This window comes from Paeniglutamicibacter psychrophenolicus, assembly GCF_017876575.1.
GTDB lineage: Bacteria > Actinomycetota > Actinomycetes > Actinomycetales > Micrococcaceae > Paeniglutamicibacter > Paeniglutamicibacter psychrophenolicus.
Map to the genome: position 1 here is coordinate 3,652,235 of NZ_JAGIOE010000001.1, position 227,736 is coordinate 3,879,970.

208 protein-coding genes, 1 tRNA gene, 3 rRNA genes, 1 other RNA gene and 1 pseudogene (2 of these 214 only partly in view) are annotated in these 227,736 nt (G+C 66.5%); 59 read left to right on the forward strand and 155 right to left on the reverse strand.

Features of this window, described 5'->3' with window-relative positions; translation table 11 throughout:
* A protein-coding gene (locus tag JOF46_RS16560) for a cysteine desulfurase family protein (protein ID WP_209908984.1) crosses the window boundary here: on the reverse strand, nt 1–997 show its 5' portion. Its footprint begins 239 nt before the window's first position; the window shows 997 of its 1,236 coding nt (coding positions 1–997); the start codon lies at nt 995–997; the stop codon falls past the left edge of the window.
* Nucleotides 998–1,119: 122 nt separating this feature from the next.
* A complete protein-coding gene (locus JOF46_RS16565; protein WP_209908986.1) occupies nt 1,120–2,031 on the reverse strand; it encodes a hypothetical protein in 912 nt (303 codons plus the stop codon).
* A gap of 135 nt (nt 2,032–2,166) precedes the next feature.
* On the opposite strand from JOF46_RS16565, the gene folP reads away from it, so the two are divergent.
* The 5 genes from folP (at nt 2,167) to JOF46_RS16590 (ending at nt 6,193) form a co-directional block, all read left to right on the forward strand.
* Nucleotides 2,167–3,135 (forward strand): dihydropteroate synthase, encoded by a 969-nt coding sequence (folP, locus tag JOF46_RS16570; RefSeq protein ID WP_209908988.1) that lies wholly within the window; start codon nt 2,167–2,169, stop codon nt 3,133–3,135.
* On the forward strand, nt 3,135–3,878 hold the full coding sequence (locus JOF46_RS16575) for a dihydrofolate reductase family protein (protein ID WP_209908990.1): 744 nt from the start codon (nt 3,135–3,137) through the stop codon (nt 3,876–3,878). The genes folP and JOF46_RS16575 overlap by 1 nt, the downstream gene beginning before the upstream one ends.
* A 160-nt stretch (nt 3,879–4,038) precedes the next feature.
* Nucleotides 4,039–4,980 carry a J domain-containing protein gene (locus tag JOF46_RS16580; protein ID WP_209908992.1) on the forward strand — a complete coding sequence of 314 codons (942 nt, stop codon included), beginning with the start codon at nt 4,039–4,041 and terminating at the stop codon, nt 4,978–4,980.
* Between the two features lie 108 nt (nt 4,981–5,088).
* Nucleotides 5,089–5,559 carry a tRNA (cytidine(34)-2'-O)-methyltransferase gene (locus JOF46_RS16585; protein WP_209908994.1) on the forward strand — a complete coding sequence of 157 codons (471 nt, stop codon included), beginning with the start codon at nt 5,089–5,091 and terminating at the stop codon, nt 5,557–5,559.
* A gap of 76 nt (nt 5,560–5,635) precedes the next feature.
* The gene (locus tag JOF46_RS16590; protein WP_209908996.1) at nt 5,636–6,193 is read left to right on the forward strand and encodes an anti-sigma factor; all 558 of its coding nucleotides are present in this window, start codon (nt 5,636–5,638) and stop codon (nt 6,191–6,193) included.
* Nucleotides 6,194–6,328: 135 nt separating this feature from the next.
* Here the strand turns inward: JOF46_RS16590 and JOF46_RS16595 are convergent, their stop codons facing one another.
* The 4 genes from JOF46_RS16595 to JOF46_RS16610 all read right to left on the reverse strand — a co-directional run bounded on the left by JOF46_RS16595 (nt 6,329) and on the right by JOF46_RS16610 (nt 10,887).
* Nucleotides 6,329–7,084: a PIG-L deacetylase family protein gene (locus JOF46_RS16595; RefSeq protein ID WP_209908998.1), complete on the reverse strand. Its 756-nt coding sequence runs from the start codon at nt 7,082–7,084 to the stop codon at nt 6,329–6,331.
* A gap of 4 nt (nt 7,085–7,088) precedes the next feature.
* Entirely contained in the window at nt 7,089–8,042 is a 954-nt protein-coding gene (locus JOF46_RS16600; RefSeq protein ID WP_209909000.1) for an electron transfer flavoprotein subunit alpha/FixB family protein, read from the reverse strand.
* Between the two features lie 22 nt (nt 8,043–8,064).
* The gene (locus tag JOF46_RS16605) at nt 8,065–8,886 is read right to left on the reverse strand and encodes an electron transfer flavoprotein subunit beta/FixA family protein (protein ID WP_209909002.1); all 822 of its coding nucleotides are present in this window, start codon (nt 8,884–8,886) and stop codon (nt 8,065–8,067) included.
* A 342-nt stretch (nt 8,887–9,228) separates the two neighbouring features.
* Complete coding sequence (locus tag JOF46_RS16610; protein WP_209909005.1) at nt 9,229–10,887, reverse strand: S1C family serine protease; 1,659 nt, start codon at nt 10,885–10,887, stop codon at nt 9,229–9,231.
* Nucleotides 10,888–11,160: 273 nt separating this feature from the next.
* Here JOF46_RS16610 and JOF46_RS16615 point away from each other — a divergent pair, with 273 nt between their 5' ends.
* The 3 genes from JOF46_RS16615 (at nt 11,161) to JOF46_RS16625 (ending at nt 16,184) form a co-directional block, all read left to right on the forward strand.
* Nucleotides 11,161–13,221 (forward strand): TPM domain-containing protein, encoded by a 2,061-nt coding sequence (locus JOF46_RS16615; protein ID WP_209909007.1) that lies wholly within the window; start codon nt 11,161–11,163, stop codon nt 13,219–13,221.
* Nucleotides 13,222–13,374: 153 nt separating this feature from the next.
* Entirely contained in the window at nt 13,375–14,121 is a 747-nt protein-coding gene (locus tag JOF46_RS16620) for a PspA/IM30 family protein (RefSeq protein WP_209909009.1), read from the forward strand.
* 257 nt (nt 14,122–14,378) lie between these two features.
* On the forward strand, nt 14,379–16,184 hold the full coding sequence (locus JOF46_RS16625; protein WP_209909011.1) for an HNH endonuclease signature motif containing protein: 1,806 nt from the start codon (nt 14,379–14,381) through the stop codon (nt 16,182–16,184).
* A 99-nt stretch (nt 16,185–16,283) separates the two neighbouring features.
* Here JOF46_RS16625 and ssrA read toward each other — a convergent pair.
* From ssrA to JOF46_RS16700, 15 genes are all read right to left on the reverse strand, one after another.
* Nucleotides 16,284–16,653: a transfer-messenger RNA gene (gene ssrA / locus JOF46_RS16630) on the reverse strand.
* Between the two features lie 110 nt (nt 16,654–16,763).
* Complete coding sequence (smpB, locus tag JOF46_RS16635; RefSeq protein WP_083411005.1) at nt 16,764–17,246, reverse strand: SsrA-binding protein SmpB; 483 nt, start codon at nt 17,244–17,246, stop codon at nt 16,764–16,766.
* A gap of 56 nt (nt 17,247–17,302) precedes the next feature.
* Nucleotides 17,303–18,712: a peptidoglycan DD-metalloendopeptidase family protein gene (locus JOF46_RS16640; RefSeq protein ID WP_342592484.1), complete on the reverse strand. Its 1,410-nt coding sequence runs from the start codon at nt 18,710–18,712 to the stop codon at nt 17,303–17,305.
* A gap of 97 nt (nt 18,713–18,809) precedes the next feature.
* On the reverse strand, nt 18,810–19,724 hold the full coding sequence (gene ftsX, locus JOF46_RS16645) for a permease-like cell division protein FtsX (protein ID WP_071213555.1): 915 nt from the start codon (nt 19,722–19,724) through the stop codon (nt 18,810–18,812).
* Nucleotides 19,721–20,548: a cell division ATP-binding protein FtsE gene (ftsE, locus tag JOF46_RS16650; RefSeq protein WP_209909015.1), complete on the reverse strand. Its 828-nt coding sequence runs from the start codon at nt 20,546–20,548 to the stop codon at nt 19,721–19,723. Before ftsE ends, ftsX begins: the two co-directional genes overlap by 4 nt.
* A gap of 291 nt (nt 20,549–20,839) precedes the next feature.
* The gene (locus tag JOF46_RS16655) at nt 20,840–21,472 is read right to left on the reverse strand and encodes a CoA transferase subunit B (RefSeq protein ID WP_209909017.1); all 633 of its coding nucleotides are present in this window, start codon (nt 21,470–21,472) and stop codon (nt 20,840–20,842) included.
* A 3-nt stretch (nt 21,473–21,475) separates the two neighbouring features.
* Nucleotides 21,476–22,282, reverse strand: a complete 807-nt coding sequence (locus JOF46_RS16660; RefSeq protein WP_209909020.1) for a CoA transferase subunit A — start codon at nt 22,280–22,282, stop codon at nt 21,476–21,478.
* Between the two features lie 310 nt (nt 22,283–22,592).
* Nucleotides 22,593–23,708 carry a peptide chain release factor 2 gene (gene prfB, locus JOF46_RS16665; RefSeq protein ID WP_209909023.1) on the reverse strand — a complete coding sequence of 372 codons (1,116 nt, stop codon included), beginning with the start codon at nt 23,706–23,708 and terminating at the stop codon, nt 22,593–22,595.
* 190 nt (nt 23,709–23,898) lie between these two features.
* The gene (locus tag JOF46_RS16670; RefSeq protein ID WP_209909026.1) at nt 23,899–24,303 is read right to left on the reverse strand and encodes a hypothetical protein; all 405 of its coding nucleotides are present in this window, start codon (nt 24,301–24,303) and stop codon (nt 23,899–23,901) included.
* A gap of 121 nt (nt 24,304–24,424) precedes the next feature.
* Nucleotides 24,425–24,976, reverse strand: coding sequence for a hypothetical protein (locus JOF46_RS16675; protein WP_209909029.1), 552 nt, complete (start codon nt 24,974–24,976; stop codon nt 24,425–24,427).
* A complete protein-coding gene (locus tag JOF46_RS16680; RefSeq protein WP_209909031.1) occupies nt 24,969–25,376 on the reverse strand; it encodes a TadE family protein in 408 nt (135 codons plus the stop codon). The genes JOF46_RS16675 and JOF46_RS16680 overlap by 8 nt, the downstream gene beginning before the upstream one ends.
* Before the next feature lie 10 nt (nt 25,377–25,386).
* On the reverse strand, nt 25,387–25,581 hold the full coding sequence (locus JOF46_RS16685; protein WP_245348633.1) for a hypothetical protein: 195 nt from the start codon (nt 25,579–25,581) through the stop codon (nt 25,387–25,389).
* Between the two features lie 265 nt (nt 25,582–25,846).
* Nucleotides 25,847–26,788 (reverse strand): type II secretion system F family protein, encoded by a 942-nt coding sequence (locus tag JOF46_RS16690; protein ID WP_245348166.1) that lies wholly within the window; start codon nt 26,786–26,788, stop codon nt 25,847–25,849.
* Nucleotides 26,785–27,636 (reverse strand): type II secretion system F family protein, encoded by an 852-nt coding sequence (locus JOF46_RS16695; protein WP_209909034.1) that lies wholly within the window; start codon nt 27,634–27,636, stop codon nt 26,785–26,787. The genes JOF46_RS16690 and JOF46_RS16695 overlap by 4 nt, the downstream gene beginning before the upstream one ends.
* A complete protein-coding gene (locus JOF46_RS16700) occupies nt 27,633–28,859 on the reverse strand; it encodes a TadA family conjugal transfer-associated ATPase (RefSeq protein ID WP_209911985.1) in 1,227 nt (408 codons plus the stop codon). Before JOF46_RS16700 ends, JOF46_RS16695 begins: the two co-directional genes overlap by 4 nt.
* Nucleotides 28,860–29,208: 349 nt before the next feature.
* On the opposite strand from JOF46_RS16700, the gene JOF46_RS16705 reads away from it, so the two are divergent.
* Entirely contained in the window at nt 29,209–33,276 is a 4,068-nt protein-coding gene (locus JOF46_RS16705) for an FtsK/SpoIIIE domain-containing protein (protein ID WP_209909038.1), read from the forward strand.
* A gap of 32 nt (nt 33,277–33,308) precedes the next feature.
* Here JOF46_RS16705 and JOF46_RS16710 read toward each other — a convergent pair whose 3' ends face one another.
* Nucleotides 33,309–33,758: a hypothetical protein gene (locus tag JOF46_RS16710; protein WP_209909041.1), complete on the reverse strand. Its 450-nt coding sequence runs from the start codon at nt 33,756–33,758 to the stop codon at nt 33,309–33,311.
* Between the two features lie 327 nt (nt 33,759–34,085).
* Between JOF46_RS16710 and JOF46_RS16715 the strand changes: the two genes are divergently transcribed.
* Together JOF46_RS16715 and JOF46_RS16720 are read left to right on the forward strand one after the other, a co-directional pair.
* Complete coding sequence (locus JOF46_RS16715; protein ID WP_007271814.1) at nt 34,086–34,334, forward strand: WhiB family transcriptional regulator; 249 nt, start codon at nt 34,086–34,088, stop codon at nt 34,332–34,334.
* Nucleotides 34,335–34,500: 166 nt separating this feature from the next.
* Nucleotides 34,501–36,669: a protein kinase domain-containing protein gene (locus JOF46_RS16720; protein WP_209909044.1), complete on the forward strand. Its 2,169-nt coding sequence runs from the start codon at nt 34,501–34,503 to the stop codon at nt 36,667–36,669.
* 138 nt (nt 36,670–36,807) lie between these two features.
* Here JOF46_RS16720 and JOF46_RS16725 read toward each other — a convergent pair whose 3' ends face one another.
* Nucleotides 36,808–38,205 carry a class II 3-deoxy-7-phosphoheptulonate synthase gene (locus JOF46_RS16725; protein WP_209909047.1) on the reverse strand — a complete coding sequence of 466 codons (1,398 nt, stop codon included), beginning with the start codon at nt 38,203–38,205 and terminating at the stop codon, nt 36,808–36,810.
* Between the two features lie 94 nt (nt 38,206–38,299).
* Entirely contained in the window at nt 38,300–39,007 is a 708-nt protein-coding gene (locus JOF46_RS16730) for a lysophospholipid acyltransferase family protein (RefSeq protein WP_209909050.1), read from the reverse strand.
* A 226-nt stretch (nt 39,008–39,233) separates the two neighbouring features.
* On the opposite strand from JOF46_RS16730, the gene JOF46_RS16735 reads away from it, so the two are divergent.
* The 3 genes from JOF46_RS16735 (at nt 39,234) to JOF46_RS16745 (ending at nt 42,545) form a co-directional block, all read left to right on the forward strand.
* Complete coding sequence (locus tag JOF46_RS16735; RefSeq protein ID WP_209909053.1) at nt 39,234–40,001, forward strand: alpha/beta hydrolase; 768 nt, start codon at nt 39,234–39,236, stop codon at nt 39,999–40,001.
* The gene (locus tag JOF46_RS16740) at nt 39,998–40,498 is read left to right on the forward strand and encodes a hypothetical protein (protein WP_209909056.1); all 501 of its coding nucleotides are present in this window, start codon (nt 39,998–40,000) and stop codon (nt 40,496–40,498) included. Before JOF46_RS16735 ends, JOF46_RS16740 begins: the two co-directional genes overlap by 4 nt.
* 232 nt (nt 40,499–40,730) lie before the next feature.
* Nucleotides 40,731–42,545 (forward strand): AMP-dependent synthetase/ligase, encoded by a 1,815-nt coding sequence (locus tag JOF46_RS16745; RefSeq protein ID WP_209909058.1) that lies wholly within the window; start codon nt 40,731–40,733, stop codon nt 42,543–42,545.
* 136 nt (nt 42,546–42,681) lie between these two features.
* Here the strand turns inward: JOF46_RS16745 and JOF46_RS16750 are convergent, their stop codons facing one another.
* The 3 genes from JOF46_RS16750 to JOF46_RS16760 all read right to left on the reverse strand — a co-directional run bounded on the left by JOF46_RS16750 (nt 42,682) and on the right by JOF46_RS16760 (nt 48,832).
* A complete protein-coding gene (locus JOF46_RS16750; protein WP_209909061.1) occupies nt 42,682–44,097 on the reverse strand; it encodes a mycothione reductase in 1,416 nt (471 codons plus the stop codon).
* A complete protein-coding gene (locus JOF46_RS16755; RefSeq protein WP_209909066.1) occupies nt 44,046–45,176 on the reverse strand; it encodes a hypothetical protein in 1,131 nt (376 codons plus the stop codon). The genes JOF46_RS16750 and JOF46_RS16755 overlap by 52 nt, the downstream gene beginning before the upstream one ends.
* A gap of 206 nt (nt 45,177–45,382) precedes the next feature.
* On the reverse strand, nt 45,383–48,832 hold the full coding sequence (locus JOF46_RS16760; protein WP_209909068.1) for a pyruvate carboxylase: 3,450 nt from the start codon (nt 48,830–48,832) through the stop codon (nt 45,383–45,385).
* Nucleotides 48,833–49,112: 280 nt separating this feature from the next.
* On the opposite strand from JOF46_RS16760, the gene JOF46_RS16765 reads away from it, so the two are divergent.
* On the forward strand, nt 49,113–49,931 hold the full coding sequence (locus tag JOF46_RS16765; RefSeq protein WP_071213618.1) for a ParA family protein: 819 nt from the start codon (nt 49,113–49,115) through the stop codon (nt 49,929–49,931).
* A 229-nt stretch (nt 49,932–50,160) separates the two neighbouring features.
* Here the strand turns inward: JOF46_RS16765 and JOF46_RS16770 are convergent, their stop codons facing one another.
* The 4 genes from JOF46_RS16770 to JOF46_RS16785 all read right to left on the reverse strand — a co-directional run bounded on the left by JOF46_RS16770 (nt 50,161) and on the right by JOF46_RS16785 (nt 52,691).
* On the reverse strand, nt 50,161–50,742 hold the full coding sequence (locus JOF46_RS16770; protein ID WP_209909071.1) for a MerR family transcriptional regulator: 582 nt from the start codon (nt 50,740–50,742) through the stop codon (nt 50,161–50,163).
* Nucleotides 50,743–50,931: 189 nt separating this feature from the next.
* The gene (locus JOF46_RS16775; protein ID WP_113760853.1) at nt 50,932–51,414 is read right to left on the reverse strand and encodes a bifunctional nuclease family protein; all 483 of its coding nucleotides are present in this window, start codon (nt 51,412–51,414) and stop codon (nt 50,932–50,934) included.
* A gap of 49 nt (nt 51,415–51,463) precedes the next feature.
* Nucleotides 51,464–52,186: a transcriptional regulator FtsR gene (gene ftsR / locus JOF46_RS16780; protein ID WP_245348637.1), complete on the reverse strand. Its 723-nt coding sequence runs from the start codon at nt 52,184–52,186 to the stop codon at nt 51,464–51,466.
* Nucleotides 52,187–52,226: 40 nt separating this feature from the next.
* Nucleotides 52,227–52,691, reverse strand: coding sequence for an FHA domain-containing protein (locus JOF46_RS16785; RefSeq protein ID WP_209909073.1), 465 nt, complete (start codon nt 52,689–52,691; stop codon nt 52,227–52,229).
* A gap of 496 nt (nt 52,692–53,187) precedes the next feature.
* Between JOF46_RS16785 and JOF46_RS16790 the strand changes: the two genes are divergently transcribed.
* Nucleotides 53,188–53,559: a hypothetical protein gene (locus JOF46_RS16790; protein ID WP_209909075.1), complete on the forward strand. Its 372-nt coding sequence runs from the start codon at nt 53,188–53,190 to the stop codon at nt 53,557–53,559.
* A gap of 651 nt (nt 53,560–54,210) precedes the next feature.
* On the opposite strand, the gene JOF46_RS16795 is transcribed toward JOF46_RS16790, so the two are convergent.
* From JOF46_RS16795 to JOF46_RS16840, 10 genes are all read right to left on the reverse strand, one after another.
* A tRNA-Pro gene (locus JOF46_RS16795) sits at nt 54,211–54,284 on the reverse strand.
* 84 nt (nt 54,285–54,368) lie between these two features.
* The gene (gene der, locus JOF46_RS16800) at nt 54,369–55,904 is read right to left on the reverse strand and encodes a ribosome biogenesis GTPase Der (protein WP_209909077.1); all 1,536 of its coding nucleotides are present in this window, start codon (nt 55,902–55,904) and stop codon (nt 54,369–54,371) included.
* A 150-nt stretch (nt 55,905–56,054) separates the two neighbouring features.
* Nucleotides 56,055–56,717, reverse strand: coding sequence for a (d)CMP kinase (cmk, locus tag JOF46_RS16805; protein ID WP_209909079.1), 663 nt, complete (start codon nt 56,715–56,717; stop codon nt 56,055–56,057).
* Nucleotides 56,717–57,820, reverse strand: a complete 1,104-nt coding sequence (locus JOF46_RS16810) for a prephenate dehydrogenase (RefSeq protein ID WP_209909081.1) — start codon at nt 57,818–57,820, stop codon at nt 56,717–56,719. Before JOF46_RS16810 ends, cmk begins: the two co-directional genes overlap by 1 nt.
* A gap of 4 nt (nt 57,821–57,824) precedes the next feature.
* Nucleotides 57,825–58,898, reverse strand: a complete 1,074-nt coding sequence (locus JOF46_RS16815; protein ID WP_209909082.1) for a pseudouridine synthase — start codon at nt 58,896–58,898, stop codon at nt 57,825–57,827.
* A gap of 9 nt (nt 58,899–58,907) precedes the next feature.
* Nucleotides 58,908–59,591, reverse strand: a complete 684-nt coding sequence (scpB, locus tag JOF46_RS16820; RefSeq protein ID WP_245348168.1) for an SMC-Scp complex subunit ScpB — start codon at nt 59,589–59,591, stop codon at nt 58,908–58,910.
* The gene (locus tag JOF46_RS16825) at nt 59,588–60,502 is read right to left on the reverse strand and encodes a segregation and condensation protein A (RefSeq protein WP_209909085.1); all 915 of its coding nucleotides are present in this window, start codon (nt 60,500–60,502) and stop codon (nt 59,588–59,590) included. Before JOF46_RS16825 ends, scpB begins: the two co-directional genes overlap by 4 nt.
* Nucleotides 60,502–61,398: a ParA family protein gene (locus tag JOF46_RS16830; RefSeq protein WP_071216901.1), complete on the reverse strand. Its 897-nt coding sequence runs from the start codon at nt 61,396–61,398 to the stop codon at nt 60,502–60,504. Before JOF46_RS16830 ends, JOF46_RS16825 begins: the two co-directional genes overlap by 1 nt.
* Nucleotides 61,399–61,552: 154 nt before the next feature.
* Complete coding sequence (locus tag JOF46_RS16835) at nt 61,553–62,053, reverse strand: DUF4231 domain-containing protein (protein WP_209909088.1); 501 nt, start codon at nt 62,051–62,053, stop codon at nt 61,553–61,555.
* Nucleotides 62,054–62,231: 178 nt separating this feature from the next.
* Entirely contained in the window at nt 62,232–63,548 is a 1,317-nt protein-coding gene (locus JOF46_RS16840; protein ID WP_245348169.1) for a cation:dicarboxylate symporter family transporter, read from the reverse strand.
* A 220-nt stretch (nt 63,549–63,768) separates the two neighbouring features.
* Here JOF46_RS16840 and JOF46_RS16845 point away from each other — a divergent pair, with 220 nt between their 5' ends.
* A complete protein-coding gene (locus JOF46_RS16845) occupies nt 63,769–65,475 on the forward strand; it encodes a sensor histidine kinase (protein WP_209909090.1) in 1,707 nt (568 codons plus the stop codon).
* A gap of 65 nt (nt 65,476–65,540) precedes the next feature.
* On the forward strand, nt 65,541–66,251 hold the full coding sequence (locus JOF46_RS16850; RefSeq protein ID WP_209909093.1) for a response regulator: 711 nt from the start codon (nt 65,541–65,543) through the stop codon (nt 66,249–66,251).
* A 12-nt stretch (nt 66,252–66,263) separates the two neighbouring features.
* Here the strand turns inward: JOF46_RS16850 and JOF46_RS16855 are convergent, their stop codons facing one another.
* On the reverse strand, nt 66,264–68,165 hold the full coding sequence (locus tag JOF46_RS16855; protein ID WP_209909095.1) for an AMP-binding protein: 1,902 nt from the start codon (nt 68,163–68,165) through the stop codon (nt 66,264–66,266).
* Nucleotides 68,166–68,328: 163 nt separating this feature from the next.
* Here JOF46_RS16855 and JOF46_RS16860 point away from each other — a divergent pair, with 163 nt between their 5' ends.
* Genes JOF46_RS16860 through JOF46_RS16875 form a run of 4 tightly spaced genes read left to right on the forward strand, consistent with a single transcriptional unit; the run spans nt 68,329 to nt 72,577 of the window.
* Nucleotides 68,329–68,973: a GntR family transcriptional regulator gene (locus tag JOF46_RS16860; protein WP_209909098.1), complete on the forward strand. Its 645-nt coding sequence runs from the start codon at nt 68,329–68,331 to the stop codon at nt 68,971–68,973.
* Nucleotides 68,974–70,491, forward strand: coding sequence for an MmgE/PrpD family protein (locus tag JOF46_RS16865; RefSeq protein ID WP_209909101.1), 1,518 nt, complete (start codon nt 68,974–68,976; stop codon nt 70,489–70,491).
* A complete protein-coding gene (prpB, locus tag JOF46_RS16870; RefSeq protein ID WP_209909104.1) occupies nt 70,492–71,421 on the forward strand; it encodes a methylisocitrate lyase in 930 nt (309 codons plus the stop codon).
* A gap of 16 nt (nt 71,422–71,437) precedes the next feature.
* Nucleotides 71,438–72,577 carry a bifunctional 2-methylcitrate synthase/citrate synthase gene (locus JOF46_RS16875; protein WP_209909107.1) on the forward strand — a complete coding sequence of 380 codons (1,140 nt, stop codon included), beginning with the start codon at nt 71,438–71,440 and terminating at the stop codon, nt 72,575–72,577.
* Nucleotides 72,578–72,665: 88 nt separating this feature from the next.
* Here the strand turns inward: JOF46_RS16875 and JOF46_RS16880 are convergent, their stop codons facing one another.
* From JOF46_RS16880 to JOF46_RS16970, 19 genes are all read right to left on the reverse strand, one after another.
* Entirely contained in the window at nt 72,666–73,691 is a 1,026-nt protein-coding gene (locus JOF46_RS16880; RefSeq protein ID WP_209909110.1) for a M12 family metallopeptidase, read from the reverse strand.
* Between the two features lie 115 nt (nt 73,692–73,806).
* A complete protein-coding gene (locus JOF46_RS16885) occupies nt 73,807–74,691 on the reverse strand; it encodes a hypothetical protein (RefSeq protein ID WP_209909113.1) in 885 nt (294 codons plus the stop codon).
* Nucleotides 74,692–74,881: 190 nt separating this feature from the next.
* Nucleotides 74,882–75,691, reverse strand: a complete 810-nt coding sequence (locus JOF46_RS16890; protein ID WP_209909116.1) for an AfsR/SARP family transcriptional regulator — start codon at nt 75,689–75,691, stop codon at nt 74,882–74,884.
* Between the two features lie 80 nt (nt 75,692–75,771).
* Complete coding sequence (locus JOF46_RS16895) at nt 75,772–77,394, reverse strand: gluzincin family metallopeptidase (protein WP_209909118.1); 1,623 nt, start codon at nt 77,392–77,394, stop codon at nt 75,772–75,774.
* Nucleotides 77,395–77,396: 2 nt separating this feature from the next.
* Nucleotides 77,397–79,472, reverse strand: coding sequence for a caspase family protein (locus JOF46_RS22335; RefSeq protein WP_245348170.1), 2,076 nt, complete (start codon nt 79,470–79,472; stop codon nt 77,397–77,399).
* 138 nt (nt 79,473–79,610) lie between these two features.
* Complete coding sequence (locus JOF46_RS16905) at nt 79,611–80,975, reverse strand: hypothetical protein (protein WP_209909121.1); 1,365 nt, start codon at nt 80,973–80,975, stop codon at nt 79,611–79,613.
* A complete protein-coding gene (locus JOF46_RS16910) occupies nt 80,962–81,480 on the reverse strand; it encodes an RNA polymerase sigma factor (protein ID WP_209909124.1) in 519 nt (172 codons plus the stop codon). The genes JOF46_RS16905 and JOF46_RS16910 overlap by 14 nt, the downstream gene beginning before the upstream one ends.
* A gap of 245 nt (nt 81,481–81,725) precedes the next feature.
* Nucleotides 81,726–83,090: a hypothetical protein gene (locus tag JOF46_RS16915; RefSeq protein ID WP_209909128.1), complete on the reverse strand. Its 1,365-nt coding sequence runs from the start codon at nt 83,088–83,090 to the stop codon at nt 81,726–81,728.
* Nucleotides 83,077–83,595, reverse strand: a complete 519-nt coding sequence (locus JOF46_RS16920; protein WP_209909131.1) for an RNA polymerase sigma factor — start codon at nt 83,593–83,595, stop codon at nt 83,077–83,079. The genes JOF46_RS16915 and JOF46_RS16920 overlap by 14 nt, the downstream gene beginning before the upstream one ends.
* A 58-nt stretch (nt 83,596–83,653) precedes the next feature.
* A complete protein-coding gene (locus JOF46_RS16925) occupies nt 83,654–84,211 on the reverse strand; it encodes an 8-oxo-dGTP diphosphatase (RefSeq protein ID WP_209909134.1) in 558 nt (185 codons plus the stop codon).
* 16 nt (nt 84,212–84,227) lie between these two features.
* Complete coding sequence (gene xerD, locus JOF46_RS16930) at nt 84,228–85,349, reverse strand: site-specific tyrosine recombinase XerD (RefSeq protein ID WP_209909137.1); 1,122 nt, start codon at nt 85,347–85,349, stop codon at nt 84,228–84,230.
* 17 nt (nt 85,350–85,366) lie between these two features.
* Nucleotides 85,367–86,032, reverse strand: a complete 666-nt coding sequence (locus JOF46_RS16935) for an NUDIX domain-containing protein (protein ID WP_209909140.1) — start codon at nt 86,030–86,032, stop codon at nt 85,367–85,369.
* A 4-nt stretch (nt 86,033–86,036) separates the two neighbouring features.
* Nucleotides 86,037–87,725, reverse strand: coding sequence for a CTP synthase (locus JOF46_RS16940; protein ID WP_209909143.1), 1,689 nt, complete (start codon nt 87,723–87,725; stop codon nt 86,037–86,039).
* A gap of 85 nt (nt 87,726–87,810) precedes the next feature.
* On the reverse strand, nt 87,811–89,544 hold the full coding sequence (gene recN / locus JOF46_RS16945) for a DNA repair protein RecN (RefSeq protein ID WP_209909146.1): 1,734 nt from the start codon (nt 89,542–89,544) through the stop codon (nt 87,811–87,813).
* Nucleotides 89,541–90,575: an NAD kinase gene (locus JOF46_RS16950; protein ID WP_209909149.1), complete on the reverse strand. Its 1,035-nt coding sequence runs from the start codon at nt 90,573–90,575 to the stop codon at nt 89,541–89,543. The genes recN and JOF46_RS16950 overlap by 4 nt, the downstream gene beginning before the upstream one ends.
* 54 nt (nt 90,576–90,629) lie before the next feature.
* A complete protein-coding gene (locus JOF46_RS16955) occupies nt 90,630–91,436 on the reverse strand; it encodes a TlyA family RNA methyltransferase (protein WP_209909152.1) in 807 nt (268 codons plus the stop codon).
* Nucleotides 91,433–91,642: a hypothetical protein gene (locus JOF46_RS16960; protein ID WP_209909155.1), complete on the reverse strand. Its 210-nt coding sequence runs from the start codon at nt 91,640–91,642 to the stop codon at nt 91,433–91,435. The genes JOF46_RS16955 and JOF46_RS16960 overlap by 4 nt, the downstream gene beginning before the upstream one ends.
* Nucleotides 91,643–91,656: 14 nt before the next feature.
* Complete coding sequence (locus tag JOF46_RS16965; protein ID WP_209909158.1) at nt 91,657–92,649, reverse strand: HAD-IIA family hydrolase; 993 nt, start codon at nt 92,647–92,649, stop codon at nt 91,657–91,659.
* A gap of 15 nt (nt 92,650–92,664) precedes the next feature.
* Nucleotides 92,665–93,468, reverse strand: coding sequence for a tetratricopeptide repeat protein (locus JOF46_RS16970; RefSeq protein ID WP_209909161.1), 804 nt, complete (start codon nt 93,466–93,468; stop codon nt 92,665–92,667).
* A 168-nt stretch (nt 93,469–93,636) separates the two neighbouring features.
* Between JOF46_RS16970 and JOF46_RS16975 the strand changes: the two genes are divergently transcribed.
* A complete protein-coding gene (locus tag JOF46_RS16975; protein ID WP_209909164.1) occupies nt 93,637–95,214 on the forward strand; it encodes a hypothetical protein in 1,578 nt (525 codons plus the stop codon).
* 701 nt (nt 95,215–95,915) lie between these two features.
* Here JOF46_RS16975 and rrf read toward each other — a convergent pair.
* From rrf to argH, 9 genes are all read right to left on the reverse strand, one after another.
* Nucleotides 95,916–96,032: ribosomal RNA gene (rrf, locus tag JOF46_RS16980) — 5S ribosomal RNA — on the reverse strand.
* A 171-nt stretch (nt 96,033–96,203) separates the two neighbouring features.
* Nucleotides 96,204–99,336: ribosomal RNA gene (locus JOF46_RS16985) — 23S ribosomal RNA — on the reverse strand.
* Between the two features lie 577 nt (nt 99,337–99,913).
* Nucleotides 99,914–101,439, reverse strand: a 16S ribosomal RNA gene (locus tag JOF46_RS16990).
* Together the 16S, 23S and 5S rRNA genes form the textbook arrangement of a ribosomal RNA operon.
* Nucleotides 101,440–102,043: 604 nt before the next feature.
* On the reverse strand, nt 102,044–103,360 hold the full coding sequence (gene tyrS / locus JOF46_RS16995) for a tyrosine--tRNA ligase (protein WP_342592488.1): 1,317 nt from the start codon (nt 103,358–103,360) through the stop codon (nt 102,044–102,046).
* A gap of 29 nt (nt 103,361–103,389) precedes the next feature.
* Nucleotides 103,390–105,678 carry a HelD family protein gene (locus JOF46_RS17000; RefSeq protein WP_209909167.1) on the reverse strand — a complete coding sequence of 763 codons (2,289 nt, stop codon included), beginning with the start codon at nt 105,676–105,678 and terminating at the stop codon, nt 103,390–103,392.
* Nucleotides 105,679–105,767: 89 nt separating this feature from the next.
* The gene (locus JOF46_RS17005; RefSeq protein WP_209909170.1) at nt 105,768–106,304 is read right to left on the reverse strand and encodes an adenine phosphoribosyltransferase; all 537 of its coding nucleotides are present in this window, start codon (nt 106,302–106,304) and stop codon (nt 105,768–105,770) included.
* Nucleotides 106,305–106,313: 9 nt separating this feature from the next.
* Nucleotides 106,314–106,967 carry a DNA-3-methyladenine glycosylase gene (locus JOF46_RS17010; RefSeq protein WP_342592489.1) on the reverse strand — a complete coding sequence of 218 codons (654 nt, stop codon included), beginning with the start codon at nt 106,965–106,967 and terminating at the stop codon, nt 106,314–106,316.
* A 41-nt stretch (nt 106,968–107,008) separates the two neighbouring features.
* The gene (locus tag JOF46_RS17015) at nt 107,009–107,746 is read right to left on the reverse strand and encodes a maleylpyruvate isomerase family mycothiol-dependent enzyme (RefSeq protein WP_209909175.1); all 738 of its coding nucleotides are present in this window, start codon (nt 107,744–107,746) and stop codon (nt 107,009–107,011) included.
* 102 nt (nt 107,747–107,848) lie between these two features.
* Nucleotides 107,849–109,264, reverse strand: coding sequence for an argininosuccinate lyase (gene argH, locus JOF46_RS17020; RefSeq protein ID WP_209909178.1), 1,416 nt, complete (start codon nt 109,262–109,264; stop codon nt 107,849–107,851).
* 194 nt (nt 109,265–109,458) lie between these two features.
* Here argH and JOF46_RS17025 point away from each other — a divergent pair, with 194 nt between their 5' ends.
* Together JOF46_RS17025 and JOF46_RS17030 are read left to right on the forward strand one after the other, a co-directional pair.
* Entirely contained in the window at nt 109,459–109,869 is a 411-nt protein-coding gene (locus JOF46_RS17025; RefSeq protein ID WP_209909181.1) for an ankyrin repeat domain-containing protein, read from the forward strand.
* A gap of 280 nt (nt 109,870–110,149) precedes the next feature.
* The gene (locus JOF46_RS17030; protein WP_209909184.1) at nt 110,150–110,710 is read left to right on the forward strand and encodes an O-acetyl-ADP-ribose deacetylase; all 561 of its coding nucleotides are present in this window, start codon (nt 110,150–110,152) and stop codon (nt 110,708–110,710) included.
* A 139-nt stretch (nt 110,711–110,849) separates the two neighbouring features.
* Here JOF46_RS17030 and JOF46_RS17035 read toward each other — a convergent pair whose 3' ends face one another.
* From JOF46_RS17035 to argC, 9 genes are all read right to left on the reverse strand, one after another.
* On the reverse strand, nt 110,850–111,170 hold the full coding sequence (locus JOF46_RS17035; RefSeq protein WP_209909187.1) for an ArsR/SmtB family transcription factor: 321 nt from the start codon (nt 111,168–111,170) through the stop codon (nt 110,850–110,852).
* Nucleotides 111,167–111,607 (reverse strand): SRPBCC family protein, encoded by a 441-nt coding sequence (locus JOF46_RS17040; protein WP_209909190.1) that lies wholly within the window; start codon nt 111,605–111,607, stop codon nt 111,167–111,169. The genes JOF46_RS17035 and JOF46_RS17040 overlap by 4 nt, the downstream gene beginning before the upstream one ends.
* Nucleotides 111,608–111,679: 72 nt before the next feature.
* Entirely contained in the window at nt 111,680–111,856 is a 177-nt protein-coding gene (locus JOF46_RS17045) for a hypothetical protein (RefSeq protein ID WP_209909193.1), read from the reverse strand.
* A 35-nt stretch (nt 111,857–111,891) separates the two neighbouring features.
* Nucleotides 111,892–112,407: an arginine repressor gene (locus JOF46_RS17050; RefSeq protein ID WP_209909195.1), complete on the reverse strand. Its 516-nt coding sequence runs from the start codon at nt 112,405–112,407 to the stop codon at nt 111,892–111,894.
* A complete protein-coding gene (gene argF, locus JOF46_RS17055; RefSeq protein WP_209909198.1) occupies nt 112,404–113,372 on the reverse strand; it encodes an ornithine carbamoyltransferase in 969 nt (322 codons plus the stop codon). Before argF ends, JOF46_RS17050 begins: the two co-directional genes overlap by 4 nt.
* Before the next feature lie 11 nt (nt 113,373–113,383).
* Nucleotides 113,384–114,628 (reverse strand): acetylornithine transaminase, encoded by a 1,245-nt coding sequence (locus JOF46_RS17060; protein ID WP_209909201.1) that lies wholly within the window; start codon nt 114,626–114,628, stop codon nt 113,384–113,386.
* Entirely contained in the window at nt 114,625–115,545 is a 921-nt protein-coding gene (gene argB, locus JOF46_RS17065; protein WP_209909204.1) for an acetylglutamate kinase, read from the reverse strand. The genes JOF46_RS17060 and argB overlap by 4 nt, the downstream gene beginning before the upstream one ends.
* Nucleotides 115,546–115,650: 105 nt before the next feature.
* Nucleotides 115,651–116,814 carry a bifunctional glutamate N-acetyltransferase/amino-acid acetyltransferase ArgJ gene (gene argJ, locus JOF46_RS17070; RefSeq protein WP_209911995.1) on the reverse strand — a complete coding sequence of 388 codons (1,164 nt, stop codon included), beginning with the start codon at nt 116,812–116,814 and terminating at the stop codon, nt 115,651–115,653.
* Nucleotides 116,815–116,825: 11 nt separating this feature from the next.
* Nucleotides 116,826–117,857, reverse strand: coding sequence for an N-acetyl-gamma-glutamyl-phosphate reductase (gene argC, locus JOF46_RS17075; protein WP_209909207.1), 1,032 nt, complete (start codon nt 117,855–117,857; stop codon nt 116,826–116,828).
* Nucleotides 117,858–117,968: 111 nt separating this feature from the next.
* Between argC and JOF46_RS17080 the strand changes: the two genes are divergently transcribed.
* Complete coding sequence (locus tag JOF46_RS17080) at nt 117,969–118,979, forward strand: quinone oxidoreductase family protein (RefSeq protein ID WP_209909210.1); 1,011 nt, start codon at nt 117,969–117,971, stop codon at nt 118,977–118,979.
* A 162-nt stretch (nt 118,980–119,141) separates the two neighbouring features.
* Nucleotides 119,142–120,251, forward strand: coding sequence for an IS110 family RNA-guided transposase (locus JOF46_RS17085; RefSeq protein WP_209908689.1), 1,110 nt, complete (start codon nt 119,142–119,144; stop codon nt 120,249–120,251).
* Nucleotides 120,252–120,828: 577 nt separating this feature from the next.
* On the opposite strand, the gene JOF46_RS17090 is transcribed toward JOF46_RS17085, so the two are convergent.
* Entirely contained in the window at nt 120,829–122,418 is a 1,590-nt protein-coding gene (locus JOF46_RS17090) for a zinc ribbon domain-containing protein (RefSeq protein WP_209909238.1), read from the reverse strand.
* Between the two features lie 548 nt (nt 122,419–122,966).
* On the opposite strand from JOF46_RS17090, the pseudogene JOF46_RS17095 reads away from it, so the two are divergent.
* The 3 genes and pseudogenes from JOF46_RS17095 to JOF46_RS17105 all read left to right on the forward strand — a co-directional run bounded on the left by JOF46_RS17095 (nt 122,967) and on the right by JOF46_RS17105 (nt 126,224).
* A pseudogene (locus JOF46_RS17095) lies at nt 122,967–123,855 on the forward strand (carbohydrate ABC transporter permease).
* A 341-nt stretch (nt 123,856–124,196) separates the two neighbouring features.
* Nucleotides 124,197–125,378 (forward strand): hypothetical protein, encoded by a 1,182-nt coding sequence (locus JOF46_RS17100; protein WP_209909240.1) that lies wholly within the window; start codon nt 124,197–124,199, stop codon nt 125,376–125,378.
* Nucleotides 125,379–125,705: 327 nt separating this feature from the next.
* Nucleotides 125,706–126,224, forward strand: coding sequence for an OsmC family protein (locus JOF46_RS17105; protein ID WP_209909243.1), 519 nt, complete (start codon nt 125,706–125,708; stop codon nt 126,222–126,224).
* On the opposite strand, the gene JOF46_RS17110 is transcribed toward JOF46_RS17105, so the two are convergent.
* On the reverse strand, nt 126,221–126,850 hold the full coding sequence (locus JOF46_RS17110) for a MerR family transcriptional regulator (protein ID WP_209909245.1): 630 nt from the start codon (nt 126,848–126,850) through the stop codon (nt 126,221–126,223). The genes JOF46_RS17105 and JOF46_RS17110 overlap by 4 nt on opposite strands.
* 82 nt (nt 126,851–126,932) lie before the next feature.
* Here JOF46_RS17110 and JOF46_RS17115 point away from each other — a divergent pair, with 82 nt between their 5' ends.
* Together JOF46_RS17115 and JOF46_RS17120 are read left to right on the forward strand one after the other, a co-directional pair.
* Nucleotides 126,933–127,349, forward strand: a complete 417-nt coding sequence (locus JOF46_RS17115) for a hypothetical protein (protein ID WP_209909248.1) — start codon at nt 126,933–126,935, stop codon at nt 127,347–127,349.
* A 171-nt stretch (nt 127,350–127,520) separates the two neighbouring features.
* Complete coding sequence (locus JOF46_RS17120; RefSeq protein ID WP_209909251.1) at nt 127,521–128,669, forward strand: hypothetical protein; 1,149 nt, start codon at nt 127,521–127,523, stop codon at nt 128,667–128,669.
* 155 nt (nt 128,670–128,824) lie between these two features.
* Here the strand turns inward: JOF46_RS17120 and JOF46_RS17125 are convergent, their stop codons facing one another.
* The 4 genes from JOF46_RS17125 to pheS all read right to left on the reverse strand — a co-directional run bounded on the left by JOF46_RS17125 (nt 128,825) and on the right by pheS (nt 133,323).
* Nucleotides 128,825–129,124 (reverse strand): addiction module antidote protein, encoded by a 300-nt coding sequence (locus JOF46_RS17125; protein ID WP_209909254.1) that lies wholly within the window; start codon nt 129,122–129,124, stop codon nt 128,825–128,827.
* Nucleotides 129,108–129,239, reverse strand: a complete 132-nt coding sequence (locus JOF46_RS22340) for a hypothetical protein (protein ID WP_342592557.1) — start codon at nt 129,237–129,239, stop codon at nt 129,108–129,110. The genes JOF46_RS17125 and JOF46_RS22340 overlap by 17 nt, the downstream gene beginning before the upstream one ends.
* Nucleotides 129,240–129,690: 451 nt before the next feature.
* Entirely contained in the window at nt 129,691–132,231 is a 2,541-nt protein-coding gene (pheT, locus tag JOF46_RS17135) for a phenylalanine--tRNA ligase subunit beta (protein ID WP_209909257.1), read from the reverse strand.
* 3 nt (nt 132,232–132,234) lie between these two features.
* Complete coding sequence (gene pheS, locus JOF46_RS17140) at nt 132,235–133,323, reverse strand: phenylalanine--tRNA ligase subunit alpha (protein WP_209909260.1); 1,089 nt, start codon at nt 133,321–133,323, stop codon at nt 132,235–132,237.
* 153 nt (nt 133,324–133,476) lie between these two features.
* On the opposite strand from pheS, the gene JOF46_RS17145 reads away from it, so the two are divergent.
* Nucleotides 133,477–135,375, forward strand: coding sequence for a penicillin-binding transpeptidase domain-containing protein (locus tag JOF46_RS17145; RefSeq protein ID WP_209909263.1), 1,899 nt, complete (start codon nt 133,477–133,479; stop codon nt 135,373–135,375).
* A gap of 130 nt (nt 135,376–135,505) precedes the next feature.
* On the opposite strand, the gene JOF46_RS17150 is transcribed toward JOF46_RS17145, so the two are convergent.
* Complete coding sequence (locus tag JOF46_RS17150; RefSeq protein ID WP_209909266.1) at nt 135,506–136,162, reverse strand: LppM family (lipo)protein; 657 nt, start codon at nt 136,160–136,162, stop codon at nt 135,506–135,508.
* A gap of 143 nt (nt 136,163–136,305) precedes the next feature.
* Here JOF46_RS17150 and JOF46_RS17155 point away from each other — a divergent pair, with 143 nt between their 5' ends.
* A complete protein-coding gene (locus tag JOF46_RS17155) occupies nt 136,306–136,809 on the forward strand; it encodes an eCIS core domain-containing protein (protein ID WP_209909268.1) in 504 nt (167 codons plus the stop codon).
* Complete coding sequence (locus tag JOF46_RS17160) at nt 136,806–137,459, forward strand: SIMPL domain-containing protein (protein ID WP_209909271.1); 654 nt, start codon at nt 136,806–136,808, stop codon at nt 137,457–137,459. Before JOF46_RS17155 ends, JOF46_RS17160 begins: the two co-directional genes overlap by 4 nt.
* Here JOF46_RS17160 and JOF46_RS17165 read toward each other — a convergent pair.
* From JOF46_RS17165 to infC, 7 genes are all read right to left on the reverse strand, one after another.
* Complete coding sequence (locus JOF46_RS17165) at nt 137,456–138,088, reverse strand: pyroglutamyl-peptidase I (RefSeq protein ID WP_209909274.1); 633 nt, start codon at nt 138,086–138,088, stop codon at nt 137,456–137,458. The genes JOF46_RS17160 and JOF46_RS17165 overlap by 4 nt on opposite strands.
* Nucleotides 138,085–138,519 (reverse strand): (deoxy)nucleoside triphosphate pyrophosphohydrolase, encoded by a 435-nt coding sequence (locus tag JOF46_RS17170; protein ID WP_209909277.1) that lies wholly within the window; start codon nt 138,517–138,519, stop codon nt 138,085–138,087. Before JOF46_RS17170 ends, JOF46_RS17165 begins: the two co-directional genes overlap by 4 nt.
* A 5-nt stretch (nt 138,520–138,524) precedes the next feature.
* Nucleotides 138,525–139,472 (reverse strand): cation diffusion facilitator family transporter, encoded by a 948-nt coding sequence (locus JOF46_RS17175; RefSeq protein ID WP_209909280.1) that lies wholly within the window; start codon nt 139,470–139,472, stop codon nt 138,525–138,527.
* 152 nt (nt 139,473–139,624) lie between these two features.
* Nucleotides 139,625–140,533: a TrmH family RNA methyltransferase gene (locus JOF46_RS17180; protein ID WP_209909282.1), complete on the reverse strand. Its 909-nt coding sequence runs from the start codon at nt 140,531–140,533 to the stop codon at nt 139,625–139,627.
* Nucleotides 140,534–140,618: 85 nt separating this feature from the next.
* Nucleotides 140,619–141,254, reverse strand: a complete 636-nt coding sequence (rplT, locus tag JOF46_RS17185; protein ID WP_209909285.1) for a 50S ribosomal protein L20, sunset domain variant — start codon at nt 141,252–141,254, stop codon at nt 140,619–140,621.
* A gap of 106 nt (nt 141,255–141,360) precedes the next feature.
* Nucleotides 141,361–141,555 carry a 50S ribosomal protein L35 gene (gene rpmI / locus JOF46_RS17190; RefSeq protein WP_007272446.1) on the reverse strand — a complete coding sequence of 65 codons (195 nt, stop codon included), beginning with the start codon at nt 141,553–141,555 and terminating at the stop codon, nt 141,361–141,363.
* Nucleotides 141,556–141,678: 123 nt separating this feature from the next.
* Nucleotides 141,679–142,647, reverse strand: a complete 969-nt coding sequence (infC, locus tag JOF46_RS17195) for a translation initiation factor IF-3 (RefSeq protein ID WP_425355066.1) — start codon at nt 142,645–142,647, stop codon at nt 141,679–141,681.
* Nucleotides 142,648–142,975: 328 nt separating this feature from the next.
* Between infC and JOF46_RS17200 the strand changes: the two genes are divergently transcribed.
* A complete protein-coding gene (locus JOF46_RS17200) occupies nt 142,976–143,341 on the forward strand; it encodes a DUF1844 domain-containing protein (protein ID WP_113762958.1) in 366 nt (121 codons plus the stop codon).
* A gap of 170 nt (nt 143,342–143,511) precedes the next feature.
* Here JOF46_RS17200 and JOF46_RS17205 read toward each other — a convergent pair whose 3' ends face one another.
* From JOF46_RS17205 to JOF46_RS17245, 9 genes are all read right to left on the reverse strand, one after another.
* On the reverse strand, nt 143,512–144,855 hold the full coding sequence (locus JOF46_RS17205) for an MFS transporter (protein WP_209909291.1): 1,344 nt from the start codon (nt 144,853–144,855) through the stop codon (nt 143,512–143,514).
* Entirely contained in the window at nt 144,852–145,754 is a 903-nt protein-coding gene (locus JOF46_RS17210; RefSeq protein WP_209909294.1) for an SseB family protein, read from the reverse strand. Before JOF46_RS17210 ends, JOF46_RS17205 begins: the two co-directional genes overlap by 4 nt.
* Before the next feature lie 162 nt (nt 145,755–145,916).
* Nucleotides 145,917–146,732 (reverse strand): aminoglycoside 3'-phosphotransferase, encoded by an 816-nt coding sequence (locus JOF46_RS17215; RefSeq protein ID WP_209909297.1) that lies wholly within the window; start codon nt 146,730–146,732, stop codon nt 145,917–145,919.
* Nucleotides 146,733–146,877: 145 nt separating this feature from the next.
* Nucleotides 146,878–147,621 carry a bifunctional 1-(5-phosphoribosyl)-5-((5-phosphoribosylamino)methylideneamino)imidazole-4-carboxamide isomerase/phosphoribosylanthranilate isomerase PriA gene (priA, locus tag JOF46_RS17220; protein WP_209909300.1) on the reverse strand — a complete coding sequence of 248 codons (744 nt, stop codon included), beginning with the start codon at nt 147,619–147,621 and terminating at the stop codon, nt 146,878–146,880.
* A gap of 68 nt (nt 147,622–147,689) precedes the next feature.
* Complete coding sequence (locus JOF46_RS17225) at nt 147,690–147,848, reverse strand: hypothetical protein (RefSeq protein WP_209912134.1); 159 nt, start codon at nt 147,846–147,848, stop codon at nt 147,690–147,692.
* Between the two features lie 3 nt (nt 147,849–147,851).
* Nucleotides 147,852–148,487 (reverse strand): imidazole glycerol phosphate synthase subunit HisH, encoded by a 636-nt coding sequence (gene hisH, locus JOF46_RS17230; protein ID WP_113762962.1) that lies wholly within the window; start codon nt 148,485–148,487, stop codon nt 147,852–147,854.
* Entirely contained in the window at nt 148,488–149,108 is a 621-nt protein-coding gene (gene hisB, locus JOF46_RS17235; RefSeq protein WP_209909303.1) for an imidazoleglycerol-phosphate dehydratase HisB, read from the reverse strand. It abuts the gene before it with no gap.
* 115 nt (nt 149,109–149,223) lie between these two features.
* A complete protein-coding gene (locus JOF46_RS17240) occupies nt 149,224–150,345 on the reverse strand; it encodes a histidinol-phosphate transaminase (protein WP_209909306.1) in 1,122 nt (373 codons plus the stop codon).
* Nucleotides 150,346–150,461: 116 nt separating this feature from the next.
* A complete protein-coding gene (locus JOF46_RS17245) occupies nt 150,462–150,866 on the reverse strand; it encodes a LysM peptidoglycan-binding domain-containing protein (RefSeq protein WP_209909309.1) in 405 nt (134 codons plus the stop codon).
* Between the two features lie 284 nt (nt 150,867–151,150).
* Here JOF46_RS17245 and lexA point away from each other — a divergent pair, with 284 nt between their 5' ends.
* On the forward strand, nt 151,151–151,870 hold the full coding sequence (lexA, locus tag JOF46_RS17250) for a transcriptional repressor LexA (protein ID WP_209909312.1): 720 nt from the start codon (nt 151,151–151,153) through the stop codon (nt 151,868–151,870).
* A gap of 93 nt (nt 151,871–151,963) precedes the next feature.
* Here lexA and JOF46_RS17255 read toward each other — a convergent pair whose 3' ends face one another.
* Both JOF46_RS17255 and hflX read right to left on the reverse strand, forming a co-directional pair.
* Entirely contained in the window at nt 151,964–153,970 is a 2,007-nt protein-coding gene (locus tag JOF46_RS17255) for an ATP-dependent DNA helicase (RefSeq protein ID WP_209909315.1), read from the reverse strand.
* Nucleotides 153,963–155,534, reverse strand: a complete 1,572-nt coding sequence (gene hflX / locus JOF46_RS17260; protein ID WP_209909320.1) for a GTPase HflX — start codon at nt 155,532–155,534, stop codon at nt 153,963–153,965. The genes JOF46_RS17255 and hflX overlap by 8 nt, the downstream gene beginning before the upstream one ends.
* Before the next feature lie 558 nt (nt 155,535–156,092).
* On the opposite strand from hflX, the gene JOF46_RS17265 reads away from it, so the two are divergent.
* Entirely contained in the window at nt 156,093–156,710 is a 618-nt protein-coding gene (locus tag JOF46_RS17265; RefSeq protein ID WP_209909323.1) for a class I SAM-dependent methyltransferase, read from the forward strand.
* A 21-nt stretch (nt 156,711–156,731) separates the two neighbouring features.
* On the opposite strand, the gene dapF is transcribed toward JOF46_RS17265, so the two are convergent.
* The 19 genes from dapF to dapA all read right to left on the reverse strand — a co-directional run bounded on the left by dapF (nt 156,732) and on the right by dapA (nt 178,040).
* Nucleotides 156,732–157,688: a diaminopimelate epimerase gene (gene dapF, locus JOF46_RS17270; RefSeq protein WP_209909325.1), complete on the reverse strand. Its 957-nt coding sequence runs from the start codon at nt 157,686–157,688 to the stop codon at nt 156,732–156,734.
* A gap of 67 nt (nt 157,689–157,755) precedes the next feature.
* Entirely contained in the window at nt 157,756–158,655 is a 900-nt protein-coding gene (gene miaA / locus JOF46_RS17275; protein ID WP_209909328.1) for a tRNA (adenosine(37)-N6)-dimethylallyltransferase MiaA, read from the reverse strand.
* A gap of 10 nt (nt 158,656–158,665) precedes the next feature.
* The gene (miaB, locus tag JOF46_RS17280; RefSeq protein WP_209909331.1) at nt 158,666–160,183 is read right to left on the reverse strand and encodes a tRNA (N6-isopentenyl adenosine(37)-C2)-methylthiotransferase MiaB; all 1,518 of its coding nucleotides are present in this window, start codon (nt 160,181–160,183) and stop codon (nt 158,666–158,668) included.
* A 55-nt stretch (nt 160,184–160,238) separates the two neighbouring features.
* Nucleotides 160,239–161,099 (reverse strand): regulatory protein RecX, encoded by an 861-nt coding sequence (locus JOF46_RS22775; RefSeq protein ID WP_342592492.1) that lies wholly within the window; start codon nt 161,097–161,099, stop codon nt 160,239–160,241.
* A 4-nt stretch (nt 161,100–161,103) separates the two neighbouring features.
* Nucleotides 161,104–162,150, reverse strand: a complete 1,047-nt coding sequence (gene recA / locus JOF46_RS17290; RefSeq protein ID WP_209909333.1) for a recombinase RecA — start codon at nt 162,148–162,150, stop codon at nt 161,104–161,106.
* A 200-nt stretch (nt 162,151–162,350) separates the two neighbouring features.
* Nucleotides 162,351–162,575 carry a DUF3046 domain-containing protein gene (locus tag JOF46_RS17295; protein ID WP_209909336.1) on the reverse strand — a complete coding sequence of 75 codons (225 nt, stop codon included), beginning with the start codon at nt 162,573–162,575 and terminating at the stop codon, nt 162,351–162,353.
* 141 nt (nt 162,576–162,716) lie between these two features.
* Nucleotides 162,717–163,142, reverse strand: coding sequence for a helix-turn-helix domain-containing protein (locus JOF46_RS17300; RefSeq protein WP_071215828.1), 426 nt, complete (start codon nt 163,140–163,142; stop codon nt 162,717–162,719).
* A 207-nt stretch (nt 163,143–163,349) separates the two neighbouring features.
* Nucleotides 163,350–163,862 carry a CinA family protein gene (locus JOF46_RS17305; RefSeq protein WP_209909338.1) on the reverse strand — a complete coding sequence of 171 codons (513 nt, stop codon included), beginning with the start codon at nt 163,860–163,862 and terminating at the stop codon, nt 163,350–163,352.
* A 56-nt stretch (nt 163,863–163,918) separates the two neighbouring features.
* Entirely contained in the window at nt 163,919–164,527 is a 609-nt protein-coding gene (gene pgsA / locus JOF46_RS17310) for a CDP-diacylglycerol--glycerol-3-phosphate 3-phosphatidyltransferase (protein ID WP_209909341.1), read from the reverse strand.
* A gap of 9 nt (nt 164,528–164,536) precedes the next feature.
* On the reverse strand, nt 164,537–167,410 hold the full coding sequence (locus tag JOF46_RS17315) for an FtsK/SpoIIIE family DNA translocase (protein ID WP_209909344.1): 2,874 nt from the start codon (nt 167,408–167,410) through the stop codon (nt 164,537–164,539).
* A gap of 205 nt (nt 167,411–167,615) precedes the next feature.
* Nucleotides 167,616–168,407: an ABC transporter ATP-binding protein gene (locus tag JOF46_RS17320; protein WP_209909347.1), complete on the reverse strand. Its 792-nt coding sequence runs from the start codon at nt 168,405–168,407 to the stop codon at nt 167,616–167,618.
* Between the two features lie 28 nt (nt 168,408–168,435).
* A complete protein-coding gene (locus JOF46_RS17325; protein ID WP_209909350.1) occupies nt 168,436–169,578 on the reverse strand; it encodes a FecCD family ABC transporter permease in 1,143 nt (380 codons plus the stop codon).
* Nucleotides 169,578–170,813, reverse strand: coding sequence for an MFS transporter (locus tag JOF46_RS17330; protein ID WP_209909353.1), 1,236 nt, complete (start codon nt 170,811–170,813; stop codon nt 169,578–169,580). Before JOF46_RS17330 ends, JOF46_RS17325 begins: the two co-directional genes overlap by 1 nt.
* Nucleotides 170,810–172,105: an opine metallophore biosynthesis dehydrogenase gene (locus tag JOF46_RS17335; RefSeq protein ID WP_209909356.1), complete on the reverse strand. Its 1,296-nt coding sequence runs from the start codon at nt 172,103–172,105 to the stop codon at nt 170,810–170,812. Before JOF46_RS17335 ends, JOF46_RS17330 begins: the two co-directional genes overlap by 4 nt.
* A gap of 3 nt (nt 172,106–172,108) precedes the next feature.
* Nucleotides 172,109–172,954 carry an SAM-dependent methyltransferase gene (locus JOF46_RS17340; protein WP_209909359.1) on the reverse strand — a complete coding sequence of 282 codons (846 nt, stop codon included), beginning with the start codon at nt 172,952–172,954 and terminating at the stop codon, nt 172,109–172,111.
* Nucleotides 172,947–173,870 (reverse strand): histidine racemase CntK family protein, encoded by a 924-nt coding sequence (locus JOF46_RS17345; RefSeq protein WP_209909361.1) that lies wholly within the window; start codon nt 173,868–173,870, stop codon nt 172,947–172,949. The genes JOF46_RS17340 and JOF46_RS17345 overlap by 8 nt, the downstream gene beginning before the upstream one ends.
* A complete protein-coding gene (locus tag JOF46_RS17350; RefSeq protein WP_209909364.1) occupies nt 173,867–174,889 on the reverse strand; it encodes an ABC transporter substrate-binding protein in 1,023 nt (340 codons plus the stop codon). The genes JOF46_RS17345 and JOF46_RS17350 overlap by 4 nt, the downstream gene beginning before the upstream one ends.
* Before the next feature lie 511 nt (nt 174,890–175,400).
* Nucleotides 175,401–177,107, reverse strand: a complete 1,707-nt coding sequence (locus JOF46_RS17355; protein ID WP_209909367.1) for a ribonuclease J — start codon at nt 177,105–177,107, stop codon at nt 175,401–175,403.
* Between the two features lie 15 nt (nt 177,108–177,122).
* Entirely contained in the window at nt 177,123–178,040 is a 918-nt protein-coding gene (gene dapA / locus JOF46_RS17360; RefSeq protein ID WP_209909370.1) for a 4-hydroxy-tetrahydrodipicolinate synthase, read from the reverse strand.
* A 64-nt stretch (nt 178,041–178,104) separates the two neighbouring features.
* On the opposite strand from dapA, the gene JOF46_RS17365 reads away from it, so the two are divergent.
* Both JOF46_RS17365 and JOF46_RS17370 read left to right on the forward strand, forming a co-directional pair.
* Entirely contained in the window at nt 178,105–179,349 is a 1,245-nt protein-coding gene (locus JOF46_RS17365; protein WP_209909373.1) for a heparan-alpha-glucosaminide N-acetyltransferase domain-containing protein, read from the forward strand.
* Nucleotides 179,350–179,418: 69 nt separating this feature from the next.
* Complete coding sequence (locus JOF46_RS17370) at nt 179,419–179,835, forward strand: hypothetical protein (protein WP_209909377.1); 417 nt, start codon at nt 179,419–179,421, stop codon at nt 179,833–179,835.
* A 174-nt stretch (nt 179,836–180,009) separates the two neighbouring features.
* Here JOF46_RS17370 and JOF46_RS22590 read toward each other — a convergent pair whose 3' ends face one another.
* Together JOF46_RS22590 and JOF46_RS22595 are read right to left on the reverse strand one after the other, a co-directional pair.
* Nucleotides 180,010–180,324 (reverse strand): tyrosine-protein phosphatase, encoded by a 315-nt coding sequence (locus JOF46_RS22590; protein ID WP_342592493.1) that lies wholly within the window; start codon nt 180,322–180,324, stop codon nt 180,010–180,012.
* On the reverse strand, nt 180,282–180,734 hold the full coding sequence (locus JOF46_RS22595; RefSeq protein WP_281070108.1) for a tyrosine-protein phosphatase: 453 nt from the start codon (nt 180,732–180,734) through the stop codon (nt 180,282–180,284). The genes JOF46_RS22590 and JOF46_RS22595 overlap by 43 nt, the downstream gene beginning before the upstream one ends.
* Between JOF46_RS22595 and JOF46_RS17380 the strand changes: the two genes are divergently transcribed.
* Complete coding sequence (locus JOF46_RS17380; RefSeq protein ID WP_209909380.1) at nt 180,674–181,240, forward strand: GNAT family N-acetyltransferase; 567 nt, start codon at nt 180,674–180,676, stop codon at nt 181,238–181,240. The two genes, JOF46_RS22595 and JOF46_RS17380, sit on opposite strands and share 61 nt — an antisense overlap.
* Before the next feature lie 349 nt (nt 181,241–181,589).
* Here the strand turns inward: JOF46_RS17380 and JOF46_RS17385 are convergent, their stop codons facing one another.
* A complete protein-coding gene (locus JOF46_RS17385) occupies nt 181,590–182,075 on the reverse strand; it encodes a hypothetical protein (protein ID WP_209909382.1) in 486 nt (161 codons plus the stop codon).
* 212 nt (nt 182,076–182,287) lie between these two features.
* On the opposite strand from JOF46_RS17385, the gene JOF46_RS17390 reads away from it, so the two are divergent.
* Both JOF46_RS17390 and JOF46_RS17395 read left to right on the forward strand, forming a co-directional pair.
* Complete coding sequence (locus tag JOF46_RS17390; protein WP_245348176.1) at nt 182,288–182,794, forward strand: gluconokinase; 507 nt, start codon at nt 182,288–182,290, stop codon at nt 182,792–182,794.
* On the forward strand, nt 182,791–184,311 hold the full coding sequence (locus JOF46_RS17395) for a GntT/GntP/DsdX family permease (RefSeq protein ID WP_245348177.1): 1,521 nt from the start codon (nt 182,791–182,793) through the stop codon (nt 184,309–184,311). Before JOF46_RS17390 ends, JOF46_RS17395 begins: the two co-directional genes overlap by 4 nt.
* 66 nt (nt 184,312–184,377) lie before the next feature.
* On the opposite strand, the gene JOF46_RS17400 is transcribed toward JOF46_RS17395, so the two are convergent.
* The 4 genes from JOF46_RS17400 to JOF46_RS17415 all read right to left on the reverse strand — a co-directional run bounded on the left by JOF46_RS17400 (nt 184,378) and on the right by JOF46_RS17415 (nt 187,872).
* Entirely contained in the window at nt 184,378–184,671 is a 294-nt protein-coding gene (locus tag JOF46_RS17400) for a hypothetical protein (protein WP_209909388.1), read from the reverse strand.
* Nucleotides 184,668–185,048: a DUF952 domain-containing protein gene (locus JOF46_RS17405; protein WP_209909391.1), complete on the reverse strand. Its 381-nt coding sequence runs from the start codon at nt 185,046–185,048 to the stop codon at nt 184,668–184,670. The genes JOF46_RS17400 and JOF46_RS17405 overlap by 4 nt, the downstream gene beginning before the upstream one ends.
* A gap of 249 nt (nt 185,049–185,297) precedes the next feature.
* Nucleotides 185,298–185,594: a helix-turn-helix transcriptional regulator gene (locus JOF46_RS17410; protein ID WP_209909394.1), complete on the reverse strand. Its 297-nt coding sequence runs from the start codon at nt 185,592–185,594 to the stop codon at nt 185,298–185,300.
* Between the two features lie 355 nt (nt 185,595–185,949).
* Nucleotides 185,950–187,872 carry an ExeM/NucH family extracellular endonuclease gene (locus JOF46_RS17415; protein WP_209909397.1) on the reverse strand — a complete coding sequence of 641 codons (1,923 nt, stop codon included), beginning with the start codon at nt 187,870–187,872 and terminating at the stop codon, nt 185,950–185,952.
* A 374-nt stretch (nt 187,873–188,246) separates the two neighbouring features.
* Here JOF46_RS17415 and JOF46_RS17420 point away from each other — a divergent pair, with 374 nt between their 5' ends.
* Both JOF46_RS17420 and JOF46_RS17425 read left to right on the forward strand, forming a co-directional pair.
* Nucleotides 188,247–188,471 carry a helix-turn-helix domain-containing protein gene (locus JOF46_RS17420; RefSeq protein WP_209909400.1) on the forward strand — a complete coding sequence of 75 codons (225 nt, stop codon included), beginning with the start codon at nt 188,247–188,249 and terminating at the stop codon, nt 188,469–188,471.
* Nucleotides 188,464–189,729: a type II toxin-antitoxin system HipA family toxin gene (locus JOF46_RS17425; protein WP_209909403.1), complete on the forward strand. Its 1,266-nt coding sequence runs from the start codon at nt 188,464–188,466 to the stop codon at nt 189,727–189,729. The genes JOF46_RS17420 and JOF46_RS17425 overlap by 8 nt, the downstream gene beginning before the upstream one ends.
* Before the next feature lie 279 nt (nt 189,730–190,008).
* Here JOF46_RS17425 and JOF46_RS17430 read toward each other — a convergent pair whose 3' ends face one another.
* From JOF46_RS17430 to JOF46_RS17500, 15 genes are all read right to left on the reverse strand, one after another.
* The gene (locus JOF46_RS17430) at nt 190,009–190,458 is read right to left on the reverse strand and encodes a tetratricopeptide repeat protein (protein ID WP_209909406.1); all 450 of its coding nucleotides are present in this window, start codon (nt 190,456–190,458) and stop codon (nt 190,009–190,011) included.
* A gap of 6 nt (nt 190,459–190,464) precedes the next feature.
* Nucleotides 190,465–191,223 carry a 4-hydroxy-tetrahydrodipicolinate reductase gene (gene dapB / locus JOF46_RS17435; RefSeq protein WP_209909409.1) on the reverse strand — a complete coding sequence of 253 codons (759 nt, stop codon included), beginning with the start codon at nt 191,221–191,223 and terminating at the stop codon, nt 190,465–190,467.
* Between the two features lie 521 nt (nt 191,224–191,744).
* On the reverse strand, nt 191,745–192,128 hold the full coding sequence (locus JOF46_RS17440; protein WP_209909412.1) for a hypothetical protein: 384 nt from the start codon (nt 192,126–192,128) through the stop codon (nt 191,745–191,747).
* A gap of 174 nt (nt 192,129–192,302) precedes the next feature.
* A complete protein-coding gene (locus JOF46_RS17445; RefSeq protein ID WP_209909415.1) occupies nt 192,303–193,130 on the reverse strand; it encodes a hypothetical protein in 828 nt (275 codons plus the stop codon).
* A 56-nt stretch (nt 193,131–193,186) separates the two neighbouring features.
* Nucleotides 193,187–193,858 (reverse strand): helix-turn-helix domain-containing protein, encoded by a 672-nt coding sequence (locus JOF46_RS17450; RefSeq protein ID WP_209909418.1) that lies wholly within the window; start codon nt 193,856–193,858, stop codon nt 193,187–193,189.
* A gap of 252 nt (nt 193,859–194,110) precedes the next feature.
* Complete coding sequence (locus JOF46_RS22905) at nt 194,111–194,365, reverse strand: molybdenum cofactor biosynthesis protein MoaE (RefSeq protein WP_344033134.1); 255 nt, start codon at nt 194,363–194,365, stop codon at nt 194,111–194,113.
* Nucleotides 194,366–194,482: 117 nt separating this feature from the next.
* A complete protein-coding gene (locus JOF46_RS17460) occupies nt 194,483–194,725 on the reverse strand; it encodes a DUF6953 family protein (protein ID WP_071215851.1) in 243 nt (80 codons plus the stop codon).
* Between the two features lie 260 nt (nt 194,726–194,985).
* The gene (locus JOF46_RS17465) at nt 194,986–196,086 is read right to left on the reverse strand and encodes a hypothetical protein (protein WP_209909422.1); all 1,101 of its coding nucleotides are present in this window, start codon (nt 196,084–196,086) and stop codon (nt 194,986–194,988) included.
* A gap of 450 nt (nt 196,087–196,536) precedes the next feature.
* Nucleotides 196,537–196,743 (reverse strand): hypothetical protein, encoded by a 207-nt coding sequence (locus tag JOF46_RS17470; RefSeq protein WP_209909425.1) that lies wholly within the window; start codon nt 196,741–196,743, stop codon nt 196,537–196,539.
* Nucleotides 196,740–197,360: a hypothetical protein gene (locus tag JOF46_RS17475; RefSeq protein ID WP_209909427.1), complete on the reverse strand. Its 621-nt coding sequence runs from the start codon at nt 197,358–197,360 to the stop codon at nt 196,740–196,742. Before JOF46_RS17475 ends, JOF46_RS17470 begins: the two co-directional genes overlap by 4 nt.
* A 107-nt stretch (nt 197,361–197,467) precedes the next feature.
* Nucleotides 197,468–197,917: a molybdenum cofactor biosynthesis protein MoaE gene (locus JOF46_RS17480; protein WP_209909429.1), complete on the reverse strand. Its 450-nt coding sequence runs from the start codon at nt 197,915–197,917 to the stop codon at nt 197,468–197,470.
* Entirely contained in the window at nt 197,904–198,407 is a 504-nt protein-coding gene (locus JOF46_RS17485) for a MogA/MoaB family molybdenum cofactor biosynthesis protein (protein WP_209909432.1), read from the reverse strand. Before JOF46_RS17485 ends, JOF46_RS17480 begins: the two co-directional genes overlap by 14 nt.
* Nucleotides 198,404–198,952, reverse strand: a complete 549-nt coding sequence (moaC, locus tag JOF46_RS17490; RefSeq protein WP_209909434.1) for a cyclic pyranopterin monophosphate synthase MoaC — start codon at nt 198,950–198,952, stop codon at nt 198,404–198,406. Before moaC ends, JOF46_RS17485 begins: the two co-directional genes overlap by 4 nt.
* Entirely contained in the window at nt 198,949–200,205 is a 1,257-nt protein-coding gene (locus JOF46_RS17495) for a molybdopterin molybdotransferase MoeA (protein WP_209909437.1), read from the reverse strand. Before JOF46_RS17495 ends, moaC begins: the two co-directional genes overlap by 4 nt.
* Before the next feature lie 63 nt (nt 200,206–200,268).
* Nucleotides 200,269–200,862: a dihydrofolate reductase family protein gene (locus JOF46_RS17500; RefSeq protein WP_209909441.1), complete on the reverse strand. Its 594-nt coding sequence runs from the start codon at nt 200,860–200,862 to the stop codon at nt 200,269–200,271.
* A 393-nt stretch (nt 200,863–201,255) separates the two neighbouring features.
* On the opposite strand from JOF46_RS17500, the gene JOF46_RS17505 reads away from it, so the two are divergent.
* Nucleotides 201,256–201,468: a type II toxin-antitoxin system VapB family antitoxin gene (locus JOF46_RS17505; protein WP_209909444.1), complete on the forward strand. Its 213-nt coding sequence runs from the start codon at nt 201,256–201,258 to the stop codon at nt 201,466–201,468.
* Between the two features lie 180 nt (nt 201,469–201,648).
* Here JOF46_RS17505 and JOF46_RS17510 read toward each other — a convergent pair whose 3' ends face one another.
* The 6 genes from JOF46_RS17510 to JOF46_RS17535 all read right to left on the reverse strand — a co-directional run bounded on the left by JOF46_RS17510 (nt 201,649) and on the right by JOF46_RS17535 (nt 207,989).
* A complete protein-coding gene (locus JOF46_RS17510; protein ID WP_209909447.1) occupies nt 201,649–201,948 on the reverse strand; it encodes a HigA family addiction module antitoxin in 300 nt (99 codons plus the stop codon).
* 9 nt (nt 201,949–201,957) lie between these two features.
* The gene (locus JOF46_RS17515; protein WP_209909450.1) at nt 201,958–202,131 is read right to left on the reverse strand and encodes a type II toxin-antitoxin system RelE/ParE family toxin; all 174 of its coding nucleotides are present in this window, start codon (nt 202,129–202,131) and stop codon (nt 201,958–201,960) included.
* A 378-nt stretch (nt 202,132–202,509) separates the two neighbouring features.
* Nucleotides 202,510–203,667 carry a hypothetical protein gene (locus JOF46_RS17520; RefSeq protein WP_209909452.1) on the reverse strand — a complete coding sequence of 386 codons (1,158 nt, stop codon included), beginning with the start codon at nt 203,665–203,667 and terminating at the stop codon, nt 202,510–202,512.
* A gap of 28 nt (nt 203,668–203,695) precedes the next feature.
* Nucleotides 203,696–206,335 carry an NACHT domain-containing protein gene (locus JOF46_RS17525; protein ID WP_209909456.1) on the reverse strand — a complete coding sequence of 880 codons (2,640 nt, stop codon included), beginning with the start codon at nt 206,333–206,335 and terminating at the stop codon, nt 203,696–203,698.
* Nucleotides 206,336–207,300: 965 nt separating this feature from the next.
* The gene (locus tag JOF46_RS17530; protein WP_209909459.1) at nt 207,301–207,513 is read right to left on the reverse strand and encodes a helix-turn-helix transcriptional regulator; all 213 of its coding nucleotides are present in this window, start codon (nt 207,511–207,513) and stop codon (nt 207,301–207,303) included.
* 2 nt (nt 207,514–207,515) lie between these two features.
* Entirely contained in the window at nt 207,516–207,989 is a 474-nt protein-coding gene (locus tag JOF46_RS17535; RefSeq protein WP_209909462.1) for a hypothetical protein, read from the reverse strand.
* Between the two features lie 399 nt (nt 207,990–208,388).
* Here JOF46_RS17535 and JOF46_RS17540 point away from each other — a divergent pair, with 399 nt between their 5' ends.
* From JOF46_RS17540 to JOF46_RS17600, 13 genes are all read left to right on the forward strand, one after another.
* Entirely contained in the window at nt 208,389–209,396 is a 1,008-nt protein-coding gene (locus JOF46_RS17540) for a thiamine pyrophosphate-dependent dehydrogenase E1 component subunit alpha (RefSeq protein ID WP_209909466.1), read from the forward strand.
* On the forward strand, nt 209,393–210,448 hold the full coding sequence (locus JOF46_RS17545; protein ID WP_209909469.1) for an alpha-ketoacid dehydrogenase subunit beta: 1,056 nt from the start codon (nt 209,393–209,395) through the stop codon (nt 210,446–210,448). The genes JOF46_RS17540 and JOF46_RS17545 overlap by 4 nt, the downstream gene beginning before the upstream one ends.
* Nucleotides 210,445–210,675 (forward strand): biotin/lipoyl-containing protein, encoded by a 231-nt coding sequence (locus JOF46_RS17550; protein WP_071215866.1) that lies wholly within the window; start codon nt 210,445–210,447, stop codon nt 210,673–210,675. Before JOF46_RS17545 ends, JOF46_RS17550 begins: the two co-directional genes overlap by 4 nt.
* A gap of 512 nt (nt 210,676–211,187) precedes the next feature.
* The gene (locus JOF46_RS17555) at nt 211,188–213,728 is read left to right on the forward strand and encodes a hypothetical protein (RefSeq protein ID WP_209909472.1); all 2,541 of its coding nucleotides are present in this window, start codon (nt 211,188–211,190) and stop codon (nt 213,726–213,728) included.
* A 167-nt stretch (nt 213,729–213,895) separates the two neighbouring features.
* On the forward strand, nt 213,896–214,954 hold the full coding sequence (gene moaA / locus JOF46_RS17560; RefSeq protein WP_209912003.1) for a GTP 3',8-cyclase MoaA: 1,059 nt from the start codon (nt 213,896–213,898) through the stop codon (nt 214,952–214,954).
* Nucleotides 214,955–215,248 (forward strand): MoaD/ThiS family protein, encoded by a 294-nt coding sequence (locus tag JOF46_RS17565; RefSeq protein WP_209909474.1) that lies wholly within the window; start codon nt 214,955–214,957, stop codon nt 215,246–215,248.
* A gap of 93 nt (nt 215,249–215,341) precedes the next feature.
* Nucleotides 215,342–215,629: a hypothetical protein gene (locus tag JOF46_RS17570; protein ID WP_209909477.1), complete on the forward strand. Its 288-nt coding sequence runs from the start codon at nt 215,342–215,344 to the stop codon at nt 215,627–215,629.
* Nucleotides 215,626–216,750 carry a PucR family transcriptional regulator gene (locus JOF46_RS17575; RefSeq protein WP_483428552.1) on the forward strand — a complete coding sequence of 375 codons (1,125 nt, stop codon included), beginning with the start codon at nt 215,626–215,628 and terminating at the stop codon, nt 216,748–216,750. Before JOF46_RS17570 ends, JOF46_RS17575 begins: the two co-directional genes overlap by 4 nt.
* A gap of 139 nt (nt 216,751–216,889) precedes the next feature.
* On the forward strand, nt 216,890–218,188 hold the full coding sequence (locus tag JOF46_RS17580; protein ID WP_209909485.1) for an MFS transporter: 1,299 nt from the start codon (nt 216,890–216,892) through the stop codon (nt 218,186–218,188).
* 21 nt (nt 218,189–218,209) lie between these two features.
* Nucleotides 218,210–219,436, forward strand: a complete 1,227-nt coding sequence (locus JOF46_RS17585) for a thiolase family protein (RefSeq protein WP_209909488.1) — start codon at nt 218,210–218,212, stop codon at nt 219,434–219,436.
* Between the two features lie 2 nt (nt 219,437–219,438).
* A complete protein-coding gene (locus JOF46_RS17590) occupies nt 219,439–220,995 on the forward strand; it encodes a class I adenylate-forming enzyme family protein (RefSeq protein ID WP_209909491.1) in 1,557 nt (518 codons plus the stop codon).
* A 28-nt stretch (nt 220,996–221,023) separates the two neighbouring features.
* Nucleotides 221,024–221,833 (forward strand): SDR family NAD(P)-dependent oxidoreductase, encoded by an 810-nt coding sequence (locus JOF46_RS17595; RefSeq protein ID WP_209909495.1) that lies wholly within the window; start codon nt 221,024–221,026, stop codon nt 221,831–221,833.
* Between the two features lie 90 nt (nt 221,834–221,923).
* Entirely contained in the window at nt 221,924–222,976 is a 1,053-nt protein-coding gene (locus tag JOF46_RS17600) for an MBL fold metallo-hydrolase (RefSeq protein ID WP_245348179.1), read from the forward strand.
* Between the two features lie 40 nt (nt 222,977–223,016).
* On the opposite strand, the gene JOF46_RS17605 is transcribed toward JOF46_RS17600, so the two are convergent.
* From JOF46_RS17605 to JOF46_RS17620, 4 genes are all read right to left on the reverse strand, one after another.
* Nucleotides 223,017–224,729, reverse strand: coding sequence for an ABC1 kinase family protein (locus tag JOF46_RS17605; protein WP_209909497.1), 1,713 nt, complete (start codon nt 224,727–224,729; stop codon nt 223,017–223,019).
* A gap of 6 nt (nt 224,730–224,735) precedes the next feature.
* Nucleotides 224,736–225,278, reverse strand: a complete 543-nt coding sequence (locus tag JOF46_RS17610; protein WP_209909500.1) for a PadR family transcriptional regulator — start codon at nt 225,276–225,278, stop codon at nt 224,736–224,738.
* A gap of 158 nt (nt 225,279–225,436) precedes the next feature.
* A complete protein-coding gene (locus JOF46_RS17615; protein ID WP_209912007.1) occupies nt 225,437–226,960 on the reverse strand; it encodes an alanine/glycine:cation symporter family protein in 1,524 nt (507 codons plus the stop codon).
* 253 nt (nt 226,961–227,213) lie between these two features.
* Nucleotides 227,214–227,736, reverse strand: the end of a protein-coding gene (locus JOF46_RS17620) for a M16 family metallopeptidase (protein ID WP_342592495.1). Its footprint extends 881 nt past the window's final position; only the last 523 of its 1,404 coding nucleotides appear in the window; its start codon lies beyond the right edge, outside the window; its stop codon occupies nt 227,214–227,216.

A 227,736-nucleotide genomic window follows, 5' to 3' on the forward strand; every position in this document is an offset into this window, starting at 1 on the left:
AGGAGTGCACCCCGAGCATGTCCAGCACGAAAAGCAGCGAGTCGCCCTCGCAGCCCGGGAAGGTGAAGTGCGCGTTGCCCGGAAGCCGGGTGCCGGCGTGCGACGGATCCGCGGTGCCGTTGAAGACCGCCTCGGGGATGCGCTCGTGCACCCCGGCGACCAGTGCGTCGCGCAGGGAGGCCAGGCGTTCGGTTTCGGCGGCCAGGTTGGCCGTGGTCTCGGTGGCCGCCGCGGCGAAACCCGCAGCCGCGGCGGCGTTCAGGGTGCCCGAGCGCAGCGCGCGTTCGTGCCCGCCGCCGTGCTGGATGGGGGTCAGGACCGTGTCGCGGCGCACGAAGAGGGCACCGATGCCCACCGGTCCGCCGATCTTGTGCCCGGACACGGCCATGGTCGCCAGGCCGGAATCGGCGAAGGAGATGGGCAGCGCGGTGAAGGCCTGCACCGCATCGGAATGCACCGGGATGCCGGCCGGTCCGGCGAGCGCGACGACCTCGGCGATCGGCTGGACGCTGCCGACCTCGTTGTTGGCCCACATGCAGGTGAGAAGCGCGATGGATGCCGGATCGCGGGCGATTTCGGCGGCGAGCACCTCCAGGTCGATGACCCCGTCGGAGGTGACCGGCAGCCAGGTGATGGTTGCCCCTTCGTGGGCCTCGAGCCATTCGGCGGTGTCGAGCACCGCGTGGTGCTCGATGACCGGGACCAGGATGCGGGTGCGGCGTGCGTCGGCGCCGTTGCGGGCCCAGTACAGGCCCTTGAGCGCGAGGTTGTCCGATTCGGTGCCGCCGGAGGTGAAGATGACTTCCGAGGCGTGGGCCCCGGCCGCGGCGGCGAGGAGTTCGCGGGATTCCTCCATGACGCGGTGGGCGCGGCGGCCGGCGCCGTGCAACGAGGACGGGTTGCCGGTCTGGGCCAGTTCATGGGTCATGGCGGCCAGCGCCGCGTCCGACATGGGTGTCGTTGCTGCGTGGTCTAGGTAAATGGGGCTCGTGGACACCGAACAATTCTAGCCGTGTTGCGGGGTCCCGGGGCGGAGTGATTGCTCACAGCTTGCCCGGGGCCCCGGCCCGGGGCCTGCGCGCTCCCCGCATCGGCTGCCGCCGGGTCCTCGGGGACCTTCTAGTTCTGTTCCCCGCCGAAGTATTCCCCGGCCAGTTCCTCCGGGTCGAAGGGCACGGTGTCGGCCTCGGGCAGTTCGTTGCGGGTGTCCCCGGCCGCGTCGAGCCGCGAGTCGGCCTCGACCTCCCAGGCTTCCAGTGCCGCGCAGCCCAGCAGCGCGTCGATGAGCGCGCGGGGGCCCCCGACGATGGTGGAGTCCTCGTAGAGTTCGGTGCTCATCAGCCACTTGCGGTCCATCGGCCAGGCCAGGTTGGGCGACTGGCGTTGCTCCCCCAGCGAGGTCCGTGCCCACAGCGGGCTGGCCAGGTCCTGCCCGTCCCCGGTGAAGAGGTAGAAGGAGCGGTAGCCGGAGCCGATCTGCAGCGTCGGCGCGTTGCGCACCGCATCGGAGAATGCCGGGGCCTTGGCCTTGGCCGCGAGCTCGGCGGCGCGCTGGGCGTTTTGCTGCGCATCGAGGGCCGGGTCGTCCTCGATGACGACCTCGACCTGGTCCCCGCCGTGGATGAATGCCAGCCCGTTCCACAGGGCCAGGTGGATCTGCTCCGGTGTGGTGGTGTGCGCGGCAAGCAGCGGGGCCATGGCGCGCAGCTCGGCGGCACCCAGTCCGTCCCAGCCGGGGGCCTCTCCCTCCCAGGAATCCTCGGCCAGCGGCACCCCGTCCTCGCCGATGCCGGATAGTGCGGCGAATTGCGCCAGGGCGTGCATGGTGGTTCCGCGCCGTGCGGCGATCTGTTCCCAGCGCACCGGCTGCCCGTCGGGGCCCATCGCCGGGTGGAAGATCCTCGCGTAGGCCTGAAAGCCGCGCGGGACCTGCCCCGCGACGAGGTTTGCGGTGTCCGCATCCCGTCCTTGTTCCTGCAGTGCCGCAACGATCCACGCACCGGCATCCGGGGCCGTGAAGTTCAAAGTCATTCACTCAGGGTACCCATGCGCGGGGCCGCACGCTCGCCGAACATCCGGCCGGGCGGCATCCGGGGTCGGCCCAATCCACGCAAATCCTTCTAAAACTGGTAAGAATGGTATAACAGATCCCCGCAAGGAGCCCGCATGAGCATGTACCTTCCAGCCCTCCGCCACCCGGTCCACCGCTTTGCGCACCGGAGCATCGATTTCAGCTCGCAGATCGCGCTGATGGCCATCATCAACCGCACCCCCGACAGCTTCTACGATTCCGGGGCCACCTTTGCCCTGGCCTCCGCGGTGGACGCCGCCTTGGATGCGGTGCACGCCGGCGCCGACTGGATCGACATCGGCGGGGTGCCCTTCTCCCCCGGGCCCGCCCTGTCCTGGCAGGAGGAAGCCCAGCGGATCGTCCCGGTCATCGAGGCGGTTCGCGCCCACAGCGACGTGATCATCTCCGCCGACACGTTCCTGCCTGAGGTTGCCGCCGCGGCCCTGGCCGCCGGTGCCGATGTCATCAACGACACCACCGGGCTGAGCAACCCGGAACTCGGTGCCGTGGTCGCCGAGGCCGGGGCGCACCTGGTCATCACCCACTCGCTGGCCGCCCCGCGGACCGTCTACCCGCGCCCGCGCTACAAGGACGTGGTGGGAGAGGTCGCCGCATACCTGCGCGAAAAGGTCGGCTTCGCCCGGTCCCTGGGGATCGGCGAGGACAAGATCATCGTTGACCCCGGGCACGACCTGAACAAGAACACCCGCCACACCCTGGCCATCACCGCCGGGTTCGAGGCCATCGCCGCGCTGGGCTACCCGAGCCTTGCGGCGGTGTCCAACAAGGACTTCATCGGCGAGACCCTCGATGCACCCAAGGCCGAGCGCACCGCCGGGTCGATGGCCGCGGCCACGATGTGCATCATGAACGGGGCGCGGATCATCCGCATGCACAACGTCCCCGAATCGGTCTCCACCATCCGGATGTTGGAGGCGGCCATGGGATGGCGCGAACCGGCGTACCTGGCGCACAACATGGGGGATGTCAATGCGCCGGCCCACCCCGGGGCCCTGGGAGCCGCCGGCAACACCGTGCGCGTGGCGGCCCGGGAGAACGCCTGATGCGCAGGCTGCTTCCCGCCCCCGCCCCGGACCCCGACGATCGGCAGCTGCTTGACTGGTACGCGCCCGGCGGCGGCACCGAGCCCTTCGTCCGTTTCAACTTCGTCAGCTCGACCGACGGGGCCGCAAGCATCGAGGGGCTCTCCGGGGCGTTGGGCACCGCACCGGACCATCGCGTGTTCATGCTGCTGCGCCGGCTGGCCGATGCCATTGTCGTCGGCGCCGGGACCATCCGCGCCGAGGGCTACGAGGGCGAGCTGCTCGATGCCGCCTCGCGCGCCTGGCGCCTGGCGCACGGGATGCCCGAGCGCCCGCTGCTCGTGGTCGTCTCCGGCCGCCTGGACCTGGATGCGCACAGCGAACTGTTCACCAAGAACCCCGGGAAGATCCTGTTGCTGGGCTCCGGTTCGGCCGATCCGGGGCGCGCCGCGGCCCTGGGCGCGGTGGCCGAGGTCGTCTCGGCGCAGGCCCCCGGACCCGCGATCGACCCGCGCTGGATCATCGAGACCCTGCATGCCCGTGGCCTGCGCGTGATCCATTCCGAGGGCGGACCCACGCTGCTGGCCGATTTCCAGCGCGCGGACGCGCTCGACAGCCTGTGCGTGACCTACTCCCCCGTGCTGGCCGGCGGCGACGGGCCCCGGATCGCCCGGGGGCACCAGGGCGATGAACCCCGGCAGCTGGGGCTGAACCTGCTGCTGGAGGAGGACGGCACCCTGCTGGCCGAATACCGCCGGCGCTGAAAGCCGCGCTCCGGGCCCGGGGCCGGGGCACCCACACAGCAAACCAGCACCCGGAACCGGTAGGATCGCTGGAGCGATACCGGGCTTCGGACCCGGCGCGCCCCCGAGTCCAGGGACCTGCACCCCTGCCCTCCCGCACCCCGAACCGAAAGGCGGCCACGTGGCCCAGCGGCAAACCCATTATGAAGTCTTGGGCATTGCCCCCACCGCCAGCCCCCGGGAAATCAAGTCCGCCTACCGCAGGGCGGCCCGGCTCACGCACCCCGACCACGGCGGCGACGCCCAGGACTTTGCCCGCGCCACGCTCGCCTACGAAACCCTCATCGACCCGGACGCCCGCACCCGCTACGACCGCAGCTACGGCACCGAGTCCAGCTACCTGCGCGGGGGCGCCCCGGCACCCGGTGCCCACGCCACCGAACCGGCACACCCCCCAGGCGCAGGCGGCTCCATGCGCTTTGGCACCGGCGGCGCCCGCCCCTCGGCCACCGATGCGACGATCTACCTGCCGGGGCTCGAGGAGCCCGGGGCCATCGACCGGGCCACCTCCATCCGCCAGGTCCACGGTGAACCGCGCAAGCGCGGCATCTTCGGCGCCCAGGCACGACTGGCCCGCGAGAACCGCTCGGTGCAGCTGCTTTCACGCCAGGTGCTCACCGCCCTGCCCTCGACCCGGCTGGTCAACGGGCTGCATGCCCCCGGCGGCGGGTACATCGACCACGCCCTGCTCGGCGGCTACCGCCTGGCCCTGGTGCACTCGATGCTGCTGCCCAGGGGCGTCTACCGCTGGGATGGCTCGACCCTCTTGCGCGACGGCAAGCACATCGACCCGCCGCGCCTCGGGCCGGTGGTGCACCAGATGCAGCGTCTCTTCCCCGAGCTGAACGTGACCGGGTGGACGGTGATCCTGTCCCCCGACGGGAACCTGCATGAACCGGTCATCGACTACGCGCGCGGCGCCGAACCCGGGCCGATGAACGTGCTCAACGTGGTCAACGCCGTGAACCTGGTGCGGGAAATGAAGATGTTCCTGGGCACCGGGCCCACCCCGCATGTGGTGGATCGCACCATTTTGGCCCGGCTTATCGGCGGAATGTACTAGCCACCTGCGCTCCCGCCCCCGGCGCACCGGCCCCGCGGACCCGCCGGGGAACCGCCGCAGGGGCGCCCGGCACCATGGACGGGCCCGGCGCACCGTAAACTGGGGTGCGTGTTCCGAATCCTTTTTTACACTCCCGAAATTCCCGGCAATACCGGCAACGCCATCCGCCTTGCCGCGGTGACCGGCGCCGAACTGCACCTCGTCGAGCCGCTGGGCTTCGACTTCGAGGATTCCAAGCTGCGCCGCGCCGGCCTGGACTACCACGACCTGGCCGTGGTCACCGTGCACCCGGACATCGAATCGGCCTGGGCGGCCCTGGCCCCCGCCCGCGTCTTCGCCTTCACCTCCGAGGGCAGCACCCTCTACACGGAGGTGTCCTACCAGCCGGGCGACGTGCTGCTCTTCGGCCCCGAGTCCGTCGGGCTGCCGGCGGAACTGAAGACCGATGCGCACATCACCGCCACCGTCAGGTTGCCGATGCTTGAGGCCCGCCGCTCGCTGAACCTCGCAAATTCCGCCTCCATCGCGCTCTACGAGGCCTGGCGCCAGCACGGCTTCGCCACCGGCGGCACACACTAAATCCCTAGCCTTCTGGCCTATGCTTACACGTGGCAATTACCGGCCACCCCCGCTCTTTGAAAAGGATGGCAACATCATGACCGGCACCGATCCCGCATACCCTGCGCACCGCGGCGATGAGAACGACGACGACCTCGGCATGGATCTTGTCGATGCGGTGTCCACGGACGCCGAGTCCCCCGCCCGGCGCCCGCTGAAGAAGTGGATGTTCGTGGTCGCGGCCCTGGCGGTGATCGTCATCGGCCTGGTCGCCGGGCTGGTGAACCTGATTCCGACCAACTACGTTTCCAAGGTCGAGCGCGCCTCCGACCAGGTCGTCGCCCAGGCGGACCTCGAGGGCGGCGGGCATGCGGTGCTCAAGACCTCCGCGAAGGCCGACGCCGGGATGATCGAGCTGACCGGCCTGCCGGCCATCGACCCCACCGAGGACTACGTGGTGTGGCTCATCGAGGCCTCCACCGACCGGCCCACCCTGCTGGCCACCATCGCCCCGTCGGACAAGCCCGTCAAGGAAGGGTTCAACGGCGTGGACAAGCTCGCCTCCGTCATGGTCTCGGTGGAACCGGGCGACGGAAGCAGCACCGCCCCGAGCACCGAGCCATTGGCCGTGCTGGACCTGCCCGAAGCCAAGTAACGCACCTTTCCGGTCCCGCGCAACCCGCGCCGCAGACGACGGTGGGCCGCCTCCCCTGTGAAAGGGAGGCGGCCCACATCTGCTTAACCCGCCGCTGGCCCGCGGCTTGATGCACCGGGGTTTGATGCGCCGGGGCTAGAAACCGGCGATGGTGTCCGCGGCGTTGACCGCCACCACATGGAACGCCTCGGCCAGCGCGCCCGGCGCGAACCCCGCCGTGCTGCCCTGCGCCTCGGCTTGGGTGCGCACGTAGCGCTCCATGGCCGGCACGTCGGGGTGCTGGCTCAGGTGCTGGCGCAGCGCCGCGAGCTTGAGCTCGAATACCTCGGTGATCTCCACCCGGTGGTTTTCCCGCGCTTGCGGGGCCCCGTAGAGCCACAGCCACGGCAGCTTGTACGCCTCGAGTCCCGCCTCCAGGAGCTCCGGGTAGGAGAACGGGTTCTCCACCGCCGGGTAGATCGCCCGGGTCACCGCCTCGCCGCAGGCCAGGTGGTCCGGGTGCGAGCGCTGGATCCGCTCCCAGTTCCGTTCCGGGTGCATGGCCAGCACGACGTCGGGGCGCAGCGTGCGGATCAGCGCGACGACCTGCTTCATGACCCGGTGGTTGGGCTCCAGGAACCCGTCGGCCTCCCCCAAAAAGTGCACGGTGTCCACGCCCACCAGGGCCGCGGCGGCGCGCTGCTCGGCATGCCGGGTCGCGGTGATCGCCTCGGCGGTGCGCTCGTCGAACCCGCCGGCGTCGCCGTCGGTCATGATGCAGTACTCCACCTGCACGCCCGCGGCGGTCCAGGCCGCCACGGTGCCCGAGGCCCCGAAGTCCAGGTCGTCGGGGTGCGCGCCGAAGCACAGCACGCGCTGAACGCGTTGGACGGCCGGGTCGAAGATGCCCACGCGCCTAGCCCTTGCGCCGGCGGATCTCGGCGGCGGCCTGCGGCAGCACCACGGCCAAGTCGCCCACGATGCCCAAATCGGCGATCTCGAACACCGGTGCGTCGGGGTCCTTGTTGATCGCGATGATGGTCTTGGCGGTCTGCATGCCGGCCTTCTGCTGGATCGCCCCGGAGATGCCGGCTGAGATGTACAGCTGCGGGGAGACCGTCGTGCCGGTCTGCCCGACCTGCGCGGAGTGGTCGATCCAGCCCGCGTCGGTGGCCGCGCGCGAGGCACCCACCGCGGCGCCCAGGGCGTCGGCCAAATCCTCCACGGGGCCGAAGTCCCCGTCCACGCCGCGTCCGCCGGCAACCACGAAGCGGGCCTCGGAAAGCTCCGGGCGGCCGGTGGCGGTGTGCGGTGCGGTGGCGGTGATGCGGGCCGCCGGGCCGGTCTCCCCGAGCTCGAGCTCGTGCACCGGTGCGGGCGCTCCGGCGGCGGGGGCCGCCTCGGGCAGCTCGACGCTGTTGGCCTTCAGCGTGATCAGCGCCGGGCCGCGGGTGACCTGCGCCTTGACGGTGTAGCTGCCGGCGAGCACCGGCTTGGTCACGGTCAGGTCCGCGTCGACGTCGATGGCGTCGGTGATGACCCCGGCGTCCAGGCGCACGGCGGTGCGTGCGGCGATTTCGCGTCCCTCGACGGTGTTGGGCAGCAGCACCGCGGTGGCACCCGATTCGCGCACCGCGGCCTCCAGCAGCGAGACCGCCGGGGCGATGAGCCCGGTCGCGTCCAGGCCGCCGGCCGCGGCGTAGAAGCCGGTGGCGCCCGCTGCGCCCAGTGACGCCAGTGCGGCCGCGTCGGCCGGGCCGCCCAGCACCGCGCTGGCCTGGCCCAGGCGGGCGGCCAGGGCCAGCAGTTCGCGCTGCCCCTTGGTCGGCGCGCCGGCGGGGGCGTGGATGTATACCAAGATGTTCGACATGTTGTTCCCCTTGAAAGTGGTGCTAGATCAGCTTGGCGTCGGCCAGGAAGTCCACCAGCGCGATGCCGGCTTGGCCGGAGTCGGTGATGACTTGCCCTGCGGCGCGCGGTGGGCGCGGCGCGGCGGAGAGCACGCGGGTCGCTGACCCGGCGGCGCCCACTGCCTCTTCGGCCAGGCCCAGCTGGGCGAGGGTGAGCGTGGTGATCTTCTTCTTCTTGGCCGCCAGGATCCCGCGGAAGTTCGGGTAGCGCGGCTCGTTGGCCTGGTCGGTGACCGAGATCAGCACCGGAAGCGTGGCTTCCACGGACTGTGCCCCGTCCTCGCCGACGCGCAGCGCCGTGACGGTGTTGGTTCCCGGATCGATCTCCAGCTTCGACAGGTTGGTCAGCTGCGCCACGCCCAGGCGTTCGGCCAGCTGCGCGGGGACCAGGGAGGTCTCGGCGTCGGTGGAGGCCATGCCGGTGAGCACCACGTCGAAGCCGCCCAGCTGCTTGATGGCGGTGGCCAGCGCCAGGGAGGTGGCCCCGGCGTCGGAACCTGCAAGCGCCGGGTCGCAGATGTGCACGCCCGCGGCCGCCCCCATCTGCAGGGACTTCTTCACGGCGTTCGCTGCCGCTTCGGGTCCCATGGTCATGGCCGTGACGGTGTTCCCCGCCTTGTCCCCGCCGCGGGCCTCGGCCAGCGCGAGGGCCGCCTCGATGGCGTACTCGTCGAGTTCCGACAGGACCGAATCCTTGCGGTCCAGCCGCTGCCCGGGGCCGGACAGGTGGCGATCGAATTGGACATCTGGCACGTGTTTGACCAACACGAGAATGTTCAGGGGCGTGCCGGTGTTCTGGCTCATTGCTGCCTTTCTGGAAACTTGGACAGATCTGTGTGGGAGAGAGCGCCCGGTGCGTACCGGGCGCCGCCGATGGCGGGCGGGACCGGCCGATCTCCCCGCTCCATCGTATCGGTGCCCGGAGGTGCCCGCTGGCCCGCCCCCGGGCCCAAGGCGGGGCGGGGCGGGCGCACCGGCACGGCAAACGCTGCGCGCATGGCACAAACGCGGCGTACCGGGCGCCAGGAAGGGTCCTGGCAGCCGGCACGCCGCGTTTGTCAATATTTCACTTGATTGCTCCGCGTTGCGCGGTGTGACCCGGGGCGGCACCGTCCATGTTGCGCCATGTGTCGCCCGGGTGCGCCGCTACTGGGCCGGGGTTTCGCCCACCGTCACGGTGGCCGATTCCGCCGCGCCGCCGCGGGTGTAGTGGACCACCGTGGTGCCGCCGGCCGGGATCTCGCGGATCGCGGCGGTCAGCGAGGTGCTGTCGGAGATGCTGCGCGCATCCACGCCGGTGATCACGTCGCCCGCCTTCAGGCCCGCCTTGGCCGCGGGGCTGTCGGCGACGACCTCCTTGACCTCGGCGCCGACGCTGAACGAGGAGGAGTTCCCGCCGTTGGCGTTGGCGGGTTTGGCCTGCACCGTGACCCCGAGCAGCCCGTGGGTGGCCGAGCCGTTGTCGATGATGTCGTTGGCGATGCGCTTGGCGTAGTCGATCGGGATGGCGAACCCGACACCGATCGAGCCGCTGTCCGAGGAGGAGGTGGCGCCGGAACCGGAGGAGGCGATCGCGACGTTCACCCCGATGATGTTCCCGTTCACGTCCACCAGCGCGCCGCCGGAGTTGCCGTGGTTGATCGCCGCGTCGGTCTGGATCACGTTGATGAAGATCGAGCCCCCGGAACTGGACTGCTGCTGTTGCTGCTGGTCCGGGGCGCCGGGGAACTGGAAGTTGAACTGGTTGCCGTCGCCGTTGTCGTTCGAATCGCTGCCCTCGGATTGCTTGGGCACCGCGGAGGAGGCGACGGAGATGGTGCGGTTAAGCGTGGAGATGATGCCGTCGGTGACGGTGCCGCTCAGGCCCAGCGGGGCGCCGATCGCGATGGCCGTGTCGCCCACGTTCAGGTTGCCGGAGGCCCCCAGTTCGGCAGGCACCAGGTCTTGCGCCTCGATCTTGATCACGGCCAGGTCCGAGAGCGGGTCGGTGCCCACCACGGTGGCGTCGTGGACCTTCCCGTCGGAGGTGCGCACCGCGATCTTCGGGCTGCTGGTGGTCCCGCCCAGGGTCACCACGTGCGTGTTGGTCAGGATGTGCCCGGCCGTGTCCAGGATGATGCCGGAGCCCGAGCCGGCCTCGGAGGTGCCTGCGACATCGATGGTGACCACGCTGGGGCTGGCCTTGGCGGCCGCCGCGGTGACTGCGGTGACGTTCTTCGGGTTGTTGATGACCACGTCGCCCTGCGGGGTGGTGCTGGAGGATGCGGCTGCCGTGGGGTTGGAGTTCATCACGTAGTTGGCGCCCACCGCGCCGCCCGCGCCGATGATGGCGGCGGCGACCATGCCCACGATCAGGGCACCGGAGGTGAATTTCTTCGGCGCGTTGTTCCGCGCCGGGGGAAGCGGTGCGCCGAAGGCGGAGGCATGTTCTTCGGCGGTCGGGGTGCCGTAGGGCGAGCCGCCCTGCGGCGCCGAGTTCCAGGCGTGCGTCGGCTGTTGCGCGGGGGCCGGGGCCCCGTAGGCAGGCTGCGGCTGCGCGCCGGTTGCCGGCCCTTGCGCCGGGGTGCCCTGTGCCGGTGCGTCCTGGCCGGGGTTGCCCGTGTGGCGCGGCAGTGCCTGGGTCGGATCCGCGGCCCCTTCGATCCGAGAGACCGGTTGGGTGCCGCCGGTGCCCGCGGCGCCGTCGCCCGAACCGTCGGCTGGGGTGCTCGGCGGGGTCGCGGGGCGCGGCGGCACGGCGCCGGATTCCGGCTGCTGTTCCGGATCGCGGCCGGTGCCCGGCTGCTCAAACTGGTTCTCGCTCATGACTGTTCTTCCAATCCCTGACGGTGGATTCCTCTGCGTTTCCTGGTTACAACTATGCCCGTGCGGGCTGTGGTGGCGAAAAGGAGAACCTGAGTGTCGGCTGTGAGAAGGTGTGATTCGAAAACCACCTGCCCGATGCACCGGCGATTCTGTGGACTCGCGCGTTTCACCCACCTAGAATCAACATCGACAGCAGAAACCGGAAAGTTGCCTGGAATCATGCAGCGATCCGCGCACTTTCTGCGGCCGACCATGCAAGGGTGAAGGAAAACCATGAAATCGCTCCCCCGGCGGATGGCACTTGTTGCCTCCGCAGGAATCTTGTCCCTGTTCATGCTTGCACCACCGGCCCTGGCCGATTCCCCCGTGCAGATCCCCCCGGGGCAGTTCGTCGTGGACCAGGCCGACGTCCTGGGTTCGGACACCTCCGAGGTCGAGGCTGCGGTGAAGCAGCTGAAGCGGGACACCGGCCAGTCGCTCTACGTCATCTACGTGGATACCTTCAGCAACCCGGACGACCCCGACGAGTGGGTCACCGAGGTGGCCAAGTCCAAGAACATGGGCACCAGCGACGTGGTGCTGGCCGTCGGGGTCCAGGATCGCCAGGCCAGGTTCACCACCAACGACCGCAGCGAGCTGCACGCCTCCGGCCAGGACATCTTCAACCAGATGGTGTCCCCCGAGCTGTCCGACGAGCAGTGGACCGCCGCCGCCCTGGGCGCGGTCACCGGCATCGAGAACGTCTCCGACGGCATGACCCCCGACGGCGGGGAAGCCGCCACCGGCCCGAACGGTTCGGGCTCCACCGGCGGATCCGGCGGCGGCGGCACCGCCGGCTGGCTGCTGGTCGGCGGGGTCGTGGTGGTCGGCGGCGCCACGGCCTGGGCGCTGACGCGCCGCAAGAAGCTCCCCGCGCAGCTCCCGCAGGTGGCCACCGGTCCCGACGGCAAGCCCCTGGACCCGCTGGCATCGCTCAGCATCCCGGAATTGCGCACCAAGGCCGGCAGCCTGCTCATTGCCGCCGACGACGCCATCCGCTCCTCCGAGCAGGAGGTCGGCTTCGCCCAGGCACAATTCGGCGAGGCGGCCATCAAGCCCTTCGCCGAGGACATCGAGACGGCCAAGACGCACATGTCCGAGTCCTTCAAGCTGCAGCAGCAATTGGACGACGAGATCCCCGACACCGAGGAAGAACAGCGCTCCTGGCTCGGTGAGATCATCCGCCGCTGCGAGGCCGTCAATGAGACCCTCGAGCAGCACACCGAGGAATTCGCCTCGCTGCGCGAGCTGGAAAAGAACGCGCCCGAGGCTGCCGCCTCGCTCAAGGCGCGGATCGAGCCGCTGCGCCAGCGCGTCGGCACGGTCCAGGGACAGCTCACCGAGCTTGCGACCCGCTACACCGACGGCGCGCTGAACCAGGTCCACACCAACATCGCCGAGGCCGGCGAACGGCTGGACTTCGCCAACACCGCGGTGTCCACCGCCGAGGCGAAGATCGCATCGGCCGAAACCGCCGAGGCCGCCGTCGTGGTCCGCGCCGGGGAGGACGCCGTGCACCAGGCCACCGTGCTACTCGATGCCGTGGCCCACGCCGGGGACGACCTGGACAAGGCCCGCACCGACCTCGAGTCCATGGTCTCCACCGCCGCCCAGGACCTGGCCCAGGGCCGCGCCCTGGTCGCCAACGGTTCCAACCCCGAGCTGGCCGGATCGGTCGCCGCCCTGGAATCCGCGCTCTCCTCGGTCCAGGCGCAGGTCGGCACCGGGCGGGTGGACCCTGTCGCCTTGCTGGCCGAGGTCGATGCGGGGCTTCGCCCGCTGAACGGGCAGCTGAACCAGATCCGTGATGCGCAGGAACGAAACCGCCGAGCGGCCGACCAGCTGCAGGCGGCCATCCGCTCCGCGCAGATGAAGATCAGCGGCACCGACGACTTCATCCGCGCCCGGCGCGGCGGAGTCGGCGCCACGGCCCGCACCCGGCTGGCAGAGGCCCAGCGAAACCTCGAGGAAGCGCTGCGCCTGGCCTCCACCGACCCGGTCAATGCCCTGTCCTACGCCGAGCACGCCTCGGCGCTGGCCGACCAGGCCGCCCGCGAGGCGGAGAACGACGTCAACGGATTCGGCGGCGGATTCGGCGGCGGCCGGGGCGGAAGCAACGGCCTGGGTGGCGCCATCCTCGGCGGCATCCTCATCGATTCCATCCTGCGCGGCGGCTCGCATTCCGGTGATTCCGGCGGCGGCATCTTCGGCGGCGGCGGGTTTGGCGGATTCGGCGGCGGCGGCGGAGGTGGCTTCGGCGGCGGGTTCGGCGATGGCGCGGGAGGCAACTTCTAGCCGCAGCACCCCGGCACCGGCACCGACCGCCCCCGGTCGGTGCCACGGATCCCGGCTACCGACCGGGACCCCCACAGATTGCAGTACTGCGGTTCCGGCATCCGGAAGCGCGACAGAAGAAGATCAACCAGTCAGTCAACGAAAGGTCTCACCGTGGCAAAGCAGTCTATTTTTGGTCGTGTCGCCCAGCTGGCCAAGGCCAACATCAACGCCATGCTCGATTCGGCCGAAGATCCCCAGAAGATGCTCGACCAGATGGTCCGCGACTACACCGACAACATCGCCGAGGCTGAAACCGCCGTCGCCCAGACCATCGGCAACCTGCGCATGATCGAGGAAGACTACAACGAGGATGTCCAGGCATCCTCCGACTGGGGCAGCAAGGCCCTGGCCGCTTCGGGCAAGGCCGATGAGTTCCGTTCCGCCGGCGAAACCGCCAACGCCGACAAGTTCGACTCGCTGGCCAAGGTCGCCATCCAGCGCCAGATGCAGGCCGAGTCCGAGGCGAAGTCCTCGGAGCCGACCATCACCTCGCAGCGCGAGATCGTGGAGAAGCTCAAGTCCGGCCTGGACGCCATGAAGTCCAAGCGCCAGGAACTGGTTTCCAAGCGCGACGAGCTCGTGGCCCGCGCCAAGTCCGCCCAGGCCCAGAACCAGGTGCAGGAGGCCGTGAAGTCCATCGACATCATGGATCCCTCCAGCGAGGTCGGACGCTTCGAGGAAAAGATCCGCCGCGAAGAGGCCCGCGTGCGCGGCGCCGCCGAGCTGGCCTCCTCGTCGCTGGACGCCCAGTTCAACTCCCTGGAGGACATGGGCGAGCAGACCGAGATCGAGGCCCGCCTGGCCGCGCTGAAGGCTCCGAAGACCGCGCCCTCGATCACCACCGGCGCCGACGAGTAACCAACCACGCACACACGCGCCGCGGCGGCCCCTGAGGCCGCCTGCCAACAGGACGGACGGGCGCCTTGCACACCGGGATGATTCCGGTTCGCGGGGCCGCGTCCGTCCTTTTGCCGTCCCCGGGCAAACGCGTCCCGGGTCCAGGATCCCGCCGTCGGAGGCCCCGCGCGCCCGGGTCCCGGCGTTAATTTGCCGGTTATCCACAGATTTTCAAACCCTCTGGAAACGACCCGGGTGGATCAGGCATGCTCAATGGCATGAACACCGAGCAGTTCGCCCAGATCCTGGGCCAAGGCCGTGGACACACCGGCCGAGGCTCCCTGCCCGGCCACGCGGTGGCCCGGGCCGATCGCTTGCGCGTGCTGCTCGCCGCGGAGGAATTCTTCGTTGCCACCGCCACCGAACTGGCCACCGGCTCAACCTCACCCACCGAGGCAGCCATGGTCGCATTGATCGTCGAACGTGCCCACCGGCGCACCTCCTACGCGCAGATCCTCGCCGCACAATCCGCCCAACGCACCCTGGCCCACGAGTTGCCGATCGAGACCATGGAGCAGCTTTCCGCCACCGTGGCCGAACCCGGACCGTTCCTGGCCGGGAGGAGCTCGCTGCCTACCGACCCGCTGACTGCCCCTACGGGCAGGCTGCCCCACAAGGACACCGCGGACTTCCTGCAGCACCTGTTGGGGACCGCATACTTCGAGGTCCGCGACCGGATCAATGCAGCCACCGCACTGGCACCCCACGTGGACGTCAACGGGATCAGCCGACCGGCCCGCTACCCGAAGCTCTCCGAGGACGCCGCGTCCGGGACGGTCGACCCCAGGCACGCGATCCAGCTGGCGAAAAAGATGGACAAGGTCGCACCCGTCATCAAAAAGCAACCCCAGGCCGAGGAGCTCGCCACCACCTTGGAGGACAAGGTACTGGATTCGTTGCGCACCCAGGGTCCCCAGGCGACCGGCAAGCTCGTCAGCGCCTGGCAGCGTTCCCTGGAGGATTCTGCTCCCAGCGGGCCCAGCGACGAAGAGATCGACGGCAAGACCGGAATTTTCCTGACCCGCCGCACCGAGCACTTCTCGTACTTCAACCTATGCATGCTCAACGTGGACGCGGAGATCTTCCTGTCGCACTTCGCCAATGCGGACAACGCGCGCACCGCTGCGGGCAACAGGGACGGCCTTGCGCGCGATGCCGCGGCCCGGGCCCAAGGACGCGTAGGCCGGGACGGCAGCGCCATGGATTTGAACGACGCGCCTCCGATTCCCGCCTGGGCGGTTGCCCCGGATGCCCCGGCAGACGAGCTCCCCCGGGCCGCCGACACGGACCCTGGGTTCGCCGCCACCAAAGAGGACAAGGCCACCGAAGCCAAGAAGGCCAACATTGGCGAAGACCTGGCCACGCTTGCCTCCGGGATTCCCGAAGACGCCCCGACAAGCCACTGGCAGGAGGATGCTTCCCGGCTTGACGGATTGACACCAGCACGTCGCCACCTCCAATCAATCCTCAACGCGCTGCAAAACGTCGGTGGTGCCGCCACGGGCGGCAGGGGCCTTGCCAGGTCGACTTTGGTGGTCCACTGCCAACTGGAAACACTTCTTGGGCTGGCCGAACGAGCCGGCATCAGCGCCCACGGGCTGGACATCAGCCCCGGAGAACTCAGACGGATGTTGTGCGACGCAGGCGTATTGCCAGCCACGTTCAACAGCGAGAGCCAGATCCTGGATCTGGGCCGGGAACAGCGGTTTGTCCCGGACTACATGCGGGAGGGCATTCTCGCCAGGGACGGCGGATGCCTGGTTCCGGGTTGCACGGTGCCGCCGGAGCACTGCGAAATGTGCCATATCGACTCGTGGGAGGACGGCGGGGTGACGAGTGTGGGAAACATCGGCCCTGGTTGCAGCGCGCACCACCATGATTTCCACTCCGGGAAGATACAACTAGTCCGGGACGGCGATGGCTTGCCCGCGGTCTTGTTGCCCAAGTACCTCGACCCGGAACAGATCCCGCGGCGCAACGACTACTGGCAACACCGGCGGCAAACCAACCCCAAGCTCTTCTAACCGCTGTCCTGCTTGCCCCAGCTCGACTCCGGCCTCGGTTTGTAAAACCATGTAGACGCAAGAAAGGCCCTGCGGATCCGTGGATCTGCAGGGCCTTCGTTGTGGAGATGGGGAGAATTGAACTCCCGTCCGATGTGGTGTTGCCAGGTCTTCTCCGGGCGCAGTTTGCGTTGGATTTTCTCTGCCCCAGCCGTCTTGCAAACAAGCGGCTGGTCCGGGCACAGTTACCTAAATTATGCGGGTCGTTCCGGTAACACTAACTTCCCGCAGTGGCTATCTAAATGACGTAAGGAACAGGGGCGATAGCATCCCCTGGCTTACGGACTGTCTGGCTGCTTAGGCAGCGAGAGCGAAGTCAGTGCGCTTTGAGTCGGCACTTATTGTTTTGCAAAGATCGTTAACGAGATAACTTTGCATCCTCGGCCCGCTTCACATGTCGCGACTCACACCGTCGAAACCGATCATCCCCGTATTTTGTTGTCAATGAGCAGCTTGCGCCGCCCCAACCACACGGATCAACCGTGCATACATAGTCTAACGCACATTCGCGTCAGGTCCATTCCTTTGGCGCGACGGTGCTTAGTCGCGCACCCCGCGGTTTCTTTCCCGCATGGTGCGCAGCGCCTCGCGGTTGTCCTGCTTTTCGCGCAGGGATTGGCGCTTGTCGTATTCCTTCTTGCCGCGGGCCACGCCGATTTCGATCTTCGCGCGCCCGTTCTTGAAGTACAGGCTCAGCGGCACGATCGTCAGACCGGCCTCGTTGATCTTGCGCTCGATCTTCAGGAGTTCCATGCGGTGCAGCAGCAGCTTGCGTCGCCGCCTTGCTGCGTGATTAGTCCACGACCCGTTGAGGTATTCCGGAATGTAGACGTTCTCGATGTACAACTCGTTGCGGTAGAACTGCCCAAACCCGTCGACCAGCGATGCCTTGCCCTCACGCAGCGACTTGACTTCGGTCCCGCTGAGAACCATGCCGGCCTCGTAGGTATCGAGAATCTCGAAATCGTGTCGGGCTTTGCGGTTGCTTGCAATGATCCGCTCTTGCGGGTCTTTCTTAGACACGTTGGCTACTCCTCTCCGCGAGTGGTTTCTTCACTTGGCGAGCTTATAGCTTACCGCTAGAGAAGTCCCAATGGGTTTACGGCCGTACCGTTGACGATGGTCTCAAAGTGCATGTGGCAGCCGGTGGAGTTGCCCGTGGTGCCGACGTAGCCGATGACCTGGCCCTGCTTGACGTGTTGCCCCGCGCTGACCACCACACGCTGCATGTGGTGGTAGTTCGTGGCCAGGGCCCTGCCCTTGACCACGCCATGGCTGATGGTGACCTTGTTTCCGGAGGTACCGCCCCAGCCGGCCATCCATACTTCGCCGTCGGCAGCGGCATGGACCGGTGAACCACACTGCCCTCCAAAGCCCCAGTCGACACCGGCGTGCACGTAGCCGCCACGCCCCCCGTAGTCGATCGTTCCGGACGGGGTGGGTCGCCAGCCAAAGCCCGAGGTCTGTCGTCCGCCGGACACGGGCTTGATCAGGCCCCATGAACTACGTTCCTGGGGAACGGCTTGCGGCTTCGGAGCCACGTATTGGGGCTTGACGTAGGTATCCTTCTTTTTCTGCCGCGCGGCTTCTTCCTTGGCCTTCTTGGCTCGCGCTGTCTCCTCGCGCTCCCATTTGGCCTTTGCCTCGGCGATGCGCTTGCGTTCGGCCTCCGCGGCCTTGCGCTTGCGCTCGGCTTCCTCGCGTATCAGCCGTTCTTGTCGCTCCTTGATGTCCGCATTGACCTGGGCCTTTTCGACCTCTTCGGCGCGCAGTCTTTGCTGGATTCGCGGACGCTGGGCCAAAAGCTCGGCACTCAAGGCATCGGTCTGCGTGATGATGCCGTCGAGCGACTGCTTCTTGGATTCCGCATCGTCACGGGCCACCTGTTCACGCGCCAGCGCAGCATCGGCGGCCGACTTGAGGTCGGTGATTTCGGCTTCCACCGCGGCCAACCGCAACTTGGCGTTTGCGTCGGTGGCGGACTGCTCGGAAAGGGCATCCAGCGCCGCATTCTGCGAACGCATGGCTTGGTCGGCCAGGTCCATTCCTGCTGCCAGGTTGCCATCGGACGTCGCGTTCAACAGCAAGGACAGGTCGGACGAGACCCCTCCACGCTTGTAGGCCTCAGTGGCGATCTGGCCAATGATTTGCTTGGAGTCCTCCAGCTTCGCCTTGCCCTCGGCGATCTTCACGTTCAGCTGGTCCCGGGTTTCGCGGGCAGCCTGTACCCGACGGGCGAGGTCCGCCGCTTCATCGGCTGCTCGGCGCACCCTGCCCTGGGCATCGGCCAAGGCTTGCTCGGCAGCGGGAAGCTGGGCCTGCAATCCACGGAGCTTTGCGTCGGTGGCCTTGATATCACCGTCAAGGACCTCAAGATCCTCGGAGAGATTGTCGATGTTCTGCTCTACCTGGACCTTGCGGTCATCTAGCTCGTCGGCGTGGGCGCCTACGCCTCCGGAAACCAGGAGTGCGACTGAAAGCGCACCCACGGCCCCTGAACGCGCAATCCGGCACCATACTGCTTTGGCTAACATAAATGTCCTTTGAGTCCTATGGGAAGCGAATCTGACATGAGGAAGCGACGCACTAAACCTTCAAGTAGCGTCGCAAGGTTACCAACGACGATACACCAGCCAAAACCACACCCAGCAGGATCAGCCATGGCGCGACCATGAACACCTCGCCGGTGGAAATGAATGCCGTGTCCTTGTAGTCCAGGGCCAGCTTGTCGTCGATCAGGAATCTCACCGCAGCCCACAAGACCCCGGAGGCCAACAGCGCACCAATCAGCGCGGAGATGACACCTTCCAGGACAAAGGGTAGTTGGAGAGAGGATTTCGACGCGCCAACCAGGCGCATGATGCCGGTTTCGCGGCGGCGCAAGTAGGCCGACAGCCGAATCGTCGTGCCCACTAGCAGCACGGCACAAAGGATCATCACCCCGGCAATGCCGATGGCCACGAAGGAAGCGATGTTGATGATGGAGAAGATCTTTTCCAGCAACTCCCGCTGGTCCACCACCACGTCCACGCCATCCATCGACGAGAAGAGTTCCTTGATGATCTGGTATTTCTCCGGATCGACCAGGGAAACGCGGAACGACTCGGGCAGTTGGTCGGCCGTGACCGTTTCGCTCATCGAGGAGTTCTCGAACTGTTCGCGGAAGTGGGTGAGCGCCTGCTCCTTCGATTCGTACTCGAAGTTCTCCACGTAGGGCTTGACGGCCGCCGAGCCCAGCATTGACTCGATTTCGCCGCGCTGGCCTTCCGTGACCGCGCCCTCGGCGCAGTTGGTTCCTTCATTGTGTTCACCGCAGAGGTAGATGGCCACCTGGACCTTGTCGTACCAGTAGCCCTTCATCTGCGTGATCTGCATCTGCATCAGGGCAGCGGTGCCCACGAAGGTCAGCGAAATGAAGGTGACCAAGACGACGGAAACCACCATGGACAGGTTGCGGCGGAGGCCTGAGCCTACTTCGCCAAGAATGAATCCGAGTTTCATGGCATGTCGTCCTCAGTGTCAAACGGTGCAAAGGCCTGGCTACCGGTCGACGATTTGTGCCACGTGCTGTGATCGGCCTGTCGCAACTCGCGCGTTCCGTCCTGGTTGATCACCGGGATCATTGAGGTGTACTCGCCGGCGCTTTCATCGCGCATGATCTTGCCAAGCGAAAGCTCGACGACCCGGCGACGCATGGAGTTGACGATGCCGTCATCGTGAGTGGCCATGATCACCGTGGTGCCGTTTTGGTTGATCCGGTCCAGCACGTTCATGATCCCGACGCTCGTTGCCGGATCAAGGTTTCCTGTGGGCTCGTCGGCGAGCAGGATCTGCGGCTTGTTGGCAATGGCGCGGGCAATGGCCACACGCTGTTGTTCTCCGCCGGAAAGTTCGTCGGGCTGGCGCTTTTCCTTGCCTTCGAGGCCCACGAGTTTCAGGACCTCGGGCACGTGATCGCGAATGGCGCTTCGGCTTTCCCCGACCACCTGCATCGCAAAGGCCACGTTCTCAAACACGTTCTTCTGCGGCAACAGGCGGAAGTCCTGGAACACGACGCCGATACCTCGGCGCAGCTTGGGCACGCGCCACGAGGGAATACGTGCAACGTTCTGTCCGGCAACGTGCACCGAACCACCGGTCGCCACGATTTCTCGAAGGATCAGGCGGAGGAATGTGGATTTGCCGGAGCCGGAGGCCCCAACAAGAAACGCGAAGTCACCGCGGTCAATCTCAATGGTTACGTCGTCGAGGCCAGGGCGCGCATTCTCCGAACCAAGGCGTGACTTTTGGTCATAGACCATCGTGACGTTTTCGAATCTAATCATCGCAGCTCTGCCCGCGGGATCGCCGGCGCATGATCCAGGCACGGGACTTTGTTGAAGGAAGTTGCAAAGCCAGCCCTTGAACTCTATCCGTCCCGGCGGCACACATCCGGGACAAAAAGCGGGTGTGTCACGAAACTGTGAGTCCGATGGGCGCGCGCTGCGTATCCGATCCGTGATCTTCAACCGCGAACAGCAGGCTCACCACCACGCGGGCAAGTCTCGCGCTAAGGCAACGACGTGCCCGCTCCCGGCGCAGGGGTCGATGACCTCGTGAACGACCGGGAATCGGCGCTATCCCGGCAACAACGGTGCTTCCGTCGCGGACTGGACCTGCTCGGGGGTGACACCGGGAGCGCATTCGATCAACCGAAGCCCCGCATCCGTGACGTCGATGACGGCGAGATCCGTGATGATGCGTTGCACCACCGCACGGCCGGTCAGCGGCAGGGAGCACTCGTTGACGATCTTCGCGCTGCCGTCCTTTGCCACATGCTCCATCAGGACGATCACGCGCTTGGCACCGTGGACCAGGTCCATGGCTCCGCCCGGGCCCTTGACCATCTTGCCCGGAATCATCCAGTTGGCCAGGTCTCCGGCGGCGGAAACCTGCATGGCACCGAGGATTGCGGCATCGATCTTGCCGCCGCGGATCATCGCGAAGCTGGTGGCCGAATCGAAGTAGCTGGCGCCGGGAAGCACCGTCACGGTTTCCTTCCCGGCATTGATCAGGTCGGGATCGACATCTGCCTCGGCGGGATACGGGCCAACGCCAAGGATCCCGTTTTCCGATTGGAGCACCAAGGTGCGGTCGGCCGGAACATAGTTCGGCACGAGCGTAGGCAGTCCGATCCCCAGGTTCACGTATGCACCGTCCGGCAGTTCAAGCGCGGCGCGGGCCGCCATTTCATTGCGTGACCAAGACATTGCCTAGCCCTCCTTTGTTAGCGGCGAGTCGCCCATGGCAGCGGAGGCTGCCTGCACGGTGCGCTTTTCAATTGGCTTTTCGATGTCGGTTCCTACCTCGACCACGCGGTGGACAAAGACCCCGGGCAGGTGGATTGAATCGGGATCGAGTTCGCCAGGCTCGACCAAATGCTCCACCTCGGCGATGCAGATCTTCCCTGCCATCGCCGCTACGGGCGAAAATTGCCGGGCGGCCTTGTTGAACACGAGGTTGCCATGACGGTCTCCGTAGGCCGCATGCACCAGCGCGTAGTCGGTGACGATGGATTCCTCAAGGACAAATGTCTTGGTTTCCCCACCCGGCGCAAAGTCACGCTGGTCCTTGGGCTGGGAGGCCTGGACGATTTCCCCGTCTGGCCCGTATCGCTGGGGCAGCCCGCCCTCGGCCACCTGGGTGCCGACGCCGGTGCGTGTGTAGAAGGCCGCAATTCCGGCTCCGCCCGCGCGCAGTTTCTCGGCGAGGGTACCCTGCGGTGTCAGTTCGAGTTCCAGTTCGCCGTTGAGGTAGCGGCGTGCAAATTCCTTGTTCTCCCCGACGTAGGAGGACGTCATCTTCGAAATCCGGCCGGCACCGAGCAAAATCCCCAGACCGTGCTCGTCGGTTCCGCAATTGTTCGAGACGACCTTGAGGTCGCCCACCCCGCTTTCCAATATCGCACGGATCAGTGCGTTGGGGTTTCCCGAGAGTCCAAAGCCGCCCACCGCGATGGACGCTGATTCGGGAATGTCCGCCACTGCGGCGCCGGCAGATTCGTAGGTCTTGTCTAACATTCCTGCACTCCTGGGATTGCGGATGGACGATACCCGGAGACCACATACAGATTGGCACGAAGCACCCGTGCTTGGATGCTTGGCATCGCATGACCTGCGTGTGTTTCCTTAGCCACATCGTAGGACGTCCAAGCGGGAAATTCACCCATAGGGCCCCAAAGGCCGCCGAACGGGCCGGCCGGCAACCCGAGATTGCGGCCGGGCCTTCGCCCCGTGCGCCGATGTTCCTGGCTCCAGGCAGACAACGAAGGAGGTCCCGCAGGCACATGGTGAAATGTGTCTGCGGGACCTCCTTCGCGTTGGTGCGTGCTTAGGCTCCCGGGCGGCGCTGCGCGGCGCGCCAGCGGATCCCGGCGTCGATGAAGTCGTCGATTTCGCCATCGAGCACCGAAGAGGTGTTTCCAACCTCGTGCTCGGTGCGCAGGTCCTTCACCATTTGGTAGGGGTTGAGGACGTAGGAACGCATCTGGTCGCCCCACGATGCCTTCACGTCGCCTGCCATCTGCTTCTTTTGTGCGTCCTGCTCGGCCTTCTTCACCAGCAGCAGTCGCGACTGCAGCACGCGCAGCGCGGCCGCACGGTTCTGGATCTGCGACTTTTCGTTCTGCATCGACACCACGATGCCCGTGGGGATGTGGGTCATGCGCACCGCGGAGTCGGTGGTGTTCACGGACTGCCCGCCGGGGCCCGAGGAACGGTACACATCGACGCGGATCTCGTTTTCCGGGATCTCGATGGAGTCGTTTTGCTCGATCAAAGGGATGACCTCGACCGCGGCGAAGGATGTCTGGCGGCGGCCCTGGTTGTCGAAGGGAGAGATGCGCACCAGGCGGTGGGTACCTGCCTCGACCGACAGCGTGCCAAACGCGTAGGGGGCGTTGACCTCGAAGGTCGCTGACTTCAGGCCGGCCTCTTCGGCGTATGAGGTGTCCATGACCCGGGTGGGGTAACCGCGCTTTTCCGCCCACCGCAGGTACATGCGCATCAGCATCTCGGCGAAGTCCGCGGCGTCCACGCCACCGGCACCGGCACGGATGGTGACAACGGCCTCGCGCGAATCGAATTCGCCGGAGAGCAGGGTCACCACTTCCAGGTCGGCCAATGCCTTGCGCACCGACTTGAATTCGGTCTCGGCCTCCTGCAAGGTGTCGGCGTCGCCTTCCATTTCCGCGAGTTCGACAAGCACTTCCAGATCCTCGATGCGGTTGTGGATGACGGTCAGTCGCTCAAGCTCGGATTGGCGGTGCGAGAGCTTGGAGGTGACGACCTGCGCGGCGGCCGGGTTGTCCCAAAGGTCGGGCACGCCGGCTTCCTCGGAGAGCATTGCGATGTCCGCACGGATGCGCGGCACATCGGAGACCTCTTCAATGGAGGCATAGGTGGAGCGCAGTGATTTGATTACGGCAGAAAAGTCAGTTGAAGCCATGGTGGTTCCAGCCTACGACATTTACGGGGCCCGGCATTGCGCCGGCCGGTGATTGTGCCGAATGCGTCCGGGCGCGAAGGGGCTGTGCCGTGGTTCGGATCCGGCCTGCAGGGCGGTCCCGGCGAGCGCGGGCGCCGGGGTTCGGCCGGCGTGTACGGTACCCATCGCCTCGTGCCCGTGGGGCCGGAACTCAGCGTGAAAGCAGCGTCCGGGCGTAGGCATCCACCTGGATATTCACGCCGCTCGGGACCACCCAGCCGATGATCGGCGGGTGCACCACAGCACCGAGCCGGACATGTGCCGTGACAGCATCCGGTTCCACCCCGGCGGCAACGATGTGCAGATTGGAAAAGCCCGCCCCGGCGTTGACGTCGCCGAGGTATTTTTCCGCGGCGTGCCGGACCTCGGATGGCTGCAGGCGGAGCGTGGCAATGTCCTCTCCTCCGGCGGTGAGCTCGAAGTTGTCGGCCGCAGCAGCGACCGCGCCGTCGGCCACCGACAGGAGCTTGTGCGCCTGGACGTTGACCGCAGTGGCGGCGAGCACGACGCTGATGGCCAGCAGGGCGATCGCTGTCATGCCGATGATCAGCACCATGGATTGACCCGCTTCGCCTCCCGGTGGCGGCGTGGTTCGCACCGCTCTCCGGTGGCCGCCGGAACCCGGCCGGGGTGCGGGAGTCTCCCCCGGGCGGGGCTTCACGCGTATTCCCGCATGGCTACCCATATCGATCGACCCGCTGGGTTGCGTCGGATCGGACGCTGCCGGTGCGCCAGCTCCAGCCCTCGGGGAGCAGCGGAAGGACCGTTTCAATGGACACATGGACCGTCACGGTGCTGCCCGCACTCAGGCAGGTGCCCCGGCAGCTGTAGGTGAAATGCGTGCGGCCGGGCCCGATTTCCATGTTGGCTGCGGCGCGTTGGACTGCATCGGCAGCCCTTGCACGGCCCTGCCCTTCGGTTTGGGCGGTGACGAAGACCTTGGCGGCGTGGTCCGCCGCGCCCACGGCGGCGTAGCTGGCCGCCTGGACGTGCGCGGCGCCCACCACCAGGTAGACCAGCGGCACCAGCAGCAGCACCACCAGGAAGATGAATTCGATGATGGACGAGCCGGCTTGGGCGCCGCGGGAGGCCCGACGACGCCTGCTGGTTGCTGCGGGGTTCGCAGCGTTTGTGGCCCGGAACGCGGCGGCCGGACAGCATGCGTTGCCCGGGCACCGGTGCCGGGAACCGGCCTCCCGGGGAGCAGCGTGCCATCGTGCCCTATCCATAGCGCACCGACTCCCCCTGGACCACGAACTCGCCCATGAAAGGGACCATGCCGAAGAGCGGGATTCCTGCCCGCACGGTGATCCGCACGCCCGGTGTGCCGCCGATGTCGATGGGGGTGGCGTGCACATTGGAAGCGAACCGGTCGCTGAGCGCCCCGCGGATCAGATCCTGGGTGCGGCGCACCCCGTCGCCGGGCCCGCGGTCGGCCAGGGTTCCGTATCTGGCCCCGGCCGCCGCGGCATCCATGAGCGTGTTGCGCACATGCAGCGCAAGAGTCAGCTGCAGGATCCCCATGAACACCGCGACCAGCAGCGCGGAGACCATCACGAACTCGGCGACCGCCGAACCCTGTTGGTTCGCCCGTGCGCAGTGCTTCCGGGATGCGAGGGGCATTGGCATGCGCGCGTCGCTAGCCCATCCCCGCAACCCGGTCGATCGCCTGGTTGAACAGTTCTTCCAGGCGCGGGCCGGCGATGGCCAGGAGCGCCGCCACCAGCAACGCGCTCATCAACGTGATCATGACCCAACCCGGGACATCCCCGCGTTCGTTGCGCTTGATGTTTCCGGCCAGGTCCATGGTGCGGGTGCCGACCCACATTCCCATGCCGATGACCATCAACCCGATCTTGTCTGCGATCCTCATGTTTCTTCTCCTTGCTGGATTGCCCCGCCGCCTTCGCGGCCGCGGGAGCCTGGTGCTTCATGATGCGATGTCTTGCCCCGTGCCTTCGGACCTTCCCCTCCCGGGGGCACGTCGCCGACCCGAAGATGGCGGTGATGGCCATCAACGCCCGGGCAGCTTCGTCGGTGCTCCGGCCTGTGTGGCCTTGCCACCTTCCGGTGGGCGGTCGGTGGTGTGGTTCCTCCTGTCAGTAGTTCATGTCGATCAGCGCGAGCCCCGGGAACACCGCAAAAACGATGGTCAGGGGCAGCACACCGAAAACTATGGGCACCATCATGCCGATTTCCTTCTTGCCGGCGGATTCCATCAGCGCTCGCTTGGCCGCATCTCGCACGTCCTGGGCCTGGGCCCGCATCACCGCGGCAATCGGGGTCCCGCGTTCGGCCGCGACCGTGATCGCGTCGACGAATCGGGTCATGGCCGTCAGCTGGATCCGGTCCGACATCTCCGCCAGGGCCTCGGCCAGGGTTGCACCGGCGCGGACGTGGGCCAGCGTCAGCGCGAATTCCTCGCTGAGCGCTCCCCTGGAGGTGCGGGCCACCCGTTCGATGGAACCCACGGTGCTCTCCCCCGCGGCCACCGCCAACGCCATGAGTTCGGCGATCGTGGGGAACTGGGCCAGGATCCGCCTGCTGCGCCGGGTGGTCTGCTCCCCCAGGTACCAGTCGCGCAGCAGGTAGCCGCCGACGGCGCAAAAGACCAGGACGAGGAACGCGAACATCGGGTTGAAGCGACCGGCCACGAGGTTCGCGCCGAGCAGCGCGGCACCGGCCAGGGTCAGCCCGGCGGACCACAGCAGCTGCTGGGCACGGAAATCCAGCACGCTGATACCCAGCCCGGCCCGGGCCAGCCGCCGTGCCATTGCCTCGTTGCTGGGGTTCAGGCGTTGGGACAGCCTGGCCACGTCGGCCAGCATCGGACCAAGGATGCGGCCCAGCGGGCCAAAGGGCGTCTGCGCCGCGAAGGACTCGTTGAGCATCCGCGATCCGCTGCGTCCGGCACGCAGGTGCGGGGCCACGCGTTGGGCGAAGGTGACCGGGCGCATCGCCGGGATCCGCACCAGCACCAGCCACAGCCCGCTGCCCAGTGACAGTCCAAGGACCAGCGACAGGATCATGGTGGTGCTCATCGGAACACCCGTTCTTCCTCGGGCAGCCGGCCGATGCGCATCATCGTCCGGTAGCAAATGAACGAGACGACCAGCCCTCCGATGAGCACCAGCATTCCGCTGACCGAGGAGTAGGCGATGACGGCCGCCGGCTGTCCGGCCAGCAGCAGCAAGATGACCCAGGGTGCGGCGATGGCCAGGCGGGCCGCGGACACCGTCCAGGACTGCCTGGCCTCGAGTTCCCCGCGGGTGCGGGCCGAGTCGCGCAGGAAGGAGCTGAGGGTGCCGAGCATCTCGCCCAGGTCGGTGCCGCCGACCTCCCGGGTGATGCGCAGGGCTTCGACGATCTTGTCGGCCACCGGGTCCGCCAGGCGCGCGGCGAGGCGTTCGAGGGAGTCGTTGAAGCGGGCAGTGGCCCGGTAGTCCAGGCCGAAGTCGGTGAAGGCCGGGCGCAGTGCCTCGGGCCCCTGGGACCCCAGCTGCGTCAGCGCCTCGGGCAGCGACATCCCGGCCCGGATCGCCGAGCGCAGGTGGTCCACCACGTCGGGCCATTGCTCGCGCAGGTTTGCCGCACGCTTGGCCCCCTGGCGGCGCACCAGCGCCCAGGGCGCGCCCGCCCCGAACCCGGCAAAGGTCAGCGCGATCAGCGGGGCCCCGGTGAGGATCAGCACGATGAGCCCGACGATGACGGCGGCGGTGATCGAGGCGGAGATGAAGCCGCCGCGGGTGACCTTGTCCAGCCCGGCATGCAGCAACAGGGTCTCGATGCGCCCGTCCCCGGCCCTTGCGCCGGAGTGCGCCGCGGCGGTGAAGGCGCGGAAGACCAGCAGCAGCCCGAACCCGAGGGTCAGTCCCAGGAACACGCTCATGCCACAAGCCGTCCCAGTTCGGCCACGTCGATCCCCGCGTCGAGGAGCTTCTGGTGGGCCAGGTCCGCCGTCGGAGCCAGGACCAGCTGCCCGTCGTGGTGTTCGAACAGCGTGGTGGTCTCGATGGCCCCGTTTTCCACGCGGCGGCCCAACGCCATGATTTCCCCGACGAAGCGCCTGCCCGCCGCATCCCGGCGGCAGTGCACCACCAGGTCGATGCATGCGGCGACCGTGGGAACGACAAAGGCCGAGGAAATATTCTCCCCGGCCAGCAGCGGCAGCGTGCAGATCTTCGTCAGCGCGTCGTGGGCGGAATTCGCGTGGATCGTGGAAAGGCCCGGCAGTCCTGAATTCAGGGCGATGAGCATGTCCAGCGATTCGGCCTCGCGGACCTCGCCGATGACCAGCCGGTCCGGGCGCATCCGCAGCGCCTCCTTGACCAGGCGGCGCATGTTGATTTCCCCGTTCCCTTCCAGGTTTTCCTGCCTGGTCTGCAGGGCCACCACGTCGCGCAGGTTGATCTTCAACTCGAAGATCTCCTCGATCGTGACCACCCGTTCGCGGCTGCCGATCGAGGAGGCAAGGCAGTTGAGCATCGTGGTCTTTCCCGCCTGAGTGGCCCCGGAGACCAGCACGTTCAACCCCGCCCCGACGGCGACATCCAGGTAGTGGGCGGCCTGCCGGGACAGCGAACCGAGTTCCACCAGGTGCTCGAGCCTGCTGGCCCGGGCGATGAACTTGCGGATGTTCACCGCCCAGTGCTTGCGGGTGATGTCCGGGATGACCACGTGCAGGCGGGAGCCGTCGGCCAGCTGGCAGTCGACGAACGGCTGGGACAGGTCAAGGCGGCGGCCCGAGGACTTGAGCATGCGCTCCACCAATGCCGGGACCTCGGCCTCGGGAAGCCGGATGGAGGTCAGCTCGGACGTTCCTCCGCGTGCGCAAAAGACCTCGTGGGGTCCGTTGAGCCAGATTTCCTCGACGTCGGGATCGTCCAGCAGGGGTTGGAGGGCGCCGAGCCCTGCCACCGCGTCCATGATGCGGCGCCGGGCCAGGCCCAGTTCCCCCAGCGCCGGGAGCACCCCCAGCAGGGAGCGTTCGTCGTAGTCGCGAACCACGTCGTCCACCAACCGGCGGACCTCCCCCACCTGGGTGGAGGGGTCAAGCCCGTTCCTGCGGATGAGTTCGCGTACCTCATCCTCAACTATCGCCAGTCCGTCCACCATGGTGCATCCCTGCCGTGACCGGCTCCCGGCCGGTGGCCGGGAGCCATGCCGTTCGCCAAGGCGTGCGGGGGCGGTGCTTGGGGATGGCCTCGCGAGGCACCCCTCAGTGCTGGTGAGCGGCAATATCCAGTTAGTTTCATGACGCAATACCGCGACCATACCCGGGTGCCGCGGCCGCTTCAAGGCTCCGGCCGAATCTGTGGAGAAACTCCCGGGGCCCAGCGGGGTCCATCCACAGGGGTGCCGCGTCGCCCCGGGGCGGGCGCCGGGCGGCCCTACCGTTGGGGAATGGAATCGGTACCGCGGTTCGGCAACGCGCGGCGAAAGGCAGGTGGGAATCAGGCACATGGGAAGGAAACTGTTCATCAGGCTCGTCTCGGCGACCCTGGGCCGGCCGGTGCTGGTGGAACTGGAGGCCGCGGAGCCCCTCGGCGGTCCGGTGCTGGCTTCCGCCCTGGCCAGGCGCTGGCCCCAGCTTCGCTGGCATGCCGGCGGGAGGCCGCTGGAGCAGATCGCGCGGCTGCCCCGCCAGGGGCGGATGCTGCTGTGCGATGTGCCCGCGGCACCCGCGGACCTCGCTCCCCGGAGATGGCAGGGCGCGGACGGCGGGATCGAGCCTGCGGTGCTGGTGGTGTTGCGGGGTCCGGATCCCGGCGGGACGCTTCCGCTGCGCCGTGGCCTGTGGGCACTGGGCCGCGGTGGGGTCGACTTGCCCATCGGGGACCTGCGGCTCTCGCGCCGCCATGCGCTGGTCCGGGTGACCGAGACCTCCATCGTGCTCAGCGACGAGGGATCGGCAAACGGGGTGTGGTTCGCCCAGACCCCGATCCGGGAGCGGCGCCTGTTGATCGGGGACACCTTCAGCGCGGGCGACAGCAGCTTCGGGGTGCTGCCGCCCGGCGGGCTGCCCGCCGTGCCCGCCCGGTGGCCTTTGCCACCGGTGCCGATCGACGCGGAGGAACCGGGCAGCCGGATGGCGATGATGCTGGTTGGGGCGTTGGCACCGCTGGGACTGGGCGTGGGGCTGTTCCTGATGACGCACAGCGTGTTCTTCCTGGCCTTCTCCGCGATTTCCCTGGTGACCGGCGGGTTGCCGGCGTTGCTTGTGCTTCGTGGGAAGGCCGGCTTCCGGCGGGCCTGGGCCCTGTCCACCACCGCCGATGCGAAGCGCCGCGAGGACCTGGCCCCTCCCGTGGGCGCGGTGGCGGCCGGGCTGGCGGCCGGTGCTTCGGTGGATGACGACGGTTTCCCGGCAATGGTGATCGGGCACGGACCGCTGGCCGCGTGGTTGTGCACCGCCTCGGGGGCCGACCCCCCGGTTCCGCGACCCGGCCGCGGGCATCGGGAGGGGGGACGGGGATCGCGGGGGCGTGCGCGCAGGGCCCAACGGCACGGGCCCGGAAACGGCAATGGCGCAGCAGGCGACGCGGACAGCGAAACGGTGGTGGAGCCCGGGGTCCTGTCCGATTCCCCGGTGCCGCTGGCCCTGAAGGAGGGTTCCGCCGTGTGGTTCCAGGGCCCCGAATCGGTGTGGGGACCGGTGCTGCGCGCGGTGCTGGTGCGCTGGCTTCCGTTGCTCGCATCCGGTTCCCTGCGCGTGGTGGTGCAGGGACCCGCCGGCTTCCTTCCCTCCGAATTCGCGATGCTGCCCGGTGTCCAGGTCAGCGGGGCCAACGCGCCGCTTGCCCCCGATCCGAGGCCCACGATCGTGCTGCTCACCGGGCCCGGCACGCTCCGGGCCGCGGTCGGGGAGTCGCCCGGTGCCGCATTCCCCGGTGCGCCCGCCCGCATCCACTGCGGAGGTCCGGCCCCCTCGCCCGGGGCCGAGGTCCACATCGACTGCTCCACCGGCCGGATCCTGCTTCGGGCCGCAGGCAGCGAACTGAACCCCTGGCTGCGGCCCGCCCCGCCGGCAGGCATCCGGAAATTCCGCCGCTCCCCCGGCGGCCGCGCACGTCCCGGGCGGGGCCGGCAGTCCCCGGAGACCGGGGCATCGCCGCACGGCACCCGGGAGCCGTCCCTGCACGTGTTCACCGAAGGCATCGGGTTGCCTGTCCTGGCCCGCGCGGTCTCACGCATGCTGCCCTGGGTCGAGGCAGGCCCGGAGGCCGGTGGGGAAAGCGGCACGGGCACCCCGTTCGGTGCCGTCGTCGGGGACACCGATGCCGGTCCGCTGCGCGTGGACCTGGATGCCGACGGGCCGCACCTCCTGGTCGCCGGAACCACCGGGTCGGGCAAGTCCGAGCTGCTGCGCACCCTGGTGCTGGGCCTGTCTGCGGAATCGGGGCCCGACGCACTGGCCTTCATGCTCGTGGACTTCAAGGGCGGGGCGACGTTGGCGCCGCTGCGCGGATTGCCGCACGTGCAGCTGTTCGTCTCCGACCTGGACGCCGCCGAGGGCGAACGGATCCTTGAACTGCTCGGCAACGAGCTGCACCGCCGCGAGACATTCCTGGCGGCGCATGCGGCCACCGACCACAGGGACTACCTGCGCTCACGCGTCCCGGGCGATCCCCCGCTGCCCCGGCTGGTGGTGCTCATCGACGAATTCCGCGTCTTTGCCACCGAGCTGCCCCAGGCCCTGGAACGGGTCATCCACATCGCCACCGTAGGCCGGTCGCTGGGGATCCACCTGGTGCTCAGCACGCAGCGACCCGCCGGGACCGTCAGCGCGCCGCTACGGGCCAACATCGGCTCCGTCATCGCGTTGCGCACCATCGGCGAAGCCGAGTCCAACGACCTGATCGGCTCCTCGGTGGCGGCCCGGCTGGATCCTTCCGCCCCGGGCCTGGCCTATTTCCGGCGCGGGGGCGGCGCACCGCTGGGGTTCCGGGCCCGCGTGAACGCCCGCCCCAGCATCCCGGCCCGGCTGCGGGCCTTCGGGGCCGACCTGGGCGCAACGCTGTTCTCCGAACAGCTGCCGCATGTCGGATCCGGGCAGGGGCCCGCCGCCACGGGGGTGCCGGATTCCGACGCCTCCCAAGGTTCCGACGCTGAGCTGGCGGCGGTGGTGCGGGGCATCGTGTTCCGGCACCGGGATATCGAGCCCGCGCCGAACCCGTTTTCCGCCTCACTTCCCCAGACCCTGCCCGCGATCGGCCGTGCGGTGCTGCGGCAGGTGCCCGGTGGCGCCGGAGCCATCGGGCTGGTTGATCGCCCGAAGCTGCCCCAAGCGGGACCCTTGGTCTTTGACCCGCGCACCACCGCCCGGCTGATGGTGTGCGGGCTGCCGGCCTCGGGCATCGAGAAGGTCCCCGGCCTGCTGCTGCATGCGGTGAACCGCCAATCCTGGCGCATGCCGACGCTGCTGCTCGACGGCAACGGGACCCACGGCGCGCTGCGCGGACACCCGGCGGTGGGCGGATACTTCGGCCCCGGCGACTCGTGGCGCATCAACGAGTTGCTGCTGCAGCTGGGTGATCCCGGGTGCGTGGAGCCGATGCTGCTGCTGGTGTCCGGGCTCGGCGGCTGGGCCCGGGCCTTGGAGGGAAGCGTGTTCATGGGCCTCGAGGCGCAGCTGGCGGCGTTCGCCCGCACCGCACCCGATCTGGGCCGCGCCCTGGTGCTGTGCGGGGACAGGGATTTGGCCGGTTCGCGGGCAGCATCGCTGTGCGAGACGCGCTGGTATTTCCCGCGCGGCGCCGGACCCGAGGTCCTCATGGGGTGGCCGCAGCTCCGCAAGGTTGCCCCGCAGGTGGGCCGGGGCGTGCTGCTGGGGCCCGATGAACCGGAGCACGGCACCGCGTTCCAAGTGCTCGACGACGCGGCGAGCCTGCCCCTGCCCGGCGGGGAGGTCCCCGGAACGTGGTTGTGTTCCGTGCCGTTGCCCGAATCCCTGGTCTCCGCCCAATTGCAGGCGCTGGATCCGGGGTCGGCCGCGGCTCCGGAACTGGCCATCGGGCTCTGCGGTCCGGACAACCGCACCTTCGTGTGGGCGCCGGGCCCCTGCGGGCTGGTCATCGGGCACGAGGGGTCGGGCAAGTCCACGTTGTTGAGGCACCTGTCCCTGCTGGGCGATGCGGATGCCGGTCACACCGTGCGCCTGGGCCTTGGGGACGAGTTGCCGGTGCAGGCCGAGGAGTTCATGCAGCGCCATCCGAAGGCTGCGCGGGTGCTGGTGGATCGCGCGGACCTGCGCGTGGCCCGGGCTGCGCGGGCCGCGGAGGTGCTGCTGGGCGCCGGGCTCCAGCTGGTGCTCAGCGCCGAACCCGGTTCACGGCTGCTGTTCGAGTTGGGGCTCTCGGCGGTGGTGCGCGATGCGCGTTCGTTCCTCGTGCTTGATCCGCAGTTCGGTGCGGACGCCGATCCCAGCGGCTTCAGGTTGCCTCCGGCCACCGTCAGCGTGCGCGGCCGTGCCATGGTCGCGGACCGGGGAACGATCCGCCAGGTCCAATGCGTGAATCGGGTTCCGTGAACCACCCGGCCCCGCGATGGGGCGCCCGGGAATCAAGGTTGGTTGCCGGCCCCCGGGTCGGCCGTCGGCCGGTCACCCAGGAACGCCGTGGTGCGCGGGTCAAAGAGCAGCACAACGACCACCGCCGCGGGCACCAGCCACAGCCACGCCACCAGTGCGTCTCCGCTCTGGAAGTAGGGGATGGCCAGGATGATCTGGAAGACCTGCCACATCAACGCCGCGGCACGCGTCCAGGCCCGGGCCCGGAAGAAGTGGTGGGCCACCAGCAGCTGCCAGGCACCGGCCGCAATGATCAGCACCAGCATGAAGATCCGTGCCCCCATGCCCAGCATGCCCGTCTGCCCCAGGGACAGGGCATAGGTCAGTGCGTAGGCGAGCACCGCCAGCCCCTCGAGGACCAGAAGCACCGAAATCAGCAGCACCGATATCGGGCGGCGTTGGATCGCGGGGCGGTTGGACTGGGGCACTGGCTGGTTCATCACGCCTCAAATCTAGTACGGCCACCACCTGCGAGGCCAAAGCCAAGGCAGGGCCAGCGTGTGACAAAGACCCCGCAACCGGCCAAAAAACACCCTTGTCACGACGGGACAAACCTGTTAGCGGGAGCCCTGAAACGGGTGCTTGTGACCAAGCACTCAAGGAAGCCAAGGTATTTGCAACACAGGACCCTTGTTTACGTGAACGTAACATGAAAACCTTGTTAGGCAGTCGATCGGGTATGGCAATTTTCCCGTCGCACTGCTTTTGCCCGGCCTTACGGCCCAGGGCGATCCCCTCACTTTTCCTACCCCCAAGGAGCATCAACAAGCATGGATTGGCGTAGCCGCGCGGCCTGTCTGGACAAGGACCCGGAACTATTTTTCCCCGTCGGGAACACCGGACCGGCCCTTCTCCAGATTGAAGAAGCCAAGAGTGTCTGCCGACGGTGCCCCGTGGTGGACACGTGTCTGGCATGGGCCATCGAGTCCGGCCAGGATGCCGGGGTCTGGGGCGGAATGAGCGAAGACGAGCGCCGGGCGCTGAAGCGCCGGGCAGCACGGGCCCGTCGAGCCTCCTAGGTCGATTGGTGCTCCACAGCACACCAAGGTGAGGGGTCGGTTCCACTGGAACCGACCCCTCACCTGCATTTAGGCCCCAATGCCGGCCGCACCGGCCGCGCAAGAACCACGTGCCGCCCGTGTGGCACACTCCCCCAAGTCCCCAACCACTGGTTACGATCGATAAGTGACAGCGCCACACACCGACCCCCGCCTCGGCACGATCCTCGATGAACGCTATCGACTCGATGCCCGCATTGCCGACGGCGGCATGTCCACCGTCTACCGAGCCACGGACCTGCGGCTGCACCGCACGGTTGCCGTGAAGGTCCTGCACGCCCACCTGGCCTCGGACCCCGTCATCCTGGAACGCTTCGAGGCCGAGGCGATCATCGCCGCCGGGCTGACCCACGACAACATCGTGGGCATCCGCGACCACCACGTCTCGGGGTCCACCGCCTACCTGGTGATGGAATTCGTGCGCGGGCTGAACCTGAGCCAGTCGCTGAAATCCCGCGGCCGCTATACCCCGCGCCAGGCGCTGGTGGTGCTGCAGGCGATCTGCACCGGGCTGTCGGTCGCGCACGAGGAAGGCATCGTGCACCGCGACATGAAGCCGGCCAACGTGCTGATTTCCGACGAGGGCCGCATCAAGGTCGCCGACTTCGGGCTGGCCCGGGCCGCCACCGCGCACACCAACGCCACCAATTTCCTCGGCACCGCCGCCTACATCTCCCCCGAGCTGGCCAAGGGCGAACCGGCCGACGAACGCAGCGACATCTACGCCGTGGGCATCATCGCCTACGAGCTGCTCACCGGCCGCCAGCCCTTCACCTCGGACAGCGCGTACGGGTTGGCGTTCAAGCACATCAACGACGACGTCCCGCCGCCCTCGGCACTCGTGCCCGGGCTGTCGGGCGAACTCGACGAGCTCGTCGCGTACTGCACCAACAAGGACCCCGAGGACCGGCCGCAGAACGCCTCGTTCCTGCTCAGCGACCTGCGGCAGATCCACGACTCGCTGTCCCCCGCCCAACTGGACCTGGGTTCGGCGACCCTCGGCGGGCTCAAGGACCTGATCCCCCCGGCGACCTCTGCACACACCTCGGTGCACGAGGCCCTGGCCCAGGCCCAGGAGTACCGCGATTCCGCCGCGGCCGGGCGGGCCGCCAACGGCGCCGACGCGACGATGGCACTGCCGGCCGCCGCCGGGGGCCCCACGTCCGAAGACGCCACCCGTGCGCTGGGCGTTGCCGGGGACCAGACCACCATCCTGGGCGGCGCCGGGCACACCCGGGCCTTCGACGAGACCTGGGACCACGCCCAGGCCGGGCCGTCCCACACCCAGGCTCTGGAGCCCAGGGAGCAGCGTCCGGTGTCCGCCCGGCAGGCAAGGAAGAACGCCAAGGCCGCGGCGATCGCGTGGAAGAAGGATGCGCAGATCCCGACGCACCAGCTGGCACCCCGGACCCCGGCGCGCCGCAAGTGGCTTATCGGGGTCCTGTTGGTGCTGCTGGCCTCGATCGTTGCCGCGGTGTCCCTGTTCTTCGGCATGGGCCCGGGCGCACCCTTCCAGATCCCCGCGCTGAAGGGCGCCTCCGCCAGCCAGGCGGTCGACCAGCTGGCGGCCACCGGGGTCAAGGCAGCCAGCCGCGAGATATTCGACGACAAGCTTGAGCGTGGCCTCGTGGTTGGAAGTGAACCCGCCGCCGGGGAAACCATCCGCCGATTTCAAGGCCTCCAGCTCCTGGTCTCCAAGGGTCCCGAGCTCTTCGCCGTCCCGAACCTGACCGGTCGACCGCAGGCAGCAGCAGAGAAGGACCTGAAGGCCGCGAACCTGGCCGCCGGCAAGGTCACGAAGAAGTATTCCGAGGAAGTCGCCAAGGGCGTGGTGCTCGGCCACGACCCCGAACCCGGGAAGAAGCTGCGGCGCGGCAGCAAGATCGCGCTGACCGTTTCCCGGGGGCCCGCCCCCGTGGATGTCCCCTCGCTGGCCGGGCTCGATGCCAAGCAGGCGGATGCCGCATTGAACCAGGCCGGGCTGAAGGGCAAGTCCTTCGGCAAGGAGTACAGCACCACGGTGCCCTCCGGGCAGGTCATGTCCCAGAAACCGGCCGGCGGGCAAGTCGAGCGCGGCACAACTGTCGAGTACATCGTGTCGCGCGGTCCGAGGATGATCGAGGTACCTAATATGCAAGGCAAGCAACTCCGCGAAGCGCGGGAGACCCTTGAAGGACTCGGATTCAAGGTCACGGACAAAAAAGCATTAGGTGGGTTATTCGGTACAGTTCACACCCAGACTCCGGCGGGCGGAACCGCGCCCGAGGGTTCAATAATTCACCTTCTGGTGATCTAGGACCCCGGGTGAGGTGCATGGCGCGGAACCCGGGCTGCCGGAGTTCTCCGCGATCCACCGAGGAAAACCGATGGCCGGGTTCCATCCCCTGAAACACAGGGGATGGAACCCGGCCATTGCCGTTCTGGCGGGATGCGGCTAGCTGCGGACTCCGCGCTTGGCCAGCGCACCGGAGACCAGGAAGGCCATTTCCAGGGACTGCTTGTGGTTCAGGCGCGGATCGCAGACCGACTCGTAGAGGTCGTCGAACTGCTCCTGGCGGATCGGGTCGGCACCGCCCAGGCACTCGGCCACGTCGTCGCCGGTCATCTCCACGTGCAGGCCACCGGGGTAGGTGCCCAGCGAATCGTGGACCTCGAAGAAGCCGCGGACCTCGTCCATGACGTCGTCGAAGCGGCGGGTCTTGTAGCCGTTCTCCGAGGTGACGGTGTTCCCGTGCATCGGGTCGGTGACCCAGAGGACCTGGGCGCCGGAGGCGGTGACCTTCTCGACCAGGTTCGGCAGCTTCTCACGGATGTTGGCCGCACCCATGCGGGTGATGAAGGTCAGGCGGCCCGGCTCGCGGTTCGGGTCCAGCTTCTCGATGAGCGCCAGCGCGTCCTCGGGGGTGGTGGTCGGGCCGAGCTTGACGCCGATCGGGTTGCGCACCCGGGAGAGGAAGTCCACGTGTGCGCCGTCCAGCTGGCGGGTGCGCTCACCGATCCACAGGAAGTGGCCACTGGTGTCGTAGGGCTGGGAGGTGCGCGAGTCGGTGCGGGTCAGCGCGCGCTCGTAGTCCAGCAGTAGCGCCTCGTGGGAGGCGAAGAACTCGGTGCGCTTCAGCGCCTCGAAGTCCGCGCCGCAGGCGTCCATGAACTTCACCGCGCGGTCGATCTCCCCGGCGAGCTGCTCGTAGGCGGTGTGCGCCGGGTTCGCCATGAAGCCGGCGTTCCAGGAGTGCACCGAGCGCAGGTCCGCGAAGCCGCCCTGGGTGAAGGCGCGGATCAGGTTCAGCGTGGCGGAGGAGGTGTTGTAGGCCTCGACCATGCGGCGCGGGTCGTGCGCGCGGGATTCGGGGGTGAAGTCGTAGCCGTTGACGATGTCGCCGCGGAAGGCCGGCAGCGTGACCCCGTCGCGGGTCTCGTCGTTGGAGGAACGCGGCTTGGCGAACTGGCCCGCCATGCGCCCCATCTTGATGACCGGCATCGAGGCGCCGTAGGTCAGCACGACGGCCATCTGCAAGATGGTCTTCACGCGGGCGGAGATCTTGTCGGCGGTGGCGCCGTCGAAGGTCTCGGCGCAGTCCCCGCCCTGGAGCAGGAAGGCCTTGCCCTGGGCCGCGGCAGCCAGGCGATCGCGCAGGATGTCCACCTCGCCGGCAAAGACCAGCGGCGGGCGGGAACCGAGTTCGCGGACGGACTCGGCATAATGCGGGCTCTCGCTCCACGTCGGCTGCTGGGCGATGGGCAGGGTGCGCCAGATGTCCAGTGCGGGGTCGGCTGCTGGGCCGGCCGGGGATTGTCCGGGCAATGAGGAAGTCGAAGATAGCTGAGTCACCCCTCTAGGGTAAACCGCCCCGGGGCCCGGCGGGCATTTTGCGCGTAACCGTCCGACTCGGAGCGTTCACAGTGCCGCGCACCGGCAACAGCTGCTACTTCTTCTTGCCGTTCCCGCGGCGCTCGGCATCAAGCTTGGCCTTCACCGTGGCCGCGTAGGTGTCCACGTATTCCTGCCCGGACAGGCGCATGATCGCGTACATGATCTCGTCCACCACCGAGCGCTGCACGAAGCGGTCCTCGCTCATCCCGGCGTAGCGGGAGAAGTCCAGCGGCTCGCCGATGATCATGCCCACGCGGCGGATGGTCGGCACCCGCTTGCCGATGGGCTGGACCTTGTCGGTGCCGATCATCGCGATCGGGATCACCGGGACCCCGGCCTCCAGCGCCAGCTTCGCGACTCCCAGCTTGCCGCGGTAGAGCCGGCCGTCGGGGCTGCGGGTGCCCTCGGGGTAGATGCCCAGCAGGGATCCGTCGAGAAGCGCCTGGGCTCCGGCACCCAGCGAGTTCGCGCTGGCGGCCCCGCCGGAGCGGTCCATCGGGATCTGGTTGATCATGCGGAAGAACCAGGCGGTGATCCGGCCCTTGGGTCCCTTGCCGGTGAAGTAGTCCATCTTCGCCAGGAAGATCACCGTGCGGTCCACGGCCACGGGCAGGAAGATCGAATCCGATACCGAGAGGTGGTTGCTGGCCAGGATCGCGCCCCCCTCGGCCGGGATGTTCTCCAGCCCCTTGACCCAGGGGCGGAAAAACACGTTCACCAGCGGCCCGACGATGAACCTCTTCATGAATTGGTAGAACATTTCCGTGGATGCCTTCCGGGCCGAGGTGCGGGGGTTCGGGTGGGTGCTGCGGTGCTCCCCTTCGAGCCCGCGCGCCCAGGGCCAGCGGACCTGGCGGGGAATGCCGGGTTCTCAGTTAGGCTCTAACTGTAGGCAAAACAACGCCATCGGTCACACTCGGCACGACGCACGCACCGGGTCCACCTCCGCGGCGAACCTCCGATTCCCACCCAGGAGCACGCACCAGATGCCAGAGACACCAGGGTCCGCCGGCCCCAATGCACCGTTCCACCACGACGGGACGAACGGCGAGGCGGTGTTGGTGCTGCACGGGTTCACGGCCGGGCCGGCCGGGCTGCTGCCGTGGGCCCGGGCCCTGGCCGGGGCCGGCTACACCGTGGACCTGCCGCTGCTGCCCGGGCACGGCACCAGCTGGCAGGATCTGGCCGGCACGAAGTACACGCAGATCCTCGACGCGGTTCACCAGTGCTACGCGGCGCTGGCCGCCACGCATTCGAGGGTCTTCGTTGCGGGCCTGTCGATGGGAGGTGCGCTGGCGCTGAACCTCGCCTCGACCCATGCGGTGGCAGGGCTTGCCCTGGTGAACCCGGGGCTGACCATCGCCTCCCCGCTGGCCCCCTTCACCGGGGCGTTGCGCTTCGTGGCGCCAAGCGTCGCGGCCATCGCCAACGACATCGCCAAGCCCGGCGGCAACGAGCATGCCTACGACCGCACCCCGGTGGCCGGGGTGCACGAGCTGCGCAAGCTTTTCAAGGACACCGCCGCGCGCCTGGGGTCGGTCACCGCGCCGGTGATCGTGTTCCGCTCGGACACCGACCACGTGGTGCCCGAATCCAGCCTCGAGGTGCTGCGCGCCGGACTCAAGGCGGGTGTCCACCTTGAGGTGAAACGGTTGACGCGCAGCTACCACGTGGCCACGCTTGACTATGAGGCGGAAGAGATTTTCGCCCGCTCCATCGAGTTCTTTCAGGAAGTGGACAGCAGCAGGCCATGACCAACCCGTTTCACGAGCCGGCCGAATCCGGCGATTCCGATGACGCAGTCTGGGAGGATCTGGTCCGCCGGCTGGAGGCGGACCCCGCCACCGCCCCGGACGCCACCGACGTGCCCCCGGGCGACTCCCCCGGGACCGATGACTCCGGGCCCGCGCTGCCCGGGGCGGACACGCCGCGGGGCGTGGACCCGCAGCTGTTCCAAATGCACCCTGCCCTGACCGGGCCGCGGGACTACGAGGGGTCCGAGGACGATGACGATGGCGCGTTCATCCCCGAGGATCCCCCGGCGCTGGGATCGGGCAACCCGCTATTGAACCTTGCCTGGATCTGCGCCGCAGGGGCCCCGATGGCGCTGTTGCTGCTGGCCATCTTCTGGCGCCGGGCGCCGATGCCGCTGTGGATCGGGCTGGTGGTTCTCGCGGTTGCCGCCGCGGTGTTCCTCTTCGCCCGGTTGCCGCGGCACCGCCAGGACGACGACGACGGGGCGCGCGTCTAGCGCCGGCTTCCCCCGGGCCCCGCTTCGGGCCCCGCGTCGGGCCCCGCGACGGTTCCAGCACCGGCACGGGCATCGATGCACCTTGCGGCGGGGTTTGTTGCGAAGCCGGGCAAATGCCCGTAAGTTACTAGTGAGTAAACAATGTGACCCGAACCACTAGGATGGGTGGTGAGGGGATCGATGGGGGTTGGCTGGCTCGCACTGCCCCGCCCCGGAACCGAAGGAGCGCAAAATGCAGGAACTAGTAGTCCCTCCACTGGTGGAGAACACTCCGCAGACCAACATCACCGACCTGCTCCTGCGCCACGCCCGCTCCGCGGCCGACCCGGCGCTGCTGGCCAAGCCCGGCCCGAACGGGACCTGGATCGACATCCCCGCCTCCGAATTCGCGGCCGACGCCGCGGCCCTGGCCAAGGGCTTCATCGCCTCCGGCATCGAGCAGGGGGCCCGCATCGGGCTGATGGCCCGCACCCGCTACGAATGGACGCTGGTCGACTTCGCCATCTGGTTCGCCGGCTGCGTCACGGTCCCGGTCTACGAGACCTCCTCCCCCGGCCAGGTCGCCTGGATCCTGGGCGACTCGCACGCGGTTTCCGTCGTCGTCGAGGCCCCGCACCACGAGAACGTCGTGCGCCAGGCGGCCCACCAGGAAGGGCTCGACGAGCTGAAGCACGTGTGGCAGATCGACGGCAACGGGCTCGACGCGCTGCGCGCCGCGGGCAAGGACGTGGACGACGCGGTGCTCGAGGAACGCCGGAGCTCGGCCGGACTGGACTCGCTGGCCACCATCATCTACACCTCCGGGACCACCGGGCGGCCCAAGGGCTGCGAGCTGACCCACTCGAACTTCGTGGAACTCAGCGACAATGCCGCCGCCGCGCTGCCCGAATGCGTCTACCCCGGCGCCTCGACCATCATGTTCCTGCCGCTGGCCCACGTCTTCGCCCGCTACATCTCGGTGCTCTCCGTGGCCGCCGGCGTACGCGTCGCCCATACGGCCGATGTGAAGAACCTGCTGCCGGACCTGCAGTCGTTCCAGCCGAACTTCATCCTCGCGGTGCCGCGCGTCTTCGAGAAGGTCTACAACTCCTCGATGCTCAAGGCCGAGGACGGGGGCAAGGGCAAGATTTTCCATGCCGGCGCCGACACCGCCATCGCCTTCTCGCGCGCCGAGCAGGACGGCAAGGTCCCGCTGGGACTGAAGCTCAAGCACAAGCTCTTCGATGTGCTGCTCTACTCCAAGATCCGCGCCGCGATGGGCGGGAAGGTCGTGCACGCGGTCTCCGGCGGAGCTCCGCTGGGCGAGCGCCTGGGGCACTTCTTCCACGGCATCGGCCTGACGGTGCTGGAGGGATACGGCCTGACCGAGACCACCGCACCGATCACCGTGAACACCCCCAGCCAGCTGAAGATCGGCACCGTGGGACGCCCGCTGCCGGGCAACGGCGTGAGGATCGCCGAGGACGGGGAGATCCTGGCCAAGGGCTTCTGCGTGATGCGCGGCTACTACAACCGCCCGGACTTGACCGACGAAACCTTCGTCGACGGCTGGTTCCGCACCGGGGACATCGGCGAGCTGGATGCCGACGGCTTCCTGAAGATCACCGGGCGCAAGAAGGAAATCATCGTCACCGCCAGCGGCAAGAACGTGATCCCCGCACAGCTCGAGGACCAGATCCGTGCCGACGCGCTGGTCTCCCAGTGCGTGGTGGTCGGCGATGCCCGCCCGTTCATCGCCGCGCTCATCACCCTGGACGCGGAGGCGCTTCCGGGCTGGCTGGAACGCCACCAGCTGCCCGCCGGCACCACCGTCGCGCAGGCCGCGGAACTGCCGCAGGTCCGAGACGCCATCGCCGCGCTGGTTCAGAAGGCCAACACCGCGGTCTCGCGGGCCGAGGCGATCAAGGAGTTCCGCATCGTGCCCACCGACTTCACCGAGGAATCGGGGCACCTGACCCCGTCGATGAAGATCAAGCGCGCCCAGGTGCTCAAGGACTACGATTCGGTGCTCGAGGAGATCTACTCGGGAGCCAAGCCGCGCGCCTAGCACCTTCGCCGGCAGCAACAAGGCGCCGTGGGGCCGACACCTGGCAGGTGTCGGCCCCACGGCGCCTTCGCGTTCCCCCGGCGCACGGTGACGCACGGATCCGGGAAGCCCGGGTTGCCCGGGCGTGCCACACTCCCTACAGCGGGGCGGATGCCCCCGCCGGGATTTCCAGTCCCAGCAGCGCATTTTCCACGACCTCGCTCAGCGCCGGATGGATCCAGAACTGGCCGCGGGCCATGGTCGCCACGTCCAGCCCGGTGGCCATGGCCTGGATCAGCGGCTGGATCAGCAGCGAGGACTCGTGCCCCATGATGTGCGCGCCCAGCAGCAACCCGGTGTCCCGGTGGGCCAGCAGCTTCACGATGCCCTCGGAATCCTCCATGGCCCAGCCGTAGGCGGTGGACCCGAAGGGCTGGATGACCGAAAGCACCGCATCGGCACCGTGCTCGGCCCGCGCCTGGGCCTCGGTGGCGCCGACATAGGCGATCTGCGGGTTGCTGAACACCGCCGCCGGCACGGCGCGCCGGTCCATGGGACGCATCGCGTCGGGGTTCTCCAGGTTGTGGATCACCACGCGCGCCTCGCGGTTGGCCACGTGCTTGAGCTGCTCGGTGTTGGCTGCGTCGCCGAGGCCGAAAATGCCCTCCACGGGAAGGCCGCCGGCCACCACGCGCTGGTACTCGTCCACCACCAGCGAGCCGTCCTCGCGCATCTCGAACCCGAGCTCCGCGACCCCGAGTGCATCGGTGTTGGGCGTGCGCCCGGTGGCCACCAGCACCACGTCGGTTTCAAGCTCCAGGGGCTGCCCGTCGCGCTGCAGGCGGACCACCAGCGAGTCGTCCCGCTGCTCGATTCCCTGCAACCCCGCGTTGAGCTCGACGCCCCAGCGTGCGGAGGCGGCCTGCGTGAAGGCAGCGGAGATGTCGGCGTCCTGCTGGCGCATCAACGCGCCGGAGCGGTTGACCTGGGTGACCTCGCTGCCCAGCGCGGAGAAGACGGCCGCGAATTCGCTGGCGATGTAGCCGCCGCCGATGATGACCAGGCGCTTGGGCAGCGCGTCGAGGCGCATGATGGTGTCCGAGGTGTGCACCTGCGGCAGGTCGATGCCCTCGACCTGCGGCATCAGCGGCCGCGATCCGGTGGCGATCACGAAGTTGTCGGCGGTGATGCTCTGGCCGCTGGCGGTGTTCAGCTCGTTGCGCGAGACGAACCGGACATGCTCGGTGTAAAGGGTGACGTTTTCCAGTTCGTGGGCGCGGTAGTTCTTGCCGGCCTCGGAGATTGCGTCGATGCGCCCGAAGATCCGCTCCCGCATCGCTGCCCAGTCGGCCCCGTCGAAGCTCATCGACACGCCCAGGGCCTTGGCCTCGGCGACGGATGCGGCCAGCTGCGCCGGGTAGACAAACATCTTGGTGGGGATGCAGCCGACGTTCAGGCAGGTGCCGCCGAAGATGCCGGCATCGATGATCGCCACCTTCCGCCCGTCCCAGTGCTCGGTGATCAGCGAGTTCCCGGATCCCGATCCGATGATGGCGAGGTCGTAGTGTGCCATGTGGTGTTTGGTGCTCCTTCAAGGATGGTGGTCAGTTCGTCGACAAGTTGGCCAACGGCCCGCCGCGTCGCCCGTCTCGGGGCGGGTTTTCCGGTGCCGGGCAGGCCCAGCGCCGCGTCGAAGGGCAGCAGGATCACCGGCCGGTCGAGGTCCGCCGGGAGCAACAGCTCCCCGCCGTCCCCGGCCCCGAGGTTTACAACCACGAGTGTGCATGCGGGTATTCCCGGCCGATCGTTGGCCTCCAGCCAGAGCAGCTTCTCGCCCAGCGTTGCGGTGACGGCCGAGTTCCCGGGGGAAACGAGCACCAGGGCGTCGGTGTCCTCCAGCATTCCGGCGAACGCTGCCCGGAGCAGGCCCGGTCCGGCCGTCCGGATCCGCCAACCGTGCCCCTGGATCCGGCCGGCCAATGCGGCGGCCAGCGTCGTGGCACCGGCATGCTCCTCCAGGGCCAGAAGAGTGATGACCTTGTGGTCCCGGACGGGCACTGCTGCATCCGGCCGGGGCGCGGGAACCGGGTCCAGTGGCTGGCCGGCATCCGTCGTGGCGCCTTGGCCCGGGCTGCTGTCGTCCTCCGGCAGTTCCCCGGTTTCCGCCTCGGCGTCGGATTCGGGTGTGTCCGTGGGCGCGGCCTCGGGAGCGGTAGCGGGAGCCTCGGCGTCATTCCGGTCGCCGGGATCCGCGGGTGCCGTGTACCCCTCGCCCATGGGCTCATCACCGGTTGGCCCGTCGGGCAATGATGCGGCGGGGATTGATTGATCGGGTGTTGGCGAACCGGTCGACGCCGCATCCTCCGTTGTTTCCTCTTCCGTGGCTTCCTGCTCCGTTGCCGGCGGTGCAGGTTCGGCGGCTCCGCTGCAGGTTGACGCGGCGGGCCGGGATGTCAGGTCGTCGCCGGCGGTGCCCGTGGAATCGGCCGGGGCGGCAGCTGTTGGTTTCACGGGGCGCGTGTCCACGCCGGCACCGGCATCGCGTTCGGGTGCTTCCACGGCGGGGGCCGGAACGGCTCCCGCTTCCGGGGAGAAGCTCCCGGTCCGCCGCGCGAGCCATCGTGCAATGAGACCTGTCCGTTTGCTGGCCATGGGGCCCACTCCTTACCAGCGGCTCCCCGGTCTCGGTTTGCCGCCGCACGTTTCCTGCCCCTGGCGCATCCACTGGCAGTTCGCACCCTAACACGCAAACGGGGATGGACCGCGCCGCGCCCCCGGTGTGGGGGTGCAGCGGGTCCATCCCCGGGCGCATCGGGTGCTCTGGCGCCGGCCCGCCGTTGCGGGCCGGCAACCGGCGGCTAGGCCGTCTCGATGACCAGCAGCAGGTCCCCGCCCTGGACCTGGGAGGTGCCCGAGATCGCCAGGCGGGCCACGGTGCCGGCCACCGTGGAGGTGATTCCGGCTTCCATCTTCATGGCCTCGATGGTGGCGACCGTGCCGCCGACCTCGATCCGGTCGCCCACGGCGACCTGCGGGGTCACCGCACCGGCAAACGGTGCGGCAACGTGGTTCGGGTTGCCCGCATCGGCCTTCTCGGCGACGACCACGGTGGATTCCACCGAGTTGTCGCGCACCAGCAGCTGGCGCGACTGGCCGTTGAGCAGCACCGTGACGGTGCGCATGCCCTTCTCGTCGGGCTCGGAGATCGACTGCAGGATCACCAGCAGGCGCACGCCCTTGCCCAGCGAAACCACGTGTTCGCGGCCCTTGACCAGGCCATAGAGGTAGTCGCGGGTGTGCAGCGTGGAGACATCGCCGTAGTTTTCGACGGTCGCCTCGTAGTCACGGGTCGGGCCGGCGAAGAGCAGGCGGTTGAGCGTGGCGCGGCGGGTGTCCGAATCCTTGTTCAGCGCGGCCGAGTCCTCGGCCGAGAGCTCCTCGAGGTGCGGACGCACGACGCGGCCCTCGAGGGCCTTGGAACGGAACGGCTCGGGCCAGCCGCCCGGCGGGTTGCCCAGCTCGCCGGAGAGGAACTGGATCACGGAGTCCGGGATGTCGAAGGACTTCGGGTCCTTCGCGAACTCGTCCGGGTCAACGCCCATGCCCACCATCGACAGCGCGAGGTCGCCGACCACCTTGGAGGACGGGGTGACCTTCACCAGTCGGCCCAGGATGTGGTTCGCCGCGGTGTACATGTCCTCGATGGCCTCGAAGCGCTCGCCCAGGCCCAGCGCGATGGCCTGCTGGCGCAGGTTCGACAGCTGGCCTCCCGGGATCTCGTGGCGATAGACCCGTCCGGTCGGGGCTGCAAGCCCGGACTCGAACGGCGCGTACATCGAACGCACCGACTCCCAGTACGGTTCCAGGGAGGCCGCGGCCTCCAGGGAGATGCCGGTGTCGCGCTCGGTGTTCTCCAGTGCTGCGATCAGCGCGGAGGAAGAGGGCTGGGAGGTGGTCCCGGCCATCGATGCCGCGGCAACGTCCACCGCGTCGACACCCGCGTTGATGGCCGCCATGAGCGTGGCCATCTGGCCGCCGGCGGTGTCGTGGGTGTGCAGGTGCACCGGCAGGTCGAAGCGTTCGCGCAGCGCGGTGACCAGCTTGGCGGCCGCGGCAGGGCGCAGCAGCCCGGCCATGTCCTTGATGGCAAGGATGTGCGCGCCGGCGTCAACGATTTCCTGGGCCAGGTTCAGGTAGTAGTCGAGGGTGTACAGGTCCTCCTTCGGGTCCAGCAGGTTGCCGGTGTAGCACAGGGCCACCTCGGCCACCGCGGTGCCGGTGGCGCGGACCGCCTTGATGGCCGGGGCCATCTGCGAGACGTCGTTCAGCGCATCGAAGATGCGGAAGATGTCGATGCCGGTGGCGGCTGCTTCCTTCACGAACGCGTCGGTGACCTCGGTCGGGTACGGGGTGTAGCCCACGGTGTTGCGTCCGCGCAGCAGCATCTGCAGCGGGATGTTCGGCAGCTCGGCGCGCAGCAGCGCCAGGCGCTTCCACGGGTCCTCGCCCAGGAAGCGCAGCGCCACGTCGTACGTCGCCCCGCCCCAGACCTCCATGGAGAACAGCTGCGGGAGCACGTGTGCGTAGGCGGGGGCCGCGGCCAGCAGGTCGCGTGTGCGCACGCGGGTGGCGAGCAGCGACTGGTGGGCGTCGCGGAAGGTGGTGTCGGTGACCGCCACCGCGGTCTCCGCGCGCAGTGCCTTGGCGAAGCCTTCCGGGCCGAGTTCCAGCAGGCGCTGGCGCCAGCCGTCGGCCGGGGCCTGGTCCGAGGGACCGTCAAACGGGCTGCGCTCCGGCTCCGAGGCCTTGTCCCCAGGGAAGGAGGGCAGCTTCTTGCGCGGGTCGATGCCTTCGACGCGATCCCCGTTGGGCTGGTTGACGGTGACCTCTGCCAGGAACGACAGCGCCTTGGTGCCGCGGTCCTGGGACTTGCGCCCGGCCAGCAGCTCGGGGTGCTTGTCGATGAAGTCCGTGGCGACCTCCCCGGCCAGGAATGCCGGGTCGTCAAGCACGTTTTGCAGGAACGGGATGTTGGTGGTGACCCCGCGGACGCGGAACTCGGCCAGCGCGCGCCGCAGGCGGGCAGCGGCCGTGGCGAAGTCGCGGCCGCGGCAGGTGAGCTTGACCAGCATCGAGTCGAAGTGCGGGGAGACCTCGGCACCGGTGTAGATGGTGCCGCCGTCCAGGCGCACCCCGGAGCCGCCGGCCGAGCGGTACACCGTGATGGTGCCGACGTCCGGGCGGAACCCGTTGGCCGGGTCCTCGGTGGTGATGCGCGACTGCATGGCGACGCCACGGATCTTCAGCTCGTCCTGGCGGATGCCCAGGTCCTCGAGGGACTCGCCGGCGGCAATGCGCATCTGCGCCTGCACCAGGTCGACATCGGTGATTTCCTCGGTGACCGTGTGCTCGACCTGAATGCGCGGGTTCATCTCGATGAACACGTGCTGTCCGGCGCGCTCGCCCTCGGTGTCCACCAGGAACTCCACGGTGCCGGCGTTCTGGTAGTTCAGTGCCTTGGCGAACTTGACCGCGTCTTTGTAGAGCGCCTGGCGGATTCCCTCGTCCAGGTTCGGCGCCGGGGCGATCTCGATGACCTTCTGGTGGCGGCGCTGCAACGAGCAGTCCCGCTCAAAGAGATGCACGACGTTGCCGTGCTCGTCGGCCAGGATCTGCACCTCGATGTGGCGCGGACGCAGCACGGCCTGCTCGACGAACATCGTGTCATCGCCAAAGGCGCTTGCGGCTTCGCGCATCGCCGCGGAGAGCGACTCGGCCAGTTGGTCGCGGGTGTCCACGCGGCGCATGCCGCGGCCGCCTCCGCCGGCCACCGCCTTGACGAAGACCGGGAAACCAATCTTGTCCGCTTCCGCGGTGAGGTACTCGACGTCGGAGCTGGGCTCCGAGGACTTCAGCACGGGGATGCCCGCCGCGCGGGCAGCCCGCAGGGCTTCGACCTTGTTTCCTGCCAATTCAAGGATCTCGGCCGCCGGGCCAATGAACTTGATGCCCGCTTCCGCCGCTGCACGCGAGAGGTCGGGGTTTTCGGCCAGGAATCCGTAGCCGGGGTAAATGGCGTCCGCGCCGGCTTCCTTGGCGACACGGATGACTTCGGCAACATCCAGGTACGCACGGACCGGATGTCCCTCCTGGCCGATCTGGTACGCCTCGTCTGACTTCTGGCGATGGATCGAGTTGCGATCCTCGTACGGGTAAACGGCGACGGTCTTCGCGCCCAGCTCATAGCCGGCACGGAAGGCGCGAATTGCGATCTCGCCGCGGTTGGCTACCAAGATCTTCTTAAACATGGCGCTCCTGCGAAATGATAATGGGGGTGAAAACACACGCGGTTCTGGGTCCGAACCGGTGCCTCGTAGCGGGTGTCTGCCTAAGTGCGGGCGTCCCAAAATCACACCCTACCGTGATCGGCCACACGTACGGCAAAAGATTGCGCCGGGCACGAAACAGTGGTGTCAATCGGTCGTTTTGCCCCGTGGCGGCAAAGGATGCAGAACCCGATTATGATGTTATGGGAACCAATCGTTACATCGCGAGCAACTAACAGTAGAAAAGGGCGTGGTCCGTTCAGTGCAGGTAGTGAGCATTAGCAGCCTTAAAGGTGGCGTAGGCAAGACCTCCGTTACATTGGGGCTCGCTTCGGCCGCCCTCGCAGCTGGTATCCCCACACTCGTCATCGATCTGGATCCCCATGCCGATGCCAGCACCGGCCTGGGTGTGCGTGCCGACGGCAAGATGACCATCGGGCGGATGCTCAAGGCCTCGCGCAAGGCGAGTTTGTCCGACAACATCGTCTCCAGCTCCTGGCAGGCCAAGGCCGTCTCCAAACGTTCGCTGACCCGGGTTCCGGTGCTCGATGTGGCCGTGGGCGATGCCTACACCGGCATCTACGACCGTCCCGACCTGCGCGCCCGCGACCTGCGCCGATTGACGCAACTGCTGGGCAAGACCTCCGGCTACTCCTTGGTCCTCATCGATTGCCCGCCCTCGCTCAACGGCTTGACCCGGATGGCGTGGAGCGCCAGCGACCGCATCCTGCTCGTTGCGGAGCCTTCGCTGTTCTCCGTCGCGGGAACCGAACGCACGCAGCGTGCCCTGGAAATGTTCCGCAAGGAGTACGCCCCGGACCTCGGGCGCATCGACGTGGTGGCCAACCGCGTGCGCAAGGATTCGGACGAGCACCGCTTCCGGTTGACCGAGATGCGCTCCATGTTCGGCGCCTCCGTGTTGAGCCCCGAACTTCCGGAGTTCTCGGACTGGCAGCAGATCCAGGGAGCTGCGTACTCCGTGCACCAATGGCCGGGACAGCCGGCCCAGAGGACCGCGGGACTCTTTGACGAGTTGCTGCGCAACATCACCGACACCGCAGCAAAGCCCGGGCGCGCATAGCCCAGGCAGGTTGCCGCCTCCGGACCAGCGTCCGAAACACGAAAACCGCTCCATGGGCCACCGGCATTGCCGGGGCGGACATGGGGCGGTTTCTTGTTGGCGGGCCGTCTTGTTCCGGCACGGCCGGCCCAATCGTTAAAAGGATGCAGGCCGGATGCCACCGGTTGGCGCCCAAGGGCGCGCTTCGGTGGCTTCCGGCCTGCGTTCGTGGATTCGCGGGTGCTCGGGCCTAGCTGGCCGAACGCTTTGCGGCCCGACGCTGGGCCAGCTCATCTTCCGGGAAGTCCGAGGCGCGCTCGCTGGGCAGCTGCGACAGAGATCCCTCAACCTCACGCCACACGCGGCCCACGGCGATTCCGAACACTCCCTGGCCGCCCTGCACCAAATCAATGACTTCATCTGCCGAGGTGCACTCGTACACGGAGGCGCCGTCGCTCATCAACGTGATCTGGGCCAGATCCTCGACACCGTGCTCGCGCAGGTGTCCGACAGCGGTCCGGATCTGCTGCAGCGAGACGCCGGTGTCCAGCAGACGCTTGACCACCTTGAGGACCAGGATGTCTCGGAAGCCGTAAAGGCGTTGGGTGCCCGAGCCGCTGGCCCCGCGCACGGCCGGTTCCACCAGACCGGTGCGTGCCCAGTAGTCGAGCTGGCGGTAGGTGATGCCTGCGGCCTTGCAGACGATGGGGCCCCGGTACCCGGCGTCTTCGTCGAGAACCGGCAGGTCCTCGGTGAACAGGAGCCCCTGGGTATTGTGGTGAGACGCGGCATGCCTCAGGGGCGTCGCGTGTTGGTCGTCCGTGGGATTCATTGGAATCTCCTTGCTCAAGCATCCCCGTGAGGGAAGGAGGGCTGCCGGGGCGTCGAGCGACTTCGTTGCGAGTGAAACCGAAAACCGACCGTGGCATTCCTTGGGAAACTTATGCTTCGACGGTACGACTACATTGGGGCTGCGTCAAAGACCTTCAAGCTTTACTTGAGGCGTGTCGCGGACGGTCGTCTATTTATCGAAATCTTCGGGCTCGACCTCGTTGAGGAATTCACGGAATTCCCGCACCTGGTCTTCTTCGCCCTCGGCGACCTCGGAATCGTCGGAAACCATCACGGAGGCCTCGTCAAGAACCCGCTCGTCGCACAGGATCGGGCATTGCGCGCGCAGCGCCAGCGCGATGGCGTCCGAGGACCGTGCGTCGACACGGACGTCGTCGGCAAAGACCAACTCAGCGGTGAACACCGCGTTGAGGACGGAGACGATTTCCACGCGCACCAGGGGCGCGTGCAGCGCCTGCAAGGTGGAAATCATCAGGTCGTGGGTCAGCGGACGCGGTGGGATGATTCCTTGCTGGAACATGGCAATGGCCGAGGCCTCCGGGGCCCCGATCCAGATCGGCAGGTGGCGTTGGGTGTTGGCTTCCTTGAGCAGGACAAGCGGCTGGTTGGAGGGAAGTTCAATGCGAACTCCCACAACTTCAAGTTCATGCATGGTTCGCTCCTTACTCGCGCGGCTGCAAGCTGCAGCCGCCGTGACCGACCTAATGATCCAGTTTGGCAATCGCCCCGTTGACGAGCGCACCGTGCAACGCCATGCACGCATCGCTGATTTCGCGGGCGGTCTCGGCGGCACGGGCACGCGATGCCACATCGCCCCTGCTCATGTGCGGTGCCACGACCCGCTCGACCAGGCCGACCTCGCGGTCGGCGGCCGCGCGGAAGGCGCGCAAGTGGCGTGGTTCGATGCCGTGCGCCGCCAGTGCCGCTGAGGCCGCGGCGATCCTTTGAGCATGCTCATCGAAGCGGTCGTTCTCCGGCACGATCATGCCAAAAGCCAGCAGGTCATCGACCAATTCGGTGCTGGCGCCGCACAGGCCCTGCAATTCGGCCTTGGTCACCGGCCGGGTGCGGGCCACCAGGTCCTGGGTCATCTGTTCGCTGATGCTGCGAGGAGCCAGCGTGTGGCCACCGGGCAGCTGGTCGGGGCGTTCACCCCGGTCAACGGCGTCCAGGTAGTCCTTGATGACCTTCAGCGGCAGGTATTGGTCCCGCTGCAGGCCCAGGATGAAGCGCAGTCGACCCACGTCGTCGGGCAGGTACTTGCGGTACCCCGCCGAGGTGCGTTGCGGAGTCAGCAGTCCCTTTTCCTCGAGGAAACGGATTTTCGACGCAGTCACCTGCGGGAATTCGTCATGAAGCTCCGACAGCACCTCACCGATATTGAGCGCGACGGCGCGTTGGCCGTCGCCGGCCACTACTGCCAGTCGCGGGTTTCGGGCTGCCTGATTCACTACGTTGTCCTGCTTAGTCGCGGGCGTTGGCCGGGTTGTTGGGCAGCGAGTTGTAGAAGGTCAGGCGGAACTTGCCGATCTGCACTTCCGCTCCGTTGGCCAAGCGCACCGAGTCGACCCGGTCGTTGTTGACGTAGGTCCCGTTCAGCGAACCGCTGTCCACGACGCTGAACCCGTCGGCGTCTCGAATGAACTGCGCATGCTTGCGCGAGACCGTGACGTCGTCGAGGAACACTGCCGCGTCCGGGTGGCGACCGGCCTGGGTCACGTCCTGGTCCAGGAGGAAGCGTGCGCCCTGGTTCGGTCCGGAATGTGCGATCAGCAACGCGGAACCATGCGGCAGTGCGGAAACGGCTGCGCGCTCTTCGGGGCTCAGGCCATAGAAAACTACAGGTTCACGCGTCACCGGTGGCAATGCAATTCCCGTAGTTTCGGTTGACGTCTCTTGCTGCTGGTTAGGCACCTGAGCTTCAGCCATTTCCGGTCCTCCCAAAATTCTTTCTCGTAATTCCCTTTGGACGCTGCCCCACCCCAAATCGGGGCAATCGTCCCATCACCAGATTAGCCTACTAGCCGCCAGCGGGTTTTCGAGAATAACGTCGCAGTAAATCTCTGCGGTTGCGCGTTCGGCATGGGAGGATGCACTTATGGCTGATTCCGAGAAGCAAGATCCGTCCCCTACGACGGCCTCGCGCAAAAGCGACCCTAAGCCCCGGTGGGGCCTCCGCATTGGACTCGGTGCCGCAGCGCTGGTGTTGCTGGCAATTGTCTACTTGGTTGTGCGCCTTTTCCTGCCCGTTTGGTGGGCCACCCGAATTGGAAATCAAACGCAGGGCTCGATCACCAGCGGGATCCTCCTTGGCCTCATCTACGGCTTTGTATTCACCTTTGTTCCGTTGCTCATTGCGTGGCAGGCCCGGTACAAGAAAGTGTCGTGGCCTTGGAAGGCCGTGATCGTGTTGGTGGCCGTCCTAGTGGCGATACCCAACCTGCTGACCCTGAGCATCTACGCAAACTCCTCCAGCTCGGCCACCAAGGCCAGGACCATGATCGACACCAGCGCAACGTGGTTCCCGTCGTGGAGCATTGGCGGGGCTATTGCCGGTTTCGTGCTGTTCGTGGGGATTGCCGCGTTCTGGCACCTGTGGCACTCGCGCGGCAAGAAGATGAAGGCCATGAAGTCCGACATCAAGGCGCGGAGCACCGCTCAGGCGACAGCGCCGAACCCCGAGTTGCCGAACACCCCGGAGCGCCCGGCTCCGAGCTCCGAGGCGGGCCAGGGCGACGCACAGCTCCCCTCCCTGTCGCCGGACGAGGGCACCGGCGACTCCAGGCCGTCCAGCTAGCCGCCACGGCCCCAAGCAACACCCCAGGGCGTCCCGCCAAGCCTCTCCCCCGTTGACGACGGAGAGCCGCATGTGGCGGGGCGCCTTATTGCTGCCCTCATGGAGTCGCATCCACCGACTGATGGGACCACCTGACGGCGATGTCCAGCTCGAACTTGCCGCAAATGCCGCCAGCCATTTGATGAGCTCGCCACCGCCTGCCAAAAACCGCAGCCGGCCCGTATGCACGGCAGGTCGCGGATACGGCGCAGCGAGCCGGCACGCAATTCCGTCCCTCCACTGCTCGCACCCGCCGGGACGTCACTGGGGCTGTGGCGGGGAGCCCGGCGAGCCGGAGCCCGGCCCAACCGCGCGGCGGGTTCTGACGGCATTCCACGCGGCGCTGGTCGGCGAGGTGTGCCTCGTGGAGGGCGGACAATGCACGCGAGTTGGTTCGCGGGCCCGTTTCGTACTGCGCCAGCTTCCCCAAGAGCGGAACCGGGAAAATGCTGGCGGCTTAGTTCGTCGAAATCCGTGGGCAATCCGTGGGCAATGAGTCCACGTAGAGAATTAGAAACCCGCAGAAGTACGCGGAGGCGGCAAATCGCCCCGGACATGGAAAAACCCCGGCAGTTCAACGCTACTTCGTTGATCTGCCGGGGCTGTAACCGGTCGGGCTAGCGGGATTCGAACCCACGGCCTCCTGACCCCCAGTCAGGCGCGCTACCAAGCTGCGCCATAGCCCGGTTGCTTTCGCAGCCGTTCTCCCTCATTTTCATGAAGGTGCCGTCTGCGAAAAGCTCCGTGATTACCCTACCCTATTTTTTCGACTACTTCGAACGCTGGCGCTTTTCGCGCACCCGCATCGCCACTTCAATGGGCGTGCCCTCGAAGCCGAATGTCTCGCGAAGCCTGCGGGTAATGAACCTGCGGTACCCGGGATCCAAGAAACCTGTGGTGAACAGCACAAAACGTGGTGGTCGCGAGGACACCTGGGTGCCGAAGAGAATGCGTGGCTGCTTGCCTCCGCGCAGGGGGTGCGGGTGGGCCCCCACGAGCTCGCCCAGGAAGGTGTTGAGCTTGCCGGTGGAGATGCGCTTGTCCCAGGATTCCAGGGCCGTGTGCAGGGCGGGAACGAGCTTGTCCTTGTGCCAGCCGGTCTTCGCCGAGATGTTCACCCGGGGTGCCCACTCCACGTGCGCCAGGTCGGTTTCGATCTCGCGCTCCAGGTAGCGGCGGCGGTCGTCGTCCATCAGGTCCCACTTGTTGAAGGCAAGCACCAGGGCACGGCCCGAATCGATGGTCATCTGCAGGATGCGCACATCCTGCTCGGAGAGGACCTCGTCCACGGCAACGAGCACGACGGCGACCTCGGCCTTTTCCAGTGCGGCCTGGGTACGCAGCGAGGCGTAGTAGTCCGAGCCCTGGGCCATGTGCTGGCGGCGGCGGATGCCGGCGGTGTCCACAAAGCGGAAGACCTCGCCGCCGAGCTCCACGAGCTCGTCGACCGGGTCGCGGGTGGTGCCGGCGAGGGTGTCGACGACCACGCGCTCGGAGCCGGCCATCTTGTTCAGCAGCGAGGACTTGCCCACGTTCGGGCGTCCGATCAGCGCGATGCGGCGCGGGCCGCCGCGCGGGATGATGCCGCCGAAGGCGGAGAACTCGGGAAGCTTGGCCACCACGGCGTCCAGCAGGTCGGCCGCGCCGCGGCCGTGCAGGGCCGAAACCGGCCAGGGTTGGCCGAAGCCCAGGCCCCAAAGGAATGAGGCCTCGGATTCCTGGTTGAAGTCGTCGACCTTGTTGGCCACCAGCAGCACCGGCTTCTTCTTCCGGCGCAGCATCTTCACCACGGCCTCGTCGGTGGCGGTTGCGCCGACGCGCGAGTCCACGACAAAGAGGATGACGTCGGCCAGGTCCGCTGCGACCTCGGCCTGCTCGGCGACGCGGGCGTGGATGCCCTTGGCGTCGTGCTCCCAGCCGCCGGTGTCAACGATGGTGAACTTCTTGCCCAGCCACTCGGCCTGGTAGGACACGCGGTCGCGGGTCACGCCCGGGACGTCCTCCACGACGGCCTCGCGGCGGCCCAGGATGCGGTTGACCAGCGTGGACTTGCCCACGTTGGGGCGCCCGATGATGGCCACCACCGGCGGGATGACCTCGTCGGCGTCGTCGTCGAAGTCATCGCCGAGGTGCGCCAGCAGTTCGGCGTCCTCCGGGTCCAGCTCGTAGTCGTCGAGGCCGGCCAGCAGCGCGGTGGCGCGTGCGTCGGCATCCTCGTCGCTGATCTCGGCCAGGCGGTCGGCGATGTGGTCCTCGTTGAACGGGACGTACTCGGCGCCCTCGTCCGGAAGCAGGCTCTCACTCATGGTGTGGTTCCTTTGCGTTGCGTGCCTCCACCAAACGCGGAAGCCGGTATCAATTCAAGCATGTCTCCCGCCCGCGCATTTCGGTGCCTGGGCACCGCTGCCGCGGGCGGGGATGGTGTGATCCGTTGGTGCTGGATCGAAGTGGTGGAGCTAGGCGGCCTGGGCCTTGATGGCTTCGAGGACGGTTTCAACCGTTTGCTCGAAGTCCAGGTCCGAGGAATCCACGGTCACCACGCCGTCGGCGGCGACCTGGAAGTTGACCACGGTCGAGTCCTTGGCGTCGCGGGCGAGCACCTGGGCCTCGAGCTCGGCGGCGGACTGGGTGCCGCCCAGCTGCAGTCCGCGGCGGCGCAGGCGCGCCTCCTCGGAGGCGGTGAGCAGGATGCGGGCATCCGCGTCGGGTGCCACCACGGTGGTGATGTCCCGGCCCTCGGCCACGATGCGCCCGTGTGCCGCGATGATGGCGCGCTGGCGCGCCACCAGCTCCGCGCGTGCCTCAAGGTTCGTCGCGACGGCCGAGACGGCCTCGGAGACGAACGGCTCGCGGATCGCCTCGGTCACGTCGGTGCCGTGGATCGTCACCTTCTCCACGTCGGGATCGGTGGAGATGAACAGGTCGGCGGCCTTCACCGCCGCGGCGACCGCGTCGGCATCGGCCAGGTCGGTGCCGGCATCCAGCGCATGCCAGGTCACGGCGCGGTACATCGCACCGGTGTCCAGGTAGGCGGCACCCAGGCGGCGGGCGGCCTCCTTGGAGACCGAGGACTTGCCGCTTCCGGAGGGGCCGTCGATGGCCACCGTGATTTTCTGCATTACTGCGCAACCTTCCAGCCAAGTGCACTGAGCACTGTGATCAATTCTTCGCGACGTCCCGGGATGACCGAGACATCGACCAGGCCGACCTGGTGGCCGGCGGAGTGTTCGACCCGGAGGTCCTCGACGTTGATGCCGGCATCCCCGATGTCGGCCAGCAGCTTGGCGACCTGCCCGGGCTTGTCCTTCACCACGATGGTGACCAGCGCGAAGGCCTGCGGCGGTGCGCCGTGTTTGCCCGGGATCCGCGCCTGCCCGGCGTTGCCCTCCCCCATCAGCTGGGCGAGGTCCAGCAGCGCGCCGGAGGCCGTCGGGTCCGAGAGGGTGGCCACAAGGCGGTCCAGGTCCTCGCGCATGCCGCGCAGGATCGGGACCAGCGCCCCGGCGTTGTGGCTGAGGATCTGGATCCACAGCTTCGGGTCCGAGGCGGCGATCCGGGTGGTGTCGCGCAGCCCGTTGCCGGCCAGTGCCAGCGAGTGCCCCGGCGCGTTCAGCAGCCGCGAGGCGATCAGCGAGGACGCGACCTGCGGGAAGTGCGAGATCAGCGCGACCGAGGAGTCGTGGTCCTGCGCGTTCATGCGCGAGACCGTGGCTCCCAGGTCGATGGCCAGCGCCTCGGCGGTCTTCACCGAGTCGCCGCGCGACCCCGCGTGCGCGCAGATGACCCACGGCATCGAGGTGAACAGCTCACCGCGGGCCGAGGCCGGGCCTGAGCGTTCGCGCCCGGCCATCGGGTGGGTGCCCACGTAGCGGGCCAGGTGCTCGTCGGTGATGCGTGCATCGGCACGCACCGCCTCGAGGATCGAGCCCTTGACGGAGGCGATGTCCACCACGGTGGACATCGGGTACTCCAGCAACGCCTGGGTGACCACGGCGGCTGTGACATCCGGCGGCGCGGCAACCACCACGAGCTCGGGGGCCAGCGGGCGCCCCGGGACGTGGATGGTGCCGGCGCCGATGTCCTGTGCGACGGTTTGCGCGCTGGGCGAGGGGTCGATGAGCCAGACGTTCAGTCCGCGCTGGCTCAGCCCCAGCCCGACGCTGGTGCCCAGCAGCCCGGTGCCGATGACCAGGATCGGTCCGGCAAGGTGCGTGGTGGGCATGTGGCTACATCCCCACCATTGCCAGCAGGTGCCCGACTTCCTGGTTGCCCAGCGGGCGGATGGTGCCCTGCTTCTGGTCGCCCAGGCGGATCGGCCCGACCTGCACGCGGACCAGGCGGGTGACCGGGTGGCCGACCTCGTCGAAGAGCCGGCGGACGATGCGGTTGCGCCCGGAGTGCAGGATGACCTCCACGAGCACGTGCCCGGGGGTGGAGTCGATCAGCCGGAAGGAGTCGACCGAGGCCCACCCGTCCTCGAGCTTGATGCCCTTCTTCATCTGCGCGCCAATGCCCGAGGGCAGCGTTCCGCGGACCTGCACCAGGTAGGTCTTGGGGACCTCGTAGGACGGGTGGGCCAGGCGGTTGGCGGCCTCGCCGTCGTTGGTCAGCAGCAGCAGGCCCTCGGTCTGGTAGTCCAGCCGGCCCACGTGGAAGAGCCGTGACTGGCCCTGCTTGCGCAGGAAGTCGGCGATGCACTTGCGGCCCTCGGGGTCCTCCATGGTGGAGACCACGTTGCGCGGCTTGTTGAAGACGAAGTACTTCATGTCGGCGTTCAGCTGCAGGCGCATGCCGTCCACGTGCACGGCATCGCGCTCGGGGTCGATGCGGATGCCGGGTTCGGTGATGAGCACGCCGTTGACCTCGACGCGGCCGTTGGCGATCATTTCCTCGCAGACGCGGCGCGAGGCCACACCCGCGTTGGCCATGGCCTTCTGCAGGCGCACGCCCTCGAGGTCCGAGTTCGCGGCGACGGCCTGTGCCCGCTGGGTCGGCCTGGTGCGCACGGCGTCGACCGGGCCCAGGTTCTTCCCGAAGCGTTCCTTGCCGAAGGCCTGGGGTCCGCCGTACTTCTTCTTGCCCGGGGCCCCGGTCTTCTTGGACTGCTTGGGTCCGCCGTGGGCCTTGGACCAGGAACCGGCCGAGGACTCGGTGCCGCGCTCCGAGCCGGATCGCGGGGTGGAGGAGCGTGGGTTTTGGTCGGAACGGCCAGCACCGGTTGCTCCGCGGCCGCGGCCGTTGCCGGAGCCGGAGCCTTGTGGGCGCTGGTTGCCGCGGCTTGGGCGGGATCCCTGGGTCATGATCTGTCCTTATGTTGTTTCGTGGTTCGCCGATTGCCAGGGCGAATCAACGTCGTAGTCGTCGATGTCACCCACTCCGGGAAGATGCGGGGAGATCCTGGGCAGCTCGGAGATACTGCCCAGTCCCAATCTTTCCAGAAAGTACGAGGTGGTCTGATACAACGTGGCACCACTTTCACCGTCGTCGGGTGCTTCGTGGATCAGCCCGCGCGTGAGTAAGGTGCGCACCACCGAATCGACGTTGACCCCGCGAATCGCCGCGATCCTGCCGCGGGAGACCGGTTGCCGGTAGGCGATCACTGCCAAAGTTTCCAGCGCTGCCTGGGTAAGTCTTGCCGTTTGGCCGTCGATGACGAAGCGTGAAACGAAGGGAGCAAATTCACGTCGGGAGAAGATGCGCCAGCCGCCGGCCAATTCACGCAGCTCAAAACCGCGTGGTGTATCCCCACCATCATACTGTGCCCGCAGCTTTTCAAGGGCCGCTGTGACGCGTTCCTCACCGACCTCGAACACGCCGGCGAGGTGGCCGGCGGAGATCGGTTCGTCGATGACCATCAGCACCGCCTCGAGGCCCGCTTCCAGTCCCCCGGGCAGCGAATCAACGGCGCCTTGGCCCTCGGGGACCTCCCGCGGCGGGGCCGGGGCCTGTGCCGCGGGGTGTGCCGCGGCCGGGGCGGTGACGGGTTCGTTCATGGATTTTCCCCCTGTGCGGGTGGTGCCAACGTGGCGGATGTCTCGGATTCGATGCCGGGCCCGGGCCCGTATTCCTCGTGCAGCGCGGCCGGATCCCAGTCGGCGTCGGCCGCCAGCCAGCGCACGGCCAGCTCCTGGAGCGGGGCGTCCTGCGAAAAGGCGATGACCCGCTCGCGGTACATCTCCAGCAGGGCGAGGAACCGGGCGACGACCACCAGGTGGCTGGCGGCGTCGGCAACCAGCTCGCCGAAGACCAGCGTCCCGCGTTCCTTGAGCATCGAGGCCAAGATGGCGGCCTGCTCGCGCACCGAGACGTTTCCGCCGTGCAAGTGCGCGATGCCGACCTCGGTGGGCTCGGGGGCCTTGGGCGCCAGGGCCGCGACGGCCAGCTGGGCCAGCTCCCCCGGGGTGGTCTTGAAGAGCAGCTCCGGCAGCAGTGCGGCGAAGTGCGCCTCGAGCCCCGCCTGGCGCGGGAAGCTGGAGGCCTCGTCGAGCAGTTTTTCGGAGATCCAGCCGGCGGCGTGCTTGAACGCCTTGTACTGCAGCAGCCGGGCAAAGAGCAGGTCGCGGGCCTCGAGCAGCGCCATGTCCTCGTCGGACTCGGCATCGGTGTTCGGCAGCAGGCGGGCGGCCTTCAGGTCCAGCAGCGTGGAGGCGATGACCAGGAACTCGGTGGTCTCATCGAGCGCCTTGGCACCTCCGCGGGCCTGGAGGGCCTTGAGGTAGGCGATGAACTCGTCGGTGACCTCGGCCATGGCGATCTGGGTGATGTCCAGCTCCCGCTTGGCGATCAGCGAGAGCAACAGGTCGAAGGGCCCGGTGAAATTTTCCAGCGAAACCCGAAAGCCACCGGCCGGTTCCTTCTCGGGGACCGGCGCGGTGGCCAGGGGGTCGGCGGCGGGTGCCGTCATTACGGGGCGCCGCCACGGGCGATCAGTTCCTTGGCCAGCTGGCGGTAGGCCTCGGCGCCGGGGTGGTTGGTCGCGTAGGACGTGATCGGTTCGGCGGCCACGTTGGCGTCGGCGAACTTGATGGTCCGGCGGATCACGGTCTCGAAGACGGTGTCCCCGAACGCCTCCACCAGCCGGCCCACGACCTCGCGGCCGTGCAGCGTGCGCGGGTCGTACATCGTGGCCAGCACCCCGTCGATGGACAGTGCCGGGTTCAACCGGTCCTGGACCTTCTCGATGGTTTCCACCAGCAGGGCCACCGCGCGCAGCGCGAAGAACTCCGCGGTCAACGGGATGATCACGCCGTGGGCGGCGGTCAGCGCGTTGACGGTGAGCAGTCCCAGGGACGGCTGGCAGTCGATGAGCACGATGTCGTAGTCGTCGGTGACCGAGCGCAGCGCGCGCTCGAGGACCTGTTCGCGGGCGACCTCGTTGACCAGCTGGACCTCGGCGGCAGAAAGGTCGATGTTGGCCGGCAGCAAATCGACGTTTTCCACGTCGGTGGTGATGATGGCGTCACGGATGGTGGTCTTGCGGTCCATCAGCACGTTGTAGACGGTGACGTCCAGCTCGTGCGGGTTTGTCCCGAAGCCGGCGGACAGTGCGCCCTGCGGGTCGAAGTCGACCAGCAGCACCTTGCGGCCGTATTCGGCCAGCGCCGCGGCCAGGTTGATGGTGGAGGTCGTCTTGCCGACCCCGCCCTTCTGGTTGACCATGGCGATCACGCGGGCCGGGCCGTGGGATTCCAGGGGCAAGGGCTCGGGGAAAATCGTCATCGGGCGACCCGTGGGTCCCAAGGGGGTTGGCTCCTTGAGCAAACCCGCGCCTCGCGACTTGCTGCCCTGTTCCTCGCTCACGGTATGAACCACGCTTCCGTTCGTTGTGCGATTTGGTTGACTGTTTGTTTCAAGGGTATAGGTTTCGCACCGGGCTTTGCCCCACCGGGGTCACGGCGAGCCTTTACCTTGAAGTTGAAGTCCAATGTTGGTCGCGGGGTGTTTCCTCGGCGCTTCAGCGCTGGCCGTTCTCCGCGGTCCTGGCCGTGGACTGCGCCCAGGCGGTGTGCTCGGCACCCAGCACCTCGTCGATGAACCGCGCCAGCCTCGCCCGCCGCTTCCCGGGGTCGGCATAGCCCCCGGCGCCGGCCGCATAAAAGAATCCCTCGTGGCGCATCCGTTCGTTGGTGCCGCGGTAATTCAGCCACTTGGCATGGACCTGCCCGATCTGCGCCAGCCCTTCGACGAGCACTATCAGCGCACCGAGCCCCGCGGTCAGCGGGGCCGGGGCGGCCAGTGCCGCCAGCGCCGTGACGGCCGCCGCGCAGCCCAGGGTGAGGATCCGCAGGCCCTGATGGGCACGGCGGGCACGCGTTGCCGCGGACTCGTACCAGCGGAACCGGGCACAGAATTCGCGCCACAACAAGTCCTCGGCGTCGCGGGCCTCCTGCGGGGAGGGCAACTCGGGGCCAAGGCTTTCCCAGGCGGGCCGTCGGGGCCCCTTCGCTCGTGCCATGGCATCCTCCCACTCGGTTCCGCTGCCGCGTCAAGACCACTATGCACCCGCCATCCGGCACCGTCCATGGGCGCGAAGAAGCGGGAAGCGCATGTGCGCCCAACGGGCGAACGCCAGGGGCCCCGGCCTGCGGGTCCCTGGCGTTCGTGCGGAGGTTCGTGCGGAAGTTCCGAGCCGCTTAGTGCTCGTTGGCGGTCAGCGAGAGCTCGTCGAAGGGACGGTCCCCGGCGAGCACGGCGCGGGCCTGCTCCATGTCGATTTCCTTGGTCCACTTGCCGATCAGCAGCGTGGCCACGGCGTTGCCGGTGAAGTTGGTCAGCGCGCGGGCCTCGGACATGAACTTGTCGATGCCCACGATCACGCCCATGCCGTCAAGCAGTTCCGGGCGGTGCGACTGCAGGCCGGCGGCCAGCGTTGCAAGGCCTGCGCCGGTGACCCCGGCGGCGCCCTTGGAAGCGATGATCATGAAGACCAGCAGGGAGATCTGCTCGCCGAGGTTCATCGGCATGCCCATGGCGGTGGAGACGAACAGCGCGCTCATGGTCAGGTAGATGGCGGTGCCGTCAAGGTTGAAGGAGTAGCCGGTGGGAACCGTGATGCCCACGACCGGCTTGGAGACGCCCACGTGTTCCATCTTGGCGATCAAACGCGGCAGGGCCGATTCGGAAGACGAGGTGGAGAAGATCAGCAGGTACTCGCGGGCCAGGTACTTCAGCAGCGAGAAGATGTTCAGCCCGGTCACGGCGCGCAGCAGCGAGCCGAGGATGACCACGATGAACAGGGCGCAGGTGGCGTAGAAGGCGCCCATGAGGATGGCCATGGAGCCGATGGCGGCCCAGCCGGTGGCGCCGACGACCGCGGCGATGGCACCGAAGGCGCCGATCGGGGCGATCCACATGATCATCATCATCAGGCGGAAGACCACGGCCTGGATGTGGCGGATGGCGCCGAGGACCGGTTCGCCGCTCTTGCCCATGGACTGCAGGGCGAAGCCGACGAACAGTGCCAGCACCAGGGTGGGCAGCACCGGGATGTCGCCCGGGATCATTTCAAGCAGGAAGTTCACCGTGGCGTTTCCGCCGCCGGCACCTGCGCTCTCGTAGCGCTCCAGCTTCAGCCCGGCCCCGGGGTGGATCAGGTTGCCGACGAACAGGCCGATGGCCAGGGCGAAGGTGGACATGGTGATGAAGTAGAGCAGCGCAAGGCCGCCGACCTTGCCGACCGTTGCGGCCTTGGCGATCGAGCCGATGCCCAAGACTATGGTGCAGAAGATGACCGGCGCGATGATCATCTTGATCAGTGCGACGAACCCGGTGCCAAGCGGCTTCAGTGCCTTGCCGAGGTCCGGGGCCAGCAGTCCGATCGCGGCACCGGCAACCACGGCAATGATCACCATGATGTACAGCCAGTGGGTGCGGTCCTTCTTGACGGGTGCTTCCTGGTTCTCGATCGGGTCCCGGTCCAGGACTCCTGTCGATGTTGGCGTCGTTGCCATGGGGGTGGCTCCTTCTGAATGAATGTCTGCTGCGGGGAGGCGGTGCGTGAGGGGGGCGGTGGCGCTTGGTGTGCCCGGGCTTCTTCATCCATGGTGGGGTCGAACGTGATCGATATCTCTCTTGTGTTCATAATGGTCATGGCGCGCTTGCCCGCGTGCCACCCTTGAAGGCAGCGCCCGTGCACCCGGCACAGGGCACCTCGGACGGAAGGGGGCATCGATGCCACCGCCCTCAGTCGGCAGTTCCGCCCCCGCGCCCAGGGAACGCAGCGCGAACCCGGCGCGTTCCTCCTACTCGCTGGCCACCCGAATCTTCGTCGCGCAGCTGGCCCTGGTGGCCCTGGTGGTGTTGGTGGTCAGCACCGCCAGCTACCTCAACGCCCGGACCCAGGCCCACGAATTCGCCGCCAAGCGCGTGCTCTCCGTCGCCGAGACCCTGTCCCACGACCCCTTCGTCATCAACGCGGTGCAGCGCCCGGACCCCTCCGGGACGCTGGTGCCCTTTGCCGACAACATCGTGTCCCACGCGGCGGTGGACTTCGTGACCATCATGGACACCGACCGCACCCGCTACACCCACCCCACCGCCAGCGAGATCGGCCGCAAGTACGTCGGCAGCGTCGAGCAGGCGCTGGCCGGGCACAGCCAGGTCGAGGACTACCGCGGCACCCTGGGTCCCTCGGTGCGTGCCATCGCCCCGATCCGGGATGCGGGCGGAAACGTCACCGCGATGGTGGCGGTGGGCGTCACGCTGCAGTCCCTGGGCGCCACCCAGGCCGCACTGGTTCCGGCGACCCTGGCCGTGGGCCTGCTGGCGGTGGGCCTGGGCGCGGTGTTCACCTATGCGCTGTCTAGGTACCTGCGCCGCGCCACCCTGGGCTACGGACCCGAGGAGCTGCGCCGGCTCTACGCCTACTACTTCTCCGCCCTGCATTCGGTGCGCGAGGGCCTGGTGCTTGTCGATGCGAAGGGCCGCCTGGTGCTTTACAACGACCAGGCCGCGGGACTGCTGGGCCTGCCGCCCGCCGGTTCGCTGCGCCCGCTGCCGGTGGACCAGGTCGGGCTGCCGGAGACCGTGGCCGAGCTCTTTGCCTCGGGCCGGCGCGCCACCGACGAGATCCACCTGACCAACAACCGGGTGCTGGTGATCTCCCAGCAGAACGCCGAGCAGCCCGATTCCGCTCCCGCCGCCCGCGTGCCCTGGCCGTTGCGCCGCCGTCAGGTGGAAGGCAAGCTGGGCACCGTGGCGACGCTGCGCGACCACACCGAGGTCCAGGCGCTGACCGGGCAGCTGGAATCGATGCGCACGCTCACCGAGGCGTTGCGTGCCCAGACCCACGAGCACGCCAACCGGCTGCACACCGTGGCGACGCTGATCGAGCTGGGCCGCGAGCGCGAGGCCCTGGAGTTCGCGGTGGCCGACCGGCAGGAATCCCAGCGGCTGACCGACGAGTTCGTGCTGGCGGTCGACGAGCCGTACCTGACCTCGTTGCTGGTGGGCAAGGCCGCCCAGGCCCACGAGCGCGGCATCACCCTGACCATGACCGCCTCCGGGCAGCTGCCCACCGGTACCCTGGATGCCCGGGACCTGGTCACCATCACCGGGAACCTGCTGGACAACGCGTTCGACGCGGCGGCCGGCTCCGAGCTGCGCCGGGTGTGGGCGGACTTCGCCGCGGACGCGGAATCCGTGGTGATCTCGATCGCCGATTCGGGCCCCGGCGTGGACCCCGACCTGCTCGACGAGTTCTTCCGGCTGGGGGTCTCCTCCAAGCCGGTGGTCCCCGGCTCCGGTTCGCGCGGGCTGGGCCTGGCACTGGTGCGCCAGGCGGTCGCGCGTCTGGGCGGGTCCCTGGAAGTGGATAATGATGCCGGGGCGATCTTCACCGTGACCCTGCCGATGTCCCCGGGCCGCAGCGGGCCCTGACCCCACCCTCCGGCACCCCGCCACAGTTTTGAAGCCCCTACCCAGACACGAGGAACCACCGGTCCATGGATACGCACAGAAACCTCCGCGTCCTGGTCGTGGACGACGAACCCACCACCGCCGCCGCGCACGCGAAGTTCGTGGCCCGCGTGCCGGGCTTCAGCGTGCATTCGATCGCGCACAGCGGCAACGAGGTCTTCGCGGCCCTGGATGCGGCGCAGGCAGCGGGCACCCCGATCGACCTGGTGCTGCTGGACATGAACCTGCCGGACCTGCACGGCCTGGACGTGGCCCGGCGGGTGCGCGGGCGCGGGAACACCGTGGACATCATCGCCATCACCGCGATCCGGGACCTGAACGTGGTGCGCACCGCGATCTCCGCCGGGGTGACCCAGTACCTGATCAAGCCCTTCGGTTTCGCGGCGTTTGCCGAGAAGCTGGAGAACTACCGGCAGTTCCGCTTCAACCTGGGCAACGCCGGGCAGGCCGCCTCCCAGTCCTCGATCGACAACGCATTTGCCGCGCTGCGCTCGGTGGGCCCGGCTCCCCTGCCCAAGGGGTTGATCACCGAGACCCTCGGCTCGATCTCGGAGGCGCTGCGCTCGGCGAGCGCCGCGCTCTCGGCCACCGAGGTCTCCGAGCTGCTGGACCTTTCCCGGGTCACCGCCAGGCGCTACCTGGAGCACCTGGCCGACACCGGGGACGCGGCCAAGGCCCCGCGCCACGGGACCCGCGGCCGGCCCGAGTACGAGTACCGCTGGGTCGCCAAGGGCTGACCGGCCACCCGGTCACCGGGCGGGGCGCAGGAACGGGAGCAGGTCCTCGATGACGCCCGGGTCCTCGATGGTGGAGGGCACCGTGTACGGCTTGCCGTCGGCGATCTGCCGCATGGTCTTGCGCAGGATCTTTCCCGAGCGGGTCTTGGGCAGCGCCGCGACGATGCGCACCTCGCGGAAGTCCGCAACCGGGCCGATGTGCGCGCGCACCATGGACACCAGCTCGCCGCGCAGCTGCTCCTCGGTGATCCGGGTGCCGCTCTTGAGCACCACGTAGCCGCTGGGGCGCTGGCCCTTGAGCTCGTCCGCGACGCCGATCACCGCGCACTCGGCAACCGCCGGGTGGGAACCGAGCACCTGTTCCATGGCGCCGGTGGACAGCCGGTGCCCCGAGACGTTGATGACGTCGTCGGTCCGTCCCATGACAAACAGGTAGCCGTCCGCATCCAGGTAGCCGGAGTCCCCTGTGGCGTAGTGGCCGGGGAACTGTTCCAGGTAGGTGGCGATGTAGCGGGCGTCGTTGCCCCAGAGCGTGGCCAGGGTGCCCGGGGGCAGCGGCAGCCTGATGGCGATGTTCCCCTCCTGGTTTGGGCCCAGCTCGGCGCCGAACCCGTCGAGGATCCGCACGTCGTAGCCGGGCACCGGGACCGTGGGAGAGCCGGCCTTGGGTTCGAGGGTTTCCAGGCCCACGCAGTTCGAGGCGATGGGCCACCCGGTCTCGGTCTGCCACCAGTTGTCGATCACCGGCACCCCGAGCTTCTCCCGCGCCCAGGCGTAGGTGTCAGGGTCCAGGCGTTCACCGGCCACGAAGAAGTTGCGCAGGGAAGAGATGTCGTGCCCGGCCAGCAGCGCCGCCTCCGGGTCGGCCTTGCGGATGGCCCGCAGCGCGGTGGGGGCGGTGAAGAAGGTGTCGACCTGATGGTCCTCGATGAGCCGCCAGAAGGCCCCGGCGTCGGGGGTGCCCACGGGCTTGCCCTCGTAGAGCACCGTGGTGGCCCCGGCGATCAGCGGCCCGTAGACGATGTAGGAGTGGCCCACGACCCAGCCCACGTCCGAGGCCGTGAGCATGGTGGAACCGGGCCCCACGCCGTAGATGTTGCGCATCGACCAATCCATGGCCACCGCGTAGCCGCCCGAGTCCCGCACCACGCCCTTGGGCGATCCGGTGGTGCCGGAGGTGTACAGGATGTACAGCGGGTGGGTCGAGGGCACCGGGACCGCCTCCGCGGGTTCGGCCGTGGAGGTGAGATAGTCCCAGTGGTGCCAGGCGGTGCCGGCCCCGGTGAATTCGGCCGGAGAGTGCTCGAAGCCGTCACGGTGGGCGACGATGACGGTGCGGATCTTGTGCGCGGCCATGGCGATGGCTTCGGCAACCGCCGGCAGGTATTCGATGCGGCGGGCGGGCTCGATGCCGCCGGTGGCGGTGATGATGACGTCCGGGGTCGCGTCGTCGATGCGGGCGGCGAGTTCCTTGGGCGCGAAGCCGCCGAAGACCACCGAGTGGATGGCCCCGAGCCGGGCGCAGGCGAGCATCGCGATGTGGGCCTGCGGGATCATCGGCAGGTAGATCAGCACCCGGTCCCCGGTTCCTATCCCCTGGTCGCGCAGCGCGCCGGCGAAGCGTGCTACCCGCTCCAGCAGTTCGGCATAGCTGTAGCGTTCCTGGATGCCCAGGAGTGCGGAGTCGTAGATTAGTGCGGTGGCATCCCCGCGGCCGGCGGCCACGTGGCGGTCCAATGCGTTGTGGCAGACGTTGAGCATCCCGTCGGGGAACCAGGCGTTGATCGGGGCGCGGCTGGCATCGAGTCCGGTGGCCGGCTCCCGTTCCCAGTCGATCGAGGTGGCGGCCCGGAGCCAGAAGGCCGCCGGGTCGCTGGTGGATTCGGCAAAGGTCTGCGCGTAGGAAAGTGCCATGCGAACCGTCCATCCGTTCGGGTCTGGGGGGGTGTTCGGGTGGAGTCGAGCCTACGACCAGCACCACGGAATTTCAAGGGCCATGTATACAGTTGGCGAAAATTTAGCCGCATTATTCCGATCTCGACGTGACATTTGGCAATTTCTGTATACAGTTGATGTCATGAGAGCAAGCGACAAGGCCTACGAGGAGCTGCGGACGGACATCGTCGAATGGCGGTTGCGTCCCGGTGCCGTCCTGGGCGAGGTCGAGCAGGCCGAACGCCTGGGCGTCTCACGCACCCCGTTGCGCGAGGCCCTTGCGCGGCTGGTGGCCGACGGGCTGGCCGTGCAGCAGCGCGGACGCGGCGCAGTGGTCTCGGACGTCTCGCTCGAACACATCGATGACCTCTTTGCCTTGCGCCGCGCCTTGGAGATCGAATCCGCCCGCATTGCCGCCCGCCGCGCGGACCCGGCGGTCTTCACCGACCTGCGCACCCGCTTCCTGGACGCGGGGAAGGGAGCCGATCCGGAATCCCGGGAATCCTTCTACCACCTGGCCGCCGAGCTCGATCACCGCATCGACGCCGCGGTGGCCAACCCCTACATCCAGCAGTCGTTGCGCTCCCTGCGCGTGCACCTGGCCCGGGTCCGCCGCCTGGCCCAGGACGACCCGGCGCGCCTGGCCGTCTCGGCGCTCGAGCACGCAGCGATCGCCGAGGGCATTGCCGCCCGAAACCCCGACATCGCCGCCGCGGCGACCCAGTTGCACCTGCACCACAGCCTTGAACACATCAAAGCCCATTCCGGCACCCGAGAGGACACCTAAATGATCAACCACCCAGTACGCGTGTACCGCAGTGAAGAAAACCTGGCCCACGAGGACCAGCTAGCGCACAAGATCGCCGTTGTCGCCGCCGACCCCGTCGAGGTCCCCGCGGACGTCACCGAGATGATCATCAACCGCGTCATCGACAACGCCTCGGTGGCCATTGCCTCGCTGAACCGCGGCCCGATCGTTGCGGCCCGCGCCCAGGCACTGACCCACGCCCCGTCCACCGGCGGCAAGGGCGCCTCGGTATTCGGGATTTCCGAGAAGGTCTCCCCCGAATGGGCGGCCTGGGCCAACGGCGTGGCGGTGCGCGAGCTCGACTACCACGACACCTTCCTGTCCGCCGACTACTCCCACCCGGGTGACAATATTCCCCCGATCCTGGCCGTCGCCCAGCACACCGGAGCCAGCGGCAAGGACCTGATCCGCGGCCTGGCCACCGGATACGAAATCCAGGTCGACCTGGTCAAGTCCATCTGCCTGCACGAGCACAAGATCGACCACGTCGCGCACCTGGGCCCCTCGGCCGCCGCCGGCATCGGCACCCTGCTGGGCCTGGATGTCGAGACCATCTTCCAGGCCGTCGGCCAGGGCCTGCACACCACCACCGCCACCCGCCAGTCGCGCAAGGGCGAGATCTCCACCTGGAAGGCCCACGCCCCGGCCTTCGCCGGCAAGATGGCCGTTGAGGCAGCGGACCGCGCAATGCGCGGCCAGACCTCCCCGGTGCCGATCTACGAGGGCGAGGACGGCGTCATCGCCTGGATGCTCGACGGACCGGACGCCGCCTACACGGTCCCGCTGCCCGAGGCCGGCGAGGCCAAGCGCGCCATCCTTGACACCTACACCAAGGAGCACTCGGCCGAGTACCAGGCGCAGGCCTGGATCGATTTGGCCCGCAAGCTCAACCGCGAACACCCCGAGGCCACCGACCCGAAGAACGTCGCCTCGATCCTGATCCAGACCTCCCACCACACCCACTACGTGATCGGCTCGGGCGCCAACGACCCGCAGAAGTACGACCCGACCGCCTCGCGCGAGACCCTGGACCACTCGATCCCGTACATCTTCGCCGTGGCCCTGCAGGACGGCTCCTGGCACCATGTGGATTCCTACGCCCCGGAGCGTGCCGGCCGGCCCGACACCGTGGAACTGTGGAACAAGATCACCACCGAGGAAGACGCCGAGTGGACCCGCCGCTACCACTCGCTGGACATCAGCGAAAAGGCCTTCGGCGGCACCGTGGTCATCACCCTGGCCGACGGCACAGTGATCACCGATGCGATCGCGGTGGCCGACGCGCACCCGCTGGGGGCCCGCCCGTTCGCCCGCGAGCAGTACATCAACAAGTTCCGCACGCTGGCCGCCGGCCTGGTCGAGGAGACCGAGATCAACCGCTTCATCACCGCCGCGCAGGACCTTGAAAACCTCGGGGCCGGGGACCTGGACCAGCTGAACATCGTCGCCGCACCCGGTGTCATCGACCTCGCCGCCGCACCCAAGGGCCTGTTCTAAATGCTGTACTCAACCACCACCCCGGAGCAGAAGCGCAGGGACCTGCGCGAGATGCTCGTTCCCGGGGCCGCACGCCAGTTCCCCGGCGCCTTCAACCCGCTCTCGGCAAGGCTGATCGCCGAGAAGGGCTTTGACGGGGTCTACGTCTCCGGCGCCGTGTTGGCCAACGACCTGGGCCTGCCCGACATCGGGCTGACCACGCTCACCGAGGTCGCCACCCGTGCCGGGCAGATCGCCCGGATGACCGACCTGCCAACCCTGGTGGATGCCGACACCGGCTTCGGCGAGCCGATGAACGTGGCCCGCACCATCCAGGAACTCGAGCACGCGGGCCTGGCCGGCTGCCACATCGAGGACCAGTTCAACCCCAAGCGCTGCGGCCACCTGGACGGCAAGAACGTCGTCGACCTGGACACCATGGTCAAGCGCATCGCCGCCGCGGCCGACGCTCGCCGGGATGCGAACTTCCTGATCATGGCGCGCACCGACGTGCGCGCGGTGGAGGGGCTGGATGCCGCCATCGACCGGGCCAAGGCGCTGGTGGATGCCGGGGCCGATTCGATCTTCCCGGAGGCCATGAAGGACCTTTCGGAGTTCGAGGCGGTCTGCAAGGCCGTGGATGTGCCGGTGCTGGCGAACATGACGGAGTTCGGGAAATCCGAGCTCTTCACCCGGCAGCAGCTGGCCGATGTCGGGGTGGCATTGGTCATCTACCCGGTGACATTGCTGCGCAGTGCCATGGGCGAGGCGGAGCGCGTCCTGGACGCGATTGCTGCCCACGGAACGCAGGAGTCTCGGGTAGATTCAATGTTGACGCGTGCTCGTCTGTACGAGCTGGTTGACTATGAGGCGTACAACCGCTTCGACACCGGGATCTTCAACTTCCAGGTCCCGGATCTGGATATCCACTCAAACAACGCGGATCTGTAGGAAACAGGAGCGAGTGATGACTGAAACAACAGAGATCAAGAAGGGCCTGGCCGGGGTGGTCGTCGACTACACCGCCATTTCCAAGGTCAACCCGGACACCAATTCGCTGCTCTACCGCGGCTACCCGGTCCAGGACCTGGCCGCCAGCAAGAGCTTCGAAGAGGTGGCGCTGCTCCTGTGGACCGGCGAGCTGCCGACGCAGATCGAGCTGACCGACTTCATCGCCGCCGAGCGTGCCGGGCGCGCCCTGGCCTCCAACGTGAAGGCGGCGATCGACCTGCTGCCGCTGGATTGCCACCCGATGGACGTGGGCCGCACCGCGGTCTCGGTCCTGGGCGCCAACCACGCGCTGGCGGAAGACTCCTCCCCCGAGGCGGAGTTCATCAAGGCCAAGGAGCTCTTTGCCGCGTTCCCCGCGGTGGTCGCCTACGACCAGCGCCGCCGCCGCGGCCTGAGCGTCGTGGAACCGCGGGAAGACCTGGACTACTCGCAGAACTTCCTCTGGATGACCTTCGGCGAGGAGGCCGCCCCCGAGGTGGTCGACGCGTTCCGGGTCTCGATGGTGCTCTACGCGGAGCACTCCTTCAACGCCTCCACGTTCACCGCCCGCGTGGTCACCTCCACGCTCTCGGACCTGCATTCGGCCGTCACCGCCGCCATCGGTGCACTGAAGGGCCCCCTGCACGGAGGCGCCAACGAGGCGGTCATGCACACCTTCCAGGAGATCGGGATCGACAAGAACGAATCCCGCGAGGACGCCGCGGCGCGTGCCAAGGCCTGGATGGAGCAGGCCCTGGCTGCGAAGAAGAAGGTCATGGGCTTCGGGCACCGCGTCTACAAGCACGGCGACTCCCGGGTCCCGACCATGAAGGCCGCCTTGGACAAGATGGTCGCGTACTACGACCGCGGCGAACTGCTGGGGCTGTATGACGGGCTGGAGACGGCCATGGACGAGGCCAAGGCCATCAAGCCGAACCTCGACTACCCGGCGGGCCCGACCTACCACCTGATGGGCTTCGACACCGACATGTTCACGCCCATCTTCATTGCCTCGCGCATCGTGGGCTGGACCGCGCACATTGCCGAACAGCGCGCCTCAAACGCGTTGATCCGCCCGCTCTCGGCCTACAACGGCCCGGAACAGCGCGCCCTGTAGGCGCACGCCGGAGCACCGCAACGGGGGTGCCGGGACCACGTGGTCCCGGCACCCCCGTTTTTGCGTGTTGCGCCGGTGACAGGCAATCTCACCAGTACATGATCGCGCTCGTGCCGGTTCCGCCGGCCCAGTACAGGCGCAGGCGCACCACGTAGCGTCGCCCGGCCAGCAGCCGCAGGTGCAACCTGGCGTTCAGGCCGGTCCCGCCGTCGTCGTCCCCGCCCAGGTAGCGCAGCGTCCCGGCGTCGTCCTCGAAGAGCACCATCACCACGTCCGAGGTGCCGAAGGTGGAGATCGTGTAGGGGCGTGATTCGTCCGGTTCCAGGGCGAAATCGGCTTGCTCCCCCGGCCCCAGGGTGAACGGGCGGGAGGTGAACGGCTCGAGCACCTTCGGCCCCGGTGCCTGCCCGGGATAGAACTTCTTGGCCCACTCGATGTCCTGTGCCGACAGGCCGCCGGCGGGCATGAGCCCGGCGGCATACTGTGCCGGTTCGATGATCAACCCTGCGGGGAACCAGTACTCCATCACCGAATCCGGGTCCCAGGCCGAGCCGTCGACCTCGGTGGTGGAGAACTTGTGCAAGACGTTGGAATCGGTCTGTGCCCGGGACCAGTTGTTCGGGGACCCGGTGAAATAGGCGTAGACCTTCTCCACGTCCCACTGGATGCCGGAGAACGGGTTCTGGTGCTCATGCGGCAGCCCCAGGGTGTGCCCGATCTCGTGCAGCGCGGTGGTGTGCCCGTAGTCGTCGGTCAGGTCCCAGCCGAAGTTCATGGTGGCCTGGGTGTTGGGGATGCCCAGCACGTCCCTGCCCACGTAGGACCAGGAACCGTCGGCCGCATCGAAGGAGATGCGCACCTCCGCGGCCGCACGGTTGGTCGTCTCGGTGAACTTCAGGCCCAGCGGCAGCCCCTTCCATTCGGTGAAGGCGTCGCGCACGGCCTGGCGCTGGGGCTCGGGACCCTGGATGAGGAAGTAGTGCAGCTCGGTGCCGTTGACCCAGACGTTGGCCAGGACCCGCAGCAGGCGGTCGCGTTCGAACGGCATTCCGGGGGGCAGCGGGCGGGGCGCCGGGTTCCGCGGGACGCAGAGGCGTTGGTTCTCGTACTTCATGGTGGTTCCTTTCGAACCGGTGGTGCTGAGGTGGTGTGCAACAAGGATGGCGGGGAACGGCGGCCGGTGCGGCGCCGGGCTGTGGGCCCTGCGCCGCACCGGCCGCCGACGGGCGTCAGCTGACGTAGACCAGCGGAACTCCCAGGTAGTTGGCGTTGCCGGTGGAGAAGTCCAGCTGGGCGGTTGAACCGCCGCCGCGCGCGTACACGTAGAGCCTCGCGCTCACCAACAGGTAGGCCTGGTCGGCGCCCAAGAGGTCGGCATAGTACATCGTGCGCCAGCCGTCGAAACGGTCGTTGACGTTGATGTTGTCGTTGCCGACCGAAAGCACGTTGGCACTGCCCGCGGGCTTGTAGTTGTACTGGTATCCCCTCGCCGTCAGCGAGATATTGACCTTGGCTTCCTTCGAGTCGAACCATCCGTCGTCGGCGCGCACGATGTAGAAGCCGTTGAACGGCACGTACACCTGATGCGAATAGTTGCGGTTCTCCGGAGCCCTGAAGGTGAACCACCAGTCCATGTACACCGAGAACGATGCCGCGCCGGTGCCGAAGATGCCCGAACCACCGCCGTTGGCGTAGCACGAGGCGTTGATGTTTCCCGGGTTGTAGCCCTGCCAGTACACCGATCCGTCCGAGCCGTGCAGGGTCCCGTAGTACGGGCTGAGCCAGCCCACGGCCGCGGCGGCCGGGCCATTGCCCAGAACCAGCTGAAGCGCGGTGGACTCGGCCGGGTCGGCCTCCGCCAGCCGGGCGGCCACCGCTTCGGAGTCCTTCGCTGCGGCGGCTGTTGCCTTGGGTTCCGCTTCCTCGGCCCTGGCCAGGTAGGCAGCCAGTTCCTTGGGCAACGACTTCTTCAGGTCGGCCAGCCTGCCCTGCCCGCGGGCCTCGATGTCCGCCAGCTCCTCGGCCTGCGCCTTTTGGAGGGCAACGACCTGCTCGCGCCGGGCGGCCAGCAGCCGCTCGAAGACGACGTCGGTGCCCGCTTGGATGTTATCCATGGTTCTCTCCCATTTTTGTACCCCGCCGCGCCCGACTCCCACGGTGTCGGAACCGCCCTCTTGCCCCTGGCGGTCCCCACCCGCCGGCCGCGGTGGTGCTCCAATGTAGGAGGGAGGGCGTTATCGGTTGGTTATCGCCGCATTACCTCGCCATGATTTTCCACTGCCCGCGTGTCGGCCCCGGTTTGGCTCAGATGTTGAATGGTTCCGGAGCGCCGCGAAACCCGGCCAGGGAGACATTCGTGGCACCCCGCACGCGGGCCTCGAGCCGGTCCAGCGCCGGGGAACCCGACATGCCAAGTTCATGGCGGGCCGTACGGCGGAATGCGGCAATGGCCCCCATCGCCGAGATGGACTGGCCCAGGGCGAGCTGGGCGGTGACCATGATTTCCAGCGCCGCCTCGTCCAGCATGTCAAGGCGCAGCACGCGGGCCGCCGCTTCCACGGCGCCGCGGCAATCGTCATGCCGCAGGCAGCGGGCGGCCACCTGGTGCCAGTACGCCGTGCGGGCCTGCAACAACCCCATCTGCTCTTCGAGGACCCAGTCCTCGTACCAGCCCATCAGCAGTGGCTCGTTGCGTGGGCGGGATGTCCGCCCCTCCCCGTCGAAGCCTTCGAGCGCTGCCCGCTCCCGGTGCAGGTCCACCCGTGCCGTCGGGGAGATGCCCACCGAATGCCTGTCCACGGTGAGCATCCCGGGCAGGGAGTGGGTGACATGGTGGATGCTCACGCGCAGGTTGTCCTGCGCCGAGCGGTCGCAGGATTCGGGCCACAGCAATCCTGCCACCCGGTCGCGCTTGCTCGGTCCGTGGATCGCCAGCACGGCCAGCAGCCGTTGCTCGCGCAGGCACACATGGAGCCTGATGCCGTTGCCCCACAGCTCCCACAGCGGCATCAGGTGCAACGAATACCCGGTTTGTGGCATCTTTGACGTATCGCCCATGGCGGACAGCTCCCCCTTGGTCCCTGCACCCTGGACCATTTCTTTCTTCGCTCCCATTCGAATCGTCCGCCAACAGCGGGTGCAGGTCAATAGCGATGCGGCGAGATTCTCCAATGGTTCGACATGGGGTCCGCGCCTCATCGTCCGTGCTGTTGCGTTTCCGCCATCGGGTGGAACAACGAGGCGCCGATCCGCTGTGCGGCAATGCGGGCGTCGGCCGCACCGTCGAGCAGTTCCTGCTGCCGTTGGACGTCGAGCACGGGCTTCAGCGCGGAAAAGGCCAGCCGCCCGCCTTCGTCGAACCGCAGAAGCCCCCCGCCACGCAACACCACTGCCGAGCGGCTGCGCAATCCCCGTTTCCTGGCCGCGGCGGCATCCAGCCGCAGTTCCTGCACGAAGGACACCTCGATCTCGGACACCGCGAATCCGTCGGGGCTGATGCGCTGGCTGGGCCGCACCCGGTCCAGCACGATCCGTCCCGCCGGATCCAATTTGGCCGCATCCATGAGCCGCGGGTTGTCCCAGATAAAACGGAGCACCTCGTCGGAATCCGAGACCAGTGCCGAGAGCCGCACCGGGTAGTTCAACTCCCTCAGGTCGAAGAGTCCATCCAGGGCGCCATCGGCTCCGGCGACGATTCCGACCTCGGCAAAGCACGCGCGCAGGGTGCCGCGGTAGTTGTGCTCATCGCCCGGAACAACGACGGCGTCGGCGGCCAGGATCCCGCGCAGCAGGTCCTCCCAGAGAACATCCACCGGCGCCATGTATGCCAACCCGCGAAGGAGCATGTTCAGCACCCGCTCCCCGATCCGGGAACCGGCCGCGGCAACCTGGTAGACACTGGCCCGGCGGCCCGGCCTCCCCAGTTCCGCCCGCCACAGCCGCAGCACGGTTCCCAGCACCGCATGCACGGCACCGGCGGCCCGGCGATGCGGCTCCATGTCCGAGCGCCAGTCCGGCGGTGGGCTGCCCGACATCGGGCTGCGTCCCGCCCCGCCGCGGCTGAACAGGTTGTCGGCAAAGCGGAAAAGCCCCGAGGCCAGCAGTGTCGAATCGATCGATTCCAGGGTTGCCCCGGAGGCCTTCAGCTGACCGGCAATGATTCCTTCGACCACCGGTACCGCCGTGAAGACCCCCAGCATCGCCAGCAGGTCGGCCAACGCCTCATGCAGCGCAAGCTGGTCGGCACCGGCCAGGGCATCGGCCCAACGCGGACGGTAGCCGTCGATGACGGCATGGGCAACCTCGTGGGCGACCAGGTCCCGATAGAGCACCAATGGCAGCCTCTCCGCATGCCGGGAATCCTCGATCAACCCGAACCTGATGGAGCAGTCGCTACGGGTGTAGCCGGAGTTGCGGTAGTCGATGGGGTCGTTGGCGTAGAGCCGGAGCCTGCCCGCCGAGGCCCATCCCATGCGCCGGCCCAGCGCGCGTTCAACCGATTCCAGGGTGTCGGCGGCGACCCCGTATGCCTGCTGGGCCAGGAAACGCCGGTCGCGCGGCAGGTCCTCCGGGTTCGGGATCCCAAGATCACGGGCACCCCAGTCGCCGTCGCCCAGCACCTGGTTCTCCCGGCGCCCGCTCGAATCGAGCACCACCACCTCGAGGCGGGCACCCAGCGGGCCGGAGACCAGCCGCTCGCTGGGAACCCGCATGACTTGGGTCATCAACCGCCCGTCGGACGTGAACGAGTGTGGTCCCTGGGCCAGCACCTCCAGCGGACTCAGGTCCCCGGCACGGTGCGGGGGAAGGACTGCCACCTTTACCCCGCGGCACCCGCGAAGGCGCTGCCCCACGGGGTGGACTTGGCCGCGGCCGGGCCCTCGAGCTGGGCGCGCTGGTCGAAGCGGCCCTTGGCCAGCGACTTGGTGACGGCGGCCAAGATCGACCGGCGGCTGCGGGTGGGATCGGTGCGCAACTCCTCAAGCAGGTAATACGTGAACGCACCGTTGTAGCGCCCGTCGAACACCGCATCCGCGGAGGTCTGGTCGGACCGGCAGCCGGCCAGCAGCACCGGGCGGGCGCCCCGTCCGGAGCGGGACACCAGGTCGCGGAAGGCGCGCGGGTCCGCGGTGGCCGTCAGGTCAAGGCCGATCGGCGTGGGCGGGGGCAGGAAGCGCGGCCGTCGCCCGGGCAACAGATCCAGCGCCTTCAGTCCGTCGCCGCTGTGGCAGGTGTCCAGCACGACCTCCACCAGCATGCCGCTCCCGGCCCGCGAAATGAGGGCGTGCAGCTCGTCGTCGGAGATCAGCGTGGCCGGGTCCCACTGGTCCCCGGCCTGGTTCAGGTCGTAGGTGGCAAAGGCCTCGTCGGCCTGGTCGGATTCGTCGCCGGAGGAATCCGGGATCTGGGTCCCGTGGCTGGAGAAGGTGAAGACCAGGTGCTTGAGCCCGTCGGACGCGGCCCGGTCCATGGCCTCGCCGAGGCGTCCCATGACCGCTTCCTTGGTCGCCGCGGCGTCGGTGAGCACCTCGATCTGGTCATCGGCGAAGCCGAACCCCTCTCCCAGCACGGCGGCGAAGTCGTTGGCGTCGTTCACGCAGCCGTTGAGCCAGGACCCGCGCGGCAGGTTCAGGAAGTCGTTGATGCCCACGCACAAGGCGTATTTGTCCCCGGCGCCGACCCGCAGGGGCGTGCTGGCCACGTGCTGCACCGCCGGCGCGGGTGCGGGAGCAGGTTGGGGTTCGGCGGCCGGCTCCGGCTCCGGCTCCGTGGATGGGCGCACCGATCTATAGGAAATGACGTCTTCGCGGCCCAGCACCCGGCACAGCACGCTGGTCATGGTGTCCGGGTCCTCGTCGAAGGACCGGTGGGAGGTTGCGGAGCTGCGGGCGGATTTCGGGCCATCGGCGGTTGTCGACCAGATCGCTTCCGCCCGCGCCGAGGCGAAAAGGTCTGTCAGCTGGGAGTCCGCGGCCACGGATTCGGCCAGGCCGAGGATCGGGGTGTCGGGTTGGACCTCCAGGGAGGCGCGGATCAGGCACAGCAGCGAGCGCTGGTAGACCCCGATGACGTTGTCCGCTTCCTCCAGGTCCCGCTTCATGGAGAACATCGCCAGGTGCTCCACACCATTGGCGCTGCCCAGCAACGGGGCAAGCCGCGCCTTGAAGTCAGCGACGGTGATGGCGGGAGCCAGGAGGTTCAGGGTATCGAAACCTGCCTCCGGTTCAAGGTCGGAGTAGGCCGAGAGGAAATGTGACAGGAAGATCGATCCGGCCGAATGCCCGGCCGCGTGCAACCGGAGGGCCTGCGGGTTGCCGCCGATGTAGTCGGCGAGCGCGCGGGCCACATACAGGGCCCCGCCGTCCTGGGACACCGCCTGGGCGGCACTGAGCTTCATCTGGCCCCAGATCTTGGGTCCCAGCGGGCGGGCGAGCAGTTCGAAGGCCTTGTTCCACGCGTCCTGGAGGAATCCGCGCTCGGTCGGGACCCCGCGGAGCACATCGCGCACCGGGGCGCCGAGCAGCGAACCGATGGCATCGAAGAGCCCGGTTTCCCAGATGAAGAAGATCGGATAGACCCCGTTGGCCTTCCACCAGGGGATTTGCCGAGCGGCACCGGTGATGCCGGCGGTCTCGTTCACCAGTCCCCCGTGGGCCCAGAACAGCAGCGGGACATCCCGTCCGCCGTTGGCCGCCACGAACTCGGGCAGGTGCTTGGAGAAGATCGCCTGGATGTCTTCGGGGCTGGTGCGCAATTGCCCGCCGCTGGAGAAGCGGCCGTCCGAGAGGTTGACCAGATGCGGCTTGAGCGCCGACATGTCGATTCCCGCCGGGAGGTCCCGGGTGGGGTCGCCCATGTCAAACGGGTCGTGGCTGGGGGAAATCAGCAGTACCATGTTCTGCTCCTGTGTCGAGCCGCGCGGCGGTTGCGGCAACAGGAGTATGGTCCCGGGGGCATTACCGGCGCGTTACCGGTCGGTGTGCCGCAGGCCGGCGGCCACCGGGATTGCACCGATTGGCCGCCGGCCGGCTGCTCAGCGCAGTTGAAGCGATGCCGCGACTGCCCTGGCCCGCTGGTATTCGGTCGAGTCCAGGTAGGCGTTGCGTTCGGCCGCGTCCTTGAATCCGAGGTACCCGGTCCAGGCATCGGACTGGAGCATCTTGCCGCCCAGGTGGAAGGCGGTGGGCAGGTCGCAGAGCTTGCCTTCGGCCGGGCTGCCGGCCGGGACCAATCCCACCGAGGAACGGTTGATCCCGAAGTAGTCCTTCTCGGTGAGCAGGCCCAGGGACAGCGTGCCCTCCCGGACCACCAGGGAGGTGGGTGCCAATCCGTGCAGCGTGTAGGTTGCCGCAGGGTCGTTGCAGGTCTCGTCCGCGCCATCCCCGGCACGGTCGTCGGGGAACAGGGCCAGGTTGAAGACCGCCTTGCCGTGCGAGTCGAAGAACATCAGCTGGTAGGTGGCTGCATCCTTCGGGTCCGTGGCGGCAGGCTCAAGCGACTTGCCGCCGGTGCCGTACATGGATTCGTGCATGGTCCATGCCGGGTGGGTGACCTCCAGCACCGAGTTGGAATAGGTCACGGGTTCGGCACCGGAGTCGGATTCCATCCATGAGGGCACGTTGGGGCCGAAGAGGGTCTTGGCGACCTGCTCGTCGATGCCCAGATCCTTGATGGCCAGGTCCATGCGCTGCTCGGGGGTTTGGTCCGGTTCGTAGGTGTAGCCACGCAGCAGCGGCCATGACAGGTATTCGGGGTGCACTTCGACTCCGTCGGCGCCGATCTCCGACGGGGAACTGATCCACTGCTTGGCTTCCGGGTTCCATTTGGCCACCAGCATGCCTCCGGAGGTGTCGTCGATGTTCTGTTCGACGCGGAACCGGTCCGTCGGGGTGAAGGCGGCGAAGCCTTCCTGGCAGCCGATGAGCGAGAAGGCCTTGGCGTCGAAGCCGGGGTCGGAGAGCTTTCCCTTGGCGTCTTCAACCATGATCCCGGGCAAGGACAGCGCGCTGCAGGCCGCGTCGTCGGCGAAGTGGGCGCCGTCCCAGGCCGGGAAGAGCCCGTTGGGCCAGGCGGCGGGTGCCGGCGTCCCCGTGGGGTCCGCGGCGCCGGATTCCGAGGGTTCGGGAATCGTGGTGGATTGCGTGGGCGGGGTCGCCGGCAGCGGATCGGGTGCCGGGGCAGTCCAGGGCGCCCACACCACGACCGCCGCCACGGCCGTGGCCGTGGCCATCGCGCCCACGGCCACCGGCCACCAGTTCCTCCGTTCCCTCGGGGGCTCGGCAACCGGGCGTTGGATGAACACCGGGGCGGGGTCCGAGAGGTCCAGGGGAAGCGGCGCACCGGAGTCCTGCGCCGCGCGGGGATCGGCGTCGCGAAGAAGCCTTTCAATGTTGTCCATGATCGGTTCCACCCTTCAACATCTGGTTCGGGGTCTTGCGGGAGAAGGCCTTGCGGGCCCTGAAGAGCCGGGATTTCGCCGAGTCGGCCGAGCAGCCCAGGATGGCGGCGATTTCGGCCAGGGACAGCGAATCCCAGTAGGCGAGCATGAGGATCTCGCGTTCCGCCTCGCGCAGGGTCGCCAGCACCTCACGGACCTCGTGGCTGGTTCCATCCGGCTCGGCGGGCCGGCGCGAGAGCTCGGCGCTGCCGAGCTTTTCCACCAGGCTGCGCCGGCGCTGTTGGGCGCGCAGCTCGTTGGCCACCAGGTTCCGTGCGGTGACCAGCAGCCACGCCAACGCATCGTCGCCGGGTTCCTTCTGCTGCTGCCAGGCGATCCGGAACACGTCGTTGGTGATTGATTGGGCCAACGGCACATCCCGCAGCCGCCGGAAAACGTAGCCATAGACGCGTCCGGAGTGCTGGCGGTGCAGCTCTTCCACATGCGAGGCGGTCTTCGCTCCCATGGGTTTCCCCCTCCTGCACCTTGCGGCGCACCCGTCCTTCATGCGGGTACGTCCTGTTGCATAGGTAATGTCCGGGACCTTGGTTTAGGTGACGCGGACTGCGGGAAAACCTTCACCGGGCGGGGTACCGGCAAAGAAACATGCCGCGGACGCCTGGCCGTGGGAAATGCCGACATGACTGAGCGTACCGTTGCCGCTCTGTCGAAGCCGGCCAGCTGACCTGCCGGGTGCATGGTGTGGCGGACCTACCCCAGGTCTTGGATCACCAAGGACTTGGCCACCGCCTTGGCCTGCGTGTATTCAACCGAGGCCAGGTACGCGTTGATTTCGCCTTGGTTCTTGAAACCCATGGGGTCGTTCCATTGGGTGAGCATCAAGGTGCGATCCCCGATGTCGACGCCGAAGTGCACGTCGCAGGTCTTCCCGGTGGACGGGAGGTCCGCGGGATAGAGCCCAATCACCGAACGGCGGTTTCCTTCGGCGTCCGTGACCGTGCTCAGGGCCAGCTTCAGCGGACCGGCGGCGGTGAGGACCCCGCTGGGCGATTCGCCGTCGAGCGTGTAGGTGGATCCCGGTTCGGCACAGTCGGTGGGTTCGTGCACGGCGCCCTTTCTCAGGCTCGTGAGGCTGAATACTTTTTTGCCCCTGAGGTCGTAGAAGAGCAGATCGTACCTGTCCACGTCATTGGGGCCGATCATCGGATCGTCGATGGGGTTGCCGATCTCGTCCATCTTCCACTCGCGTTCTTCCCACGCGGGATGGTCCACCGTCAACAATTCGTTGCCGAAGGCGTGGCGTTCCTCCGTTGCATTGGCGCCCATCCAGGACGGAACATCGGGCCCCAGGAGCCTGCCCAGGCTGGTGTCGTCAAGATCCAGGACCTTGAGCTTTCGCAGCTGTTCGGGCTTGAGGATGGGGTCGGACGGATTGTCCAGCGACCGCAGCTGGGGATTCGTGAAGAAGGGCATGCTGCCAACGCCGTTGATGCCCGTGTCGTCATCCGCCTTGATGCTCCAAGATCCGTCCTGCCAACGGGCAAGCCAAATGCCGGAACCGTCTCCGGTGGGGTTGCCGGCCTCGGCCAGGTCCGACCGCAGGATCGTCGCCAGGGAATCGACGCAGCCGATCACGGGGTACGCGTTGGCGTTGTCAGGCAGCTTGGTCCGGATTCCGTTGGCGTCCACGAGGTCCAGGGTCCGCAGGTCAAGGGCGTTGCAGGCGGGCGAATCCTCGAAGTAGACGTCCTGGTTGGCCGGGACCAGGAAGTTGGGCAGCCCGTAATCGATGCGCGGCAGCGCCGATCCATCCGCGGATGAGCTGGGCGAGGGACCGGTGGTGGGATTTCCCGTGATCGGAAGCGTTGGCGATGCCGGGCCGGTTCCCGTCGGGGCCTGCCAGGGAGCCCAGACGACGAGGCCGACAGCAGCTGCGGCGATGGCCGTTCCTGCCGCAAGGATCCGCCATTTGCCCCAGGAATTTCCAGGTTTGACCTGTACTGGCCGCTGGCTGAAGACCGGGACGGGATCTTGGAGTTGCAGCGGACCGGGATCGCCGATGTTGTCGCGCTCGGCCGGATCGATGCCGGAAATGAGCTTCTCAATGTTGTCCATTGGAGCCGCCGCCCTTCAACATGCTCGTTGGTGCCTTGCGTTCAAAGGCCTTGCGGGCCCGGAACAGCCGCGATTTAGCCGATTCATGCGAGCATTCCAGCATCGCGGCGATCTCGGCGATCGAGAGCGCATCCCAGTAGGCGAGGATGAGCACCTCGCGGTCCTTGGCACGCAGTGCGTCCAGGACCTCGTGCACCTGCTCGTCCAGTCCGGAGTCGTGGCCGCCGCGCTCGGCGAGCTGGGCGGCCGCGGCCTTGAACACGAGGTTCTTTTCCCGGCCCATGGAGCGCAGCTCGTTGCCGACAAGGTTCCGGGCCGTCACCAACAGCCACCCAAGCGCATCCTCTCCCGGCGAGATGCCGCGTTGCCAGGCCAGCCGGAAGGCGTCGTTGCTGATTTGCCGGGCGACCTCGACGTCCAGGATCCGGCGATAGACGTACCGGTAAACGTTCTTGGAATGCAGGCGGTGCAATTCCTCCACGGCCGCTGATGCCTGTGTCTCCACCGACGCCCCCTCCCCCTGTAGCCGCCCGTGGGCCCCGCAGATGCGGGCCCCTTGTTGGCTATGTAATGTCCGGAAAGCCGGCTTCGGTTGCAGTTGTCGCAGGAATCTTTTTGTCCGCCCAGTCGACGGTGGAAAAGCGGGCCACCGATTCGTTGTCTTCGTCCAGCACCACCAGGGCGTCGAAGCGTTCCCCGACCAGCAGCCGTCCGAGCCACATTGCCGAGTCGTCCCACATCCGCGCCAGCGGCAGGTGTCCCACCGGGTACCAGGCAGGGACCAATTCCTCCGAGGCTGTGGCCATGCCGGCAAAGGCGGAGGTGAGGAAGACTGTGCAATCCATGTCGGCGGCCGGCCTGGAGGGAAAGCGGAAGAAGACCCGCGCTGCGGGCTCCAAGGAGGAGATCTCTGCGACGAGCGAGGTTTCCTCGAAGAGCTCTCGCACCGCGGCCTGCTCGGGGCTCTCCCCCGGCTCGATCTTCCCGCCCGGCGCCACGACGCGTCCTGCACCGAAGCCGCGCTGCTTGTGGCCCAGCAGCACCTGGGTGCCGGTCAACCCGCGCAACAGCGGCAGGCACAGGACGACTTGGGTGGGTGTTGCCGCAAAGCTCTGTGCCATGGTGGGGGGTGCTTCCTTAGAGGTTCGCGCGCGGATGCGCCGCGGCGTAGATTTCGCGCAGGGTGTCGGCGGTGACCAGCGTGTAGACCTGCGTGGTGGTGACCGAGGCGTGCCCCAGCAATTCCTGGACCACACGCACGTCGGCCCCGCCCTCGAGCAGGTGCGTGGCGAAGGAGTGGCGCAGGGTGTGCGGGGAAACGTCTTGTTCGATGCCGGCCCGCTCGGCGGCCTTGGTGAGCACCGACCAGGCGGATTGGCGCGAGAGCCGTCCGCCGCGTTGGTTCAGGAAGAGCGCGGCGGTGCCCTTGCCCTTGGCGACCAGCTCGGGCCGTCCGCGGACCAGGTACGCGTTCAGGGCGTCGATGGCGTAGGAGCCCAGCGGCACGATGCGTTCCTTGGAGCCCTTGCCAAAGAGGCGCACCACCGCGGGGCCATCGGCGGGGCGTTCCAGGTGCAGGTCATCGACGTCCAGGCCCACGGCCTCGGAGATGCGGGCGCCGGTGGAGTACAGGAATTCCAGTATGGCCTTGTCGCGCAGGCCGGCGGAGGTCTCGATGGAGACCGAGTCAAGGATCGCGGTGACCTCGGCGACGGAGATGGCCTTGGGCAGGCGGCGGCCGGCCTGCGGCGGGTGCAGGTCCACGGCGGGGTTGGTGGGTGCCAGACCCTCGAGTTCCCAGAACTTGTGCACGCCGCGCACCGCGACAATGGTGCGGGCTGCCGAGCGGGCGCTCAGGGGTGCGGCGCCGTCGGCCCCGTCGCGCACCGCCTGGGCGAACGAGGTCAGGTGCCCCAGGGTCACCTGGTCCGGGGCGTGCACGTCCTGTCCATGCAGGTAGGCCGCATAGCGGTACAGGTCGCGCCGGTAGGCGCTGACGGTGTTTCGCGCCATGCCGCGTTCCACCGCCAGGTGCTGCAGGTAGCTGGCCAGGTGCTTGCCGATGGGCAGTTCCGCCGGATCCGGTCCGGGCAGCGGAACCGGGTCGGGAACCGGAACAGGGTCGGGAACCGTTTCCAGCCGCAGTGTCGCGTCGACGGGGCTGATTCGCACCGTCGGTGCGACGTCCGGGCGCGGCAGCGAGACCGTCTCGGGAACCACCGCAAGGCGCAAGGTGGCGTCGTCGGTTCCTGTGTGCATGTTCTTTTCCGTGCCCCTTAGAGCCGTGGCTCGGCGGAGCGCAGGCGCGGGTGGGCCTCGAACGGGACATCGACCGGACGCAGCGAGGCGTAGCCGCCGACGCGAGCCGCGGCGGCGGCCAGCAGGCCCGCCACTGCGGATGGGTTGTGGATCCGTCCGGCCAGCACGCCGGCGACGGCCTCGTCCAGCGGAACCCAGGCGATGGCCATGTCCGCTTCCTCGTCGGTGCGTTCGTGGCGTTCGTGCTCCGGGACCGGGCTCGCGTTGCGGGCGAGGTAGATGCGGATCGCCTCGGAGGAGGACCCCGGGGAGAGGAACAGGTCGACCAGCACTGCCCAGTCGGCGGCAACAAGGTCCGCTTCCTCGGCCAGTTCGCGTGCGGCGGCCAGATGCGGCGCCTCACCGTCGATGTCCATGAGGCCGGCGGGGATTTCCCACAGGTTCATGCGCACGGGGTGGCGGTACTGGTTGATCATCAGCACTTCGTCGGCGTCGTTGAGCACGAGCACCGCGACGGCGCCGGGATGGTCGATGTAGTCGCGAACCAGCGGCGCCGTGTCCGGCGCAAATTCAAAGGTGTCCTGCACAACGTCCCAGATGCGTCCGTCGTAGACGGTTTCGGACGAAAGCAGGCGGCGAGGGCTGAACGTATCGCCCAGCGCCTCGCCGTCTGTCATTGCCATGATGCTACTTGCCGGCCTTCTGGTGTTCCAGTGCGGCCTTGACCAGCCCCGCGAAGAGCGGGTGCGGGCGGGTCGGGCGGCTGGAGAGCTCCGGGTGGGCCTGCGTGGAGACGTAGTACGGGTGTACGTCCTTGGGCAGTTCCACGAACTCGACCAGCTTGCCATCCGGCGAGGTGCCGGAGAAGACGAGTCCGGCCTTGGCAATCTGCTCGCGGTAGGCGTTGTTGACCTCGTAGCGGTGGCGGTGGCGCTCGGCCACTGCTGTCTTGCCGTAGGTCGCAGCCACCACCGAGCCCTCGGTGAGGGTTGCGTCGTAGAGGCCCAGGCGCATGGTGCCGCCCAAGTCTCCCTTGCCGTCAACGATGTCGAGTTGTTCCTGCATGGTCGCGATGACCGGGTGCTTGGTGTCCGGCTCGAATTCGGTGCTCGAGGCGTCGACCAGGCCGACGACGTTGCGGGCGTATTCGATGACCATCGATTGCAGGCCCAGGCACAGGCCCAGGGTCGGCAGGCCGGTTTCACGGGCGTACTTCAGGGCGCCAAGCTTGCCGTCGAGGCCGCGGATGCCGAAGCCTCCGGGCACGCAGATCGCGTCAACGCCGGCGAGTGCCTTCTTGGCACCGGCTTCGGTCGAGCAGTCGTCCGAGGGGACCCAGCGGATCTGGACCTTGGTCTTGTTGGCGAAGCCGCCTGCACGCAGGGCCTCGGTGACCGAGAGGTAGGCGTCGGGCAGGTCGATGTACTTGCCGACCAGTGCGATTTCCAGGTGGTGCTTGGGGTTGTGGACCGCGTCAAGCAGCTTGTTCCACTTGGACCAGTTCACATCCTTGAACTTCATGCCCAGGTGCTGGACGATGTACGCGTCAAGGCCCTGGGAATGCAGCACCACGGGGATGTCGTAGATGCTCGCGGCGTCCGCGGCATTGACAACCGCTTCCGGGTCGACGTCGCAGGTGCGGCCGATCTTTACGCGCATCTCGTCCGGGATTTCCCGGTCCGAGCGGATGACCAAGGCGTCGGGCTGGATGCCAATGGAACGCAGGGCGGCCACGGAGTGCTGGGTCGGCTTGGTCTTCAGTTCGTGGCTCGGGCCGATGTACGGCACCAGGGAGACATGGACGAAGAAGACGTTGCCGCGGCCGATGTCCTGGCGGACCTGGCGGGCCGATTCGAGGAACGGCTGGGACTCGATGTCGCCAACGGTGCCGCCGATTTCGGTGATGATTACGTCGGGGGCCTTCTTGCCCTTGCCCGGATCAATCGCCGGCAGGCGCATGCGGCGCTTGATTTCGTCGGTGATGTGCGGGATGACCTGCACGGTGTCACCGAGGTAGTCGCCGCGGCGTTCCTTCTCGATGACCTCGGAGTAGACCTGACCGGTGGTCACGTTGGCCATGCCGGTGAGGTTTTCGTCCAGGAAGCGCTCGTAGTGCCCGATATCGAGATCGGTTTCGGCGCCGTCATCGGTGACAAAGACTTCACCGTGCTGGAAGGGGTTCATTGTGCCCGGATCCACATTGAGATACGGGTCTAGCTTCTGCATGGTGACGGAGAGCCCACGTGCCCGAAGAAGATGACCGAGGCTGGAAGCCGTCAGTCCCTTTCCGAGGGAAGAGGCCACGCCACCAGTGACGAAGATATGCTTTGTCGTTTCAGACGACCGGGAATCACGAGAAAGATTACGTTGCACCACGGGGTTCTACCCTATCACCATTTCGTTGCTGGACGGTTGGGAAAGACTCTACAGGCTTGCGGGATGGACCACGGGAAATCCATGGCTAGGAAAGCGAACTGACGAGCAACTGGGCCTCGCCCAGCAGCTCCTCGGCGTGGGCCTGGGCGGTGGAGGAGTCCTCCTGGCCCGCCAGCATCCGCGCCAATTCGCGCACCCGCTCGGCCTCATCCAGCAGCACGACGTCGCTGGCGGTGAAGCCCGCACCGTCCGCGGCCGTCGCATTCGAGGACTTGATCACGCGTACGTGGCGGTCCGCGTAGGCGGCCACCTGCGGCAGGTGGGTGACAACTATCACCTGCACGTGCTTGGCCAGCATGGCCAGGCGCTTGCCGATCTCCACGGCGGCCTTTCCGCCGACCCCTGCGTCCACTTCGTCGAAGACGAAGGTCGGCACGGGGTCCACGGCGGCCAGCACCACTTCGATGGCCAGCATCACCCGGGAGAGCTCGCCGCCCGAGGCTCCCTTGCCCAGCGGGCGCGGGGTGGTTCCGGCGTGGGGCTGCAGCAGCATGGTGATCGCGTCGATGCCGTAGCGGTTGGGCTCGGGCAGCTTTTCAATCTCGAGAACGAACTTCGCGTCCGGCATGGCCAGTGCGGCAAGCTCCGAGGTCACCCGGGCCGCCAGGTCCTTGGCGGCCTTGGCACGCAGCTTGGAGAGCTTGGCCGCCGTCTCGGCGACCTCCAGGCGCAGCGACTCGGTTTCGGCCCGCAGCGCCTCAATGCGCCCGTCGTCCCCCTGGATCTCGGTCAACCGGGTCCGTGCGGTATCCGCCCAGGCGATGACCTGGTCGATGTCCGGAGCGTACTTGCGGATCAGCCGGTTCAAATCTGCGCGGCGCTCCTCGAGCGCGGCCAAGCGGTCCGGGCCCTCGGAATCGAGGTCGGAGAGGTAGCCGGCCAGATCGGTGGAAACCTCGGCGGCGAGGATCCCGATTTCCCCCAGCCGCTCGGCCAGCGCCTTGATGTCGGCATCGTCGGCGGCGACCTGTTCCAGGGCGTGCTGCGCGGCTTCCACCAGCGAGACCACGCTGCTGGTCTCGTAGTCCTCGCTGTTCAGCGCCTCGTGGGCGAGATTCGCATTGGAACGCAGCGCCTCGACGTTGGAGAGCTTCAGCGACTGGTTCTTCAGCTCGATGTCTTCGGCCGGCTGGGGTTCGACGGCGTCGATTTCCTCAAGTGCGGCCTGCAGGGATTCGGCCTCGCGGATCCGCTCGCGGGAAGCGGCAACCAGTTCCTCGAGTTCGCTCGAGGCGTTGCCCCACTTCTCGAAGGTCTCCTGGTAGGAGGACAGCACCTTTGCCAGCGGGGCGCCGGCGAACTTGTCCAGCGAGTCGCGCTGTGCGGCGGCTCCCTTGAGGCGCAGCTGGTCGGTTTGCCCGTGGATGGCAATCAGGTCCTCGCCCAGCTCGACCAGCACGCCCACCGGCGCGGCCCGCCCGCCGACGGAGGCGCGGCTGCGCCCCTCCGCGGAAAGGGTGCGGGTGATGATCAGCTCGGCCTCGTTATCGAAGCGTTCGACCAGGGCTCCGGCTTCCTCGGCGCGGTCCAGCACCTTGCTGGTGGCCGGCAAAACGAGCGTGGCATCGGCCACCGCCTGCTTGGCACCGTGGCGCACAGCCCCGGCGTCGGCACGGCGGCCCAGCAACAGCCCCAGTGCGGTGATGACCATGGTCTTTCCTGCGCCGGTTTCGCCGGTGACCACGCTGAAGCCCGGGCCCAGTGGCAATGTTGCCTGGGAGATGACGCCCAGGTCCTTGATGCGTATTTCCTGAATCACAGCTGCCTCCGATGATCCTTGTCCCCGAGGGTTTCCGGTTCGGGTTTGGGCGCGTGGTGTCGCGGCTCGATGACCTGCATTGCCGGGGTGATGACCGGAAGCGCGCTCGTGGCGGTCACGCGGTCACCGGGTTCCACCGGTCCGCGCCAGCCTTGGATGGGAAGTTCGAACTTGTTGACCAGCCGCTCGGAAAACGGGGTCTGGTTGACTCGGGCCAGGCGCACCGGCTTGGTGGAGCGGGTGACCTCGATGCGGGCCCCCGGTGGCAGCTCGATGGTGCGTCGCCCGTCGCACCAGAGCACCGCACCGGCGTCGGTGCGGGTGAGGATCTCGATGGCGAGCACCGAGGTGGGTGCCACGACCAGGGGCTTGGCGAAGAGCGCGTGCGCGCTGATGGGCACCATGACCAGGGCCTCGACCTCGGGCCAGACCACCGGTCCCCCGGCGGAGAAGGCGTAGGCGGTGGAACCGGTGGGCGTGGCCATGACCACGCCGTCGCAGCCGAAGGTGCTCAGCGGCCTGCCGTCGACCTCCATGACCACCTCGATCATGCGTTCGCGGTTGGCTTTTTCGATGGCGGCCTCGTTCAGCGCCCAGGTGTGGGCGATGCGCCTGTTGTCGAGCCAGACCTGCACGTCGATGGTCATGCGTTCCTCGACGGTGTAGCGGCGCTCCACGATCCACTGCACGGTCTCCTGCAGGGCGGCGCGTTCGCTTTCGGCCAGGAAGCCCACATGCCCCAGGTTCACGCCAAGCAGCGGGACCCCGGCGTTGCGGACAAGTTCCGCGGCGCGCAGCACGCTGCCGTCTCCCCCGAGCACCACGCCGAGGTCGATGGCCTCGAGGCTGGTGTCTTCGTCGAGGACCTCCACATCGAGGTTTTCGCCCTCCGGGGTGTTGCGGACGGCCTGCATTTCCAGTCGCCGCATCACCGGGATGAGCCCGGCCAGGCGCAGGCGTGAGCACGTGTCCACGGCCGCCATGAGGGCGTCGGTGCGACCGGTGTGGGTGAGGACCAAAATCCTGCGCATGGGTTCCTTCCTCGGCGGACCGAAGGTTAGGACATCTGTTCTGATGCCGCCAGTCTAAGAATAGTCAACACCGGGCCACGCGTCTGTGCCGACGCGGGGTTGTGGAGAAGCATCGGGATTGTGACCGGCGGCCTTTCCCAGCCACAGGAAGAACTCGACGTTGCCGTCCTGGCCCGGCAGCGGGCTCCGGGCAAGGCCCAACACCCCAAGCCCTGCCGCGGCTGCCGAGGCCATCACCGCATCCACCGCCTTGCGCCGCTGGGTGGGGCTGGAAACGACCCCTGTGCGGGAAAGTTGTTCGCGGCCGATCTCGAATTGGGGCTTGACCATCAGCACCAGGTCCCCGGCCGGTTCGGTGGCCCCGGCCAGGGCCCGCATGACCATGGTCAGCGAAATGAAGGAAAGGTCGGCCACGACCAGGGACACCACTCCCCCGATGTCCGCGGGGTCGAGGTAGCGCACGTTCATGCCTTCGTGCACGTGCACGCGGGGGTCCTGGCGCAGTTCGGAGACCAGTTGGCCGTGTCCGACATCAACGGCTTCTACGTGGTCGGCGCCGCGGCGCAGCAGCACGTCGGTGAAGCCTCCCGTGGAGGCGCCGGCGTCGAGGCAGCGTCTTCCGGCTACCTCGATTCGGGAGAATGCTTCCAGGGCCCCGGCGAGCTTGTGCCCGGCCCGGCTGACGAATTCCTCGCCCGCGGGGGCCTTGACCGTGATTTCGGAGGTGTCCGAGACGCTCTTGGCGGCCTTGGCCGCGATGGTGCCGTCCACGCTCACGCGTAGTTCGGCGATGAGCCGGGCCGCATCGGTGCGCGAGCGGGCCAGGGAACGGGTGACCAGTTCCTGGTCGAGTCGGCTCATGGGTGCTCCTGCGAGGTCGAATCAAGGTCTGCGGCCAGCGAGGCCTGCAGGCTCTCGAAGATGGCCAGGTGCTCGGCGACGGGGACCTCGGCCAGGGTTTCCAGGACGTCGAGGTCGGTTGTCTCCCGGGCGGTTTCCGGCGGGGAGGCGGGTCGCGGTCCGGGGACCGGGAGGCTGCTGGCAGGTGGTGTGTGGTTGTTGCTCATCATCACCCTAGAGCCTATGGCTTGGCGGCGACGGTTTGGGAAAAATTGAGCGTCGGTTCGACGGCGTGTTCCTGGTGCGGGTGTGCCAGCCACCAGGCAGCGCATGCCGCGCGCCAGGAATCCAGGTCGGATTCGTCGCCGTTGACGGTGATGGCATCGCCATTGACCGAGGCCAGTGCGCCGCCGCAGCGGATGCCGAAGCCGGTGACCTCCACCACGGGGTAATTCTCGTAGAGCCCGGAGAGGTCCGCGATGATGTAGTCGGGACGCTCCGCGGTGCGGGCGGCCAGGGCCGAGCGGGCCGAGTCAACCCCGGTGAGCACCAGGACGGTGTTGTAGCCGGCGTTGTTGCCGCCGAGGATGTCGGTGTCGAGCCGGTCCCCGACCACCAGCGGCCGGGTGGCCTCGAAGGTTTCGGCCGCGCGGCGGAAGAGCAGTGGTTCGGGCTTGCCTGCCACCAGCGGCTGCACATTGGTGGCGGCGCTGACGGCCTCAACCAATGCGCCGTTGCCGGGGGCGATGCCCTCGGCGCGCGGGATGGTCCGGTCGGTGTTGGTGGCAACCCAGATCGCACCGCCATTGATCGCGAATGCCGCTTCGGCAAGGTCCTTCCAGCCAAGGGAAGGGTCGAAGCCCTGGATGACGCCCTGGGGCAGGTCGCGATGGCTGGCGACGATTTCCATGCCGAAGGAGCTGACGCAGTCGCGCAGGTAGGCGCTTCCCACGACCAAGACCTTGGAGCCCAGGGGTAGTTCTTGTGCAAGGAGCTCGGCTCCGGCGTCTGCAGAACCAAATACTTGTTCTGCAGACGCCGGGGCACCCAGCTGAATCAGGTGCTCGGCGACGGCACCCGGTGACCTGGAGGCGTTGTTGGTGACATACGCCAGGGAAACCGAGTTTTCATCCAATCGGTTCAAGGCCTCGATGGCCTTGGGGATTGCACCGTCGCCGGCATAGACGACGCCGTCAAGATCGGCGAGCAGCGCGTCAAAACCTGAGATCAGCATGGGTGAATCGAATTCCTAGCGTTCGTCGTTTTCGTCCTGGTCGATGACCGGGGACGCTCCGTTGGGTTCCTCGGCGACAGGTGCTTCCTCGTCGAGTTCCGGGTTCGTTTCCTCGGCCGGATCGTTGAGCGATTCGGCTTCGACAACCTCGACGGCGTCTTCATCGGCCAGTGATTCGACGGCTTCGTCCGACGGGGTTTCCGCGTCGTCTTCTGCCTTGGCGGTTTCCGGCTCCACGATGTCGCGGGCACGCGGGCGGCGTGCATCGGTTTCGTCGTCTTCACCGAGGTCGATGATATCCGGTTCGGCGAATTCGCCGGTGCCGAGGGCTTCCTCTGCCACCGAGATCTGCTTGCGCCAGGTTGCGGCTTCCTCGCCGCGACCCAGGTTCTCCAGTGCGTCCGCATATGCGGAGAACAGACGCGGGCTGTAGCTGAACGCGCGGTTCAGGTCCAGCTGCGGGATCTCGAGTTCCGCCAAGGCAGCCTCGAGGTTGCCCAAGTCGTGCTGGGCACCCGCAGCAACCATGGCCATTTCGACCTTGCCGTTGGTATCCAGGGTCTCAACGACTTCGCTGTGTGCAATTTCCAGCGTCTTTTCCGGACGACCGATGCCGCGTTCGGCGTCGGCAATCAGTGGAAGGTGCAGGTTGGAACCGCTGATGCGGCGGTGCGTGCGGAACTCGCGCAGGGCTTCGGCAAACTCGCCGGCAGCATATGCGGCCAGGCCGACTGCTTCGCGAACCACTGCCACGCGGCCGCCACGACGGCTGGCTGCGATGGTGTGCTCGTAGGCAAGCTGCGGATCGATATCGATCAAGCGGCCGGCCATGACCAGGTGCTTGGAAACCCATTCGTTGTTCGTATCGTCAAGGTAGCGCAGTTCCGCACGGGTGATGCGGTCAAGTTCCTTGCCGGTTACGTCATCATCGATTTCCGGGGAACGGCCACGTTCCGGGCTGTTCGAGCTACGCAGGTCTGCCGGGTTGTGGTTACGGCGTGCGGTCTCTTCGTCGCGCAGCGCCTCGAGGTCAGCAGTGCTGGTCTTGGTGCGCGGCTTGAATCCGCCACGGTCTTCACGAGGCTTGAACCCACCGCGATCTTCACGGGGCTTGAAGCCGCCACGGTCTTCGCGGGGCTTGAAGCCGCCTTCACGACGGTCTCCACCCTGGAAACCACCGCGGTCGTTGCCGCCGCGGAATCCTCCACGGTCTTCGCGGGGCTTGAAGCCGCCTTCACGACGATCGTCGCCGCCACGGAAACCGCCGCGATCTTCGCGGGGCTTGAAACCGCCTTCACGACGGTCCCCACCCTGGAATCCACCGCGATCTTCGCGAGGCTTGAAGCCGCCTTCACGGCGATCGTCGCCGCCACGGAAACCACCGCGGTCTTCACGGGGCTTGAAACCGCCTTCACGGCGATCGTCGCCGCCACGGAAACCGCCGCGGTCGTTGCCGCCGCGGAATCCTCCACGGTCTTCGCGAGGCTTGAAGCCGCCTTCACGACGGTCTCCACCCTGGAAACCGCCGCGATCTTCGCGGGGCTTGAAACCGCCTTCACGGCGATCGTCGCCGCCACGGAAACCGCCGCGGTCTTCACGGGGCTTGAAGCCGCCGCGGTCATCGCCGCCACGGAATCCACCGCGATCTTCGCGGGGTTTGAAGCCACCTTCACGACGGTCGCCACCCTGGAATCCACCGCGGTCTTCGCGGGGCTTGAAGCCGCCTTCGCGACGGTCGCCACCCTGGAAACCGCCGCGGTCGTTACCGCCGCGGAATCCACCGCGATCTTCCCGGGGCTTGAAGCCGCCTTCACGGCGATCGTCGCCGCCACGGAATCCACCGCGGTCTTCACGGGGCTTGAAGCCACCTTCACGGCGATCGTCGCCGCCACGGAATCCACCGCGGTCTTCACGGGGCTTGAAGCCACCTTCACGACGGTCGCCACCCTGGAAACCACCGCGGTCGTTGCCGCCGCGGAATCCACCGCGATCTTCGCGGGGCTTGAAGCCACCGCGGTCATCGCCGCCACGGAATCCACCGCGGTCTTCGCGGGGCTTGAAGCCGCCTTCGCGACGGTCGCCACCCTGGAATCCTCCACGGTCGTTGCCGCCGCGGAATCCTCCACGGTCTTCGCGGGGCTTGAAGCCGCCTTCTCGGCGGTCTCCACCCTGGAATCCGCCACGGTCTTCGCGGGGCTTGAAGCCGCCTTCGCGACGGTCGCCACCCTGGAATCCTCCACGGTCGTTGCCGCCGCGGAATCCTCCACGGTCTTCGCGGGGCTTGAAGCCGCCCTCACGGCGGTCGCCGCCCTGGAATCCACCGCGGTCTTCACGGGGCTTGAAACCGCCACGGTCATCGCCGCCACGGAATCCACCGCGATCTTCGCGGGGCTTGAAGCCGCCTTCTCGACGGTCGCCGCCCTGGAATCCACCACGGTCTTCGCGCGGCTTGAAACCACCCGCATTGCGATCGTCGCCACCGCGACGGAAGCCTCCGCTGTTGTTCGACTTAGAATCATTCCGGTCGCGGTTGTCCTTCGACCCGAAGCCCTTGTTTTCGTTTGACACTAGATGTGTTCCTCTCAAAAGGGTCTTCAGTTTTGGACCCCACGCATGAATCAGTGGACCTCCGCATCTCACGGAAGCCCACGCTAAAATCTTTTTGCCCTCACCAGGGCATTGAACGCCTGCATCTATCTTAGTCGAGGGTACCCAGTCGCCTCCGTGATTTACACCAATAGTGCGCAACGCAACTGATCCATACTACGGCAACAGAATGCCAACCATCTCGAGGAATACTCGTCCACTCGGCCCTTATGGAGCCAAATTGCCAATCACATGTATGCGAAAGACCGCTCGGGATCAAAAGCGCAGAGCCCCCCGAACAATCAGATGAATTGATTCACCTAACGCGGAAACTGGTTTCCGGCCAGGGCATACAAATTGAGGTGAGAGTTACTTTGGGTTGTGGCAGCTATCGTCACACACATCATTTGGTGGCACTCCGCTTTTCGTTGATGACATCCGCCCTTGCCAGCACAGTTTTTTAGAGTTCGCGATGCTACGGCGTAAACGACCATGCGCCGGGAAGCATAAGCGCAGGAATAGGCAGATCTACATTCAGAATATTCACCAAACGCGCTCAAAAAGGCGCTGTGGCAATTAGACGATGGCTTCTTCGGTGCCAAACCACGTTTTTGGCGTTATTAAGGATGCTTAAACATCGGAACCCCCAAGCCAGGGGCCTGGGGGTTCCGGGACAAGTTGTCCGGCGGTGACCTACTCTCCCACACCCTCCCGAGTGCAGTACCATCGGCGCGGTGGGTCTTAGCTTCCGGGTTCGGTATGGGACCGGGCGTTTCCCCCACGCTATGACCGCCGTAACTCTAGCCACGCACGCCCCGGCGGTGCCGGGGGTGGTGAAAATCGGGTTACGACCACAATAGTGGTTGTTGTTGTTGTGGTTCCGCGAAAAACAATGGGTTGTTGTTTCGGGACCGCATAGTGGACGCAGCGTATCTTGCCACCCACCCCGCAAGGTGCTGTGGTGTTTGTGGTTGAAGTTGTCGGCCTATTAGTACGGGTCAGCTTCACGAGTCTTTGGTCCTCGCTTCCACATCCCGCCTATCAACCCAGTGGTCTGGCTGGGGGCCTCTCGCCACACGAGGTGGCGTGGAAATCTCATCTCGAAGTGGGCTTCCCGCTTAGATGCTTTCAGCGGTTATCCCTTCCGAACGTAGCTAATCAGCGGTGCACTTGGCAGTACAACTGACACACCAGAGGTTCGTCCGTCCCGGTCCTCTCGTACTAAGGACAGCTCTTCTCAAATTTCCTGCGCGCGCAGCGGATAGGGACCGAACTGTCTCACGACGTTCTAAACCCAGCTCGCGTACCGCTTTAATGGGCGAACAGCCCAACCCTTGGGACCTACTCCAGCCCCAGGATGCGACGAGCCGACATCGAGGTGCCAAACCATGCCGTCGATATGGACTCTTGGGCAAGATCAGCCTGTTATCCCCGAGGTACCTTTTATCCGTTGAGCGACGGCCGTTCCACAACGTGCCGCCGGATCACTAGTCCCGACTTTCGTCCCTGCTCGAGCTGTCGCTCTCACAGTCAAGCTCCCTTGTGCACTTACACTCGACACCTGATTGCCAACCAGGCTGAGGGAACCTTTGGGCGCCTCCGTTACTCTTTAGGAGGCAACCGCCCCAGTTAAACTACCCATCAGGCACTGTCCCTGACCCAGATCATGGGCCGAAGTTAGGTGACCGGTACAGCCAGAGTGGTATTTCAACGATGACTCCACCCGAACTGGCGTCCTGGCTTCAACGTCTCCCACCTATCCTACACAAGCTGCACCGAACACCAATACCAAACTATAGTAAAGGTCTCGGGGTCTTTCCGTCCTGCTGCGCGTAACGAGCATCTTTACTCGTAGTGCAATTTCGCCGAGTTCATGGTTGAGACAGCGGGGAAGTCGTTACTCCATTCGTGCAGGTCGGAACTTACCCGACAAGGAATTTCGCTACCTTAGGATGGTTATAGTTACCACCGCCGTTTACTGGGGCTTAAATTCTCAGCTTCGCCCACAAGGGGCTAACCGGTCCTCTTAACCTTCCAGCACCGGGCAGGAGTCAGTCCGTATACATCGTCTTGCGACTTCGCACGGACCTGTGTTTTTAGTAAACAGTCGCTTCCCCCTGGTCTCTGCGGCCCACACCCGCTCCGGAACGCAAGGTTCCATCACGGGGCAGGCCCCCCTTCTCCCGAAGTTACGGGGGCATTTTGCCGAGTTCCTTAACCATGATTCTCTCGATCGCCTTAGTATTCTCTACCTGATCACCTGTGTCGGTTTGGGGTACGGGCGGCTAAAACCTCGCGTCGATGCTTTTCTTGGCAGCATAGGATCACCGAATCACCCCCCGAGGGGGGCGCCTATCGGGTCTCAGGCATCATGAGTCACGGATTTGCCTATGACTCGCCCTACATCCTTGGACCAGGTCAATTCCATTGCCTGGCTCGGCTACCTTCCTGCGTCACACCTGTTAATACGCTTACCTCCCTGGTTCGGGTCCCACGCCGCACACCCGGTACCCTTCCCGAAGGAAGGATGGTGGGCACTTGGGGTGGTTAGCATCACCAGGTCAATATGGGCGGTTTTTCGCCGGTACGGGAATATCAACCCGTTGTCCATCGACTACGCCTGTCGGCCTCGCCTTAGGTCCCGACTTACCCAGGGCAGATTAGCTTGACCCTGGAACCCTTGATCATTCGGCGGACGGGTTTCTCACCCGTCATTCGCTACTCATGCCTGCATTCTCACTCGTGTGGGCTCCACCGCTGGTTTACACCGCGACTTCACTGCCCACACGACGCTCCCCTACCCATCCACACGGCTGGACCACGAAGGCCTGCCAAATATGTGAATGACGCAACTTCGGCGGTGTGCTTGAGCCCCGCTACATTGTCGGCGCGGAATCACTTGACCAGTGAGCTATTACGCACTCTTTCAAGGGTGGCTGCTTCTAAGCCAACCTCCTGGTTGTCTTCGCAACTCCACATCCTTTTCCACTTAGCACACGCTTAGGGGCCTTAGTTGGCGTTCTGGGCTGTTTCCCTCTCGACTATGAAGCTTATCCCCCACAGTCTCACTGCTGCGCTCTCACTTGCCGGCATTCGGAGTTTGGCTGACGTCAGTAACCTTGTAGGGCCCATTAGCCATCCAGTAGCTCTACCTCCGGCAAGAAACACGCAACGCTGCACCTAAATGCATTTCGGGGAGAACCAGCTATCACGAAGTTTGATTGGCCTTTCACCCCTACCCACAGCTCATCCCCTCCATTTTCAACTGAAGTGGGTTCGGTCCTCCACGCGCTCTTACACGCGCTTCAACCTGGCCATGGGTAGATCACTTCGCTTCGGGTCTAGATCACGCCACTGACTCGCCCTATTCAGACTCGCTTTCGCTACGGCTTCCCCACACGGGTTAACCTCGCGACGTAACACTAACTCGCAGGCTCATTCTTCAAAAGGCACGCTGTCACCCCAACAAGGAGGCTCCAACGGATTGTAAGCGCACGGTTTCAGGTACTATTTCACTCCCCTCCCGGGGTACTTTTCACCATTCCCTCACGGTACTTGTCCGCTATCGGTCATTGGGTAGTATTTAGGCTTACCAGGTGGTCCTGGCGGATTCAAACGGGATTTCTCGGGCCCCGTCCTACTTGGGATGCTCTCACAAAGCGGCGGAACGCATTCGCACTACGGGACTCTCACCCTCTATGGTCCGGCATTCAAGCCGATTCGCCTATGCGCCCGCACCTCACTTCACCAGTCCGGCAGAACTGGTATGTAAAAGTCCCACAACCCCGACCATGCAACGCCCGCCGGCTATCACACATGGCTCGGTTTAGCCCCATCCGCGTTCGCTCGCCACTACTAACGGAATCACTTTTGTTTTCTCTTCCTGCGGGTACTGAGATGTTTCACTTCCCCGCGTTCCCTCCACGCAGCCTATGTGTTCAGCTGCGGGTCATGCGGCATGACACCGCATGGGGTTTCCCCATTCGGAAATCCTGGTCTCAACGTCCGGTTATCGACTCCACCAGGCTTATCGCAGATTCCCACGTCCTTCTTCGGCTCCCAATGCCAAGGCATCCACCGTGCGCCCTTAAAAACTTGACCACAAACAAGGGTCAAAAATTTTACATGAGCTAAAACATTACAATCGAAAGAACCAAGGAAACACACACCCGAGGGCATGTGCACCAAGATTCATTATCATAAGAAATTGCTTTGCAAAACAAACAAACCGGCCAACAACCCAAAAGGGCATCGGCCAATCCTGTTTCACAAGATGCTCGCGTCCACTATGCAGTTCCCAAACAACAACCCCGTCACACCCACCACCCACACACCCCGCAAAAAAGGGGGACCGTGTCGGCTTAGGCCATGCGCGGGAACACTGAAAAAACAAAACCCGGCCCTCCGCGCACCCCGCAAAGGGGGCAGCGAAAACGCCGGGGCCTGTTGTTTCAGGACCCAACAGTGTGCCAAAAGACCATCCACCCCGCAGCCACCATCCTCTTCCAACCCGCAAGCGAGCGTACTGGAGACGGCAACCACAACATGAACAGCCATGATTTGTTGATATTCCACCCTTGAGCACTCGCCCACCAACACAAGTGGTGGATGCGAGCAGCACTGAACACCCGCACAACACGCGCTTTGGCGTGCCTGCCTGGTGCTAGTTGCTCCTTAGAAAGGAGGTGATCCAGCCGCACCTTCCGGTACGGCTACCTTGTTACGACTTAGTCCCAATCGCCGGTCCCACCTTCGACGGCTCCCTCCCACAAGGGGTTAGGCCACCGGCTTCGGGTGTTACCAACTTTCGTGACTTGACGGGCGGTGTGTACAAGGCCCGGGAACGTATTCACCGCAGCGTTGCTGATCTGCGATTACTAGCGACTCCGACTTCATGGGGTCGAGTTGCAGACCCCAATCCGAACTGAGACCGGCTTTTTGGGATTAGCTCCACCTCACAGTATCGCAACCCATTGTACCGGCCATTGTAGCATGCGTGAAGCCCAAGACATAAGGGGCATGATGATTTGACGTCGTCCCCACCTTCCTCCGAGTTGACCCCGGCAGTCTCCCATGAGTCCCCGCCTTTACGCGCTGGCAACATGGAACGAGGGTTGCGCTCGTTGCGGGACTTAACCCAACATCTCACGACACGAGCTGACGACAACCATGCACCACCTGTGAACCAGCCCCAAAGGGGAAACCGTGTTTCCACGGCGGTCTGGCACATGTCAAGCCTTGGTAAGGTTCTTCGCGTTGCATCGAATTAATCCGCATGCTCCGCCGCTTGTGCGGGCCCCCGTCAATTCCTTTGAGTTTTAGCCTTGCGGCCGTACTCCCCAGGCGGGGCACTTAATGCGTTAGCTACGGCGCGGAAAACGTGGAATGTCCCCCACACCTAGTGCCCAACGTTTACGGCATGGACTACCAGGGTATCTAATCCTGTTCGCTCCCCATGCTTTCGCTCCTCAGCGTCAGTTAATGCCCAGAGACCTGCCTTCGCCATCGGTGTTCCTCCTGATATCTGCGCATTTCACCGCTACACCAGGAATTCCAGTCTCCCCTACATCACTCTAGTCTGCCCGTACCCACCGCAGATCCGAGGTTGAGCCTCGGACTTTCACGATAGACGCGACAAACCGCCTACGAGCTCTTTACGCCCAATAATTCCGGATAACGCTTGCGCCCTACGTATTACCGCGGCTGCTGGCACGTAGTTAGCCGGCGCTTCTTCTGCAGGTACCGTCACTTTCGCTTCTTCCCTACTGAAAGAGGTTTACAACCCGAAGGCCGTCATCCCTCACGCGGCGTCGCTGCATCAGGCTTTCGCCCATTGTGCAATATTCCCCACTGCTGCCTCCCGTAGGAGTCTGGGCCGTGTCTCAGTCCCAGTGTGGCCGGTCACCCTCTCAGGCCGGCTACCCGTCGTCGCCTTGGTGAGCCATTACCTCACCAACAAGCTGATAGGCCGCGAGTCCATCCCTGACCAACAAGTCTTTCCACCAAGGACCATGCGGTCCACGGTGCATATCCGGTATTAGACCCAGTTTCCCAGGCTTATCCCGAAGTCAGGGGCAGGTTACTCACGTGTTACTCACCCGTTCGCCACTAATCCCCCCAGCAAGCTGGGGGTCATCGTTCGACTTGCATGTGTTAAGCACGCCGCCAGCGTTCATCCTGAGCCAGGATCAAACTCTCCGTAAAAAAATACAGACACAACCAACACGACCCTGGAAAAAGGGTTGCGGGTTGCACCAAGTAAAAAAATCCCGGCAAATTGCCCCAGGCATCCACACGGGGGTGCGGACCCTGAAACCATTCACCAATAAAATAAATAAATTGGTATCAACAAATTTGGCACACTATTGAGTTCTCAAACAACAGACAGCTCCCGGTTCGGCATCCGTGCGATCAAATGATCAGTCGGTGTTTCTTCCGGGGTGATGTGTAATAATTTAATACATGTTCTTCGCGATGTCAAATCGGCTTTCCGCTGATTTTCATTTCGATAAACACATGATTTCTTTCAACGAATCAACGTTGTTAGAAGAATGTTTGTCATTCGCGGCTGGAAGCTTTTCGCTTGCCTTGGCCGCGGCGACTTAGAAAACAATACACAGGTTTTCCGGGCACGGCAAATCGTAGGTTCCTGCACCCAACAGCCGTGGAATCCCCCGTAATCAAGAGGATTTTGAACGATTCCGCACCCAAATAACGAAAAACCGGGGCGAGGTCGTTGCCGTGATCCACAGCACTTCCCTCACCCCGGTTTATTGCCTTCAAAAAAACCCGGTAATACGTCGCCTAATTACGCGACTTCAACAACGGCCAGATTCTTCTTTCCGCGGCGAACCAAGAGGTATCGGCCGTGCAAGAGATCGTCCCGGCTAACCACCGAATCGATGTCCGAGTACTTCACGTTGTTGATGTACGCACCGCCCTCGCTGACCGTTCGGCGTGCAGCCGACTTGGATTCCGAAAGTCCCGATGCCATCAAGACGGAGATGATGTCCAGTTCTTCACCGTCGACGGTGGTGCTGTTCAGCTCCTGGGTCGCCGCACGCAACGTTGCCTCGTCCATGTCGCGCAACTCGCCCTGTCCGAAAAGAGCAGCCGAAGCGGCAATGACCTTTTCGGTGGCTTCGACGCCGTGAACCAATGAGGTTACGAGGTATGCCAGCTCCTTCTGTCCCTTGCGTGCGAACGGACGATCGGCGACCTCCTGTTCCAGGGCTTCGATCTCCGCACGTGTCAGGAACGTGAAGATCTTCAAACGCGCAGCAACATCGGCGTCGGCGGTGTTGAGCCAGAACTGGTAGAAGGTGTACGGGCTGCACATCTCCGCATCCAGCCAAATGGCGTTGCCTTCGGACTTGCCGAACTTGGTGCCGTCGGAGTTGGTGATCAACGGCGTGCCGTAGGCGTAGGCGCTCTTGCCTTCAACCTTCCGGATCAGGTCCGTGCCGCTGGTGAGGTTGCCCCACTGGTCCGAGCCGCCGGTCTGCAGGGAGCAGCCGTACAGCTGGTGCAGCTTCAGGTAGTCGTAGCCCTGGAGGACCTGGTAGCTGAACTCGGTGTAGCTGATGCCCTCGTCGGAATTCAGCCGCGCGGCAACTGTTTCCTTCTTGACCATGGTGCCCACGCGGAAGTACTTGCCGACCTCGCGCAGGAAGTCGATGGCGCTCAGCTGCGCGGTCCAGTCCAGGTTGTTGACCATGCGCGCGGCGGACTCGCCCTCGAAGGACAGGAAGCGGGCGACCTGCGCCTGCAGCTTGCCGACCCACTCGGCCACGGTTTCCTTGGTGTTCAACACCCGCTCGGCGGTCTGGCGCGGATCACCGATCAAGCCGGTGGAGCCGCCGACCAGGCCCAGGGGCTTGTGGCCGGCCAGCTGCAGGCGGCGCATGTTCAGCAACTGGACCAGGTTGCCCAGATGCAGCGACGGCGCGGTGGGGTCGAAACCGCAGTAATAGGTAATGGACTCCTCGGAGAGCACCTTTTCCAGCTCGGCCTCATCGGTGGACACGTGGACCAGGCCACGCCACTTCAGCTCCTGCCAGATGTTGGCAAACGACGGATCATTACTTTGTCCCACCAGTGCGGGATTCTGCTCAATTTCAGACACCCTACTAAATTAGCAGTCTCCGCGCCGGATTACGCTTCCGTGTCAATGCCCGCCGGGATCGCGCCCTCGGCCAGGATCCGCAGCCGCTGGGTGGTTCGGGTCATGGCAACGTACAGGTCGCCGACGCTTCCCTCGACTTCGTCGATCAGTTCCTGCGGTTCGATCACGAGCACCACGTCGAACTCCAGGCCCTTGGCCTCGCGTGCGCCAAGCACCACGATGTCCTGGCTTAGTCCGCCGGAGCCTGTCCCCACGCGGCGGCCGAACTGCCCAACCACTGCGGCGCGCACCTGTGCCAGGCGAGGTTCCGGCACGATGACTGCCAACAGGCCGCCGTCGGCAATGGCCACCTCGCCGGGCAGCACCTCGTGCAGCTTGGCCAGCAGCCGGCCGGGAGCCAGCCGGTCCACCAGCGGCGGCCACTGGCCCTCGCGCACGGCCTTGGGCGTGGAGATGGTCAGCCCCGCGGCGTGCGCGACCCGGGTTGCGGCTTCGGCGATCTGCATGGGGGTGCGGTAGTTGACGGTCAGTTCCTCGAGCGTGAAGCGCTCGGCCACGAACGGCTTCATGGCCTGGGCCCAGCTGTTGGCGCCGGAGGCCGAGGAGGTCTGGGCGATGTCCCCGACCACGGTGAAGGACTTCAGCGGGCAACGGCGCATCAGCAGGCGCCACTGCATCGGGGAAAGTTCCTGGGCCTCGTCAACCACCACGTGCCCGTAGGCCCAGTTCCGGTCGGCCACCGCGCGCTCGGCTGCGGTTTGGCGTGCCTCGGTCTCCTGGTTCATGGCGGCCAGGTCCTCGGCATCGACCAGTCCGTCGATGCCGGCGTTGAAGAGCATCTCGTTGACGTTGCGCAGGGTCGCCTCGGCGTTTTCCACATCGCGCTTCAGTTGCGCCTCGACCCCGGCGTCCTTGTTGCCCACTGCCTTGAAATCGCCCAGCAGGTCCGCTGCCTCGTCCAGCAGCGGGACGTCCGACTCGGTCCACGGCGCCCCGGGCTCCCGGTGCAGCGCCTTGAGCTCCTTGGCATTCAGCTGCGGGGCGGCGGCCGCAAGCAGGTGCTCCTTGGCGAAGAGTTCCTCGAGCAGCGACTGCGGGGTCAGCGGCATCCAGCAGAGGTTCAGCGCGATGCGGACATCGCGCGATTCGCGCACTTCCTGGACAAGATAGCTGCGGTCCACGGCGTTGCCGGTGCCCGAGGAATCCTCGAGGACCTGCTGCAGCTGCTCGGCGAGCTCGCGCACCAGGGTCTTGGTGAAGATCTCGCGGGCCTCGTTGTGCGGCTTGCGGGAGGAACGTGCCCTCTCGCGCGCATGGCGCACCGCACCGCGGGTGAGCACCAGCCGGGTGCCCTCGACCACGACGCGGCGGTCCTCGGCCAGCAGCCGCTGGCGGTTGGACACGGCCCTGGCCACGACCTTGGCCATGAAGGCCTTGCCCTTGATGCGGGCGGCCTCGCGGCTGTGCTCGGGCACCGCGTGGATCCCGGGGTACAGCTCCCCCACCGAGGACATCACCACGCCGGTCTCGCCCAGCGAGGGCAGGACGCGTTCGATGTAGCGCATGAAGGAGTTCGAGGGGCCGACCAGCAGCACGCCGGCGCTCTTGAGCCGTTCGCGGTGTTCGTAGAGCAGGAAGGCCGCGCGGTGCAGCGCCACGGCGGTCTTGCCGGTGCCCGGCCCGCCCTGGACCACCAGCACCCCTGCCAGCGGGGAGCGGATGATCCGGTCCTGCTCGGCCTGGATGGTGCCCACGATGTCGCCCATGCGCCCGGTGCGCTTCTGGGTCAGGGCCGCCATCAGCGCGCCCTCGCCCTGCAGGCTGCCGTTTTCACTGAAGAGATCGGTGTCCAGGACCTCGTCGTCGATGCCCAGCACGGTGCGCCCGCGCAGCATCAGGTGCCTGCGTCGGCGCACGCCCTGGCGGTGCAGGGCGGTGGCCTGGTAGAAGGCCGCGGCCTCGGGGGCACGCCAGTCGACCATCAGCCGGGTGAGGTCCTCGTCGGTCATCCCGATGCGCCCGATGTAGCGCGGGGATCCTGCTTCCTCCCCGGCCCGGTTGGCGTCGTCGTCCAGGTCCAGCCGGCCGAAGACCAGGCGGTCCTCCACGGCGTTGAGCTGGGCCAGGCGGTCCTCGTAGAGTGCTGCGAAGGAGTCGCGTTCGGACACGTTCTGGATGGAGCCCTGCGGGCCGGTGCGGCGGGTGCGGGTCAGCTGCTCGACCTTCTCGGCGCGCAGCTCGTCAAGGCGGCTGTAGAGCATCGAAACGTAGTTGCGTTCGGCTTCGAGCTCCGGTTGAACGGTCGTGGACTCTGGCATTCAGCACTCCGATGAGGTAACGAAATCGTGGACAGACCAGTTTACGCTCTGCGGCGCCGGCCAATTGACCGGGCCGGGCAACCGGCGGGTTAGACGAGCTGGAGGGAATGGACCTTCAGGCCGGCGAGCTTCTCGCGACCGCCCAGGCCCGCGAGCTCCAGGACCACCCCGACACCGACGACCTTGGCCCCGACCTTTTCCAGCAGCCGGGCCGCGGATCCGACGGTGCCGCCGGTGGCCAGCACGTCGTCGAGGATCAGCACCCGGGTGCCCGGGGCGACGTCGTCGCGGTGCAGTTCCAGGGTTCCGGTGCCGTATTCGAGCGTGTATTCATCCCGGTGCACCGGCCGCGGCAGCTTGCCCGCCTTGCGGATGGTGATCATTCCGGTGCCGGTGGCGTAGGCGGCGGCCGCGGCCATCACGAATCCGCGGGCCTCGAGCCCGGCAATGACGTCGAATTGGCCGGCGAAGGGCGCGATGACCTCGTCGACGATTCGGCGCAGCCCGGCGGGGTCGGCAAACACCGGGGTCAGGTCCTTGAACGAGATACCCTCCGCGGGGTAGTCGGGGACGATGGCGCTCAGGCGGTCAAGGAGGTCGCTAATGCTTTCAGGCTCTGGAATCACCCGTCAAGTCTAGTCCCTGCGGGCCCGGGTCCTTGGCCCTGCCGCCCGGCGGTAGGTCGAGACGCTGGGTTCGCCCGGCAGCCAGAAGCGCCACGGGTACTCCTCGGTGCCCCCGGCCCCGGCAACCCCGGTGCGCGGGCCGGCCAGGAACCGGAGCGGGGAGCCTGACAGGTTCTCCAGGCCCAGCTCCGGACCCGGGGGCCCGGCCACGCCATTGCGGTAGCCGGATGTGTTGTTGGCCAGGGTCAGGCCCAGGCCCTGGGCCAGTCGCGCCGGGCCGCTGAGCAGCTTGGCGTCCGGTCCCCTGGGGTGCCCGCGCCGGGCCAGGACCGTTTCCAGGCCCGCGACGACCTCGCCGGCACGCATCAGCACCGCCGAGGCGGTGCCTTCGGCCCCGCACACCACGTTGGCGCAATGGTGCATTCCGTAGGTGAAGTAGACGTAGGCGGTGCCCGGCGGGCCGAAGAGCCCGGCGTTTCGGGCGGTCCGTCCGCGGTAGGCGTGGGATCCGGGGTCCCTGGACCCGTCGTAGGCCTCGACCTCCGTCAGCCGCACCACCACCAGCTGCCCGCCGATGTAGCTCGAGACGCGCGCGCCGAGCAGGTGCGGGGCCAATTGCATCGATGGCAGTGCCAGCAGTTCGTCCCGCGTGCCCGTTCCCACGGCGTTTTCCTCCCTGGAGCCCCCGGTTGCCTGCTTCCTGGTTACTGGTTGGTGGCCTTCAGCTTCACGAGCCAGGGGCCGAGCTCGGGAAGGTCGGTGCCGTCCGCGTCGGCGGTGGCCTGCACCGGTCCCAGCGGCGTGCGGCCGGCCAGCCATGCGGCCAGGTCGAAGGCCGTGCCGCTGAGCACCGTGGCGTCGTCCCCGCTGCCCAGGGTGATGCGCTGGGCGCCGTGGGGCTGGAGGATGTAGCGGCGGGATTCGGGCACCCGGGCCTCGAGCGCCTCGAAGAGGTGCGCGCAGAATTCCGGATCCCAGTCGGCGACCGAATTCGACAGGGCCAGATCCGAGGTGTGGATGACCAGTTCGCGCCAGATCGCGTAGCAGAGGTCTTCCACGGTGCCGTTGCGGAACCCTGTGGCCAGGTGCCACTGACCCGCGCTGATCCCGCGGAGGCTGGTCTCCAGCGCGTCGAGGGACTCGGTGGCGCGGGCCGCCAGCGCGTCGGGGCGCATCAACGCCGTCATCTCGATGGCGTCGTGGCGCGCATCCATTCCCCCGTCGTACATCTCGAAGGGTTCCTCGGCGCCGGCGGTGTCCAGCTGGCGTGCCGCGGCGCGGGAAAAGCCGTCGATGTGGGCCACGACGTGGGCGCGGTCCCAGCCGGGCAGCGCGCTGGGTCCGGACGCGGCGGCATCGTCCACGGTGTCGATGATCTGGCGGGCGGTGGACAAGGCGGCGAGGATCCGGGTTGTCAGGTCCTGTTGTGTGAGCTCGGTCATGCCCCCAGCCTATCTCCAATGCGTAGTGGCAGGCCCGCGAAAATCACGCAGGCGGGGCCCACCCTCGGTGGGCCCCGCCCGGGGATCGTGGATCGGGGTGCGTCAGCCGGCGTAGGCGCGCACCGGAACCAGTGCGTCCTTCAATGCCGCCAGCTGCGAGGCGACGGCCGAGGGTGCGGTGCCGCCCTGGGCGCTGCGCGAGTTCAGCGAGCCCTCGGTGGACAGCACGCTGCGGACCTCGGGGGTCAGGTGCCCGGAGATGCCCGCGTATTCGGCATCGGACAGGTCCCAGAGCTCAACGCCCTTGGACTCGGCCAGCTTCACCGCGGCGCCGGAAAGCTCATGGGCATCGCGGAAGGGCACGCCCTGGCGGACCAGCCACTCGGCGATGTCCGTGGCCAGGGCGAAGCCCAGCGGTGCCAGCTCGGCCATGCGCGGCGTGTTGAACTTCAGGGTCGCGATCATGCCGGAGACCGCCGGGAGAAGCAGCTCGAGGGTGTCGGTGGCGTCGAAGACAGGTTCCTTGTCTTCCTGCAGGTCGCGGTTGTATGCCAGAGGCAGTGCCTTGAGCGTGGCCAGCAGTCCGGTCAGGTTGCCGATCAGGCGCCCGGCCTTGCCGCGGGCCAGCTCGGCGACGTCCGGGTTCTTTTTCTGCGGCATGATCGAGGAGCCGGTGGAGAAGGCGTCGTCGAGGGTGACGAAGGAGAATTCCTTGGTGGCCCAGAGGATGACCTCCTCCGAGATGCGCGAGAGGTTCACCCCGATCATGGCGGCGACCCAGGCGTATTCGGCGAAGACGTCGCGCGCGGCGGTCCCGTCGATGGAGTTCCACGCCGCGGAGTCGAAGCCGAGCTCGGCGGCCACGGCGTTCGGGTCAAGGCCCAGCGAGGAGCCGGCCAGGGCGCCGGAGCCGTAGGGCGAGACGGCCGCGCGCTTGTCCCAGTCGGCCAGGCGCTGCACGTCGCGCAGCATCGCCCAGGCGTGGGCCAACAGGTGGTGCGAGAGCAGGATCGGCTGTGCGTGCTGCAGGTGGGTGCGCCCGGGCATCGCGGCGTTGGGGTGCGCCTCGGCCTGCTCGACGAGCGCGTCGATGGTGGCCAGCACGCCGCGGGCGATGATGCGGGCGTGGTCGCGCAGGAACATGCGGCCCAGGGTCGCGATCTGGTCGTTGCGCGAGCGGCCGGCGCGCAGCTTGCCGCCCAGCGCGGCTCCGGCTCGCTCGATCAGTCCGCGCTCGAGGGAACCATGGACGTCCTCGTCGGAGTCGGAGGCAACGTAGGCACCCGAGACCACGTCGGCCTCGAGGGTGTCCAGTGCCGCGACCATGCCGGCGAGTTCGGCGTCGTCAAGCAGCCCGGCGGTGTGCAGCACGCGGGCGTGGGCGCGGGAGCCGGCGATGTCGTAGCGGGCCAGGCGCCAGTCGAAGTGCGTGGACTTGCTCAGTGCCGCCAGCGCATCGGCCGGGCCGCCCGCAAAGCGTCCGCCCCAGAGTGCACCTTCGTTTGTTGCCGATCCCATGTTCATCCTTCCGTGCGCCTTGTGTCGGCGCCGGGTCGCGAGGTGTCCAAATCCATTGCCCATCCTAATGCAGGGCCGTGTGCCGGCCCCGGATGAAACACCACTGATCTAATACTTATTCATAAGTCTACATAAATATTCACAACCCGCATTCACGGGCCAATCCCTCCCACGCCAGCCGGTACGATTTGGATATGACTGATTCGAGCGCCCCCGATTCCTTGAACGACGAAGAGATCGCGTTCCTGCACTCCATTTTCGACCTGGCCCGCGAGGGCAGCACCGCGAAGCTGATGACCCTGCTTGACCAGGGAATCCCTGCCGACCTGACGGACCCCAAGGGCGACACGCTGATGATCCTGGCCGCCTACAACGGCCACAACGACATCGTTGAAGGCCTGCTCGAGCGCGGCGCGGACATCAACCGGCTCAACGACAAGGGCCAGGGCGCACTGACCTGTGCGGTGTTCCGCAAGAACGAACCGCTCGCCCGGCTCCTGCTCTCCAAGGGCGCCGATCCGCGCCTCGGGGCGCAGAACGCGATCGCCGTCGCCAAGATGTTCGACCTGCCCGAGTTCGAGGCAGTGATCGCGGAATACCTGTAGGCCTCCTCGGCCGCCGCGGCCCGCACCGCGGGCACTATACGGCCACGGGTTGCAGTTGGACAGGGGGCCCGCGCGCATCGGTACACAACCGTGACCGCCCCTCGGCCGGCCCCCGGCCCGACCCCTGTCACACAAGCCCCCCGAGACCCGGCTTTTGGCACCCTTTTCGGCTTTGCGCTAGTCACACCTGAGAATCCCCTGTGTGACCCTCCACAAGAGCAGGGCTGACGCGTATCGTGGTGCTTATCAGGTGTATTGGATCACTGACAGGAGCGAACAAATGCATATCGACATCGTGCGAGGGGACATCACCGAACAAAAGGTCGATGCGATCGTCAATGCTGCAAATCCCTCCCTTCTTGGTGGCGGTGGCGTTGACGATGCCATTCACGTGGCGGCGGGCCCGTCCCTGCTGGCCGAATGCCGGAAGCTGAGGGCCACGACCCACCCGGACGGGCTGGCCTCCGGGCTCGCCCTGGCCACTGGCGCCGGAAATCTTCCCGCGCGTTGGGTCATCCACACCCCTGGGCCCAACCGCCATGTGGGGCAGACGAACCCCAAGACGCTGGACAAATGCTTCACCAATTCCTTGTACGTCGCCTCGCGGCTGGGAGCCACCAGCATTGCGTTTCCGGCCATCGGCGCCGGGGCCTACGGCTGGACCCCGGAAGACGTCGCCTCGATCGCTGCCCACGCCATCAGCGCGTGGTTCGAGCTGTACGTGCACTCGACATCGATCCACCGGGTCGTGCTGGTTGCATACAACGACGAGGTCGAAGCCGCCTTCCGCGAGGCCTTTGACACACCGCGCACCGAGAGCCAGCTCGTCCACGGACCGTAGTGCGCCTCGGCGCACCCACTGGCAGTGCATGGTTCCTTGGGGGGCTGCCCGCGCATCGCGCGGGCAGCCCCCCCAAGTACTTCGCGGGCGCCGGACGCATTCGCCTTTCGCGCGCCGACGCGTATTCCGAAGCCGGGCACTACCGGGAATCGCTGGCGCTCGAGTCCGGTCCCCCGGCCCCGGAGCCCAGGGCATTGATGTAGCCGATTGCCGGCCCCAGCCCGTCCACGACCAGCTCGAAGACAACCTCCCGGCCTTCCCTGCGCCTGTGGGCCAGGCCGGCCTCCACGAGGATCCTCAGGTGCTTGGCCACGGCCTGCCTGCTGATCCCCAGGGGCGCACTCAGTCGCGACGCACTGGCCGCCTTCTCTCCTAGTAGTGCAAGCACCTGCCGCCGGGTCTCATCCGACAGCGCCGCAAAGATCGGCTGTGTCGATTCGGCGCCCGGCAGCCCATTCATTTACCGCTCAAATATCGTTGCGCCGCGAGCATCTCGGCATTCCAGCCCCGGGTGTTGGCGCTGATGACACGGGCATGTTCGTCCTGGTCGAAGGCCGCGAATCCGCTCTCCATGACCCGGAGCCTCACCGCACCGGAGTTGGTGCTTTCCACCCAGAACTCAACGAGCGTGTTGGGGACCGGGTCGTCCCATTCGTCCCCGCCCAGCGAACGGAAGGCCGCGTAGCGCGGAGCCTCGAGGGTGACCGTCTCGAATTCGAATTGGCCGTAGATGGCGTCATGGACGATGGAGAAGGCGCCGTTGGTTTCGATGCGATGGGGTGTGATCGCCCCGCCATTGATGAACCAGCCAGGTTCGCTGACCAGCTCCCAGACGGATTCCGCGGTGGCGGTGATGTCGATGGTTGCCTCGATGGCATCCTGTCGTTCGGTGTCCATGTGTTTCCCCTCAAGATGCAAAGCCCTTGTGCAACAAAATGGTTGCACAAGGGCTTGCGTTGCACAAGGGGCCTACGGACCGGTAGCCGCCATGGGTTCGACGGCCCTCCATGCACTGGAAGGATCCGGGCCGACGGCACCTGAAGCCAGGATGCCGGTCGTCCCGATGATGATGCCGGCCAGGATCACCAGCAGCACCAGGGCAAGCAGGATCGAGCCAAGCACCGCCGCTCTCTTGCGTGGTTCCAAGTTTGCCTCCTGGGGCCCGGAATCCGGTGTGCCGGCTACTGCGGGTCGGCCAATGCCAAGAACCGGGCTGCGACCTCGGCGCCGCCGTCGACCTCGCGCGTCACCATCATGACGGTGTCGTCCCCGGCAATGCAGCCCAGGATCTGCGGCATCGTGGAGTGGTCGATGGACAGGGCCAGGAAATTTGCGGCCCCCGGCGGGGTACGCAGCACCACGATGTTCCCCGAGGCCTCGGCGGTTATCAGCAGTTCGGCGCATTGCTTGGCGAGCTTGGCGTCATGGATTTCCTGGCTGACCCCTGCCTGCGGGCTGCGGTCTCCACCCTCCTGGCGCACCGCATAGACCAGCCCGCCGTCGACCCCGCGCACGCGCACCGCACCAAGTTCCACCAGGTCCCTCGACAACGTGGCCTGGGTGACCGCCATCCCGTCCTCGGCCAGCAGGGCCACGAGCTCGGCCTGCGAACGGACGGTTTGGGTGGACAAGATCGAGCTCACCCGCGCCTGGCGGGCAATCTTCGTTGTTGGCTGGAACGATGCGGGGGTGCTCATCGGTTGGAGTCCACTCCGGCAACGTCCGCCAGGCCCGACTTGGCCAGCAGCCAGGCCATGATGGCCTTCTGCGCGTGCACGCGGTTCTCCGCCTCGTCAAAGACGACCGACTGCGGGCCGTCAATGACCTCCGCGGAGATCTCGTAGCCGCGGTAGGCAGGCAGGCAGTGCAGCACCACGGCATCCTTGTCCGCGTGGGCCATGGCCGCCGAATCCACGGCGTAGTCGCGGAACAGCTCCATGCGCTGGGCCTTCTCGTCTTCCTGTCCCATGGAGACCCACGTGTCGGTGGCGACCACGTCGGCGCCGGCAAGGGCGGCGGCGGCATCGGTGGTCACGAGCACCGAGCCACCGGTTTCGGCCGCACGCTTTTCGGCTGCGGCAATGATCTCCGCGGCCGGCAGGTAACCCTCGGGACCGGCAATGCGCACGTGCATGCCCGCCGTGACCCCGGCCAGCAGGTAGGAGTTGGCCATGTTGTTGGCCGAGTCCCCCAGGTAGGCCATGGACAGCCCGGCCAGCGTGCCCTTGTGCTCTCGCACGGTGAGCAGGTCGGCCAGCAGCTGGCAGGGGTGGTAGTCGTCGGACAGGGCGTTGATGACCGGGACGTTGGAGTTCTGTGCCATCTCCTCCAGTCCGGCCTGGGCGTAGGTGCGCCACACGATGGTGGAGACCATGCGCTCGAGGACCTTGGCGGAGTCGGAGATCGATTCCTTGTGGCCCAGCTGCGATTCGGCGGAGTTGATGATCAGCGGGGAACCGCCGAGCTCGGCGATGCCGGCGGCGAAGGAGACGCGGGTGCGGGTGGAGGTCTTGTCGAAAAAGACCGCCACGGTCTGCGGGCCGGCGTACGGCTTGTATCCGTACTTGTCTTTTTTCATGGCCACGGCAAGGTCAAGGACCTCGCCCTGCTCGGCCTGGGTCAGGTCCAGGTCGGTCAGGAAATGGCGAACGGTGTTGGTCATGGTCGCGGGTCCTATTCCTTGGTGGCGGCAACGGCGGCGGCGTAAAGCGCCGGCAGTGCCGCAACGAATGTGTCGAGTTGCTCGGTGGTGATGATCAGCGGGGGTGCCAGGCGCAGCGTGTTGGGGCCCGGGGCGTTGATGATGAACCCGGCATCCAGTGCCGCGGTCACCACGGCAGGTGCGACAGCCGCTTCCAGGTCCAGCCCGATGAGCAGGCCCCGGCCGCGGACGGCGGTGACGAAGTCCAGCGCGGCAAGCTTGGAGCGCAGCTGGGCCCCCACGGACTTCACCTGGTCCAGGAGCCCCTGGGTTTCGATGACGTGCAAGGTGGCCAGCGCCGCGGCGGTGGCCACGGGGTTGCCGCCGAAGGTGGTCCCGTGCTGCCCGGGGGCCAGCAGGCCGGTGGCCTGCGTGCCGAAGACGATCATGGCCCCAATGGGGAAGCCGCCGCCCAGGCCCTTGGCCAGGGTCATGGCGTCGGGCGTGACCCCGGCGGAGGCAAACCATTCCCCGGTGCGGCCGATGCCGGTCTGGACCTCGTCGAAGACCAGCAGTGCTCCGGCCTCCGCGGTGATCGTCCGTGCCGCCTGCAGGTAGCCGGGGGCGAATTCGATGACGCCGGCCTCGCCCTGGATGGGCTCGATGAACACCGCGGCGGTGGTCTCGTCCACAGCTGCGCGCAGGGCCTCGATGTCGCCGGCCGGGATCCATTCGACTCCCCCGGGCAATGGCTCGAAGGGCTCGCGGTAGGCCTGCTTCCAGGTCAGCGCGAGCGCGCCCATGGTGCGTCCGTGGAAGGCTTGCTCCAGGGCAATGATCTTGGTGCGGGGGGCCTGCCGGGTGCCGGCGTTGCGGCGGGCAAGTTTGAAGGCGGCCTCGTTGGCCTCGGTGCCGGAGTTGGTGAAGAAGACCTTGGAACCGGCCGGTGCCTGGCTGATTTCCAGCAGTTTTTCGGCCAGGGCGATCTGCGTGGGGCTGGTGAAGAAGTTGGAGATGTGTCCCAGCGTTGCCAGCTGGGAGGAGATCACCGAGGTGACCAGCGGGTGGGCGTGGCCCAGGGCGTTGACGGCGATCCCGGAGAGCAGGTCGAGGTATTCCTTGCCGTCCGCGTCCCACACGTGGCAGCCTGCCCCGCGCACCAACACCCGCTGCGGGGTGCCGAAGACACCGAGCAGCGAGTGGTTGTAGCGGGCCAGCAGCTCGCTGCCGGCCAGGGCGTTCAGGGCGCCGGTTTCTTGCTCAATGATCGCGTTCATGCCTTGTCCTTGGGAATGACTTGGGTTCCGACGCCGGCGGAGGTGAAGACCTCCAGCAGCATGGAGTGCGGTTGGCGGCCATCGACGATGTGGGCCTGGCCCACGCCCTCGTCCACGGCCTTGAGGCAGGCTGCCATCTTGGGGATCATGCCCGATTCCAGCGAGGGCATCAGGGCGCGCAGCTCCTCGGTGTCCAGCGAGGTGATCAGCGATGACTTGTCGGGCCAGGCGGCGTAGAGGCCCTCGACGTCGGTGAGGATCACCAGCTTGGAGGCGCCCAGGGCGCTGGCCAGCGCCGCGGCGGCGGTGTCGGCGTTGACGTTGAGCACCTGCCCGGTGGGGTTGTCCTTTTCGTCGACCTCCGGGGCCACGGTGGAGACGACCGGGATCTTGCCGGCGGCCAGCAGGTCCAGGATCTGGTCGGGCTTGACGCCTGTCACTTCGCCGACGAGCCCGAGGTCCACGTGCTGCCCGGCGATGTAGGTCCCGGTGCGCACGGCGCGCAGCAGGGCGCCGTCCTCGCCGGAGAGCCCCACCGCGTAGGGGCCGTGCGAGTTGATCAATCCGATCAGTTCGCGCTGCACCTGCCCGGTGAGCACCATGCGCACCACGTCCATGGCTTCGGGGGTGGTGACGCGCAGCCCGCCCTTGAACTCGGATTCGATGCCCAGGCGGCTGAGCATGGAATTGATCTGCGGGCCTCCCCCGTGCACGACCACGGGGTTGATCCCCACGTGGCGCAGGAAGACGATGTCCTCGGCGAAGGCGCGGCGCAATGCCTCGTTGACCATGGCGTTGCCGCCGTACTTGATCACCATGGTGGTGCCGGCGAAACGCTGGATCCAGGGAAGCGCCTCGATCAGGGCCTCGGCCTTGCGTTGGGCCACGTCCATGGATGTGGGTGTTTTCTCAGACATGCTCTTGGGTGATCCTCACTGGAACGTTTGGGTCGGATGGGTGTGCCCCCTCGGCGGGCAACGGAGATTGGATCCGTTGCCCGCCGAGGGGGCGAAAAGCGCCATCTAGCTGCTGTAGGCGGAGTTCTCGTGGACGTAGTCGTGGGTCAGGTCGTTGGTCCACAGGCTGGCCTCGGCCATCCCGGCGTTAAGGTCGATTTCCACGAGCACCTGGCGGCCGCTGAGGTCCACCAGGTTCCTGTCGTCGCCCACACCACCGTTGCGGCAGACCTGCACGCCGTTGATGGACACATTCAGCTCGTCGGCTTCGAAGGCCGCCTGGGTGGTCCCGACCGCGGAGAGCACCCGTCCCCAGTTGGGGTCTTGGCCGAAGATCGCGGTCTTGAACAGGTTGGAGCGCGCCACGGTGCGCGAGACCTCCACGGCCTCGTCCTCGGTGGCCGCGTTGAAGGTGCGGATGGTGATCTCGTGGGCGGCGCCCTCGGCGTCGGAGATCAGCGTCTTGGCCAGCTCCACGCAGGTTGCGGCGAGCCCGGCGGAGAACTCCACGAGGTCCGGGACCGTGCCCGACGCGCCGGAGGACATCAGGATGACGGTGTCGTTGGTGGACATGCAGCCATCGGAATCGGCGCGGTCGAAGCTCACCCGGGTGGCTTCGCGCAGCGCGGCGTCCAGCTGGGCGGGATCCAGCACGGCGTCGGTGGTGATGACCACGAGCATGGTGGCCAGCCCGGGGGCGAGCATGCCGGCGCCCTTGGCCATGGCACCGATCGAGTAGCCGGTGCCGGTGAATCCGGCTTGCTTGGACACGGTGTCGGTGGTCATGATGGCGGTGGCCGCGGCGGAGCCGCCGTCGAACTCGTTGCCGGTGCCCAGTGCGGCGGCCGCGGCGCCGACGCCGGGGATGATCTTGTCCATCGGCAGCTGCTCGCCGATCAGCCCGGTGGAGCACACCAGCACGTCACCGCTGGAAACGCCCAGCACCGTGGCGACGTGCTCGGCGGTGGCGTGGGTGTTGGCGAAGCCCTCGGGGCCGGTGCAGGCGTTGGCGCCGCCGGAGTTCAGCACCACGGCGTCGGCGCGTCCGTCGCTGATGACCTGGCGGGACCAGTACACCGGGGCGGCTGCCACGCGGTTGGAGGTGAACACGGCCGCGGCGTCGAAGCGCGGGCCGTTGTTGCGCACCAGCGCCAGGTCCGGGTTTCCGGAGGCCTTGAGCCCGGCGGTGATGCCCGAGGCGTCGAAGCCTGCCGGGGTGGTGATTCCCATGGGTGCGGTGCTCACGGTGCTACTCCTTCAAGTGCCAGGCCGGCGGTTTCGTTCAGGCCCAGGGCGATGTTCATGGATTGGACGGCGCCGCCGGCGGTGCCCTTGGTCAGGTTGTCGATGACGGTGGAGACGATCACGCGGCCCGCGTGCGGGTCGAAGGCCAACTGGATCTGGGCGTGGTTCGAGCCCATGACCGAGGAGGTCGCGGGCCATTGGCCCTCGGGCAGCACGTGCACGAACGGCTCGTCCTTGTAGGCCGCGACCCAGGCGGCGCGCAGCGTTGCCTCGTCCACGCCGGGCTTGACCTTGGCGGTGGCGGTGGTGAGGATGCCGCGCGGCATCGGCGCAAGGGTCGGGGTGAAGGAGACCGTCACCGGGACCCCTGCCGCGTTGGACAGGCCCTGTTCCATCTCCGGGGTGTGGCGGTGGGAGCCGCCAACGCCATAGGGATTCATCGATCCCATGACCTCGGCGCCGATCAGGTTGACCTTGGCGCTCTTGCCGGCGCCGGAGGTTCCGGAGGCGGAGACCACCACGACGTCGTCGGGCTCGAGCAGGTTCGCGGCGAAGCCCGGCACGAGGGCCAGCTGGACCGAGGTCGGGTAGCAGCCTGGCACCGCGATGCGCTTGGCGCCCACGAGCTTGGCGCGGGCCCCGGGCAGCTCGGGCAGTCCGTAGGGCCAGGTTCCGGCGTGTGTCGAACCGTAGAACTTTTCCCAGGCCTCGGGCGATTCGAGGCGGTGGTCCGCCCCGGCGTCGATGACCAGGGTCTCGGCCGGGAGCCGGGAGGCGATTTCGGCGCTGTGCCCGTGCGGCAGGGCCAGGAACACGACGTCGTGTCCGCTCAATTGCTCTACGGTGGTTTCCACCAGGATGCGGTCGGCCAGGGAATGCAGGTGCGGGGCAAGTTCGCCCAGTCGCTGCCCGGCATTCGAGTGGGCGGTGATGGCCCCGATGGTTACGTCCGGGTGATTGGACAGCAAGCGCAAGACCTCGCCGCCGGCATACCCACTGGCTCCGGATACAGCTACTGAAATCGTCATAAACCAACCCTACTACGCATTTATGCATGATTACTAATAAATATTCACACTGGGGTGTCCCATCTCGCAACATCCCCGCCACCTGGCCCGGAGGTTTCGAGGTCGAACGCTATGGTTGTGTCAAAACAAAGAGCCGACCAAGGAGTTGCGCACGTGAGTCCCCATGCAATTATCGCCCGTCAGGCCGGCGGTCCCGAAGTATTCGACTATGTTTCCTCGGAAACCCTCTCTCCGCGTGCCGGGCAGCTGCTGGTAAAGGTCGCCGCCGTGGGCGTGAACTTCATCGAAACCTACCAGCGATCGGGAGTTTACAAGGTCAAGTACCCCTTCATCCCGGGCAGCGAATACGCGGGCACCGTCGAGGCCATCGGCGACGGGGTCACCGGCTTTGCCGTCGGTGACCAGGTGGCCACCACCGAGGGGTCCAAGGCGTACGCCAACTACACGCTGCTGGATGCCGAGAAGGCCTTGCCGGTTCCCGCAAACGTCCCGCTGGACGTTGCCGGCGCGCTTCCGCTGCAGGGCATCACCGCCCACTACCTCGTCAATTCGAGCTACAACGTCCAGCCCGGGGACACCGTGCTGACCTATGCCGGGGCCGGCGGGGTGGGCCTGCTGCTGATCCAGTTGCTCAAGCTGCGCGGGGCCACCGTCATCACAACCACCTCGACCCCGGAAAAGGCGGAACTGGCGCGCGGCGCCGGTGCCGACCATGTCCTGGGCTACGACGAGGTCCCGGCGCGAGTCCGCGAAATCACCGGTGGCGGCGGCGTGGATGTCGTGTATGACGGAATCGGCAAGGACACCTTCGACGGGTCCCTCGAATCCCTGAAAATCCGCGGCACCCTGGTGCTCTTCGGCGGCGCGTCGGGCCAGGTCCCGCCCTTTGACCTGCAACGCCTGAATGCACACGGCTCGCTCACCGTGACCCGGCCCAAGATCGGCGACTTCCTGCTGGATGCCGAGGAGCGCCGCTGGCGCTCGGGCGAGATCTTCGGCCTGGTCGCCGACGGCAAGCTCAACGTCAGGATCGGCGCCCGCTTCCCGCTGGCCGAGGCCGGTGCCGCGCACACGGCCCTGGAATCCCGTGCCACCACGGGCAAGGTCATCTTGGTACCGTAACCGCGAGCGGGCTACGCATGCCTGCGGGCCACTAGACAATATGTAAGTGAGGCCGAAACCTCCGCTTCAAGCTTTCGTGGTTTGCCATGCGTTCGGGTCTTGGCCTTGCAGCCAAACCGCTGTGGAATGGTAGTGCCACATTGAAGGTTGGAGGTCCCGGCTATGTCCGAGCGTACCTATATCGGGCTCGATGTCCATGCCCGCAGCATCGTGGGATGCGCCCTGAACATCGACACCGGCGAATTGACCCGTTCACGTTTCGAGGACGACCTGCTGGGCACCGCGGAATGGGTACGGGGATTCGGCCCCGGGGTCCGGGTCGTCTACGAGGCCGGTCCCACCGGCTTCGGGCTGGCCCGGCACTTCCGGGCTGCCGGCATCGACTGCGTGATCGCCGCACCCTCGAAACTGCTGCGGGCCCCCGGAGACAAAATCAAGACGGATCGGCGCGACGCCAAAATTTTGGCGACCATGCTGGCGCTGGGCGAGGTCACCGAGGTCACGATCCCGGACCCCGGGCAGGAGGCCCTGCGGGACCTCTCCCGCGCCCGGCATGTCGCCTCGGCCGACAATGCGCATGCCAAGCAGCGGGTCAATGCGATCCTGCTGCGCCACGGCATCCTCTTCCAAGGCGGCAAGTCCCGCTGGACCCGGGAACACCTGAGGTGGCTGCACCAGCAGCACTTCGAGGACCCGGCGCTCGAGTTCGCCTTCCAGGAATCCCTGGCGCAGGAGGAGTCCATGTCCGTGCGGCTGAAGCGGATCGACAAGGAGGTGGCCCGCGTCGCCGCGGACTGCCGCTACACCGAGATCATCAATGCCCTGGCGTGCCTGCGCGGCATCAGCACCGTGGGTGCCTTCGGGCTGGCCACCGAGATCGGGGACTGGACCCGCTTCAACGGGGCCACCATCGGCTCCTATCTGGGCCTGGTTCCCTCGGAGCATTCCTCGGGCGAGACCCGCACCCAGGGGCGCATCACCAAGGCCGGAAACGCCTACGCCCGCCTCCTGCTGATCGAGGCCGCAACCGTGCACAAGCGCCCGTACCGCAGGCCCGGGATCCTGGAGCTGCGCCAGCTCGAGCTGGTGTCCCCGGCCACCGCCGCCCGCGCCCGGCAGGGCAACCAACGGCTCCATGCCCGCGCCGCGGCCCTCGAGGAACGCCACAAGATGCCGGCGAAGGCCAGGACCGCCATCGCCCGCGAACTTGCCGGCTGGTGCTGGTCCCTGGCCGCACCCCTGCAGGAAGGCCGCCCCATGGCAGGACGGTGACCCCAAGACGTGCCCCGGCGCGCGCACCCGGACGAGGCAACATGCGGAGCCAACACGAGAACCGACTATGGGCAGGCCCCCAAGCCGACGCCCGATCCTAGACGACGTCACGCTCCACTCGAATTCCTTGTCATGCGGTACCCAACCCGCGTTTGTCAGTCTGACCATGCCGTCGACCATGACCTGCCGAACCGGGCCCGACGCCACCGCCGGGGCATGGGAAAGGCGGCTCCCGGAAGCCAATGTCCCGGGAGCCGCCCACCTCTGTCACTTGACAAACCTTCTTACATATCAGTCGGAGAGCGACGCTCCCCCGCTGGTGGCCCTCTCTTTTTTGCTTGGCTTGGAATTCGGATCGAGCTGCCACTGCTGAGGCCCACACCAGCTTCATGCCCCGTCACGAGAGGGAGCACCGGCCTATTAGGGCGGCAAAATACCAGCGTCACCTCAGGAATCCTTGCCATTCATCCGGAATCGGGGACGTCGCTGGGTGCCCTGTTGCGTCATGTCGATACCTCCGGGAAGTTGATACGTTGCCTCAGAAAGAAACCCCCACGTAGGCACCGGCAGTGACTCCCTACCTCATGTACAGTACGTAATTGCATGGAATTCCGTGGAACCCCGTGCTCTTGCCGGCCAAACAGCTAGGCTGTCCGGCCGCCCGGGCCCCTGCAAGGCCCGGGTCCGCTCCAGCGGCCGGTCCCGGGCCCCAGCGCTGCCGGTGCCGTTGATCGAGCCGTTGGAGGGTGGTTCTCCGCTGCAACGCGCTGTGGTGATCCGTCAGGGGGATCGAACGTCGTCCCCGGATGGCACGAGCGGCGTTGATGTCGCAGTGGAGCTTCTTCCCGCAGAACCGGCACCCGAAGTGCCTGCCCCTGCGGTTGGCTTTGGCGGTGTACCCGCAGCCGGAGCATTCCTGGCTGGTGTAGGCGGATCCAACTTCGGTAACGGTGATGCCGTGCTTGGGCCCCAGTGCGGCCAGCCGGGCCTTGACGCAGGCGCGTCCGGTGCGGGTGAGCAGCCGGTTCATGGCCCGGGACATGCCGTGTCCGCGGAAATCCAGCCTCTCCACCACCAGCTCCCGGATCCGGTCCTCGCCGTTCTCGCGGGCGAGGATGTTCAGCACCCGCCCGATCTCGTTGGTGACAAAATCCTTGATGCGCTTGTTCAGGGCCCGGTATTCGGGGTTGTCACGGAGCCTGAGTCCGCGGGATTGGTGTTCGGCGGCGATCTCGGTGAGCCGCTGGTCCCAGGATTTGAGGGTGCGGAGCATGCGCTGGCCCAGGAGCCGTCCGTCGCTGGTGGCAAACAGGGCGTTGGCCATCCCGAAGTCCAGGCCCACCACGGTGCCGGTTTCTCGCTGGAGTGCGTCGGGGGTGTTCAGCAGCAGGGAGATCGCCGCGCCGGCGGGTTGCCCGGCCCCCGTGGTTTCCAGGTGGAGCTGGATGACCCCGGCCACCTTGGCCCCGGGTTGGGCCGCCAGGTTCTCGAAGTAGGTGTTGTTTTTCAGCGGGATGCGCACCGGCTTGCCGCGGACGAGGGTGGCGACCGTCACCCACCAGGAATATTCCGTGGCCCCGGTGGGGCGTTCGGGCCTGGCGATGGTCGAATCCAGGACCAGGGTCCGCACCCGGGACAGGTCAGGCCGTCGCACCTTCCGCGCGCTGGTGTGCTTGGCCAGGTGGCGGGCGAGCCTCAGGTCGGCCGGGTCCACCGGCACCCACACGCACTTCTCGGGATGCTTTTCGGCGTAGGTGTGGGTGGCATGAATGAGTTCCCCGCCGGGGGTTTGCCTCCAGGGCAGGGTTAGGTCGGTGGCCCACCAGGCGTGGCGCGAATTGATGCGGTGCAAGGTGGTGCGGCGGATTCCGGTCAGGGTGGAGGCGGTGATCGCCTCGCGGACGGCGGTCTCGAGCAGGGCCAGCCAGGAGGCGTGGGCCGCGTGGACCTGGTTGTACGCGGACTTGACCTGCCGGGCAGACAGCCGGGTGTCGAAGGGCAGGTCGGTGAGGATCCGCCACTTGGCCAGGGGACGCCCGCCCTGCAGCTCTTTCACGGTCATCGAGGACAGGTTGGCCAGGGTGTCGCGGAAGGCGGGGAACAGGTCCATGAGGGCTTGTTCCTTGCCGGTGTTGGCGGCCAGCCGGTGGCGGTGGGCGGTGATCATTCCAGGACCTAGGGTGCCACGTCGCAGGTCACACCTTGCACCACAGGGGTGCAGGATGGTTCGGTGCTGCCATTCACCGCTTGGGTTCCGGCGGTGGGGTGCGGGGTGCCATCGGGTGGGTGCCACCGAACCTCTGGTACGACGTGATGTCGTTGCGCGATTCCATCTGTTTCCATGCATTCACTCTAGGTGTGGGCACCGACACGTTGGGCTCGCCGCGGGCGGGCTGTGGATCACGGTGGCCCCGGGAAACCACGCCGCCCGGGGCATGGCCCCTGCCGAGGGTTCGCTCGTCGTGTGCCGGTCGGGATCCGCAACGCTGTCCGGGACTGCGCCACGTGCACGACAGTGTATCGGGAGGCTTCCCCGGCGCCTTCGGTCCGCCTCGGCGCGGGCCGGTTCCGCACGGCCCGGCATCCGGGCCTGCCCCCACCGGCATTCCCTGGGAGGTGCATGGCAATACTTGCCCCGAGAAGACCCCTGGTCATGGACCTTTTTCCATGGAACCAGCGAACTAGTTCCAACACTTCGCGAGCGGAGAAGCGCTAATGGCCACCTCGATCCTTGACCGAACCGCGGCACCGGCCGCCAAGACGGCCCTGGGCGCCCCGAACCCGGGCCGCCGCCGGATCAACCGCACCCTGAAGTACGCGCTGCTGATGCTCTTCGTGGTGATCGTGCTGATCCCCGCCTACGTCCTGTTCATCACCAGCTTCAAGGGCAGCGCCGACGCCGACCCCTCGCGGGCCTGGTTCTTGCCGACCACCTGGGAAACCGGCGGCTGGGCCAAGGCCTGGACCACGCTGGCCCCGGCCCTGGGGCGCACCTATGCCCTGGTGGTCCCCGCGGCCATCATTTCCGCCACGCTGGGCTCGATCAACGGCTACGTGCTGTCCAAGTGGCGCTTCCCGGGCGCCAACGTGGTGTTCACGCTGATCCTCTTTGGCATGTTCATCCCCTACCAGGCGGTCATGATCCCGCTGACCCAGCTGATGAGCAACCTCGGGGTGCCCCAGGGCGTTCCGTCGCTGATGCTGCTGCACATCGTCTACGGGCTGCCGATCTGTACGCTGATCTTCCGCAACTACTACGAGTCGGTGCCCTCCGAGCTCATCGAGGCCGCCCGCATGGACGGCGCCGGGATCCTGCGCACCTATGCCTCGGTGATCTTCCCGGTCTCCGCCCCGGGATTCGTGGTCGTGCTGATCTGGCAGTTCACCTCCGCCTGGAACGACTACCTGTTCGCCGCGTTCTTCTCCTCGGGACGCAACGGGCCGGTGACCATCGCGCTGAGTTTCCTGGCCGGCGGCCAGCTCACCGACTACGGGGGCCTCCATGGCCGGCGCGCTGATCGCCTCGGTGCCGACGCTTCTCGTCTACATCCTGCTGGGCAAGTACTTTGTCGGCGGGCTGATGAGCGGTTCGGTCAAGGGCTGACCCGTTTCGCCACTCAAGACCCTGCGTGGGGGCGTTCGCCGGTGAGGCGGGCGCCCCCACGCTTTTTTGCAAGAGCCTGTGCCGGTTCCCGGCCCGGGCAGCCACCGGAGGCTGCCCGTGCCTGGTCCCCCAAACCGGGAAACGCGCGGTTCCCGGCATCCCCAGGCATCTTGGCGGACCGGGCTTCGCCGGGGAAACCGGTTCCGGCGGGCCGGCGGCCGCACCGGAACCGGGTCGTCGTCCACCCGCAGTTATCCACAGATTGCAAATATCAGCCCCGTGGTCCTTGACGCGGCGTCATGCTGGAGGCATCAGCCCCTCAACAACCCCAAGGACCCACAATGTCGACCAAGCACAAGAAGCACCGCCCTGAACACCGCCCACGGTCCCGCACCGGGACACCGCCAATGCCCGCGGTTCACGGCCAACAGGCAGAGGCGACCATCCCTGTTCGGCCACGGCAGACCGGGCATCAAACGGACGGCTCGGAAGGGCTTGCCGCCCACGCCACGCTTGGGCCGCGCTACCGCGCGTGGCACTCGCGCATCCTCGCACGAGGCAATGCCAACGAAGATCTCGAGCATCAGAAGGACTTGCTCCGCGCTTACGCACGTCGAAACGAGTTCCCAACGATTGACTCGTTGAACCCCGAGGGATTCGGCACTCTTGTCGAGCTGGTTTTGAAGGGATCTCCGGGTGCATCGGCGGAATTGCTGGATGTATTGGATCGCTATCTGCACTTCCTGCAGGACGAAGGTCTATGGCAGGGGCCCAAGGACGAATTCGCCACCGTCCATGCGCTGACAAATATCCGGGTCTCTCGACCCGGCCCGCGTAAGTTGTGCGCCGACTTTAGCGCCATGGAGCCGACAATGGCCGAGCCCATGCTTGCCATCCTGCAGTGGGCCCGATTCCTGCTCTCGTCCCATGAAGGCAGGGCCACCATTGAACCATTCAGCGAGATCGCGTTGATCCGTTCCTGGCATCGTTCATCCCTTGCCTTGATCCCCGGATTGCCACCGCTGCGGTTCCAGGAAATTATCGAGCTTCTCCATGCTCTCGACCTTGCGGGCTTGCATCCCTTGCCAGGACACGAGCCGGGCCCCACCGCGCTCCTGCGGCAAACCGCGAGTGAATACGACCAGACGGACACCACCTTGGAGCGGCGGGTCTTGAAAGCGTATCTGCTCGTGTTGATGTGGTCGATCACCAGCTTCCATTCCAGCGAACCCTCGTACGCCGAAGCGACCGACTTTCTTTATGAGCTGGCATCGCGGGCCAGCACCATCGAGGATTCACCGTCGGGCTTTGAGAGCAGTTTCCTGTTCCCGGCAACCGTCAACCTGAGAAACCTGACCAGTCGGAATGCCCATGACCACGACTTTTTCGCCGAGGCACTGTTGCCTTCCGGCCTGCTCGGATTGCACCATGGCGAGCTGTCCATCGCACCACTGACCCGCGCCGTCATTGCCGAGCTCTGTGGGGAATACGGGATCGACAGCTCAGAGGTTTCGGCGGTTTAGCGCCTCTCCCCAGGATGCATTGTTCCAACCTGTCTGGTCCCCGGAGAACTCGAGCACCATCCGACCCGCCGCGTCCAGCCCGGTGTTTCCTTCTGGTTTCGCCGTGGCCGCCGCCCCTGCAGGCAACGGGATCGAAGTCCATTCCCGGCCCGCTGGCATTGGCCAGTTTGTGGACGACTGTGATGCACGGACTGAATTCGGTTGCGAGCATAGTGGACGGCCCCTGTCCGGCCAGTGCACTCCCTGCCTCTGGCGTGCCCGATCGTTCCGGGTGGACACTTGTCTCAGGCCCCGGGCACGGCGGGACCCCGGAAGCAGGAGAGCAGCATGGACAGGGAAACGTTGCGCGGCAGGCAGGGACCGCTCAAGCAGCTTTACCGTGAGCAGCCCGGGGCGGGAACCATCAGGCTAAGCGCCAGCGGTGTCGTGGGCGGCGAAGGGGTTTCTTGCTCCGTGCAGACCGGCCAGGCGCTGGTTTCCGCCGGGCTGCATCCTGCCACCGGTGGCGATGGGACCATGGCATGCTCTGGCGACCTGCTGCTCCAAGCCCTGGTCGCCTGCGCCGGGGTCACCCTGGCTGCCGTCGCAACCAACCGCGGGCTTGCGGTGGCCGGGACCATCCGGGCCGAGGGGGAACTGGATGTGCGTGGCACCCTGGGCGTGGATCCTGAAGCCCCGGTTGGCTTCCGGTCCATCAGGTTGGCCTTCGAGCTGGACACCGACGCGGACCCCCAGGCGGTTGCAGGGCTGATCGCCACCACGGAAAAGTACTGCGTGGTGCTCCAGACGCTGCGCTCCGCGCTGCACGTCGAGACCATTTTCGAGCAGTCGGCAACCGGCTCCTAGTGTTGCTCCCCCGCTGCGGTGCCGAGCATCCGGTGGGCCAGGTCCTGGTGCGCCAGCCGGCGCATCGCGGCCAGGATCGGTTCGTAGACCGCGGTGCCGAGCACGGAGTACTCAACCGCCCGGGACGTGTCGTCACCGGGCAGCTGGGCCAGATCGATCTCGGCGATCGCCATCACGTGCCGGGCGTAGCCGTGCAGGCGTTCGGTCCCCATGGGCATTCCCACGGCCTCGGCTGCGGCGAGCCCGCGTTCCAGCTGGGCCACCGCAGCGTAGCCGGGGTCGTACAGCTGGCCGATCTCCGCCAGCGCGGCCCGGGCCCGTGGATAGTCGGCGCCGGGGTCCGCTTCCACTGCCGGAGGAAGTACCTCGATCGCGCGGCCCAGCGTGCGGAAGCGGTCCGGCTCCGGGTCGTCGATGAGCCCCAGGATGGTGCGCACTGACGCCAACGGCAGGCCCACGACCTCGGTCAGCGCGCGGATCAGCGCCAGCCGGCGCACGTGATCCTCACCGTAAATTGCCGTGGTCGCCCCGGTCGACTCCCCCGGGGCCAGCAGCCGTTCGCGCAGGTAGTACTTCACCGTCGCCAGCGGCACCCCCGAGCGCTGGAGAAGCTCGGACATCTTCATGTAAAACCCCTTGCATTGGATAGTTCAGGTATCTACCTTAGATAGTACAACTATCCAATCGGATTCGAAAGGAACCACTCCCATGGAACCGAGCACGTTGGTCCTTGCCGGAATCCTGCTTCTGGCACTCATCACCGTCGAATCGGGCGGCGCTTTCCTCGTCCGCGTCGCCGCCGGCGGGGTACCAGCCAACGACCTGCAGAAATCCTGGTACCGCGCCGGGCACGCCCACGCCGCGGTCCTGCTGGTCCTTTCCCTGACTATCCTCGCCTTCGCCGACCAGCTCGACGTGCCGAGCTGGGTCGGCTGGATCGCCCGCTCGGGTGTCCCGGTCGCCGCGATCCTGATGCCCGCCGGGTTCTTCCTCTCGGTGCTCGGGAAAAACCCGGAGAAGCCCAACCGGCTGTCGCTGCTGATCGGTCTCGGCGCGGCTTCTCTCACCGCTGGCCTGTTGGCCGCCGGGATCGGGGCGATCACCACCGGGGCCGGTTCCGCCTGAGGAAACGCCGAACAACGCGCCCTCGCCCCGTTTGCCGTGGGCGTGGCCGGCTTGTGCCAGGTCGATCGACCGGGCGGGCTCGATTTCTTGTCCACAGTCCTGCGGACGGCAGGCCCGCTGGCCCACGGCTCGGTCCATGCTGGGATTCCCCCACCGAACCCAAGGACGGCCATGACCACGACCAGCAAGCAATTGCGCCGCAAGCACCGCAAATCCCCCAAGCCACCGAGGCACGGCACCCACCCTTCGCATGCCTCGGGGCTTGAACGGCTGCACGGTCTGGAACCTGCCTACATAGCTTGGAGAACCCGCACCGTCCCGCCCGACCAGGCCCACGACGACTGGACTGGTCTGCTCGACGTGCTGGAGGCCTACACCAAAATCGGGCCATTCACCGCACCCGACGCATTCGACCCGAAGACCTTCGCCTTGATGCTGAAAGCCATCCGTCGCAGTCCCGGCGACGCCGCCTGCCGGACCCTGAATCGCTTGGACGGCTACCTGCACTTCCTGCAAGACAACGGCCGCTGGCATCGGGGAGCCGAGCTCTTCGATGTGCTGCACATGCTGGTCCTGATGCGCGCACCCGGCCCTGACCATCGGCGCACTCCCCGCGAATGCCCGATCGACATGCCAGCCAGGCATGGCCATGGCATATCCCTGGTCCAGTGGGCTGCCTACCTCCTGGACGGGATGGTCGACGGAAAGTTCATCCCGGGCACCACCGGATCGCTTGCGCTTCCGGTTGCGGACCCTGCCGGCCCCGTCCTGCTGGCGCCGGGCCTCTACCCGCTTCCGTTCACAGGGCTCATGGACCTTTTCACCGCCATGGGCGAAGCAGATCTCTTCGAAACCGATGAAGACGAAAGCATCTGGGACGAGGAAGAATGCGTCGAGGGATCCGGGGAGAATGTCGGTGAGCCGTATCCCACGCATGCGGGCATGGCCCTGCTGCAGGACGACCATCCTCGAAACCACGCTGCCATCCGCAGCCTGCTGACGGCCTACCTGCGAATCCTGGCCATGGCGCATGCAACACCCTCGGCCGGCCTGGCAGGGCTACGGCGGGCCGAAAGGTTCATGTCCGTAGTTGGCGACGTGGCCACCGAACCAACGACCGCCAAGGCCCACGGGGAAACCAGCATGCTGAGCCTCGGCGAAGACATCCAAGACCGCATGGCGGACCGTTTCGGGGAAATCTCCGCATCCATCCTCGCTTGCCTGAAAGCCGGAGTCTTGGAGTACACCGACGGCACTCTCGTCGCCCAGTCCGTTGTCCGCGAGGCCATCAAGGACCTGCGCGACGAATATGTTGGTTGATCTGCATTGGCCTGTGCACCGGACACCTCCAAGACCTGAAACTACTGGGGCGCCCGAATCCTGTCACGCGGTCCCCGGCATCCGCCGACAGCTTCACCCTTCGATTCTGCCCTCAGCGGCGATCATCATCCGAATCATGACCGGGGAACTCAATCTCACGCAACGGCTTCGAAGCGAAACCTGAGACCAAGGGCCTTGACCACCTTGACAATGGTGGCGAAGCTCGGGTTGCCGTCGACTGAAAGCGCTTTGTACAGACCTTCGCGGCTCATCCCGACGCGGCGTGCCAGGTCGCTGAGATTGCCGGAACGCGCAATTGTGCCCAATGCGTGGGCGACCATGGCGGGGTCGTCGTTTTCTTCCAATACCGCTTCAAGGTATGCCGCAGCGTCCGCTAGATCGTTGAGGTAATCCGCACCATCGTAGGGGCTAAAGGCTTCAGTTGATTTGCTCATTGTTCTTCCATTCATCGGCGATTCTGTACGCTTCGTTGATATCGCTCGGCTTGCTCGATTTGCTGCCTCCGCAGAGCAGCAGGATTAATCGACCGCCATCCCGAAGGAAATACACCCGGTATCCCGGGCCAACATCAATCCGCAATTCCGAGATCCACGCCCGACCGGTTTTACGTCACCCGGATTTCCTGCGGCCAGGCGATCTATCCTCGCTGTTACGCGGGCGGCAGCTCGACGATCCTTCAAGCCAGATCACCATCGGTCAAAGGTCTCACTCTTGAGAATCTCGATCACATGTCAACTGTAGTTCACAATTCCATCGCGGACAATGCCGGCTCCACTGCGGAATTTCGGTTCCCAGCCTGTATGTATTTTTGTTCTACTGCTGCCGAAAACAGCTCTGTCGGGTTCAACGCCGGCACTGCGGTCCTTCGCCGAAGGAACGCAGTGGGAACCTAAAGTTGCAGTCGGCAACCCGGAACCAATGACAGCAGGGGGCCGGCAACCCCACCGCAAAAGCGGTGAAAGGTTGCCGACCCCCTGCCTGATCGGGTATTGCCCTTGGGTTAGCGCTGCACGGCACCGAACCGCTCGGCGGCCAGGGCCACCGCGGCGGCACGCGCCTCGGAGGCCTCGTCGGCGGTCAGCGTGCGGTCGGTGGCGCGGAAGCGCAGGCCGAAGGCCAACGACTTCTTGCCGTCCTCGATGCCGGTGCCGGAGTACACGTCGAAAAGCGCAATGTCCTCGAGCAGCTCGCCGGCGCCCTCGCGCAGGGTCTCAAGCACGTCCGAGGCCACCACGGCCGAGTCAACGACCAGCGCGACGTCCTGCGTGGAGATCGGGAAGGTGGAGAGTTCCTTGGCCACGATCACGTCGGCGGCGGCCTCGAAAAGCTCGTCCGCGTTGATTTCCATGGCCACGGTGCGCTCCGGCAAATCCAGCTCGGCCAGCAGCTTCGGGTGCAGCTCGCCGGCATAGCCCACGTGCGTGCCGTTGCGCAGCGCCAGGGCCGCGGTGCGGCCCGGGTGGAACGCCTGGTGCGAACCCTGCGAAACCACGACCTCCACGCCCAGCACGTCGCCGACCAGCTTGGCCACGTCCAGGGCGTCCGCCCAGTCGTAGACACGCGGGACATGCGTGGCCGCAACCGGCGAATCATGCCCGGTCAGCACCGCGGCAAGGTGCGTGGGCTGGTGCGGCAGCCCGTTGTACAGTGCGTCCAGTTCCGCATCGGAGGGACGGACACCCAGCGGCGGAACCGATGCGGTGCCAAGGGTTTCGCCCGGCAGGAACACCTGGCCGGCCTCGTACAGGGCCAGGTCGCGGAAGCCGCGGCCGTGGTTGCGCCGGGCAATGCCCAGCAGGCCCGGCAGGATCGAGGTGCGCATGAAGCCGAATTCGCTGGACATCGGGTTGTTCAGCTTCACCGCCGGAACCTCGCCGGCCTCCGGGGCACCGAAGGTGTTGTTCTGCGCCTTGGTGACGAACGGGTAGGACAACACCTCGGTCAGCCCGGCGTCGGCCAGGGACTGCACCACGCGGCGGCGCTGGGACTGCACGCGGGAGTAGCCGCGGCCCGGAGGGGCCGTGGGCAGCGTGGCCGGGATCAGGTCGTAGCCGACCAGGCGGGCGATTTCCTCGACCAGGTCCTGCTTGGTGGCCAGGTCCGGGCGCCAGGTCGGCGCGGTGACGCGGTAGCCGCCCTCGATCTCCTCGATCTGCGCCCCGATCTCGCCCAGGGACCAGGTGACCTGCTCTTTCGTGTAGTCGATGCCGATCAGCGCCGAGGCGAACCCGGCCGGCAGCTCGATCACGACGGGTTCCGGGGCGGTGCCCTCGTCGGTGACCAGCGTGGTGGCGGTGCCGCCGGCCAGCTGGACCAGCAGGTCCACTGCGCGCTGGGCAGCCACGTCGGCGATCTTCCAGTCCACGCCGCGCTCGAAGCGCTTCGAGGCCTCGGAGGGCAGCTTGTGGCGGCGGCGCGAACGGGCGATGGTGATCGGTTCGAAGTGCGCGGCCTCGATCAGCACGGTGGAGGTCGTCGCGGACACCTCGGTGGACGCCCCTCCCATGACACCGGCGATGCCGATGGCACCGGACTCGTCGGTGATCAACAGGTCCTCGACGTGCAGCTTGCGTTCCTTGGCGTCCAGCGTCACCAGGGTTTCCCCGGCGTTGGCGCGGCGCACCGTGATGGCCCCGGTCAGCTTGTCCGCGTCGTAGAAGTGCAGCGGCTGGCCGAGTTCGAGCATCACGTAGTTGGAGATGTCCACGACCAGGGAGATCGAGCGCATGCCGGCCAGGCTCAGGCGGCTGGCCATCCACGGCGGGGTCGGCAGTGCCGGGTTCACGTTGGTGATGGTGCGGGTGACAAACCTGTCGCAGCCGTCCTTGCCGTAGATGCCCGCGGTGTCCTTGAGCTTGACCGGGTGGCCGGGGCCGGTGGCCGCATCCACGGTGACCAGCGACGCCGGATCCGTGAAGGGCGTGTTGGTGGCGTGCGCGAATTCGCGGGCCACGCCGCGGATCGAGAACGCGTAGGAGCGGTCCGGAGTGACGTTGATTTCGGCGGCCTGGTCGTAGAGACCCAGCAGTTCCATCGCGTCGGCGCCCAGTTCGGGGTCGAGACCGATGCGGGAGAGAACCAAGATGCCGTCGTGGTCATCGCCAATACCAAGTTCGCGCACGGAGGCGATCATGCCTGCCGAGAGGTGGCCGTAGGTCTGCCGGGCGCTGATCTTGAAGTCACCTGGCAGTACTGCCCCGGGAAGCGTGACAACAACCTTGTCGCCCTCCACGAAGTTGTGCGCACCGCAGATGATGCCCTGCACGCCGGAGGGGTCGATGCCCTCGTGGGTCAGGGTCTGTTCGGCACCCTCGGGCACGACGCGGACCTGGCACCAGTTGATGGTCTTGCCGTTGGTCTGCTCTTCCTTGACGATGGAGAGCACCTGGCCGACCACGATCGGGCCGGAGATCTCGTCGGTGGGACGGTGCACGTCCTCTTCCTCGAGTCCCACCTTGACCAGTTCGGCCATGACGTCTTCGGCCGAGGCATCGGCCGGTACCTGCGCGTATTCGCGCAGCCATGAAAGGGGAATACGCATGTCTTAGATCTCCATCCCGAAGTGCTCGCTGAAGCGGATATCGCCCTCGATCATGTCGTGCATGTCGGGGACCTCGTTGCGGAACATCAGGGTCCGCTCCACGCCCATGCCGAAGGCGAACCCGGAGTATTCCTCCGGGTCGATGCCCGCGGCACGCAGCACGTTGGGGTTGACCATGCCGCAGCCGCCCCACTCGATCCATTGCGCCCCGCCCTTGGCGCCCGGGTGCCAGATGTCCAGCTCGGCGGAGGGCTCGGTGAACGGGAAGAAGTTCGGGCGCAGGCGGATGGAGGCGTCCTCGCCGAACATCTGCCGGGCAAAGTGCTCCAGGGTGCCGCGCAAATCGGCCATGGTCAGGTTCTTGTCGATGGCCAGGCCCTCGAACTGGTGGAAGACCGGGGTGTGCGTGGCGTCAAGCTCGTCGGTGCGGTAGACCCGTCCCGGGCACAACACGTAGATCGGCACCTCGCGCTCGAGCATCGAACGGACCTGCACCGGTGAGGTGTGGGTGCGCAGCAACAGATGCGAGTCGACGGGGTCGATGAAGAAGGTGTCCTGCATTTCGCGGGCCGGGTGGTCCGGGGCGAAGTTCAGGGCATCGAAGTTGAACCACTCGGATTCGACCTCGGGGCCCTCGGCGATTTCCCAGCCCATGCCCACGAAGATGTCCGAGACGCGGTCCTGCAGCGTGGACAGCGGGTGGCGTGCCCCGGCGCGGCGGCGGCGCGGCGCGGCGGTGACGTCAACGGTTTCCTCCACCAGGATGCGGGCGGCGTCCTCGGCCTCAAGCACCACGGTGCGCTCGGCCAGGGCCTTGTTGACCCGGCCTCGGGAGGCACCCATGAGCTTGCCGGCAACGGCCTTCTCGGACTTGTCGAGGCGGCCGATTTCGCGGTTGGCCAGCGACAGCGGAGCCTTCTCCCCGGTGTGGGCCAGGCGTGCGGCCTTGAGCCCATCCAGGTTGCCTGCCGCGGCGAAGGCGGCCAGCGCCGCCTGCACCACAAGATTGATGCCGGCCTCGTCGGTGGGGTGCGGGACGTCCGGGCTGTGGGCGTCCGTGACGTCCTTTTCCGGATTCGTGGGTTCAGACATGGGGTTCTACGGCCCTTTTCACTGTTGATTGTGTATCTGGTTCTTTCCCCCTATTCTAGGTGCTCGGCCGCACCACCCTTGAATCACGGCGCGCGCCGTCTTTGGGCTGCTCGCGTGTGGACACCGTCCAGTGCTTAGGCAATAGTTGAACCCATGTCGCGAGTTCTTCGAACCTTTGCCCTGCCTGCCGCCGCCCTGTTGATGATCGGCTCGCTGGGTGCCTGCTCCGCACCTCCGTCACCGAACGCCACCGCCGAGTCGCTGGCCGCCTCCCTGCAGTCCCTGGATCTGGGCGCCGTCCCGCTGGCCGGGACCGACGCGGCCACGGCCACCGCGGAGCTGGCCGAGGCCCTGAAGCCGCTGGGGTCCATCGACCACAAGGTCACCCTGGAATCGGTCACCGAGGACGAGGGATCCGCTGACCCGAAGACCGCCACCGCCACCTACAACAACGTGTGGGACGTCGATTCCTCCGACACCGACTGGACCTACCAGAGCAGCGCGAAGCTTGAGCTCGACGCGGAAACCAAGACCTGGCTGGTGCGCTACGACCCGTCCATCGCGGTGCCCGGGCTCGAGGCCGGCCAATACGTGGCCCGCGCATCCACCCCGGCGGCGCGCGGGGAGATCCTGGGCAACAAGGACCAAACCCTGGTGACCGACCGACCGGTGCTGCGCATCGGGATCAACAAGGAATCCATCGACGAGGCGCAGTGGGAGAGCTCGGCGAAGAAGGTCGCGAAACTGCTGGAGCTCGACGCCGCCCCCTACGCGCAGCGCGTGGCCGCCGCCGGGCCGAGGGCCTTCGTCGTGGCCATCACGCTGCGCGACGATGCGGACCGCACCGTCACCGATGCACAACTCGACGCCATCCCCGGGGTCCTGGCACAACCCGATTCCCTGCCGCTGGCACCCAGCAGGAACTTTGCCCGGGCCATCCTGGGCTCGGTGGGCGAGGCAACGGCGGAAATCGTTGCCGATTCCAAGGGAGCGGTCACTGCCGGGGAACAGGTCGGGCTCTCCGGATTGCAAAAGGCCTACCAGGACACGCTGGCCGGAACCAAGGGCTACAGCATCAACATCTACGACAAGGACAAGCGCGAGGTCTCAACCCTGGTGTCCCGCGAGGCGGTTGACGGCAAGGACCTGAAAACCACGCTCGATCGCGACCTGCAGAAATCGGCCGAGTCGCTGCTGGCCGATTCGGCCTCCGACAGCGCCCTGGTCGCGGTGCGGCCCTCCGACGGGGCCATCCTGGCCGCGGCATCCGGCCCCGCATCCAACGCCCAGAACACCGCGTTGCTGGGCAAGTACGCCCCCGGTTCCACGTTCAAGGTCATCACCGCGCTGGCCATGCTGCGCTCCGGGGACACCCCCAAGACCACCGTCAAGTGCCCCGCCACCATGACCGTGGACGGCAAGGCGTTCAAGAACTATGACGGCTACCCCTCCAGCGCGCTGGGCAGCATCCCGCTGTCCGAGGCACTGGCGCAATCCTGCAACACCGTCTTCCTGCAAGGCGCCTCGAAGGTCAAGGCCCCGGCGCTGGCCGACGCCGCGGCCTCCCTGGGACTGAACCTGAGCCCCTCGACCGGGGCCGCATCCTTCCTGGGCTCGGTGCCGGACGACTCGACCGGGACCGAGCTGGCGGCCAACGGCATCGGCCAGGGCATCGTAGAGGCCTCGGCGCTGGGCATGGCAACGGTTGCCGCCTCGGTCCAGAACGCCGCCACCGTCTTCCCCCGCCTGGTCACCAGCCCCGAACCCGAGGCTGCACCCAAGCCCAAGAAGCCGTTGACGTCGGCCGAGGCCAAGGAGCTGGCCGGCATGATGGCCCAGGTCGTGGACCACGGAACGCTGAAGGACCTCAAGCTCGGATCCAAGACCATCGGCAAGAGCGGCACCGCCGAATACGATGCCGAGCGCAACGCCCACGCCTGGGTCATCGCTGCCCGGGGCGACCTGGCCGTGGCGGTATTCGTGGGCGACGGCAGCGGAGGCGCGCAAACGGCCGGCCCGATCCTTGCCAATTTCCTTTCGGCGATCCAATAGACAGTCCCGCCGGCCGCACCCCATAAGGGCCCTTAAACCCCAAAGGGACCAACAATCCTGGAGTTTCCTCCGGATTGTTGGTCCCTTTGGCGTTCGACGGCCGGATCGGTGGGTTCGGCCGCGTGCGTGGTTAGGCGTTCTCGTGCGCGGTTGCCTCGGTGCGGCGCATCGTGGCCACGGCAACGACGGCACCCAGCAGGGCCAGGACGCCGAAGCCCAGCGAGAGGTACAGCGGGGTGTTGTCCTTCGCTTTGGCCACCGCGGTCAGCGCGCCGGCGGAGTTGCGCATGTCGAAGCTGACGGTGTTGCCGTCGATCTGCGCGCCGCTGCTGGCACTGACGACCTCGCCCGGGAAGGTCACGCTCATCGTGGATTCGGTCAGCGTCGAGGTGTCGCCGCCTGCCAGGCCCTGGGCGGAGAAGTAGTACTGGCCGCCGCGGAATTCGATGTTGACCTTCGGGCCGAGCTGGCCGGAAAGATCGCCCATCTCGGTCAGGGACTTGTCATTGATCGTGAAGCGGTAGCCCTTGAAGCCGTCCTGGTCGTAGGGGGTCTTCGTGGCTTCCTCGGGGAAGTTCTTGAAGATCTCTGCCTCGGTGGTCCCCATCTGGGCCAGGACCTCGCCGACGCTGGCGTCGCCGACAACCTTCTTGTCGAAGGCCATCACCATGTTCAGCGATGCCTTCTCCGGGCTCGAAACCACCAGATCCACATCCATCTTCATGCAACCGGTCAGGCTCAACACCAGTGCCACCATCACACCAATGACGGATACGATCTTCTTCATCAAATCTCCTCAGCATTCGGGGCATTGTTCGGCAATGATGCTCCCGGTTCAACAAACAACTCTAGTGGCTGGGGTGCTTGGGCCAAGAATTGCCCGGTGGCTTCGGGCCCCGGGCCCGGGGTCGGTGGCTAGACTTGGGCAGCATGAACACCTGGGTGCGCACACGCGAGGTGGCCAACTGGCTGAACCTGAGCACGATCAGCGGAATGGCGCTGGCATTTGCCGCCCGCTGCCCCGTCGTACGCGGTGAACGCGGAATCCTCCTTGCCAGGAACTACACCCCCGCATTGCCCCGGGCCGGGGCCTTCACGGTGGGCAACGTCGTCTTCTTCCGCGCCCCGCCCCACGGCCCGAAGCCCGACCCACGGCTGCTGGCACATGAGGAAGCACACAGCACCCAATACGCCCTGTGCCTGGGGCTGCCGTTCCTTCCGCTGTACTTCGCGGCGGCCGGATACTCGTGGTTGCGCACCTCGGATCCGGCTTCGCGGAACATCTTTGAACGCGCCGCGGGCCTGCAGGCCGGCGGCTACCGCGAGGTCCCGGTGCGCAAGCTAGCACCCGTGCTCGCCGCTCAGCTGCGCAGGGTCCTTCGAACGGGCCCTGAAACGCCCCCGGCCGCATCCACAGGAGGAACCACCGCATGAGTACCGCACCCTCGATCACCGTCACGGGAACCGCATCCGCCCCTGCCGTGCCCGACATCATGGCCATCTCCCTGTCCGTCACCTCGCACCATGTGCAGGCGGCCGAGGCCTTCGCGCTGGCCTCGGTCTGCGCCGGCGCGGTCATCGCCGCGGTGGGATCCGCGGACCCGGAGGCGGAGCTGTCGACCACGGGGATCACGCTGACGGCGCGCACCAGCTGGCGCAACGAGGAAGCCGTGCTGCTGGGCTACGATGCCGAAACCACCATCGAGGCCACGAACCTGGCGGTGGATGCGGTGTCCAGAGTGCTCTCCGCCGCGGTCGGGGCCGGAGGGGACGCGCTGCGGATCCATTCCCTGCGTGCGGAGGTCTCCGATCCAGCGGCTGCCCTGGAAACGGCCCGCGAGTTGGCCTTCGCCGATGCCCGTGCCAAGGCCGAGCACTTGTCGCTGCTGGCCGGGGCTCGGCTCGGGGCCGCGCTGAAGGTGCGCGAATCGGCCCACGAGCCGGCACTGCCGCTGCAGCGCGCCAAGGCCGTCGCCATGGCGGCGTCCTCGATGCCGGTGGTGGCAGGCAGGCGGGATCTTTCGGTGGCACTCGAGGTGACCTGGGAATTGCTGTCCGTCGGGCAGCCGGGGACCGGGGTTTAGTACTCGGTGCCGGCGCTGAGCAGCGGTTCGGCCGCGTTGTCCAATGCCAATAGGGCCACGGCGGCCACCGCCTTGGCCATCTCTTCGAGGCCGGGGTGCGTGGCGTCCATCCATGGAACATGGATGAAGCCGGCATGGATGCCCGGCACCCCGGTGGTGCGGTGCATCAGCGAATAAAACATCTGGTTGCAGACAAAGCTCCCGGCCGAATACGAGATGCCCACCTCGATGGCGTCCCGTCCGGGGGCCGGTTCCCGCAAGGCCTGCAGCGCGGCCTTCAGCGGAAGGGTGGAGAAGTAGGCAGCCGGAGCACCAATGATGACCGGGCGGTCGATGGGCTGGTCCCCGGCGTTGTCCGCGATCCGGGCGTCGATGTGGTTGATGGCGACCTTTTCCAGTCCCATGGTCGTTCGCCCTGCGGCCAGCCCCAGGCTGATCACCACGCTCGGCCGGTGCGCCTCGAGCAGGTCATCGAGCACGGCCGGTGCGGTGGCAAAGACGCAGGGAAGTTCCGCGGCGCGCACCTGAAGTCCCTGCCCGCCCAAGATGCGCGCGGCCTGCCGGGCAATGGCGAAGGACGGATTGAAGTGCTCTCCCCCGAACGGCTCGAAGCCGGTCAGCAGGATCACCGCGTGGCTCCGGCCAGCGTGTCGGCGAGCACCGCGTGCACGATCGGCAGGTCCGCCGGGATCCAGTCAAGGGTCGCCAGGGCGGCCTCGTCCAGGTCGACCCAGGCCAGCTGGTCGTGGTCCTCAAGGGTGTCCGGGGTTCCGTCGGAGATCTCGGCGAACCACACGCGCATCGCCGCGCTCTCGTTCAGCACCCAGCCCTCGGGAACCGGCCCGAACACCTCGCTGCCCAGCACCACCTGAACGCCAAGCTCCTCGGCCAGTTCGCGCCGGACCCCCGCTTCACAGTTCTCCCCCGGTTCAAGCTTTCCGCCGGGAAATTCCCACAACCCCGCCAGCATCGGCGGGGAAGTGCGCCGGGCGGCAAGCAGCTTGCTCGGGGCACTGAGCGAATCCAGGATCGCGGCTGCGACTATTTGCTTGTAAGCCATCGGATCTAACCCTGCTCCGCAACCGTCTGGGGAACCGCATCGGTGGAGACCAGGATGTCAGGTTCGATGTAGATCACGCACTTATGCTCCACCGCGGCGCGGATCCGTATTTCGGCCGAATCGATCGCGGCGGCAATCTGCGCCCCGGTGGCGTTCACGGGAACGGAGATCTTGGCCGCAACCAGGATTTCCTCCGGCCCCAGGTGCAGGGTCTTGAGGTGGATCAGGCGCGCGCCCTCGGCCGTGATGGCCGCCGCGATCAGGTTCACGTGCTCGGCGGTTGCCGATTCGCCCAGCAGCAGGGATTTGGTCTCCACCGCCAGCACGATGGCGATGGCCACCAGGAGCAGGCCGATGCAGGCGGTGCCCGCGGCATCAAAGATCCCGTTTCCGGTCAGCAGGGTGAGGCTGACGCCGCACAGCGCCAGGACCAGGCCGATGAGCGCCCCGAGGTCCTCGAGCAGGATCACCGGCAGTTCCGGTGCCTTGGCGGTACGCACGAACTTGGCCCAGGACTGCTTGCCGCGCACCAGGTTGGATTCCTTGATCGCGGTGCGGAAGGAGAAAGCCTCGGCAACGATCGCGCCGATCAGCACCGCCAGAGGCACCCACCACCATTTTCCTTCGATGCCGTGCGGGTCCTTGAATTTCTGCCACGCCTCGTAGAGGGCGAACAGGCCGCCGACGCTGAAGAGCACGATGGAGACGATGAAGGAGTAGACGTAGCGTTCCCGGCCGTAGCCGAAGGGGTGCTCCTGGTCCGCCTCCTTCCGGGCCTTCTTCCCGCCAACGAGCAGGAGGACCTGGTTGCCCGAGTCGGCCACCGAGTGGATGGCTTCGGCGAGCATTGAGGACGAGGCCGTCACGGCCCAGGCCACAAACTTGAACAGCGCAATGGTCAGGTTGGCCGCCAACGCGGCGACCACCGCTTTCGTTCCGCCCGATGCTGCCATGGCGTCCCTACTCTCTATGGTTCGTGTGTTCCAGGTTCCCGCACGATGTTCCGTCCGGCAGCTCCCGCCACCGGCAGGCAGGAGGTCTTGACATGGTGTTTAGGCGTTCCTGCCCCATCCTATGCCACGGGCTTTACCGCGGCGGGGCCGGCTCAGCCGCGGCGCTGGGCGCGCGCGGAGGCGTACAGGCACATGGTGGCGGCCGTTCCCACGTTCAGCGATTCGGCGATCCCGTACAGCGGCACCGCCACGCGGTGGTCCGCTCCGGCCAGTTCGGTCTCGTCCAGTCCCTGGCCCTCGTTGCCGAAGATCCACACGGTGGGTTCCTCCAGCACCGGCTGGCCCTCCGGGGCCGGTTCGGTGCTGCCGGCCCGACGTGCGGCGCTAGCGTCCTGGAGGGCGTCCAGGTCCGCTGCCCCGTACCCGTCGGCGGCGAGGATGGTGGAGCCCTGGCCCTTGAAGGCGGCCATGGTTGACCCGAAATCGGCGTTGGTGATGATCGGCAGGTGGAAGATGGAACCGACGGTGGAGCGCACGGACTTGGGGTTGTAGATGTCCACGCTGCCACTGGTGAGCACCACGGCATCGGCGCCGGCGGCGTCAGCGGCGCGGATGATGGTTCCCGCGTTGCCCGGGTCCTGCACGCGGGTCAGCACCGCCACCAGGCGCGGCTTGGTGTCGGCCACGTCCTGCAGGCTGGTTTCGGGGATGATGCACACGGCCACGATGCCCTGCGGGGTCACGGTGTCGGCCATTGCCGCCAGGACTTCCTGGTTGACCAAGCGTGTGTGCACGCGCTCGGCCTTGTTCGACATGACCTCGAGTTCGGGGTGCTTGTCCAGGCAGTCCTCGGTTGCGTAGACAGCACGGACCACCTCGGCCCGGCCATGTTCGGCGTTCTCAAGATGCAGGCGCAGGGCCTCGCGGACGGCCTGCGGGCCCTCGGCCAGGAACTCGCCGCTGCGGGCACGCCCGGTGCGGGTGGCCAGTCGGGCCACTTCGCGAACCTTTTCGGCACGGACGTTGGTCATGGTCAATTCATTGTCTCCGGCAAGATTCATGAGAACGACTTTACCGGGGATACGCCAAAGGGACGGAATCGCTAACGATTCCGTCCCTTTGGACAAGAGCTTAGAAGCTCAAGGACTAGGCGTCCTTGATCTGCTGGCGGGATTCGCCACCTGCAGGCTCAAAGCCTGCGGCCTTGGCGGATTCGATGGTCTCGAACCAAACTTCGGCAACGGTCTGGTCGTACCAGGTCGAGCCCGGTACGTGGTACTTGTTCGACTGGGCGTTGCCCTTGATGACGAAGCCGGCCGGAGCCTCTGCAGCTTCGGCAGCCGGAGCGGCAGCCTTCTTGGCAGCGGCCTTCTTGGCAACCGGAGCAGCAACGACTGCGGCGGCGGCCTTCGGGGCGTTGACATCGGCCGGGAGGGCGTTCTTGGCAACCGCAACCAGGGTGGCGAATGCGTTGGCATCCGACACGGCCAGCTCGGCCAGCATGCGGCGGTCAACCTCGACCTCAGCGGCCTTCAGGCCCTGGATCAGGCGGTTGTAGGTCAGGCCGTTCGCGCGGGATGCAGCGTTGATGCGCTGGATCCACAGGCGACGGAAGTCACCCTTGCGCTTGCGGCGGTGGCCGAAGCTGTAGACGAACGAGTGGAGCAGCTGCTCCTTGGCCTTGCGGTACAAGCGCGAACGCTGACCGCGGTAGCCCTTTGCGCGTTCAAGAATGACGCGACGCTTCTTATGGGCGTTTACTGCCCGCTTCACACGTGCCACGTGTGTACTCCTTTGTTTCTGTCTCGCCCAGCCGCATCGTGGCGGTCTGGCGAAAAATCTTTATGTGGTCGGGATTCCAGGATCGGAATCCCAAGACGGACTGGAGTTAGATACCGAGCATCCGCTTGATGGTCTTGACGTCCGCCTTGGCGACCAACTGGTCAGAAGCCAGGCGACGGGTGATGCGCGAGGACTTGTGCTCCAGGTAGTGACGGCGGTTGGCCTGCTGGCGCATGATCTTGCCGCTACCGGTGAGCTTGAAGCGCTTCTTGGCGCCACTATGGGTCTTGAACTTCGGCATATCCGCCGTTCTCCTTACTTGCTCCCGGGGTCCTGTCGGGCCGGGGATCTTGCGGACTCCCGCGTTTGGGGGAATCCGTGGTTCTGGTGTTGCTCTTGCGAGCGTGCCCTGCTCGGGACGACCTTACTTGGTCGTCCCGGGCTTGGCGGCGCGGGTTGCGGGCTTGGGACCCGGCTTGCCCGCAGGCTTTGGAGCCATGGCCATTGGCTTGGGAACGGCCATCGGCTTCGGTGCTGCAACCGGCTTGGCTGCAACGACCGGCTTGGCGGCCGGCGCCGGAGCGCTAACCGGCTTGCTGGCTGCCGGACGAACCGGAGCCTTGGAGACTGCCGGACGGCTTGACGCTTCGCGCACCGGGGCTGCCTTGACAGGGGCCTTGGCCACTGCCGGGGCTGCCTTGACCGGGGCGACCTTGGGTGCGAGCTTGGCGGCGGCCTCTTCGGCTGCTGCTTCCGCACGTACCTTGGCAAGCTTTTCCATGATGTCCGACTCGATGACATCGGCAACCGAACCGCCGATGTCGCCCTGGGGCTCCGAGGTGTCCATCTTTGCCTTGGGGTTCGCTGCCTTGGCCTTGTCCGCGTCGCGCTGTTCCAGGCGACGGGCTTCGGCCTTGGCCTCGGCCTTGTTCTTCAGCGGTCCTACAACCATGACCATGTTGCGGCCATCGATGCGGGGGGTGGACTCAACCAGTCCGAACTCGGCAACTGCCTCGGCGAACTTGTTGAGCAGGCGGATGCCCATTTCCGGACGCTGCTGTTCGCGGCCACGGAACTGGATCATGGCCTTGACCTTGTCACCGGCTCCGAGGAAGCGCAGCGCGTGGCCGACCTTGGTTTCGTAGTCGTGCTTGTCGATCTTCAGACGGAAACGGATTTCCTTTAGCACGGTGTTCGTCTGGTTCTTGCGCGTTTCGCGTGCCTTGACGGCGGCCTCGTACTTGTACTTTCCGAAGTCCATCAGCTTGCACACGGGAGGCTTGGCAGTGGGTGCCACCTCCACGAGATCAAGGTCGGACTCGATGGCAAGACGAAGAGCATCCTCAATACGGACAATGCCAACCTGTTCACCGGCAGGCCCGACAAGCCGCACCTCTGGGACGCGGATTCGATCATTAATGCGTGGATCGCTAATGTGTTGCTCCTGAGTAGTTCGTAGTTTCAGGCCACCGCAGCAAAAAGAAAGGCCTTCGGCTGCAGGTGCAGGCGAAGGCCTCGAATTCGATCGATGAAAAATCATCCAACCGACGAATCCCGCGGGATCAATCGGTACCGAACTTACCCGGCCGCCTGATTCGGCTGCTGCGGGTGGGAGTGGCCTCCACTTGCATACTGAACCCAGGCGCTTTCGGTCGCATCCACCGAGGTGGACGACGCATCCAAATGCACGGATTCAGTCGGTCTATGGAAAGCTTAGCAGTATGAGCACTCCTGAAACCAATCCGGACTCCAACAACGCCACCAACGAGATTCGCGACATTGCCGAGGTGGCAGCCGTTGAAATCATCACCACCGCCGCTGTGCACCTCATGAGCGCCGCCGCGGTTAAATGCGGCCTGGCCGAGGGCCACGACGCCGAAGAGCTGAAGGACCTCGACGAGGCCCGCAAGCTCATCACGGCACTGGCCGGCCTGGTCACCTCCGCAGCCCCGGAAATCGGCTCCCAGCACGCCGGACCGTTGCGCGACGGCCTGCGTTCACTGCAGCTGGCCTTCCGCGAGGCCTCCTCGTTCCCGGACGAGCCGGGCAAGGGCCCGGGCGAAAAGCTCACCGGCCCGGTGAACTAACACCCTCTAAATCCAGGTAACACTTCGACCCATGGACCGCTCGCGGCCGAGAGATTGACCACATCGGAGTTTCGAGGCATTTCGATCCTCCCGGCCGGACTCGGCCGCAAGGCACAAAAGTCCCCCACCGGTTTTCCGGCGGGGGACTTTTTTGTGGTCCTGCTTCGGTCCTAGCCTTCCGGCACCAGCACCCTGGCCCGGCCGCGGGCGCGCCGGCGCCGGACCTGCTGGGACACCAAGGCCACGGCGCAGATGACCGCCCCGATGACACCTACCATGATGAATCCGGCATTGGCCCCGAAGCCGTCCACCGTCGCCCCGGTGATCGGGGAACCCAACGCGGTGCCGCCGGTCAACGCCGATCCGTACCAACCCATGGCCTCGCCGCGGCGCTTTTCCGCCACCAGGTCGGTCAGCCATTCCGAGGCCGCCGAGAGCACCGGGGCACAGAGCATCCCGGGCAGGATCGAGAGCAGGGCCAGGGACCAGGTGTCGGTGGCAAACGCCATCGGCACCGTCAGCACGGCCATTGCCAGCAGCAGCACGATCGGGGAGATGCGCCGGTTCAGGCTGCCGTAGACCAAGCCGCCCAGCAGCGAGGCTCCGCACCAGAACAGGAACACGATGCCCAGCTGGCCCTCGCTGCCGTTCTCGTCCAGCAACGAGAGGATGCCGACCTCGGTGCCCGAGAGCACCAGCCCGGCCCCGGAGGCGGCGATGAACACCGCGACGACCGAGGCGCTGACCCAGCCGAACTTGTGCCGGAAGCTGCGCCCGCGCGCCGCGACCCGGGCCTTGGTCGACTTCGCGCCGGCCACGATCAGCTCGGCCTCCACGTCGGCCAGGCCGCCGGGGCCCGCGGCGATCAGCGAGGCCTCGGCCCCGAGGCGCTCCTCATGCGGGTTGGCCTTGTGCGCAACGGCGCCGGGCTGGCCGGAGCGCGTGGGCGGGTTCAACAGCATCAGCGCGAGCCCGGAGACCGAGGAGGCGATGCCGATGCCGATCATCCCGACGGTGGTGTCCAGCGAGGTCGCCACGATGCCGGCGCCCGCGGGGCCGACGATGAAGACCAGCTCGGTGGCCATGGCGTCCAGCGCGAAGGCCGAACGCCGGGTGTCCCCGGTGGTCATCACGCCCAGCGCGGTGCGCACCACGGAGAACACCGGCAGCGAGAAAAGCCCGCCGATGAACACCAGCGGCAGCACCCACATGAAGGAGACCTGCGGGACGATGCTCCAGACCACGACCTCGGCGATGACCGAGGGGATCAGGGCCCGGCGCAGCCCGTACATGTCAACGACGTGCCCGCGCCAGGGTGCACCCAGGGCGATGCCGATGGTCATCAGGGCAACAACGAGTCCGGCCGATCCCCATTCCTGGTCCAGTTCGTTGACCAGGTGCAGCAGCAGGAGCATGCCGATCGCGGCGTGCGGCAGCCGGGCGACCATGCCGATGAGCAGCAGGGCACCAACCCCGGGTTGCTTCAGCAGTTGGCCGTAGCGACCGAATTTCATGCGCCGGTGCCGGGTGCCGCCCGCAGGGCGACCTCGAGCGAGTCGACGTTCTCGGCGAAGTGCCGGCTGGCGGCCAGCCGGGTGTGCACGCGGGTGACGCAGTCGCGGGCTGCAGTCTCGTCGGTGCCGGGGCGGAAGAGGAATTCGAGGCGCAGTTCGGGGCCCGATCCCCCGCCGGGCACGGCGGTGCCCGCGGCGGTGCGCGTTCCCACGCCCTGGCCAGGTGCCATGTGGATCCCTGCCAGGGCGTCCTCCGAGGCCACCTGCTCCTCGATGGCCGCGGCCAGCTCCTCGTTGAGGTAGCTGGGGGTCCACGCGCGTTGCTGGGCCAGCGACCACATGCCCGGGCGGCGCAGCACGAAGGTGAAGTCGGTTCCGGGATCGAGCACCAGCATCTGGGCTTCCTCGGAAACCGCGGAGAGCGCGGCGCGCGGCGCGAAGACCGCCACGGGGCGGGCCTCGGCGTGCCAGGCCTGGAGGTTGTCGACGCTGCTGAAAACGGGCAGGGCCTTGCGCCCGTCCGGGGCGGTGAGCGTGACCAGTGCCATGTCAGCTTCCTTGTCCTCGGTGAAGCCGTGCTCCCCCAGGCCGCCCTCGGCCAGCTGGGCCACCACGGCAATGTAGACGCGGGCCTCGGCCAGGGCTGCGTGGACCTGCTGTTCGCTGCCGGTTCCCGCGGCCAGGGCGGCCAGGGCGGCCTCGAGCTTCGGGTCGATCAGGCCGTTGTCGTTGTCGAAGTTGTGCAGCGGGTTTCCCTCGCCGGACAGGTCCCGGCCTTCCCAGCTTTGCCCCGCCGAGTCGACGGCGCCGCCGGCGCGCTGCAGGGCCGCGGCAATGTGGCCGGGCAGGTGTCGTTCGGCACCCTGGCCGGCGGGGGAAGAAGGAGGATTCGCGCTCATACGCCCATGCTATCCCGCGCCCGCGCCGGGGCCTGATCGGCTGTTTACCCAGCCCACGGGGCTGCGGCCCATGTGCCACGGCGGATCCCTGCCGGTGGAAGGTCCGCACCTTGTGGCGAAGCTCGCGCGCAGCAACTGCGGCGCGGCGCCGGGGCGGCCCGGCTAGCTGAGGTCCCAGAGCATCCTGTAGTACCCGATGCGAGTTGCATCCGGTTCGATCCCGTAGCCGGCATAGACGTGGTCCTCGTACCCGGACCCGTAGTTCCAGGCGGTGCTCCAGGCCGCGACGGCAAGGTCCGCCCAGCGGTCGGCCACACCGAGCTCGCCCAGATCCACGTGGGCGTAGAAGTTCCCGTGCCCGTCCAGCAGCGTGTTCGGCGCGCAGGCGTCGCCGTGGCACACCACCAGGTCCAGGGGCAGCGGAGGGTTGGACAGCAGTTCCCGGGCCTCGCCGATGCCCAGGTGCACGCAGTCCCCGCTCCAGTTTTCGGGTCCCTCCCCCGCCGCGATGCGCTGCTCGAAGGCCCGGAGGCGCTCGCCCACCGACCATTCGAAGGGGCAATCCTGGACCGGCAAGGACTCGTGCAGCTTCCGGAGTCCCGCGCCCAGGGCACGGGCGGCGAGCTCGGGGCGTTTCATCCAGGTCCCGGACACCGCGGATTCCCCCGGCAGGGCGGCGGTGAGCAGCCAGCTTCCCGATTCGTCGCTGCCGACCTGGATCACCTCCGGCACGCGGGCATGCTCGGATGCCCAGCGAAGCCGCAGGGCCTCCGCGGCGAAATCGGGGTCCGCGGTGCCCCTCGGGGCGTACTTGAGGTACCTGTCGGTGGCGGTGCCGGCCCCGATCCGGTAGGTCGTACCGCCGGCCTGGTTGATCCAGACCGCCTCGCTGTCTTGGTCCCCGGCCATCCGGGAGACGGAGGCGGGAATTGTGCCGGTCTCGGCGGGGATGAAGGCAAGGGGAGGTCGAAGACTCATTCTCCCAGCATGCCCGATCCCCGCCCGGCTTCGCGAGCCGAATCCGCCGAAACACAGGCGGGGACGGGAAAAGGGTGAAGCCCGTTGGACTTCACCCTTTTCACTTCACTTGCCGTGCGCCGCCCAGGTGGCCGGCGCCGGAGACCTAGCGGCGGCCTGCCACGTCCAGGGCCTCGGCCATGGTGAACTTGCCCGCGTACAGGGCCTTGCCCACGATCGCGCCCTCGACGCCGGCCGGGACCAGCCCGCGCAGCACGCGCAGGTCCTCGAGGCTGGAGATGCCGCCGGAGGCGATGACCGGCTTGGAGGTGCGCTTACACATCTCGGCCAGCAGTTCCACGTTCGGTCCGCGCAGCGTTCCGTCCTTGGTCACGTCGGTGACCACGTAGCGGGCGCAGCCTGCGTCTTCCAGGCGGGCGAGCACGTCCCAGATGTCGCCGCCTTCCTTGGTCCAGCCGCGGCCCGAAAGCACGGTGCCGCGCACGTCCAGGCCGACGGCGATCTTGTCGCCGTGGCGGGCAATGGCGCGGGCGGTCCATTCCGGGTTTTCCAGGGCCGCGGTGCCCAGGTTCACGCGGGTGGCACCGAATTCGAGGGCGCGTTCGAGGGATTCGTCGTCGCGGATGCCGCCGGAGAGCTCGACCTTGATGGTCAGTTCCTTGGCGATGCGGCCCAGCAGTTCGGTGTTGGCGCCACGGTCGAAGGCAGCATCCAGGTCAACCAGGTGCACCCATTCGGCGCCGGCTTCCTGCCAGGCCAGGGCGTTTTCGAGCGGGTCGCCGTAGCTGGTCTCGGAGCCGGCCTCGCCCTGGACCAGGCGCACGGCCTGGCCGTTCACCACGTCGACGGCGGGCAGCAGCTCAAGGATGTTGTTTTGGTTCTCGGACATGTTCGATCCTTAGGTTCGGTGTCGGCGGTGCCGGGGCAGGGGTGCGGTGCCGGCAGGTGGGCCGTTGGCTAAAGCAGGGTGAGGCGGTAGGCGGCGAAGAGCGAAAGCCCGGCCAGCGCCCAGACCGCGATGATCCAGGAGAGGTGCGCACGTTGCTGGCGCAGGGAGAGCGCGCCGCCGGCGAGGATCCCGGCGACGCCCATGAGTACAACTGACCAGATGAGCATGGTCTACAGGCTCTCCAACCAGTTGCGCAGCAATCTTGCCCCGGCTTCCCCGGACTTCTCCGGGTGGAATTGCAGGGCGCACAGCGGCCCGTTTTCGATGCCGGCGATGAAGGGGACCCCGTGTTCGGCCCAGGTGACCTGCGGCGGGGTCATCTTGGGCTGGGCGACCTCGAAGTTCCATTCCTGCACCGCGTAGGAGTGCACGAAGTAGAAGCGTTCGTTTTCGATCCCGGCGAACAGCTTGCTGCCGGCCGGAGGGGTGACGGTGTTCCATCCCATGTGCGGGATGACCGGGGCCTTGAGCAGCTCCACGGTGCCGGGCCATTCGCCCAATCCGGGGGTGCGGATCCCGTGCTCAACGCCCTCGTCGAAGAAGACCTGGTGTCCGACGCAGACACCGAGCACCGGCCGGCCGCCGGCAATGCGCCGTCCGATCCAGCGGATCGCACCGACGTCCTTGAGCGCCTGCATGACCGCGGCAAACGCGCCGACGCCTGGAACGAAAAGCCCGTCGCATTCGAGGATGTCCTCGGGCTTGGCCGAGAGCTTGACCTGCGCTCCGGCAGCCTCAAGTGCCCGGACGGCGGAACGGACATTGCCGGACCCGTAGTCCAGGACCGTGACGGTCTTGGCCGCCATCTACAGCGCACCCTTGGTGGACGGGATGGCGTCGCCGATGCGGGGGTCGATTTCCACGGCCTCGCGCAGCGCGCGGGCCAGGGCCTTGAACTGGGCCTCGACGATGTGGTGCGGGTCGCGGCCCGAGATGACCTCGATGTGGGCGCAGATCTGCGCGTGGAAGGTCAGCGACTCGAACACGTGGCGGGTCATCGAACCGGTGAAGTGCCCACCGATCAGGTGGTATTCCTGGCCGGCCGGCTCGCCGCCGTGGACCAGGTAGGGGCGCCCGGAGATGTCGACCACGGCGCGGGCCAGGGCCTCGTCCAGCGGCGCGTAGGCGGTGCCGAAGCGGCGGATGCCTGCCTTGCTGCCCAGCGCGGTGCGCAGCACCTCGCCGATGGTGATCGCGGTGTCCTCGACGGTGTGGTGCACATCGATGTCGATGTCGCCGGTGGCACGCACGGTGAGGTCGATGAGCGAATGCTTCGACAGTGCCGTCAGCATGTGGTCGTAGAACGGTACGCCGGTGCTGATTTCGGAGCGGCCGGTGCCGTCCAGATCGAGTTCGACAAAGACGGAGGACTCGCTGGTGATGCGTTCGAGGCGAGCGCGACGACCCGTGAGTTTTTCGGCAGACATGCACATTCCTTTAGATCAGGCGGTGAGACGAGGATGTGGGGCGGCGGAACACCGATGCACTATCGGAAGAAGGGCCAAGGCCCGTCGTCCGGCACCATTGCCACCTACCCCAAGTTTAGCTTGAGAGCGTGTGAGGACCCTGATCGAGCAGTTCCTCGAGGCGGACAAGGAAGGCGGTGGTTTCGTCCTCGGTGCCCGCGGTGACCCGCAGGTGGCCGGGAATCCCCACGTCGCGGATGATCACCCCGGCCTCGAGCAGCCCGTTCCAGATGGCCTTGGTGTCCTTGACTCCCCCGAAGAACACGAAGTTGGAATCGCTGGAGGCGGGGTGCAGCCCCATCCGGGTGAGCTCGTTGACGATGCGGTCTCGCTGGACCTTGATGGCCTCCACGTTGGCCAGCAGGATGTCCGCGTGCTTGAGTGCGGCATTCGCCGTTGCCTGCGTGACAGCCGAGAGGTGGTACGGCAGCCGCACCAGGCGGATCGCGTCGGCGACCTCCGGAGCTGCGGCCAGGTAGCCGAGACGGGCGCCGGCCAGGGCGAACGCCTTGGACATGGTCCGCGAAACGATGAGGCGTTCGCGGCCCGGCAGCAGGGAAAGCGCCGAAAGCGTCCCGGTGTGGGCGAATTCCGCGTACGCCTCGTCGACGATCACGATGGCGTTGCTGGCCTTGCCCGCCTCGTAGACGGCCTCGACGACATCCAGGCCCAGCGCGGTGCCGGTCGGGTTGTTCGGCGAGCACAGGATGACAATGTTCGGCGCGGCCTCGCGGACCTGCGCCGCGGCGTCGATGGCCGAAAGCCCGTAGTCCGCCGAGCGGACGCCGGCCAGGTAGGTGGTGTCGGTCCCGGAGGCCAGCAGCGGGTACATCGAGTAGGTGGGAGGGAAACCCATCACCGTGCGCCCGGGCCCGCCGAAGGCCTGCAGGATCTGCTGGAGGACCTCGTTGGATCCGTTGGCCGCCCAGACGTTGTCGGCGTCCAGTCCGTGGCCCAGGTAGGCGGCGAGGCGTTCGCGCAATTCGGTGAACTCGCGGTCCGGGTAGCGGTTCAGTCCCACGGCTGCTGCGGAGACTTCTTCGACGATGGCCCGGTGCACTTCCGCGGGAAGCGGATGGGTGTTTTCGTTGACGTTCAACTGGATGGGTACGTCGATTTGGGGTGCGCCGTAAGGTTCAAGACCTTGAAGATTCTCTCGCAGGGGCAGATTTGCCAGGCGATTTAGCCGTTCATTCACGGCTCAAGTCTACGGCGGCGGCGCGGTGACCTTGGAATCTTCACCGGTGCCACGGGTAATAAACGGTTAGCAATGATCGGGCGCGGCATCGATCTGCGCGCCCAAGGGCATTGGCCCTAGCTTCCGGTGGGGACGAAGAGTTCGGCACCCGGGTGCAGCACGGAGCTGTTGAGGTTGTTCATGTCGCCGATCCGCCGAACGGCTTCGCGGGGCTCGAGCTGCGGGGCGAACTCCCGGGCAATCCCCCACAAGGTGTCGCCCTCGATGACGGTGACGGTGACGGCCTCCACGCCCAGCGGGGTGTCGTCCGAGGCGTTGGCCGGGGACTGGAACAGGCCCAGGAGCATGAGCACCGCCGCGCTGACCAGGAAGATGGGAAGTGCAATCAGCACGAATTTTCCGCGGCGCGTGAGTCGCAGGGGCGCCAGCGCGGGCTGCGAAGCCAGTGCGGATTGCGGCGCCGGGGTGTAGTCCTCGGATATTACAAGGTGGAGCGGGGCCGAGAAAGCAGTGTTTGCCATGTCTTTGCCTTTCCTCTGTATTCATTTGCCGGACAGGCCCGGTGGCCCATTCGAACAGATGACGGTTATTCGAACGCATCTTTCGAACGTGTGTTCGTAGTGCGCATCTTATTTCTAGCACCTTTGGACGACACGTGTCCAGATCAGTTCGAACAAATCTTTGAAAGTAGTGTCTTTGTCTACTAAGATGGGGGTTGTGGAGCGATGTATTGACTACATCAGTCCACACCGACAATTTGCGGCACGCGCGGGCAACCGGCGACGATCGGGATGAGGCACTGACAATGACTACCGAACAACGAACCCCTCGACGCGACGCGAAGAGCCTGACCATCCGTCAGAAGAAGGTTCTTGAGACCATCCAGCGGTCCGTGAGCACCAATGGCTACCCGCCATCGATGCGGGAAATCGGGGACGCCGTGGGACTGGCGAGCCTTTCAAGCGTGACCCACCAGCTCAGCCAGCTCGAGAAGCTCGGCTACATCCGCCGGGACCCGCGCCGTCCGCGGGCCATGGAGATCCTGCTTCCCCTGCAGCTCAAGAGCGAGAGCAAGCTCGAAGTGGTGGAGGGCCAGGCAGACCTGAAGGCTGCCAACGGGATGAGCGTCTCGGAGCTGACCACCTCCGCGGACACCGCCATGGTGCCCCTGGTGGGGCGCATTGCCGCCGGCGGTCCGATCCTGGCCGACCAGGCGGTCGAGGACGTCTTCGCCCTGCCGCGCCAACTGGTGGGACACGGCGAGCTCTTCATGCTGAAGGTCAGCGGGGACTCGATGATCGACGCCGCCATTTGCGACGGCGACTGGGTGGTGGTCCGCCGCCAGCAGACCGCCAACAACGGCGACATCGTCGCGGCCCTGCTCGAGGACGAAGCCACGGTGAAGACCTTCCGGCAGCGCGACGGGCACACCTGGCTGCTGCCGCAGAACTCCCGCTACGAACCCATCCTCGGTGACGCCGCAACCGTCATGGGCAAGGTCGTATCGGTCATGCGTTCGGTCTAGGCCCGCACCAACACACATCCCCCGCAAACACCTGAGGACCGGTCAAATGACCGGTCCTCAGGTGTTTCCCGTGATCCCACGGGCCAGGATTTTCTAGCCTTCGCTCAGGCGCTCGAGCGCGGAAATCACCGTCGCCTTGTCGGGCGTGGCCCACAGGGGTGGCAGCGAGGCACGCAGGAACGTGCCGTAGCGCTCGGTGGCCAGGCGCGAGTCCAGCACTGCCACCACGCCCTTGTCGTTGACCGAACGGATCAGTCGACCCGCGCCCTGGGCCAGGCGCACCGCGGCGTGGCTCGCGGCCACTGCCATGAAGCCGTTGCCGCCGTGCTTGGCCACGTCGCGGCTGCGGGCCGAGGACAGCGGGTCATCGGGCCGCGGGAACGGGATCTTGTCGATGATGACCAGCCGGCAGGCGTTGCCCGGCACGTCCACGCCCTGCCAGAGCGTCATCGTGCCAAAGAGGCAGGTGTCGGGTTCGGCGGAGAACTGGTCCACCAGGGCCTTCATGCTGGATTCGCCCTGGCACAGGATCGGGATGTCCAGGCGTGCCCGCAGGATCTCCGCGGCTTCCTCCGCGGCGCGGCGCGAGGTGAACAGCGCCAGCGCCCCGCCACCGGAGGCCTTGATCAGGTCCTCGATCTCGGACAGGGTTTCCTGGGACATCTGGCGCCCGGGCTTGGGCAGGTGCTTGGCAACGTACAAGATGCCTTGCCTGGGATAGTCGAAGGGGCTTCCCACGTCCACACCGTTCCAGGTCGGCGCCCCCTCGCCCACGAGCCCGAGGGTGCCCGCCACGGGTTCGAAGGCGGCACCGATGGCCAGGGTTGCGCTGGTGAGGATCACCGTGCGGCCGTCAAAGAGCCCCTCGCGCAACTTGCCGGCGACCGAGAGCGGGGCGACATTCAGCGTCGGCTGGCTGGACTCGTCGGGTTGGACGTAGCCCTCCCCCGGGCTGAAGTGCCCGGGGCGCGAGGCCCAGATGACTTCCCGCTCCTCGGTCATTTCAAGCATCTTGCTGCACTGCTCCACCAGGTACATGACCTGCGAGCGGGCCATCTGGCGTCCGCCGTCGGCGGGGGCGTTGGCCTCGGGCTTTGAATCGGACAGCACCACGCGTGCTGCCTCGGCGATCTGGTTGATCGCCGCCTGCTGGTCCTCGTTCAACCCGCGGGCCATGAGCCCGGTGGGGACGCCCTCCAGGGCGCGCTGCAGCGCCTTGGCACCCTGGTTCAGCGAGTCAACGCTGACCGAGCAGTGCTTGCGCGCCGCCGAGGCGGCGGTCTGGACCATGGCCACCGACAGGGGCCGGGTCACCGAGGAGGTCACGCGGTCCTGCAGCTCGTGGGCCTCGTCGATGATGACGGTGTCGAAGTCCGGCAGCACGGCCAGTCCCTCGAAGGCCGAGACGGCCAGCATCGCATGGTTGGTGATCACGACGTCGGCGTTGGCCGCGCGGGCACGGGCCAGTTCGCTGAAGCATTCGGAGGCCATGGGGCATTTTTGGGATCCCAGGCAGTCCATCGCGCTGACCGAAACCTGGCGCCAGGCCTTGTCGCTGACACCCGGGGTGATGTCGTCGCGGTCCCCGGTGTCGGTCTGCTCGGCCCATTGCCGCAGCCGCACCACTTCCTTGCCCAGCGCCGAGCCGGGCCCGTCCGCGGAACCACCCAGTGCGGGGGTGCCGGAATCCATCGAAAACAGGGCACCCTCGTCGTCATCGGGGTAGCCGCCGCCGAGCTTGTACTGGCACACGTAGTTGGAGCGTCCCTTGACCAGGGCCACGTCCATCTCGCGCGGCAACTTGCCCTTCAGCGAGGACAGCAGGCGCGGAACGTCCCGGCCGACGATCTGGGCCTGGAGCGCCAGGGTTGCGGTGGAAATCACCACCGGCTTTTCCGATTCCAGCGCGTGGGCCAGCGCCGGGACCAGGTAGGCCATGGACTTGCCGGTTCCGGTTCCCGCCTGCACCAGCAGGTGCTCGCCGGTTTCCATGGCCCGCACGACCTGGCGTGTCATTTCGTGTTGGCCCGGCCGGCTTTGTCCGCCCATGCTGGACACTGCTTCGTCCAATAGGGCGATGACATCTGATTCCTCAGCCATGAATACTAAATTGCTCCACTTCTGCGGCCATGCTTTCGCGGACCTTGACCATCATGCGTGTTCCCGTTTCGGTGTGTTCGACGGCCAGGATCTCGGCCTCGGCGCCGTGGAGCTTGTTGACCACGTCGCCTCGATCATAGGGAATCATCAATTCTAGTTGGACATCGGGGCGGGGAATTGCCGCACTGATTTTCGCGAGCAGTTCCTCGATGCCCTCGCCGGTGCGTGCCGAGACGATGACGTGGTTCGGTTCGTGCTGGCGCAGGCGTTCGACGACAAACGGGTCTGCCACATCCGCCTTGTTCAGCACGATGATTTCCGGGATGCCGCGCGCGTTCACGTCGTTGAACACCTCGCGCACCGCCTGGATCTGTCCTTCCGGGTCAGGGTGCGCGGCGTCGACCACGTGCAGGATCAGGTTGGCGTCGGCCACTTCCTCCAGCGTGGAGCGGAAGGCCTCGACCAGTTGGGTGGGCAGCGACTTCACGAAGCCGACGGTGTCCACCAGCGTGTAGGTCAGCCCGTCGCTGGTTTCGGCCTGGCGGACCGTGGGATCCAGCGTCGCGAACAGCGCGTTTTCGACCAGGACACCGGCATGGGTGAGCCGGTTGAGGAGCGAGGACTTCCCTGCGTTGGTATAGCCGGCGATGGCCACCGAGGGCACGGCGTTGCGCTTGCGGTTGGCGCGCTTGGCCTCGCGGGCCGGGAGCATCCCCTTGATTTCCTTGCGGAGCTTGGCCATGCGGTCGCGAATGCGTCGGCGGTCCAATTCGATCTTGGTTTCGCCGGGGCCGCGGGAGCCGATGCCGCCGCCGGCGGTGCCGACCCGGCCACCGGCCTGGCGGGACATCGATTCGCCCCAGCCGCGCAGGCGCGGAAGCAGGTATTCGAGCTGGGCCAGTTCCACCTGGGCGCGGCCCTCGTGGCTCTTGGCGTGCTGCGCGAAGATGTCCAGGATCAGCGCCGTGCGGTCGATGACCTTGACCTTGACGACGTCCTCGAGGGCGCGTCGCTGGGAGGGCGCGAGCTCGGAGTCGATGATGACGGTGTCGGCGCCGGTTGCCGCGACGATTTCACGCAGTTCCACGGCCTTGCCCGACCCGAGGTAGGTCGCGGCGTCGGGTTTTGCGCGGCGCTGGACCATGCCGTCGAGCACTTCGGAGCCCGCGGTTTCGGCCAGGGCGGCCAGCTCCCGCAGGGAGTTCTCCGCGTCTTCGGCGGTGCCTTCGTTCCAGATGCCGGCCAGGACCACGCGTTCGAGGCGCAGCTGCCGGTTTTCGACCTCGGTGACGTCCTCGAGCTCGGTGGACAGGCTTGCCGCCCGGCGCAGGCCGCGGCGTGCGTCGAGCTCTTCCTGGTCGCCGTCGAACGAGGTGTGCTCGCCAGCTTGCTTGCTCAGGGCCTGGGCGCGTCCGGCGAGGATGTTCTCTTCCTCCGGGGCACCGAAGTGCGTGCTTTTGCTGGCTGTGGCGGCGTCGCTGGCAAGGATTCGTTCGATGGCGGCTTGGAGCTGGGCCTCGTCCATGTCGCTGTCCTGCGGGCCGGAAGGCTGTGGATTGGTCATGTTCCCCTTTGCTTGCTGTATTCCAGAATAGTGCCCCGCACCGACAGAAGCGCCTTCGTGCGTGGATTGGTTGTCTTGGGTGTGGCGATTGTCTGACTTATGCATGGTGGCTCCTTGGACGGGCACCGTGTGCAACGGTTTGCCCTGGATGCTAGGACCGGGCCGCTTCGCGAGGCGCGGTCCCGGGGTTGCCTTGATTGGGGGTGATGGTTCAGGTGTCGCCGGGGGCACCTGTGGCCGTGGTCCATCCGGTGCGGCCTGGGTGGGTTCGCGGGGCCGGCGACGAACACGATGCGTGTTTTCTTGGGCTGGATACCGTGAAATGACTTTTGGGCGCTCCGCCGAACGGTCCGGCCTGATCGACTTCCCTGGATCGGGCCTGGGCCCTGGGAAGGATGCGGGGACTGAAATGCGTTCGGTCGCGTCTTACAAGTAAGTCATAGGGAAAACTCTATCACTTTGTTCCGCGATGCACATTGAGGCATCTCACATTGAAACCGGGCCTCGTTTGGGGCCTTGGGTTTGGGTTTGTCACCCGTGGCCGGTTAACCTGCAAAGATGAGCCCGGAACACTATTTCAGCGCCCAACCTTCCACTCCAGAGAAGCGGCGCACCATCAGCGTCGAATTGGGCGGTGCCACGCGCAAGCTGCAGTCTTCCGGCGGCGTGTTCAGCCCCGACCGGATCGACAAGGGAACCGCGGTGCTTTTGCGCGGTGTTCCGGCCCCGGCGGCCGAGGGAAACCTTCTGGACATCGGCTGCGGCTGGGGACCGATCGCGCTCGCCATGGCCTTGGCCTCGCCGGAGGCAACCGTCCACGCGGTCGACGTCAATGAGCGAAGCCTCTCGCTAACCCGAGACAACGCCGCAGCCCTGGGCCTGAAGAACGTGGTGGTCGCCCTTCCGGATGACGTCGACCCGGCACAGACGTACAACACCATCTGGTCCAACCCGCCGATCCGGATCGGCAAGGAGGCGCTGCACGAGCTGCTGTTGTTATGGCTGCCGCGCTTGTCCCCGGGCGGAGAGGCCTGGTTGGTGGTGCAAAAGAACCTGGGTGCGGACTCGCTGCAGAAATGGCTGGGCACGGTCCTGCCGGAAGACTGGAGCATCGGCAGGGTCTCGACGGACAAGGCATTCCGGATCCTGAAGGTTGTACGCCCGAAGGAATCCTAGGATTCCTTCGCGGCAAGGGCCTTAGGCTGCCGAAACCTCGCCCCGGGACACCAGCACCGCCGGGCCGCTGAGCACCACGTGCTCGAGCCCGTCGGGGCCATCGACGAAGCCGACGCCCAGTTCCCCGCCGGGAACCTGGACCGACCACTGCCGGATGTCGTGGGCCTGGGCCCAGTGCCGGGTGGCGATGGCCGCCGCGCAGGCTCCGGTGCCGCAGGAGAGCGTCTCGCCGACACCGCGTTCGTGCACGCGCATGCGCACCGAGCCGCGGCCCCCGCTCACCAGCGGGTCGGCGGCCAGCACGTATTCGACGTTCGTTCCGTGCGCCGGCAGCGGCTCGACCCCGGGGGTCGAGGTGAGCTCGATGCCCTCCAGCTCGCCGGTGTCGGAGATGGCCACGACGGTGTGCGGGTTGCCCATGGACACGCTCAAGGCCCCGCGGACGTTGGCCAGCCCGGTGGTTTCCACCCGGGAGTCCAGGCCGTTGGTCGCTGCGGCCTGCGCATGGATGAACTCCCAGGTGCCCATGTCCACGGCGTAGCCGTCCTCCAGGCGCGTGACGATCTTCAGGCCCCCGCGCGTGCCAATGGGAAGCGTTGAGCCCACCGGCATCTCCACAAGGTTTTCGCAGACCAGGAAGTGCACGAACACCCGCACGCCATTGCCACACATTTCCGACAGGGACCCGTCGGCGTTGCGGTAGTCCATGAACCAATAGGCGTCGGGGCGGGTTTCCAGGATCGCCCGGCCCTCGGGCAGGGTGCTGGAGGGGACTGCGCGAATCAGCCCGTCCCCGCCGATCCCCCGGTGCCTGTCGCACATCCGGGCGACCTGCCCGGGCTCGATGCTGTGCACATCCAGCGGGTCGGCAACGAGGATGAAGTCGTTTCCCGTGCCATGACCCTTGGCATAGGGAAGCCTGCCCACCGCCTCTTGCAGGGTGGGGATGGTGCTGGTGGCGGGTTCGGTCGATCTCATGGTTTCAAGAATACGTGCAGCAAAACCCCGCGGCCTATTTTCGCCGCTTCCGGGGCCGTGCCCCGGATCAGGATGCGCGGATGCGGGCCAGGACCCCGGGAACCAGGGAGGGTGCCAGCGGGTCGAACCAGGCGACCCGGTCATCGGCGCCGAACCAGGTGACCTGGCGCCGGGCGAATTGGCGCGTGGCAATGACGGTCTTTTCCGCGGCGTCCTTCAGCGACATCGTTCCGTCGAGCACCGCCAGGAACTGGGCGTAGCCGATGGCCCGCGAGGCGGTCTTGCCCTCCCGCAGCCCCTGGGAATCAAGTCTGCGGACCTCCTCGAGCAGGCCCTGCTCGACCATCTTCGCCACCCTCGTCTCCAGCCGCGCATGCAGCAGCGAGCGGTCGATGTTCAGGCCGATCTGGATGGCCGGGGCGTGGTATTGCCGTTGCGGCATGAAGGAGCTGAAGGGCTTGCCGCTGATTTCGTGGACTTCCAGGGCACGGATCAGGCGCCTGTCATCCAGGTTCCGGGCGGCCGAGTCCGGGTCGACGGCGGCCAGCCGCTCGGCCAGCGCTCCGATGCCGCCTGCCGCGGCCTCAGCTTCCAGGCGTTGGCGCACCACCGGGTCGGTGGGCGGGAAATCGATCTCGTCCAGGGCCGCGCGCACATACAAGCCGGACCCGCCCACCAGGATGGGCACGTGTCCGCGGGCACGGATCTGGGCAAAGATCCCCCGGGCCTCGGCCTGGAAGCGTGCCACGCTGGCTTCCTGGCGCACCTCCATGATGTCGAGCAGGTGGTGGGCGATGCCCCCGCGCTCGTCCTCGGGGAGCTTGGCCGTGCCGATGTCCATGCCGCGGTAGAACTGCAGGGCGTCGGCATTGACGATTTCCCCGCCCAGTTCCCGGGCCAGGGCGATCGACAGGTCTGATTTGCCCGTTCCGGTTGGTCCCAGGACGGCAATGACCGGCAATGTCATGGTCGGCGGCCTACTTGCGTGCCGGCAGGGCGGGCATGCCCAGCGAGACGCCGGTGGTGCCGGTGGTGCCGGTGCCGCAGGATTCGGCCTGCGAGCGGTCCCAGGCGTCCCCAGCCCGCGAGCGGCGCACCGAGTATTCGGCCAGCGTGGCGGGGTCCGAGACCAGGTGGAAGGCAGCCGATCCTGTCACCGGAACGGTGACCAGGTCGCCGGGGCGCGGGATTTCCCCTCCGGCGGGGACGGAGAAGTGCACGAGGCGCTGGTCGGTGGACCGGCCACTGAGCCGGTGCGTTTCTGTGGACTTGCGCCCGGCATGCTCTGTGACCAGCACCTCGACGGTGCGCCCGACCTGCTTGGCGTTTTCCTCCGCACAGATCCGGTCCTGCAGGGCCGTGAGGCGCTCAAAGCGTTCCTGCACCACGGCCTTGGGCAGCTGGTCGGGCAACTCGGCCGCGGGGGTGCCGGGGCGCTTGGAGTACTGGAACGTGAAAGCGCTGGCGAAGCGCGAGGCCTCGACCACATCCAGGGTTCCCTGGAAATCCTCCTCGGATTCCCCGGGGAAGCCCACGATGATGTCGGTGGTGATCGAGGCGTCCGGGATCAAGGTCCGGACCTTCTCCAGGATGCCCAGGAACTTCTTGGACCGGTAGGAGCGGCGCATGTCCTTGAGGATCTTGTCCGAGCCGGATTGCAGCGGCATGTGCAGCTGCGGCATGACGTTGGGGGTTTCGGCCATGGCCTCGATGACGTCGTCGGTGAAGGCGGCGGGGTGCGGGCTGGTGAAGCGCACGCGTTCCAGTCCCTCGATCTGCCCGCAGGCGCGCAACAGCTTCCCGAAGGCCAAGCGGTCCCCGAATTCCACGCCGTAGGAGTTGACGTTCTGCCCCAGCAAGGTCACCTCGATGACGCCGTCGGCGACCAGTGCCTCGATCTCGGCCAGGATTTCCCCGGGGCGGCGGTCGCGCTCCTTGCCTCGCAGGGCGGGGACGATGCAGAAGGTGCAGGTGTTGTTGCAGCCCACGGAGATCGACACCCATCCCGAGTGCACCGAGTCCCGCTTGGTGGGAAGCGTGGAGGGGAAGACCTCCAGGGATTCGAGGATCTCCAGCTGGGCCTCGTTGTTGTGGCGGGCGCGTTCCAGCAATGCCGGCAGGGAGCCGACGTTGTGGGTTCCGAAGACCACGTCGACCCAGGGGGCCTTCTTCAGGATCGTTTCGCGGTCCTTCTGGGCCAGGCAGCCGCCGACGGCGATTTGCATCTCGGGGCGATTTTCCTTGATATGCGCGAGCATGCCGAGGTTTCCGTAGAGCTTGTTGTCGGCGTTTTCCCGAACCGCGCAGGTATTGAAGACCACGACATCGGCAATCTCCTCACCGGCTTCCTGTCTGGACAGCCCGCTGGCCTCCAGCAGGCCGGCCAGCCGCTCGGAATCGTGGACATTCATCTGGCATCCGTAGGTCCGCACCTCGTAGGTCCGTGTCGATACGGCTGAATCTTGCTCATGGGAAATTGAAATGCTCGCAGTCACCCCTCAAGGGTACCCAATCGCCCCTGCCGGGGGCCGAACAAGTCGGCTCCCGGTGCTATTGCTCCGCGTCGGGACCGAAGCGTTCATCCCAGGCGGTGTTGACGATGCGGAACGCGACGGACGGCGAGTAGCCTTTCCGGGCCAGCATGCCCACGAGCCGACGCACGCTTTTCTCCCGGTCGACCCCCATCGACGGCGCCCGCAGCTTGCGTTCCACGAGGTCGCGGGCGGTTTCTTCCTCGGATTCGTCGTCGATCTGTTCCAGCGCGCTTTCGGCCAGCTCGCCCTCAATGCCCTTCTCCCGCAGCTCGCGCTTGATCGCCGAGCGTGCCAGGCCGCGGCTGCGGGCCCGGGAACGGACCCAGCTCTCGGCGAAGGCCTCGTCGTCAACGAGCTCGATCTCCTCGAACCTCTCGAGCAGTTCCTCCGCGATGTGCTCGGGGATCTCCTTTTCCAGGAGCTTGGTCTTCAGCTGGGCGCGGCTCTTGGCAGAAGCCGTGAGCTGGCGCAGCAGGATGGAGCGACCCTTGGACGCGTATTGCTCGTCGGTCAGCTCGACCGGTTCCTTGGGTTCCCGCGGCGTCCGCTCGCGGGTCCGCGGCGCCTTCGGGGTGCTGCGTTTGGCGCCGGCCCGGGCGGAGCGGCCGCCGCTGCCCCACGCACCGGCGCCCCCGGCACCGCGCGAGGAACTGCGTCCGGCGTATCCGGCCCGTTCGCCGAAGGCAGGCTTGGTTTCGGGCGGCCCGGGGGCCCGCTCGGGTGGCGGGGCCACAGCGGCCGCTTGGCTGTGCGCCCAGACGGGAATCTGGGTCGGGTCTCCCCAGTCCGAATTGCCGTCTGCCGGGAACGACCAAAGCGGCCGTTCGGCTCCCTGAGGGGAGCCGGACGAACCGCCCTGGTTTTTGGTGGTGCCCACGGAGTTAGGACCCCTTGACCACGCGCAACGTATCTTCGCCCTTGTCCTCGGGTGCTTGGCCGATGCCGAGCTTCTCGAGGATCTGGCGTTCGAGTTCGTTGGCGAGATCCGGGTTGTCACGCAGGAACTTCCGCGCGTTTTCCTTGCCCTGGCCCAGCTGGTCGCCATCGTAGGTGAACCAGGCGCCGGACTTCTTGACGAAGCCCTGGTCCACGCCGATGTCGATGAGGCTGCCTTCGCGCGAGATGCCCAGGCCGTAGATGATGTCGAACTCGGCCTGCTTGAACGGCGGGGCCATCTTGTTCTTCACGATCTTGGCGCGCGTGCGGTTGCCGACCGGGACGGTGCCTTCCTTCAAGGTTTCGATGCGGCGTACGTCGATGCGGATCGATGCGTAGAACTTCAGTGCCTTGCCACCGGTGGTGGTTTCCGGGCTGCCGAACATCACGCCGATCTTCTCGCGCAGCTGGTTGATGAAGATCGCGGTCGTCTGTGTCTGGGACAGGCGTCCGGTGATCTTTCGCAGCGCCTGGCTCATCAGACGGGCCTGCAGGCCAACGTGGCTGTCGCCCATTTCGCCTTCGATTTCGGCGCGCGGCACGAGTGCTGCCACGGAGTCGATCACGACGATGTCCACGGAGCCGGAGCCCACAAGCATGTCCATGATTTCCAGGGCCTGCTCGCCGGTGTCCGGCTGCGAGACCAGCAACGCGTCGGTGTCGACGCCCAGCCTCTTCGCGTATTCCGGGTCCAGCGCGTGCTCGGCATCGATGAAGGCGGCAATGCCGCCCAGTCGCTGGGCGCTGGCCACCGCGTGCAGGGCGACGGTGGTCTTGCCGGAGGACTCCGGACCGTAGATCTCCACCACGCGGCCACGCGGAAGCCCGCCAATGCCCAGCGCGATGTCCAGTGCCACCGAACCGGTGGGGATGGCTGCAATGGGCGCTACGGTCTTGTCGCCCAGTCGCATGACCGAGCCCTTGCCGTACTGCTTGTCGATCTGTGCAAGAGCGGCTTCGAGTGCCTTCTCGCGATCTTTACCAATGGCCATTGTTCACCTCGGTTGTTGGGGCCCCATGGGACCGTTGCTCTATGTCTGTTCCTGAGCGTACGACCCGGGGCCGACACTTTGGATTTCGGGCGTTCGCACTGTGCATAACCCACGACAGACGCCGAACGAATCTTCATTATGAACAATACACTCTTCCGAACAGATATTCGAACGGATTCGGTGCGTGTGGCGAAATTTCCCTAGGATTCCCTGGGAGCGACGTCGCGTCCCAGCCAGCGCTCGGGCGGCACGTCCTGGATCCTGCACACGGCCTGCCAGACCTTCTTGGGGGCGACCCCCTTGCCCAGCGCATCGGCGGCGGTGACGCCGCCGACCTCGGCCAGCACCAGGGAAGTGGCCAATGTGCGGGAATAGCCCGCACCGAACTCGTCGTCCATCAGACGCCAGAAATCACTCAATCGCACCCTCGCAATTGTGCCACGGGTTCCTGGGGGCTTTAAGCAAAAGGCCCCCGCCCGGCTTCGAAGATCGCAAGACCTTGAATGCCGGCACGGGGGCCGATGATGCGGATGCCAGGTGAAACACTGGATCCGGATGTCGTGGGGTTAGTGGCTCGGTGCCAGGCGCTTGCCGAGTTCAACCGGATAGTCACCAGCGAATTCGCTGGTCAGGTCCACGGGGACCGTATCCGGAATGGTGATGCCTTCGGCGATGGCCACGCGGTCGCTGACCTCGCGAAGCATCAGTGAAAGCGGCACCTCGAGGGCGCCACAGATCGAGGAGAGAAGCTCGGATGAGGCTTCCTTTTGTCCACGTTCGACCTCGGAAAGGTATCCAAGGGAGACGCGGGCGCTGTGGGAGACTTCGCGCAAGGTGCGACCCTGGCGTTGACGAACGTCACGAAGGACGTCACCGATTTCATGTCGAAGGACTACCATCTTGCGCTCCTCTTTGTCTCGGCGGACCTCGCTCTGTAGGCCCACATCACGCCAACGGACCACACCGTTTACCGATACTGGTTGCTTGACCATGTGCATTGCCTTTTGTTCTCCGGTCCTAATGCCTTGTGGGGCGATCGGTGCGGGCCACTTTTTTGTGCCCGTCATGGGTTACAACTGCCGGGGGTCGTTTTTTGTTCCCACGCCCCCACCTTAGCCATTGCTGCGGGTGTTTTTCCACAACAACCGTGAATCGTTCCGTAATCGAGTCATAAAACGATTCATAGCAACCATCCCCCATCAAGCTGTGTGGCTGCTGGGCGAAAGGTGGGAAGAAAGCAGTTCAAGTGCGGAGACCGTGCTCAGGGTGCGGATCTGCGCCCTGTCCCCGGTGAAGTGGTGCTCGGTGAATCCGCTGCCGCTCCCGGAGGCCCACCCCAGGAACACCGTCCCCACGGGTTTGCCGTCGTGGGCCTCGGGGCCCGCGACCCCCGTGGCCGAGACCGCCACGTCCGCCCCGCATACCCGGCGTGCGCCCTGGGCCATTTGCCGGGCCACTTCCCCGTCCACCGAGCCCCGCTCCGCCAGCAGCGTCGCCTCCACGCCCAGGACGTTGGCCTTCACCGCACTGGAGTAGCTGACCACGCCGCCGGCCAGCGCGGCAGAGGCCCCCGGCACTTCGGCGAGGGTGGCGGCTATCATGCCGGCGGTCAGCGACTCGGCGGTGGCCAGGGTCATTCCCCGGGCCTTGGCCGTGGCAACCACGGTGCGGGCCAGCGCTTGCAGTTCCAGCGGTTCCGGCGGGGGTGTCATGTCAAGCTCCTTTGCGCATGGTGGAGTGGTGAATCGGCAGGGGGCAAAAAGCGTTCCTACTTCTGTGTGCCGCCGACGGAGGCGGCACGCAGCTGCCAGGCCTTGAGCAGGTAGTCCAGCCCGGTGACGACGGTGATGGCCAGGGCCAGCAGCATCACGATGAACGCCACCAGGTGCAGCCAGCCAAACATGTGGGTCCAGGGCAGCAGGTAGAGCAGGATCGCCGCGGCCTGCAGCACTGTCTTGAGCTTGCCGCCGCGCGATGCGGCCATAACGCCGTAGCGGATGACCACGAAGCGCACGGCCGTGATGCCCCATTCGCGCACCAGGATCACGATGGTGATCCACCAGGGCAGCTCGGCCAGGACGGAGAACATCACCAGGGCCGAGCCGGTGAGCAGCTTGTCGGCGATCGGGTCGGCGATCTTGCCGAAGTTGGTGATCAGCCCGCGGCTGCGGGCCAGGTCCCCGTCCAGCTTGTCGGTGTACATGGCCACCGCGAACAGGGCCACGGCCACCCAGCGCATGAGGCCGTATTCCTTGTCGTCGGCCACCAGGGCCCAGATGAAGAACGGGACCATGACGATGCGCAGGGTGGTGAGCACATTGGCGATGTTCAGGGTCGGCACGTGGGCAGGTGTCGGGTTCGCTGGGGTTTCAGTCACGCTTCTAGGCTACCTGCCGGTAAGGTTCCAGGCGTCTTCCGACCCCTCGTCGTCCGCGCCGTCGTGGTAGTCAACCGCCTGTTCGAAGCCGTCGAGGTCCTCGGCGACCAGGTCGGTGCCGTAGTGGTTGGCGTTGGCGTTCTCCGCCAGGGCGGCCTCGGTCGCGGTCGGGACCACGTCGCCGGCGCCGGTTTCGTCCCCGCGCATCGCGGCCAGCACCTCGGGCAGGTCGTCGGGTTTGACCAGCACGTCGCGGGCCTTGGACCCCTCGGAGGGTCCCACCACGCCGCGGGATTCGAGCAGGTCCATGAGCCGGCCGGCCTTGGCGAAGCCCACGCGCAGCTTGCGCTGGAGCATCGAGGTGGAGCCGAACTGCGTCGTGACCACGAGCTCGGTGGCCTGCAGCAGCAGCTCCAAATCGTCGCCGATGTCATCGTCGATCTGCTTCTTGGGCGCCTCGACTGCAACGTCGTGGCGGTATTCGGCCTTCAGCTGCCCCTTGACGTGTTCGACCACGGATTGGATCTCGGATTCGGTGACCCAGGCACCCTGCACGCGCATGGGCTTGGAGGTACCCATGGGCAGGAACAGCGCGTCACCCTGGCCCAGCAGCTTTTCGGCGCCGGGCTGGTCGAGCACCACGCGGGAGTCGGTGACCGAGGAGGTCGCGAACGCCATGCGCGAGGGCACGTTGGCCTTGATCAGGCCGGTGACCACGTCCACGGACGGGCGCTGGGTGGCAAGCACCAGGTGGATGCCTGCGGCACGGGCCAGCTGGGTGATGCGGACAATGGAGTCCTCGACGTCGCGCGGGGCGACCATCATCAGGTCGGCGAGCTCATCGACGATGACCAAGAGGTACGGGTAGGGCTTCATGACGCGCTTGGAGCCCTCGGGCGGGACGGCCTTGCCGTTGCGCACCGCCTTGTTGAAGTCGTCGATGTGCTTGTACCCGAAGTTCGCCAGGTCGTCGTAGCGGGTGTCCATCTCCTTGACCACCCACTGCAGGGCCTCGGCGGCCTTCTTCGGGTTGGTGATGATCGGGGTGATCAGGTGCGGGACGCCCTCGTAGGCCGTGAGTTCCACGCGCTTGGGGTCGACCATGACCATGCGGACCTCGTCGGGGGTGGCGCGCATCAGGATCGAGGTGATCATCGAGTTCACGAACGAGGACTTGCCCGCGCCGGTGGCACCCGCCACCAAGAGGTGCGGCATCTTGGCCAGGTTGGCCACGACGAAGCCGCCCTCGACGTCCTTGCCCACGCCCATGACCATCGGGTGGTCGGTCTTCCGCGCATTGTGGCTGCGCAGCACGTCGCCCAGCACGACGATTTCCTTGTCGGCGTTGGGGATCTCGATGCCGATCGCGGACTTGCCCGGGATCGGGGAGAGGATGCGCACGTCCGAGGAGGCCACGGCGTAGGAGATGTTCTTGGACAGGGCGGTGACGCGCTCGACCTTGGTGCCGGGGGCCAGTTCGATCTCGTAGCGGGTGACTGTCGGGCCGCGGGAGAACCCGGTGACCTTCGCGTCGACCTTGAACTGGTCCAGGGTGTCGGTCAGTGCCGCGACGACCGCGTCGTTGGCCTCGGAGCGTTCCTTGGATGGCGGGCCGGCGGGCAGGAAGTCGGAGGCCGGCAGCGTGTAGGTGACGTCCCCGGAGAGCTGGAGCTGTTCGGTGCGCGCCGGGATCGGCGGCAGCGGGGCCGCCGCGGGGCGCGAGGGGACCTGCTCGATCGCGCCGGTGGCGTCGTTGTCGTAGCTGGTCAGGTCGATGGCGCTCATGGCCTGGGTGTCGGCCTCGGGCTCGGTGCCCAGGCCCACGGATTCCATGATGGCTGCGCGTTCGCGCTCGTCCTTGGTGGGGCGGCGCACCCCGGGGCGGATGGCCGGTTCGGCATCGGCCTCGTCGGCGTAGAAGTCCATCGGGTCCACGGGTGCGCCGTGGTCGTCGGTGATGACCGCGGTGTCGTAGGCGCCCTCTCCGGTGTTGCCCAAGAGGTCCTCGGCGGCGATGGCCGCCTCGTCGCGGTCCTTGCCGAAGAGCCGCATCTTCTTGCGTGGCTTCTTCGCCGCGGCCTGTTCCTCGTAGAGGTAGGACTGGTCGTGGTCCTCGGCGCCCAGGTCCACGCCCTTGCTGGAGCCGGCCTCGGGGGCCTGGCCCATGAGCTTCTCGTAGCCCTCGCGGAAGCGTGCGGGGATGTGCCTGAAGGGGGTGGCGGTGAGGATCATCAGGCTCAACAGGGCCAGTGCGATCATCACCGTCAGCGCCCCGGGTGCGGATATCAGCCCGGCCAGCGGGACGGTGGCCAGCGCCCCAAGCACTCCCCCGGCGCCCCAGAGGACATCGAAAGGTGCCGAGACCGGAGGAAGTCCCCCGACCACGTGGGAGATCCCGGACCCGGCCAGGGAACCGAGGGCCAGGCCGATGCCCACGCGGTTGTTGGCGCGGTGTTCCTCGGGCCAGCGGAAGAGCCGGATGGCGCCGATGAGCAGGATCGGCGGCATGAGCGCGGCCATGAACCCGAAGGTTCCCCCGGCCACGGCGTGCACGAAGCCGCCGTACCAGCCGACCCCGCGCAGCCCCCACCATTCCACGGAGGCAATGACGATGGCGATGATGACCAGGAAGAGCCCGGTTCCGTCGCGGCGCACCTCGTAGTCCGGGTGCACGTCGCGGCCGATCTTGCGGAAGGCCCCGCCGGTGACACGCGCGATGCCCATCCAGGCCGAACGCACCATGCGCACCGGCAGCGGGAAATCGTGTTCGATCGCTGCGGGCGTGCTCTTGGAGTTTCTGGTCGTCTTGGACGAGGAGTTCGAGGCACGCGGTTTGCGCGTGGTCGTTTTCCTCTCGCCTTGCGAGGAAGTACGTGGGGCCATGGCTCTAGGGTATCGCCCAAGGGCGCCCGAACCCTGAATTTACACGGTTCGACGGGGAACCGGGGCGCTGGAGAATCGTCACAGCCCGTGCGGGCAACGGCAGGAAAGCCGCCGGCAGGCCCCCGGCGAGGAAGCACTGCCGGCGGCCGGGCGCAGATCGGTGGCGGATGGCTGCCCCGGATGCCGCGGCGGGGCAGCCGGTCGATCAGCCGGCAGCCCCCGCCGGCGCCATGGCCGGCTCATCGGCCATGCTGAAGACCAGCTGCAGGGCGCCGCGCACGGAAACCGGTTCGACGTGGATCCCGTACACCCGCAGCAGCATCTCGGGGGTCAGCACCTCCTCGGGCGTTCCGGTCGCCACCGCCCGGCCATCCTGAAGCATGACCAGCTTCGTGCAGTAGCGCGCGGCCAGGTTCAGGTCGTGCAGCACGACCACGGTCGTGACCCCCAGCTGCCCGACCATGCGCAGCAGCTCGTGCTGGTAGCGGATGTCCAGGTGGTTGGTCGGTTCATCCAGCAGCAGGTGGTCCGCCTGCTGTGCCAGCGTGCGGGCCACCAGCACGCGCTGCTTCTCCCCTCCCGAGAGCGTGGAGTAGCGACGGTCGGCCAGATCCCGGGCGCCGACCCGGGACAGCGCGGCGGCCACCGTGCGGTGGTCCTCGCGGGTGAAGGCGGCCAACGCCTTGCGGTGCGGGGCGCGGCCGAGCAGCACCATGTCCGCGACGGTCACCGGCAGGTCGGTGGGCGTTTCCTGGGCGACGACGGCCACCCGCCGGGCCAGCTCGGTGCCGCGCAATTGCGTGATCGGCTGTTCGTCGAGGACGACCAGCCCGGCCCGCGGGCGCAGGGCCGCGTACAGGGTGCGCAGGAAGGTGGACTTGCCGCTGCCGTTCGGGCCGATCAGCCCGACGACCTCCCCCGGCCCGGCGTGCAGCCCGACGGATTTGACTACCAGGTTCCCGCCGTAGCCGACGGAAACATCGGTGGCTGTGATCATGATTTGGGCCCCCTTGGGCGGTTGGTTGTCATTGGGTCGGGTTCAGCTTGCGCACCAGCACGAAGAGCAGCGGGGCACCGAGCAGGGCGGTGACGATGCCCAGCGGCAGCTCCTGCGGGGCCAGGGCCGTCCGGGCGAGCACGTCGGCCCAGACCAGGAAGATCCCGCCGAGGAGCGCCGCCACCGGCAGCAGCTTGCGGTGCGTGGAGCCCACGCACAGCCGCGCGATGTGCGGGATGACCAGCCCGACGAATCCGATGCCGCCGGAGGCCGCGACCAGCGCGCCCACGCAGAGCGCGGTCACCACCATCACCGCCGCGCGCAGCTTCGCCGGGGAGATCCCCATCGTTTGGGCCGTGGAATCGCCGATGGCCAGCGCGTCCAGCGGGCGGGACCAGAGCAGCAGCAGCGCGGTGGTTCCCGCCACCACCGCCCAGGTGACCAGCGCGGACTGTCCGGTGGCCTGGGTCAGCGAGCCGAGCGTCCAGAAGAGCACCGAGCGGCCCGCGTTGGGGTCGTCGGAGGCGAAGATCAGCAGCGAGGTGAGCGCGTGCAGCACGTAGCCCACGGACACCCCGGCGAGCACCAGCCGGGTGGAGGTCATCTGCGAACCGACCCGGGCGAGCAGGAAGACCGCGATCCCGGCGGCCAGCGCCCCGGCGAAGGCGCTGCCGGCCAGCGAGGCCGAGCCGATGCCGGCCGAGGCCCCGAAGAGGATCGAGGCCGCCGACAGGGTCGAGGCCCCTGAGGTCACGCCCAGCAGGTAGGGTTCGGCCAGGATGTTGCGCGTCAGGGCCTGCAGGGCCACCCCGGCCAGCGCCAGGCCGGCGCCGACGGCGGCGCCCAGCAGCACCCGGGGCACCCGCAGCAGCAGCACGATCGATTCCTCGGCGTCGGTCCAGCTGCCCGTCGGCTGGCCGCCGGACAGGTGCTGGCGGAGGATCCGGAGCACCGTGCCCGCTTCGATGTCCACCGGCCCGAGGCCCACGGCCACCGGCAGGGTGATCAGCAGCGCGGCCAGCAGGCCGGCGAGCCACAGTGCGGTGTGCCGGGTGCGTTGGTCGTGCTCCAGGTCGTCGCCGGAGAAGACCAGCGGCGCCGGGGGGCGTGGTGGTGGTGGTGGTGGTGGTGCGCTGCGCGGTTCGCGGAGCGCGGGGTCCAGCTGGGTCATCAGGGCCTCTTCATGGAGTGGTCGTCGGTTGCGGTGCGCAGGGTGAGCGCGGCACCGAGGGCAAGCAGGGTGAATCCGCCGAGCACCGCGGCCGCGGCCAGGTAGCCCGCCGCGCCCAGCGCCGCCCCGGCGGCCCCCGCACCGAGGAACAACCCCAGGGACATGCCGGCGGCGTTCAGGCTCAGCGCGGTGCCGCGCACCTGCCCGCAGCGGCGCACCAGCAGGGTCATCACCGCTGCGGAAACCACCGCGTGGCTGGCCGAGAGCACCGCGGTGCCCAGCATCGCCAGCGGCAGCACCGGGGAAAGGTACACCCCGAGCAGGGCCAGCAGGCCGGTGCCCAGGGCAATGGCCATCACGGCCCGGGTGCGCCCCTCGGAGTCCTCGGCGTTCAGCATCCGCCCGGCGAGCAGGTGCCCGAGGAAGAAGGATCCTCCGCTCAGGGACCAGACGAAGGCGAACCAGCCGGTGGAGAGCTGGAACCTGTCCGCATACAACGGGGCGAGGAAGGCCAAGTGCCCCATCAGCGCGCCGGCCCGCCCGAAGGAGACCAGCAGCAGGGCCCGCGCCCCGGGGATGGCCGCCAGCGTGCGGAATGCGGCCAGGTATCCCAGCCGCGGGGCCGGCTCTCCCGCGCCGGGGTTGGCGCGGCCGTAGCGCACCAATGCGGGCGCCAGCGCGAGGGAGAGCACGGCGATCGCGATGAGATTGCCCTGCCAGCCCCACCACAGTGCCGGCAGCACCAGCAGCGGCGCCCCCACGGTGGAGGCCAGGGTCTGGGCGGTCATGACCAGGGTGGCGGCACGGCCCGCGGCGGGAGTGGTCCCGAAGCGGTCCGCGGCGGCGGTGGACAGCGCCGGGTAGAGCAGCGCGTTGGCCACGCCGGTGGCCAGGCAGAAGGCCGCCAGCGCGGCCAGCCCGGAGAAGGTCCCGAGCACCGCGGCGATGCCCAGCAGCACGAGGGCGGCGGCGGCCACGCGGCCCGGGGCGATGCGCCCGATCAGCGGGGCCAGCGCGACGCCGGTGAGCACCGCGCCGACCCCTGCCAGCCCGCGCAGGGAGCCGACCTCTGCATAGCCGGCCCCGGCCCAGTCGGCGATCGGCACCAGGAAGGTGCTCAGCACGGTGAAGGGCAACAGGCCCACGGCCGAGGCCAGCAACGCCGGCCAGATCTCGGCGATGATCAGCCGTTCGCCGAGCAGCTTTTCGGTGGTGTCCGCTTCGGCCTGGCTCATGCCGCACACCCGATCCCGGCGCGGATCATGCCCAGGTCCTCGCCGAAGTCCTGCACGGTAAAGGCCGCGGAGCGCGGCTGGCCGGCAAGCCCCTGGGCCGCCTGCGTGAGCGCGTCCTCGTAGGCGTCCAACAGGTCATCGATCGTCGGGCAGGGAACCTCCAGGTGCCGGGCCACGCCCTGGATGATCTTGGTGCGGTAGTAGTCTTCCTTCGGCATCCGCGGCACGTCCCAGTGGCCCGAGTCGTTGCGGAAGATCGGCCGGATGGGGATGGCCGAGAAGTCGAAGTACCTCCCGTCCGCGCTTGGTTCGGAGAAGGGGTCCACCAGCAGCGAGGCGTAGCGCACGTAGACGAGGTACTCCTGGTGGATGGCCGGCAGCTGCTCGAACGCGGCCACGTCGGCCGGGTCGATGCTCTGCGGGTGCACCGGGTAGCCGTCGTGGAGCATGAAGGACAGCAGGTTGACTCCCCTCCCGCCCAGCGCGGCGACGATGGCAGAAAGCTCCCGCCACTGCTCGACCATGGTGTGGATCATCAACGGGGTGACGGGCCCCTCGGGGTAGAGCTTGTAGACGTACCGCGGCGGCTGCCCCGCGGCGAACACGGCGCGCAGCGCGACCTCGTTCATGAACAGCGCCGGATGCACGTACAGGGAGATGTTCCGTGCCTCGGCCTCCGCCGGCAGGCCGAGGATCTGCAGCTCGGTGCCCGCCGCTTCATGCACCGCGCGCAGCCGCCGGAGACCGGGCGAGGCGCCGCGGCTTGACCCGGCGTAGATGCGGGCCTTGGCCCCGGCGGTCAGCACCGAGGCGCCCGGGGTGCCCTCCGGCCAGCGGGTGTCGCCCAGGTAGCTGGAGAAGCTGACGACCTCGGGATCCGCTCCCTGCGCCCTGGCGTACTCGCGCACCAGGGACCCGGAGCCCAGGGTGGGCGAGAGCAGCACGATGCGCTCGAAACCGCGGAGCACCTCGCCCGCCAGCTGGCGCAGCACCGGGAGGTAGGCGTCCGCGGTGACCGTGAGCACCAGGGTGTCCCACCTCCCGGCCACGGATCCGTATCCGCGGAATCGCTGCTCGATCCGGCACTCCCCCGCCAGCGCGGCGTGGCCGGCGTTCTGCACCTCGGCCCGGACGGTGCCGGCGTTGGCCTCCAACGCGGCGAAGAACGCCGCGGAACGCCCGGACTCGCGCCCCGCGATGCCCAGTTCCCCGGGCAGCCGCCCGAGCAGCACGGCGCTTTGCACCGCCACCGGGCCGGTCCCGGCAATGAGGATGTTTCCCAATTCGTCCATCTGCTAAACGTCTTTTCTTGTCGGGCGCTGCTTCATGTACAGCGCGATATCGAACACCTGGTCGGGCCGGCGGATGGTGTCGGCCAGGCGCCAGCGCGCCGGGTCGACCTCCTGCATCGGGTAGTTGAACAGCGATTTCAGCCCGTCCCCGAAGCGCATGGCCACCACGACGTCCTCGCGGGTCAACCCATGCACCTGGTGCAACAACTCGTATTTCACCGGCACCGTGGAGCTGAACACGATGTGGGTGGCCGCGGAAATGAAGTCCAGCTCGTGGATCGCGGTCCCCTCCAGCCCGATGTCCAGGCCTTCGCCCAACAGGGCCACGACCCGGCGCCCGAGCGCAATGGACTCGGCATCGATGTCGATCCCGAGCGTGGACGCCCCTGTGCGCGCGGCGACGTTCAGCAGCGTCATCGGGAAGGATCCCGAGCCGACGAGCAGCAGCTTCGAGTCCTTGGTCGGTGCGACGGCCCCGAATTCCTCGACGATGCAGGATTCGATATTGGCGAAGTAGCCCTCCGCTCCCGATTCACCCTCCAGCAGGCGCAGCGCGCGGTACTTCTCGATGACTGCCACGCAGCGCGCCGACTGCGTGCGCAGCCCGTCCACCAGCTCGGCCGTGCCGGGCGCCGCGGCGAGTTGCGCAAAGGAGGCCTCGTTGCCCGGGTCGGTGACGAAGCGCGAGTAGTCGGCCAGCAGCTCTTCGAGCTCGCCGGCGTGCCGGGTCGAGCCGTCGTACCCGTTGGCGGCCGAGGCAAAGCGGCGCAGGTAGCCACGCAGCGTGCCCGGCAGGCCCTGGGCGGTTCCGCCAAGCGGCGCCGAAGTGTCGATTGCCGGTTCAGCCATGGATGTATGCCGTCCCTTCGGCCACGATGGCAACCTGCCCGGTGACCCGCAGCCCGGTCACTTTTCCGGAGCCGTAGTCGGCGTGGACGTACATGGTGCCGCCGGGCTGGCGCACGGCGGCGGACACCGGTGCCTGGGCCTTCGCGGCCAGGTAGGCCCCGAGCGAGGCGGTTCCCGAGCCGCAGCTTCCCTCCCACACCAGGCTGCCCAGTGCGGGGACGTTGACCAGCGGAGCCAGCTCGCCACGCACCGGGTCGTAGAGCATCACCCCGACCACGGACACGTCTTCGCTGTTCCCCAGCTGCACGGCCACCTGCTCGGCGCGCTCGCGCAGCACCGCATCGTGCCCGGAGCACTCGATGACCAGGTGCACCGCATCCGCATACCGCACCATGGCGGCACCCGAGGGGGCGCCCGGGAACGGGTGCGGATCGATCCGGATCGGCAGCGGACCGGCCAGCTCGCAGCGGTAGCCCGAGCCATGGCGTTCGACACGGCAGTCCAGCAGGTCCGCGGCCCCCGAGGCCTCCAGCCGGAGCTCGACGGGGCCCTCCAAGCTCAGCGTGGCGGTGTGGAGCGCGGCCAGCGCCATGGTGGCGTTGGCGCAGAACTCGTCCCCCGCCATGTGCAGGCGCGCCTGTGCCTCGGGCGATTCCGGGGGCAGGACGAACCCGACCTGCTCGGCGTGCACATGCTCGGCGCGCAGCAGCTGGTCGGCGATGGCGCGGTAGTGCCACTCCGGGTGCCTGCTGGTCACCAGCAGGGTGGTGTTGCAGGTCGGGCTCAGCTTGACGAAGTCGACCTCGGTGGAGCCCCCGGACATGGCGTGGCGCGGCCGGCCCGGTGCGGGCACCGCCTGTGCGCGCGGCCGTCCGGCGGGGCGCGCGGGCCGGCGCAGCTGCGTCGGCTGGCTCAAGGGGTGGCCAGCTTTTCGGCGAGCAGTTCCACCCCGTCAACGGCCAGCGGACCGGGCGAGGAATAGTAGTAGTTCAGCGGCACCACGGCCGCGTCGTCGTTGACCGCCTCAAGGCCATCGAGCTCGGGCCTCTCGCGTAGCTCTTCGAGCACGTCCCGGTCGGTTTCCATCGCCGAGGATCCGGTGGGCAGGTACATCGCGAAGACCTTGTCGGCCGCGCTGGCGACCAGCTCCTCCGTGGACGGTTCGAAGTAGCGCTTGGGCACCTTGCTGAACACGTTCTCCAGGCCCAGCAGTGACATCTGCTCCGAGACCAGCGACTCGTGCCCGTAGGACCCCAGGGTGCCGGCGGTCGGCACGTACAGGGAGAGCGCGCGTTGCCCCGCCCCCTCGTCGATGCGATCCGCTGCCGCCGCGACGCGGTCCCGCATGTCCTGGACGGCTCCGGCTGCCACCTGCTGGGTCCCGAACAGGCGGCCGTAGGACTCGACGTCCCGGTAGATCTGGTCGAATCCGCTCAAGCCGCCGGTGGAGCGTCCCTCGAAACCGGCGCAGTAGCCGCTCACCGTCAGCATCTGCACCCCGGCCTGGTTGAGGCGGTCCGCGAGGGAATCGAGGTCAACCCCCGCCGCGATGTCGGTGCCGATGACAACGTCGGCTCCCGACCCGAGGATCATCTCGTAGGAGACGTCGTGCGAGTCTTCGGTAACACGTTCGGCCGCATCGACCACGGCCTTCGTCGCCGCGTCGAAGGGCACTTCCAGGCTGCCCGCGTAGTGCGTCAGCTTGTCGCCCGCACCGGCGGCAACCAGCAGCGCCGGCGCCTCCGATCCGACCGCGAGCACCCGCTGCGGTGGCGAGTCGAACACGACCTCCCGGCCGCAGCTGTCCAGCTTGATCGGACCGGCTGTCGCGTCAGTCGGGGCGCTGATTGCCGAGCCGGCGGGGGCACTGCAGGCAGTTGCGACCGCCAATATGACGGCGGGCATGACAACCATCCAGGGATTGATTTTTCTCATTGATTACTACTCCATGTTCGGTGGCCAGGGTTGCGACGCTTAGTCGCCGGGGACACTTCCGGCCAGCACCCCCCAAACACTAATGAGAATCATTATCAATTGTCAAGACGAAGACAAGGACTCTCGCCCAGGTTCCCGCAGGTCAGCCGCGGTTGCCGAGATGGCTTGCCCGCGTCACGCGGTTCCCCATCGGGCACAGGCAGCGAACCGGCGATGGCGACACCCGCGAAGACACCACCCCACACGCCACGTCCCATTCGAAGGGGCCGCAGGAGGAAGAGGACATCGTCCTTGAGGAGGCGACCGTACGGGCAGTTGGCCCGGATATGTCATGGCGCGCCGGCAGCCGGGGTCTCGGGTGCAATTCGTTGGCCTGCAAAGCCATGGACGCGGCCGCCTCCACGCAGGCCGACCGGGAGTCCGGGCGTGCTCAAGGGCAGGACGCCAAGCACCGCTTAAACCAAGGAATCCCCAGCCACCTTGCGGTGGCTGGGGATTCCTTGCCCAGGGCTTAGGCCTCGAGCACGACCGGGACGATCATGGGCTTGCGGCGCAGCTTGCGCGACACCCACGAACCGATGACCCGGCGGACGATCTGCTGCAGCTGGGCCGTGGTGTGCGTCGGGTTGTTGCGCACCGCGTCCTCGATGGCTTCGGCGATCTTCGGCTTGATCTCGTCAAAGACGTTGTCGTCCTCGGCCACGCCGCGGGCGTGGATCTCGGGTCCGGAGATCAGCTTGCCGGTCTGGCGGTTGATCACCGAGATGATCGAGATGAAGCCCTCTTCGGCCAGCGTGACGCGGTCCTTGAGGTCTTCGTCGGTGATGGTGCCGACCTTGGAGCCGTCCACGTACACGAACCCGCAGTCGACCTGGCCCACGAGCTTGGCCACGCCGTCCTTGAGGTCAACGACCGAGCCGTCCTCGGTGAGCAGCACGTTCTCCGCCGGCACGCCGGACTGGGCGGCCAGGCGGGCGTTGGCGATCAGGTGGCGGGTCTCGCCGTGCACCGGCATGACGTTCAGCGGCTGCAGGATGTTGTAGCAGTACAGCAGCTCGCCGGCCGAGGCGTGGCCCGAAACGTGGATCTTGGCCATGCCCTTGTGGATCACGTCGGCGCCCAGGCGCATCAGGCCGTTGATCACGCGGAACACCGAGTTTTCGTTGCCCGGGATCAGCGAGGAGGCCAGGATGACGGTGTCGCCCGGGCCGACCTGGATGCGGTGGTCGCCGGTGGCCATGCGCGAGAGCGCGGCCATCGGCTCGCCCTGCGAACCGGTGGACATCAGCACGATCTTGTTGTCCGGCAGCTTGTCGACGTTCTTCATGTCCACCAGGATCCCGGCGGGGATGTGCAGGTAGCCAAGCTTCTCGGCGATGGTCATGTTGCGCACCATGGAGCGGCCGATGAAGGCGACCTTGCGGCCGTGCACCTGGGCGGCGTCGATGACCTGCTGCACGCGGTGCATGTGCGAGGAGAACGAGGCGACGATGATGCGCTTGCGCGCACGGCCGAAGAGGGCCTCGAGCACCGGGCCGATTTCCTTCTCGGCGGTGGTGAAGCCCGGGACGTCCGCGTTGGTGGAGTCGGGCATGAACAGGTCAACGCCCTCGTCTGCCAGGCGGGCGAAGTGGCGCAGGTCGGTGATGCGGCCGTCCAGCGGCAGCTGGTCCATCTTGAAGTCGCCGGTGTGCAGTACGTTGCCTGCATCCGTGCGGATGAACACGGCAAGCGCGTCCGGGATCGAGTGGTTGACGGCAATGAATTCGGTCTCGAACGGGCCGAAGGTCTCCACGTCGCCCTCGACGACCTGGCGCAGCACCGGCTTGATGCGGTGCTCCTCCAGCTTGGCCGAGATCAGCGCGAGGGTCAGTCGCGAGCCGATCAGCGGGATGTCCCCGCGCAGGCGCAGAAGGTACGGTACGGCACCGATGTGGTCCTCGTGGCCGTGCGTGAGCACGAGGCCGACGACGTCATCGAGGCGGTCCTTGATGTAGCTGAAATCGGGCAGGATGACGTCCACGCCCGGCTGGTGCTCCTCGGGGAAGAGCAGTCCGCAGTCGACGATCAGCAGCTTGCCGTCGATTTCGAAGACGGCCATGTTCCGCCCGATCTCGCCCAGGCCACCGAGCGGCACGATGCGCAAGGTGCCCGGCTTGAGCTTGGGCGGAAGGTTGTGGAGCACCGTATCGGTGACCACTGAAGAGGAATCGGTCATGAATGAGTTACCTTTCTAGATCTCCCATCCGCCCTCGCGCAAATCGGTGCGGATGGTTTCGAGTTCCGTTTCCGACGGTGCCACAAGCGGCAGCCGGACCACGGTGTTCGGCAGGACTCCCTGCCAGTTAAGAATGTGTTTTGCCGCGACGGCGCCCTGGACGTGGCTCATCACCGCGCGCTGGATCGGGTCCAGCTCGAAGTGGGCGGCACGTGCGGTGGCCAGGTCCCCGGCGAGCATCGCGTCAACCAGGATGCGGTACTTGGCCGCTGCCACGTGCGCGGTCACCGAGACCACGCCGACCGCTCCGGCCGCCATCAGCGGCAGGGTCAGTCCGTCGTCGCCCGAGTACACGTCCAGATCGGTGTTCGCCAGGACGGTGGTGGTGGACTGGTAGTCGGCTTTCGCGTCCTTCAGCGCCACGATCTTCGGGTGCTTGGACAGCGCAATGATGGTTTCGGGGGCAATCGCAATTCCGGCGCGGCCCGGGATGTCGTAGAGCATCACCGGCAGCTCGGTGGCCGAGGCGATGGCCTCGAAGTGGGCCTGGATGCCGGCCTGCGAGGGCTTGTTGTAGTACGGGGTGACGATCAAAAGTCCGTCGACGCCGATTTCGGCGGCGCGCTTGGACAGCTGGATCGAGTGGGCGGTGTCGTTGGTGCCGGTGCCGGCAATGACCTTGCAGCGGTCCCCGACGGCGTCCTTCACGGCCTTGAACATGCCGAGGTTTTCCTCGTCGGTCAGCGTGGAGGTTTCCCCGGTGGTGCCGGTGACGACCAGCCCGTCGCAGCCGTCGTCGACAAGCTTGGTGGCCAGCTTCGCGGCCGACTCGTAGTCGACCTCCCCGTTTTCCTTGAAGGGAGTCACCATCGCGGTGAGCACCGTTCCGAAGGTGTAGTTCTTGCCCGGGGTATGCAACGCAGTTTCAGCCATGACTACTAGATTACCCTTTGGACCCTTCAAGGTTTGATTCGACGCATGCGTTTAGGCTGTAACTATGACGCAATTCTCCACCCCGGGCGCCGCCGCACGCGCCCATTCGGCCTCCGGGCGCGGTGCGCGCACCCGGATCGCGGGTGTCGATGCGGCGCGCGGCCTGGCGCTGCTGGGGATGGTTGCGGTGCACATCATGCCGCTGCGGATCATCTCGGCCGAGGGCGCAGCGGCACCCTCGTGGGCCGCCACGCTGTTTTCCGGGCGGGCCTCGGCCCTCTTTGTGGTGCTGGCCGGGGTCGGGCTCGCACTGCTGTCCGGCGGCGCGGCGAAGATCGGCGCACCGAAGCTGGCCGGGGTCAGGAGGAGCGTGGCCGTGCGGGCGGTGCTGATCTTCGTGATCGGCCTGGGCCTGGGGATCCTGGACACCAACGTGGCGGTGATCCTGGTGCACTACGGGGTGCTCTTCGCCTGCGCGATCCCGTTTTTGAACATGCGGGCCAGGACGCTGGGCTTCTGGGCCGCCGGCTGGCTGTTGCTCTCCCCCTTGGCGCTGTACCTGCTGCGCCCCTGGCTTTCCGGGGTGCTCGAGCCCTTCCGGCTGGGCGCCTCCCCGCTGCCGGAAGACCTGCTCACCCCGGCGGTGTTCGCCGCCGATGTGCTGGTCACCGGCTACTACCCGGTGATCGTGTGGTTCGGCTTCATCCTGGCCGGGCTGTGCGTGGGGCGCCTTGGATTGGCCCGCCCGCCGGTGGCGCTGGCCATCGGGGCCGCCGGGGCCGTGCTGGCGGTGGGTGCCAAGGCGCTTTCCGCGTGGCTGCTGGCCCAGCCCGGAGCCATGGCTTCGTTGGCCAAGGCCACGGACCTGGGACGAAATGAATTCTCGGTGGCGATGGTGACGGGCCAGCGGCTGGGCGGGGCCTTGGACACGCCCTGGTTCCTGGCCGTGTCCGCACCGCACACCGGCGCACCGCTGGATGTGCTGCATGTGGTTGGCTGCGCACTGGCGGTGCTGGGCGCGGTGCAATTGGTGTGCCTGGCATTCACCGCGCTGCTTGGCTCGGTCGGCGAGATGCTGTTGTGGCCGCTGACCGGTGCCGGGGCGGCAACGCTCACGCTGTATTCGGCGCACCTGGTGGGCCTGGACCTGTTCAGCGATGTTTCCGCCCCGCTGCCCCGCACCAGCCTGTTCATCATCTACGCGGTCGCTTGCCTGCTGGCCGGGCTGGTCTTCAAGTTCCTGGGCCGGCGCGGCCCGCTCGAGGCGCTGGTGCATTCGGTGTCGCGGACGCTGGGACGCGCCACGTAGCACCGCCCCGCGATTGTTGATGAGGGACCCAGCGGCAGACGGCAAGGCCTTCTGGCAAGATAAGCCGTGATGAGATCCACGACCGAGGCACCAGATGCAATGAACCACGATTCCCGCCGGGTACCCGGTGATCCGCTGAGCACCCATGAACGTGCCCTGCTGGAGCTCCTGTGCTCGGGCACTTGGCACGGAACCATCGAGGCCCGCCGGCAGCTGGCCCACGCCCGCTGGGGCGGTCTGGAATTCGATGACTGCGAATGCTTCCTTGTCGTTGTGCCCGAGGACCTGGATCTTCCAAGAATCCCCAAGCGATCGGGCGGGCCGTTTTCGACCGTGGAGGTCCACGATGGAGAATCCGCCCTGGGCCACCTGAACCTCTGGTCGGTGGACGGACTCCTGCATTCGGTGGACTACATGACGTTCGACGCCCCGGATGAGCATCTCCCCGCCGTCGAGCTGCTCGGCGACGGACCGTTCAAAGGCTGAACCGGGCCGCGGCTACGGTCGGGCTGCGGGCCGAACATCGGACCGTACGACGCGATCGGTCACAGCCACCAGTTGCCGGGCCTCCGGCGGCCAATCGCCCACCGTGTTTCGCCGAGCTTCTCGACGCCGGTTCGCAGCACGCGCGCCCCGGTCGTTGGAATCGTAATCGAGCCGCTACGGGTCAACCAGCAGCGAGCGCAAAGATTCCCGCGTCGCCGTGTCCACCCCCAGCACATCGAAGATTTCCTGGACTCCCCCGGCAACCTCTCTCAACATCGGGAGCTTGTCCACCAACCAGGAATCGACCGTGTTTCGGGTCCATTCGGCCTGCTGGTCGATCGTGGGTGAATGGTTCGCGACACCGGCCATGGCACGGACGGAGGCGGCGTAGTCGGCGGCGACGAGCATGGGATCCACCCCGGCGTTGCCCAGAAGCAAGGCGGAGATCATCCCGGTGCGGTCCCGCCCCGCACTGCAGTGGACCAGCACGCCCGGGGTGGCTGTGGCAATGGCTCGAGTGCCGCCCGCACCAGGTGCGGCTGCAGGCGCCAGTTGTGGCTCCAGTATTCGGGGGAATCCAGGATCGGGAAACACGTCTCCCGGAACGCGGGGTCTTCGTGGTCCTCGGTCGGCACGTGCCGGATCGTGATCCCGGCGAGCGCCTCGGCTGGAACCACCGGGTCCGTGGTTTGGGCTCCGGTCTCGTAGTCACAGCGCAGGTCCACGATCGTGGCCAGCCCCCATTGCCGAGCCGCGTTCCAGCCCTCTTCATCCAGGCGTTCACGGCGCGGACCTCGTGCGAGCCGCCCCGGAATTGTCGCTCCGCCACCGGCAAGCGATGTCGGCAACCCACCCAGGTCCCTGGCATTGGGGTAGCCGCCCCATGCAAGTCCAGTCATCCAGCCACTTTACGACGCTCTGCGTTCGCGATCCTGAACCACGGGCGCATCCCTGCGTCCGGCCAGCGAGGCACGGTGCGGATATCGTGCGGGGGCTCTGCGCGCAGGACCCGCCGCCCGGGGTGCTCGCCTACGACGGCTCGGACGTGGTGGGCTGGGCGGGTGTGCACCCGCGGGCCGACACGGCGCTGGCGCGCAGCCGCACGATCCCTCACGTCGATGAGCTCGATGTCTGGTCGGTGTGGTGCATCCGGGTGCGGGCCGAGCACCGCGGCCAGGGCATTTCCCACGCTCTACTTGCCGGGGCGGTGGAATTCGCCCAGGGATACGGCGCCCCGGCAATCGAGGGATACCCGCTGGACAACCAAGGCGGCAAGGCAGATCGCACCTCCGCGAATGTCGGCACCCGTGCCCTTTTCGGACGGGCGAGATTCGCTAAGGCCGCCGACACCGGCTCGGTTGTGGGCGGGTTTCCGCGCGTGCTGATGCGTCTGGACCTGCGCTGACGATGCGAGGGAATCATGTCAGAGGCTGGTGACCGGGGCGCCCACGTCGAAATACCCTTCGGCCGGGACGACCCCGAGCCGCTCGCAGGGCAGCGCTCCGGGGTTGCCCGCCTCGACTTTGGGGCTGATGGCGGGCGGGCCCCCGATGCCATCGGGCCCGTGCTTGGGGGAAATGCCGGTGTCGTGATCAGCACGGCGACGCCGTCGACCGGTCACCCTCCCCCGGGGAAACGCTTGACCCGTTCCCCCTGATTCCCCGCTGACGCATCTTGCGACCCGGCGCCGGACATTCGGGCGAGGGCAGTCCTGTGTTTCGAGCGCCAGTGGGCTGCTCGGCCGAGGCGGGCCGTCACCCTGGCACCGACGCGGCGCCGCGGACGGTGAGCGGGCTCTGGACCGACAGGGAAATCCGGCGATCGTCGTCGGCGGCGGGCCGCAGGATCTGCACGATCCACTCGCCGTCCGGATCGGCGAGACGGTAGACCGTGACAAATGGCATCGATCCGCCCTGGTCGACCGTCGGCTCCGCCGTCCAGCGCTGGTCCAGGAGGGAGGTGCCGACCGCGTCGGCCGCCTCGGCCGGGGTCGTCCCGGTGGCCACCACGACGGTCGACCAGGTCGTCCAGAAGGCGGTGTCGCGCTCCGGACCGCGCAACAATTCGGGCTCGCCGAACTGCGGCCGGGAGGTCATGCGGACCTCGAATGCGCCGTTCCTCGGCACGTGCGCGAGCATCCCCTCATGGATCTCCTCGGCGCGGTCCTCGTACTGATCAAGCCGGCTCTCCACGGCCGATGTCGAACACCCCGCGAGTGCCGCAGCCACCATGATGATCACGCCCAGCCCGACCCCACGCCACCTCCGCATGCCACCAAGGTAGCATTCGAAGGATCCTCTCCGCCCCACATTGGTTGCATGGATCGCACGCTGCATCGGTCCGGAAACACATCCCCGGCGCTACTACTGACTTTGGGTGATTGCGGTGCCATCATGGCCATATGGGCGGCACTGGTGCGACAGTAGGGAACGATCCACGGGTATTGGTTCTCATGGGCGTCTCGGGTTGCGGGAAGACCACGGTTGCCGCATTGCTGGCCGGCCGTTTCGGCTGGGAGTTCGAGGAGGGCGACTCGCTCCACCCGCAGTCGAACGTTGAGAAGATGCACGCCGGGCACCCGCTGACCGACGAGGACCGCTGGCCGTGGCTGGCCAAGGTCGCGGACTGGATCGAGGCGGAGCTCGATGCGGGCAAGCACGGGGTCGTCACCTGCTCGGCCTTGAAGCGTTCCTACCGCGAGGTGCTCAACCGGCGGGGCACCGGGGTCGTGTTTGTCTACCTGGCCGGGACTCCGGAGCAGATCGGCGCCCGCCTGGCCGCACGGCAGGGCCACTTCATGCCGGCTAGCCTGCTGGCGAGCCAGTTCGCCGACCTCGAGGAGCCGGGCGAGGACGAACCTGCCATCCGCGTCGACATCGGTGAAGCACCGCGGCACATCGTCCAAGCCATCGTCGATGACTTGGGTCTTGGATCTCCTACCCCTTTGGACAGAACATGAACACCTTCAGCACGGGCGTGGCCATTCTTGCCGACGCCGCCTCCGACAAGATGCACGAGCCCTGGGCTGCACACGACACCCAGGTTTTGGTCGTTGCCCTGCTGGGCATCGCACTGGTGGTGGTGCTGATCATCTGGGCCAAGATGCATGCCTTCCTGGCGCTGACCATTGCCTCGCTGCTGGTCGGGGTGTTCTCCGGGATCCCGCTGGCCGATGTCACCAAGTCCTACGAGACCGGCGTGGGCGGGGTGCTGGGCTACGTGGGCGTGCTGATTGCCCTCGGCGCCATGCTGGGCAAGCTGCTGGGAGATTCCGGCGGGGCCGACAAGATCGTCGACACGCTGCTGCACGGCTCCAAGGCTTCGCTGCCGTGGAAGATGGCGCTGATCGCCGGGATCATCGGCATCCCGATGTTCTTCGAGGTCGGGCTGGTGCTGCTGGTTCCCGTGGTGATGCTGGCTGTGCATCGGTCCAAGGGCCCGGCCATGCTGCTGGCGATCCCGGCGCTGGCGGGCCTCTCGGTGCTGCACGGGTTCATCCCACCGCACCCCGGACCCGTGGCGGCGGTCGGCATCCTCAATGCCGACATCGGCATCACCCTGGCATTCGGCCTGATCATCGCCGTCCCCACGGTGGCGATCTGTGGCCCGCTCTTCGGCAGGCTGGCCGCCCGCTGGGTCCCCATCGGGCCCGCCGGCGCCGGCCTGGCCTTCGTCGGGGCCGGGGCCTCACCCGCAGCCGGAGCGCAGCCCCAGGCCGGCGCCGCGATCTTCCATCCGGGCAAGCACGCCTCCGGCGAAGCGCTGGAACCCGAGACACCCCAAGCGGCGTCCACGCCCGGGGCCACTCGTGTCCCCTCCTTTGGCTGGACCCTGGCCACGGTTCTCTCCCCCGTGTTCCTGATGTTGCTGCGTGCCGCGGCCGACTTGTGGGTCTCCCCGGACACCGCCTTGTACAAGGGCCTGAACATCATTGGCGACCCGGTGGTGGCCCTGCTGATCGCGGTGTTGCTGGCCATGGTCACCTTCGGCACCTCGGTGGGCTTCACCGCGAAGGTGCTGGGCAAGAAGATCGGCGAAAGCCTGCTGCCGATCGTGGGCGTCATGCTCATCGTGGGCGCCGGCGGCGGCTTCAAGCAGGTGCTGGTGGACGGCGGCACCAGCACGGCGATCGGCAAGGTCGCGGTGGCGTTGAGCCTCTCGGCGCTGGTGCTGGGCTGGATCGTTGCGGTGCTGATCCGTGTGGCCACCGGCTCGGCAACCGTCGCCACGGTGACGGCGGCCGGCATCGTCGCCCCGCTGGCCGCGGGCCTTCCCCCGGCCCAGCTGGCCCTGGTGGTCCTGGCCGTCGGTGCCGGGTCGCTGTTCTTCTCCCACGTGAACGACGCGGGGTTCTGGCTGGTCAAGGAATACTTCGGGTTGAGCATTTGGGAAACCATCAAGACCTGGTCGGTGATGGAAACCTTGATTTCCGTTGTCGGCTTGCTGGGCGTATTGCTGCTTTCGGTGTTTGTCTGAACTTTTGGCAGCTACGGGCCGCAAGCATGCTGCTTCCCCGGCTGGGCCCAGCCTCGTTCCGCTGGACTATGGACCGGAAACAAGCGTGATGGTCTGCAGCAGGCCAGGAACGAGCACCAGCCCCAGGACGCCCGAGGCGATGGCCCAGCCGAGTCGCCCCGCGCGGTGGGCGAGCCAGGCGCCCACCAGTCCAAGAATCACCGGTACGACCATGAACCATGCAGGCAGCAGTGCCCCGGTTCCGTTCCAGTCCGGCAGCAACAACGTGATGGCCAGGGCGAGAAGCATCAGGATCCAGGTGGCCAGCGGCTTTCCATTGCGGCTGGAAACACCGTTGGCCTCTGGCTGCTGCGCGCTCACGGAGTGGCTCCTCGCGCACCTTCGAGGCCCGGTACCGATAGTGTCCCGCCAATCATGGCCGCCGGGCGCGTGGCCCGGACCCACTCGATCTTCAATTCGCTGTAGAGATGCGGAAACATTTCCCCGTTGCCGCCGTCCTCGAAGCGGATCGCGGTACCCGCGGCCGCAATAGCGGTTGCGTCCAGCTCCAGCACCACCAGGTCGCCGGTGTAGTCGGCGTAAATGAAGGAGGCGACCACCGGAAGCTGCTCCGGGAGCGAGCAATGGATGAAGCCTACCTCCGCAAGCGATGCGCCACGGGTCGATTGCCGGTATGCGCCTTGGGCTTGGGCAGCTTCCCAGTCCTGAAGCCGGGCCAGATGCAGGATGGTCGTCATGTCCCCATGATATCTTCGTGGGCTCCAACGGTCCGAGCCAAGGAGCTCGAGGGATCTTGCGGTTGCCCCACGCAGCACCTCGAGAGCACCGACGGTGCCCCTATGGTTGTCAATCCAATTCGCCCGGCAGGAGTCATTGCGTGCATTCATCGGTTTGGGAGTCCTTCACGGAACACCCTGGGCTGGCTGTTGCCATCGTCGCAAAGGACAATCCGTCACCCACAGGTTTGTGTGACAAATTTTGTCGTTCTAGGCGAGCTTGAGTTCCTTGCCGAAGGCCTTCGCCATTTTGGTTGCAGTGGCAATGGTCGGATTCGCCGCGCCCCGTTCGATTCGACTGATCTCAGATTGCTGCAATCCCGTCAGTTCGGCAACGTGCGCTTGGCTCCAATGCCTTTCACTGCGCAATGTCGCGAGTTGCCTGCCGAAAGCAATCTGAGCGTCTACATCTTCCTTGAAGTCCGTGGAAGCGCTCTCGTAGACCTTATGGTCGACCTCGGACCAGGATTCTTGAGCTCTACGCGCGAGGTCTCGAAAATTTTCCATCTTCAACTCCCTGAAAATATGGGTTATCACCCATACTTCAATCCTGCGTTACTGCCCGTAACAAGGCAACTCTTGCCGCTCTTCTTCCACGCATCATGAAGCTGGCGTGCCACTTTGATTTCCTTCGTTTGGCGCTTCTTGCTTGCGTCCTTGCCTTTGTCGTATCCATGATGGCTGAGGATGACTTTCTCTCCACGGAAGGCTCGAAGCAATCTGACCAGAACTCGAGGGTGGTCACTGACAAGAGCCATTTCAGTTCATGGTGGCAACCATCGGGCAATTGCCTGGCTCGTTGGCTTACACAGTAGGAAGGTGCCGCCGGATCTTTTCGATCCACCGGCCCCTGCCCTGGTTCCTACTTCTTGTTCAGCTGCAATCCCACGAGCACCGGGTCGTGGTCCGAGGAACGGAACTGGTCCGGGGAGAACAGCTGGGCCACGTTGTAGTTGTAGCGGCTGTATTCGTACGCCACGGACTCGGTGGCGTTGATGTTCCAGATGGTCTTCCCCGTGACGTGCTGCGCCACCTCGCTTGAACCAAGGATGTGATCCAGGGAGCCGGTGCGACCTGCGAAGAGGTAGCTGCGGGTGGGTGCACTGGCACCGAGGTCCACGTATCCGGCCTGGGTCAGGACCTGGATCGGTTCCTCGGCGGAGTACGAGTTGAAGTCCCCTGCCAGCAGCACCTTGTTGGTGTTGCGCTCCTTCTTCAGCCCCTCCGCGAACTTCACCAGGGCCTTTGCCTGCTCAACGCGCGCGGCGTTCCAGGCGCCCGCGCCGTCGCCGTTGTCGGCGTTGGCCGAACCGTCCTTCGGATCCGAGCCCTTGGACTTGAAGTGGTTCGCCACGGCCAGGAAGCGGGTGTTGGAGTTTCCGCCGACGCGCTGGAAGGCCTGCGCCAAGGGGTCGCGTGCATTGTCGAAGGCCGCGTCATCCAGGATGACCGATTCGTCGATCGGCTTCACTGCGTCGTTCTTGTAGATCATCGCGGTGCGGATGACGTCCTCGTCGGCCGGAACCGCGACGGGGCTTGGCACGTACGTCCACTGCTGCGCACCTGCAGCCCGGTTCAGCGCACCCACCAGGGTGGCCAGCGCGTCATCGCGGTCCAGCCCGAAGCGGGCGGAGTTCTCGATCTCCTCGAGGACCACGACGTCTGCGTCGAACTTGTTCAGCGCCGAGACGATCTTGGCCTGCTGCCGCTGGAGGTTGGCGTCGTTGGCGGCGCCGCGGGCATCGCACCCGCCGCGCACGGTGACCGGCTGGCCCGTGCGGTCGGTGTAGTAGGTGCAGCCGGAAAGCTGATCCCCGGTGGTGGTGAAGTAGTTCAGCACGTTGAAGCTGCCGACGCTGACGTTTCCACCGACATCCGCTGGTTCCGCGTCGTTGGCACGCGCGAAGGCTGCCGGGATGTCCGCATCCTCGGCACCGACAACCTGGCCCTGGGGCTGGAACCGCCACAGGTCGTAGCGGTAGTCCATGATGACCGGCCCGGTGAAGGTTGCCTCGGCACCGACGCTGACGTGCTTGTCGGCCGAGATGTACGGAAGCGGCACGGACTTGTTGGAGCTCGCGCCGAGGAAGTTCAAGGTGGCGCCGTCATCCAGCAGCAGCGCGCGCTGCTCGTTCTCGGCTTCAAGGGCGAGTGCCTGGGCGCTGCCCGGGGCAAACGCATCGGTGGCTTGGCGCAGGGTGCGCTCCCCCGGCAGGATCGAGCTTGTTCCCTGGGCCAGGGTGAGTTCGCCGAATTGGTTCAGCGAGTAGTTGTCGGCGACCGTCCACTGCCCCTGCGGATCAACCAGCATTGATTCGAAGCGCTCGCGCTCGCTGTCCGCGGAGGGGATCTCGATGGCCAGCGGCTTGACCGCGTCGGCCGGCTCGGTGAGCACTGTGACGCCGGAGGCCGAGGCGCTGATCTGGGTCAGCCCGAAGTACTCGCTGACCGTGCCGGTGACCTGCACGTGGTCGCCCACGGCAACCTCGGACACGCCGCCTGGCGAGAAGACGAAGATGCCCGAGCTGCCCTCGGGGGAAACCTCTGCGCCGCTGCCGGCGGTCTGGATGTAGAAGCCGCGGATACCGCCCTCGGCGTAGGCGCCGGTGACCACGGCGCGAACCGTCACCTGCTGGCCGGCCATCTGGCTGGCGGAACCCGTGCCCTGGATGGCCTCGATGGAGGTCGTCTGGGCCTCGTCCGCCGTGGCCGGAGCCATGGCCCCCATCGCCATCGAGGCCGCCAAGGTCGCGGTGGCCAACGCAATTGTTGCGCGGTTCTTCATGGATTTCCCCTAGCTCGTTGTTTTCGCCGTGGCGCTGTGGCGCACGGTGTGTAGCCCGAACAGATTCGATCATCCGCGGGTGAACCGAGCATGAATGGGGCCTGAACCCCGCCGGCCCCTCCGCTTGATGGCCATTGAACCATCCAAGTCCATGATGTGCGTCACGTCTAGGTGTTGAGCTCGCCAGGAAAGGGGAGCCGGATGGACCCAGCCATGTCGCCGTGTTACCGCAAGCGGGGATCGGCCCTTCATAAAGCGGTCGGAGAGGGGCCCCAAGGTCGCGAATATTACACTTTTCGGATACGGTGACAGATATCTGAAAAACGTAATAAGATACCCTGTATACGAATTTTGGAATAAGGAGCATCGCTGTCGTGCATGGCACCATCGATTCAACCAAGGACCTGGGCAGAGCCGTTGTTGCCGCCCGCCTTGCCCACGGAATGACCCAGTCACAGCTGGCTGCCGCCCTGGGCCTGACGCAGCGCTATGTGTCGGAACTCGAAACCGGCAAATCGAGAACCCTCAGCCCGAAGTTGTTTGATCTGCTCGACCAGCTTGGAATCCAACTTAGCTTCAGGATCGCTACAGATGACTAAGCTCCCCGTGCACCTCTACGGCGTCCACATCGGCAACATCAGCGACAGGGGCCCGGGGCGAGTGGGGTTCCGCGCTACGAACGAGGCCATCAGGGCCTACGGGTTGGGGTCGACGATCCTCTCCATGGGGCTACCCCTGACAGTGTTGCCCAGTGACAATGACGCAGCAACATCCTTCTTTGGCGGCATCTTGCCCGAGGGCCGCGGCAGGACAAACCTGGCCCGCCAAGCCGGCGTACAGAACACCGACCTCTTCGCAATGCTGGAATACGCAGGAAAAGACGTCCCAGGGGCAGTCATCATCGGCGAGTCCTCCGCAGCGGAGCCTGGTTCCCATGAACCGGCCGATGAGCACGACATCGAAAAAATGTTGAACCGAACCTCGGATTTCTCCATGGGCGCGACAGGCGGCGGCGGATCGTTGCCGGGAATCCAACCAAAGGCGGTACTGGCTTGGATAGATGGGTGGCACTTCGCCAGGAACGGCGCGATGTCCACACACATCCTCAAGCCGGTAGCCGTTGGTGAGGAATGGGGTGCGCACTGGGAAGCGTACTGCTTGTCGCTCGGCCGAAAGCTGGGCCTACTCAGTTTCGCTGCCACCGTTGAGACGTTCGGCGAAAGAACCGCGCTGGTGGTGGAGCGCTATGATCGCGTGACCGGCCCAAACGACTTCGAGCGCATCCATCAGGAAGATGCAGCGCAAGCCCTCGGGCTGCCATGGGACACGGACGCCAAATTTGAGTCTGTGGATCGCAGAGCAAGGCACCGGAGCATTGCCGACCTACTGCCCAAGGTCCGCAGGTTTGGCTCCGAGCGCGGCGACCGCCATGTGTTGCTTGCCTACACAACGTTCAACGTGGCGATTGGCAACACGGATGCCCACGCAAAGAACTTTTCGATCATCCACCTCACTACAGGAAAAGTTCGCCTTGCCCCGATGTACGACGTCACTGCGTTGGCCCTGGCTCCGAACGGCCAACAGAACCTTGCACTCAGGGTGAACGACATCGCCTACCAGCCGTCCGTCACGGCAGAGGACCTGGTGCTGGAGGGAATGCTCTGGGGGCTTCCGGAGTCGGCGGCAAAGGAAGTGGTGATGGGAACGCTGGAGGCGCTTCGGCGAGCCGTAGACGAGACAGACCCTGGCCAGGCAGATTCGATCGTGGGCAGGTACATCCGTATGCAGGTGGACAATTTGCTCGGCGGGAAAGCCGCCTGGGCATCCGAGGCACCTGCCTATCTGAGGTTGTTCTAGCCCAGCCCCGATTGCAGAGACCGGCGCTGGCAGTGGAGCCCGCTTCCGGATTCGCACCGAAGACCCCCTGTTTACAGGACCTCGATTGCCCGAACGGCAGGGCCCCGACCCTAGGCTCGCCCGGAAACGCAAGGCGATCGCAGCCACCGCGCGCACCGCCGCCGCTCCCTTCCTTGCCAGGCCGGGCACATCAGCTGGAACGTCTCCCCACCAATGAAAAATGCTCCCTCGCGCGGCTCTTGCGAACCGTTCGAGGGAGCATCGCTCAGGCCTTGGCCTTTACTGCTTGCCCGCGGCCAGGTACAACCCGATGGCCTTGCGCATGGATTCGCGGGCCCGGCGGCGGTCTCCGGCGGCGTCGTAGGCCAGTGCCAGCCGGTGCCATGACTTCCACGACTCGGGGTTTGCCTCGACCTCTTCCTTGTACTGCACGAAGTCCTCGTCGGCCGCGGCCTTGACGATGCGACCCGAGGGTGTGCGGGGCAGGTTGTCCTCGGGCAGCAGCCCCTCGGAGGCCAGGATCGAGGCCATCTTTTGGGTGCGCGAACCGAAGAGCACTTCGCGGATCAGGATCCACACCCCGACCAGCGGAATGACCAGGGCGGCAACGCCGATGACCTTGGCGATGGGCTCCTCGGCGGTGATGAAGCGGAGCGCCGAACCGAAGGCGGCCACCAGGTAGAACACGAAGAGCAGCAGGATGGCGCCGACCCAGAACTTGGTTTTCATGCGCGCTTAGCGTCCCAACTCGAGGTAGCCGTCAAGGCCGTAGGTGAGACCCGGGCGGGAGGCCACGGTCCGCAGGCCCAGCAGCACGCCGGGCATGAAGGAGGCGCGGTCGTAGGAGTCGTGGCGCAACGTGAGCTGCTCGCCTTCCCCGCCGAGCAGGACCTCTTGGTGGGCGACCAGGCCGCGCAGGCGCACCGAGTGCACGTGGATCCCATCGACCACCGCGCCGCGGGCGCCGTCGATCTGGGTCTCCGTGGCGTCCGGGCTCGCCGGGACGCCGGCGGCCGCACGCTCGGCGGCAATCAGTTCTGCGGTGCGTACGGCAGTGCCCGAGGGGGCGTCAACCTTGTTGGGGTGGTGGAGTTCAATGATTTCCACGGATTCGAAGTAGCGTGCCGCGGTGGCGGCGAAGGCGGAAGCCAACACCGAGCCCAGGGCGAAGTTCGGGGCGATGAGCACACCTGCTTCGGGGTGTTCGGCCAGCAGCGAGGTGAGGGATGCGCGCTTGGCGTCATCCCAGCCGGTGGTTCCGATCACGGCGTGGATGCCGTGCTCGACAGCGAAGCGCACATTGGCTTCGGTGCTTGCCGGGACGGACAGGTCCACCACGTGGGTGGCCCCGGTCTCCAACAGGATTTCCAGGGAATCCCCGCGGCCCAGCGCGGCCACCAGTTCCATGTCCGTGGCCGCATTGACGGCCTTGACGGCCTCGGCTCCCATTCGTCCCGCTGCGCCGAGGACGGCGACTTTCAGTGGTGCACTCATGGGTTCCAGCCTATCTGGAAATCATTTGAGTCCCCGCCTCGATGACACCCGCTGCGCCATTCAGAATCGTGGGACGCCTTACTTCCACGAATGCAGCCGAATGCGCGGTGCGGAACGGGATTCAGTCCTTCTTCTGTGGAATCCCGGCTCCCACGTGCACGACGAGAAATCGCCCAAACTCGTTGAGGTCAGCCAACCCCTACCTTCGCCGCTCATCTTTCGCGACCATCGCGCTGAGCGTTTCATAGAGTTCCTGAACGTGCTTCAATACGACGGCGTTTAGAAGCGCGGTTGCTGCAGTCTGCGACCCGATTGGGTCAGAACTCACGTCTTCTCCACCTTGCAACCCTCCTCTTTCGCAACCGGGCCGCCTATGGAGTTCGGCCGCCCTTCGACGATGGCCTAAACATGGAGCCGATCCGCCGAAAACATGGATGTCCAGCTCAATGCCGCAGGTATCGGGCATGGTTTCCAAGAACGCCCGGACCCCCAGAGTGTCGTCTCGCCGGGAACTTCTGCGTTCATGCAGTGGCCAGATCACGTTCGCGGATCCAGACATTCAAGGCCGCCATCTCTGGCGGCGTCTCGGTCCGGATCAAGTCCTTCATACGGTCGCCGACCGGATACAGCTTCTCGGACAAGAACACCGGTTCGGCCGACGGTCGGATACTTCGCGTCCATCCTGGAGACGGTGTTCCAGTTTTCCGGGAAACCCAACAGGTTATGGCGCCGAGCGCGGTCAGATACTGCGGGTCCGTGATGCTTGGAGCCGTCAGCATCAGGGCGCGCCCTGCCTTGAGCGAAACGCTGGCGTAATCGCCGATCAGGCGAAGAAAGAATTCATGGTCGCCCGCATTTATTGTCCTCTCAAATTCATGTTGGAAGTCCCTCTGCGTGTTCCTCATTGGGGAGCCGACACGGTTGTCCGCGCCCGGGCCTTTCCTGGGTCGAATGCATGTTGAACAGGCATCGGTACAACCGCGTTCAACGTTGGCGTCGATTGTGCGGCGAAGCAGCGACCTGTCAGTTTGCTGGTACCGGGCCGGGCAAAGATCGGGCACACGATCGTTAGATCCTTGTTAATTGGTTTCAACCCTTCGAAATCTCGAGCAGAATGCTGCCAGCCAAGTGTCAACGTCAGCAAGCAGGTCCTGCTCTCGAAACCTTGCCGCTAGGCTGTCGACCATGTGCTCGCGGACGATCGTGGCATTTTGTGCAGAATACATTCCCATGAGGAGATCTGCCCCCTCGTTTACGACTTCACGAATCTCAGCATGCGCTCGTGCGTGCATCATCATGGTCTCGGCAACTTCATCGCCGCGGGTGACCATCATCAGCAAGGCGACGTCGCCGGAGTCTTTCGGTCGCAGTCGGTCGGGATGCCGCTCCAACTCAGCCAATCTCTCGTGGATTTTGTGGGCTTTCGCGACCAGGAGCGCTGCGGGACCAGCCACATACGCTTTGGCGGATATGGATGGCTGCGTGTCCATCGTTGACAGTTTGGTAAGGATTCGGTCATGGACGGCCAATTCCAAACCATAAGACTGGGTCGTCGCCTTGTCCTGTCCTGCGATCTTTGCCGTGCGCCCCTTCTTGCCCGCGTAAACTGCAGGCACCAGCAGATCGATAGTAGTTCGTTGCTCCCACGCCATATCTCGCTCGCTGCCATACCCGTAAATACCCGGACGATCCTCCAGCGCCGGTTCCATGCCAATGGAAGCCATGAGTTCCAAGATCTTAGGTTCTTCCGCAACAAATACCGGGTTGATGACGAGATCACCGTCTCTTGTCGCTTCCATGTCTATAGGCCCCCACATCTCTTGGACCCAAACGTGGACAGCATGAGCGCCAACAATGGTTAGCGCATCCAGATGCGGTGCCAGCGCACCGATGGTCTCGATGAGCAACCGCCTGGAACGTGCGGCTCCATATCGGGCATCCTCCATACGATGTTGGCCGTGATTCATTTCGCCGCGCGCGCTGACTTGGCGAATGCCGGCAAGAGACTGAGGGCAACGTCAGCCTGACGTCCTGGAGACGCCAGAGCATCCAGCATTCCCCATTCTGGGCTCAGCATGGCAGTGCCCTGCACGTGGCGAACATACCTTTTTGTACTATCCGTGGATGGCAGGACAACGACACCGGCTTTTGCAGAGGGAGTCATGTCCGGAAGATCCGTGATTTCTTCAGGATTATCGACGTAGACAACGGGGGTGAATGAACTCGTTTGGGAAATGTCGCCGGAGACAGCTTCCAGTGACGAGACAACCGGGTTCGTTCCTTGGTCCGTAAGTCGCTGCAGAAATTCTTCAAGGGAGCTCTCAAGGGCAAATAAGCGCGCACCCCGCCTCTTGGCAACAGGTGCTAGATTCGCGGTTTGGGCAAGTTTTCCGATGAGTCGTGGCCGCTCGTCTTCGGTGGAATTCCGGATTCGTTCCAGGGCCGCCGCATACGGCAAGTCGCTACCTGATTCGGTCAGTGTTTCCGAGAGCCGGAAGCCGGCACCTGAGGCGATCCGTTGCAGCATCGCATACGTTGGTTCAACCACTCCAGACTCAATCCTGGTAATTGTTGATGCGGGCAGGCCAATTAGCTCAGCAAATGCCGTCTTGCTGAGCTGTCGCTTGAGGCGCATTCGCATAACTATGGACGCCGCAGTGGAAGTAGCCATACAAAAACCATAGTCCCGCCCTTGCATATATGCAAGGGATGTAAATCGTGCTGCGGGCGCCTTCCCCCAGCCAGCATGACGGGGTTGGCCGGTTCTGAAGAAAAGGGAAGGCGTCTAGGAACAAGGTTATTGCGGCTTCTCAGACGCGACCGGCTGGCCCTTAGCTTGGTGCAATGAATTGAGGCCATTTCCAATTCCTGAACCATGAACATCAATTTAGGCGCTGCCCACCCGTTCGTTCTCGCTGTCGGCGAAGAACTGGTCCTTCCACACCGGCGGGTGGGCCGTGACTTCCTCCACCAGGTCTCGGCAAGCCTCGAACGCCGCGCCGCGGTGGGCCGATGCTGTCGCGACTACCTGTGCCGCGGCCCCGATGCGTAGTTCCCCGGTCCGATGGGCCGCTACGAGCCAGGGTGATGGGCGGCCCGCGTCAGGCTCCGATGGGTGCCGGCTCCTGCCCGGACTGGTCAAAATGGCTCCCGGCCGCGGCAGCGCTGCCGCATGCCACCACCGCGGCGGTCAAGGGACCTATTGCGGGCAGCAAAAAGGCCGCCGGAAAACAGTGCTTCCGGCGGCCCATCGGTGGTTCTAGCTGGCGTCGATGACGTACCAGCAGCGATCCTCGCGGTTCCAACCCACCGAGGCATCGCGCAATTTGCGCAAGGACTTCAGGACGTCGCGGTTGATGGCCGGGTGCCCGTTTTCGTGGGTGTAGACCCACTCGTCGCCGAAGGCCTCCGCAATGCGTGGCACGAGGGCTTCCTGGTGGACGGTCTTCTCTTCGTGGATCGCATCAAGGATCCACTGGGCAATTTCTGGGGCATTGGTCATCTACTCAGGGTACTGGGGTCCGGGGCGCAGCACACAACGCGCCCCTGTGGGGAATCGTCTTCACCGCCCGCGCATTCCTATGGGACAAAACCAAGAGAGTCGCTCCCGATGGGCGCAGGCGGTCCCACAGCAGCGGTATCGTACCCATCTCGGACGTCGAAGCCGTTCCCGGGCTCCAATGCTCTGCCCTGCGTCAGGACCGCTCGTGTTGGAGAGACGCAGGCGGGCTCTGTGTCTTCAATTCCTCGGAATCGCACGCTTCACCCCGGTTGGACGAGCAGGCGGACCTGCTCGACGAATATGGCCTGACGCTGTTTCCTGGAAGATTCCCATTCCTCCTCCAGAGCTTCCTCATCCAAGGCATCCTCGTCGGGGGCCTCGGACTCATCGTATTCGGCCCAAAGGAGGTACGCGCCGTATATCCCGCCGAGCAGGTCTTCCAGGAGATCCGGAGCGGGCCTACGGGGATCGAGATAGGACAGACTGGTCTTCCCCTCGAAATCGGTGCGATACAGCGGCATCTTCGCAGGCTCCCTCGCTGGTGCGATGGCGTATCCATCGGCGACGGCCATCGCGATGCGGATCAACTCGCTGACGACGTCGTATGGATCGTCCCCTTCGATCAGCCGAGCCAACACTTCGGTCGGTGTCGCGACTGAGAGCTCTTCAATGTTGTCGGCTTCCATGACAACGGACTCTGCACCGATCCCGCTCAGGCTGGCGGCTACTCGTGCGGCGGCCAATAGCCATTGCCCGGCGGCCACCGACGCCGAGGTGGGGTCGACCTGCTCCCGAAGCTCGCGGGAACCGAACGGATCGGCCTGCAGGAGGGCGAAGGCGACAGCGACCTGGGTGGGTGACGCCGACGCGCGCGACAACAGGATGGCCTGGGCGGCTCGGTCCGTGAGATCACCTGATTCGGCCCGCTCGATGGTCCGGATCTCTTCATCAACTTCGATGGAGATAGCATCCGTGAATTCTGGGTTTCCGATCTCGTGAAGCAGGCGGCCGAGCTGCTGAGCCGAACCTTCGATGCCGCCGTAGGGCTGCACCAAGTATCCATTCATCGGAAGATTCGGATTCCTGAGCGCGTGTGCAACCCGGCCAATCTCTTCACGTTCCATTTCCCGTCGCCATCCCTCGGAGTTGGGTGATAGATCGTCCAACGCTGCGGAGGCGGGGTCTGTATAGGTGTGCCACAGTGTGCGGGAGAGTGCTGTCATCGTGGTGGCGATCTGGCGGTGGATATCCGTATCTTCGATGCCGTCGAAGTGCCAGACATCGCTGACTGTTTCCCCACCTGGTGTCGATAAAATCCGGACAAGTTGTCGCCGGGACGGATCCACTGCGTAGCGCGTCATTCGCACCTCCTGATGTCATCGTCGCACAGGAAGGACCGGCGACGACGACAAACACCGCAGAGTTTTCCGCGGTATCCGGGTATGTGCAGCAAGGGCACAGAATTGTCGTGTCCAGGACAAGATTTGTCATCACATTGATTGAGGTGCAGGGTTTTGCCCTCGAACAAGGAAACTTGGGACTGGAAGTAGTGCCTTGGCGTTAATTCGCCCCGCTGCTATACGGACGCGGCACTGCAAATACGCGTTCCGCTTGGCTGCGGTTGTTTGCGGTTCGCCTTCAGCCGTAGGGCGTCCCACCATGCAGCCGGGCATTACTGTTTGCGTCCTGCTAAGAGTGTGGCTCACAGATGTTCCACTTGGCCAGCGGCCTGCCCACGAGGGTGCTGTGGAGGCCCGCACCAACAGGTGTACGTAATTCACGCGCCGCACGGCTTGCTTAAGGGGAGTGATTCACTTCTTCTTGTAAGGAATCTTGGCGCCCATGTGCACGACGAGAAAACGCTCAAATCGGTTGAGCTCGGCCAGGGCTCGCTTTCGGCGTTCGTCCTCTGCGACCATCGCGCTGAGCGTTTCGGAGAGCTCCTGCATACTCTGCAGTGCAACGGAGACTGGGCGCTCAGTTGCAGCGGCCCGTGATTCGATTGGGTCTGAACTCATGGCTTGTCCTCCCTGGAACTCTCTTCGATCGTAACTTCATTTCTCAACAAGTTCGTCAGCTTCTTGACGACCTCGTCGAAAAGTCTCCGAGCCGAATCGTCAACCAAATTCGGGTTGTCGACGTGATTGCGGGCCAGAAACTCAACAAGATTGGCGCCCATCAAGATTGACTGTTCGTTTCCCGAAACCAACTGGTCCAAGGCATACTGCGTCCTCGACCACCAATCAGCCTTGCGGTCGGCTGCTTGCTTTTGCTTGAGCGCCCGCCAGGCTACAAATGCAATGATCAGGGTTGCTCCGGCCGTGAAAAAGTGTGCAGGGATCTTCGACGAAGCAATTATCCAGAGACCTCCAAGGCCCGAATCAACATATTTATTCACGGCGGGGAAGGCGAAGTAACTTACCGCGGCTATCCCGGGAACCAGGCAGATTAAGATGAACGCCCAGACCTTGGGCGCCTTTAGGGCCACGCCAAGCGCCCTGAAGAAGCCTCTCTTCGATAGGTGGGTTCGTTGCTTGTTTCTTGGGCGCAGGTTGATGCTTGATGACGATTCCATCGCGGTTCGCGGTTCCCTATCGGATGCTGCACCGGGCACGGCAACATCCGCAGACGCCATCGTTGTTTTCTTGCCGGGGTTTTCGTTGGTTTCCAGGCTGAAAGCGTAAGCACGTTGCCTTCCGGCATGTGCTCCGGCCCAACCAACTGTGGGCAGCTAACGATGCATTAGGCGCTGCCCACCCATTCAACCTCGCCGTCGGCGAAGAACTGTTCCTTCCACACCGGCACGTGGGCCTTGACGGTCTCCACCAGGTCCCGGCAGGCCTCGAACGCAGGGCCGCGGTGGGCCGATGCAGCTGCGGCCACCAGGGCCGAGTCGCCGATGTGCAGCTCCCCCACCCGGTGTGCGGCCCAGAGCCGGGTGCCGGGGTGCCGGGCGGCGACCTCGGCCACCAGTTCGGCCATGCGCGCCGGGGCGCTGGGGTGCGCGCTGTAGGTCAGCCGCAGCACCTCGCGGCCGGAATCGTGGTTGCGCACGATCCCGCCGAAGCTCACCACAGCGCCGGTGTGCGCGGACTCCACCGCGTCCCAGGCGGTCGCCGAATCGATCGGGGTGTCGCTGATCCCGGCAAAGACGACCTCGCCGGGAGCCGGGGTGTTGCTAGTGGTGGGCATGGCTTCCCTCGAGCTGCTCGCAGATATGGGTCAGGATGGGGCCAAGTACGGTGAGCCCGTCCATGACCCCGGACGGGGACCCGGGCAGGTTCACAATAAAGGTCTCCCCCGCGATGCCCGCATGCCCCCGGCTGAGCGAAGCCATCGGGGTCTTCTGCAGCCCGGCGGCGCGCAGCGCCTCCATGATCCCGGGCACGGTGCGGTCCAGCAGCGGCTCGGTCTGTTCCGGGGTCACGTCGTCTGCGCTCAGCCCGGTGCCGCCCGAGGTGATGATGACGCTGGGCTTGGCCATCAGCAGGCCCTGCAGCGCCGCACCCACGGCAGGGCCGTCGGGCACGATGACCGCGGGGATGACGTCGAAGTTCTGTTCCTGCAGCCAGTCGGCGATGACTGGGGCGCTGGCATCCTCGTAGATGCCCAGCGCGGCACGGGTGGAAGAGATCAAGATGGCAGCCTTGCGAGGGGCTCCCAGTGGTTCACAGGCGCTCATGCGCGTATTTCTCCTTCGGGGTTCGGGTGTTGTTGCGGGGCGATGTTCCAGGAACCGGACTTGCCGCCCGATTTGGCCAGCACGCGCATGTCGGTGATGCTTGCGTGCTTGTCGACGGCCTTGATCATGTCATACAAGGCCAATGCGGCGGTGGACACTGCGGTCAGCGCCTCCATTTCCACCCCTGTGACCCCGCGGGTCTTCACGGTGGCAATGATCCGCACGGAGTCCGCGGCATCGAGCTCGAAGTCGACGGTGACCTTGGAGATCGGCAGCGGGTGGCACAGCGGGATCAGCTCGGAGGTTTTCTTGGCCCCCATGATCCCGGCGATCCGTGCCACGGCCAGCGCGTCGCCCTTGGGCATCCCGGAGGAGGCAACCAGGGCCATGACCTCTTCCGTGGTGCGGACCCAGGCCTCGGCGGTGGCCTCGCGGCTGGTTTCGGCCTTCTCGCTGACGTCGACCATGTGGGCGCTGCCGTCTGCGCGCACGTGCGAGAGCTTGGCGGGTTCGGAACCGGTAGCCGGTGTGGTGTCGGGGCTCATGAGCCATCTCCAATGATCAATACCTGCACCGGGCTTCCGGCGGGCAGGACGGTGGTGTCCTCATCAATGAGGATGAACGAGTTGCTGCCGGCCAAGGCCGCAAGCAGGTGCGAGGAGGCCCCGCCCATCGGGGTGAAGACGCCCCCGGAATAACTGCCGCGGCGGATCTGGACCTTGTGGGGCATGGAGGCCACCTCTTCGGTGAGCGTTGCCAGGAGTTGCTGGCGCTCGGGCAGCCCCAGGAGTTCGGCGAGCGCGGGGCGCAGGAACATCTCGTAGCTGACAAACGCGCTGACCGGGTTGCCGGGGAAGGCTATGAAGGCCACAGGTGCGTGTCCGGGCAACCCCAGGATTCCCGCTCCCTGCGGCCCTCCCGGTTGCATGGCCACCGAACCGAATTCGATGCCGTGGTTGATGAGCACTTCCTTGACCACGTCAAAGGCGCCCATGGAGATCCCCCCGCTGCTGAGCACCAATCGGTAGGATCGCTCGCCGGCTTCCAGCGCCTGGCCCAACGAAGCCATGAAGCTCTCGGGGGAATCGTCAAGCACCCCCACGGTGGTCACGGCGCATCCGGCGGATTCCAGTGCGGCGGCCAGCATCGTGGTGTTGGCGTCGTGGATTTGCCCGGGGGCAAGTTCCGTACCCGGTGCCACCAGTTCGTCCCCGGTGGACAGCAGCAGCACGGCCGGGCGCCGGAGCACCGCAACCTCGCCGATCCCCAGTCCCGCGAGCAGCCCCAGGGACGTGGGCCCCAGCCGGGTGCCGGCTGCGAGCACCGGGTCCCCGGCGGCGATGTCGCTGCCGGTGGCGCGGATGTAGCTGCCGGGCTCGGCGATGGCAGGCAGCCGGACGCGGAAGCCGGAGGCGGTCTCGGCTTCGCCGGGGAACCTGTCGGGTTCGGCCGCCTCGATGGGGATCACGGTGTTGGCTCCGGCCGGGACGGGGGCACCGGTCATGATCGGTGCTGCGGTGCCCGGTTGCAGGGCCGGTGCGGCAATCCCTGCGGCAATCGGTGCCACCACGCGCAGCGATTCGGGCCCAAGGTCGGCGGTGTTCACCGCGTACCCGTCCATCTGCGAGTTGTCCCAGGGCGGCAGCGAGCGCGGGGCCGCGATCGGGGTTGCCAGTGTCCGGCCCAGGGCACGGTCCAGGGCCAGGATCTCGGTGCCCGGGTTGCCAAGGGCCTTTTCGATGATGTCCTTGAGGCCTGCCCGGTGCTCGGAGACACTGCGGCGGAAGGGAGAGGTCATGGCATCCATCCTAGGCCGCAACCAGCCGGGCAAGCCCGTTCGCGGCAGTGCCGCGGTGAAGAACTAAGCGCTGGTGGCCGGGGGTTGCTTCAGGCACTTGTAGCGCACCACCATGACACCCGTGCCAAAGCTTCGCGGTGCTTCCACCATTTCGAAGCGGCTGGCTTCCACCCCGTTGGGGAAGAGCTTCTTTCCGGTGCCCAGCACCACCGGGTACACCCACAGGTTCAGCTGGTCCACCAGCCTCGCCGTGAACAGCGACTGCAACAGATCCGCGCTCCCCCAGGTATGGATCTGGCGGTGGGCGGCCAGCAGGGCAGGGAGCGCTGCGGCGGCGTCCACGAGCTGGGTGGTGTTCTCCCAGGTGAGTTCCGGGGTGCCGCGGGAAGCCAGGTACTTGGGCGCCGCATCGAAGGCGACCCCGATCGGATCCGTCTTCCCCGGCCAATAACTGGCAAAGAGCTCATAGGTGATCCGCCCAAGCAACAGGGCATCGGATTCCTGCACATCGGCAATGATCTGCGCACCGGCCTCGGCCGTCCGGTAGGGGGTTTCCCATCCCGGGTATTCGAATCCCCCGTCTTGGTCGCTTGGACCGCCGTTGGCCTGGATCACCCCGTCCATCGTGATGTGCATGTTCACGTGCAGCTCACCCATGACGCGCTTCTTCCCATCAGTAGGAATCACCGGCGGCGTCACCGCCGGCCTTTTGATGCAGCCAGTGTAGGCCGCATCCCGATGGCAGGAAACGGTTCCCGGGGTCCGGTACTCGCACCAGCACGGTCGATGCCGGCCTCTCGACGGACGGGTAGCCACATTCCGCACCCGGCAGCCGGCCGTGAACCGCTGGTTGGCTGTGCAGACCATGCTGCACCGGGTTTGCGCCCAGCCGGGTTCAGGCCCAACGTCTGGCTTGCCCGGACAGACAAGAACGTGGGGACCGCATTCGGGTGCGGTCCCAGGCGGTCGGCAGCTACCGTGTCGGTGAAGCAGCAGTGACGCTCTGGCTCAATATTTATACAATTGGCCAACGATGGAAGGTGCCCCGTCATGGCAGTCGCAAAGGTCGATGTGGATCTGAAGTTGCTCGAGCGAGCACGGGCACTGACGGGCGGGAAGTCGGATCGCGTTGTCCTCGACCTTGCTTTGCGCCGCCTGATCGCTTCGAAGCAGAAGGGCTCGATGATTGGCGGCATCTCTGACTTGAGGGCTCTGGCGTCCGAGCTCGGCTCGCCGGTCGTGGTTCCGCCTCGCACCCCATGACGGACTACTTGGTCAACAACTCCGTCTCGGCTCGCGCGGTGATGCACGCATCACCGCGCGACTACGGCACCTAAACATCGGTGGCTTCAAGTGGGATGTCACCGTGCTTGAAAACCGGGAGCCGTTGATCATGGACGACATTGGCCGCTACCTTCTGGACCAATCGACGGGAATGCCCGCTCAGGCAACCTTCAACGGCGTGATCGCTGCGATCTGGTCGGCCACGCGATCTTCCGCGAGATCAAGTTCGTACTGAGTCTGCAGGTTGAGCCAGAACTGCGGGGACACCCCGAAGTACCGCCCCAGACGCAGGGCAGTATCGGCCGTGATGGCCCGCTTCCCATGCACAATCTCGTTGATGCCCCTCGGCGGCACACCGATCGACACGGCGACCTTGTTCTGCGTGATCCCGAAGCCCTCGATGAAGTTCTTCATCAGGACCTCACCCGGGTGGATCGGCGGGTAAAGCTTCTCGGCCATCATCCCTCCTCAGTGGCAGTCGACGATTTGCACGTCGCCGGCTCCGGCATCCGTCCAGCGAAAGCAGGTCCGCCATTGATCGTTGATGCGGATGCTGCACTGGCCCGCTCGGTCACTCTTCAGTGCTTCCAAGCGATTCCCTGGCGGCACGCGCAATCGATCCAGGATTGTCGCAGCATCCAACTGGCGGAGCTTGCGATTCGCGGTCTTACGGAATCGCGGATCAAATCCTTTGCCGGTTCACAACGCCGTGACGCGCTCGGCGTCACGGTCGACTAAGGAACCGATCGCACCACCAGTGTGTAACGCAGTGCGTCAATGACGCTAGACGTTGCACCGGAATTCCACCACGTTCCGCAGCTGAATAACCTTAGGTGGTATGTGCATGGGATATGAGGCGAAGGAGCTGCGCGCGGACGTTCGGATCTGCCGATGTCCGGATGTTTTGTGCCGGCACCCCTAACGCAAGGCGCCACGCCCCCAGCGGGTATGCGCGGCAACCTTCCATGCGGGCGGGTTTTGACTTCCGCCAGGTGCATCTGCGCGCTCGCAGGTGTTCGACTACTGCGGATCATCTTTGCTCAGTATTTGACTGGCAGGCGCGGGCCATGCTTCTCCGGTCTTGAGAAGAACACGCGCCTCGAAGTGGAATTTCGTACCTTCGACTTGGTCCATTTTCATCGCCTGCGACTCAATCCTGACCGCATCCGCAACGACTTCAGACGTAAGCCAAAGAACCTGACCGATGGTCAGGAATGGTCCGAAGGATTCGGTCTCGAATCCGATGATGGGTTCTCCGGGCGACGGAGCCTCGATATTGAATACCGCGACCTGCCATGGCTCGCCGAACAGGACCAGCTCGCCGAAAATGTCGCCCATAGTAAGGTCTAGCAGCCGATCCACCTCGCCGAACGCATCGGCATAGACACGCGCCGGACCCGAAAGCGACTCGACAACCTCGTTCATGGCGTAGGAGCGGTATTCGGCACGCGGTAGAGCGCGATTCGGCTCGTGGCTATCTAAGGCCTCGGCTGACAGCCGCCCCTTAAGTTCGTGCCGGGCCGCTCGTAACGCCTCCTTCGCGTCGTCGTCTAAATCAGACATCGCACTGTTAAAGTCGGACCACACCTGGGACTTCGTCAGCGCCATACTCACATCACGGGCAGCCTGGTCAAGTTGTGAAGCACCCCTCGCATCCACGCCGAGCAGGTCCGGCACTGAAGGCGGCGCACCCCGCTGATTCAGTCCCGAAGCGAAGTCCTCCTTGAACCAAATGTAGCGCGGTGTCATCTCCCTGGTCGTCAATGGGGTGCTGGGCGCCAACTGCGGCGCACGAAGAAGCGGGTACCCCGCCAGTGAAGAGCGCAACCAACCCAAGGTAATCCTGTGCGCGCCCTCCAACTTCGCAGCCATCTGTAACCACTTGTCCAACTCATCTCGGTCGACCACAGGCATCCCGAACCCAGCGACGAGAGGCTGATCAAGCAGCGCCGGGATATGGCTGGCATACTTTAGAGGCTTCATCACCATGCCAGCGCGAAGTTCGAGGTGCCGCACGAGTGCAGAGATGCCGACCGCCTTGTTTCCTCGTTCATCCAACGGGCGGTTCCGGGGCAGCGTTGCCGCGATCTCCCGGACCATGGGAATTTGCGACCAGACTTCGGCCAACCTCCAGATGGCTAACCACAGTTCAGGGGAGGTGTCTTTGCCAGAGTTCACGTGATGCGCCTTCCGCAAGTCGTTTGTTTCACAGCCAGTGGTTTCGTGTCAGTTTGGTTACCGCCTCACCGATAGCTTTAGCAGCGGTGACTTCCGGTGACGTTGACACCCGGGACACCACGTCGGTCGACGCGGAATATGCACCGGTTCGCTCCTCAGGTGGCGGGGAGGAGCCAGTCGCAGCGGCTAAATCGACGGCTATTGTGTGCCGATACCTGACCGGCCATCCGTCTAGGCCAAAGACGCGCCGCTGACGTTCGTAGACCACGCCGGTCATGCCGAGTGGGCCAATGGTCTCCTGCAATCGGTTGACCGCGCCGGGTGGGGCAACATCAGCCAGGACTGCAGCCAGGGCAGCGATCACCTCGCGGCAGTGTGCGCTCAGCTGGTCGCAGGCCTCTTGACACGACCGAGGGGCTCGTGGCCGCAACCGGCGATCGCGACGTAGCCGCTGCTTGAGGATGAGTCGCCACAGTCGCACCGCGACCGCAGTAGGCCCATCGCTGTCCTCGGCTACCACCGTCGGCCCCTCGAAGACGGTCGGGGCCTGCGCCGGGTCGACCCACATTGTGGCTCCAGTTCCTGCCTGAGCCATCGTCTTCCCGTTCGCCGTCCGCCACATCGTCACCTCGACGTCCGTGTCATCGGGAAGGACAGCGTTCAGTAAAGCGGCCACGATTCCGGGCGCCTGCTCGCTGATAGTGTTGTGGTCCGAATCACTGACCCGCACCAAGGAAAAAGGCAATTGCTTGGCCACTGCCAGTACCTCTGAGTCGTTGAGCATCCGCATCTGGGAGGAAAACCATAAACGGTTCTCGTCATTTTCGAGCAAGGCCTCTGGCAGGTGGACCAGCCCGTCAGCGTGTGCACGAGCGGCGAAGTAGTCGGCAAAGGAGTCGTGAACAGGCACTCGGAGCGTAGTGCGCCCAATCCCGGTGATCACGGCGTTGACCAGACCGCTTCGAGCAACCGCCTCGCGAATGGCGGCGACATCGGTCGCAACACCACGCTCCTCAAGGAACACTGCGGCTCCGGCGACCATGCGTTCCCACTCCAGCGGGTTTGCGTACCGCCGTCCTTCATCTAGAAGCTCAGCGAACACGACACCGAGCACAGCGACCGCCAGGCGCACGTCACCGCCATTGGCGCGGTCAGACATTCGCGAGACGGTCAACTCGTACACGGATGCCCGGTCGGTGAACGGGACTCCACCGGCCACCAGTTGTAGCGCCAGCTCGAGCAGCATCGGGTTGCCGGCGGCATCGCCCAACGCATGTTCAACCTGCGCCAACGCCTCGTAGCAGCGAGGAGAAAAGTCCTCCATGTCGCCTCCACTGGCTCCCGGCAGAGCTGCTGGTTTCCCACCGTCGGAGGTAACAGGCGAAGAGATGCCGCGCTCCGGTTCGCCCAGCACTTTCGCGGTCAAGGTGAGCCTCTCCAGACGACCGAACGCACTCGGGTATAGCCGTTGCACCGTCGCTGAGGCTGGGAAAACGGCCGCGCACACCCCCTCGTCGCGCCCGACCCCCACCACCCGTGCCCCGCGGACCCCGGCGAGGTGTATGCGAAGATCTGCGGCGAGCTCGGACCTGACCTGCTGCGGAACCTCAGAAATACCATCAAGGATCACGGTCACGCTCGGATCCCCTAGTACTTGGCGGCCCACCCGGCGCGACAACGTACGGCCCACAGCAGTACCCACAGCATCGGCCACCAACCGGTCTAACCGTTGCGCTATGTACGCCTCAGCATGACACATGACAACCTTCTCACCGGCACAAGCAGCACCGCGGCGCCACAAACGCGACAGAGTGGACTTGCCCGAACCGGTCCGTCCAGTCATCAGGAGTGGTCCGCTAACAAGAGCGAGGTCCTCAAGCCGAATGGATGGGCTCTGCCAGCTGGCCCTCAACGTCGGCACAACAAGGTCATCGATTTGTTCTGACGCCACCGCAGTCACGTACTCCCCGACCAAAGAACCAGTCCAGCGATCAGTTTCGGCAAGTCGAGCGATGTCGCCGACAATGGAGACAATTTCGTCTCTCGCGATGAAGCGGTCATCCAAGTCCGGCAGACCTGAGCGAGTAGAGATGACCCGAAACAGCTCGTTGACCCGGTCGGCAGCGTCCTTCTCGGCGTCCGGATGAGTGGGGCCAGTTTCAAGCAGGGCTTTGACCTCCATCTCGGCAGAGAAGAGCAATGCCTCGACTGAGCCCGGTTCCGAAACAATTCGCGCCCGCCCCATGACCACGCATAAAGGGTCTTCGACGTCGACCCCTAGAAGCTCCGCGACCGTATCATACTTGCCATCGCGAGCTTCATCCAACGCAGCAGCAACGGCGCAGCCGGAAGGCCCGAGAGCGCCGTCCGTGAGCAAAGAGAATTCCGAATCTGCACTCAACGGCAGTTCAGCCCATCTGTGAACGATCGCGAGCAGCTCGGCCCGCGCCCACGTGTGAGGCTGAAGACGAGACTTCATCTGCAATCCGCGCACCACGAACGGTCCGGCCCCGCCCGGGTCATCCGCGATGACTTCCAGGTCTAGGGCGTCAACGGCCCCCTCGACACGGATACCGAGCACCGAGTTGTCAGCAGCTACGTCTAGAGCGATAAGAATCGCTTGGCAGTGCTGGTAGTTGATGCCGCGGACCGTATCGACGCCGCTCATAGGCAGTCATTCCCCCTTAACAGGCACGGCGCGAAGGTACGAATCGTGTCTATTCACACCACTATCAGATCATACTGGAGGGATAAATCTCGGCCATTTACTATTCGATGACCTACGTTCCGCACTGGCATCGACTGACATCTGTGTCGTGCCGTTAAAGACGCTCTCAGTTGTCGCCTGTCCATCCTTTTTAAGTCTCACGACGCGCTCGTTGCCGCCGGGTCTCCGCGACGAACGCTAGGCACGTCTCTCGCCTCCACTCGCCGGTCGGTCGGTGCCTTAGACGAGGCTCATGCCAGGTCGAAGATTGTCCTCGATCGCGACAGTTAGCGGGGGCGCTTTACCAGCTACTCGGCTACGCCGAAATCACTTGGATCAACGGTTCCGTCCGCGACGAGCAAACAGGCTGTCGGGCCAACTCGTGGTGTTCGCCGAACAGCACGTGGCCATCGAAAACCTTCACGAAGAGCTGCACGACCATCAACGTGGATTCCGGGGACCACGTGAAGGCCGCAGCGACGTCCGCAGCACGGCACGTTCGTCGCTGCTCCGGATCGTGTCCCTTATGGGCGAGGACGCGCCGCGACAGAACTCTCGACAAGTCTGGGATCGGCCGGTACCCCGAGGCGAAATACAAAACGCCTGGCCATGGGATGCACCTACGGTGCTTCACGGGGACCCGCCGGGCCCTCTCGGATCGCTCCTTCACACCGAATTGAGAGACCATGGACAGCACCGGACCGCGCAAATGCGCCTCTGGTTCTGCCACCAGCCGTTTGACCGGAACGCGGCAGGGCGCTTTTCGACAGGAGGGCAAATCACAAAACCACTGGTCAGACGACACCTCTAAACGTTGAAGCGGAACTCCACGGAGTTCCGGTGCAACGTCTAATGGGCCCAAGTCCAATACCCGGATTGCCACGCGGATCAATGGCCGGCAGCAGTCCGCGGCGAGACCCTAGTCTTCAGCCGGGCTGCGCACCCTCTCCCCTGGGGTCGAAGAGATCGTCGATCCTGCATCCAAAAACCTCGGCCAGGCGGAAGGCCAACGGCAAGGACGGGTCGAACCGTCCGCGCTCGATGGAGATCACCGTTTGCCGGGAGACGCCGAGCTCATCGGCGAGTCGTTGCTGTGACCAGCCGCGCTCCTGCCGGCGTTCGGGAAGGGAGTTTTTCACCCTTAGCCCCTCTTCTTCGCCATGAGGTAGCGCACGAAGGTGCTGAAGAAGCCGACCACGATGACCCCGATGAGCGCCCAGAGGACGTCGAGCTCGTACCCCGTGATGGAGAGGATCGCCAGGACCAAACCGGTCAGCATGATGGTGTCGCGGAATGCTCCGGCCATGGCGGCGTCCAACCATGTCGATTCGATCGATTCATCCGGCTTGTCGATCGCTCCCCGCAGGCTCGACCGGTCCACAATGATCGCCCAGACCAGGCCCACGAACCCCCAGGACATCACCAGGGCGAACACCCCGGCGACGGGCAGGGCATGTTCGCCGTCTGCCACACCTGTCCAGAGGGTGATTGCACCGACGCCGACGGCCAGCAGCAGCCCGACCGGGATGGCGACGGCCATGGCGGGCAGCCGGCCTTCGGCGAAGCGGATGCGGCCCCAACGCGTGCGGCTGTCGGTTCTGGTTTCACTGCTCATGGACACTCCTTAAGTAAAGCGTGCTTGACTTGTAAAACAAGCTTGACATGTAAAGCTCGTTTTACGCAAGCCCTCGGCCCCGAAGCAGGAAGCAAGGAGCATGACTCGACGTTCGGTCAGCCGCATGGACGGCCGGCCCGCAACATGGGCCTGCAGCTCAGCGCATGGCCCCATCGCGTTCCGCGGGCGCAGGCGAACGCACCCCGGGCAGTGTCATCAGGTCACCGGCGACTTCCATGACGGCGGACCCGGGAACCGCGTGGAAGGCAGAGGACTGCTCCCGCGGCGTCCGCCGGAACCGATGCCACCAACCCTTCCCCGGCCCTTGCACCCGTGCCTACCATGGGGCCATCACGGTTGGCGTCAACCGGGCGCACCGCAAAAAGCAGGAGAAGAGCCATGACGGTTCAATCTGCCCTGTCCGCAACGGACAGACTCAATCTATTGCGCATGATGGTGTTGATCCGCACCTTCGAGGAAGCCATCTTGCGCGAATACCATGCCGACAAGTCCCCGGGCTTCGACATCGGGGCCGGGCTGGTGCCCGGCGAAATGCACCTGGCCGCCGGCCAGGAACCTGTCGCGGCGGGGATCGGCGCACACCTGTCACTTGGCGACGCCATGACGGCAACGCACCGCCCGCACCACCTGGCCATCGCGCACGGCGTGGACATGCGCAAGATGGCCGCGGAGATCTTTGGACGGGAGACCGGGCTGGGCCGGGGCCGCGGCGGGCACATGCACCTCTTTGATCCCGAGGTCCATTTCTCCTGCTCCGGGATCGTTGCCGAGGGGTTGCCTCCGGCGCTCGGGCAGGCCCTTGCCTTCCAACGTGCAGGGACCGATAAGGTGGCGGTCGCCGTGGCAGGGGAAGGCGCCGCAAACTCGGGCGCGTTCCACGAGTCACTGAACCTCGCCGCACTGTGGAAGTTGCCGGTGGTCTTCGTGATCGAGGACAACGACTGGGGAATTTCGGTCCCGCGCTCGGCCTCGACCTCGGTGCCGTCCAACGCGGTCCGCGCCGCCTCCTATGGGATCCCGGGAACCCGCGTGGAGGACAACGCCGTCGAAGATATCTGGGCAGCTGTCGGCGAGGCGGTCCGCCGGGCCAGGGCCGGCGAGGGACCCAGCCTGATCGAGGTGCACACCCTGCGCCTGTGGGGCCACTTCGAGGGCGATGCCCAGGGCTACCGCGGCGATCTGGAGGGCGTGCCGGGGCGCGACCCGATCCCCACCTACCAAAAGCACCTCACCGACGCCGGAATCCTCGACGACGGAGCATTCACCGAGATGGGGGCCGCGGCCTCCGCCACGGTCGAGGAAGCGATCGCCTTTGCGAAGTCCTCGCCCCTGCCCGATCCCGCCGACGCCTTGAAGTATGTATTCACCGAAGGAGCACAGTCATGAGCACCGCGCCCACGACACAAATTCAGCTGCCGCTCGAGCCCGAGGCGGGCCGCCGCAAGCTCTCCACCGCGAAGGCCATGGTCGAGGCCATCGCCCAACAGATGCACACCGACGAGAAGGTCTTCGTGATGGGCGAGGACGTCGGCGCCTACGGCGGCATCTTCTCCTCGACCACCGGGCTGCTCGACGAGTTCGGCCCCGAACGCGTGATCGACACCCCGATCTCGGAAACCGCCTTCATCGGCCTTGGCATCGGGGCCGCGGTCGAGGGAATGCGCCCTGTGGTCGAGCTGATGTTCGCCGATTTCTTCGGGGTCTGCATGGACCAGATCTACAACCACATGGCCAAGATCCACTACGAGTCCGGCGGCAACGTGAGGGTGCCGATGGTGCTGATGTCCGCGGCCGGCGGCGGGTACTCCGACGGGGCCCAGCACTCGCAGTGCCTCTGGGGTACCTTCGCCCACCTGCCGGGCATGAAGGTCGTCGTCCCGTCGAATCCCTATGACGCCAAGGGGCTGATGACCGCAGCCATCCGCTCCGATGACCCGGTCATCTACCTGTTCCACAAGGGAATCATGGGACTGGGGTGGATGAAGAAGAACCCGCGCTCGATCGGCGCGGTGCCCACCGACGCCTACGAGGTGCCGATCGGCAAGGCCCGCGTGGCCCGGGAAGGGAAGGACGTCAGCATCGTGACGCTTTCGCTCTCCGTGCACCACTCCCTGGATGTCGCCGAGAAGCTCGCCTCCGAAGGCATCGACGTGGAGGTCATCGACCTGCGCACCGTGGTGCCGCTGGACCGGGAGGCGATCGTGGCCTCCGTCGGCAAGACGCGCCGGCTGGTCGTGGTGGACGAGGACTACCAGTCCTTCGGCCTCAGCGGCGAGGTCATCGCCACGGCGGCCGAGGCACTGCCCGGCGGGCTCAAGCACGTCTCCCGCGTCGCGGTCCCCGACGTCCCGATCCCCTATGCCAGGGACCTGGAGTACTCGGTGCTGCCGACCCCGGCACGCATCGAGGCGGCTGTGCGTCAGGCGGTGGCGGGATGAGCCAGATCCTGTTCCCCGTGATGACCGAGGATGCCGAAGCCAAGGGCGTCGTGGTCACCTGGTTCTTCGAGGACGGCGAGCAGGTGGAGGTCGGCGACCTGATCGCCGAGATTGCCATGGACAAGGTGGACAGGGAAATCAAGGCCGAAGACGCCGGAGTGCTCAGGGTGCTGGTACCCGAGGAGGAAGCGGTCATGCAGGGCGCGGTGATCGGAAGGATCGAATAACCCAGACGTGGTCAGCAGGGCCCGCCCGCGGCCAACCCGACGATGGTTGCGCCGCGGGCGGACCTCGCTGCGTTCGGCCGGAAAAGCCGGGCCGGGGGCCTGCGGAAAAGCTGCGCGGAGAGCCACGCCCTGGGACCAAGCAACACCGATGGCACTTGCTGGCCTCGCGCAGGCGGGAATTTTTTGCGGGCGGACCTCGCGGGACTATGAGACCCCCCGGAGGCGCAGGGATTTCCGCCGGGGAGAATTTCGATCGCTCTTCCACCGCGGGTCGCCCCCTAAGGCCCGGAATTCCGAGCCCGTCAGACCCCTTGCGGGAGGGTGCGACAGAATCGATGGCAAGAAGTCGCACCTCACGGGTTCCCCTTTTGAGGGGCGAAACATGGAAGTAGGCGGGTGGCAGCGGTTCTGATTTTTCCACGTAGCGCAATGCCGGGTAGTCGATGGCCTGACAATTACTCAATTTTCGTTAGAATTGGCTGGTTCACGCCCGCGTACGCCCGATTGAGTCCATGAGCCGCAAAGCCACACCACCGACCCGTTCCAACAACAAGCCGAATTTCGGTCTCCCCTGGATTTCCATCCTTCTCGGGGCTGCCACCGTGGTTTTCGGAACCACCGGGCTCGTGAACATCGCCACCCAACCGGATTCCGAGGTCCGGATCGTCATTGAGGGCCAGCAGCCGTGGAATATCTCCCGGGAAACGGTCGAAGCCGCACTGGACCAACCCGTCGCTTCCTGGCAACCGCTCACACTCACGGTCACCGACCGGACGCTGAGTCTCGAGGAACAGCAGGGAAACCTCGCCCCGGGCACCGATATCCTGCTGAGCACCAAGCTCCCGAAAGCCGCAAAGATCGATGTATACGACGGCTCGATCAGGCGAGCCCAGGCCCGCGACAAGGTGGCAATCCGCCCCTTCTTCGACGATCCGGCCCAAAACCTCGCCGTCGGCCAGGATATCCACGACGCATACCAGGCCAATGTCGGAATCGGCCACGGGCCGCTGGCGGTCATCGCCGCGGCACAAGAAGCATCCCTGCACCTCGACCACGGGTCTCCGCCTTCGCCCTGGCCCTGGATCATGGCCACCGCGCTGGGCCTGGCGCTGACGGCGTTCGCCCTCTCCAAGGCACAACGCCGCCGTTCCCGCTGGGGAGCCCGTTTCCGCCGGCTCACCGCCGCGCAGCGCCAACTTGCAGGCGTGGTCCTGGAGCTCGAAGCCCTCGAGGTCACCTACCTCGCCATCGACCCGGAGCAACGCCCCCGGGGGTTCACTGCCGCTTGGACCAAGGTGCGCGATGCATCGCTGGACTTGGCGCGCACCGAGGAAAAGGTCGTCGCAGCGGTGCATGCGCGCGGCAGCGGCATGACACCGGAAACCGCCCGAAAGCTCGAAAGTTTCGAATCCCTGGTGTCGCAATTGGCCGCATCGGCCGACGCCGTGATGGGTGCCGGTGCCGTCATTGGACGCTTCCGCGGCGGCGAAAACACCTTCCAGCGGATGACCGCGCCGCTGGCATTCGCCACCAGGGAACTGTTGGCGCGCCTGCGCGCCGCCCCCGCCGGCGCGATCGATCCGCGGGCCGTCACCGGCCTTGAATCCGCATTGGACGCCCTGCTTGAGGCAAGCACCGGCAAGACGGGCGGGTCCGAACATGCCGTGCGCGCCTGGGACCAAGCGGAGCGTGCACTCCGGCGCCAGGCGCATGCGCTCTCCCGGAAGTTGGGCCGCCCGCGGAGGTTGCGCCGCATGCTTCGGCGACGCCCTTCGGCGGCCCCGAGGCCCGCCGAAGACCTGAGCGTGTTGCGTACGAGCCTTGGCTTGACCCCCCAGGGTTCGCGGCTGTCCCTGAATGCGGTGGACGAGGTGAACGCCATGGCCCGTGAAGCGTTCGGCAGGCTCCCTGAATTCGATGACGCAGCGGAACCGGCACGCCGCAAGACCCCGTTGCATCCCTCACTCCGCACGGGCATCCGCCAGGGCACCAAGGTGCTCGCCGGAATCGCCCTGGTGCTGGCCTCGGCCATGCAAAGCTCGATGGTCATCATCACTATCGAAGACGTGGCCGAAGCCGTGCCGACCGGAAACCGGCCATTGCAGGCATTGCGCTTTGAGCCCGACGACAGCAAGTTCGACGTGGAAGAAATCCGCCACGGCCTCCCGGTCGATTTCACCGAAGACCTGGACGTGACGGTGGTTGCCCGGGACGCTGAGGATGAGCTGCAGCTCACCCTGGACCCCGAGGTCCGAGCGAAGATTTACAACCCCTCCGACCCTTTCGCGCATACCCGCTTCGACCCCAAGCTGCTGGTGGAATCCATGTGGACGATCAAGGCCCAATACCCCCACCTGGTTGACGAGGGCAGCGGGGAACTGCTCCCCGGACAGGTGGTGCTGCCTGTGTGGTTTTTTGATGATGGGTCCACCACGGCGCCCGCGTGGTTGACCTCGGCGGTCGCAACCGGCGAAACCTCCGCGCTAGGCAGGTTCAACTGGAATACCAACAGTTTCTCCCCCGATATGTCACCCGAGTGGGCGGTGTCCAACACTCTGGATCGCCTGGCGAGGGTTCTGCCGCTGAACGACCATCGGGAGCTGGACTCCAACCTGGATCCCCTCTTCTGGTTACTGCTCCCCACCAATGGGCTTGTCCTGGTCATCGGGTACCAGGTGCTTCGCTACGGCGGCAGCATGTCCATGCGCCTGGGCCGCTTCGGCAAGGGCTCCGCCAGGTTGCGCAACGTGCGCCGGGAACTTGAGGCGCTGACCCTGGGGTTGGACGATTCGCGGCTCAATGCGGTGTTCATGTTTGATCGCGGGTCGGTCCCGCTGGCGGCCTCCGGCGACCAAAGACTCTTCGAAAGTGCGCTGGCCGTGGCCTGGCGCATGGCCGAAGAACTCGCCGCCCGCCCGCTGGCCCAGCGCTTCGGCCCGGATTACACGGCGCAGATCCACAGGCTCGAATACCTGGTCTCGGTGCTCTCCGTGCGCGATGCCGATGTTGCGGGGCGCGCCCGGGCCCTGCTCGGGGCCATGCGCGAGGCCTGATTGCCGGAATGCCGAATGGCCGCCGGCAGGCGCATCCCCAAGCCTGTCGACATGGGTCGGTGTCCGCCAAGGGCCAAGCCACAGAGGGCGCATTGCCCGGCAAGGTGGACTACCCTCGATATATGGCGACGAACACTGATACACCACGAAAAACCGTCAGCCTGCCCATGCCCACCATCCTGACCCCGGCCCCGGCGGACGCCCCCGGGCTCAGCGACAAGTTCGGCCGGCAAGCCACCGACCTGCGCATCTCGCTGATCGACAAATGCAACCTGCGCTGCACCTACTGCATGCCCGCCGACGGACTGGCCTGGCTGCCCAAGTCCAAGCTGCTCACCCTGGAGGAGATCAGCCGGATCGTGCGCATCGGCGTGCGCGATTTGGGCATCCGCGAACTGCGCCTCACCGGCGGCGAACCCCTGGTCCGCGTGGACCTGGCCCAGATCATTGCAGCCGTCCGCGCCGAGCACCCCGAGCTTCCGATCTCGCTGACCACCAACGGGGTCGGGCTGGCCAAGAAGGCCGCCGCGCTCGCCGAGGCCGGGCTGACCCGCATCAATGTCTCCCTGGACACCCTGCATGCCGAGACCTTTGCCAAGCTCACCCGCCGCGACCACATCGACTCGGTGTTCGCCGGAATCGACGCCGCGCTGGCCGCCAACCTGGCACCGGTGAAGATCAACGCGGTGCTGATGCGCGGGATCAACGACGAACAGGCCCCCGAGCTTTTGGCCTGGGCGCTGGAGCGCGGACTGGAGCTGCGCTTCATCGAGCAGATGCCGCTGGATGCCGACCACGTGTGGCGCAAGGACAACATGGTCACCGCCGCGGATTTGCGCGCCTACCTGGAAACCCGCTTCCGCCTCTCCCCCGACACCAAGCCCCGCGACGGGGCCCCGGCCGAACGCTTCCTGGTCTCCACCCTTGAAGACCCGGAGACCATCCTGGGCGCGGTGGGCATCATCGCCTCGGTCTCCGAGCCCTTCTGCTCCGACTGCAAGCGCACCCGCATCACCGCCGAGGGCAAGGTCATGAGCTGCCTGTTCTCCAAGGAGGAAACCGACCTGTCCGCGCTGCTGCGCGACGGCTCGGACGATGCGGCGATCTCCGAACGCTGGCGCGCGGCGATGTGGGGCAAGCCCCGGGCCCACGGCATGGACCATGCCGGGCTCGGCTCGAAGGACTTTGTACAATCGGAGCGCTCCATGAGCGCCATTGGAGGATAATTGCGCATTCGCTACTTCGCCGCCGCCGCACAGGCCGCAGGCATCACCGAGGAACACCTCAACCTGGTTCAGCTGCCCGGGGCCACCCTGGGCTCGGTGCTCGAGCACCTGGCCGCCCGCACCCCCGCCTCCGCGCCGGTGGCCGACGGGCCGCTGCTGCGCCGCACCACTTCGCTGGGCACGGTGCTGACCCGCTGCAGCTTCCTGGTTAACGGAACCAGCGAACAAGACAAGGACCGCGTGCTGCACCCCGGCGACGAGCTGGACGTGCTCCCGCCCTTCGCCGGCGGATAGCCGCTACGACCCCGGGTGGCCCCGCACGTCACCGAATCCCTGAACGCCGCCTTCGGTGTCCGGTTCCCGGCTTCCGCCAACCAGCAGAAACCCATGGCCCAGGGCATCAAAAGCACCTGGACCAGCGACGACGACGCGGTTGCCATTCCGCAGGTCACACCGGACGTGCTTCAGTTCGGCACCTCATTCGACACCTCGGCGGAACTCCTCGAACGCGTGCAACTCGCGTTGGCCGGGGAAACCGGCTTCCTGCTCGATGAAGGAGTGGTCGACGGACCCGAGGGCGCAGACCTATGCATGATCCACGAGGCTGCGCCGGGCGACACATTTGAACGCCGCGGACGGCCCCAAGGGTGGCAGCGGTGCATGATGTTGGAATGATTAGTGCAATCTTCCAGCGCCTCGTGGCAGCCTTCGAAGACGATCAGGAAAGTGTCGGCTCTGCCGTGCGGAGAGTGAGGCGAGAGATTCCGTCTTACGCCGAGGTGTCCCACGAGCAGCTGGTAGCGAGTGTCAACCGCAACCGCGCGATGGCGCTTCGAGCCCTCGCCACCGGGCGGGTGCCCCCGGCCGATGAGATCTGGGAAGCCGAAATGGCTACCCTCGAGCGGCTGCGCGCGGGGGTGCCCATCGAGGACATCATGGCCGCCTTCAGGGTTTCCATAGCGAGCATCCAGGACCGGCTGGTCGAGCTCGCTTTCGAAGTGGGCATAGACAGCAGCCAGGTCGTGGCCATGACCACGCTCCTCTGGCGGCTCAGCGACGCTTTCGCGTCACGAGCCGGGGCCACCTACCGCCACGAGGGCCTGGCCCATGCGCTGGCCGACCAGCGCCGCCGGGACGAATGGTTCTCCGGGGCTCTGGGCGGCACCCTCAGCCCGACCCAGCTTGCCCACGGCTGCAGCGCCTACGGCCTGAACCCGGCCGGGACCTACCGGGTTCTCTGCGCAGCCCCGGCCGGGGACGAATCCCTCGAGCGAACCATGTCTGATCTGCAGGGTAGGCGGGACAAGCCCCTGCTCACGATGCCGCTGAACGGTCATATCGTCGGGCTCGTCGGGGACTTGTCCGTCGACAGTCCGCACCACCTCGTCGCCGTCGGAACGCCGGTTCCGCTTGAGCGGCTGCCCGAATCGCATCGAATCGCCGAACGCATCTTGGCCTCCGCGCGGTTTCAGTTCGCCGAAGGAGTCCACACTCTCGAAAGCCTCGGGTGGATGTTCGCCGTACCCTTGGCCAAGGAACTCCGCGCACTTCTCCGGGACCGTTACATTGGGCCGATGCGGGCGGCAGGCGAATTCGGCGACCAGGCCATCGCCGCCGTCCGCAGCTACCTGGCCCACGAGTGCAGCATCCCCCGCACCGCCGAGGCCCTGTTCGTCCATGTGAACACCTTGCGCTACCGCCTCGCCCGGTTCGAGGAGCTTACTGGCCGATCGCTGCGTTCCACGGACACCCTGGTCGAGCTGTCCTTGACGCTCCACGACATGCCCCCTTCGTAGCCAGCTACGAAAAGACGGTCAAAGCGTTGGAGTCACGTCCGTGGCGGCAGATGTGACGCGCGCCATATTGTTTCAGGAGGAGGCCGGATCGACGACCACGGCGCCCGTTACCTCAAGTACCTGAGACGAAGGAGTCCCGATGCCGCTGCATCAAGCCACTGCCCCCTCCCCTACCAAGGGCCGCTCGTACCGTACCAAGCAGCTCATGGCGGCATCGGTGGGCAACGCCGTTGAGTGGTTTGACTGGTATGTCTACTCGATGCTGGCCGTGTATTTCGCCACCCAGTTCTTCCCCGCGGAGGGCGATAGCCTTGTCCCGCTGCTTTCCACCTTGGCGATCTTCGCCGTCGGATTCTTCGCCCGGCCCCTCGGAGGGCTTCTGATCGGGCTTGCGGCCGACCGTTATGGCCGGCGCCGGGTGCTGAGCCTGACGATCGTCGGCATGGGCGTCGGCAGCCTCATGATTGGGCTGGCTCCCACCTACGCCCAGGTTGGCATCGTGGCTCCAATCATCCTGCTGGTCGCCCGGCTCATCCAGGGTGCCTCGGCCGGCGGAGAGTACGCCGCCGGATCTGCCTTCCTCATTGAATCCGCACCAGAGGGCAAGCGTGGCCTCTTCTCCAGCTTCTTCTACATCAGCGCCACGGCGGCCAACCTTCTGGCCATCGGCATCAGCGCCCTGCTGGCAAACACCCTGGATGCCCAGAGCATGGCGACGTGGGGGTGGCGGATCCCGTTCATCCTGGGGTCGCTCGCGGCCGTGGTGGGCATGTGGGTTCGCAAGCATGCCGAGGAGACTCTCCCCGAACTCGAAAAGAGCCCCGCCAAGAAGGTTCGTGTGGGCATGTTCGACTTCTTCCGGGAGCACCCCCGGCAGGCTCTGCAGATTTTCGGCCTGACTGCGGCCCCCGCCCTGGCATTTTATGTGTGGACCGCCTACCTCCCGACCTATGCGAGCATCACGGTTGGCTTCGATTTGAAGCGGGGCCTCATGACGGGCGTTATCTCCCTGTCCGTTTTCCTGGTGCTCCAACCTATTTTCGGCGCCCTGTCGGACAAGGTGGGCCGCAAGCCCTTCCTGCTGACCTTCGGCCTGTTCTTCACCGTGGGCACCGTGCCCTTGTTGAACTCGCTCCAGCCATCCTTCGGGAGCCTGCTCTTCGTCCAGGTCATCGGACTGGTGTTCATCGCCTGCTGGTCGAGTGTCTCCTCCGCAGTCGTGTCCGAACTCTTCCCCGCCCGACTGCGCAGTTCAGGCATTGGCTTCCCCTATGCGGCGGCCGTCGCCCTGTTCGGCGGCACCGGCCCGTACGTGGCCACCTACCTTGTCAGTGCGGGGAATGCCGGGTACTTCGCCTGGTATGTCGCCGCGCTCGCCCTCATCAGCACCGTGGTGTTCGCATTCATGCCTGAGACCGCACACCGCCCGCTCCGCTAACCACTGAAGGTAAAACCAACCATGACTACACGAACCTGGATTGTCGGCGTCGGAATGACGAACTTCGGCATCCACGCCGACAAAACCAACCACGAGCTTGCCCAATGGGCTATCCGCGACGCCCTCCAGGACTCCGGTGCGGACCGGGCAGACATCGGTGCCGTCTTCTACGGGACTGCGACGCACGGGCCCCTCGAAGGACAGGCGATGGTCTCGGGCCAGATCGCCTCCCGCGGCATCGGCATTGAAGGGGTGCCCGTCTTCAACGTCGAGAACGCCTGTGCCACCGGCTCAAGCGCGTTCAACCTGGCCGTCACGCACATCCGCGCCGGAGAGGCGGACATCGCACTTGCCGTCGGCTCCGAGAAGATGCACATCGGCAACGCCGATCGCACGATGGCCCTCTTCGACTCGGCGTATGACGTCACCGACCCCGAGGCCCTGAAGCGCACCCTCAAGGAACTTGGCGGAGAGATCGATGAGCCCGACCTCGGTCCCCGGTCCATCTTCATGGACATCTACGCGGCGATGGCGCGAAACCACATGCGGACGTACGGGACGACGCCGGAGCAGATCGCGGCCGTCGCCGCCAAGAACCACGCCCATGCGGTGCACAACCCGCGGGCACACTACCGCAAGGCCATGACCGTGGAGCAGATCCTGGCCGCACGGAAGCTCTCGCACCCATTGACGGTCCCGATGTGCTCCCCCATCACCGACGGCGCCGCCGCCGTAGTGGTGTGCAGCGACGAGGGACTGCGCCGGCTGCGCGCCGAGAGGCCCGTGCAGGTGTTGGCGTCCGTCATCGGCACCGGAACCGACAGGGATACCACGGCCTTTGACGGCCACATCTCGCAGCACGTCGCGGCACGGGCATACGAGCGGGCAGGCGTCGGCCCCGCGGACATGGACGTCGCCGAAGTCCACGACGCGACGGCGTTCGCGGAGGTGATCCAGACGGAGATGCTCGGCCTCGTTCCCGCGGGGGACGGCGGTCCGGCGGCGGCACGCGGGGAGACCAGCCTCGGCGGCCGCATCCCCGTCAACACTTCGGGAGGTCTTGAATCCAAGGGCCACCCCATCGGGGCCAGCGGCCTCGGCCAAATCTTCGAACTCACCGAGCAGCTCCGCGGAACGGCCGGGCCCCGCCAGGTCTCCGGTGCACGCTTCGCCATTGCCGAGAACGGCGGCGGCTTCCACCGCGGCGAAGAGGCCGTCGCATCCATCATTATCCTGAAAGGCAAGTAGCAATGGCAGTCATCGACTTTTTCGACCGTGGCTGGAGCCTCAACCCCGGCGGCACCGCGTACTGCACCGACACGGAGACGTGGACCTTCGACGAGGCCGGCGAGATGTCCTGCCGCATCGCCAACGGGCTCCGTGCCTCGGGTGTGGGCCGGGAAACGAACGTCGCAGTGCTCTCGCCGAACGCGCCGCTCGCGTGGATCTGCGTGTTGGGCATCTGGCGGTCCGGGGCCGCCTGGGTTCCGCTGAACCCGAGCCTCCCCGAGCCCGAGACCGCCAAGCTGCTCGATCGCTTCGACATCGAGGTGCTGTTCTACCACCCCTCCCTGAGCGGGCAGATCGAGTACTTCCGCGCAGGGCTCGGCGATCGGATGACCTTCGTCGCGCTCGGCGAGGGGACGGACGACAGCCCACTGGCGGAGTGGGTCGCAGACCAGCCCCCGTCCAAGCCTGAAATCCTCTACCCCATGGACGACGTTGTCATGGTCGCCCCGACCAGCGGAACCACCGGCGCTCCAAAGGGCGTCATGAACACCAATCGCTCCATCCAGACAATGGTCGTGCACCAGATGTTGGCGCTTGAATATCCGGGGGAGGCCAGGATCGTCAATCTCGCGGCGGCGCCCATGACCCACACATCGGGCATGCTCAGCCTGCAGAGCACCGCCCGGGGTGGCACCGTGGTGGTGGTGCCGCGCGCCACCCCGGACCATATCCTCCCGGCCATCGAACGCCACGGGGTCACCGAGCTCTTCCTCCCGCCCACGGTTATCTACCGGCTCCTCGAGGTGCTGGAGAACCAGCCCCGGGACACCTCCTCGCTGTGCTACCTTCTGTATGCGGCGGCCCCCATGTCCGTGGACAAGCTCCGGCAGGGGATCGCCATGCTGGGGCCCGTGTTCATCGAGTGCTACGGCCAGATGGAAGCCCCTGCCGCCATCACGTTCCTCCGCCCGCACGAACACTTCATTGACGGTCAGGTTGCCCCCGCCGACCGGCTGGCCTCCTGCGGGCGCCCTTTCCCCCTGGTGTCCGTGGCCATCAAGGACCCTGCGTCGGGCAAGGATCTGGGCGTCGGAGAGACAGGTGAGATCTGCGTGCGCGGCGACCTGCTCATGAAGGGCTACTACAAGGAACCCGAGAAGACCGCGGAAACCATCATCGACGGGTGGCTCCACACCGGGGATCTCGGACGCCTCGACGCCGAGGGCTTCGTGTACGTGACCGACCGCAAAAAGGACATGATCATCTCGGGCGGCTTCAACGTCTACCCCCTTGAGGTGGAACAGGTGCTCTGGTCCCACCCCGCCGTCGAGGACTGCGCAGTCGTGGGCGCCCCGGACGACGACTGGGGCGAACGGGTGGTCGCGGTCGTCCAGTTCAAGCCCGGCTGGGAGGCCGATCCGGAAGACCTGAGGCAGCTGTGCCGGGACCAGCTCGGCCCCATCCGCGCACCCAAGAATGTCGTGGTTGTGGACCGGCTACCTCGCAGCGCCAATGGCAAGGTCCTGAAGAAGGAGGTCCGAGAGCGCTTTTGGGAACACGCCGGCCGGGCCATCTGAGAACGAACGAAAACTGGAAAGGGAGAACATGAAAGAGCTTGAGAGCAAGGTTGCACTCGTTGTTGGGGCCGGCTGCATCGCTGAGGGGATGGGAAACGGGCGGGCGACGGCGATGACGTTTGCCCGTGAGGGCGCAACGGTCATATGCGCCGACATCAACGGGGAATCCGCACAGGAGACGGCCCGCCTCATCCGCGACGAGGGCTTCGAAGCCTCATCGGCCACCTTGGACGTGACCGACCTTGGTGATGTCGAGCGTGTTGTCGCCGAGGTCATGGGCACGCACGGCCGGATCGATGTCCTGGACAACAACGTGGGCATCGCGTCCGTCGGCGGGGTGACCGACCTGCATCCCGACGAGTGGGAGCGCGTCTTCAAGATCAACTTGTCCGGTGCGTTCAACACCATGCGCGTGGTTATTCCGCACATGTCCGCCGCCGGCGGCGGGAGCATCGTCAACATCTCCTCCGTGGCCGGCATCAGGTGGAGCGGCGTCCCGTACGCGAGCTACTACGCGAGCAAGGCCGCCCTCAACCACCTCAGCCGTACCACCGCGGTGGAATTCGCGCCGAAGCGCGTCCGCGTGAACGCCGTCCTGCCCGGACTTATGAAGACCCCCATGGTCGCCACGTCCGGCCTGGCGGGCAGCTACTCGAGCGAGAGCGTGGACGCGATGTGGCGCAAGCGCGATCGACAGGTACCCCTGGGCCACATGGGAGATCCCTGGGATGTGGCCAACGCCGCCCTCTTCCTGGCCAGCGACCGGGCCAAGTACGTCACCGGAATAGAGTTGGTGGTCGACGGCGGACTGAGTGTCGGTTTTTCCGCACCCGTTTGAGGGCGTGGCAGGCGCCTGGTGCGCCCGCTTCTTGACCATCCCACCATTGCGGCCGAGATCCTGTGTTCCTGCGGCCCCAGAGAGGACCCGATGACCCTTCCCCTGATTACCCTCACCGGCCATGCCCAAAAGGAAGCATGGCAGCTCAAGGTGCTGCCGCCCGTGGAACGTATCGGAGAGGAGATATGGTCCATTCCTGTTCCGTTCCCGAACAATCCCATGCGGTACACCCTCAGCTACCTGCTTCTGGGCGACGGTGACGCCGTTCTGATCGATCCGGGCTGGGACAGTGAAACAGGCATGGAACATCTGGCCAAGGGCATGCGGCAGGCCGGCATTGGCCCGACCGACCTGACGGGGATCGTCGCAACCCATTTCCATTCCGACCATCTGGGAATGGCCTCGCGGCTCCGGAAGAGCACCGGGGCATGGGTGGCCTTGGGAGAGAAGGAAGTGCGGCGGCTCACCGCTGCCGAGAACCTGGACCTCGTCCTGCGGGATGACCGCGAGCAGCTGGCCTTTTGGGGGGTTCCGGCGGATCGGCTGGCCGAGACCGCCTTGGATCGCCCCTCCCTGACCCATCTGCAGAACCTCGCCGATCCGGACCTGAGGCTCAGCCAGGACAGCCTGGTCCCCGCCAAGGGGCTGAACCTGCGGGTGGTCACCACACCGGGGCATTCACCCGGGCATATCTGTCTGGTCGATGAGCCCCACGCGATGATCTTCAGTGGAGACCATGTCCTGCCTCGCATCTCCCCGCACATAGCCTTGGAGCTGCCAGGACCGGTCAACCCACTCGCGGACTACTACGAATCCCTGGACCTGATCGCGTTCGAGGACGAAATGGAGGTTTGTCCCGCGCACGAGTACCGGTTTATCGGCATGCAGCGGCGGGTCGCACAGCTGATCGCCCACAACCGCGAACGTTCTGCGGAGGTACTCCAGGTCATGGAAGCCCACGGGCCCGAAACCGTATGGGACATAGCGCTCCGCCTAACCTGGTCCCGTGGATGGGAATCCTTGCGCGATTTCTCGCTGCGCTTGGCTCTTTCCGAAACAGCCAGCCACGTCGTGTATTTGCGCTCACAGGGCCACACAATCGATGTGCCCGTCACGGATCCAAGCTGGGCTGCCATCACCTGACGGCAGCACCATCCGTCTGCCGCATGACGCGGGCGCGGAACTACACGCTGCGGTGCCCCGTCCACCACCCACGCAGCAGCGGCAGCACCGAACCGATCATCAGCACGTTGCCCAGCACCTCATCGTCGGGCCGCAGGATCGCCCCGGCAATGAGCAGTGCACCGAAGAGGACCGCGTGGACGGCCCTGCGCCCGGTGCGCTCCAACCGGGCCACCCGGCGTTCGAAGCGCGGGTTGGCCACCGAAAGCGAGCCGTCCTCGATCCGGGCGGCAAGCCGGTCAAGCCGGCCGGGCAGCCCCAGGGCGATCACGGCAATCTCGAGTGCCTGATTGGCCACGTCGGAGGCCAGGTTGCCGCGCTCCTCGCGCAGCAATTGGGCGGCATAGGGTTCCACCGAGTCCCAGAGGTTGAATCCCGGATCCAACGAGCTGCAGGCCCCCGAGGTCAATGAGATGGCCCGGATGATCAGCAGGAAGTCCTCCGGCAGCTGGAACGGCAGGGTCCGGATGGTCTGCCCGAATTCATCGGCAAAGCCGCGGAATTCGCGCGGGTCCACCTCGCGCAGCTCGGCAAAGCCCATCCCGCCGAAGCGGGAGAACAGCTGGGTCATGGCCCGTTCAAGCTCGGAGGTGTCGGCCGAGGGCAGCAGCACGCCCACCTGGCTGATGGCCTCCACCAGTCCCTTGCCGTCGCGGGCCGCGGCGGCGATCAGCAGCTTGCGCAGGCCCGAACGCGTGCCCGTGGGCACCTCCCCCATCATCCCGAAGTCGATGAATGTCACTTTCCACGGGTGGCCGCCGGAGGCATCCGGGGCAGGGGTGATGAAGATGTTCCCCGGATGCGGGTCGGCGTGGAAATATCCGTTGGTGAACAGCTGGTCGAACATCACCTCCGCGAACACCGGTGCCACCAGGACCGGGTCGATTCCGGCTGCGGCAAGCGCGCGGGAATCGGTGATCTTGAAGGCCGTGACGTCCTGCAGGGTCAGCACCCTGCGGGTGGTCCTTTCCCAGACAACGGCCGGGACCGCCACCCGCGAATCGTCAGCGAAGTCGGCGGCAAAACGTTCCGCGTTGGCAGCCTCGTGCAGGTAGTCGATCTCCTGGAGGCTGGTTTGGGCAAACTCCGCAACCAGCGCCGGCATGTCCACGCGCTTGGAGACGACCCGGAAATGGCTGAGCCAGCCGCCGACCTTGCGCAGCGCCGCCAAGTCCGCGGCAACGATCTCCTCGATGCCCGGCCGCTGAACCTTCACCACCACGGTGTCCAGCCCGGTGTCTGCGGCATCGGCGGGCAGCAGCCGGGCGCGGTGCGCCTGGCCCAGGGACGCTGCGGCTATCGGGGTCTGCTCGATCCAGGCGAACCGCTGCCCCAGCGGCGCACCGAGCTCCTGCTCGGCCAGGGCACGGATCGCGTCAAAGGGAACCGCCGGCACCTCGTCCTGCAGCCCCTCCAGCTCCTCGGTGATTTCCGGCGGCAGTACATCAAGCCGCGAGGACATGAACTGCCCGACCTTGATCATCAGCCCGCCCAGTTCCAGGGCCAGGGCGTGGAAGCGCCGCGCGAAATCACGCTTCCGCTTCGCGCGGGTGCGCTCGGAGATCCTGGAGAGGCCGATGCGGTGCAGGAAGAGCTCATGGAACCAGATGGTCAGCAGGTGCCGCGCGGCAAAGCGCAGGATGCGGCGGTAGCGGGCGCGGGTGTTCCCCGTTCCGGCACCGGGATTCCCGGGGCCGGCGGGAACAGGGCTCACAGTGCCTCAGCCCTGGGCGAGGATCGAGTACAGCTTGCGGCGGGCCTCGTCGAGCACCGCCACGGCCTCCTGCACCTGCTCCGCGGAGCCGGTGCGGCCCACCTGGGCCGCGGCCTGGGCGAGCTCGACCCCTGCCTTGGGCAGTGCGGCGAACCCGGACCCGGGTGCCGATCCGCCCGGCTCCCAGGGGACGGAGCCCTTGGCCTCGGCCACTTCCTCGCGGCCGGCCTCGGTCAGCGAGTAGATCTTGCGCCCGTTGGACTCCTCGGTGCTCACGATCCCTTCGTCAGACAGCAGCTGGAGCGTGGGGTATACCGATCCGGCGCTGGGCTTCCAGCTGCCGTGGCTGCGTTCCTCGATTTCCCTGATGATCTGGTATCCGTGCATCGGTTGCTCGGCGAGCAGGGCCAGGACCGCGGCGCGGACCTCGCCGCGGCCGGCACGGGTGCCCGAGCGCTTCTCAAAGCGCGAGCGCAGCTCGTCCATGGCCTGCCAGACGCCATCGAAGTTGTTGCCGGGAAATCCCCCGGCCGGGTGTGGATTGTGCATCACGAACTCCTTCGCAAAAAACTCGAACGATATATAGCGATACTCAACGATACGTCCGGGAAACCTCGGATGGCAATGGCCTTGAAGCGCAAAAAAGCGGTCCGGTTCCCGGGAAAAATCCTGGAAACCGGACCGCTTCAGTAATGCTGGCGAATCTATTAGCGCTGGATGCGCTCGGACTCGCTGTCCATGGACAGGCGGGCCTTGCGGGACATGTGGCTGGAGCCGCGCACGTCGCCGGACTTCCATTCTTCCCAACCCTCGCGGTCCTTCATGAACGCCTCGATCTCGGCCTTGTCGGCCTCGAGCTTCGGGTCGTGCTTGAGGTACCAGCGGGTTTCGCGCACGATCAGGCCGGAGAGCAGCAGCAGGCCGATGAGGTTCGGCAGTGCCATCAGGCCGTTCATCATGTCGGAGAAGTTCCACACGGCGGTCAGCTCGGTGGTGCAACCCACGTACACGATCAGCGAGAAGACCACGCGGAACGGCATGACTGCCTTGCGTCCCACGAGGCGCTCGATGTTGCGCTCACCGTAGTAGCACCAGCCCAGGATGGTGGAGAAGGCGAACATGACCAGGCCGATGGTCACGATCCAGTGTCCCCATTCGCCGGGGAGGCCGAAGGTGAAGGCGTGTCCGGTCATCAGCGATGCAGCAATCTGCTCGCCGGTTTCCGGGTCGATGTAGTTCCAGGCGCCGGTGGTGATGATGACCAGGCCGGTGCAGGTGACAACGATGATGGTGTCGATGAAGGTCTGGGTCATGGAGACCAGGCCCTGGCGCACCGGGTGGGTGGTCTGTGCTGCGGCGGCCGCGATGGCAGCCGAGCCCATGCCGGACTCGTTGGAGAAGATGCCGCGGGCCACGCCGAACTGCACGGCGATGATGATGGCCGAGCCGGCGAAGCCGCCGACAGCGGAGGTGCCGGTGAAGGCCTCGGAGAAGATCTGGCCCAGGGCGGCCGGGACCTGGCCGACGTTGGCGATCAGGATGTAGATGGCAGCGCCGACGTAGAAGACGATCATGACCGGCACGAAGCCGGCGGTGACCTTGCCGATGGACTTGATGCCGCCGACGAGCACGATCATAGACAGCACGGTCAGCACCAGGCCGGTGGTCCAGGTCGGAACGCTGAAGGAGTTCTCCAGGTTGGCCGAGATGGAGTTGCCCTGGGTCATGTTGCCGATGCCGAAGCAGGCGAGGGTCGCGGCAATGGCGAAGAAGAGCGCCAGGAACTTGCCGAACGGGCCCTTGATGCCGCGTTCCAGGTAGTACTGCGGACCGCCGGACTTCTCACCCGCGGTGTCGGTGCCGCGGAAGCGGACACCGAGGTAGGCCTCGGAGTACTTGGCGGCCATGCCGACCAGGCCGGTGACCCACATCCAGAACAGTGCGCCCGGGCCGCCGATGCCGATGGCCGTGGCCACGCCGACGATGTTGCCGGTGCCGACGGTCGCGGCCAGCGCGGTGGTCAGTGCCTGGAACTGCGAGATGTCGCCTTCGGAGCCGGCGTCCTTGCGCTTGAGCAGGCCCAAGCGCAGGGCCACGCCCAGCTTGAAGAACTGGAGTCCGCCCAGGCGGATGGTCAGGTAAAGCCCGGTGCCCAACAGCAGCGGGATGAGCATGAACGGTCCCCAGATGACACTACTGATGTCTCCGAAGAATGTTGCAAGGTCTTCCATAAGTATGGTTCCCATATCTTCTCGTGCGAGTGTTGTATTGTGCCGGTGATCAGCGTCACAAAGCACCCATCCTACTCGAACCCGCCCCCAGCTGGTGAGCCGGAGCACAACCCGCACGACCCGCGCACGACAACCGGTATCGTTTGTGCGATTAACGGTGCAAAAGGTCTTCGGGGCAACGAAAAAGACCGTCGTTTTCCCCTCTGAAAAGGGAAAACGACGGTCTTTTGCAGACAAAGCGTCTTTGGGGGCGTTACATCCCGAAGTCGGCCGGGGAATCGAAGGGACCCACCACGGTGATGGTGCGCGGGCGCGAGGCCAGCAACGCAGCCAGCTCCTGCACCTGTGCCGGGGTGACGGCCTTGACGCGGTCCAGCGACTCGTCGATGTCGTGGAAGACACCGGTGACCAGTTCTGCCCGGCCCAGGCGCGACATGCGCGATCCCGGATCCTCGAGGGCCAGCACCATGCCACCGGAGAGCTGGCCGACGGCCTTGCGCAGTTCCTCGTCGGTGATGCCGTGCTCGGCAAGCTTCTCCAGCTCGGAGGCCAGCAACTTGATGACGCGCTCGGTCTTGGCCGGGGCGCACCCGGCATACATGCCGAAGTAGCCGGCATCCGAGTATGCGGCGGAGAACGAGTAGGTGGAGTACACCAGCCCGCGCTTCTCGCGGATCTCCTGGAAAAGTCGCGAGGACATGCCCCCGCCCAGGATCGCGTTCAGCACGCTCATCACGTGGCGGCGCTCGTCGGTGGCCACGATGCCGGGGCAACCC

Bases quoted from the DNA above. Each gene is read 5' to 3' on its own strand.
- JOF46_RS16565 (WP_209908986.1), bottom strand. From the start codon at position 2,031: ATGACTTTGAACTTCACGGCCCCGGATGCCGGTGCGTGGATCGTTGCG.
- folP (WP_209908988.1), top strand. From the start codon at position 2,167: ATGAGCATGTACCTTCCAGCCCTCCGCCACCCGGTCCACCGCTTTGCG.
- JOF46_RS16575 (WP_209908990.1), top strand. From the start codon at position 3,135: ATGCGCAGGCTGCTTCCCGCCCCCGCCCCGGACCCCGACGATCGGCAG.
- JOF46_RS16590 (WP_209908996.1), top strand. From the start codon at position 5,636: ATGACCGGCACCGATCCCGCATACCCTGCGCACCGCGGCGATGAGAAC.
- JOF46_RS16600 (WP_209909000.1), bottom strand. From the start codon at position 8,042: ATGTCGAACATCTTGGTATACATCCACGCCCCCGCCGGCGCGCCGACC.
- JOF46_RS16605 (WP_209909002.1), bottom strand. From the start codon at position 8,886: ATGAGCCAGAACACCGGCACGCCCCTGAACATTCTCGTGTTGGTCAAA.
- JOF46_RS16610 (WP_209909005.1), bottom strand. From the start codon at position 10,887: ATGAGCGAGAACCAGTTTGAGCAGCCGGGCACCGGCCGCGATCCGGAA.
- JOF46_RS16615 (WP_209909007.1), top strand. From the start codon at position 11,161: ATGAAATCGCTCCCCCGGCGGATGGCACTTGTTGCCTCCGCAGGAATC.
- JOF46_RS16625 (WP_209909011.1), top strand. From the start codon at position 14,379: ATGAACACCGAGCAGTTCGCCCAGATCCTGGGCCAAGGCCGTGGACAC.
- ftsX (WP_071213555.1), bottom strand. From the start codon at position 19,724: ATGAAACTCGGATTCATTCTTGGCGAAGTAGGCTCAGGCCTCCGCCGC.
- ftsE (WP_209909015.1), bottom strand. From the start codon at position 20,548: ATGATTAGATTCGAAAACGTCACGATGGTCTATGACCAAAAGTCACGC.
- JOF46_RS16655 (WP_209909017.1), bottom strand. From the start codon at position 21,472: ATGTCTTGGTCACGCAATGAAATGGCGGCCCGCGCCGCGCTTGAACTG.
- JOF46_RS16660 (WP_209909020.1), bottom strand. From the start codon at position 22,282: ATGTTAGACAAGACCTACGAATCTGCCGGCGCCGCAGTGGCGGACATT.
- prfB (WP_209909023.1), bottom strand. From the start codon at position 23,708: ATGGCTTCAACTGACTTTTCTGCCGTAATCAAATCACTGCGCTCCACC.
- JOF46_RS16670 (WP_209909026.1), bottom strand. From the start codon at position 24,303: ATGGTGCTGATCATCGGCATGACAGCGATCGCCCTGCTGGCCATCAGC.
- JOF46_RS16675 (WP_209909029.1), bottom strand. From the start codon at position 24,976: ATGGATAGGGCACGATGGCACGCTGCTCCCCGGGAGGCCGGTTCCCGG.
- JOF46_RS16680 (WP_209909031.1), bottom strand. From the start codon at position 25,376: ATGCCAATGCCCCTCGCATCCCGGAAGCACTGCGCACGGGCGAACCAA.
- JOF46_RS16685 (WP_245348633.1), bottom strand. From the start codon at position 25,581: ATGGGAATGTGGGTCGGCACCCGCACCATGGACCTGGCCGGAAACATC.
- JOF46_RS16690 (WP_245348166.1), bottom strand. From the start codon at position 26,788: ATGAGCACCACCATGATCCTGTCGCTGGTCCTTGGACTGTCACTGGGC.
- JOF46_RS16695 (WP_209909034.1), bottom strand. From the start codon at position 27,636: ATGAGCGTGTTCCTGGGACTGACCCTCGGGTTCGGGCTGCTGCTGGTC.
- JOF46_RS16705 (WP_209909038.1), top strand. From the start codon at position 29,209: ATGGGAAGGAAACTGTTCATCAGGCTCGTCTCGGCGACCCTGGGCCGG.
- JOF46_RS16715 (WP_007271814.1), top strand. From the start codon at position 34,086: ATGGATTGGCGTAGCCGCGCGGCCTGTCTGGACAAGGACCCGGAACTA.
- JOF46_RS16730 (WP_209909050.1), bottom strand. From the start codon at position 39,007: ATGTTCTACCAATTCATGAAGAGGTTCATCGTCGGGCCGCTGGTGAAC.
- JOF46_RS16735 (WP_209909053.1), top strand. From the start codon at position 39,234: ATGCCAGAGACACCAGGGTCCGCCGGCCCCAATGCACCGTTCCACCAC.
- JOF46_RS16740 (WP_209909056.1), top strand. From the start codon at position 39,998: ATGACCAACCCGTTTCACGAGCCGGCCGAATCCGGCGATTCCGATGAC.
- JOF46_RS16745 (WP_209909058.1), top strand. From the start codon at position 40,731: ATGCAGGAACTAGTAGTCCCTCCACTGGTGGAGAACACTCCGCAGACC.
- JOF46_RS16750 (WP_209909061.1), bottom strand. From the start codon at position 44,097: ATGGCACACTACGACCTCGCCATCATCGGATCGGGATCCGGGAACTCG.
- JOF46_RS16755 (WP_209909066.1), bottom strand. From the start codon at position 45,176: ATGGCCAGCAAACGGACAGGTCTCATTGCACGATGGCTCGCGCGGCGG.
- JOF46_RS16760 (WP_209909068.1), bottom strand. From the start codon at position 48,832: ATGTTTAAGAAGATCTTGGTAGCCAACCGCGGCGAGATCGCAATTCGC.
- JOF46_RS16770 (WP_209909071.1), bottom strand. From the start codon at position 50,742: ATGAATCCCACGGACGACCAACACGCGACGCCCCTGAGGCATGCCGCG.
- JOF46_RS16775 (WP_113760853.1), bottom strand. From the start codon at position 51,414: ATGCATGAACTTGAAGTTGTGGGAGTTCGCATTGAACTTCCCTCCAAC.
- JOF46_RS16785 (WP_209909073.1), bottom strand. From the start codon at position 52,691: ATGGCTGAAGCTCAGGTGCCTAACCAGCAGCAAGAGACGTCAACCGAA.
- der (WP_209909077.1), bottom strand. From the start codon at position 55,904: ATGAGTGAGAGCCTGCTTCCGGACGAGGGCGCCGAGTACGTCCCGTTC.
- cmk (WP_209909079.1), bottom strand. From the start codon at position 56,717: ATGCAGAAAATCACGGTGGCCATCGACGGCCCCTCCGGAAGCGGCAAG.
- JOF46_RS16810 (WP_209909081.1), bottom strand. From the start codon at position 57,820: ATGCCCACCACGCACCTTGCCGGACCGATCCTGGTCATCGGCACCGGG.
- JOF46_RS16815 (WP_209909082.1), bottom strand. From the start codon at position 58,898: ATGACCCAGGGATCCCGCCCAAGCCGCGGCAACCAGCGCCCACAAGGC.
- scpB (WP_245348168.1), bottom strand. From the start codon at position 59,591: ATGAACGAACCCGTCACCGCCCCGGCCGCGGCACACCCCGCGGCACAG.
- JOF46_RS16825 (WP_209909085.1), bottom strand. From the start codon at position 60,502: ATGACGGCACCCGCCGCCGACCCCCTGGCCACCGCGCCGGTCCCCGAG.
- JOF46_RS16835 (WP_209909088.1), bottom strand. From the start codon at position 62,053: ATGGCACGAGCGAAGGGGCCCCGACGGCCCGCCTGGGAAAGCCTTGGC.
- JOF46_RS16840 (WP_245348169.1), bottom strand. From the start codon at position 63,548: ATGGCAACGACGCCAACATCGACAGGAGTCCTGGACCGGGACCCGATC.
- JOF46_RS16845 (WP_209909090.1), top strand. From the start codon at position 63,769: ATGCCACCGCCCTCAGTCGGCAGTTCCGCCCCCGCGCCCAGGGAACGC.
- JOF46_RS16850 (WP_209909093.1), top strand. From the start codon at position 65,541: ATGGATACGCACAGAAACCTCCGCGTCCTGGTCGTGGACGACGAACCC.
- JOF46_RS16855 (WP_209909095.1), bottom strand. From the start codon at position 68,165: ATGGCACTTTCCTACGCGCAGACCTTTGCCGAATCCACCAGCGACCCG.
- JOF46_RS16860 (WP_209909098.1), top strand. From the start codon at position 68,329: ATGAGAGCAAGCGACAAGGCCTACGAGGAGCTGCGGACGGACATCGTC.
- JOF46_RS16865 (WP_209909101.1), top strand. From the start codon at position 68,974: ATGATCAACCACCCAGTACGCGTGTACCGCAGTGAAGAAAACCTGGCC.
- prpB (WP_209909104.1), top strand. From the start codon at position 70,492: ATGCTGTACTCAACCACCACCCCGGAGCAGAAGCGCAGGGACCTGCGC.
- JOF46_RS16875 (WP_209909107.1), top strand. From the start codon at position 71,438: ATGACTGAAACAACAGAGATCAAGAAGGGCCTGGCCGGGGTGGTCGTC.
- JOF46_RS16880 (WP_209909110.1), bottom strand. From the start codon at position 73,691: ATGAAGTACGAGAACCAACGCCTCTGCGTCCCGCGGAACCCGGCGCCC.
- JOF46_RS16885 (WP_209909113.1), bottom strand. From the start codon at position 74,691: ATGGATAACATCCAAGCGGGCACCGACGTCGTCTTCGAGCGGCTGCTG.
- JOF46_RS16890 (WP_209909116.1), bottom strand. From the start codon at position 75,691: ATGGGAGCGAAGAAAGAAATGGTCCAGGGTGCAGGGACCAAGGGGGAG.
- JOF46_RS22335 (WP_245348170.1), bottom strand. From the start codon at position 79,472: ATGGTACTGCTGATTTCCCCCAGCCACGACCCGTTTGACATGGGCGAC.
- JOF46_RS16905 (WP_209909121.1), bottom strand. From the start codon at position 80,975: ATGGACAACATTGAAAGGCTTCTTCGCGACGCCGATCCCCGCGCGGCG.
- JOF46_RS16910 (WP_209909124.1), bottom strand. From the start codon at position 81,480: ATGGGAGCGAAGACCGCCTCGCATGTGGAAGAGCTGCACCGCCAGCAC.
- JOF46_RS16915 (WP_209909128.1), bottom strand. From the start codon at position 83,090: ATGGACAACATTGAGAAGCTCATTTCCGGCATCGATCCGGCCGAGCGC.
- JOF46_RS16925 (WP_209909134.1), bottom strand. From the start codon at position 84,211: ATGGCACAGAGCTTTGCGGCAACACCCACCCAAGTCGTCCTGTGCCTG.
- xerD (WP_209909137.1), bottom strand. From the start codon at position 85,349: ATGCACACAGGAACCGACGACGCCACCTTGCGCCTTGCGGTGGTTCCC.
- JOF46_RS16935 (WP_209909140.1), bottom strand. From the start codon at position 86,032: ATGGCAATGACAGACGGCGAGGCGCTGGGCGATACGTTCAGCCCTCGC.
- JOF46_RS16950 (WP_209909149.1), bottom strand. From the start codon at position 90,575: ATGCGCAGGATTTTGGTCCTCACCCACACCGGTCGCACCGACGCCCTC.
- JOF46_RS16955 (WP_209909152.1), bottom strand. From the start codon at position 91,436: ATGAGCCGACTCGACCAGGAACTGGTCACCCGTTCCCTGGCCCGCTCG.
- JOF46_RS16960 (WP_209909155.1), bottom strand. From the start codon at position 91,642: ATGAGCAACAACCACACACCACCTGCCAGCAGCCTCCCGGTCCCCGGA.
- JOF46_RS16965 (WP_209909158.1), bottom strand. From the start codon at position 92,649: ATGCTGATCTCAGGTTTTGACGCGCTGCTCGCCGATCTTGACGGCGTC.
- JOF46_RS17000 (WP_209909167.1), bottom strand. From the start codon at position 105,678: ATGCCAGAGTCCACGACCGTTCAACCGGAGCTCGAAGCCGAACGCAAC.
- JOF46_RS17015 (WP_209909175.1), bottom strand. From the start codon at position 107,746: ATGACCGAGCTCACACAACAGGACCTGACAACCCGGATCCTCGCCGCC.
- argH (WP_209909178.1), bottom strand. From the start codon at position 109,264: ATGGGATCGGCAACAAACGAAGGTGCACTCTGGGGCGGACGCTTTGCG.
- JOF46_RS17025 (WP_209909181.1), top strand. From the start codon at position 109,459: ATGACTGATTCGAGCGCCCCCGATTCCTTGAACGACGAAGAGATCGCG.
- JOF46_RS17030 (WP_209909184.1), top strand. From the start codon at position 110,150: ATGCATATCGACATCGTGCGAGGGGACATCACCGAACAAAAGGTCGAT.
- JOF46_RS17035 (WP_209909187.1), bottom strand. From the start codon at position 111,170: ATGAATGGGCTGCCGGGCGCCGAATCGACACAGCCGATCTTTGCGGCG.
- JOF46_RS17040 (WP_209909190.1), bottom strand. From the start codon at position 111,607: ATGGACACCGAACGACAGGATGCCATCGAGGCAACCATCGACATCACC.
- JOF46_RS17050 (WP_209909195.1), bottom strand. From the start codon at position 112,407: ATGAGCACCCCCGCATCGTTCCAGCCAACAACGAAGATTGCCCGCCAG.
- argF (WP_209909198.1), bottom strand. From the start codon at position 113,372: ATGACCAACACCGTTCGCCATTTCCTGACCGACCTGGACCTGACCCAG.
- JOF46_RS17060 (WP_209909201.1), bottom strand. From the start codon at position 114,628: ATGAACGCGATCATTGAGCAAGAAACCGGCGCCCTGAACGCCCTGGCC.
- argB (WP_209909204.1), bottom strand. From the start codon at position 115,545: ATGTCTGAGAAAACACCCACATCCATGGACGTGGCCCAACGCAAGGCC.
- argJ (WP_209911995.1), bottom strand. From the start codon at position 116,814: ATGGGAATCACCACCCCGGCAGGCTTCGACGCCTCGGGCATCACCGCC.
- argC (WP_209909207.1), bottom strand. From the start codon at position 117,857: ATGACGATTTCAGTAGCTGTATCCGGAGCCAGTGGGTATGCCGGCGGC.
- JOF46_RS17080 (WP_209909210.1), top strand. From the start codon at position 117,969: ATGGTTGTGTCAAAACAAAGAGCCGACCAAGGAGTTGCGCACGTGAGT.
- JOF46_RS17085 (WP_209908689.1), top strand. From the start codon at position 119,142: ATGTCCGAGCGTACCTATATCGGGCTCGATGTCCATGCCCGCAGCATC.
- JOF46_RS17090 (WP_209909238.1), bottom strand. From the start codon at position 122,418: ATGATCACCGCCCACCGCCACCGGCTGGCCGCCAACACCGGCAAGGAA.
- JOF46_RS17100 (WP_209909240.1), top strand. From the start codon at position 124,197: ATGTCGACCAAGCACAAGAAGCACCGCCCTGAACACCGCCCACGGTCC.
- JOF46_RS17105 (WP_209909243.1), top strand. From the start codon at position 125,706: ATGGACAGGGAAACGTTGCGCGGCAGGCAGGGACCGCTCAAGCAGCTT.
- JOF46_RS17110 (WP_209909245.1), bottom strand. From the start codon at position 126,850: ATGAAGATGTCCGAGCTTCTCCAGCGCTCGGGGGTGCCGCTGGCGACG.
- JOF46_RS17115 (WP_209909248.1), top strand. From the start codon at position 126,933: ATGGAACCGAGCACGTTGGTCCTTGCCGGAATCCTGCTTCTGGCACTC.
- JOF46_RS17120 (WP_209909251.1), top strand. From the start codon at position 127,521: ATGACCACGACCAGCAAGCAATTGCGCCGCAAGCACCGCAAATCCCCC.
- JOF46_RS17125 (WP_209909254.1), bottom strand. From the start codon at position 129,124: ATGAGCAAATCAACTGAAGCCTTTAGCCCCTACGATGGTGCGGATTAC.
- pheT (WP_209909257.1), bottom strand. From the start codon at position 132,231: ATGCGTATTCCCCTTTCATGGCTGCGCGAATACGCGCAGGTACCGGCC.
- pheS (WP_209909260.1), bottom strand. From the start codon at position 133,323: ATGTCTGAACCCACGAATCCGGAAAAGGACGTCACGGACGCCCACAGC.
- JOF46_RS17145 (WP_209909263.1), top strand. From the start codon at position 133,477: ATGTCGCGAGTTCTTCGAACCTTTGCCCTGCCTGCCGCCGCCCTGTTG.
- JOF46_RS17150 (WP_209909266.1), bottom strand. From the start codon at position 136,162: ATGAAGAAGATCGTATCCGTCATTGGTGTGATGGTGGCACTGGTGTTG.
- JOF46_RS17155 (WP_209909268.1), top strand. From the start codon at position 136,306: ATGAACACCTGGGTGCGCACACGCGAGGTGGCCAACTGGCTGAACCTG.
- JOF46_RS17160 (WP_209909271.1), top strand. From the start codon at position 136,806: ATGAGTACCGCACCCTCGATCACCGTCACGGGAACCGCATCCGCCCCT.
- JOF46_RS17170 (WP_209909277.1), bottom strand. From the start codon at position 138,519: ATGGCTTACAAGCAAATAGTCGCAGCCGCGATCCTGGATTCGCTCAGT.
- JOF46_RS17175 (WP_209909280.1), bottom strand. From the start codon at position 139,472: ATGGCAGCATCGGGCGGAACGAAAGCGGTGGTCGCCGCGTTGGCGGCC.
- JOF46_RS17180 (WP_209909282.1), bottom strand. From the start codon at position 140,533: ATGAATCTTGCCGGAGACAATGAATTGACCATGACCAACGTCCGTGCC.
- rpmI (WP_007272446.1), bottom strand. From the start codon at position 141,555: ATGCCGAAGTTCAAGACCCATAGTGGCGCCAAGAAGCGCTTCAAGCTC.
- JOF46_RS17200 (WP_113762958.1), top strand. From the start codon at position 142,976: ATGAGCACTCCTGAAACCAATCCGGACTCCAACAACGCCACCAACGAG.
- JOF46_RS17205 (WP_209909291.1), bottom strand. From the start codon at position 144,855: ATGAAATTCGGTCGCTACGGCCAACTGCTGAAGCAACCCGGGGTTGGT.
- JOF46_RS17210 (WP_209909294.1), bottom strand. From the start codon at position 145,754: ATGAGCGCGAATCCTCCTTCTTCCCCCGCCGGCCAGGGTGCCGAACGA.
- JOF46_RS17215 (WP_209909297.1), bottom strand. From the start codon at position 146,732: ATGAGTCTTCGACCTCCCCTTGCCTTCATCCCCGCCGAGACCGGCACA.
- priA (WP_209909300.1), bottom strand. From the start codon at position 147,621: ATGTCCGAGAACCAAAACAACATCCTTGAGCTGCTGCCCGCCGTCGAC.
- JOF46_RS17225 (WP_209912134.1), bottom strand. From the start codon at position 147,848: ATGCTCATCTGGTCAGTTGTACTCATGGGCGTCGCCGGGATCCTCGCC.
- hisH (WP_113762962.1), bottom strand. From the start codon at position 148,487: ATGGCGGCCAAGACCGTCACGGTCCTGGACTACGGGTCCGGCAATGTC.
- hisB (WP_209909303.1), bottom strand. From the start codon at position 149,108: ATGTCTGCCGAAAAACTCACGGGTCGTCGCGCTCGCCTCGAACGCATC.
- JOF46_RS17245 (WP_209909309.1), bottom strand. From the start codon at position 150,866: ATGGCAAACACTGCTTTCTCGGCCCCGCTCCACCTTGTAATATCCGAG.
- lexA (WP_209909312.1), top strand. From the start codon at position 151,151: ATGACTACCGAACAACGAACCCCTCGACGCGACGCGAAGAGCCTGACC.
- JOF46_RS17255 (WP_209909315.1), bottom strand. From the start codon at position 153,970: ATGGCTGAGGAATCAGATGTCATCGCCCTATTGGACGAAGCAGTGTCC.
- hflX (WP_209909320.1), bottom strand. From the start codon at position 155,534: ATGACCAATCCACAGCCTTCCGGCCCGCAGGACAGCGACATGGACGAG.
- JOF46_RS17265 (WP_209909323.1), top strand. From the start codon at position 156,093: ATGAGCCCGGAACACTATTTCAGCGCCCAACCTTCCACTCCAGAGAAG.
- dapF (WP_209909325.1), bottom strand. From the start codon at position 157,688: ATGAGATCGACCGAACCCGCCACCAGCACCATCCCCACCCTGCAAGAG.
- miaA (WP_209909328.1), bottom strand. From the start codon at position 158,655: ATGACATTGCCGGTCATTGCCGTCCTGGGACCAACCGGAACGGGCAAA.
- recA (WP_209909333.1), bottom strand. From the start codon at position 162,150: ATGGCCATTGGTAAAGATCGCGAGAAGGCACTCGAAGCCGCTCTTGCA.
- JOF46_RS17300 (WP_071215828.1), bottom strand. From the start codon at position 163,142: ATGGTCAAGCAACCAGTATCGGTAAACGGTGTGGTCCGTTGGCGTGAT.
- JOF46_RS17305 (WP_209909338.1), bottom strand. From the start codon at position 163,862: ATGACACCCCCGCCGGAACCGCTGGAACTGCAAGCGCTGGCCCGCACC.
- JOF46_RS17315 (WP_209909344.1), bottom strand. From the start codon at position 167,410: ATGGCCCCACGTACTTCCTCGCAAGGCGAGAGGAAAACGACCACGCGC.
- JOF46_RS17320 (WP_209909347.1), bottom strand. From the start codon at position 168,407: ATGATCACAGCCACCGATGTTTCCGTCGGCTACGGCGGGAACCTGGTA.
- JOF46_RS17325 (WP_209909350.1), bottom strand. From the start codon at position 169,578: ATGACCCAGCTGGACCCCGCGCTCCGCGAACCGCGCAGCGCACCACCA.
- JOF46_RS17330 (WP_209909353.1), bottom strand. From the start codon at position 170,813: ATGAGCCAGGCCGAAGCGGACACCACCGAAAAGCTGCTCGGCGAACGG.
- JOF46_RS17335 (WP_209909356.1), bottom strand. From the start codon at position 172,105: ATGGACGAATTGGGAAACATCCTCATTGCCGGGACCGGCCCGGTGGCG.
- JOF46_RS17340 (WP_209909359.1), bottom strand. From the start codon at position 172,954: ATGGCTGAACCGGCAATCGACACTTCGGCGCCGCTTGGCGGAACCGCC.
- JOF46_RS17350 (WP_209909364.1), bottom strand. From the start codon at position 174,889: ATGAGAAAAATCAATCCCTGGATGGTTGTCATGCCCGCCGTCATATTG.
- JOF46_RS17355 (WP_209909367.1), bottom strand. From the start codon at position 177,107: ATGACCGATTCCTCTTCAGTGGTCACCGATACGGTGCTCCACAACCTT.
- dapA (WP_209909370.1), bottom strand. From the start codon at position 178,040: ATGGCTGAAACTGCGTTGCATACCCCGGGCAAGAACTACACCTTCGGA.
- JOF46_RS17365 (WP_209909373.1), top strand. From the start codon at position 178,105: ATGACGCAATTCTCCACCCCGGGCGCCGCCGCACGCGCCCATTCGGCC.
- JOF46_RS17370 (WP_209909377.1), top strand. From the start codon at position 179,419: ATGAGATCCACGACCGAGGCACCAGATGCAATGAACCACGATTCCCGC.
- JOF46_RS17380 (WP_209909380.1), top strand. From the start codon at position 180,674: ATGTCGGCAACCCACCCAGGTCCCTGGCATTGGGGTAGCCGCCCCATG.
- JOF46_RS22595 (WP_281070108.1), bottom strand. From the start codon at position 180,734: ATGACTGGACTTGCATGGGGCGGCTACCCCAATGCCAGGGACCTGGGT.
- JOF46_RS17390 (WP_245348176.1), top strand. From the start codon at position 182,288: ATGGGCGTCTCGGGTTGCGGGAAGACCACGGTTGCCGCATTGCTGGCC.
- JOF46_RS17395 (WP_245348177.1), top strand. From the start codon at position 182,791: ATGAACACCTTCAGCACGGGCGTGGCCATTCTTGCCGACGCCGCCTCC.
- JOF46_RS17405 (WP_209909391.1), bottom strand. From the start codon at position 185,048: ATGACGACCATCCTGCATCTGGCCCGGCTTCAGGACTGGGAAGCTGCC.
- JOF46_RS17410 (WP_209909394.1), bottom strand. From the start codon at position 185,594: ATGGAAAATTTTCGAGACCTCGCGCGTAGAGCTCAAGAATCCTGGTCC.
- JOF46_RS17415 (WP_209909397.1), bottom strand. From the start codon at position 187,872: ATGAAGAACCGCGCAACAATTGCGTTGGCCACCGCGACCTTGGCGGCC.
- JOF46_RS17425 (WP_209909403.1), top strand. From the start codon at position 188,464: ATGACTAAGCTCCCCGTGCACCTCTACGGCGTCCACATCGGCAACATC.
- JOF46_RS17430 (WP_209909406.1), bottom strand. From the start codon at position 190,458: ATGAAAACCAAGTTCTGGGTCGGCGCCATCCTGCTGCTCTTCGTGTTC.
- dapB (WP_209909409.1), bottom strand. From the start codon at position 191,223: ATGAGTGCACCACTGAAAGTCGCCGTCCTCGGCGCAGCGGGACGAATG.
- JOF46_RS17440 (WP_209909412.1), bottom strand. From the start codon at position 192,128: ATGAGGAACACGCAGAGGGACTTCCAACATGAATTTGAGAGGACAATA.
- JOF46_RS17450 (WP_209909418.1), bottom strand. From the start codon at position 193,858: ATGCGCCTCAAGCGACAGCTCAGCAAGACGGCATTTGCTGAGCTAATT.
- JOF46_RS17460 (WP_071215851.1), bottom strand. From the start codon at position 194,725: ATGACCAATGCCCCAGAAATTGCCCAGTGGATCCTTGATGCGATCCAC.
- JOF46_RS17465 (WP_209909422.1), bottom strand. From the start codon at position 196,086: ATGACGCGCTACGCAGTGGATCCGTCCCGGCGACAACTTGTCCGGATT.
- JOF46_RS17470 (WP_209909425.1), bottom strand. From the start codon at position 196,743: ATGAGTTCAGACCCAATCGAATCACGGGCCGCTGCAACTGAGCGCCCA.
- JOF46_RS17475 (WP_209909427.1), bottom strand. From the start codon at position 197,360: ATGGCGTCTGCGGATGTTGCCGTGCCCGGTGCAGCATCCGATAGGGAA.
- JOF46_RS17480 (WP_209909429.1), bottom strand. From the start codon at position 197,917: ATGCCCACCACTAGCAACACCCCGGCTCCCGGCGAGGTCGTCTTTGCC.
- JOF46_RS17485 (WP_209909432.1), bottom strand. From the start codon at position 198,407: ATGAGCGCCTGTGAACCACTGGGAGCCCCTCGCAAGGCTGCCATCTTG.
- moaC (WP_209909434.1), bottom strand. From the start codon at position 198,952: ATGAGCCCCGACACCACACCGGCTACCGGTTCCGAACCCGCCAAGCTC.
- JOF46_RS17495 (WP_209909437.1), bottom strand. From the start codon at position 200,205: ATGACCTCTCCCTTCCGCCGCAGTGTCTCCGAGCACCGGGCAGGCCTC.
- JOF46_RS17500 (WP_209909441.1), bottom strand. From the start codon at position 200,862: ATGGGTGAGCTGCACGTGAACATGCACATCACGATGGACGGGGTGATC.
- JOF46_RS17505 (WP_209909444.1), top strand. From the start codon at position 201,256: ATGGCAGTCGCAAAGGTCGATGTGGATCTGAAGTTGCTCGAGCGAGCA.
- JOF46_RS17510 (WP_209909447.1), bottom strand. From the start codon at position 201,948: ATGGCCGAGAAGCTTTACCCGCCGATCCACCCGGGTGAGGTCCTGATG.
- JOF46_RS17525 (WP_209909456.1), bottom strand. From the start codon at position 206,335: ATGAGCGGCGTCGATACGGTCCGCGGCATCAACTACCAGCACTGCCAA.
- JOF46_RS17535 (WP_209909462.1), bottom strand. From the start codon at position 207,989: ATGAGCAGTGAAACCAGAACCGACAGCCGCACGCGTTGGGGCCGCATC.
- JOF46_RS17540 (WP_209909466.1), top strand. From the start codon at position 208,389: ATGACGGTTCAATCTGCCCTGTCCGCAACGGACAGACTCAATCTATTG.
- JOF46_RS17545 (WP_209909469.1), top strand. From the start codon at position 209,393: ATGAGCACCGCGCCCACGACACAAATTCAGCTGCCGCTCGAGCCCGAG.
- JOF46_RS17550 (WP_071215866.1), top strand. From the start codon at position 210,445: ATGAGCCAGATCCTGTTCCCCGTGATGACCGAGGATGCCGAAGCCAAG.
- JOF46_RS17555 (WP_209909472.1), top strand. From the start codon at position 211,188: ATGAGCCGCAAAGCCACACCACCGACCCGTTCCAACAACAAGCCGAAT.
- moaA (WP_209912003.1), top strand. From the start codon at position 213,896: ATGCCCACCATCCTGACCCCGGCCCCGGCGGACGCCCCCGGGCTCAGC.
- JOF46_RS17570 (WP_209909477.1), top strand. From the start codon at position 215,342: ATGGCCCAGGGCATCAAAAGCACCTGGACCAGCGACGACGACGCGGTT.
- JOF46_RS17575 (WP_483428552.1), top strand. From the start codon at position 215,626: ATGATTAGTGCAATCTTCCAGCGCCTCGTGGCAGCCTTCGAAGACGAT.
- JOF46_RS17580 (WP_209909485.1), top strand. From the start codon at position 216,890: ATGCCGCTGCATCAAGCCACTGCCCCCTCCCCTACCAAGGGCCGCTCG.
- JOF46_RS17585 (WP_209909488.1), top strand. From the start codon at position 218,210: ATGACTACACGAACCTGGATTGTCGGCGTCGGAATGACGAACTTCGGC.
- JOF46_RS17590 (WP_209909491.1), top strand. From the start codon at position 219,439: ATGGCAGTCATCGACTTTTTCGACCGTGGCTGGAGCCTCAACCCCGGC.
- JOF46_RS17595 (WP_209909495.1), top strand. From the start codon at position 221,024: ATGAAAGAGCTTGAGAGCAAGGTTGCACTCGTTGTTGGGGCCGGCTGC.
- JOF46_RS17600 (WP_245348179.1), top strand. From the start codon at position 221,924: ATGACCCTTCCCCTGATTACCCTCACCGGCCATGCCCAAAAGGAAGCA.
- JOF46_RS17610 (WP_209909500.1), bottom strand. From the start codon at position 225,278: ATGCACAATCCACACCCGGCCGGGGGATTTCCCGGCAACAACTTCGAT.
- JOF46_RS17615 (WP_209912007.1), bottom strand. From the start codon at position 226,960: ATGGAAGACCTTGCAACATTCTTCGGAGACATCAGTAGTGTCATCTGG.